The following is a 225,513-nucleotide window of genomic DNA, read 5'->3' on the forward strand; positions in this document are numbered from 1 at the left end:
GCTCCCGGTGCAGGGCGCGCACCATGTAGCGGAAGCCGTGCACGAATCCGGTCGTGGACTTCTTGAAGTCACGGCCCTGGGTGAGCGTTCCGGCGAAGTACAGACCGGGTACGTTGACGGACTCCCCGACCGGGGTGATCGCCGGGAAGCGGCCGTCGACCACTGTCTCCGGCGTGCAACTGCCGTCGAACACCGAGGAGTCGAAGCGGAAACCGGTCGCCACGATCACCCGGTCGTAGCGCAGGTCCTTCACCACCTCGTCGACCCGCTCGAACGCCACCGGCACGCGGAAGCCGTCCCCGTCCCGCCGGATCTCCACCACGCGCCCGTCCAGCAACGCGTTCTGCGACTTCAGCTGGTAACTGTCGAGGAAGTTGTTGTTCACCGCCCGCAGATGGCCCACGTAGTGCGACTGCCAGGCCAGACGCAGCGAGCCGGAGCCGGCCACGTGGATGACGGCCGCCGTCTCCATCAGGCTGTCGGCGGTCTCGAAGGCCGAGTTGCCCCGCCCGACGATCAGGACGCGCTGGTCGGTGAAGGACTCCGGGTCGGGGTCGAACGTGTCGTAGCGTTCGGCGAGTTCGATGCCGGGGATCGACGGCACGTTCGGCAGCGGCACCCCGGTCGCCACCACCACGCGCCGCGCCCGCCGGACCGTGCCGGCGGAGTCCGTCACCGTGAAGCCGTCCGTGTCACGGGAGATCCGCTCCACGGCGGTGTCGTACCGCACCCGTACGCCGGTGCGTTCCGCGAAGTCCGCCAGATAGCGGACCATGTCGTCGGCCGGCGGGAAGTAGCGCCGGCTGTACCGGGTGAACAGCAGGCCGGGGTCGTCGCTCAGCAGGGAGTTCCAGTCCATCCGCAGCCGCAGCTCCGGATCCTCGTATCCGGTGTGCACCTTGTTGATCGAGATGAGTGTGCGGTGCCGGGGAAACCGCGTGAAGAACGTGCCCGGACCGCTGCCGCGCTCCAGAACCACGTAATCCGCGCCGTCGCGCTCCAGGAAGGCGGCGAGCTGCAGCCCCGCCGGCCCCGCTCCGATGATCAAGTAGTCGTGCGCCATGGCGGGGAAGCTATCCAGCGGATCTCAAAGTGCTCTGAGACGGCCCGCCTAGCGTTCCCGGCGTGCTGACCACCACGGACACCGTCACCCTCACCGGCCCCCTCGACCCCGCCGCCCTGCGCCGCGCCGCCGGGCCGCTGACCGTCACCGTGGACGCCGCCGCCCGCGCCCGCCTGGATCGCGGCCGCCGCCTCTTCCGCACCCTGCGCGACGGCCACGACGGCGACGGGGAACGGCAGATCTACGGCGCCACCACCGGATTCGGCGCCCTCGTCGGCTACGCGGGACGGGCCGACGAGGCCGACCAGTGCGACAACACCCTCGCGCACCTCGGCGCGGGCCAGGGCCCCGACCTGCCCCACGACATCGTGCGCGCCGCGCTGCTGGTGCGCGCCCGGTCCCTCGCCCAGGGCCTGTCCGGGGTCTCCGCCGACGTCGTCGAACGGCTCGCGGACATGTTCGCCACGACCTTCACCCCCGCGGTGCCCCGGTACGGCTCCGTCGGCGCCAGCGGCGACCTGATCCCCCTCGCCTACGCCACCCAGGCGCTGCGCGGCCGGGGCCACGCCTACGTGGACGGCCGCCGCATGCCCGCCGCCGACGCCCTCACCGCGAGCGGACTGCGCCCCCTCGCTCTCGACGGCCGGGACGCCCTCGCCCTCGTCAACGGCACCTCCGTCACCACCGCCGCCCTGGCCCTCGCCCACGCCACCGTCCGCACCGCCCTGCGGTCGCTCACCGAACTGACCTGCCTGCTCGCCGACCTGCTCGGCTGCGACCCCGGTTTCCTCGACGCCGGCCTGCTCTCCGCCTACGGCCATCCCGGCGCCGCCGACACCGGCGCCCGTATGCGGGCCCTGCTCGCGGGGACGGCGCCGTCCGGCACGCGTCCCCTCCAGGAGCCGTACAGCATCCGCTGCTCCCCGCAGCTGCTCGGCGCGGCGCAGGACGCACTGCGGTACGTCGACGGCGTGGTCGCCGCCGACCTCGCCGGGGTCAGCGACAACCCGCTGTTCCTCCCGGAGGGCGGGCCGGACGGCGCGGAGGAGGGGCGGGCCGTGCACGGAGGGAACTTCTTCGGGCAGCCGGCCGCGTTCGCCGCCGACCTGCTCGCCTCCGTCACCGCACAGCTCGGCAACCTCGCCGAACGCCAGCTCGACCTGCTGGTGGACCCGGCCCGCAACGGCGGCCTGCCGCCCATGCTCGCCACCGAACCGGGAATCCAACACGGGCTGCAAGGCGTCCAGTTGGCGACCACTGCCTTCGTTGCCGAGATCCGCCGCAACGCCACCCCCGCGGCCATGCAGAGCCTGCCGACCAACCTGCACAACCAGGACGTCGTCCCGTTCGGCACGCAAGGCGCCCTGCGCGCCCACGACATGGCCGAACTCCTCCACCTGCTGTGCGGCTCCCTCGCCCTCGGGCTGCGGCAGGCCGTCCATGTCGGCGCGCGCCGGCCCACCGCGCCCCGGTGCGGTGACATCCTCGACACGCTCATCGCCGCGATCGATCCGGTCGACCCGGACCGGCCACTGGACGAGGACGTCCGGACAGCGGCACGGCTGCTCGCCATCCGTGCCACGCCCTGACCCGCTCCGCGGACACCGGGGGCGACGGCGCGCTCTGCGGCAGGCGCACCGTGAACCGCGCGCCGTGCCCCGGCCGCCCCGACGCCGCCACCGTGCCGCCGTGGCTCGTGACGACCTCCCGCAGCAGCGCGAGCCCCAGCCCGTAGCGGCCGCCGCCGCCCCGGTGGAAGCGGCGGAACAGCCGCTCCGCCTCACCCGCCTCGAAGCCCCTCCCGGTGTCCGCGACCGTCAGCTCCACCGCCCCGTCCCCGCGGGTCAGCGTCAGTACGACGCTCCCGCCCGGCGGGGTGTGCGTGACGGCGTTGTTCAGCAGCTCACCGACAGCCCGGCGCAGGGCGGACGCCACCCCGTCGACCCACAGCGGATGCGGCGGACCGTCCACCCGGACGGCCAGTCCCCGCTCCCTCGCCCGGTCCGCCTCCTCGTCGGCCGCCGCCCGCGCCAGCGCCACCAGATCCACCCGCCGCCGCGTCGCCGCCCACGCCTGTCCGGGGGAGAGCGTCGCCGACGACAGCAGGTCGTCCAGCACCTCCCCGAGCCGCCCGAGCGAGGCGACCACGGCGGCCAGACCGTCCCGGTGCCGTGCCGGCAGCCCGTCCCGCACCGCGCCGCGCGCCAGCATCTGCGCCCGGGTGTGCACGCGGGTGACCGGCGTGCGCAGCTCGTGGCTGGCGTCCGCGACGAACCGCCGCTGCCGCGCCAGCGCCTCGGCCAGCGGCGCCACCGCCCGGCACCCCAGCACCAGCCCGGCGGCGACCGCGGCCACCAGGCCCACCCCCTCGGCGGCACCCAGCGCGAGCCACAGATGGTCGCGGTCGGCGAGCTGGAGCCGCAGGTCCAGCACGGCCTGCACCACGTCCCCGTCGCGCCGCAGCTGCGTCCGCACCCGGTACGCGGCGCCCCCGCGCCGCACCGTGCGCTCGACGGGCTCACCGGTCAGCCGCACCCGGTCCAGGTCGGCCCACAGAGGGAAGCCCTTGGGCCCGTCGGAAGCCCTCGTACCGCCCGGCCCGTACAGCCACATGCACCCCGGGGGCCGCTCCGGGTCGCCGTACGCGGCGCCGTAGCGCACCTCGCGGCGCACCTGCGCGTCCTGCGCGTGCGTCATCACCGTGTACGCGACCGCCCCGACCAGGGTGACGAGCAGGGTCACGACGACGCCGGTGGTCCACACGATCCGCAGCCGCGCCCGGCGCACCACCGTGTCCTCGGCGGCCCGCCCCGGCCGGCTCACAACGCCCCCAGCCGGTAGCCGAGCCCGCGCACCGTCCGCACGGCGCCCCGGCCGAGCTTGCGCCGCAGGTAGTAGACGTACGTGTCGACGAGCGACGGCGCGTGCGTCTCCTCGAAGACGAGCCGGCGCAACTCCGACCGGGTGTACACCGCGTCGGGCCGCACGGCCAGCGTGTGCAGCAGCTCGAACTCCCGCCCCGCCAGGGCGACGCGCTCCCCGTCCGGCAGCTCCACCTCCCGCCGGCCGACGTGCAACTGCCCCGATCCGATCCGCAGCACGTCGGTGACGTCCCGCGAACGGCGGCACAACGCCCGTAATCGCGCGCCGAGTTCGTCCAGGTCGAAGGGTTTGGCCAGATAGTCGTCGGCACCGGCGTCCAGTCCGTCCACCCGGTCGGGCACACTGCACATCCCGGTGAGCATCAGCACCGGGGAGCGCACCGGACGGGACCGCAGCCGCCGCAGCAGGCCCAGCCCGTCCAGCACGGGCAGCCGCCGGTCGATGACGAGGACGTCGTACGCGCGGGTGAGGCCGAGGTGCAGGCCCCGCTGCCCGTCGGTCGCGACGTCCACCGCGTACCCCTCGTCCCGAAGCACCTCGGTCAGCAGCTCGACCATCTCCCGGTCGTCCTCGACCAGCAACAGGCGCCAGGGATCGCGTGCGTGCTCAAGCGTCACTGTGACCTCCCTCGCCGCAGTCTCGGGCGCTTCAACGCCCGTGCGCCGATGGGGAGTTCCGCTTTCACACGACTGACAGCAAGGGGACAGGATCACAGGCCGACGAAGGAAAGGATCGCGCCGTCGGCGACGCCGAGCGCCTTCACCGATTCATCACAATCGGGTAGCGGCGCGGAATTATGGCTTCCGTCACAGCTGCAGTGATCTTGTGCCTGATGAGATCACCGGATGCTCGGTTTCCTCGTCCGTCTCCTCCCCTTCTGGGTCCGCGAACCGCTGATCATCCCGTCGGGACGGTGTTCGGCGTACGCATCCTCTACATGGCCCTCGTCGACGGGGAGGGATGGGTGCCGGCCGTCATCGGCGCGGTGTTCCTGCTGGGGGCGGCGCTGCGCGTGCGCGTGGTCGTCCACGCCCTGCGCGCCCGCCGCCGTCCGGCGCCCGAGGCGGACGAGGTGACGGAGCCCGCTCCCTCGGCGCCCGTCGCCCCGGCGCCGGTGGCGCCCGCGGTGCGGCGCCCCGCCGAGAAGAAGCCCAACGCCTTCGCCCAGGCCTTCTTCGCCATCGGCCTCTTCGCGGTGATCGGGGGCGCCCTGTGGATCGAGGGCAAGCTCCCGGAGGACGGCACGGCCGCCACCGGGGCCTCCCGTCCCGCCGCGTGCCGGCTCGACGAGGACGAGAAGCTGCCCGGCGCCTACCGGAGCACGCCCGAGGCCGTCACCGGCGCGGACCTGTGCCGCGCGCTCAACCGGCCGGAACTGCCCGAACTTCTGGGCACCCCGACCGAGAGGTCGGTGTACGCCTCCGGCACCGACAACACCGCCCCGCTGACCGACCGGAAGGTCGCCCAGCCCGAGGCGAGGGTCGAGTTCGAGACGTACACCGTGGAGCTCTCGGCCACGTACAACCAGCTGACGGTCGCCCAGTACGCGAAGCTGACGAGGTACGGGGACGGCAGGGACGCCCGGAACCTCACCGTGCTGGGGCGGCCCGCGCTGCTCACCTCGGACCACATGATGAAGATCCAGTTCGACCTGGGGAGCGGCGAGGGGGCGAGCGGCCCGGTGGAGCAGGGGCCGCTCGCCCGGACGCTGACCGTGGCGTTCGACGGGAAGGACCGGGGCGGCTCCTACGACCTCACCGTGTGGAGCGAGTCGGGGCTCCTCCCGGAGGACAGCGCCCTCGTCGACATCGCGGAGGCCGTCCTGCCCGGGATCACGCGGGGGACGCGGGACCAGGACTGAGGTTCAGGCCTTCTTAGCCACCCCCGCGACGGAGACGTCGGGCGCCTCCGTGGCGTCGTCGCCCGGATCCGTACGCCAGGAGGCCGTGGGGACGACCCCCGGCTCCACCGGCTCGAGCCCGGCGAACCACGAGGCGATCTCCTGCGGCGACCGCAGGTGGTAGGTGTGGGCCGACTGCTGGTTGTACGCCTCGACCGCGCGGTTCAGCGCCTCGTTGGTGTCCGTGCCGTCGCTCAGCGCCAGGTAGCTGCCCGGCGGCAGCGCGGACAGCAGGGCGCTCACCAGCTCGGCCGGGCGGTCGGCGTCGGAGATCTGCCCCATGATCCCGAGCATGGTGAGCGCGACCGGCCGGCCGAGGTCCAGCGTCCTCGCCGCCTCGGCCAGGATCCGCTCCGGGTCGCGGACGTCGGCGTCGACGTACGCGCAGGCGCCCTCGGGGCTGCCGGCGAGCAGCGCCTCGGCGTGCACGAGCACGAGCGGGTCGTTGTCCACGTAGACGACGCGGCTCTCGGGTGCGATGCGCTGGGCCAGTTCGTGCGTGTTGTCGGCGGTGGGGAGTCCCGCGCCCACGTCCAGGAACTGCCTAATGCCGGCCTCCCGCACCAGGAAGCGCACGGCCCGCGCGAGGAACCGCCGCTGCAGCCGGACGACGGCGGCGAACAGCTGGTACCAGGCACGTATTCCAGGGCTGCGGTATTCCTACGCCAGCAGGGCCCCTGAGTGACAGGGCTGTGCGCGCGATGACGACGTCGGCTACTCCGCTTACGCAGTCGCTTCTGGCTCGGCCGGGGCGATCTCGGCGATCAGATCCTCGACCAGGGCCTTAATCTCGTCGCGGATCGGGCGGACAGCCTCGACGCCCTGTCCGGCCGGGTCGTCCACCTTCCAGTCCAGGTAGCGCTTGCCAGGGAAGACAGGGCAGGTGTCGCCGCAGCCCATGGTGATGCACACGTCGGACTCCTTCACCGCGTCCACGGTGAGGATCTTCGGGACCTCGGCGGAGATGTCGATGCCGACCTCGGCCATCGCGGCGACGGCGGCCGGGTTGACCTGCTCGCCCGGGTTGGAGCCGGCGGAGCGGACCTCGACGCGGTCCCCGGCAAGGCGGGTCAGCCAGGCGGCGGCCATCTGGGAACGGCCGGCGTTATGGACGCAGACGAACAGGACGGACGGCTTCGTGCCGGGGCTCTCGGGCATGAGGGGCTCTCCCGTCTCGCGGCGGCTGCACGCCACCCATGACATCAACATCCGCTGGTATCAGCGAACGGTGATGTGACAGTATCAGCGCATGCTGACTTCAGTCGATCCTGATGTGATCCGGGCGCTGGGCGATCCGCTCCGGCTGCAGATCGTGACCCTGCTGGCGCGCGAGACGCTGTGCACCACGCATCTGGTGGAGGAGACCGGGGCCAAGCAGACCAACCTGTCCAACCACATGAAGGTGCTGCGCGAGGCCGGGCTGGTGGAGACCGAGCCGTGCGGCCGCTTCACCTACTACAAGCTCAAGCCCGACGTCCTGGCCGACCTGTCCGGACAGTTCGCCGCGCTCGCCGAATCCGCCCGCACAGCCGCCGAGAACAAGAGGGCCTGCCCGTGACCTCCACCGAGCCCACCGCTTCCCGCGCCCAGAGCGCTGAGGCGGCCGGGGACGACTCGATCGTCAAAAAGCTCTCCACCCTCGACCGTTACCTCGCGGTGTGGATCCTGTTCGCCATGGCCGCCGGTCTCGGTCTGGGGCGGCTCATCCCTGGCCTGAACGACGCGCTCGCGAAGGTGGAGATTGGCGGGATCTCCCTGCCGATCGCGCTCGGTCTGCTGATCATGATGTACCCGGTGCTGGCGAAGGTCCGCTACGACCGGCTCGACGCCGTCACCGGCGACCGCAAGCTGATGGCCTCCTCGCTGGTCATCAACTGGATCGTCGGCCCGGCGGTCATGTTCGCGCTCGCGTGGATCTTCCTGCCGGACCTGCCCGAGTACCGCACGGGTCTGATCATCGTGGGCCTGGCCCGTTGTATCGCCATGGTGATCATCTGGAACGACCTGGCCTGCGGCGACCGCGAGGCCGCCGCCGTCCTGGTCGCCCTCAATTCGGTCTTCCAGGTCCTGGCGTTCGGCCTGCTGGGCTGGTTCTACCTCGACCTGCTGCCCGGCTGGCTGGGCCTGGGCGACGGCGAGCACCTCGACATCTCCATGTGGAAGATCGCGCTGAATGTGGTCATCTTCCTCGGCATCCCGCTGCTGGCCGGCTTCCTCACTCGCCGCCTGGGCGAGAAGAAGCTCGGCCGCGCCGACTATGAGCAGCGGTTCCTGCCGAAGATCGGGCCGTGGGCGCTGTACGGGCTGCTGTTCACGATCGTCATTCTCTTCGCCCTCCAGGGGAAGACCATCACCTCGCAGCCGCTGGACGTCGCCCGGATCGCGCTGCCGCTGCTGGTCTACTTCGCCGTGATGTTCTTCGGGACCTTCCTCCTGGGCAAGGGCTTGGGTCTGGCCTATGACCGCACCGCGACCCTCGCCTTCACCGCGGCGGGCAACAACTTCGAGCTGGCCATCGCGGTCGCCATCGCCACCTTCGGCGTCACCTCCGGCCAGGCCCTGTCCGGCGTCGTCGGCCCGCTCATCGAAGTACCGGTGCTCATCGGCCTGGTCTACGTCGCGCTCTCCTGGCGCCGGAAGTTCGCCGCCGACGCGGTGACGACGGCCCCGTGACCCAGCGCACGGATGTGGTGGTGGTCGGCGGCGGCCAGGCAGGACTCGCCGCCGGCTACCACCTGCGCCGCCAAGGTCTCGACTTCGTGATCCTGGACGCCGAGGCGGCGCCGGGCGGGTCCTGGCAGCACATGTGGGACTCGCTGCACCTGTTCTCCCCGGCCGCGCACTCCTCGCTGCCCGGCCGCCTCATGCCCGCCCAAGGAGGCGAGACGTACCCGGGCGCCGGGTACGTGGTGGACTACCTGACCGACTACGAAAAGCGCTACGACCTGCCCGTCCAGCACGGCACCCGCGTGGACGCCGTGCGCCGTGATGCAGACCGGCTCCTGGTCGAAGCGGACTCCGGCACCTGGCGGGCCCGTGCGGTCATCAGCGGCACCGGCAACTGGTCGCGGCCGTTTCTGCCCGCCGTGCCCGGCCGCAGTACCTTCACCGGGCGGCAGCTGCACACGGTGAACTACCGCTGTCCGGCCGACTTCGCCGACCAGCGTGTCGTCGTGGTCGGCGGCGGAAACTCCGGCGCCCAGATCGCCGCCGACCTCGCCCTGGACGGCCGTGTCCAGGTGACGTGGGTGACGCAGCGCCCGCCGCGGTTCCTGCCGGACGACATCGACGGCCGTGCCCTGTTCGATGTCGCCACCGCCCGCCGCCGCGCCCTCGACGCCGGCCGTAACGACACCGGTGGGGTGGCTTCGCTCGGCGACATCGTGGCCGTGCCGCCCGTCCGCGCCGCCCGCGACGCCGGACTCCTGACCGCGAAGCCGATGTTCACCCAGCTCACCGCTGCCGGTGTCCGGTGGGCCGACGGCAGCCAGAGCGACGCGGACGCGATCGTCTGGTGCACCGGCTTCCGCCCGGCACTGGCCCACCTCGCCCCGCTGAACCTGCGCGGCCCGCGCGGCCACATCCCCACCGACGGGACACGTGCCCTCGGCGAGCCGCGGCTGCACCTGCTCGGCTACGGCGACTGGACCGGCCCGGCCTCGGCCACCCTCATCGGCGTCGGCCGCCCGGCACGGGACGCCGCCCGCGAAGTCGCTGGCCTGCTCACGTAGGCACCGGAGCGGCCGCCGCGCTGTCACCGCCCTGTTCACCCCGTTGCGTACAGCTCCCCCTTGTCAGTGACACCAGCGACAATTCCTCCCGACGGCGCCGTGGGGCAGGGGGATGCGCACGCATGCAGACAGACGACTTTTTCCGCGACAGGCCCGACGAGCACCCGGACTGGCCTGACCACAGGCCGGGCGAATGGGTGTGTCAGCTATGGCAGTTGGATGTCGAGCTGATGGAGTCCCTGCGGTTCGGTCCCCTGCCCGACCGCCCGGACCTGGACGTGGCCGTGGCGCTGACCCGGTTGCTGCACGAGGACTTCGTCGCCCGGGGCACACGCCACGACGAACGGATGAATGACGAGGAAGTCGTCCTCGCCGTCAAAGCACACCGAGCGGTCCTCGAACGCCTGGGCCTGGAGTCGCCGCAGCTGCCGTTTCGCCATCACAGCGGCTTCTACGACTACTGGCGCAAGAACGACATGTCCGGAGGCGGCGGATGGCAGGCGCGCCGCGAGTGCATCGAAGAGCTGCTGGGGCCGACCAGGCAGGCCCTGGAGGACCTGCAGGAGGCCGAGTACGAGCAGCGTTTCAAGAACGGCCCCCGTGGCACCTTCAAGAACCTCATCTTCGCGGCCGTCGGCCCGAAGCCGCAGATCGTGCTGCGGGACGCGGTGAGCAACGAGGTGGAGATCGTCCGGAACGCCGAGAACTGCCTTGTGTACAAGGACCCACTGCCGCTACAGGGCCTGACCTGGCGGCAGATGGTCACCTGGTGGCAGGCGCACCACATGCCGGACACCGAGGAACCGGAGGCCGCCGATGCCCTGTACCGGCGGCTGTACCGCTCCCTGGATTCCCTGCCAGAGCAGACGGTCCTGCGCACGTACTGCGCCCGCTACGCCGAACCCGACGGGTTCGACCTGCCCGCCCTTATCCCGCAGGTCTACCTGCACTACGACCCCTACACCCGCAAGAGCGGCGGACACAGCGGTGCCCTGCACCGCGAGCGCATGGACTTCCTGCTGCTGGCCCCCGACCGCTCCCGCATCGTGATCGAGGTCGACGGCGCCCACCACTACGGCATCAAGAAACCCACCGGCGCGGACGGCCGCACCACGTACGCCGCCTCGCCCAGGCTGTACTCGGAGATGGTCGCCGAGGACCGCCGCCTGCGGCTGGCCGGCTATGAGATCTACCGCTTCGGCGGCTGGGAACTCACCCGGCCCGACAGCCCGCAAGTCATCTCCGACTTCTTCACCGAGCTCCTCACCCGCCACAAGAAGCCGACACCGTAGCGACAGCACGCACCGCTTCAGTAGCCAGGCGTGTCCATGGCCTCCATGTACTCGATCTGCCAGTTCTCGTACTCACCGAGATAAGCCGAGTAGCCGCCCCACAGCAGGTGCGCCAGCTTGTGCAGCTCGTTCACCTGCTCGTAGAAGTTGACGTTCTGCTGCACGGGCCGGGCGGGAGCCCGGCCGGCGCCGTGGCCGACCACGGCGTACCGGTAGGTCTCTCCTGTCGCATCCTCGCTGTCGAGCCAGTTCAGCTGACTCCAGGACTCCGGGTCGATGCGCTGTTCCACCTTGGGCAGGTCCAGCAGGGCCAGGTACCGGTTGAGGCAGTCCGCCAGTCTCCTGATGTTGTGCGTGCGCAGACGCTTGTCCAACTGGTCAGGGCTGAGGTCTTCTTCTCCTGTGTAGCCCTCGCGCAGGGCGCACTGGGCGGCCTTGCGGATTAGCCACTTCAGCGACAGTTCGATGCTGTGCCGGTAGTTGTAGAGGATCGGCAGGGGCATCCGGTCGTCCGGGCCGTGGGCGATCCAGTGTCGGGCGCCGGTCTCGGCGACTCGCAGATAGCCGCCAGCTAGGGCGAGATCGTCCTCGCTGGCACCGCCCCAGACGGCGATCTCGGCATTTGCCCAGCGAGGCCGGGGCAGGCTCAACCGGTCTTCTGCTTCCTCCATCCCGTCAGGATGGCAACCGCCCGCCTCGTCCACTATCGCTTTTGGTAACTGCCCGCCGCCACAGCGTCCCTGGGCGTTACGGGCGTCCGAGTGTGGTCAGGACACAGCCGATGCACCTACCAGCAGTTGGCCCATGGCGGCGAGCACGGACGGCTCGACGCGGTAGTAGACCCAGGTGCCGCGCCGCTCGGATGTGAGCAGCCCGGCTTCCTTGAGCTTCTTCAGGTGGTGGGAGACGGTGGGCTGGGAGACGCCGACGTCTGAGATGTCGCACACGCACGCCTCGCCGCCCTCATGGGAGGCCACGGCAGAGAACAGCCGCAGGCGGACCGGGTCACCGAGGGCCTTGAACATCCGCGCAGCGGTCTCGGCCTCGTCGGCGGTCATCGGGCGTTCGGTCAGCGGCGGGCAGCAGGGCGCCACGCCCTGGCCGTCGGCGGGCTCGAGCAGCGGCAGCACCTTCGCATTCGACATGCGTCTATGTTGACACACATCGAACCAGTGCCGAGAGCTCCGTCAGCGGCGCGCGAGATGGGCGGCGAGGCGCCGGGCGACGCGGTCCGCGTCCCGGCCGACGCCGCGCAGCGAGTTCGACGACAGGCTGCGCTGCCATTCCAGCCCGACGAACGCCAGCCCCGGCACAGCGGTGGCGAGGCCCTCGCGGTGCCGGGGGGTTCCCTCGTCGTCCAGGGCGCCGTGGAGAGGGGCGAGGTAGGGCAGGTCGGGGCGGTAGCCAGTGGCGAGCACGATTGCGTCAACCTCCTCCCGCTGTCCGTCCGGCCAGAGGAGCTTGGGCCCGACCGCGCCGGTGAACAGCGCCCGCCGGTCGGGCCGGCCTGCGGCCAGGGCGGCCCGGTAACGGCCGTCGTCGAGAACCGGCTGGGCCGGCGGGCGCGCGAGAAACCGGCCAAGGGGCGCCGTGTCCAGACCGGTACGGACCGTCCAGAAGTGCAGGTCGCGGCCGAGGATGCGCTGAGCGGCGAACTTCACCGGCCCGCGTGTGGCGAGGGTGACGTGGGCGGTCTCGGCGAGCTCGGCGGCGATCTGCACCGCGGAGTTCCCGGCCCCCACCACAACCACCCGGCAGCCGGAGAAGGGGGCCGGACTGCAGTAGTCGGCGGCGTGCAGCACCTGCCCGGTGAACTCCTCCAGGCCTGGCAGCGCGGGCCGGTGCGGGTGTCCGAACGTCCCGGAGGCCGCCACGACGGCCCGCGCGGACAGTCGGCCGCCGCCCTCCAGCTCCACCGCGAAGCCGTCGCCGGTGCGGCGGACCGCAGTTATGCGGCAGCCCGTGCGGATCTCTGCGTCCAGGCGGCCGGCGTAGGCGGTGAGGTAGGCGACGACCTCGTCGCGGTGCGGGTAGCGGTCGCGGTCGGCGCCGGGGAACGGCATCCCGGGCAGGGAGCTGTACCGGGCGGGCGAGAACAGCGTGAGGCTGTCGTAGTAGTGCGGCCACGACCCGGCCGCCCGGTCGGAGGCCTCCAGCACCACCGGCCGCAGCCCGCGGCGCAGCAGCGCGTGGGCGGTGGCGAGGCCGGACTGACCACCGCCGATCACGGCGACGTCGATGTGCTCCATCAGCGAATCCCCCTGAGTTCGACGAATGTCTATGTTGACGCTCATCAATACAGGTGCCATGCTGGGCCGCGCAAGCCATCGACAGATGTCGAAACACGCAAGGAGTCGCCGTGAACGCGCCCGCCACCACCGAGCTGCCCGTCGTCGTGATCGGAGCCGGACCCGCCGGCCTGGCCGCCGCCGCCCACATCATCGACCAGGGCATCGAACCCCTGGTCCTGGAAGCCGGCCCGGCCGTCGGCGCCGCGGTGCGCGAGTGGTCTCACGTGCGCCTGTTCTCCACCTGGGGCGAGGTCGTCGACCCCGCCGCCGAGAAGCTCCTCGCCCCCACCGGCTGGATGCGCCCCGACCCCGCCACCTATCCCTCCGGCGGCGACTGGGCCGAGCAGTACCTGCAGCCGCTCGCCGACGTCCTCGGCGAACGCGTCCGCACCGGAGCCACCGTCACCGGCGTCTCCCGGACGGGCAGGGACCGGATCGTGGACACCGACCGCGAGCAGCAGCCGTTCGTCGTGCACGTCGCCCACGCCGACGGCCAGGAGGAGCGTCTCTTCGCCCGCGCCGTCATCGACGCCTCCGGCACCTGGACCACGCCGTCCCCGGCCGGCGGCAGCGGCCTTGCCGCGCTCGGTGAGAAGGCCGCAGCCGACCGGATCACCTACCGCGTCCCGGACCTGAAGGACCCCGCCGTCCGCGGCCGGTATGCGGGCAAGCGCACCGCCGTGATCGGCTCCGGCGCCTCCGCGTTCACCGCTCTCGCCTACCTCGCCGACCTCGCCAAGTCCAACGACGGCGCGGGCACGAAGGGCGTGTGGATCCTGCGCCGGGGCATCTCCGGCTCAACCTTCGGCGGCGGCGAAGCCGACCAGCTCCCCGCCCGCGGCGCCCTGGGCCTGGCCGCCAAGGCCGCCGTCGACGAGGGCCACGCGGACGCGGTCACCGGATTCCGCACCGAGGCGATCGAGCGGGCCGACGACGGCCGCCTGGTCCTGGTCGGCGAGGACGGCCGCCGCCTGGACCCGGTCGACGAGGTCATCGTGCTGACCGGCTTCCGCCCCGACCTGTCCTTCCTCGACGAACTCCGCCTCGGGCTCGACGAGCGCCTCCAGGCCCCCGTGGCCCTGGCTCCGCTGATCGACCCCAACCAGCACTCCTGCGGCACCGTCTACCCGCACGGCCACCGCGAGCTCTCCCACCCCGAGCAGGGCGTGTATCTGGTCGGGATGAAGTCCTACGGCCGTGCCCCGACGTTCCTGGCGATGACCGGTTACGAGCAGGTCCGCTCCGTGGCCGCCGCGATCGCCGGTGACCTCGAGTCCGCCGACCGCGTGGAACTGACCCTGCCCGAGACCGGAGTCTGCGGCGGCGCCGGCCTCTTCGACGCCCCCGACGCCGCTGAGGCCGACGGTGGTGGCTGCTGCGCGCCCGCTCCGCAGCTCGTCCAGCTCGGAGCCCCCGCCACGGCCGCGGCGACGGCTGGCGAGGAGGCACCGGCAGGCGGCTGCTGCGGCTCGTGACCACCCTGGGCACCCCTCCACACGGGGCCGCGACCGGATCGGGGGACCGGTCGCGGCCCCGCGCAGTCCTGCCCGCCCTGTGCGCCACGCAGATCGTGAGCTGGGGCATCGTCTACTACGCCTTTCCCGTCCTCAACCCCCAGATCACCAGCGAAACCGGCTGGCCGGCCGGGGCGACCACCGCGGCGTTCTCCCTCGGCCTCGTCGTCTCCGCCCTCACCGGGATCCGCGTCGGGCGCATCCTCGACCGGCGAGGCCCCCGCGCCGTCATGACCACAGGGTCTGTGGTCGGCGTGGTCAGCCTGCTGATCGTGGCCGCGGCCCCGAACATCCCGGTCTTCATTGCCGGTTGGACGCTGGCCGGCCTCGCCATGGCAGCCACCTTCTACCAGCCGGCGTTCGCTGCTCTGACCCGCTGGTGGGCCCCCGACCACGTGCGCGCGCTGACGATCGTCACCCTCGCCGGCGGCCTCGCCTCTACCGCCTTCGCACCCCTGACCGCAGCCCTCGCCGGCCACCTGTCCTGGCGCTACACCTACCTCGTACTTGCCGGCATCCTCGCCGCCGTCACCATCCCCGCCCACGCCCTTGCCCTGCGCGCACCCTGGCCCAACCCCGCAACCGCCCCGGCACGCACGGGCACAAGCGCAGGTGCTGCCGGGGTCGTGCGCAGCCGACCCTTCCTCCTGCTCGCCACTGCCTTCACCCTCTCGGCCTTCGCGATGTACGCCGTGGTCGTCGCCCTCGTCCCCCTCCTGCTGGAACGCGGGTACACCACCAGCCAGGCGGCCTGGGCCCTCGGCATCGGTGGCGCCGGACAGACCCTCGGCCGCACCCTGTACGCAGCCCTCGCCCGCCGCACCGCCGCCACCGCCCGCACCACGATCCTGATTGCCCTCGGCGGCCTGACCACCGCCGCCTTCGCCGCCGTCCCCGGCCCGTACGCCCTGCTCATCGCCGTGTCGGTCGTGGCTGGCATGGTCCGCGGCAACCTCACTCTGCTACAGGCGACCGCCATCACCGACCGCTGGGGCGCCACCCACTACGGACGCCTCTCCGGGATCCTCGCCGCACCGGCAACCACAGCCGCAGCCCTCGCCCCCTTCGCGGGCGCCGCCCTCGCCACACCCCTGGGCGGCTACGGACCGCTCTTCCTCCTCCTCGCCTCCGTCTCGGTGGCCGCCGCCCTCACCGCGCCATGGACAGGCATCCCCCGAACGTCGCTGAGGGACTCTCGCAAACGGTCCGTGAAGCGGCGCTCACTCCCGGTCTTCCGTAGAACGAGCCGCTAGGTGTGCTGTCCGGGGACGTTGGTGACACGCGTGCTGGGTTCTTGAACGGGTGAGGGCCTCCGGGTTCGGTGTGGATTGCGACATCTGCACCGATCCGAGGAGGCCCTCGTGCCCCACCGTAATGCCCCGCTGACCGAGACCGGGCGTCTTCGCCTGGCCCGCTGTGTCGTCGACGACGGCTGGCCGCTGCGCCGGGCTGCCGAGCGTTTCCAGGTCAGCCACACCACCGCCGCCCGCTGGGCCACCCGCTACCGCCAGCTCGGCGTCGCCGGAATGAACGACCGCTCCAGCCGGCCCCACCACCAGCCCCGCAGGACGCCGGCCGAGACCGAGACGGAAGTCCTCCGGCTCCGGCGCGAACACCGCATCGGCCCGCTGCGGCTGGCCGTCCGGTGCCACATCGCGGCCTCCACCGCCCACCGCATCCTCCAGCGGCACGGCCAGCCGCCTCTGAGGGCCCTGGACCGGGCCACCGGCGAACCCGTCCGCCGCTACGAACGCGCCCGACCCGGCGAACTGGTCCACATCGACGTCAAGAAGCTCGGCAGGATCCCCGACGGCGGCGGCCACAAGACCCTCGGCCGGGCCGACGGCCACCGCAGCCGGACCAACGGCGCCGGCTGGGCCTACCTGCATACCGCCCTCGACGACCACAGCCGGATCGCCTACACCGAGGACCTGCCCGACGAGACCGCCCCGACCTGCGCAGCTTTCCTCGTCCGGGCCACGGCCTACTTCGCATCGCTGGGCATCCGCATCGAGCGGGTCCTGACCGACAACGCCTGGGCCTACAGCAAGAACACCTGGCGTGACACCTGCCGCGACCTGGGCATCAGCCCCCGCTGGACCAGGCCTTGGCGGCCCCAGACCAACGGCAAGGTCGAACGCTTCCACCGCACCCTGCTCGACGAATGGGCCTACCAGCGGCCCTACACCTCAGACCACGAGCGCAGGGAAGCGTTCACCGACTGGCTGCACTGGTACAACTACCACCGCCCCCACACCGGCATCGGCGGCCACCCACCAGCCAGCCGCGTCACCAACCTGCCCGGTCAGCACACCTAGGGGGGTGCAGTCCCCTGTGTTTCCTCGGGGGTGCAGTCCCCTGTGTTTCCTGGGGGCGGGGTGGGGGCGGAGTAGCGTCCCTCTTATGTATGCGATCACGATTCCCGAACCCGGTGGGCCCGAGGCGTTGGTGTGGGGGGAGGTGGACGATCCGGTGGTCGGTGAGGGGGAGGTCCTCGTCGACGTGGTGGCCACGGCCGTCAACCGGGCCGACATCCTGCAGCGGCAGGGCTTCTACGACCCGCCGCCCGGCACCTCGCCCTACCCCGGGCTGGAGTGCTCCGGCCGGGTCGCGCAGGTCGGGCCGGGGGTGAGCGGCTGGGCCGTCGGCGACGAGGTCTGCGCGCTGCTCTCCGGCGGCGGTTACGCCGAGAAGGTGGTCGTGCCCGCCGGGCAGCTGCTGCCCGTCCCCGAGGGGATCACCGTCGACCGGGCCGCCGCGCTGCCCGAGGTGGTCTGCACGGTCTGGTCGAACGTCTTCATGGTCGCCCACCTGCGCCCCGGCGAGACGTTCCTCGTGCACGGCGGCTCCAGCGGCATCGGCACCATGGCCATCCAGCTCGCCAAGGCGGTCGGGGCGAAGGTCGCCGTGACCGCGGGCACCAAGGAGAAGCTGGAGCGTTGTGCCGAACTGGGCGCGGACATCCTGATCAACTACCGCGAGCAGGACTTCGTCGCCGAACTGCGGGAGGCCACCGACGGCAAGGGCGCGGACGTCATCCTCGACAACATGGGCGCCAAGTACCTGGACCGCAACGTCCAGGCCCTCGCCGTGAACGGCCGTCTGGTCATCATCGGCATGCAGGGCGGGGTGAAGGGCGAGCTGAACATCGGCGCCCTGCTCGCCAAGCGCGCCGCGATCACCGCCACCACGCTGCGCGCCCGGCCGGTGGAGGAGAAGTCCGCGATCGTGGCGGCCGTACGGGAGCACGTGTGGCCGCTGGTGTCCGGGGGGCATGTCCGTCCGGTGATCGACCGGGAGATCCCCATGCCGGACGCCGCCGAGGCGCACCGGGTCGTGGAGGACAGCTCCCACATCGGCAAGGTCCTGCTGGTCACGCCCCGTTGAGCCGCGCCTGGGCAACGGTCAGCGCGCCCCGCTTTCCTGACGCATCCGCAGCCCCAGGAAGGCGAGGGCGAACCCGAGGCCCATGAGGACGAGGCCGCTGCCCAGCGGCAGGATCCGCAGCACCGGGCCCACGGTGGTGCCGGCGGCCGCGCCCGGCTCGGCGGCCCGCGAGGACGTGGCGGGCGCCGGGGCCGCCGCCGAGGACGCGGGGCCCGAGGGCGCCACGCCGTCGGAGCCGGCCGGGGTCCCCTCGGCCGTGTCGTCCTCCGCCTGCGTGGACGTGTCGAGCCGGGCGTCCGGCCGCCGCACCCCGTCGTCGTCCGGGCGTCCGGCCGCCTCGCGGGGGCCCGTGCCCCCCTCCTCGGTGCGGTCCCGGTCCCGCCGGGGCGGCGTGGCGTCCCGGGACTCGCCGTGCCCGGTCTCCTGCCGCCCGGGCCGGTCGCGCCCCTCGCCCGGACCGTTCCCGGTCCGGGTCGCGGAGGGGGAGGCCGGGCGTGAGGGAGAGGCCGGGGCGGAGGGGGAGCGGGACGCCGTGCGGGTCCGGTCGCTCGCGTCGGACCCCGGCGTCCGCTCCGCCCCGTACGCCACGCCGGCCGGACCCGGCGGACCCGGGAACGGGCCGTACGGCAGCAGCACGGCCCCCGCCCCCAGAACGAGCGTCGCCCCCAGTGTGCGCAGCCATGGAGTCACGGCCGGGACCTCCCGCGCCGGCCGGTGCTCGGCCGCACCGTCGGCAAGTTGGGACGGATGGACGCCAACAGCCTCGCAGCGGCGGACGGGACCGGCATGTCGGACAGGGCCGTACGGAGGACCCGCCGCCGCGGCCGCTTCCGGGGGCGCACCGCGCCGTGGAGGGGGTGTGCGCGACAATGGTCGAATGGAGATGCCGAGGAACGAACGGTCGCCGGAGAATCCGCAGATCCTGGTCGTCGGCCAGGACGGCATGGCGCTGAGCGGCGGCAAAGGGGACGAGGAATCCCGTGGGACCCCGGTGACGGAGCAGGTGGAGCAGCCTGCGAAGGTCATGCGGATCGGCAGCATGATCAAGCAGCTGCTGGAGGAGGTGCGGGCGGCCCCTCTCGACGAGGCCAGCCGTAACCGCCTCAAGGAGATCCACGCCAGTTCGGTGAAGGAGCTCGAGGACGGCCTGGCGCCGGAGCTGGTCGACGAGCTGGAGCGGCTCTCCCTGCCCTTCACGGACGAGGGCACCCCCAGCGACGCGGAGCTGCGTATCGCGCAGGCCCAGCTGGTGGGCTGGCTGGAGGGTCTCTTCCACGGGATCCAGACGACGCTCTTCGCCCAGCAGATGGCGGCGCGGGCCCAGCTCGAGCAGATGCGCCGCGCGCTGCCGCCGGGTGTCGCCGAGGGGTCCGAGGACTCCGACCACATGGGCGGCCGCTCGGGCGGTCCCTACCTGTAGGACGCCTCACGGAGCGGGGACGCCCCCGCCCATGACACGCCCCGTGACAGAGGAAGGGGCCCGGCACGGATGCCGGGCCCCTTCCGTACGTTCCGGTGGGGTCAGGAGGTGGGCGGGTTGCCCGTCGAGACCTTGAGCGTGATCTTCGGCATGTTCTCCGGGTCGACGTCGGTGCCGGCCGGCGGGAACTGCTCGCGGACCGAGCCCTCGCCGTAGGTGTTCTCGTCCACCTTGACGATCGTCAGCTTGTCGCCCCAGCCGGCGGCCTGGAAGCACGCCTTCACCGAGGCGATGTGCTTGAACTTGAGATCGGGCAGCCGGATCAGGTCGGGGTCGTTGTACGACTCCTGCGGATCCTCGCACTTCTCCGGGTCGATCGTCTTGGACGTGTCGGGGCCGCGGTAGCCCTCGGGCTTCGCCGTGGCGGAGGCGCTGCTGCCGCCGCCGGCCTCCGGGTCCTTGTCGTCCCCGTTGTTCAGGGCGATCGCCGTGATCAGACCGCCGACGGCCAGCACCGCGACCAGTACGGACGCGACGATGACCGAGGTGTTGCGGCCGCGCGCCTGACCGCCTCCGCCGGAGCCCTGCGGGGAGATCGTGTACGGCGGGGGCGTCGACGGACCCTGCGGGGCGTACGGGCTCGGCGTCGGGTAGCCGCCCTGCTGCGGGTAGCCGTACGACGGAGCGGGCGTGGCCGGGGCCGGGGTGCCGTACGGGTTCGGCGGGGGCGTCGGCTGGTACGGCGTCTGGACGCTGCCGGCGGGTGTCTGTCCGGACTGGTCGACCGGCGGGAACACCGCGGAGCCGACACCGGCGCCGCTGGGCGTCTGGCTGCCGGGCACGATGCTCGGCGGGGCCGCCTGGAAGGACTGCGCCACCCGCAGGCACTCCCCGCGCATGGCCTCCGCGCTGGGGAAACGCTCGTTGGGGTTCTTCTTCAGGGCGCGGGTGATCAGCGCGTCCAGGGCCGGCGGCAGCGAGCGGTTGATCGAGGAGGCGACCGGCGGCTCCTCCTGCACGTGCGCGTAGGCGATGGCGAGCGGCGAGTCCGCGTCGAACGGCAGCCTGCCGGTGACCAGCTGGAACAGCATGATGCCGACCGAGTACAGGTCGGAGCGGGCGTCGACGCCCCGGCCGAGCGCCTGCTCCGGGGAGAGGTACTGCGGGGTGCCGACGACCATGCCGGTCTGCGTCATCGACGTCACGCCGGACTGCATGGCGCGGGCGATGCCGAAGTCCATCACCTTGACCACGCCGCGCTTGGTCATCATCACGTTGCCCGGCTTGATGTCGCGGTGGACCAGGCCCATCTCGTGGCTGATCTCCAGCGCCGCCAGCACGTCCGCGGTGATCTTCAGTGCCTTGTCGGCGGGCATCGCGCCCTGCTGCCGTACGTCCTCGTCGAGCACGGAGCCGAGCGGCCGGCCCTCGACGTACTCCATGACGATGTACGGCGTCGTCATCCCGTCGACATCGTCCTCGCCGGTGTCGAACACCGAGACGATGTTGGTGTGCGTGAGCTTCGCCACGGACTGGGCCTCGCGGCGGAAGCGCTCACGGAAGGCCTGCTCCCGGCCGAGTTCCGTGTGCAACGTCTTGATGGCGACCTGGCGGTCCAGCACCGTGTCGTAGGCGAGATGCACCGAGGCCATGCCACCCTGGCCGAGCAGGTCCCGCAGTTGGTAGCGTCCGCCCGCGAGCGCCCGCCCCGTGTGCCGGCCCTGTGCGCCGTCCTGGCTCATGTTCCGCGTCCCCCGTAGCCTCTCCGGCGTCCGGCGCCGCCGTCGGTGACCTGTCTCGTCGTGACTCGTCGTTGTCGTAGATCGAAAGTGCTATTCCCGGCCAAGTCTGCCCCAGGGCACCGACACGTCAAGCGCGGTGCCCGTTCCGTGACCGTACGCGAAAGAAGCGTCGCGGAAGCGTTACAGCGGTCGTACGGCCGGTACACGGAATTTGCACGACGGTACGGCCAGCGGGTTTGATGACCGGTCCGTCGCGTGCCGGATCCGGCAGCCCGACCCGGACCGGAGGCCCCGGCAAAGGCTGTAGCGTGGCCGACGGAGACCGTAACAACACCGCGCGCACCGCGGGCAGAAACGACGGCGAGGACTGATGGCACAGCAGCAGCGCGCTCAGGGCCCGTCCGACCCCGAGGCGACTGGCGGCGGCATGTCGGACGCGCCGGACAACTGGGGCAACGGCGGGCTGGTCGGCGACGGCCGGTACCGGCTCACGCACCGGCTCGGCCGGGGCGGCATGGCCGAGGTGTTCGCCGCGGAGGACGTACGTCTCGGACGTACCGTCGCCGTGAAGCTGCTCCGCTCCGACCTGGCCGAGGACCCGGTGTCCAAGGCGCGCTTCACGCGCGAGGCGCAGTCCGTGGCCGGACTCAACCATCACGCGATCGTCGCCGTGTACGACTCCGGCGAGGACACGATCGGCGGCCAGTCCGTGCCGTACATCGTGATGGAACTGGTCGAGGGCCGCACCATCCGCGACCTGCTGATGAACGCGGAGGCGCCGGGCCCGGAGCAGGCGCTGATCATCGTCTCGGGCGTCCTGGAGGCCCTGGCCTACTCGCACCAGCACAACATCGTGCACCGCGACATCAAGCCGGCCAACGTCATCATCACCAACAACGGCGCCGTGAAGGTGATGGACTTCGGCATCGCCCGCGCCATGCACGGCGCGTCCACGACGATGACGCAGACCGGCATGGTCATGGGCACCCCGCAGTACCTCTCCCCGGAGCAGGCGCTCGGCAAGGCCGTCGACCACCGCTCCGACCTGTACGCGACCGGCTGCCTGATGTACGAACTGCTGGCGCTGCGTCCGCCGTTCACCGGCGAGACCCCGCTGTCGGTGGTCTACCAGCACGTCCAGGACATCCCCACGCCTCCCTCCGAGGCCTCGGACGCCTGCCCGCCCGAGCTGGACGGGCTCGTGATGCGCTCCCTCGCCAAGGACCCGGACGACCGGTTCCAGACGGCCGAGGAGATGCGCGGTCTCGTCCAGTACGCGCTGCAGATGCTCTACGAGCAGGGCGGCCACACCGGCACCTGGAACACCGGCCCGGTCGACATGCACGAGGGCCCGCGCACGCCCCCCGCCGGGTACGCCGGCACCGCGGCCATGCCGCATCCCGAGCAGTCCGGCACCACGGCCATCCCGCAGCCGATCCTGCCGGGCGGGTACGGCGGCGGTGACGACGGCGGCTTCGAGGGCCACGGCAACCGGGGCAGCGGCCGCGGCAAGCTGTGGATCCTCGCGGTGCTCGCGGTGATCGCCGTCGCGGCCGGCGTCGCCCTCGCGCTGAACAACGGCGGGGGCGGGGGCGAGGGCGGCAAGACCGACACCTCGCCGTCCGTCTCGCAGAGCACGAAGGACGAGTCGCCCAGCGAGTCGCCGACCGACCAGGAGACCGAGGAGACCACCGGTCCCGACACCGACCCGGGCTCCGGCTCCGGCGGCAACGGCGGCTGGACCCCGAGCTACGAGCCGTCGTACACCCCGACCCAGCCGGACACGGAGGAGCCGACGCAGGAGCCGACGGCGACGCAGCCCACCGAGACGGGCGGCACCGAGGACGGCGGTTCGGAGAACGGCGGCACCGAGGACGGCGGCGGCGACAACGGCGGCACCGAGACCGGGGGTACCGAGACCGGGGGCACCGGTCCCGGCGGTGCGGGCGCCGGCGGCGCCGACGCGGGCGGGATCAACGCCGGAGTGCCCGGCGGCTCGGGCAACTGACCGGCCCCGACGCACCACAACCGAACATTCCGCCCTCCCGGAGGGCACCCCGTGACGTCCCCTGCGGCACCCCGTGCCGCAGGGGACGTCTGCTCTTCCCGTGCCCGGCTCGGCCGGGATAACGTGCCGTTGCTCCGGCCTCCTGCAAGGCTGTGACCAGCGCGCCTTCCGGGCCTACCCCGATTTACTTGGATATCCAAGCAAAATCGCAGGTCAGAGGGGGTTTCACAGAAATGTGGAGCACTGGGTAACGTGCTGTGTGCAGGGCGCTCGCCGGGGCACCTGTCACGCCTGTTCCCGGCCGAGTGGCACCCACCCCGTGCCCGGTGGTCGGAACAGGTGAGCCGCACTGGCCTACCGGCAACCCCGGGGGCCGGACCGACGGAGGAGCACACGTGACCGTGGAGAGCACTGCCGCGCGCACACCGCGACGCAGCGCCGGAAACAAGGCCGGCACCACCGGCACCAAGCGCACCACCAGCACCACCAAGAAGGCCGCAGGCGCCGCGAAGAGCGCCGAGCCCGCCCTCGTGCAGCTGCTGACGCCCGAGGGCAAGCGCGTCAAGAACGCCGAGTTCGACAAGTACGTCGCCGACATCACGGCCGAGGATCTGCGCGGTCTGTACCGCGACATGGTGCTCACCCGTCGCTTCGACGCCGAGGCCACCGCGCTCCAGCGTCAGGGCGAGCTGGGCCTGTGGGCCTCGCTGCTCGGGCAGGAGGCGGCGCAGATCGGCTCCGGCCGGGCGCTGCGCGACGACGACTACGTCTTCCCCACCTACCGCGAGCACGGCGTCGCCTGGTGCCGCGGGGTGGACCCGACGAACCTGCTCGGCATGTTCCGCGGCGTCAACAACGGCGGCTGGGACCCGAACGGCAACAACTTCCACCTGTACACGATTGTCATCGGCTCCCAGACGCTGCACGCCACGGGGTACGCGATGGGCATCACCAAGGACGGCGCCGACAGCGCGGTCATCGCGTACTTCGGCGACGGCGCCTCCAGCCAGGGCGACGTGGCCGAGGCCTTCACCTTCTCCGCGGTCTACAACGCGCCCGTGGTGTTCTTCTGTCAGAACAACCAGTGGGCGATCTCCGAGCCGACCGAGAAGCAGTCCCGCGTGCCGCTGTACCAGCGCGCGCAGGGCTACGGCTTCCCGGGCGTGCGCGTGGACGGCAACGACGTGCTGGCGAACCTGGCCGTCACCAAGTGGGCCCTGGAGCGGGCCCGCGCCGGCGAGGGCCCGACGCTCGTCGAGGCGTTCACGTACCGCATGGGCGCGCACACCACCTCCGACGACCCGACCCGCTACCGCACGGACGACGAGCGGCTGGCCTGGGAGGCGAAGGACCCGATCCTGCGCCTGCGCCGCCACCTCGAGGCCGCAAACCACGCGGACGAGGGATTCTTCGCGGAACTGGAGACCGAGTCCGAGGCGTTGGGCAAACGGGTGCGCGAAGCGGTCCGTGCCATGCCGGACCCGGACCACTTCGCCATCTTCGAGAACGTGTACGCGGACGGTCACGCGCTGGTGGACGAGGAGCGGGCGCAGTTCGCCGCCTACCAGGACTCGTTCGCGGACGAAGACGGGGGTAAGTGACATGGCTGAGAAGATGGCTCTGGCCAAGGCGATCAACGAGTCGCTGCGGCGTGCCCTGGACGCGGACCCGAAGGTCGTCGTCATGGGCGAGGACGTCGGCAAGCTGGGCGGCGTGTTCCGGGTGACGGACGGCCTGCAGAAGGACTTCGGCGAGAGCCGCGTCATCGACACCCCGCTCGCCGAGTCGGGCATCGTCGGCACGGCGATCGGCCTGGCCCTGCGCGGCTACCGCCCGGTGGTGGAGATCCAGTTCGACGGCTTCGTCTTCCCCGCGTACGACCAGATCGTCACGCAGCTCGCGAAGATGCACGCCCGCGCGCTGGGCAAGGTCAAGATGCCCGTCGTCGTGCGCATCCCCTACGGCGGCGGCATCGGTGCGGTGGAGCACCACTCCGAGTCGCCCGAGGCGCTGTTCGCCCACGTGGCCGGTCTGAAGATCGTGTCACCGTCGAACGCGTCCGACGCGTACTGGATGATGCAGCAGGCCATCCAGAGCGACGACCCGGTGATCTTCTTCGAGCCGAAGCGCCGCTACTGGGACAAGGGCGAGGTCGACACCGAGGCGATCCCCGGCCCGCTGCACAAGGCGCGCGTGGTCCGTGAGGGCACGGACCTGACCCTCGCCGCCTACGGCCCGATGGTGAAGCTCTGCCAGGAGGTCGCCGACGCGGCCGCCGAGGAGGGGCGCGACCTGGAGGTCCTCGACCTGCGCTCGGTCTCCCCGATCGACTTCGACGCCGTCCAGGCGTCGGTGGAGAAGACGCGCCGTCTGGTCGTCGTGCACGAGGCGCCGGTGTTCTTCGGCTCCGGCGCGGAGATCGCCGCCCGGATCACGGAGCGCTGCTTCTACCACCTGGAGGCCCCGGTGCTGCGGGTGGGCGGCTACCACGCGCCGTACCCGCCGGCCCGTCTGGAGGAGTCCTACCTCCCGGACCTGGACCGGGTGCTCGATGCCGTCGACCGCTCGCTGGCGTACTGAGGAGAGGGTCGTGACGACGATGACGAACGCGTCCGTACGCGAGTTCAAGATGCCGGACGTGGGCGAGGGCCTCACCGAGGCCGAGATCCTCAAGTGGTACGTCCAGCCCGGTGACACCGTCACCGACGGCCAGGTGGTCTGCGAGGTCGAGACGGCGAAGGCCGCCGTCGAGCTGCCCATCCCCTACGACGGCGTGGTCCGTTCCCTGCACTTCCCCGAGGGCACCACGGTCGACGTGGGCACGTCCATCATCGCGGTGGAGGTGGCGGGCGGCGCGGCCCCGGCGCAGGAGGCGGCCCCCGCGGCCCCCGCCCCCGCCGCGGAGCCCGAGCAGCCCGCCGAGCAGCCCGCTGCCCGTCAGCCGGTGCTGGTCGGCTACGGCGTCGCCACGTCCTCCACCCGCCGCCGCCCGCGCAAGCAGGCGCAGGACCCGGCGGCCCGGCAGGCCGCCTCCGCGGTGCAGTCCGAGCTGAACGGCCACGGGGCGGCTCCGGCGGCCCCCGCCGCCCCGCCGGCCGCCCCCGCGGCTCCCGTGGCTCCCGCGGCTCCCGCGGCTCCCGCCCAGCGTCCGCTGGCGAAGCCGCCGGTGCGCAAGCTGGCCAAGGACCTGGGCGTCGACCTGGCCACGGTCACCCCGACCGGCCCGGACGGCGTCGTCACCCGCGAGGACGTCCACGCGGCCGTCGCCGCGGCCCAGGCCCCGCAGCAGACGGCTCCCGCGGCCCAGCCGGCCGCCCCGGCCGTCCCCGCCCCGGCGGACTTGCCCGCGGCCCCGGCGTCGTACGACTCCGGCCGCGAGACGCGCATCCCCGTGAAGGGCGTCCGCAAGGCGACGGCGGCGGCGATGGTCGGCTCGGCGTTCACCGCCCCGCACGTCACGGAGTTCGTGACGGTCGACGTGACCCGGACGATGAAGCTGGTCGAGGAGCTGAAGCAGGACAAGGAGTTCGCGGGCCTGCGCGTGAACCCCCTGCTGCTGATCGCCAAGGCGCTGCTGGTCGCGATCCGCCGGAACCCCGACATCAACGCCTCGTGGGACGAGGCGGCGCAGGAGATCGTGGTCAAGCACTACGTGAACCTGGGCATCGCGGCGGCCACCCCGCGCGGTCTGATCGTGCCGAACATCAAGGACGCCCACGCCAAGACGCTGCCCGAACTGGCCGCGTCCCTGGGTGAACTGGTGTCCACGGCCCGGGAGGGCAAGACCTCCCCGTCCGCCATGCAGGGCGGCACGGTGACGATCACCAACGTCGGCGTCTTCGGCGTCGACACGGGCACGCCCATCCTCAACCCGGGCGAGTCCGCGATCCTCGCGGTCGGTGCGATCAAGCCGCAGCCGTGGGTCCACAAGGGCAAGGTCAAGCCGCGCCAGGTCACGACCCTGGCCCTGTCCTTCGACCACCGCCTGGTCGACGGCGAGCTCGGCTCCAAGGTCCTCGCCGACGTGGCGGCGATCCTGGAGCAGCCGAAGCGGCTGATCACCTGGGCCTGACGGCCGGACGTACGACAGGAGGGGCGCCGCACACCCGGTGTGCGGCGCCCCTCCGCGCGTCCGGCGGACCTGGGCAGGTCAGATCTTGCTGAACGCGTAGTTCATGAGGGCCTTCGCGTCCTTCTCGCGCTGGGCGGCGGAGGACGAGGCGAGGACGGTGCCGACCACCGTCTTGCCCTTGCGGGTCGCGGCGAAGACCAGGCAGTACTTGGCCGTCGGGCCCGAGCCGGTCTTCACGCCGAGGGTGCCGCTGTAGCTGTTCAGCAGGGTGTTGGTGTTGACCCACGGCGCCATCGTGCGGGTGCCGCCCGTCTTGGTCTTCGTCTTGGCCGTGTACTTCTTCGTCTTCACGATCGAGCGGAAGGTCGCGTTCTTCATGGCGCTGCTCGCGATCTTCGTCAGGTCGCGAGGCGTCGACCAGTTCTTGCCGTTGCCGATGCCGTCGAACGAGTCGAAGTGGGTGTTCTTCAGGCCCAGCTTCTTCGCGTCGGCGTTCATCTTGCCGATGAAGGACTTCACCCGGGCCGCGCGGGTCGAGCCGGTGCCGAACTTGTCGGCCAGCGCGTACGCGGCGTCGCAGCCGGAGGGCAGCATCAGCCCGTAGAGCAGCTGGCGGACGGTGACCTTGTCGCCGACGATCAGCCGCGCGGACGAGGCGTTCTTCGACACGATGTAGTCGCTGTACGCCTTCTGGATCGTGACCGTGGCGTTCAGGTTCAGGTTCTTCTGGGCGAGCACGACCTTCGCGGTCATGATCTTCGTGGTGGAGCCGGTGGAGCGGCGGGTGTCCCCGAGCTTCGTGTACAGCGTCTTGCCGTTCGCGTTGTTGATCACGAAGCCGCCCTTGGCGACGACGGACGGAACGGGGGCGGCCGCCTGCGCCGGCGCCGCGTAGAGGGCTCCGGAGGCGAGCACGGCGCCGGTGGTCACGACGACGCCGGCGGCTCTGCGGACACGGATGCCCTGGATGGCGATATTCAAGTCAGATACCCCGATTTACCGTGAATGGCCAAGCTGCGCGGCCGGGTTGAGGAGCGGCCGCACGGAAGGGGCCGCACGAGTCTGACGCGTACGCCGAAGGGATGGTTGTACGGGAGAAGGGCGCGTTTTCCCGGCACGCGCCGTTCCGCATCGTGGACGCGCCCCTCCATGCGTACGTGTTGTATCTATGCTGTCCACATGAGTGTGTCCGCCCCCGCGAAACGTCCCCCCGCAGCCGACCGCGTCTACGCCCACGTCAAGCAGGGCGTGCTCGAGCGCACGTACGAGGGCGGGACGCTGCTCACGGAGGGTGAGCTGGCCGAGGCCGTGGGCGTCTCCCGCACGCCCGTGCGCGAGGCCCTGCTGCGGCTCGAGGCCGAAGGGCTGATCAAGCTCTACCCCAAGAAGGGCGCGCTCGTGCTGCCCGTCTCCGCGCAGGAGATCGCCGACGTCGTCGAGACCCGGCTGCTCGTGGAGGAGCACGCGGCGCGCAAGGCCGTGCCCGCGCCCCCCGGTCTCATCGCGCGCCTGGAGGAGCTGCTCGCGCGCCAGAAGGAGGAGGCGGCCGCGGGTGACTTCGCCGCGGCCTCCGTCACCGACCGCTGCTTCCACGCCGAGATCGTCCGCAGTGGTGGCAACGAGATCCTCTCCCGCCTCTACGACCAGCTGCGCGACCGTCAGCTGCGCATGGGCCAGGCCGTGATGCACTCCCACCCCGACCGCATCGCCAAGACCCTCGCCGAGCACGAGGAGATCCTCGGCGCGCTGCGCTCCGGTGACGCCGACGCGGCCGCGGACGTCGTCCACCGGCACGTCGGGTGGTTCTCCCACCTGGCGCGGGGAGAGGTGCGATGAGCGGCACCGCCACGCGCGCCGCCGGCACCCTGCCCGGCGACCCGCCCGGAGGGCGGCGCGCGCTCGCCGTCTGGGGGATCGGCGTCTCCGTCTACTTCGTCGCCGTCATCTTCCGCACGTCCCTGGGCGTGGCCGGGCTCGACGCGGCCGACCGCTTCGACGTGGGGGCCTCCGCCCTGTCGACGTTCTCCATCCTCCAGCTGCTGGTCTACGCGGGCATGCAGATACCCGTCGGCCTGCTGGTGGACCGCCTCGGCACCAAGAAGGTGCTGAGCCTGGGCGCGGTGCTGTTCACCCTCGGACAGCTCGGCTTCGCCCTCTCCCCGTCGTACGGCATGGCGCTCGCCGCCCGCGCGCTGCTCGGCTGCGGCGACGCGATGACCTTCATCAGCGTGCTGCGGCTGGGCACGCGGTGGTTCCCCGCGCGGCGCGGGCCGCTGGTCGGCCAGATGGCCGGACTGATCGGCATGGCCGGCAACCTCGTCTCCACGCTGGTCCTGGCCCGGCTGCTGCACGGCATCGGCTGGACGGCGGCGTTCGCGGGCAGTTCGCTCGCGGGGGTCGTGGTCCTCGTCCTGGTGCTGCTGTTCCTCAAGGACCACCCCGAGGGCCACGAGCCGGAGCCGGTCTCCCACCAGGGCGCCGCCTACGTCCGCCGGCAGATCGCCGCGTCCTGGCGGGAGCCGGGGACCCGGCTGGGGCTGTGGGTGCACTTCACCACGCAGTTCCCCGCGATGGTGTTCCTGCTGCTGTGGGGCATGCCGTTCCTGGTCGAGGCGCAGGGGCTGTCCCGCGCGGTGGCCGGTGAGCTGCTCACCCTGGTGGTGCTGGCCAACATGGCCGTCGGCCTCGTCTACGGCCAGGTCGTCGCCCGGCACCACGCGGCGCGGCTGCCGCTGGCGCTCGGCACGGTGGGCTCGACGGCCCTGCTGTGGGCCGTCACGCTGGCCTGGCCGGGGGACAGGGCGCCGATGTGGCTGCTGATCGTGCTGTGCGCGGTGCTGGGGGCCTGCGGCCCGGCGTCGATGATCGGCTTCGACTTCGCCCGCCCGGCCAATCCGCCGGAGCGGCAGGGGACCGCTTCCGGCATCACCAACATGGGCGGGTTCGTCGCCTCGATGACGACGCTCTTCGCGATCGGCGTGCTGCTGGACGCCACGGGTGACGACTACACGGTCGCCTTCTCGGCGGTCTTCGTCCTCCAGGCGCTGGGCGTCACCCAGATCCTCCGCCTGCGGAGGCGGGCCGCACGGCGGGAGCGGGAGCGGCTGGTCGCCAGCAGGGTGTCGACGGTCCACGTCCCCGCCTGAGTCACCGCACCGGCACCAGCGTGAGGTAGGCGAGCCCGAGGACGCCGCGGTAGCTCATCCACTGGGCGCGGTGCCGGTCGAGACGTTCCCGTGTCTCGGCCGCCCGGGGGTGCCCCGGGTGCTCGGCCAGCCACACCTCGGTGTCCGCCTGGTACGCCGACTCGAACTCCTCCCACTCGCCCGCGTCCGCCGTCTCCGTCCACTCCGGGCGGAAACCGGCCTTCACTGCGAGGTCCAGCAGGGTGCCGAGGTCGTGGTGGTCGGTGGCGGTCGCGCCCGGCCACATGCCCGCGAGCTCGGCCTCCGTCGGCGGACGCTGCCAGAAGCCCTCCCCGAGCAGCACGCGGCCCCCGTCGGCGACCAGGCCGCGCAGCGCCCGCAAGGCGTCGGAGACGAGCGCGGGCGGCTTCCGCGTGGTGAGGGCCTGACTGGACCCCACGCACAGCACCAGATCGACCGGCCCACGGGACGTGCCCGTCGCCGACTCCTCCACGAACTCCACCCGTCCGGCCAGCCCCCGCTCCTCGGCGGCACGCCGGCCCCGGGCCAGATCCTCGGCCCTGAGGTCGATCCCGACCCCGGTGGATCCGGGCGCCGCCTCGAGAACCCGGAGCATCAACTCACCCCATCCGCAGCCGATGTCGAGGACGGTGGCGGGGCCCGTCCGCGCCAGCCGCTCGACCAGCCGGCCCGCGCGGTGCTCGGACAGGGGACCGTGGAAGGTGAGCCGGGCCAGCCGCGGCGGCTCGGCGGCGAGGGGCGCGGAGGGCGTGTCGGTGTCGGTCACGGCGGTGACGGTAGCCGCCGCCGGGCCGGCGGCGACACCGGTTTTCGCCCCGCCGCCGCGCCGCCGGTCACGGCGTCACCGTGAAGTGGCGGAGGATCGCCGCGGCCAGGTCCTGGTCGCCCTCCGTCTTGATGCGGTCGGCGACCGAGTCCACCGTCACGCGGCCGCAGGCCAGCCGGACGTACGTCTCCCAGTCGAGGGTGAGCGTGGCGGCCGGGCCGAGGGCGGGGGCGGTCTCGAGGGTGCCGCGGCCCTGGATGTCGACGCGGACCGTGCGCAGGAACTCCACCGGGCCGTGGACGTCCACGACCACCGCGGAGCTGCGCGGCGCCTGCGCCAGGTCGGCGACCACGCGCGGCAGTTCGTCGAGCAGGACGTCGCGGGCGACGAGCGCGCCGGGGGAGTCGAGGTCGCCGGGGCGGCCGAGGGCCGTGCGGAGGTCCTGCTCGTGCGCCCACACGTCGAACGCGTGCCGGCGCATCGACTCCTCCAGCGTCAGCTCCGTGCCCAGCGGCCCGCGCACCTTGGTGCCGGGGTCGCGGGACTCGTTGCGCAGCTGGCGGTTGCGCCGGATGATCATCAGCTCCAGCTCGGAGGTCATCTCCGGCGCCGTGTGGTGGCGGCGCACGTCGACCTGCATCTCCATGTACCGCTGGTGGTCGTTGGTGACGTGGAACAGGTCGCGCGGCAGCGTGTGGATCGGCCGGGGGTCGCCGTACATCTCCGAGTCGAGGCCGATGACGTGGGAGACCACGTCACGGACCGACCAGCCCGGGCAGGGCGTGCGCCGGTTCCAGTCGGCCTCCGGCAGCGGCTGCACCAGCTCGGATATCGCCTCGATGGAGTGGGACCAGGCGTCGGCGTAGGGCTGGAGGGCGGGATGCAGACTCACGGAACGGGACCCCTCGGCGGTCGGTACACGGGCAGGTTGTGGCGGCGGTGCCAGTGGGCGATGGCTGCACTGCGCGGGTGTCTCGGGTCTCCCCCGGTTCTCGGCTTCGCTCGAACCGGCGGGACCCCCAAGTTACGCTGCTGACAGGCACCCCGGCAGTGCTTTCGTGTGACGATCGTAGGCCCGTGGACGCGGGTCGAATGCCAGGACGGTGGTAGTGTGCGCGCTTCCTTGCTGCAAGTCGCCGTGAACGAGGACGAATCGGTCGATTCGCGTCGGCGCCGGGTGGCCGCCCTGGTGCGCGATCAGGCCGGGGCGGACCTCGTCGTTCTCCCCGAGCTGTGGACCACGGGCGCCTTCGCCTACGAGGGGTTCGGCACCGAGGCGGAACCCCTGGAGGGACCGACGTACGAGGCGATGGCCAAGGCGGCGAGCGAGGCCGGGGTCTGGCTGCACGCGGGGTCCGTCCCCGAGCGGGACCCCGACGGCACCCTGTACAACACCTCCCTGGTCTTCTCCCCCTCCGGCCGGCTCGCCGCGTCCTACCGGAAGATCCACCGCTTCGGCTTCGACAAGGGCGAGGCCGTGCTGATGGGGGCGGGCGAGGAGCTGGTGACGGTCCGTCTGCCGGACACCGTCGTGGGCGTCGCGACCTGTTACGACCTGCGCTTCCCCGAACTCTTCCGCGGTCTGGTCGACGCCGGCGCGGAGACCTTCGTCGTCCCGGCGGGCTGGCCCGAACGGCGCCGCGCGCACTGGACGCTGCTGGCGCGGGCGCGCGCGGTGGAGAACCAGGCGTTCGTCCTCGCCTGCGGAACGGCCGGGACGCACGCGGGAGTTCCGCAGGCGGGCCACTCCGTCGTGGTGGACCCGTGGGGCGAGGTCCTCGCCGAGGCGGGCCCCGGCGAGGAGGTCCTGACGGTGGACTTCGACCCGGCGACGGTGGCGGGCACCCGGGACCGCTTCCCGGCGCTCAAGGACCGCGTCCTCGGCCTGGACCGCCCCCGCCGCTGACCGGGCAGGACGCGCGCCGGCCCGGCGGTCGCCGGGCTACTCCTCCCGCTCCTTCTCCGCCAGGTGGATCACGCACACCGCCACGGCGATCAGCAGCGCCGGGTCGGCGTCGTCGCGCACGATGTCGACGCCGTAGGTGTCGCGGAGGGTGAGCATGCGGCGGGAGATCACCGCGAGGAGTTCGCCGTCGTACTCGACGGCGAACTCCCGGTCGAGGATCCGCCCGCTGACGTCCAGCTCGGTGCTGCCGTCCGCCAGGGACACCCGGTAGTGGTTGCGCAGCAGCGACAGCCGCTTGCGCCGCACCGTCGCGAGCGGCTCGTCGCCCCGCTCGATCACCATGGTGTCCCGCAGCGCGAGCATCTTCTTGTGGATGTCGATGAGCACGTGCCCCTGGGCGTCCTTCAGCTCGAAGGTGTCCCGCAGCCGCATCGCCTTGCCGTCGACGAGGAAGACCTTGTTGCCGCGGTCGTCCTCGATCCAGTAGTCGTCCCCGATGCCGAGGATCCGGTCCCGTACGAGAAATCTCATGCGCCGAGGGGTTCCCCGCCCGGCCCCTTCCGACGCCGCCGCTAGGCCGACGGGCGGAGCCGATCCCCGCCCGCGTCCGGTGACCGAGGGTGGCACGCTGGACGTATGGACGACGCCGCCTCCGCTCCTCCCGTCCGCCGCTCCGCACGCGTGCGGGCGCCCGAGCTCGCGGGGAAGGGCGGCTGGCTGAACACGGGCGGCGCCGCGTACACCCTCGCCGGCCTGCGCGGACGCGTGGTGCTGCTGGACTTCTGGACGTTCGCCTGCATCAACTGCCTGCACGTTGTCGACGAGCTGCGTGAGCTGGAGGAGCGGCACCGCGACACGCTGGTGGTGATCGGCGTGCATTCGCCGAAGTTCCCGCACGAGGCGGAGCACGCGGCGGTGGCGGACGCCGTGGAGCGGTACGCGGTCGCGCATCCCGTCCTGGACGACCCCGAGCTGACGACGTGGACGCAGTACGCGGTGCGGGCTTGGCCGACGCTGGTGGTCGTCGACCCGGAGGGGTACGTCGTGGCCACGTACTCCGGCGAGGGGCACGTGCCCGAGATCGAGCGCCTGGTGACCGAGCTGGAGGCCGAGCACGCCGCGAAGGGCACCCTCCGGCGCGGCGACCTGCCGTACGCGCCGCCGGAGCCGGAGCCGACGGTGCTGCGGTTCCCCGGCAAGGTGCTGCGGCTGCCGTCGGGGACGTTCCTGGTCACGGACACCACCCGGCACCAGGTGGTGGAGCTGGCCGAGGACGGGGAGACGGTCCTCCGGCGGTTCGGCAGCGGCGAGCGGGGTCTGGTGGACGGACCGGCCACCCTGGCCCGCTTCCAGGAGCCGCAGGGGCTCACCCTGCTCCCCGACGGCGCCGTGGTCGTCGCCGACACCGTCAACCACGCCCTGAGGCGCCTCGACCCGGAGTCGGGCGAGGTCACCACCCTCGCCGGCACCGGCTCCCCCTGGCGCCCCGGGAACCCGACGGACGGCCCGGCCCGGGAGGTGCGCATGTCCTCTCCCTGGGACGTCGTCCGGTGGCGCGACAAGGTGTGGATCGCGATGGCCGGCATCCACCAGATCTGGTCCTACGACCCCGCCGCCGGCACGGTCGCCCGCGAGGCCGGGACCGGCGGGGAGCAGCTCGTCGACGGGCCGGCGACGGAGGCCCTGTTCGCGCAGCCCTCGGGGCTCGCGGTGACGGCGGAAGGGCTGTGGGTGGCCGACTCGGAGAGCTCCGCGCTGCGCCTGCTGGACACGGACGGACGGGTGCGTACGGCCGTCGGAGCGGGACTGTTCGCCTTCGGGTACCGGGACGGGCCCGCGGACGGGGCGCTGCTCCAGCACCCGCTCGGGGTGACCGCGCTGCCCGACGGCTCCCTGGCGGTCTGCGACACCTACAACCAGGCACTGCGCCGCTACGACCCGGCCACCGGCGAGGTGACCACGCTGGCCGGTGACCTGCGTGAGCCCAGCGGCGCGGTGGTCGTCGGCGAGGACGTCGTGGTGGTGGAGTCGGCGCGCCACCGGCTGACCAGGCTGCGGCTGCCCGCCGAGGTGCTTGGCCCGCGGGCGGACACGGAGCGGTCCGTCACCGGGGTCGCCGTCGGTCCCGTGCGTCTGGACGTGGTCTTCACCCCGCCGCCCGGCCAGAAGCTCGACACGCGGGACGGCCCCGCGACCCGCCTGCTCGTGTCCGCCTCACCGCCCGAGCTGCTGCGCAGCGGAGAGGGCGCGGGGAGTGACCTCTCCCGCGCCCTCGAGACGGACCCCGCCGTGGGGCAGGGGGTGCTGCATGTCGTGGCGACGGCGGCTGCGTGCGACGCCGACCCGGGGGTGCTCCATCCGGCCTGCCATGTGCACCGCCGTGAGTGGCGGCTGCCCGTGCGTCCCGGCGCGGGAGGCACGGACCGGCTGGTCCTGGAGCTGTCCGGTGCGGACGGCCCGGGTCCGGCGTCCGGTCAGGCGCCGTACCCGTCGCTGTAGCCGTCGCGCGTGTGGTGGTGCGCACGCGCCGGGTCGTCGACCACCGGGGTGGCGGGGGGCACCACGACCCGCCGACGCCGGGCGATGCTGCTGAAGGTCGCGACGCCGATCAGTCCGACGATCATGAAGATGATGCCGACCAGGTCAAGGTTGACACCCTGCATGTCCCAGTCGGTCGCGAACGTGAGGATTGCTCCCACGGCGATGAGGATGATGCATCCGCCGAGGCCCATAGGTGTCGCCTCCCTGTCCGGTCTTTCCGGTGCGACCCGAGTACCCGCGGGGAGGGCTCCCATGCGCCGCCGGGCGCACGGGAGTTGACCTCCGCTCAGGACGCCGCTGGTGGGAGGCGGTCCGAACTAGCCCTCCAGGAAGGCCGTCAGCGCGTTCGCCAGCAGGAACGGGTCCTTGGCGCCGCAGAGTTCGCGGACGCTGTGCATCGACAGGATGGCCACGCCGATGTCGACCGTCCTGATGCCGTGCCGGGCCGCGGTGATCGGGCCGATCGTGGTGCCGCACGGCATCGCGTTGTTGGAGACGAACGTCTGGAAGGGCACCCCGGCCTTCTCGCAGGCCGCGGCGAACACCGCGCGGCCCGAACCGTCCGTGGCGTAGCGGTTGTTGACGTTGACCTTGAGGATGGGGCCGCCGTCGACGCGCGGGTGGTGCGTCGGGTCGTGCCGCTCCGCGTAGTTGGGGTGCACGGCGTGGCCGGTGTCGGAGGACAGGCAGACGGTGGCGGCGAAGGCGCGGGCCCGGTCCTCGTACGTCCCGCCGCGGGCGAGGACCGAGCGCTCCAGGACGCTGCCGAGCAGCGGGCCGTCCGCGCCGGTGTCGGACTGGGAGCCGTTCTCCTCGTGGTCGAAGGCGGCGAGCACGGGGATGTACGGCAGCTCCGGGCCGCGTGCGGCCGCCGCGGCGAGCGCGGCCGTGCCGGCGTGCACGGACAGCAGGTTGTCCATGCGCGGGCCCGCCACCAGCTCGCGGTCGCGGCCCAGGTAGGCGGGCGGCTCGACGGGGTGCACCATCAGGTCCCAGCCGGTGACCGAGCCCTCGGCGAGCCCCGCGGTCTCCTCCAGGAAGGCGATGAGGTCGCCGTCGCGGACGTCCTCGCCCAGGCCCCACACCGGCTGCATGTGCCGCTGCTTGTCGAGCTTGAGGCCGTCGGAGTTGACGGCGCGGTCCAGGTGGATGGCGAGCTGGGGGACCCGCAGCAGCGGCCGGTCCACGTCGACCAGGCGGGTCGTGCCGTCACGCAGGGACAGCCGCCCGGCCAGGCCCAGGTCGCGGTCGAGCCAGGAGTTGAGCAGCGGTCCGCCGTAGATCTCCACGGCCACCTGGCGCCAGCCGTGCGCCCCGTTGTCGGGCCGCGGCTTCACGCGCAGGTTCGGGGAGTCGGTGTGGGCGCCGACGATCCGGAACGGCGTGTGCGCCGCGGCCCCTTCGGGGACGTACCAGGCGATGATCGCACCGCCGCGCAGCACGTACTTGCCGCCTGCCGTGCCGTCCCAGGCGTCCGTCTCCGCGACCTGCCTGAAGCCCGCCTTCTCCAGCCGCTCGGCGGCGTTCGCCACGGCGTGGTACGGCGTGGGGCTCGCCGCGAGGAAGGACATGAGGTCGTCGGTGTGGCCGCGGTCGAAGCGGGGGGGTTCGCTCATGGGTTCACCTTAACGAGCGGGAGGGCCCGCCTCCCTGTGCGGGAGCGGGCCCTCTCGGAGCGGGGAGGGACTAGAACGCCGCCTCGTCCAGCTCCATCAGGTCCAGCTCGACGCCCTCGGCGACCTTGCGGGCCAGGGTGACGCCCGGCAGGACGTTGGCCGCGAAGAACTTCGCCGCCGCGATCTTGCCGGTGTAGAACGCCTTGTCCTTGGCGGAGGCCGTCGGGAGCTTCTCGGCGGCGATCGCGGCGTGCTTGAGCAGCAGGTAGCCGACGACGACGTCACCGGAGGCCATCAGCAGGCGGGTGGTGTTCAGGCCCACCTTGTAGATGTTCTTGGTGTCCTTCTCGGTGGCCGCGAGGTCGGTGAGCATCAGGCCGACGATGGCCTCCAGCTCGACGGCCGCCTTGGCCAGGTGCTCGCGGGCGCCCGCCAGCTCCTCGCCGCCCTCGCCGACCGCGAGGAACTTCTTGATGTCCTCGGCGAGCGAGTTCAGCGCGGCGCCCTGGTTGCGGACGATCTTCCGGAAGAAGAAGTCCTGGCCCTGGATCGCGGTGGTGCCCTCGTAGAGGGTGTCGATCTTGGCGTCCCGGATGTACTGCTCGATCGGGTACTCCTGCAGGAAGCCGGAGCCGCCGAAGGTCTGCAGCGACTGGGCGAGCTGCTCGTAGGCCTTCTCGGAGCCGTAGCCCTTGACGATCGGCAGGAGCAGGTCGTTCATCGCGTGCTCGGTGGAGGCGTCCTCGCCGTTGGCCTCCTTGAGCTGGATGGCGTCCTGGACCGAGGCGGTGTACATCACCAGGGCGCGCATGCCCTCCGCGTACGCCTTCTGCGTCATGAGCGAGCGGCGCACGTCGGGGTGGTGGGTGATGGTGACCTTGGGGGCGGTCTTGTCCATGAAGTTCGCCAGGTCGGGACCCTGGACGCGCTCCTTGGCGTACTCCAGGGCGTTGAGGTAGCCCGTGGAGAGCGTGGAGATCGCCTTCGTGCCGACCATCATGCGGGCGAACTCGATGATGCGGAACATCTGGCGGATGCCGTCGTGCTTGTCGCCGATCAGCCAGCCCTTGGCGGGGTGCTTGTCGCCGAACGTCATCTCGCACGTGTTGGAGGCCTTCAGGCCCATCTTGTGCTCGACGTTCGTGGCGTAGACGCCGTTGCGCTCGCCCAGCTCGCCGGTCTCGAAGTCGAACTCGTACTTCGGGACGAGGAAGAGGGACAGGCCCTTGGTGCCCGGGCCCGCGCCCTCGGGGCGGGCGAGCACGTAGTGGAGGATGTTCTCCGACATGTCGTGCTCACCGGACGTGATGAAGCGCTTCACGCCCTCGATGTGCCAGGAGCCGTCCTCCTGCTGCACGGCCTTGGTGCGGCCGGCGCCGACGTCCGAGCCGGCGTCCGGCTCGGTGAGCACCATCGTGGAGCCCCACTGCTTCTCCGTGGCGATCTTCGCGATGTGCTTCTGGACCTCGTTGCCCTCCTCGAAGAGGATGCCCGCGAAGGCGGGGCCCGAGGAGTACATCCACACGGCCGGGTTGGCGCCCAGGATCAGCTCGGCGTAGGCCCAGATGAGGGAGCGGGGCGAGGTGGTGCCGCCGATCTCCTCGGGCAGGCCGAGCCGCCAGTACTCGGAGTCCATGAAGGCCTGGTAGCTCTTCTTGAAGGACGCGGGGACCGGCGCCGTGTTGGTCTCCGGGTCGAAGACCGGCGGGTTGCGGTCCGCGTCGGCGAAGGACTCCGCGAGCTCGTTCTCGGAGAGGCGGGCCAGCTCCTCCAGGATGCTCTTAGCGGTCTCGACGTCCATCTCCTCGAACGGGCCCGTGCCGTACAGCTTGTCGCGCCCGAGTACCTCGAAGAGGTTGAACTCGATGTCGCGGAGATTCGACTTGTAGTGCCCCATGGCGACGGCTCCGTTTGAGAGGGATCGGCGAGGGACTGATTCCTCGCAACTGATTCACGTACCGACAAGTAGCTACGATGATGCTACCCGTCGGTAATAAGAAGCAACCCCGATCCGGACATCTGTGACCCAGCCCTCGCGCCGGGTCAGTAGTCTGTGCGCCATGTACGGCTACGACCAGAGTGCGGGGACCCAGCAGGGTTACGTGCCGCCGCAGCAGACGATGCCGGGCGGGTACGGGCAGCAGGCGCCGGCGTATCCCGAACCGTCCGCGCCCTCGCTCGCCGACGCCGTGCGCGCGTTCACCACGGGCCAGATGGCGGCGGAGGACTTCCAGCAGATCTTCGCGACGTCCAAGGTCTACTGCCCGCGCGGTGACAACCCCGGCTTCCTCGCCCTGCACAACACCCAGCAGCCCGTGATCCCGATGTTCACGTCGCTCAAGGAGCTGCGGCGGTACGCCGGCAAGGAGTCCAAGTACTTCGTGATCACCGGCGCCGAGGTGATCGACCTGCTGCCCACCGGCTACGGCTTCGTCCTCGACATGGAGGGCGAGCACCGGATGGTGTTCGACGCCAAGGCCGTCGAGCAGATGGTCGAGTTCGCGATGCGCCGTATGTATGGCTGACGCCCGGCCCCACGACCGCACGGAGCCCGGAGGGAATTCCCTCCGGGCTTTGTCGGTTCGGGGTGACAAGAAGTTCAACGCTCAACTAAAGTGGGCGTACCCGAGGAGGTACCGATGCCTGCAGTGACCGTCGAGAACCCGTTGACGCTGCCCCGTGTGACCGCTCCCGCCGACGCCGTGGCCCGCCCCGTGCTGGCCGTCACGACCGCTCCCAGCGGTTTCGAGGGCGAGGGATTCCCGGTGCGCCGGGCGTTCGCGGGGATCAACTACCGCCATCTCGACCCGTTCATCATGATGGACCAGATGGGTGAGGTGGAGTACGCGCCGGGCGAGCCCAAGGGCACCCCGTGGCACCCCCACCGCGGCTTCGAGACCGTCACCTACATCATCGACGGGATCTTCGACCACCAGGACTCCAACGGCGGTGGCGGCACCATCACCAACGGCGACACCCAGTGGATGACGGCCGGCGCCGGTCTGCTCCACATCGAGGCGCCGCCGGAGCACCTGGTGATGTCCGGCGGACTGTTCCACGGCCTCCAGCTGTGGGTGAACCTCCCCGCCAAGGACAAGATGATGGCGCCCCGCTACCAGGACATCCGCAGCGGCAGCGTCCAGCTGCTCACCTCCCCGGACGGCGGCGCGCTGCTCCGCGTCATCGCCGGTGAGCTGGACGGACACGAGGGCCCGGGCATCACGCACACGCCGATCACGATGATCCACGCCACGCTCGCCCCCGGCGCGGAGGTCACCCTGCCCTGGCGGGAGGACTTCAACGGCCTGGCGTACGTCATGGCCGGGCGCGGCGCGGTGGGCGCCGAGCGGCGTCCGATCCACCTCGGCCAGACCGCGGTGTTCGGCGCGGGCGGCTCGCTGACCGTCCGCGCGGACGAGAAGCAGGACTCCCACACGCCGGACCTGGAGGTCGTCCTGCTCGGCGGCCGGCCCATCCGTGAGCCGATGGCGCACTACGGGCCGTTCGTGATGAACACCAAGGACGAGCTGATGCAGGCCTTCGAGGACTTCCAGAAGGGCCGCCTCGGCACCGTCCCCGCCGTCCACGGCATGACGGAGAAGGGCCCCGACCAGGACTGAGTCCCGGTCCGTGCGCAGGACGTCGCGGCGACGGCCCCGGTCACCCGGGGCCGTCGCCGTTCTTCTGCTCGTAGAGCTCGAACCAGATGCTCTTGCCGCGGCCGCGCGGGGCGACGCCCCAGGTGTGGGCGAGGAGCTCGATCAGCAGCAGGCCGCGGCCCGAGGACGCCAGCTCGCCCGGGCGCCGCGGATGCGGGAGATCGTCTCCGGAGTCGGTGACCTCCACCCGGATACGGCGGCCGTCGCCGCCGTCCGTGACCTCGGCGAGCAGCAACGCGTCGGAGTCGGTGTGCACCAGCACGTTGGTCAGCACCTCCGACAGCAGCAGCACCGCCGAGTCCACCTGGTCCGGCGAACCCCAGTCGTGCAGCAGCTCGCGCAGCTGCTGCCGGGCGACGGACACCCGCTCCGGCTCGGCCTGCGCCACCGTGAGCGCCGTGCGGCGCACCGGGGGCGGGGGCGTGTCCTCCGCGCCGCAGCCGCAGTCGGCGCCCTGCCGGGTGAGCAGCAGCAGCGCTATGTCGTCCTCGCGGCGGTCGGCCAGCGGCCCGGTGGTGTGGTGCGACGAAGGGCCGTGCACCGCCTGCACCAGCGCGTCGGCCAGCTCCTCCTGCGTGCCGCGGTGCCGCTCGAGAATGTCCCGCAGTCGCTGCCAGCCGGTCTCCAGGTCGTGTCCGCCGGTCTCGATCAGCCCGTCCGTGCAGATCAGCAGCGTCTCGCCGGGCTCCAGGATCAGCCGGGTGGTCGGGTAGTCGGCGTCCGGGTCGATGCCCAGCGGCAGCCCGCCCTGCGCCGACCGGGTCAGCACCGTCCCGTCGGCCATCCGGATGACCGGCTCGGGATGCCCGGCGCGGGCCACCTCCAGCACTCCGGTCGCCGGGTCGACCTCGGCGTACAGACAGGTCGCGAAACGCAGATCGGTCGAGTCCTCGCCGATGCCGTGCAGGAAACGGGAGGCGCGGGACAGCACGGCGTCCGGCCGGTGTCCCTCCGAGGCGTACGCCCGCAGGGCTATCCGCAGCTGTCCCATCAGCCCCGCCGCCCGTACGTCGTGCCCCTGCACGTCACCGATGACCAGCGCGAACCGTCCTCCCCCGGACCTCGTCCCGGAGGCGCCCCCGGGCAGCGGGATCACGTCGTACCAGTCACCGCCCACCTGGAGGCCGCCGCCGGTCGGCACGTAGCGGGCGGTGACGTCCATGCCCGGGATGCCCGGCCCGAGCTTCGGCATCATCGTGCGCTGGAGCCCCTCGGTGAGCTCCTTCTCGGTCTCCGCCGTGCCCGCGCGGGACAGCGCCTGGGCCAGCATCCGGGCCACCGTGGTCAGCACGGACCGCTCGTCGGGGGTGAAGGCGACCGGGTAGGCGAAGGCGGCCAGCCAGGCGCCCATGGTGCGGCCGGAGGCGGTCAGCGGCAGGAACGCCCAGGACTGGCGGCCGAAGCGCTGGGCGAGCGGCCAGGTGAGCGGGTAGCGCGCCTTGTACTCGTCCGGGGAGGAGATGTAGACCGCGCGGCCGGTGCGCACCACCTCGGCGGCCGGGTAGTCGGTGTCGAGCGGCATGTAGAACGGGCTGTCGGCGCCGGGCTCGTGCCCGTGGTGGCCGATGATCGTGAGCCGGTCGCCCTCCACGCCGAACACGGCCAGGCCGTCCGGGGTGAACCCCGGCATGGAGAGGTTGGCGGCGACCCGCAGCACCTCCTCGGTGGAGCGCGCCTCGGCCAGGGCGCGGCCGGCGTCGAGCAGGAACGCCTCTCGGGAGCGCCTCCAGTCGCCGGTGACCGCGCTGCGTGCGGCGGGTGTGCCCGGCGCCGGCTCGGTCACCTCCTGGAGGGTCCCGGTCAGGACGTACGCCTTGCGCTCGGGCTCGTAGGAGGGCTTGGAGCGGCTGCGGACGACGCGGACGACGTTGTTCTGGTCGTCCATGATCCTGATACGCACCTCGGCGAGGGTGCCCTCCGCGACGGCCAGCTGGATGATCCCGGTGATCTCGTTCCAGTCGACGGGGTGGAAGCGGGCCCGGACCTGCGCCTCCGTGAGGGTGGCCGGTTCGGCGGACAGCCCGAGCAGCCCTGCTGCGACGGCATCGACCGTGACCTCTCCGGATGCGGTGTCCCAGTGCCACACGCCGGTTCCGAGGGCGGCGAGGACGTCCCCCAGGGCGGGCAGGGGCTCACCAGTGCGCATTGCACCACTTTAGGAAGATGCTCCCGGAAACTTCCACCCATGTCGTTTGGCCGACCCCTTGGATGACCTTGACCGGCCCCCGCGAAAGGGCGGAGCGGTGATCTTGGCCCGGCCGGTAGGCTTGGGGGGAGTTTCACGTGAAACAACGACCCCGATCCGCGAAGGCTGGATGAACGACGATGCATCGGTACAGGTCCCACACCTGCGGCGAGCTCCGCGCCTCTGACGTCGGCACCGACGTCCGGCTGAGTGGCTGGCTGCACAATCGGCGCGACCTGGGCGGCATCCTCTTCATCGATCTGCGCGATCACTACGGGATCACCCAGCTGGTGGCCCGTCCGGGCACCGAGGCGTACGAGGCGCTCGACAAGCTCTCCAAGGAGACCGTGGTCCGCGTCGACGGCAAGGTCGTCTCGCGTGGTGCGGAGAACGTCAACCCCGACCTGCCGACCGGCGAGATCGAGGTCGAGGTCTCCGCGGTCGAGGTGCTGGGCGAGGCGGCCCCGCTGCCCTTCACCATCAACACCGAGGACGGTGTCAACGAGGAGCGGCGCCTGGAGTACCGCTTCCTCGACCTGCGCCGCGAGCGCATGCACCGCAACATCATGCTGCGCACCCAGGTCATCTCGGCGATCCGCCAGAAGATGACCACCCTGGGCTTCAACGAGATGACCACGCCGATCCTGTCCGCGACCTCCCCCGAGGGCGCGCGCGACTTCGTGGTCCCGTCCCGTCTGAACCCGGGCAAGTTCTACGCGCTGCCGCAGGCCCCGCAGCAGTTCAAGCAGCTGCTGATGATCTCGGGCTTCGACCGCTACTTCCAGATCGCGCCCTGCTTCCGTGACGAGGACGCCCGCGCCGACCGCTCGCCGGGCGAGTTCTACCAGCTCGACGTCGAGATGAGCTTCGTCGAGCAGGAGGACGTCTTCCAGCCGATCGAGAAGCTCATGACCGAGCTGTTCGAGGAGTTCGGCAACGGCCGTCACGTCACCTCGCCGTTCCCGCGGATCCCGTTCCGCGAGGCGATGCTGAAGTACGGCTCCGACAAGCCGGACCTGCGCGCCCAGCTCGAGCTCGTCGACATCACCGACATCTTCGAGGGCTCGGAGTTCAAGGCGTTCGCCGGCAAGCACGTGCGCGCCCTGCCGGTGCCGGACGTCTCCGGCCAGCCGCGCAAGTTCTTCGACCAGCTGGGCGACTACGCGGTCTCGCAGGGCGCGAAGGGCCTCGCCTGGGTGCGCGTCGGCGAGGACGGCTCGCTGACCGGCCCGATCGCGAAGTTCCTCACCGAGGAGAACGTCGCCGAGCTGACCAAGCGGCTGGCGCTGGCCCCCGGCCACGCGGTCTTCTTCGGCGCGGGCGAGTTCGACGAGGTCTCGAAGATCATGGGCGCGGTCCGCGTCGAGGCCGCCAAGCGCGCCGGCCACTTCGAGGAGAACGTCTTCCGCTTCTGCTGGATCGTCGACTTCCCGATGTACGAGAAGGACGAGGAGACCGGCGCGATCGACTTCTCGCACAACCCCTTCTCGATGCCGCAGGGCGGCCTTGAGGCCCTGGAGAACCAGGACCCGCTGGACATCCTGGGCTGGCAGTACGACATCGTCTGCAACGGCGTCGAGCTGTCCTCCGGCGCGATCCGGAACCACGAGCCCGAGATCATGCTCAAGGCGTTCGAGATCGCGGGCTACGACCGTGAGACGGTCGAGGAGAAGTTCGCCGGCATGCTCCGCGCGTTCCGCTTCGGCGCCCCGCCGCACGGCGGCATCGCCCCCGGCGTGGACCGCATCGTGATGCTCCTCGCCGACGAGCCGAACATCCGCGAGACGATCGCCTTCCCGCTCAACGGCAACGCCCAGGACCTGATGATGGGCGCGCCGACGGAGCTGGAGGAGGCGCGGCTGAAGGAACTGCACCTGTCGGTGCGGAAGCCTCAGCCGAAGTAGTCCGCGACGTAGACGAAGGGCCCGGAACCTGACCGGTTCCGGGCCCTTCGCCTTGCTCAGAACAGGTCGACGGACTCCTTGAGCACCCCGGCGAACGCACCGTAGGCGGCACACCGGACGGAGTGCCGCCGCCGGCGGCGCCGGGCGAACCCGACGGCGAGAAACACCGCGAAGACGCCGCAGACCACGACCCCCGCGACCGGGCCGACGAAGGCGGACGCGAGCCCCGCGACACCGCCCCAGAGGGCGACCGGCACCAACGACCCGCGCAACAGCGTCCGGAACGGAATGGGCCGCGCGCCCGCGGGCAGCACACCCTGGTGGAACACCTCGATGTGATTCCGCGTGACGCAGTGCTCGGGGCGCATGCCGGACATTCGATCACCGGAGGCGAGGGATCAGGAAGAGGCGGTGTCGTCCTCGCCGCTGAAGAGGTCCTCGGCCTTGGAGACCGTCAGGGAGCGGTCGAACCAGGTGGTGAGGGTGTCGAGGTCGGTGCAGCCGGTGATGCGCTCGCGCGCATCGTCCGAGACGACAAGCCCACGCACCTTCAGCGCGTGCAGGATGTCTTCCGCCTTGCCTTCCGCCTTCCCCTCCAGGTACTTCTCCTCGAAGAGCGTCCCGTGTCCCGGGAAGTGGGTGACGACGTTCTGCATCAACTTCCTCCAACTTGCCTTGGCCGAAGTGGACTCCAGCCCGACTTCCACGACTTCGAACCAGTACCGCGTGACGTCCGGCTCGAAGGACACGAGTCCGCGGGCGACCGCTTCCAGTATGGCCGCGGACCGCTTGCTCTGGCTGTGCACGATGGCCGAGAGGGCGGCGAGGGCGGGTTGCTGGGCCACCACCGCCTCGTCGGTGACCTCCGGGACCGTTTGCGGTCCCAGCACGAAGGGCCGGGTGATCTGCGTGGTCCACGGGCCGACCGAGCACTCGAAGGGGCCCATGGCCCATGCGGCCGTCGAAGGGTCGCGGCACACGGCGACCAGCAGGACCGGCAGGTCGTACTTGGCGCGCAGATACGAGACGTAGTACGCCCAGTTCCTGGCCTTCTCAGGATCCTTCTTCGTCTGGGCCTCGACGGCCAGGACGAAGTGTTCTCCCATGTCGGGCTCGAACATGAGCACCGTGTCGGCGCGGCGCTCCATCGGACGGATCTCGGTCGTGTCCGGGGAGAGCTCGTGGAAGTCCGTCTTCGCCGGCGGCGGCAGCCCCAGTGCCTCGAAGACGGGGGCGAGCGCCTCCGGGTGCTCCTGGAAGAGCCGGTGGGAGGCCTCGTGGGTGGCGGTGACCATGAGCGGCACGGTAGGGCGCTCATGGTCCCGCGTCGGCTGCTACTCCGGTGTGTTCACCCGTTCGAGGGTGGAAGGAACGTTCCCGCCGGTCAGCGGGCGACGAACTGGGTGAGGATGGCCTGGACCTCGTAGATGTCGACGCCCTTCGTGAAGGTCTTCTGGATCGGGGTCGGGGAGCTGGAGATCCAGATCTTCAGTTCGGCGTCGAGGTCGAAGTGGCCCGCGGTCTCCACGGCGAAGTGGGAGATGCTGCGGTACGGGATCGAGTGGTACTCGGTCTTCTTGCCGGTGATGCCCTGCTTGTCGACCAGGATCAGTCGGCGGTCCGTGAACAGGATCGTGTCGCGTATCAGCAGGAACGCCGCGTGCACCTGCTCGCCGTGGCCCAGGAGCCGGGCGTAGTCCTGCTGGGCCTTGGCCGGGTCGACGGTGTGCGCGTTGCCGAAGAGTGCCATGGTTCGGGTTCCCCCCACGTGTGGTCGTTCGTTCCTCACGCGATCTTCGCAAAGGGTGCGGCCCCGGGAGAAGCGTCGTGTTCTCCCGGGGCCGTCCTGTAGCGCGCGTGTTACGCGGGACGGTGGGACGTGAGCGACTGCGTGCCCAGGACCGACAGCAGGCGGAGCTTCTCCGCGGCCTCGCTGCCCGGTTCCGCCGAGTACACGAGGATGCGCAGGTCGTTGCCCTCCACGCGCAGCACGTCGCAGTCCAGCGTCAGCGCGCCCACGTCGGGGTGGTCGATCGTCTTGACGGAGGACTCCACGCGGCCCACGGCCCCCGAGTCCCACAGTTCGGCGAACCGGTCGCTGCGCGCCCGCAGTTCGTCGATCAGTTCGCGCAGCCGCAGGTCGGCCGGGTAGCGGCCGGCCACGGACCGCAGTTCCGCGACCACGCGCGTCTCGAAGTCCCGGAGCTCCTCGGGCGTGCGCCGGATCCGGCCGGGCGGGCCGAGGAAGTGGTTCCAGACCCGGTTGCGTGCGAAGCCGCGCAGGGCGGACGGGTCGCCCATCAGCGCCGCGTACATCGGGTTGGCCACCAGCAGGGTCATCGCCGCGTCCAGGACGACGACCGGGGTGTCGACGAGGCGGTCGAGGAGCCGCTGCACGCTGGGCGTGAGATAGCAGGGCACCGTCTCAGGCCCGGGAGGGGCGAGCCCCGCCAGCAGGAACAGGTGGGCGCGTTCGTCCGGGTCCAGCCGCAGGGCGCGGGCCAGCGCCTCGACGACCTGGGACGAGGGGCTGGTCGCGCGGCCCTGTTCGAGACGGACGATGTAGTCGACCGAGATGCCGGCCAGCATGGCCAGCTCCTCCCGCCGCAGCCCCGCCGCCCGCCGCCGTCCGCCTTGCGGCAGACCGGCCGACCGCGGGGAGACCCGGTCGCGCCAGCGGCGCAGCGCCCGCCCCAGCTCCGTCGTCGCCATGTCTCCAGTGAACCGCGCGGCAACGGCGCGTGCCTGGTACCGCGAGTCCCAGGAAAAGGAGGCGCCTGGCTGCCCCGGCGGGGCGGAGTGACAGTGAAGCCATGAGTACGACACTGATCACCGGGGCCAACAAGGGCCTCGGATTCGAAACCGCCCGCCGCCTCGTCGAGGCGGGTCACACCGTCTGGGTCGGCGCCCGGGACGCCGAGCGGGGCCGTCAGGCAGCCGAACGCATCGGGGCGCACTTCGTCCAGCTCGACGTCACCGACGACGCCTCCGTGGAAGCGGCCGTGAAGACCGTGGAGGCCGAGGGTGGCCTCGACGTCCTGGTCAACAACGCCGGCGTCGAGCCCCGCGGCGAGGGCAACGCGATCCCCAAGGGCGAGGACACCACCGTCGAGGAGATGCGCACCGCCTTCGAGACGAACGTCTTCGGCGTCGTCCGGGTCACCCACGCCTTCCTGCCGCTGCTGCGCCGGTCTCCCGCGCCGGTCGTCGTGAACGTCAGCAGCGGCCTGGCGTCCCTGACCCGGCTGTCCGACCCCGAGTCGTTCGCGCACTTCTACCCGGCGATCGCCTACCCGGCGTCCAAGGCCGCGGTCAACATGATCACCGTGCAGTACGCGAAGGCGCTGCCGGACTTCCGGGTGAACGCCGTGGAGCCGGGCTTCACCAGGACCGACCTCAACGGCAACACCGGCACCCAGAGTGTCGAGGAAGGCGCGGAGATCATCGTCCGTATGGCGGCCGTCGGCCCCGACGGGCCCACGGGGACCTTCAGCGATCGCAGCGGACCTCTGCCCTGGTGACACCACCGGCGACGGCGCACAAGGGCGAAAGGCCCGGGAACGCGGAGTTCCCGGGCCTTTCGGTGTGCGTGGTGCGTGTTACGCGGTGGGCTTCTCCTCCAGGCGGGGGAAGAGGACCGCGCCCTTGGTGACCGTGGAGCCGGCGGGGAGGAGGCCCCAGGTGGCGGACTCCTGGACCTTCTGGTCGGCGAGGGCGCCCAGGGCGGGCTCCGCGCCGAGGGAGTCCCACAGCTTCTGGGAGGTCTCCGGCATCACCGGGTTGAGCAGGACGGCCACCGCGCGGAGCGACTCCGCGGCCGTGTAGAGGATCGTCGCCAGGCGGGCCTTGCCCTCCGGCGAGTCGTCCTTGGCGACCTTCCAGGGCTCCTGCTCGGTGATGTAGCCGTTGACCTGCTTCACGAAGTCGAAGACCGCCAGGATGCCGCCCTGGAAGTCCAGCTCCTCGCCGATCTTCCGGTCCGCCTCCGCGACCGCCTTCGCCAGGCCCTCGTGGATCGCCTTCTCCGCGTCGCCGTCGGCCGTCGCGGCCGGCAGCTCGCCGCCGAAGTACTTGCCGACCATCGCCGCCACGCGGGAGGCGAGGTTGCCGTAGTCGTTCGCCAGCTCGCTGGTGTAGCGGGCGGAGAAGTCCTCCCAGGAGAAGGAGCCGTCCTGGCCGAAGGCGATCGCGCGCAGGAAGTACCAGCGGTACGCGTCCACGCCGAAGTGCGAGGTCAGGTCCTGCGGCTTGATGCCGGTCAGGTTCGACTTGCTCATCTTCTCGCCGCCGACCATCAGCCAGCCGTTCGCGGCGACCTTCCCGGGCAGCGGGAGGCCCTGCGCCATCAGCATGGCCGGCCAGATGATCGCGTGGAAGCGGAGGATGTCCTTTCCGACCAGGTGCACGTCGGCGGGGAACGTCGACTCGAACTTCTCCGGGTTCTCGTTGTAGCCGACGGCCGTCGCGTAGTTCAGCAGCGCGTCGACCCACACGTAGATGACGTGCTTGTCGTCCCACGGGACCTTGACGCCCCAGTCGAACGTCGAGCGGGAGATGGAGAGGTCCTGCAGGCCCTGGCGGACGAAGTTCACGACCTCGTTGCGCGCGGACTCGGGCTGGATGAAGCCCGGGTTGGCCTCGTAGTGCGCGAGCAGCTTCTCGCTGTACTCGCTGAGCTTGAAGAAGTAGTTCTCCTCGCTGAGGATCTCCACCGGCTTCTTGTGGATCGGGCACAGCTTCTGGCCGGCGTAGTCGCCCTCGCCGTCGAGCAGCTCGCCGGGGAGCTTGTACTCCTCGCAGCCCACGCAGTACGGGCCCTCGTAGCCGCCCTTGTAGATCTCGCCCTTGTCGTACAGGTCCTGCACGAACTCCTGGACGCGGTCGGTGTGCCGCTTCTGCGTGGTGCGGATGAAGTCGTCGTTCGCGATGTCGAGGTGCTCCCACAGGGGCTGCCAGGCCTCCGTGACGAGCTTGTCGGCCCAGGCCTGCGGGGTGACCCCGTTCGCCTCGGCCGTGCGCATGATCTTCTGACCGTGCTCGTCCGTGCCGGTGAGGTACCACACCTTCTCGCCACGCTGGCGGTGCCAGCGGGTGAGCACGTCGCCTGCGACGGTCGTGTAGGCGTGGCCCAGGTGAGGAGCGTCGTTGACGTAGTAGATGGGGGTCGTGACGTAGTACGCCTTCGCCCCCTGCTTCTCTGATCCAGTGGCCGCCATGGTCGAAATCCTACTGGTCCCGGGGAGATCGACTCACACGCGTTTCGGGGGGTGGACGGGGGTGGCGGACGGGTTCCGTCCGTGCCTCCCCGTCCACCCCCCGGGTGGCGAGCGTGGTGATTCCTACGGGCGCCAGTTCGCCAGTACGCCCTCGTACAGCTCCTTGTCCGTGAGCTCGCGCGGCGTGGGGCCCGCGTGGAAGAAGGCCGTGTTGTCCGTCTTGAGCTTGCGGAGGTAGTCGAACGCCTTGTTGTCGTGCTCGCCGAAGGCGACGAAGGAGAAGAACACGTCGGGGTGGTTCTCCGCGGCCTCGGTGAGGGCCTTGGTGGCCGGGGTCTTCGCGTCGGGGGCGCCGTCCGTCTGGAAGATCACCAGGGCGGGGGTGCCGGCGGGCTCCTTCGCGTGCTGCTCGAGGACGGCCTCCACGGCCGCGTGGTAGCTCGTACGGCCCATCCGGCCGAGGCCCGCGTGCAGCTCGTCGATCTTGTTCTCGTGGTCGGTGAGGGTCAGCTCGCCGGTGCCGTCGAGTTCGGTGGAGAAGAAGGTGACGTGGACGGTGGCGTCGGTGTCGAGGTGCGCGGCCAGGGCCAGGGTCTGCTCGCCCAGGGCCTGGGCGGAGCCGTCCTTGTAGTACGGGCGCATGGACGCGGAGCGGTCGAGGACGAGGTGGATCTTGGCGCGGGCGCCGGTGAGGTTGTTCTTGGCGAGGACGGTGCCGGCTGCCTTGTAGGCGGTGGTGAGGGGGGTGTTGCGGAGGGCGGAGGCGGGGGTGGCGGGGCCCTGTGCGTCGGTCTCGGCCTCGGCCTCGGCTTCGCCTTCGGCCGGGTTTTCGTTCCCACCCGCACCACCCGTGCGGGTCTCGTCGTCGGGTGCGGGTGGCCCCTGTGGGGCCTGCTCGCCGTCGGCGGCCGCGGGGGTCGCCTCCGACGCGGGTTCGGCCTCCGGCGCCGGTTCCTCCTTCGCCTCGGGCTCGGAGGTCACCTCGGGCTCGGACGCGGCCTTCGGCTCGGGCTTCGCCTCCGGCTTCGGCGTGGCGGTGGCCTCGGCATCCGGCGCGGACGCGGCCTTCGCTTCCGGCTTCGCCTCGGCAGTGGCCTTGGGCTCGGCCTCGGCAGCCGCCTCCGGTTCCGGGGCCGCTTCCGACGCGGCCTCGGCAGCCGCCTTCGGCTCCGGGGCCGGCTCCGGCTGCACCTCAGGCCCGGCCTCGGCATCCGCGTCGGCCTTCGGCTCAGGCCCGGCCTCGGTATCCGCGTCGGCCTTCGGCTCGACCTCGGCCTCAGGCTTGGCCTCCGACTTCGCCTCGGCCTTCGGCTTGGCTTCCGGCGCAGGCTTGGCCTCGGCTGCGGGCTCGGCCTTCGGCTCGGCAGTGGCCTCGGCCTCAGGCTCGGCTTCCGGCGCAGGGTTGGCCTCGGCTGCGGGCTTGGCTTCCGGCGCAGGGTTGGCCTCGGGCTCTGCCTCGGCCTCGGCCTCAGGCTTGGGCTCCGGCTCAGGAGTCGAATCCTGCTCGGCCTCGGTCTCACCCGCGGGCTCAGCGGTCGGTTCCGGCTTGGCCTCGACAGCCGGTTCCTGAGCCGCTTCGGGGGTCGAGTCCGGGGTGGCCTCAGCCTCGGGCTTCTTGGCCTCCGGCCCGTCGGCCTTCGGCTCCGCCGTCTCCGGCGCCGTCTCCGGCGCCGCCTTCGCCTTGGGCGTCTCCTCCGGGGCCGGAGGCGTCTCGGACTCGGCGTCGGAAGCCTTCGGCTTCTTCTCCGTCTCCGACGACTGCGCGGGCCGGGAGACCTCCACCTTGTCGAACGCCGACCTCACCAGGTCGTGTTCGTCGCTTTCGCGTTGTTCCGGGACCGTCGCGGTGGCGGACGGGTCGGGCGTCGTCGGGGCCGCCGTCTCCGTCGCCTCGGCGGCCGGCGCCGCACCCTCCGCTTCGGCGGACTTCGCTTTACGTGACCGGCCGAACGCGTTCCGCAGGAGAGTGAGAATGCCCATGTGCGCAACCCTTCGCGTGAGTTGATGCCCGTCAAACCCTGGCCAGGACGGACACGTAAGGTTAGCGGCCCTTGGGGGCGATCTTGGGCAGGGTGGGATGTGCGGGATCGTATCTGTCAAGGGCGTGATCCGGCCTGTGTGGGGTCGATGTTCCGCTCCGGCGTACGCCCGTGATGCCGTTCCGGGTTCACCCGCCGTTCACTCCCGCGCCCGGTCGCCGCACCCGCGGGCTCCTACGGTCGCGCTGACACCCCGGGCACGCCAAGGAGAGAACACGTGCGCAAGCTGCTGCCGTTGATCGGAACGCCGTCCGGCCCGCACCCCGCCGGCCGGTCCGCCCTGACCTGCCGTTTCCGGTGTGGTGACGCCTGTTTCCACGAGGTGCCCAACACCAGTGACAACGAGTACGTCGGTGACGTCGTCGCCGGCGCCCTCAGCCGCCGTTCGGTGATGCGGGCCGCCGCCGTGGTGACCGTCGCCGCCGCAGGCGCCGGCGCGGCCGGTGTCGCCGCCGCGCCGCAGGCGGAAGCGGCCCCGGCCGCGCACGGACGGCCGCATCCGCACAAGGGCGCACGCGGCCTCCGCTTCACCCCCGTCCCGCCCAACACCCGTGACGCCGTCACCGTGCCGGACGGCTACCGGCAGAACGTCGTCATCCGCTGGGGCGAGCCCGTCCTGCGCGGCGCGCCCGCCTTCGACCCCGAGCGCCAGAGCGCCCGCGCGCAGGCCGGACAGTTCGGCTACAACTGCGACTTCCTGGCGCTGCTGCCGCTGAAGGGCGAGCGGAACCGGCAGTTGCTGGTCGCCAACCACGAGTACACCGACGAGATCCTCATGTTCCGGGACTACGACCCGGAGAACCCGACGCGCGAGCAGGTGGAGATCGCCTGGGCCGCGCACGGGCTCGCCGTCGTCGCCGTGGAGGAGGACCGCGGGAACGGCCGGCTCACGGCCATGAGCCGGCACCACCTCAACCGGCGGCTCACCGCCACCTCCGAGTTCCGGCTCACCGGCCCCGCCGCCGGGTCCGACCTGGTGAAGACCTCCGCCGACCCCACCGGCACCCGCGTGCTCGGCACCCTCAACAACTGCTCCGGCGGCACCACCCCGTGGGGCACCACCCTGCACGGCGAGGAGAACTTCAACCAGTACTTCGCTAACGGCGGCAGCGCCACCGACAAGCGGTACGGGATCGGCACCGGCGCGACCGAGCGCAAGTGGGAGCGGTTCGACAAGCGGTTCGACCTCGCGCAGGAGCCGAACGAGGCGCACCGCTTCGGCTGGGTCGTCGAACTCGACCCGTACGACCCGCACTCCACGCCCCGCAAGCACACCGCGCTCGGCCGGTTCAAGCACGAGGCGGCGACCGTGCGGCTCACGCACGACGGGCGGCCGGTCGTCTACTCGGGCGACGACGAGCGGTTCGACTACTTCTACAAGTTCGTCGGCAGCAAGCGGATGCGGCACGGCAACAGCCGCGCGGCCCGCGAGCACAACCTGTCCCTGCTCGACGAGGGCACCCTCTACGTCGCGAAGCTGACCGGAGACTCGCCCGCGATCGAGATCGACGGCACGGGCAAGCTGCCGAGGGACGGCGAGTTCGACGGCAGCGGCGAGTGGATCCCGCTGGCCACCGCCACCGCGCACGGCGCCGTCTCGCACGTGGAGGGCATGACCGCCGAGGAGGTCTTCGTCTTCACGCGGCTCGCCGGCGACAATGTGGGCGCCACCAAGATGGACCGGCCCGAGGACATCGAGCCGAACCCCGTCACCGGCAAGGTGTACGTCGCGCTGACCAACAACTCCAGCCGCGGCACGGGCGCCAACCCCAAGGCCGACGAGGCCAACCCGCGCCACGCCAACAAGCACGGCCACGTCCTGGAGCTCACCGAGCGGTGGAACCGGCCGGAGAGCACCCGCTTCGCCTGGTCGCTGTTCCTCGTCGCGGGCGACCCGGAGGACCCGTCGACCTACTTCGCCGGGTTCCCGAAGGACGCCGTCAGCCCGATCTCCTGCCCGGACAACGTCGCCTTCGACGCGCACGGCAACCTGTGGATCTCCACCGACGGCAGTGCCCTCGGCTCCCACGACGGCCTCTTCGGCGTCGCCACGCGCGGGGAGCGGCGCGGTGAGCTGAAGCAGTTCCTGACCGTGCCGACGGGCGCCGAGACCTGCGGCCCCGTCGTGCAGGACCGACGGGTGCTGGTGGCCGTGCAGCACCCGGGCGAGGTGGACGGGGCGTCCGTGGCGCGTCCCGCCAGCACCTGGCCCGACGGTCCCGGCTCGTACGTCCGTCCGGCGGTCGTCGCGGTGTGGCGCGCGGACGGGCGGGACATCGGCGTCTGACGGCGGACCGGTGACGGCCGGGGGTCGCTCAGGCCCCCGGCACCAGTTCCTCCAGCCACTCGCGGTACGCGGGCGCCTGCCGGGCGACCTCCTGGTAGGCGTCCGCCAGGTGCGGGTAGACGCCCTCCAGCTCGGTGTCCGTACGCGCCGCCAGCAGCAGCCGTACGCCCAGCGGGTCGCCGGCGATGCGGCGGACGGCCGTGTCGGGGCGGGAGGGGGAGGTCGGCTGGCAGACGGTGACGACCTCGCCGATCGCGACCAGGGACGCCGCCGTGTGGTAGTCGCCGTGCAGCACGGGCGGGTCGATCCCCGCCTCGCGCAGCATGCGCCGTACCGCGTCCCACTCGCCGTCGACCGCGGGGTCGATCATCCAGCGGTCGTGGGACAGGTCGGAGAGGTCGACGACCGGGCGGGCCGCGGCCGGGTGGTCGGCGGGCAGGGACACGAACTGCGGTTCGCGCGCGATGAGGACGCGGGTGCGCAGCCCGTCGGGCACGCGCAGCGGGCAGCCCTCCACCTCGTGCACGAACGCCACGTCGAGCTGGCCGTCGGCGACCATGCGCAGCAGGGCGTTGGCGGAGACGTCCATGTGCAGGGTGGGTTCCTGCCAGTGCCGGCGCAGGCGGCGCAGCCAGCCGGCCAGCGCGCGGCTCGCGGTGGAGCCGAGGCGCAGTTGGCGGCCGCCGAGGGCGGCGGCGCGGGCCTCGGTGACCAGGGAGCGCAGCTCGGTGACGAGCGGGCGGGCGCGGCTGAGCACCAGCCGGCCCAGTGGGGTGGGGCGGCAGCCCGTGCGCGCGCGGACGAACAGGGCACCGCCCAGCTCCTGTTCGATGCGCCGCAGCTGCGTGCTCAACGAGGGCTGGGCCACGCCGAGCTGGCGTGCGGCCCGGTGCAGGCTGCCCGTGTCGGCGATCGCGCACAGTGCCCTGAGGTGCCGGACCTCAAGCTCCATGTCCTGGGAGGGTAAGCGGGAAGTTCAGGTTTCACCAGACACCCAAACCCCGCCTGTGCAGGCGTAGTCGGGCGTCTGCGACACCGGATCCCGGGTGGTGTGCGGCACATGGCCGGACCCGGGCGATAGCGCGGTCCTATCACCGGTTGCCATCATCACAGCCGCCGTACGGGCGCGGACACTCACCGGTGACACGTGACTCACCCCCCACCGAAGGAGTCATCGATGCGCCTGCGCATGCCCCTGTCCGTGCTGTCCGCGGCCGGTCTGAGCCTGACCGCGCTCGGTCTGGGCGCCGCCCCGGCCGGCGCCGCCGAGGCCCCCCTCGCACCCGCCGGCTCGTACGCCACGTACGCCGGTTCGTCCGAGGAGGCCGCGGCCAACCGCGCGTTCTTCGAGGCCGTGCTGAAGTCCGTCGCCGAGAAGCGTGCCGCCGACCCCACCGGCGCCGCCGCGGTCACCGTCGTCTACAACGCCTCCCAGGCGCCGACGTTCGCCAGCCAGATAGCCCAAAGCGCCTCGATCTGGAACAGCTCGGTCTCCAACGTGAGACTGCAGTCGGGCACCTCGGGCGCCGACTTCTCGTACCGCGAGGGCAACGACTCGCGCGGTTCGTACGCGTCGACCGACGGTCACGGCCGCGGCTACGTCTTCCTCGACTACGCCCAGAACCAGACCTACGACTCGACGCGGGTCACCACGCACGAGACCGGTCACGTGCTGGGTCTGCCGGACAACTACTCCGGTCCGTGCAGCGAGCTGATGTCCGGCGGCGGCCCCGGCCCGTCCTGCACCAACGCCTACCCGAACTCGGCCGAGCGGTCGCGGGTGGACCAGCTGTGGGCCAACGGCTTCGCCGCCGCGCTCGACAAGGCGGAGAAGGCGCTGGAGAAGTCCGGCCGCTGATCCGCGCGTGTCCCGTCCGGTGCGGGCCGTCCCCTCCGCGGGGGCGGCCCGCACCGCCGTGTCACCGGCCGGCGTGCAGGGTGAGGTCGACCAGGACCGCGCGGTGGTCGCTGTCACCGAGGCCGAGGAAGCGGGCGCGGTCCGCGGCGAACTCCTCGGAGACCAGGATGTGGTCGATCTGCGCGCCGAACGCCGGGGCGGTGCGGGCGGGCCAGGTCGGCGTGCGGTCGGCGCCGTCGAGACGGGCCGCGTCGCGCAGTCCCGTGTCGAGGATGCGGCGGAACGCGGCGTGGTCCTGGGAGGCGTTGAAGTCACCGGCGAGGACGGTCGGCACGTCGCGTGCGGCCCGTGCCGCGTCGCGGAGCCCGGCCAGCTCCCGCTGCCACACCGGCACCTGGTCGGGGAACGGCGGCACGGGGTGCGCCAGCAGCAGACGTACGGTGCGGCCGCCGACGTCGGCGGTGGCGCCGGGCATGCCCATCGTGCCGGGGACCGGCGGGGTGGGGGTGAGCGGGAGACGGCTGAGGATGACGGAGCCCTTGGAGCCGTCGCCGTCGACGGCGCTGCGGTGCGGGTGGGTCGCGGACAGGCCGCGCTCCAGGACGGCGCCGCAGCGTCGGTCGCACTCCTGGACGAAGACGAGGTCCGGCTTCTCACGGCGTACGGCGTCGACGAGCGGGCCGGTCGCCCTGCCGTACTCCACGTTCGCGGTCAGCACCCGCAGCTGGGCGACGGGCGGGCCGGCCGGGTCGTCCGTCTTGCCGTACGGCTCGACGTACCAGGCCAGCAGCCCGAGCAGGGCGACGCCCCACACGGCGCCGGTCCACCGGCGGGCCCGCAGGGTGAGGAGGAGGCCGACGGCGGTGGGGAGCAGCAGCCAGGGCAGGAACGCGAGGAGCTGGGGTACGGGGGTGACGGCGTCGGTGTCGGCCGCGCGGCAGCCGACGACCACGCTCACGCCGGCGAACAGCAGGGCGGCGAGCCAGGCGCCTGGACGCCGCGGCCGTGCGGCCCCGTCCCCCGCAGTCTCCAAAGTCGCCGCCTCCTGTCGAACGGGTTCGGGTCCGATCTTGCCTCAGGCGGCACCTGGGCAGCGCGCCTTGCCCTTGGCGGCAACTCGCCTGCCTAAATCCGCCGTCCGCCGGCTGCGGGCCGTGGGGGCTGGTCGCGCAGTTCCCCGCGCCCCTGGGGCGGCTGGGCTGGGGGCATCGTGGCGCTGGGGCGACGGGGGTGGGCGCGGGCACCTGTGCAGCGTGCCTTGGTTGGACTTGCGTCCTTAGCGGTAACCCGTCTGCCGGGAGATGCCGTGTGCCGGCTGCGGGCCGTGGGGGGGGGTGTTCGCGCAGTTCCTCGCGCCCCTGGGGCGGCTGGTCCGGGGGCATCGTGTCGCTGGTGCGACGGGGGGCGCGGGCACCTGTGCAGCGTGCCTTGGTTGGACCTGCGTCCCTAGCGGTAACCCGTCTGCCGGGAGACGCCGTGTGCCGGCTGCGGGCCGTGGGGGGCTGGTCGCGCAGTTCCCCGCGCCCCTGGGGCGCTGTCCGGTTCGGGGGTGCCGTGCTTGCGGCGGAAGGCGGAGCAGGTCAGGGCGACTGCCGCCCCCACGGCGAGGAGCGACCAGGACGCCGTCCACAGGGTGCCCGTGAGGGCGTCGTAGACCGCGCCGGCCGCCGGCCGGTGGACGTCGTCCGGGAGGTCGGCCAGGGTCAGCCGACGACCGGCCGCGACCGCCAGGGCGAGGAGGGCGCCACCCAGCGCTGCCCCCAGCCCGGCAGCGATGAGGACGCGGCGGCGGGACGCGGCGCTCGCGACGCCGGTCACGGCGAGGACGACGGCCGTGAGGGGCAGCCACAGGGCGGCGGCGTCCATCAGCCGGTACCCCTGGCGCAGCCCGGCCACTTCCTCGGCGGGGACCACGGGGATGTCGGTGTGCTCGACGGGGATGCGGTGGGCGTAGGGCATGTGGTCGGCCTCGAGCCGCTGCTTGACCTGTGCGGTGACGGGGGCGAGGTCGACGGTGACGGGTCCGGCGGAGGGCGCGTCGTCGCGCAGGGCGTCCAGCACCGCGTCGTGGAGCGCGCGGTTCCCGGCCTCCCACGCGGTGCGGAATGCGTCCGTACGGGTGAACGATTCGATGGCGTCCCGGACGAAGGGGCCGACGGAGGTGTCGTCGGCGGTCCGTGTCTGCAGTTCCCGTACGACCTCGTCGCCGACGGCGTCCGCGACGGCCTCGCGTACGGCGGGGTCGGCGGCGAGGGGGGTCATGGTGCGGACGTAGCGGCCGGTGTCGGCGAGGCCGAAGGCGGCCCAGGTCGCGAGGATGCCGAGGGGCATGAGCAGGCAGGCGACGGCGACGCATGCCGCGCCGATCCTGTCCCGCACCCGTTGGGTGCCGCTCCCCGAAGCCACGTATTCAGGCAACCTGCCTGGTCCCGCGGACGCGAGCGGGGCACCCCCGAACGGGGAGGCGTCCAGGGGCGCGGGGAACTGCGCGATCAGCCCACGACGGGCTGCAGTCGGTAGACGGCGCTACCAGGCAGACGGGTTGCCGTCACGGGCGCGGGTCCAGGCAAGGCGCGCTGCAGAGGTGCCGCCTGCGCCCACCCTCCCCCACTCTCGGCTTCGCTCGAGCGGGAGGTACCCCCATCGCCCCAAGCGGCACGACTGCCCGCAGGCGGCCGGGGCACCCCCGTCACCCGGGCGGCACGACGCCCGCAGGCCAGGCGCCCTAGGGGCGCGGGGAACTGCGCGATCAGCCCACGACGGGCTGCAGTCGGCGCACGACGGTTTCCAGGCAGACGGGTTGCCGTCACGGGCGCGGGTCCAAGCAAGGTGCGCTGCAGAGGTGCCGCCTGCGCCCACCCTCCCCCACTCTCGGCTTCGCTCGAGCGGGAGGTACCCCCATCGCCCCAAGCGGCACGACTGCCCGCAGGCGGCGGGGGCGTCGCACGAACCGCCTTACTCCCGGCGGTGCCCCTCCGCGTCTTCCTTCGTGTAGTAGCGGTAGAACAGCAGCAAGAACGTGCCGACCATCACCCCCACCCCCAAGGCGACCGAACGGTAGATGCTGCCGTTGGACTGGCTGAAGAGGAAGCCGACCGCGATGCCCGCGAAGGCGGCCCACGCCACGGCGTGGAGGCCGCGGTGGAGTTTCGGGGCGACCGTGAGCAGGGTGACGAGGACGACGGCGAAGACGAGCGCGGTGAGGAAGCCGAACAACAGGTTCCAGCCGGTGATGGGACCGCCGTAGCGCCGGTTCGCCGCGGCCCAGAAGCCGTAGATCAGCGCCGCGAGGACGGGCAGGACGATCCGGGCCGCGCGATGGGTGCGGGCGTCGAAGACGTCGGTGGTGCGGCCCTGTTCGATCATGCCCCGGTTCCGGGGCGCAGCGTGCGCCATGGGAGCACTCCTTCCTCCGTCCCCCGTTCATCCAGGGCACACCTGCCGGGCCCCCGCGGCAACTCGATCGCCCGAGGGAGGCGCAGGGAGGAAACCCCGGTGGGAGGGGATGCGCCCGTCACGGGCGCGTGTTTCGCTGGGGCCGTGAGTCCGGCCACCACAGGACACGCCCTGCCCGAGCCGTACCCGACGGCCGGGCCGGGTGACGTCATGGAGCGCCAGAAGCTGCTGCGCGTGGGAGGCCGCAGTGTCTCCTGGGTGCCTCCGCTGCTGCTGCTCGTGGCGATCGCGGTGGCCGACTACAACACCACCGGTGAGTTCCGGATCATCTCCTGGATCGTGCTGGTGCCGGGCATCGCGGCCGCGCTGTGCGGGGTGTGGGGCACGGCGGTGTTCGCGGTGCTGTCGATGGGCGCGTACACCGTCGTCGACAACGCCTGGCCGCACCAGTTCCAGGCGGGTCTGCCCGACTTCATCCTGGTGGCCCTCGGCGGCGTCCTCGCCACGGCGGCGTGCGCGGTGCGGGTGCGCGGGGAGCGGCGGGCGCTGCACATGCGGGACGTGACGGACACGGTGCGGCGCACCGTGCTGCGGCCGCTGCCGCCCGGCTGGGGCGGCCTGGAGCACGCGGGCGTCTATCTCACCGCCGACGCCCAGGCCCGGGTCGGCGGCGACTTCTACGACATCCAGCCGGGACCGCACGGCACCCGCGTCTTCGTCGGGGACGTGCAGGGCAAGGGCCTTGGCGCGGTGGAGACGGCGGCGGTGCTGCTCGGCACGTTCCGTGAGGCGGGGTTCCACGAGGGGGACCTGGCGGTGGTCGCCGACCGGCTGGAGGCGCGGATGGTGCGCCACCGCGCGTACACGACCGCCCTGGGGCGCGCGGACGGCGACCGGTTCGCCACGGCGGTGCTGCTCTCGTTCCCCGCGGACGAGGACGACGCCGTCGACACGGTCGTCTTCGGCCATGAGCCCCCACTGGCGGTGGGTCCGTCGGGGGTGCGGCGCCTGCCGGTGGCCGGGGGGCTGCCGCTCGGCTACCGCGACCTGGCGCCCGGCAGCCTCCCGGTGCGCCGGGTGCGTCTGGGCCTGGACGAGACGCTGCTGGTGGTGACGGACGGGGTGACGGAGGCCCGGGACCGGGAGGGGCACTTCTTCCAGGTCGCGGAGGAGGTGCGGCGGGCGGTGGCCGCCGACCCGCGGCTGATGGCCCCCGGCCGGCTGGTGCTGGTCGTACGGGACGGGACGCTGCGGCACTGCCGGGGGCATCTGGCGGACGACACCACGGTGTTCGCGGTGCGGCGCGGCAGGGACACGGGGGCCGGCGGCAGGGACACGGGGGTCGAACGTGGCGAAGGGGGACGTTCACCGCTGTGACGCCCCCGTTTGCGACCGCAGCGGTTACGGTGCTGCCGTGGGTGATCGACAGGGGGAGGGGACCATGCCCGGGACCGTGCTGCTGCTCGCGGCGTCGCCACTGGGCCGTGGGCGGCTGGTGGACGCGGCGTCCGTGCTCCCCGTGCTCGCGGCGGTGCCCCCGTCGGTGCTGTCCGGCGCGGACACCGCGAACGTCGTGGAGCTGGCCGACCCCCTGGAGCCGCAGGCGGTGCTGACCCGGCTGCGCGCGGCGGCCGCGGCGCCCGGCCCGCTGACGGTGTACGTGGCGGGGGAGCTGCGCCTGGACCGCAGGCAGCGGCTGCCGCACCTGGCGCTGGCCCGCACCACCCCGGCGACCGTGCGGTACACGGCGCTGCCCTGGCACTGGTTCCGGGACGAGCTGCGGCTGCGCCCGGCGGGCGCGACGACGCTGTTCCTCGATCTGCACGCCGACGCGGACACCTGGCGGGCGCTGTGCGAGCCGCCCGCGCCGGGCCGGCCGTTCCCGCTGGACTGCGGCCGTGACGCCGCCGTTTACGGTCGCATCGCACCCCCGCCGTCGCGGCGCGGTGTGGCGGCGCCGGCGTACATGAAGGCGCTGGCGACGCTGTTGCGCAGCGGGCGGCGGCTGCCGGACGAGGAGCTGCACCAGCGGACGCTGGCGCGGATCACGCCGGAGGGCGCGGGCACGGACCTGGTGCTGGCGCAGCGCGGTCCGCTGCCGGGTGATCCCCACGCGGCGGTCACGGCGGCCGTGCGCGCGGGACGGCACGCGGAGGCGGACGCGCTGGCCGCGCGCCTGGAGCAGGCGGCGGGGCTCGCGCACGGCCCGGTGTCGGAGGAGGCGCTGCACTGGACCGAGGTCCGCGCGGACCTGGCGATGCTGGCGGGCGACGCGGCGCGCAGCTGCGGTGCGTGGATGGCGCTGGCGGGCACCCGGCTGGCCGCCGGGCAGCCGGCCGACGCGCCCGCCGTGGAGGCGGCCGTGGACCGCGCGCACCACCAGTGGGGCCGGGTCGACGATCCGGTGCGGGTATGTGAACTGGGGATGCGGCTGGTGGAGTTGAGGAGCCGGGTGCCGGGGCGCCGGGAGGGGGCCGCGGAGCACGTGCGGCGCCGGTTGCGTGAGGTGCAGGGGCGCGGGGCGATGCCCGCAGGACACCTGCGTACGGACCCTCCCCAGGGAGCAACCGCAGTGCCATGATGGGGAGTTATGGCTGAGGGGGACGGAGTGGCCGACCAGGACATCTGCATACGGCTGGACGGGAACGCGACGGAGGGTGACGTCACCGCCCTGCGCAACTGGCTGGAGCGGGAGAAGCCGCTGGACGACCTGTTGCGGGACGGCAGGCTGCGGCTCTTCGAGAGGCCCGCGACCGACCGCGGCGGCGCGCCGATGGGGACCAGCCAGGAAATCATCATTGCCGTCACGTCGGCGGGCGCGACCGTGGTGTTCCAGGAACTGCTGGAGCAGGTCAGGAACGGTGTGCGGGCCTGGCGGGACAACCGCCGCCAGGTCGAGGACGGCGAACCGCCGCAGGGCAGAGTCGAACCGGTGAACCGCGACGACAGGTAGGCCGGTGCAGCCCGAGGACGCGGGGGAGCCGATGGACCGTGCGCTGCTGATCTGTGTGTCCGACTACCGCTACACGGAGCCCCCGCACGGGGTGTCGGGCAAGCTGCCGGCCGTGAAGAACAACCTGCCCGTGCTGCGCGAGGCGCTGGTGCGTGCGGGGGTGTTCACCCACGAGGACATCGTTCCGCTGTCGTCGCCGGACTTCGCCGAGGCGGCACGGAAGCTGCAACGGGTCGCCAGCGAGGCCAGCGGCCTGCTGCTGGTCTACTTCGCGGGGCACGGGGCGATCCCCAGCGGGGGCGACGAGCTGTATCTGCAGCTGTGCGACGCCCAGGTGTTCGCCGGCGAGCACACGGTGTTCAACGCCGCCGTGTCGTTCAGCGACCTGATGGGGACGGTGCTGGCCACGAGCCGCGCGGACCGCATCGTGGTGGTCCTCGACTGCTGCTTCGCGGGCAACGCGGCCCGCGTGTGGGAGCACTTCGAGGACAAGCGGCGCGTCGTGCTGCTGATGAGCGTGCAGGCCAACCACCGTATCGACGCGGGCGCCCCGGACACTCCCACGCCGTACACGGAGAACTTGGCGGAGCTGCTCGGCCGGGAGGGCGGCACGACCGTCTCCCGGCTCACCGCCCTGCTGCGGCAGCGCATGGCCGAGCAGAAGCGCCGCACCCTGCGCAACGAACCGTGGCAGCCGCAGCTGCGCGCCGACGCGGGCGCCGAGGTGACGCTGGGCAGGAAGGGCCCCGAGGTTCCGCTCCTGGTGCCGGGCGGTTCCGGCCCGGCGGGCCCGGGCCCCGACCCCGGCCCGCCGGGCCCCTCCCCGCGTCCGCGCCGCCGGCTGCCGGCGTGGACGGCGGCGCTGTGGCGGCGCCCGCGCGCCCTGGCGGCGACGTGGTCCCGTGCGCGGCGCCGGCGTCAGCACGCCCGCCGGGGCGCGGGCGGGGGGAAGCGGCCGTCCAGAGGCATCCTGCTCCGGTTCGCCCTGCCGGTGCTGGTCGCCCTCGGCATGCTCGGCGTCGGCCTGTACGGGCCGCTGGGCCTGGCCGGCGGGGACGACACCCACTGCGCCCCGCCGCTCGAACTGCGCGTGCTGACCGACCCGGACCTGGAGGACACCTTCCGCACGGCCGCCGACGCCTACCTCACCTCCGAGGCGAACACCACCGAGGCGGGCTGCCGGCGCACCGGCATCACCGTCTACAGCGCGGGCTCCTCCGACGTGGTCGAGGCGCTGCGCCGGCACACGGACGCCTGGAAGGAGCCCGGGGCCGACGAGGTCGACCCGCAGCGCGACATCGGCCCGCAGCCGGACGTGTGGATCCCCGCCTCCCGGGCCGAGGTCGACCGGGTGCTGGAGCAGCAGGACACGGACGCCGTCGCGGAGCTGGAGCCGGGGGAGCGGCCCCTCGCCCGCTCCCCCGTCGTGCTCGCCGTGCCGTCGCGCCTCGCGCCCGAGCCGCTGAACGAGGTCACCGGACGGCCCCTGACCGAGATGATCGAGGCGCTGACCGCGCGCGCCGAGGACACGGGCGTGCGCCGCCCCGACCCCGAGTTCACCGACTCCGGACTGCTCGCCACCGTCGGCCTGTACGGCGACACGGCGGCCGTGGCCCGCGGGGAGACCATGGTCCGGCAGCCGGGACCGCCCTCCCCCACGGCCGGCGATCTTCTGTGCGCCCTGCCCGAGGACGACGCCGTGGACGACCGCACCGCCGCGCTCGTGCCGGAGTTCCTGCTCATCAGCGGGGTCGACTGCGAGGGGACGGTCCGCGCCCCGCGCACCGCGCTGTACCCCGCCGACGTGCCCGGCATGGACCCGGTGTTCGTGCGGGTGCGCTGGGACGGCGGCGAGACCGACGCCACGGCCCGGGACGCGGCTGTGGCCTCCTTCCGCGACTGGCTGGCCGGCGAAGGCGGCGAGGAGGTGTTCGCCCGGTACGGGTTCCGTGACCCCGACAGCCTGGAGCCGATCGACGAGGACGTGGACCTCGACGTCGTGTCGTACGCGCCCAGCCCGCTCGACGCGTCGGCCGGGCGGGACGAGATGGAGCGGGCGCTCGGCGCCTACCAGGCGTACGGCGGTCCCGGACGGGTGCTGTTCCTGCTGGACAGCTCCGGTTCCATGGCCGGCCTGTGGGAGGGACCCAGCGGCGGACCCGGTCTGCTGCGGCAGACGCTGGGCGGTCTCGGCTCCGACGACGAGTACGGCGTCTGGGCGGTCGCCGACACCGGCGACGGCCCGTACGAGACGCTGCTCGGGTTCGGCAGGCACTGGCGGCGGGACGCCGAGGAGGCCGTCGACGAGCGGGCCCGGGTGCGCGACGCCTCGGCCGACCCGCACGCGGCGCTGCTCGCGGCGTTCGACGAGATGGAGGACCGGGGGGACGACGGCCGGCCCCAGATGATCGTGCACATCACCGACGGCCGGCACGGCACGTACCTGGAGGGCGGACGGCTGCGGGAGGTGCTGGACCGGGCCGGGGCGGGCGGGGTGCCGGTGACCGTGGCCGTCCTGGGGAGCGGAGGCTGTGACGAGGGCCGCCCGGACCAGCGGATCGCCGAGGTGAGCGGCGGGCGCTGCCTGGACGCGGGGGACGACGTGGGCGCCGCCCTGCACGACGAGATCGCCCGCATCGGAACGGGGGACGACTGATGCCGCGACGGCTCACCGCGCTGCTGGCGCTGCTGCTGCTCGCCGCCTGCACGGGCGGCGGGGGCGGGACGCCCGAACCGGCCGCCGAGGAGAAACCCGGCACGATCGTCGTGGCCAGCGGCCGGGACGTCACCGGCAGCAACGGCGTACGGCAGCGGCTCATCGACGCGTGGAACCGCGCGCAGCAGAAGGCGGGTTCCCAGTACCAGGCGCGGCTGGTGGAGCTGCCGGGCAGCGCCGACGAGCAGCGCAGTCAGCTGCTGGGCGCCCTGCAGTCCGGCAGCGCCCGGTACGACGTGGTGAACCTGGACGTGACCTGGGTGCCGGAGTTCGCGGAGGCCGGGCTGGTGCGGGCGCTGCCCGACGACCTCGTCGACGCGGACGTCATCGACCCGGTCGCGGAGACCGCCCGGTGGGACGGGAAGGTCTACGCGGTGCCGTTCAACAGCGACGTCGGCCTGCTGTACTACCGGGCCGACCTGCTGCGGAAGGCGGGAGTGGAGGAGCCGTACGTCCCGGAGGGCTTCACCTGGGAGCAGCTGCGCGGGCACATCACCACCCTGGACCACCGGCTCGGCGCCGAGGACTTCGCCAACGGCTGGACCACCCAGCTCGACCCGTACGAGGGCCGCACGGTCAACGCGATGGAGGCGTTCGCCACGGCGGTGCCCGGCCTGAGGCTGGTGGACGAGGACGGCCGCTACACGGGGGACGTGGAACAACTGCGGCGGGGCGTGCGGGAACTCGTACGCCGTGTCGACCCGGCGTACGTCTCCCCCGACGCGAAGAAGCACGACGAGGCGGAGTCGACCAGCGAGTTCACCGTGGGGCGTACGGCCTTCCTGCGCGCCTGGCCCTCCGCCTACCCGACGCTGTACCGGGCCTTCGGGAAGCGGCTGGGGGTCGCGCCGCTGCCCGGCCGGGCGGTGCTCGGCGGGCAGAACCTGGCAGTGACCACGACGTCCGAGCGGGCGCGGAAGGCGACCGAGCTGATCCGGTTCCTCACCGGGCGGCAGAGCGAACGCTGCCTGCTGGAGGCCGGGTTCGCGGCGACCCGTGGTTCGGCGTACGGCCGTTCGCCGCGGTGCCCCGCGGAGATCTCCGCCGCTCCCGCGCCGTCCCCGACGGGGGAGCCCGACGAGGTGCCGCGCGGGGACGGGGGACGTCCCGGGCTCTCGGACCTGAAGCTGAGGAAGGCGCTGGAGCGGGCCGTGCACCGCCCGAGGACACCGCTCTACGGCGCCTTCACACAGACCCTGATCACGCAGCTCGGCCCGCTCGTCGAGACGGGCTCGGCCGATGAGGACGAGCTGGACAGGACGGCGCGGCGCCTGGACGAGGCGCTGCGCAGGGCCCTGCCCGGCTGAGGTGTCTCCGTGGCCGTCGCCCTACCGCTCCGCGGCCTCCACCTCCGCCGGTGCGGTGGTCCGGGAGCCGGCGTCCGGGGCGGCCGCCTTGGCCGGGCCCGCGTTCGCCGCCAGGACCAGCGCCGCGACCGCGGCGAGAGCCGCGATGAAGCCACGGGCGTAACGCTCGGTGGGGCGGGTGCGTTGCAGCACGGCGACCTCGCAACAGCGACGGGTTAAGCAGAATTAATTCGCGGTTTAACCTAGGGGCTGTCCGACGCGAACGGCAAGGGGCACTGGGGGAGTTGGCATGGGGGAGCGGGACGAGCCGGGCACGATCGGGCGGCGGGTGCAGCAACTGCGCGTGGCGCGCGGACTGACACAGAAACAGCTGGCGGAGCCGGTGTACACCCCCGCCTACATCTCCACCCTGGAGGCCGGCCGGGTGCGCCCCTCCGACGACGCGCTGCGGCATCTCGCCGAGCGGCTCGGAGTCGAGTTCGACGAACTGGCGACCGGGCGGTCGGCGCGCCGGGTGACCGAGCTGCGGCTGCGGCTGACCGAGGCGCAGCGCGCCCTCGCCGTCGGGGAGGCGGAGTCGGCGGTGGAGCAGTACACGGGGCTGCTGGCCGAGGCGGAGGCGCAGGAGCTGGCGGAGGAGCAGGCCGCCGCGCTGCTCGGGCTCGGTGAGTGCGCGCTGGACACGGGCGACCTCGCCGACGGGCGGCGGTACTTCGAGGAGGCGGAGGCGCGGCTGGCGGACGCCCCGCTGCCGGCGCGGGTGCCGGCGCTGCGCGGCCGGGCCGTCGCGCACTACCTCGCGGGGGAGCTGCGGTACGCGGTGTACCTGCTGGAGAGCACGATCGACGAGCTGAACCGGGGCGGGCTGCACGACCCGGACGCGCTGCTGCTGCTGTACGCCAGCGTCATCGGGCCCTACATGGACATGGGCGCGCACGCGCGGGCCGCGCAGGCCGCGGAGTTCGCGCTGGCGCTGGCCCCGCAGTCCGGCGACCCGGCGCTGGTGGCGCGCATGCACCGGTCGGTGGCCCGCACCCTGCTCGCCGAGGGCCGTCTCGCTGAGGCGGACGCGTCGCTGGCCAAGGCGGCCGAGCTGTACCGGGGCCTTCAGCTGCGCACCGAGCTGGCCAACTGCCACTGGATGCGCGGCTACGTGTACGCGCAGAACGGCGAACTGGAGCGGGCCGAGGCGGAGATGCGGGAGGCGCTGCACATGCTGTCCGCGGCCCGCGCGACCCTGTACAGCAGCCAGCTCACCGTCGAACTGGCCGACGTGCTGCACCGGCGCGGGCGCTCCGAGGAGGCGGCGGAGCTGCTGCGGGACGTGCTGGGCGGGCTCTCGCCCGAGCGGGGCGCGGTGCACGCGGCGGCCGCGCACCGGCTGCTCGGCATCATCGCGGAGGACGCCCGCGACACGGACCAGGCGGAGGAGCACTACGTGCGCGCGCTCAGCCTGCTGGAGCGCGCGGGCGCGGCGGGCGACCTCGCCGACCTGTGCCGCCTCCTCGGCGACCTCCTCCGCCGCACGGGCCGCGTGGAGGCGGCCCTGGACGCCTACCGCACAGGCCTGGGCCACCGCACGGCCCCGGGCACGACCACCTTGGGGCCGGCGCCGGCGCAGCCTCCGGTGTGAGGGGCGGGGACGGGAGCCGGCCCCGACGGACGACCGCCCCGGACCGGCGTCCGGCCTCGCCGCTCCGGTCGGCCGAGGGCATGCCGCCCGTGCGCACCGGACCGGCGCGCCCGGCCCGCGCCCGTCGCCTGCGCCCGCCGCGTCGAAGCTTCCGGCCAGTGCCCCGGTGTCCCGGCCCGCGCCCGCTCCGGCGCGGGGCTGTGACGGCCGGCCCGGCCGTCACGCCCGCGGCCGCGTGGGCGCCTTAAGCCGGTGACCCGCACGCGCTCGCGCTCCTGGCGGCGTCCCGGGTCCCCGCCCGTATCCTCACGCCCCGCATCCCATCCCCGACCGGGTCCCGGCCCTGCGCTGTCCCCCGGTTTCGGGTGCGCCGCCCCGGGTAGTCGGTCCGCGTTTCTGCTGGTGAGGGGATGTGGTTGGCGTGCGGCCCGGGGACGGCCCGGGGGGTGGGCGGGACAGCGGGGAGTACGAGCGGGCGGTGGGGGCCATCGCGGCGGGGCTCCGCGGGGCCGGGCCCTCCGAGGCGCCGGAACGGTTGTGCGCGGTGGCCGTGGACCTGCTGCCCGTGGACGGCGCCTCGGTGTCGCTGCGCGGGGACAGCATGCCCCTCCAGCTCGCCGCGTCCGGAGGTCGCGCGGCGCGGCTCGCGCAGCTCCAGGCCACCCTCGGTGACGGCCCCTGTCACCACGTGCTGCGCACCGGCGCGCCCGTCCTGGCCCGCGACCTGGAGGACGGCTCCTGTGCCGACCGCTGGCCCGTGTTCTCGCAGCAGGCGCTCGGCTCCGGTGTGCGCGCCGTGTACGCGCTGCCCCTAGGTTCCACCGCCGTCTGCGTCGGCACCCTCGACCTCTACCGCGCCTCCCCCGGCAGCCTCACCGACCACCAGCTGCAGGTGGCCCTGCTGGTGGCCGGCGTGATGACCGTCGCGCTGACCGACCTGCCGTACGACGCGCGCGACGCCGGCGACGGCTGGCTCAGCGGGCTGGCCGCCGACCACGACCGCGTGCACCAGGCGGTCGGCATGATCATGGCGCAGCTCGGCGTGGGCGCCGGCGAGGCCCTGGCGCGGCTGCGCGGCGACGCGTTCGCGCACGACCTCACCGTGCTGGAGGCGGCCCTCGACGTGGTCGCCCGCCGGCGCCGTTTCGACACCCCTTGACCGCCCGGCCCTGATGATCAAGTGCCGTGGACGGCTTAGGCTTTGTGGTCATGGACATAGCCATCCTCTTCTGCTCCACCGTCGTGGTCCTCGGTGTCGCCTCGATCCAGAGCCAGCTGACCCGCTCCGACCGCCGCGTGGCCCGGGTCGAGCGCAAACTCGACGCGGTCATGCGGCACTTGGGTCTGGAGGAGGAGGTGCCGAGGAAGGACGAGATCCTCGCCCTCGTGCGGGACGGCAAGCAGGTGCAGGCGATCAAGCTGTACCGCGAGACCACCGGCGCGGGCCTGAGGGAGGCCAAGCAGGCCGTCGACGCGATGAGCTGACCACGGCGGCACCGTCGCTCCGGCTGTGCCGGCTCCTCAGACCCGGAGTCGTCCCTGGCGTGCGACCTCCGCGAGGCGGTCCGCGCCGAGTTGGGTCATCGCCTGGGTGACCTCGGCACGCACCTCGCCGAAGCCGCCGTTGGTGAGGACGATCGTGTCCTCGCCGACGCGGACCGCCGCGAGGTCCACGGTGAGGCGGGCCGGGGCGGTGTCCGGTGCGCCGCCGGTCAGCGTCACGCGCAGCGCGGCGCGGGCGTCCCCGGCGGTGTCCGGCAGCGGCAGCTCCGTCACCTCGACGTCCTGCGTGCCGGACCGGGCCGTCTTCGCCCGGAACCGCGCGCACGTCTCGGGCAGCGTGCGCAGCCACTCCAGCGCGCGCTCCACGTCCTCCGGCCCGTGCGCGCCGATCTGCTCGCGCAGCTGGGTGCCCTCGGCGGTGTCGTCGAGGGTGACCGAGGCGCGCGGCCCGGCCGGCACGCCGAACGGCTCCTCCGTGTAGAGGACCTCCAGCAGCCGCCGGCAGTCACCGTCGTCCGCGGTCGCCTTCAGCGTGCCGTCCCGCCACAGCGCGGGCCCCTGGGCGGCGGCCCACGGGGGGCCCAGGTCCGCCTCGGTGATCAGCGCGGCCTTCAGCTGCTCGTCGTTCAGCACGGGCGTGGACCTTCCGGTCACCGCGGAGGACGACGCCGTCGCCGAAGGGGAGGGCGAGGGCGCGGCGGGCGGCTCGGTCACGCCCTGGGGCAGCGCCCGCGGCACGTCCCGCTCGTAGGCCACGCAGGCCGCGGTGATCAGCAGGACGGTGACCGACAGGGCGGAGGCGACGAGGGTGCGGGCACGGGCCGGGGCACGGGTCATCGGGATGCCTCCTGGGTGCCGGGCCGTCCACGGGCGGACGTGGCGGTCGTGGTGGACGTGCTCCTACGGCACCACCGGCACAGGCCTCCCACCAGCGCGGCGAGCCGTCCGGGTGAGCGGCCCGCACGCCTGTCGCCCGCGCCGCGAAAACCGCGTGCGCCCGCCCGCCGCCCGTTGCTACCGTCCGCGGCATGCAGCGCGCCCATGTGTCCCGCACGACGACGCCGGAGACCGTCCCGGCGCGCTGACAGCTGACCACTGACGAAGCCCCGGGGCGAGTGCCCCGGGGCTTCGCCGCGCGTGGTGCTCGCCTCCCGACCCCGAGGAGGACGCCGTGCGCGACCTCGACCACCGACGCCTCGGCCGTGAACTCGGCCTGTTCGACACCGACCCGCTGATGGGCGCGGGCCTCCCCTACTGGCTCCCCGACGGCGCCGTCGTACGGCACACCCTGGAGGAGTACGTCCGTGAGGCGGAACGCGCGGCCGGCTACCGGCACGTGTACTCGCCCGTGCTCGGCAAACGCGAGCTGTACGAACTCTCCGGGCACTGGGACCACTACCGCGACGACATGTACCCGCCGATGGACGTGGGCGGGGAGCAGATGCTGCTGCGTCCCAGCCTGTGCCCGCACCACGCCCTGATCTTCCGCTCCCGCACCCGCAGCCACCGCGACCTGCCGTTCCGGATGGCCGAGCTGGGGGGCATGTACCGCTCGGAGCGGTCGGGCGTGCTCGGCGGGCTGACCCGCGTGCGGGCCATCCAGCTGAACGACGCGCACATCTTCTGCACCCCGGACCAGGCCGTCGAGGAGGCCGCCGGGGCGCTCGGGCTCATCTCCCGCGCCTACGCCGACCTGGGCATCCGTGCCGCCCGGCACCGGCTGTCGCTGCCGGGCGGCGGGGGGAAGTACGTCGCCGACCCTGCCCTGTGGCGACGGGCCACCGCGCTGCTGCGCGAGGTGCTGGAGGCGTCCGGCGTCCCGTACGAGGCCGTCGAGGGCGAGGCCGCCTTCTACGGCCCGAAGATCGACGTGCAGATCACCGACCCGGCGGGCCGCGAGTCCACCCTGTCGACCGTGCAGATCGACTTCCACCAGCCGGAGCGCTTCGGCCTGCGGTACACCGGCCCGGACGGCGCCCGGCACCGGCCGGCCATGGTGCACCGCAGCGTCATCGGCAGCGTGGAGCGGGCCGTCGCGCATCTGCTGGAGGAGCACGGCGGCGCGTTCCCGCCGTGGCTGGCCCCGCTGCAGCTGGTGGTGCTGCCGGTGGGCGAGGAGCAGGAGGAGCACGCCCACGCGGTCGTGCGGGAGGCGGTCGCGCTCGGGCTGCGGGCCGAGGTGAGCGGCCGGGCCGAGGGCAGTCTCGGCTCCCGGATCCGCCGGTCACGGCTGGTGCCGTACCAGGCGGTGGTGGGCGCACGGGAGGCCGAGGACGGCATGCTCGCCGTGCGACTGCGGGACGGGCGGCGGCCCGGCGTGCTGCCGGTGGCGGAATTCCTGCGACGCGTGGAGGGGCGGGTGCGCGCACGCGGGACCGCGCTCTGGGAGCCCGCGTAAGGTCGACGGGCAGACCTCGCCCGACGAAGGAGTCCGTGGTGCCCGACGGCCGTCAGCAGGTTCCGGTGATCATCGACTGCGACACCGGCGTCGACGACGCCCTGGCCCTGCTGTTCGCCGTGCGGCACCCCGGGATCGACCTGCGGGCCGTCACCTGCGTCGCCGGGAACACGGACGTGGACGGCGTCGTCCGCAACACGCTGACCGTGCTGGAGCGGGCGGGCGCGGCGGACGTCCCGGTGGCGCGGGGCGCCGAGCGTCCGCTGATCGAGGCGCCGCGCTCCGCCCGCCACGTCCACGGCCACGACGGCATGGGCGACCTCGCCCTGCCCGCCCCGCGCCGCACCCCGGTGGACGCGGACGCGGTGACGCTGCTGCGCCGCGAGATCCTCGCCTCGCCCCGCCCGGTCACCCTCGTGCCGACCGCGCCGCTCACCAACATCGCCCTGCTGCTGCGGACCCATCCCGAGGTGACCCGCAACATCGAGCGGATCGTGTTCATGGGCGGCGCGGCGGGCGCCGGGAACGCCACCCCGGTGGCCGAGTTCAACGTGTGGCACGACCCGGAGGCCGCCGCGATCACGCTCACCGCGGGCGTGCCGATCACCATGTACGGGCTGGACGTGTTCACCCGGGTCGTCGTCCCCGGCGACGACGTGCGGCGGCTGCGCGCGAGCGACGAACCGGGCGCCCGGCTGGCCGGCGACCTGCTCGCCCACCGCCCCGCCCACCCGGACAGCCGTCCCGACGACCCCGGCGAGGACTCCGGCGGCCTCGGTGACGCGGGCGCGCTGTGCGCGGTCGCCGACCCGGAGGGACTGACCACCCACCGCCTCCCGGTCGAGGTGTCCCTGGCGCCCGGCCCGGCGCGCGGCCAGACGATCGTCGACCGCCGTCCCCGCATCGGGGAGTCGGAGCTGCACGAGGGCACCCGCGAGCAGACGCTGGTGGACGTCGGCCTGGACGTGGACGTGGAGCGCTACGTGAAGCTCTACCTGACGACGGTCGAACGCTTCCCGGCCTGACCGGACGTCTGTTCGACCTCGGGCGCTTCCCCCGGGCGTGCGGTCCGCCACACCCGGGGGGAATGGCACCCGGTTACCGGTGCGTTCGCTTTTACGGTGTTCTGGTCAGTTTCTCCGCCGGTACCCGCACACCCAGAGGAGACCCCGCGTGACCGACCGCCCCACCGCGCCCGACCCCCGGCCGCCGCACCCCGCCCCCGACGCCACGCCCGACCTCTCCTCCCGCGACCCCGACTGGTGGCGGCAGGCCGTCGTCTACCAGATCTACCCCCGCAGCTTCGCCGACGCCGACGGCGACGGTCTGGGCGACCTGCGCGGCATCACCCGGCGCCTCACGCACCTGTCCGCGCTGGGCGTCGACGCCCTGTGGCTCAGCCCGTTCTACCCGTCCGAGCTGGCCGACGGCGGCTACGACGTCGCCGACCCGCGCGACGTCGACCCGCGCCTGGGCACCCTCGACGACTTCGACGCGCTGGTCCGCGAGGCGCACCGGCTCGGCCTCAAGGTGATCGTCGACATCGTCCCCAACCACACCTCCCACCAGCACGTCTGGTTCCAGGAGGCGCTGCGCGCCGGGCCCGGCTCCCCGGCCCGCGACCGCTACGTCTTCCGCGACGGCCGCGGCGGGAGCGGCGAGCTGCCGCCCACCGACTGGCAGTCCGTGTTCGGCGGCAGCGCGTGGCAGCGGGTGCCGGACGGGCAGTGGTACCTGCACCTGTTCGCCGCCGAGCAGCCCGACCTGAACTGGGACCACCCGGACGTCCGCGAGGACTTCCGCACCACCCTGCGCTTCTGGTCGGACCGGGGCGTGGACGGCTTCCGCGTCGACGTGGCGCACGCCCTCACCAAGGACCTCGAGGAGCCGCTGCGCGACCTCGGCGACCACGCGGCGGGCGGCGAGACGGCCCTCGTCGACTTCGCGCCCGGCACGCACCCGTTCTACGACCGCGACGAGACGCACGAGATCTACCGCGACTGGCGGAAGATCTTCGACACCTACACCCCGCCGCGTACGGCCGTGGCGGAGGCGTGGGTGCCCGGCGCGCGGCGCGCCCTGTACGCCCGCCCGGACGAACTGGGCCAGGCCTTCAACTTCGAGTACCTCGAAGCCGCGTGGGACGCGGACGAACTGCGCCAGGTCATCACCAACTCGCTGGCGACCGCGCAGGCGGCCGGCGCCTCCGCGACCTGGGTGCTGTCCAACCACGACGTGGTCCGGCACGCCTCCCGGCTGATGCTGCCGCCCGGCACGGACACCAACGCCTGGCTGCTGTCCGGCGGCAGCGCGCCCGCCGTCGACCCGGAGGCGGGACTGCGGCGGGCCCGCGCCGCCACCCTGCTGATGCTGGCGCTGCCCGGTTCGGCGTACGTCTACCAGGGTGAGGAACTGGGCCTGCCCGAGGTCGCCGACCTGCCCACGTCCGTCCTCCAGGACCCCATCTGGGAGCAGACCGGCCACGTCCGCAAGGGCCGTGACGGCTGCCGCGTCCCGCTCCCGTGGACCACGGCCGGCCCGTCGTACGGCTTCGGCGCGAACGGCGCGTGGCTGCCGCAGCCGCCGTCGTTCGCCGCATACGCCGTGGAGGCGCAGGACGGGGTGGAGGGGTCCACCCTGGAGCTGTACCGCACGGCCCTGCGGCTGCGCCGCAAGCTGATCGACGGCGAGACGCTGAGCTGGGCGGAGGAGACGCCGGAGGGTGTCCTCCAGTTCGACCGGGGGGACGGCTGGCGCTGCGTGACGAACCTGTCCGGCGCGCCGGTCCCCCTCCCGGCGGGCGAGGTCGCCCTCACCAGCGCCCCGCTGTCCGGCGGTCACCTGCCCCCGGACACGACGGTGTGGCTGACGCGCTGAGTGTGACGGGGTGAAGTGACGGGTGGCGGCGCCGGGCCGGTGCCGCCACCCGGACGGGGGTCGTGGGCGGGCGGGTGGTGAGGCGGGCCCTCAGAGTCGGTCGCAGGTGTGTCCGACGTCCGGCGTACAGGGAGCCCGTCCTCGATGAACAGGTCCAGCAAAACAGCGGCCGCCGTGGTGACGGCGGCCGGGTTTCTCACGGGCGGGTGGGCGGCCGCCGGACCCGCGTCCGCCGTCGACGGGGGCGCCCCGCCGCCGCGCGACCGGGTGCTCTGGGGTTCCGTGACGGTCCCGCCCGGACGGGACGGCATCGTCGAGGCGTCGGGGCTGTCCGCGCCCGCCCTCGGATTCGGCTCCAGCCTGACGCTGGTGGCCCCGGCCGGGGCCAAGGTCACCGGTGTGCCGCTCACCGCCGCCGGCTACCGGGGCGAGGTGGCCGCCGACGGCCGCAGTGCCGCGTACACCGCCACGTCGGCGGAGAGCCCGTGGCAGACGGGCACCTTCCCCTTCGTGGTGGCGGTGCCCGCCGACGCCGTGCCGGGGACCCGGCTCGACGGATGCGTGCTGCGGCTCGCGGACGCGGGGGGCGCCGAGCGGGCGAGCGGGGGGTGCCAGGTGACGGTGGGGCTGCCGTCGCCGGTGCTGTCCCGGCCCGAGTCGGGGGTTCCGCTGGGGAACCGGCCGACCGCGTCGGGCACGGCGTACCCGGGGGCGCGGGTGACCGTGTCCGACCAGGACGGGAACGAGGTGTGCGGCGACACGGCGGGGGCCGACGGGGCGTGGAGCTGCGCTCCCGGCCGTGATCTGCCCGCCGGGGCGAACCGGCTGCAGGCGACGGCGACGATGAACGGCGTGTCGGCGTCGAGCGAACAGATCCAGGTCAGCGTGGGCTCACCTCCCACGGAGGCTTGAAGCCCCCGAAGGGGCGCGGGGAACTGCGCGAACGGCAGGTCAGGGCGCCGAGCCTGAAAACGAGCCCCACGCCCGACCCGGCCCGGGTCACACGTGCCCCGGGCCCCCGCTGCCGAACGCTCCGCTGGACCCCGGCAGCCACCGCTTCCTCTGCTGGTCCTTACCGGTCCTGGTGCTCGCATGGTGCAGCTCGTACGGCATGAGCCGTGAACCGCTGCGAGGCGTGAGGGGTATCTCGTCGGGCTCCCGCATCTCCCGCATCTCGCGCACCGCGCCGCCGTCCGGCAGCTTCGGCTGTTCGTCGGGCTGGGGGCGCGGGGACTCCTGGTCCATGTACCGCATTCCCGCGCGGACGGCCCAGACCAGGGCACCTGCCACGATGATGCCGCCGATGAAGGCCGCTGCCACGGCCCACTGGTGGTCGCTGGCGGCCAGCTGTACAAGCGTTGCCGTGTTCATGTTTCCGAGTATGGACCAGGAAATGTGATAAAGCTCCCGCTATGCCCGAATTGGGCCGCAGTCCCCATTCGGCTCTGCCGGGAGGCGGCGCCCCGCACGGGGTGGCAGGCTGCGGCCAGAGGGAAGGCCGGGACGGGCCGTCGCGTCCCCACGTGTGCAGCTCGGGGCCCGGCCCCGGCCTTCCCGTCTCCGTTCCGCCGCTACACCGTCGTCCTCCCCGCCACCGGCTCCGGCGCCTGAGCCGCCCGGCCGGAACCGCCGTCGCCGTCGAGCCGCGGCGCGTCCCGGAACAGCCTCCCCGGCCACCAGAACCGCCGGCCGAGGTCCAGCGCCAGCGCCGGCACCATGACCGTGCGCACCAGGAAGGTGTCCAGCAGGACGCCGATCCCCACCAGCACGCCCATCTGCGCCATCGTCACCAGCGGCAGCCCGGCGAACACCGCGAAGGTGGCCGCCAGCACCACACCGGCCGAGGTGATCACCCCTCCGGTGCTGGTCAGGCCCTCCAGGACGCCCCGCGCGACGCCGAGCCGCGCGGTCTCCTCCCGCACCCGGTGCATGAGGAAGATGTTGTAGTCGATGCCCAGGGCCACCAGGAACACGAAGCCCATCAGCGGGATCGACCAGTCCACGCCCGCGTAGCCGAGGACGTGCTCGAAGAGCAGGTTGGACGCGCCGAGCGCCGCGAGGTACGACACCACCACGGTGGCCAGCAGCAGCACCGGCGCGACCAGCGCCCGCAGCAGTCCGACCAGCACGGCGAGGACGACCAGCAGCACCACGGGCACCACGGTGGTGAGGTCACGGTCCGCGGCGCGCGCGGTGTCCAGGCTCTCCGCGGTGGTCCCGCCGACCAGGGCGTCCGCGCCGTCCACCGCGTGCACGGCGCTGCGCAGCGCGTCGACGGTGTCCTTGGCGGCGTCGCTGTCCGGGGCGTCCTCCAGCACCACCGACAGCAGGGTGAGGGAGCCGTCGGGCGTGCGGTCGCCGCCCGGCTCGACCCGGGCCACCCCGTCGACGCCGTCCGCGGCGGTCCGCACCCCGCCCGCCGCGGCGGTGCGGGTGACGATCTGCGCGGGGTCGGAGGCGCCGGACGGGAAGTGCTCCGACAGCCGCTCCTGCGCGACGACGGACTCGGGCTTGTCCTGGAACATCTCCGACTGGGTGAGCCCCAGCGAGATCCCGGCCGTGGACAGCGCGAGCACCCCGGTGACCGCCACCGACATCAGCCACGACCAGCGAGGACGCCGCGCCACCAGGGCGCCGATCCGGGACCACACCGTGCGCTCCTTGAGCGCGGGCGTGCCGAAGCGGGGGACGAACGGCCAGAACACCCAGCGTCCGGCGAGCACCAGCAGCGCGGGCAGCACCGTGACCATGGCGAGGAACGCGCAGACCACGCCGACCGCGCCGACCAGGCCCAGCGAACGCGAGGAGTTGATGTCGGCCAGGGCGAGGCAGGCCAGGCCCACGGCGATGGTCCCGGCCGAGGCGAGCACGGCCGGTCCTGAGCGGGTGAGGGCGATCCGCATCGCCCGGTGCCGGTCCTCGTGCCGGTGCAGTTCCTCGCGGTAGCGGGCGATGAGCAGCAGCGCGTAGTCGGTGCCGACGCCGAAGACCAGCACCATCAGCACGCCCGCGCTCTGCGGGTCGACGGGCAATGAGGCGTGCTTGGCGAGCAGGTAGGTGGACGCCTGGGTGAGCACCGCGGCGAAGCCGACCGACAGCAGCGGGAACAGCCACAGCACCGGGCTGCGGTACGTGATCAGCAGCAGGGCGGTCACGACGAGTCCGGTGGCGATCATCAGGGTGGCGTCGAGGCTGTCGAACACCGCGACGCTGTCGGTGAGGGAGGCGGCGGGGCCGCCGACCTCGACGTCCGTGCCGGGCGGGGCGTTGGCGCCCGCGATGTCGCGCAGGGCGTCGACGGTGTCGGTGACCTCGTCCTCCGTGTCCAGCGGGACCACCGTCATCAGCGCCTCGCCGTCGTCCGACGGCACCGGGCCGGTGATCCGCTGCCCCTCGGCCGTGAACCGGTCGAGTGCGGCGCGATCGGCGTCCGCCGCCTCCCGGGCGCCCGCCCCGGTGTACACGACGACCACGGGCATGACCGTGTCCGTACGGAACTTCTCCAGCTCCGTGTTGACGCGGGCGGACTCGGCGCCGTGCGGAAGGAAGGCGTTGGGGCTGGTGTCCTCGACGTCGCCGAGCTTCCCGGCCAGCGGGCCGAGGGCGACGGCGACGATCAGCCAGGCCGCGAGCACGGCCCACTTCCCGCGGCGCCCGCCGGGCGCACGCGCGATGCGCTGCAACAGGGCGCGCATGAGTACTCTCCTTGGTGTGAGGCGCACCGCCGGCCGGTGACGGCCGGCGCGGGGCGCACGGATCCCGCACCACGGCGCTCAGGGTGTGACGACCTGCCGCGGTGCTCGGTTCGGGGTGTGTCCGGGGCGTGTGCTTCCTCCGTACGGCCGGGAGTTGCCGCTCCCGGCCGTACACCTGCGCGCACCCGCGGACCGGGTCACTCGATCTCGCGCATCATCTTCTCCATCGACCCGACGGCGAGCCGGGTCTGTGCCAGTTCCTCCAGCAGCCGGCGCTGCTCCTCGGCGGAACGGCGCTGCAACTCCACGGTGTCCTCCAGGAGTTGCGCGTACCGCGTGGCGAGCTCCTTGTACTGCTCCTCGCGCGCGGCCAGCAGGCGGGCGCGCCAGGTGGCCGCCACCTGCCAGACGATCACGATCATCAGGGTGAAGAACCCGGCCGCGCCGACGGCCCCGACCAGCACGCCGAGTTCTTCGGCGCCGGCGGCCTGCGTCACCAGTTCGTCGTTCACTTCGCTTCCTCTTTCGCGCCTCGGTCCGAGCGGCCCGTGCCGCGGTCGGCGGTGCCCGCGCCGTCGTCGGTGAGCGTCGCGGCCGCGCGGGCGACGGTGTGCGGGGTGAGTTCGCAGACGAACGGCGTGACGTCGTAGTACTTCACCGTCTTGCCGTCGTCCGCGGATTCGAGCGTGCCGGTGACGAGGCCCGCGGCCTCCAGCCGCTGCAGGTGCATGTGCAGCAGCGGCCGGCTGATGCCGATCTCGCGCGCCAGCGCGCTGACGTACGTGCGGTTCTCCACGAGCGCCGCCACGATCCGCATCCGGTGCGGGTTGCCGAGCGCGGTCAGGATCTTCAGCAGAGCGTCACCCGTGGGCGCCGGCGGCGGGACCTCGGGCATCAGGGCCCCTTTCCCTCGTACCTGTCAGAAAAGGCTGACAGGGGTCCGAGGCACCTGTCAAAGATTTCTGACACATCTCAGGGTCGGATGGGGGATCTTTCAGGGTCGGCTCCGGGAGGCCCCGACGGCGGGGTGCGCGGGCCGAGGCGCACGGGGAGGGCGGTGAGTCCTCGGAGCAGCGTGCCGGCGCGCCAGGTGAGGGCCTCGGGGTCGGCGTCGAGGGCGAGAGCGGGGTGCCGCTCCAGGAGCAGGTTCAGGGCGACGACGGCCTCCGCGCGGGCGAGCGGGGCGCCGAGGCAGTGGTGGACGCCGTGTCCGAATCCCAGGTGGCCCTGGGGGCGACGGGTGAGGTCGAAGCGGTCCGGGTCGGGGAAGGCGAGCGGGTCACGGGAGGCCGCGGCCAGGGAGACCAGCACGGCGTCCCCGGCGGCCACGCGGGTGCCGGCCAGTTCCAGCGGCTCCGCCGCGAACCGGAAGGCGCCCGCGTGCACCGGCGAGTGGAGCCGCAGCGACTCCTCGACCGCCGCGCCGGCCAGCTCCGGGCGGGCGCGCAGCAGGGCGAGCTGGTCCGGGTGCGTGAGCAGAGCGAGGACGGTCGCGGAGATCAGGTTGACGGTCGTCTCGTGCCCGGCGACCAGCAGCAGGAAGGCCATGCCGAGCTGCTCCTCGGGCGAGAGCGCGCCGGACGCGTCGGGAGCGGCCAGGCCGGCGAGCAGGGTGCCGTCGGGGGTGCGGGCCTTCCGGGCGATCAGGCCGGTGAGGTAGCCGGTGAGCGCGGCGGCCGAGGCGGCGGCCTCCGCGCCGGTGGGCGTGACCAGGTCGTTCGACCAGGTGTGGAAGTCCTCGCGGTCTTCCGCGGGCACGCCGAGCAGGTCACAGATCACGGTGACCGGCAGCGGCAGCGCGTACCCGCCCACCAGATCGGCGGTGCCCGCCTCCGGCATCCGGTCCAGCAGGCCGAGGGCCACGGCCTCGATCCGGGGGCGCAGCGCCGCGATGCGGCCCGGGGTGAAGTGGCCGGCGACCAGCCGCCGCAGCCGGGTGTGGTGCGGCGGGTCGCTCTGCAGCATGTTGCGGCCGACCGCGTGCCCGCCGTCGCTCTCCCAGCCGGCCGAGTGCCGGATGTCGTTGCGCAGCCGGGGATCCGTGAGCGCGGCGCGTACCGCGTCCCGGGTCACCACCAGCCAGGCGTCCCCGCTGCCGGGGACGTGCACCCGGTGCACCGGACCTTCGGCGCGCAGGGCCGCGAGCCGGTCGAAGGGGAAGGGCGTCGGCGCCCACTCCAGGGGCGCGGGTCCGTCGGCGCACACGGTGTGTCCTCTCGGGGAGCGGATCATAAGCGGGGAATGGTCCCCAGTTTCCTGCGGGACGATAGCATCCGCCCGGGGAGCACTCCCCGGTTCGTACGGAGGAACCCATGACCGTCGGTGAAGGACCCGAGACGCCCGCCCCGCCCCGGCTGCGGCGGGACGCGCGGCGGAACCGGGAGCGGCTGGTGGAGGCGGCGCACGCCGTGTTCGCCGAGCAGGGACTCGAGGCGCCGCTGGACGTGATCGCGCGCCGCGCCGGGGTGGGCAACGCGACGCTCTACCGCCACTTCCCCACCCGCGCCTCGCTCGTGGACGCCGTGTTCTGCGACCAGCTCACGGGAACGATGGAGGCGGGTGAGCGCGCGCGCCGCGCGCCCGACGCGTGGGCCGCCCTGACGGGCTATCTCGACGCCGTGTTCGCCACCCTTGCGGCCGATCGCGGCACCAACGACCTGATGACCACCCGTCTGCCGGACGTCGAGACGCTCGGCGCGGTGCACGCGCACAACCGCGAGACCGTCGACGTGCTGCTGGAGCGCGCCCGCGCGCAGGGCAGCGTGCGCGCCGACGTCACCACCGAGGACCTTCTCTTCACCCTGGCGGCACTGGGCCGCGCCGTGCCGCCGCTGGCCGTCGCCGCCGGCCCCGACGCCTGGCGACGCCCCCTCACCCTGTTCCTCGAAGGGCTGCGCGGGCCCGCGCGTGACCCCGGCCCGCTGCCCGGACGGCCGCTCGACGAGGAGGAACTGGGTCAGGTGCTCGGGGAGATGGGACCCCACCGGGCCAGGCCCACGGACGGGTGAACCGGCGGAGCCGCAGCGGACGACAAGGCGCAGCCGAGGACATCTGTACGCGCCACGACAGATTTTCCGCCGAGGCGACTAGAGTTTGTCGGTGGGGAACCTGTCCCCGTGGCGGACCGTGACGCTGTGGTCCGCGGAAAGGTGCGTATGCCCTCGGAAAGTCAGCCGTACGCCGACGGCCGGCAGCCGGACCAGGACCGGCCGCCCGTCGCCGACCGGCTCGACGACGACCACTTCCCGGCCTACACCATGGGCAGGGCCGCGGAACTGGTCGGAGCGACACCCGCGTTCCTCCGCGCTCTCGGTGAGGCGCGGCTGATCACCCCGACCCGCTCGGACGGTGGTCACCGGCGCTACTCGCGCCACCAGCTGCGGCTCGCCGCCCGCGCCCGCGAGCTGGTCGACCAAGGCACACCGGTGGACGCCGCGTGCCGCATCGTGAGCCTCGAGGACCAGCTCGAGCGGGCCGAACGGACGAACGAGGAGCTCCGCCGGCAGGGTGCCGACACGGTCCACGGGCATCGCTGAAAATCTGTCCCGGCCGGCGCAGGATTTCCTCCCCGCCCGCGAGAAATTCCTTTCGCTAAACATGCCGTCCGGGTTTATTCCAGTGATTTTCCTCGCTTGCCGAGAATCCTTTCCGTGCTAGGCTGACGTCAGTTGCAGTTGTGGTTGCCAGTTTGAACCGGTTCTCCGGGCAGGTGATCATCGCGACGATGTAGGGATTCGTGAAGTGCGATTCCCGCACTGTCTCAGGAGAAAATTATGGCCACCGGTACGGTCAAGTGGTTCAACTCGGAAAAGGGCTTCGGCTTCATCGAGCAGGACGGCGGCGGCGCTGACGTGTTCGCCCACTACTCGAACATCGCCACCTCGGGCTACCGCGAGCTCCAGGAAGGCCAGAAGGTGACCTTCGACGTCACCCAGGGCCAGAAGGGCCCGCAGGCGGAGAACATCGTTCCCGCCTGACCTTCCTGACCTGCACGCAGGTTTGGATGAGCGGGTGCTCGCACGTCATGTGCGGGCACCCGCTTTTCGTTTGTCCACGGACATTCTTTCCGTACGTTTTCCGCCGCGCCCCGGCGTGACGGTCAGCGCGACGAGCGGAACGCCCTCGCACGCAGCGCGTCCACCGCGATCCGCGCCGCCGTGCCGATCACCGCGTCGGCCGCCGGAAGGGTCGCCGCCGTGTGGGCGGTCCGGGTGAAGACGGCGAGCGCGTAACGGCCCCCGTCCGGATACTCGACCACGCCCACCTCGTTGCGCAGGGTCGGCAGGCTCCCGGTCTTTCCGGCGACATGGACGTCGTCGAAAGGAAAACCCGAGGCCAGACGGTGCGGCCACACCTGAAGTCCCATGATCCGCCGGATGGCGGCGCCGTGCTCCGGGGTGCACGCCTCGTCCCGCCACACCGCGCCCAGCAACCGGGTCATGTCCCGCGGGGTGCTGCGGTTGGTGCGCGCCGGGTCCAGCGCCCGCAGCCGGCTCACCACCCGCGGATCGGCCAGCGCGCGCGCCCCCTCCGGTCCCGCGTCCTCCTTGACGGTGGCCAGCATCTCGCCGAAGGAGTGCACCGCCCGCGTCCGGGTCAGGCCCAGCCGGTCCGTCGTCGCGTTCACGGCGTCCAGACCCACCCGGCGCAGCAGCAGGTCCGCGGCCGCGTTGTCGCTGACCGCCATCATCAGATAGGCGAGGTCGCGCAGGGACATCCGGGCGGCGTCCAGCATCGCCGCCACCCCCGTCGGCCCGGCCGTCCGCCCCTTCGGTACGCTCTCGACCTGCTCCGTCAGGTCCAGCGCGCCCCGCTCGGCCTGTTCGTGCAGCGCGACCAGCAGACACAGCTTGTGGACGCTCGCCGTGCACACCGGCTGGTCGCCCCCGGCGTCGAGCTGCTCACCCGAGTCGATGTCGAGCGCGTGCAGCCAGCCGGTGACCCCGGCGTCGGTGAGGGCCGCGCGGATGCGGGCGACGGCGTCCGTCACAGCCAGTACTCCGATGCCGGTCGCAGATGCAGGGGACGGGCCGGCACGTCGGGGACCGCGCCGGCGGCGGTGCGCAGGGCGTGCGTGGCCGCCGCCGCGAACGCCAGCACGGCGGCGTCGCCGCGCCCCTTCGGCCAGGCCGCGGAGTGCCGCAGCGCGGGCGCCCCGCCGGTCAGCGGACGCCACACGACGTCCGCCTCCCCGTTCCCCTGCCCCGACGGGGCCGCGTCACGCGGGCACAGCGCGACCGCCCCCGAGGACAGCACGAGTCCCTTGACGAAGCTCGCGCCCTGGCCGTGGCGGACGGCGCCGGGGGTGAAGCCGCCGCGGGCGCAGGTGGTCAGCAGCTCGTCGTAGAGGGCGGGGGCCGCCGTGCGGGGGAAGAGGACCAGGTCACGGCCGGACAGCGCGGGCAGCGGGACCTCGTCGAGGGCGGCCGCCGCGGCGCCGGCGGGCAGCAGCACGCCCATCTCCCGGCGCAGCACCGGGCCCAGCTCCAGACCCGTCACGTCGCACGGGTGGTGGACGACGCCCACGTCCAGGTCGTGCGCCGCGAGCCGGTCCAGCTGCTGGGCGGTGGACAGTTCGTGCAGCTCCAGCTCCAGCCCGGCGTGACGCCCGCCGAAGTCCGCGAGCAGGGCGGCCACGGTCTTGCCGGAGAGGTCCGGGGGCAGCGCGGCGCGCAGCAGGCCCGTCTCGCCGTCGCGCACCCGTCGGGCGGCGGCGAGGAACGACTCCGTGCGGGACAGCACCTCCCGCGCCTCGGCCAGCAACAGCGTCCCGGCCTCCGTGATCCGCACCTGACGGCTGGTGCGCTCGAACAACCGCACGCCCAGCTCGCGTTCCAGCCGCTGCACGCGCTGCGAGAGAGGGGGCTGCGCCATGCCGAGACGGGCGGCGGCACGGCCGAAGTGTGACTCTTCGGCAACAGCCACGAAGCACTCCAGGTGCCGCACCAGGTCCACGACCAGTCATCATATCGAGTGCTTATCGGTCCATGATTGATAGCGGACTTGGACGGATGGCCCTCGTCACTGCTGTGGTCGGGGCATGAACACGTTTCCCGACCTTCCCCGTACCGGTCCCCGCCGCCGCCCCCGCACGGTGGTCAAGGCGCTCGTCGCCGTCACGGCGGTCGCCGCGGTCGGCGTCGGCGGCGCCTGGGGCGCCGGGCTCGGCCCCTTCGCGGGCGAGTCAGGGCCCGACCCGGAGGCGGTGGCCGAGGCCCGCGCGTTCCTCGCCGACTGGGCCGCCGGGCGCCTCCCCGACGCCGCCGCCCGCACCACCGGACCCGACCGCGCCCAGGAGGTGCTGAGCAGCTTCACCGCCGGGCTCGACATCGAGAAACCCGTGCTCACCGCCGGGAAACCCGTGGAGGACGAGGAGTCCGGCGGGCGCGCCGTCACGGTGCCGTACACCGCGCGGATGCCCGTCGCCGGCCTCGGCACGTGGACGTACACCGCCGAACTGCCGCTGCGCAAGCGGGGCGGCGAGTGGAAGGTGGACTGGCGGCTGTCGCTGGTGCATCCGCGGCTCAGCGGCACGGAGAAGTTCCGCCTGGAGCGGGAGGAGGCCGAGCCGGTCCGCGCGGACGACCGCGCCGGCCGCACCCTGTCGGCGGCCACCCACCCCTCCCTCGGCCCGGTCCTCGACCAGCTCGCCCGCTCCACTCCCGGCGGAGGCCCGCGCGGGGCGGTGCTGCTCGTCGACCGCGTCACCGGGGAGGCCCGCCGCACCGAGGCGGCGTTCGGCCCGAAGACGCCCGAGGACGGGAGACCCGTACGCACCACCCTCGACGCCCGCTGGCAGTCCGCCGCCGAGCAGGCCCTGAAGAAGGCCGGCGGGAAGAACGCGGCGCTGGTCGCCCTGCGCGTGGACGACGGACAGATCCTCGCCGTGGCCAACTCCCCGGCCGACGGCTTCAACCGCGCCGTCTCCGGCACCTACGCCCCCGGCTCCACCTGGAAGATCGTCACCAGCAGCGCCCTGCTGCTGAAGGGCGCGGTCGACCCGGACGACGTCGTGGACTGCCCTCGCTACCTCACCGTCGGCAAGCGGTTCCAGAACGTCGAGACCTCCGCCCACCCGGGCGCCACCTTCCGCAAGGCGTTCACCGAGTCCTGCAACACCGCCTTCATCGGCCTGCGCGGCCGGCTCGGCGACGGCGAGCTCGGGGAGGTCGCGGGACGGTACTTCGGCGTCGGCCAGACCTGGCACGTGGGCGTCCCCTCGTACGACGGGTCCGTGCCCGAGCCGCGCGACGCGACGGAGAAGGCCGCGTCGATGATCGGCCAGGGCCGCGTGCAGGCCAACCCGCTGATCATGGCGTCGGTCACCGCGACGGCCGTCTCCGGCCGCTTCCACCAGCCCGTCCTCGTCGCCGGCACCGAGGACACCACCAGGACCGAGCCGCTGCCGTCCCGCGTCGTCGGCCAGCTCCGCACACTGCTGCGCGCCACGGTCACCGAGGGCACCGCGCGCGCCCTGGCCCCGCTGTCCGGGGAGGTCGGCGGGAAGACCGGCACCGCCGAGGTCTCCGACGAGCAGGAGAACAACGGCTGGATGGTCGCCCACCGCGACGGCGTCGCCGTGGCCTGCGTCGTCGAGGAGGGCGTCACCGGCGGCGGCTCCGCCGGACCCGTGCTGCACGCCCTGCTGTCCGCCGCCCCCAGCTCCTGACCCCCGCCTCCGAAGGACGTACCGTCATGACCGCACGCCTCTCCCGCCGCTCGCTGCTGCTGACCGCCGCCCTCGTCCCCGTGGCCGGCTGCGCCACCGACACCTCCGACCGCGCCCCTGCCGCCGGCTCCTCCGCGACCCCCGGCCGCGGCACACCGTCCCCGGTCAGTCCCCGGAACCTCGCCGCGCTGGAACGCGAGTACGGCGCCCGGCTCGGCGTCTTCGCCGTCGACACCGGTACCGGAGCCACCGTCGTCCACCGCGCCGACGAGCGCTTCGCCCTCTGCTCCACCTTCAAGACCCTGGCCGCCGCAGCGGTCGTGGACCGGCGCCCCGGCGCCCGCCTGGACGAACGGATCTCCTACGGCGCGGCCGTCCTGGTGCCGTACTCGCCCGTCACCGAGAAGCACACCGGGCAGGGCATGACCCTGCGCGAGCTGTGCGACGCGGCCGTCCGGTACAGCGACAACACGGCCGGCAACCTGCTGCTGCGGGACATCGGCGGCCCGCGCGGCCTCACCGCGTACGCGCGCCGGCTCGGCGACCGGGTGACCCGGCTGGACCACACCGAGCCGGAGCTGAACAGCAACCCGCCCGGCGACCCGCGCGACACCACCACGCCCCGCGCGATCGCCGCCGACTACCGCGCCCTCGTGCACGGCGACGCCCTGCCCGCCGCCGGGCGCGCCCTGCTCACCGACTGGCTGGTGCGCAACACCACCGGCGACGACCGCATCCGGGCGGGCGTGCCGCGCGGCTGGAAGGTCGGCGACAAGACCGGCACCGCCGAATGGGGCCGCGCCAACGACGTGGCCGTGCTGTGGCCCGGCGGCGGCCGCTCACCGCTGGTGCTGTCGGTGCTGACGGACCGCCCCGACCGCGCCGCGCCCGGCCAGGACGAACTGGTGGCGGAGGCGACGCGGCGGGTGCTGGACGTGCTGGGGTGACGCCCCCCGGTCAGTCCTGGCGGGGCGCCGCCTGCTGGACCACCTCGAAGGACCACAGGGTGGCGTCGGTGGCCGCCGGGCGCGGCTTGTCGCCCTGCGGGCCGGCGTGGGCGGCCTGCCCGCGGCCGTCCCTCCAGCGCTCGAAGTCCTCCTCGCTGCGCCAGCGGGTGTAGACGAGGTAGGTGTCGGTGCCCTCGACCGGGCGGAGCAGCTCGAACCACTCGAAGCCGTCCGAGCTCTCCACCGCCCCGGCCCGCGCGGCGAACCGCTTCTCCAGGGTCTCGCGCTGGTCCTCGGGAACCGTGAGTACGTTGATCTTGACGACGCTCATGTCGCGATTGTCCCGCAGCCCCCGTCCGGACCGCCGGTCGGGGCCGCGCGGTCAGCCGAGGCAGATCACCAGCAGGCAGAGGCGGGGGTCACGCGGCTCGTCGGCGGGCGGCGGGGTGCTGGGCGCCGGCTGGGCGGACGATCCGTCGCCCTGGTCCGACCCGCCGTCGCCGCCCGTGTCGCCGCTGCCGTCGTCGGCGGAGGGCGGGGGCGTGGAGGGGCGCGTGGGGGCCGTCGAGCCGCCGGAGCCGGGGGCTCCGCCGCCGGTGCCCCGGCTCGCCTCGGAGCGGTCGCCGGAACGGGACACCGACTCGGACGCGTCCGATCGTCCCCCGGCGGGCACCTCGGTGGCGGCGGCGCCGTCGGTGTGGGTGCCGGACGGGGGCGCGGTGGTGGTGGGCGCGACCTCGGGAAGCGCCGTGCTGCGGCGGTCCTCGGCCCGCGGCGGGGCGGTCGTACGGTCCGGGGAGACGGACGGGGCGTCGGCCGCCTCGTCCGTGGTGCCGCCGGCGCCGCCCATGCCGTGCAGGTCGGGCGCGGTGGCGGCCTGCGTACGGTCGCCGCCGCCCCGGTCCGTCGAGGCGAGGGTGATGCCGCCGCCGACGAGCGCCACGGCCGTGGCGACCAGGGCGCGCCGCTGCGTCTTCCTCCAGCGCGCCAACTGCCGCCGCCGCGCGGCACGTCCGGTGGCGGGGCCTGCCGGCAGGGCATGCGGGGTGTCGGCGGCGGGGCCGCCGGTCTCCTCGGGCGACGGGGTCTCGGCGTGCCGCGCGGCTTCCTCGTACGGCGCGGCCCCGGCGGGCGGAGCCGGGGCGGAGAACACCGCGGCCTCGGTACGGCGGGCGGGGACGACGGAACGTATGCCTTCGGCGGGGGGCGCGGCCTCCCCACCCGGCCGGCCGCCGACGCGCGGGGCGTCGCCCGCCAGAGCACCACCGAGGGTGCGCGCGGCGCCTGCGGAACCGGCGGGGCGTGCGAGGTCGTTGGGCCGCGCGGCGCCGGTGGCCCGCGCGGACCCGCCCGGCCCGGAGGGCTCATCTCCGGGCGCGCTGGGCCGCGTGGAGTCGAGGAAACCCGTGCTGCCGGTGGGACGTGCGGAACCGCTCGGCCGCGGGCCGCCGTTGGGCCGCCCCGTTCCTGCGGGTCCTCCGGCGCCGACCGGCCATGTCGTGTCGGAGGCGCGTGCGGAGGAGGCGGGTCGGGTCATGTCGGTGGACCGTGCGGAAGCACCCGGCCACGCGGGCCGGTTGGGCCGCGCGGTGTCGGAGGACCGCGCGCCGTCATGGTGCCTCGCGGCTCCGACGAATCTCGTGGAGTCGGTAGGCCCTGGGCCGTTGCTCGGCCACGCGGGCTCGTCGGGCCGTGTGGAGTCGATGGACTCCGGGCCGCCGTGCGGCCGCATGGGGTCGGCGGGCCGGCCGGCGCCGGCGGGCCATGTGGTGTCGGCGGACCGTGCGCCGTCGAGGGGGCGTCCGGCGTCGGAGGGTCGCGCCGAAGCGGCCGGCCGTGCGGGATCGTTGGGTCCCGTGGAGAGGAGGGGCCGGGGGCCGGCGTCGGGGCGCGGGGGCTGTGTGGAGCGGGCGGGAGCGGTGAACCAGCCGCCGGCCGGGGGTGCTTCGGCGGCGCGGGGTGCCGATCCCGTCGCCGCTCGTCCGGGGACGCGGTGGCCGCCCACCGTGCCGCCGGGGGCGATGTCGGGGGCGTAGGCGCCGCAACCCGGGCAGACCAGGGCGCCGTTCAGGTGCCGACGACACGTGGAGCAGTAGTCCATCCGCTGTCTTCCTGAGGTGTCGTACCGGGCGTCCACGCAGGCGCGGCCGGCCCGGTCCGGGCAGGGGACAGTCACGCTAGCCAGGCCCACGGCCCCCTGTGTGCAGCCCGTGTGCCGCTCCTGCGCACATTCTCGGCGTGCCCGGGGTGAAGGTCGTGAGCACGCGTGCCGCACCACCGCACAACGGACACACTGCTGAGCAACGTTCTGGGCCCGGCCGGACGTCGGCCCCGACGCCGTACCGCGTGCCGCGTCGGCCGTCCAGCTCCACCCCCATGCCGCACGCCCCGCCCGGAAGGCATCCCCACCTTGAAGCCCCGTACCACCGCTGCCGCCGCACGCCGTTGCGCCCTGCTGCTCACCGCCTCCCTCACGGCCCTCTCCCTCACCGCCTGCGGTGCGCTCGGATCGGGTGACAACGATGACAGCGCGGACGCGCGCGCCGACTACGACATCACCGTGGGCCTGCTCTTGCCCGACCGGGACACCGCGCGGTTCGAGCAGTTCGACTACCCGCTCATCAAGGAGCGCATCGCCTCGCAGACCAACAAGCAGGGCGAGGTCGTCTACGCCAACGCCGACGGCAGCAAGGAGAAGCAGAGCGAGCAGTTCCGGCAGATGATCGGCCGGAAGGTCGACGTCATCCTCGTGGACGCGGTGGACGCGTCCGCCGTCGCGCCCGACGTGCGCCTCGCCAAACGGGCGGGCATACCCGTCATCGCCTACGACCGGCTCGCCGAGGGCCCGATCGACGCGTACGTCTCCCACGACAACGAACTCGTCGGCCAGGTGCAGGGCCGCGCCCTGGTCAACGCGCTCGGGGAGAAGGCCCAGAACAAGAAGGTCGTCATGATGAACGGCGAGCCCGCCGACCCGAACACCGCGCTGTTCAAGAAGGGCGCGCTGGGCGAGCTGGACGGCGCGGTGGACATCGCCGCGTCGTACGACACCAGGAAGTGGCTGCCCGAGGTCGCGGCGGAGAACATGCGCAAGGCTCTCAAGAAGGTCGGTGCGGGGAACGTCGCCGCCGTCTACTCGGCGAACGACGGCATGGCCGGCGCCGTCATCGAGGAGCTCCAGCAGGCGGGGGTCGGCGAACTGCCGCCGGTGACCGGGCAGGACGCGGACCTGGAGGCGGTGCGGCGGGTCGTCTCCGGCACCCAGTACATGACGGTGTACAAGTCCTTCCTGCTGGAGGCGACCGGGGCCGCGGACATGGCGGTGGCGAAGGTGCAGGACCGGGCGATCCAGTTCGACGCGCTCGCGCAGGACGTCATCGACAGCCGGTCGCGGAAGGACATCCCGGCGATGCTGGTGCCGGTGGTCGCCCTCACCCGGGAGAACATCGAGGACACGGTGATCGCGGACGGCGTCTACACCGTCAAGGAGATCTGCACCCCGGCGCACGCGGACGACTGCGCGGAGATCGGGCTCACCGGCTGAGAGTGACGCGGGTCACGTCCGGCCGCCGATGAGTTCGGGTCCTTGCCCCGGTCTTCATGACTGTAGGTGTCCGCGAGCGGAGGAAGGACCGGTCGTCATGAGCGCACAGGTGAAGGGCCCCGCCAGCTATTTCCCGTCGATCGAGAAGAAGTACGGCCGCCCCGTGGCCGAGTGGAAGGAGCTCATCCGCTCCTCGCCGCTGACCCGGCACATGGAACTGGTCACCTGGCTCAAGATCGAGCACGGCCTGGGTCACGGGCACGCCAACGCCCTGGTCGCCCACACCCTCGCGGAGAAGGGGTGACCGCGGGGGTGTGGCGGTGGGTGTGACCGCGGGGCGTGGCGGCGGGTGCGACCGTGGGTGCGGCGGCCGGGCGTAAAGGCGGGCGCGGGCGCCGGGGGCGTGCCTAGGATCGCGGCATGTCTGCGCCCACGAGCGACGTGAACCGGTTCCTGGCCGCCAGGCCCCGTCTCGAGGCCATCGCCTACCGGCTGCTCGGCTCCGCGAGCGAGGCCGAGGACGCCGTGCAGGAGACGTATCTGCGCTGGCAGGGCGCGGACGCCGGGCGGATCGAGGTGCCCGAGGCGTGGCTGACGAAGGTGCTCACCAACATCTGCCTCAACCAGCTCACCTCGGCGCGCGCCCGGCGCGAGACGTACGTGGGCCAGTGGCTGCCCGAGCCGCTGGTCGCCGGGGATCCCATGCTGGGGCCCGCCGACACCGCCGAGCAGCGGGAGTCGGTGTCGTACGCGATGCTCGTGCTGCTGGAGCGGCTGTCCCCGGACGAGCGCGCGGTGTACGTGCTGCGGGAGGCGTTCGGCTACGCGCACAAGGAGATCGCCGAGATCCTCGACGTCAGTGAGGCCGCCAGTCAGCAGATCCTGCACCGGGCGAGGAAGCACGTGGCGCAGGGCAGGGCGCGGCGGGAGATCGACGCGGCCGAGGCGCGGCGGGTCGTGGAGGAGTTCCTCGCGGCCGCCACCAGCGGACGGACCGAGCCGCTGGTCGCGCTGCTCACCCGGGACGCCGTCGCGGTCGGCGACGGCGGCGGGAAGGTGCCGGCGCGCGCGAAGGCGTTCGAGGGCGTCAAGGCGGTGGCCACGTTCCTGCGGGGCCTGTTCACACCGGGCGCCGGGAAGCGGGCTGTGGCGGGCGGGTCGCCGGAGCTGTACGCGACGACCGCGAACGGCGATCCGGCCGTCGTGGCGGTCGTCGACGGGCGGGTGATCGGCGTGATGTGCCTGGAGGTCACCGAGGACGGCATCGCGGCGGTCCGCAGCCAGGTCAACCCCGACAAGCTGGAGCGCGTGACGGAGCGGTGGGCGGCCGTCGACCACGGGGAGCCGCTGGTGAGGGACGTCTACTGACGCGCTGCCGCGATGTGATGCAGGTCACATGGCGAAGGTGTCAGGGATCGGCGGGCTGCCCGGTTCAAGGGGCGAACCAGTCGACGACAGGAGCCTGCCATGCAGCACCGCATCATCGTCCTCGGAGCCGGATACGCCGGAGCCTCCGCCGCCGGACGCCTGGCCAGGCGGCTGCACCGCGACGACGTCTCCCTCACCCTCGTCAACGCCGAGCCGGACTTCGTCGAGCGGGTCCGCAACCACGAGCTGGCCACCGGACGTGAGCTCACGCACCGGCCGCTGGCCGACGTGCTCGCCGGGACCGGTGTCGACCTGCTGGTCGCCCGGGTCACCGCCGTCGACGTCGACCGCAAGGTCGTCGCCGTCACCGGCGACCGTGGCGCCGAGGAGCTGGCGTACGACACGCTCGTCTACGCCCTCGGCAGCCGCTGGGACGACCACGGCGTCCCCGGCGCCGCCGAGCACGCCCACGAGATCGCCGGGCGGCCCGGCGCGCTGCGGGTGCGCGAGCGGCTGGCGGAGCTGGCCGCCGGGCAGCCCGTGGTCGTGGTGGGCGGCGGCCTCACCGGTCTCGAGGCGGCCACCGAGATCGCCGAGTCGCGTCCCGACCTGGAGGTCACCCTCGCCGCCCGCACCGGCCTCGGCGACTGGCTGTCGCCCAAGGGGCAGGGCCACCTGCGGGCGGTGTTCCACCGGCTCGGCGTCACCGCGCGCGAGAACGCCGAGGTCACGGCCGTGGAGGACGGCCGCGTGGTCACCGCCGACGGGACGGTCCTGCCGTCCGCGCTCACCGTGTGGACCGCCGGCTTCGCCGTCCACCCGATCGCCCGCGCCACGACCCTGAAGGTCGGTGACACCGGGCAGATCGTGGTCGACGACACCATGCGCTCGGTCTCGCACCCGGACGTGTACGCCGTCGGCGACGCGGCGCTGGTGCAGGGGCCCGGCGACAAGCCGCTGCGGATGTCGTGCGCCACCGGCACGCCCACCGCGTGGCAGGCCGCCGACGCGATCGCGGCCCGCCTCACCGGCGGCAAGTTGCCGCACGTGCCGCTGCGGTACTTCAACCAGTGCGTCTCGCTCGGCCGCAAGGACGGACTCATCCAGTACGTCACCGCCGACGACCGTGCGAAGAGCGCCGTGCTGACCGGCCGCGTCGCGGCCCTCTACAAGGAACTGATCTGCAAGAGCGCGGCCTGGGGCGTCGCCCACCCGACCCTGGGCCTCCCCACCCGCCGCCGCCGGATCACCCACCCCGCCCCGACGGCACCCGTGACCCCGGCCCCGGCCCCGGCCCCGGAGTCGGCCGCCTGACGGGTCCTCAAGGCCCGTCGACGCGGCGGGCCTTGAGGTGTGCGGGCATCCCGGCCGGGGAAGAGGGACATGCCACCCCGCAGGTGAGGAGTTCCCCATGCCCGGACGCCCCGACCGCCCACTCCTCCGCCGCCTCTACGGCGACGCCTTCGCCCTCGGCTACCTGGGCGTCTGCGCCGCCCTCACCGTGTGGGCGTTCGCCGCGAGCGCGGGGGAGAACGAGGACGCGTCCCTCGCGGGCGTCGTCCCGGTCCTCGCCACGGCCCCGGTCAGCGTCGCCGCCCTGGCCCTGCCGGGAGGCCGGCCCGCCTTCGTCCTCGCCGTGGCAGCGGGAGCACTCGTCAACGCGGCGCTCATCACCTGGTGCGCACGCCGCCTGCGCGGCGAGAAGAAGCGCTGACGCGGGCGCCCCTACCGGGGCGGCGCCCTCGCCCGGTGCATGTCGCGCCCGGCATCGGCCCGCCTCCAGTGACCCGGAGGGAGGGGGTGTTGCCGCTGCCCACCTGCCTGACGGGTCGGGCGCCGTGACGCGTTGTGCAACTCGGCGCTGCGGGGTGCCGCCTGCGCCCACCCGTGCCGCCTTGGGGGGTACCTCCCAGGCGGCGGGGGCGGCGCGCCCTTCAGGGGCGCGGGGAACTGCGCGACCGGCCATGTACGGCCCGCACTCGGCGATGAACAGTGCGTGGCACGCCCGCAGGACCTGCGCGGGCACCGCACCCGCATCCGTGCGCGCGGCACGCGCCACGCGGAACGGCGTGGAGGGCCCCGGTCCGGACGATTCGTCGTACCGTGCGCCCCCGGCGCCCCGCTACCGCGCGGACGAGGTGACTCGGGGCGCGCCCCTCACATACCCGCCGTGTCGAACACGTCCACCGCCGCGAGGAGGTCCTCCGGTGTCTTCTCGCCCAGGCGTTGTTCGGACCAGATGGTCTTGTCCTGGCGGCCGTGGCGTACGCCCCAGTGAGCGCTGAGACGCATCACGATGTACAGACCGCGTCCGCCCTCGTCCCCGGCGCGGGCGTGGCGGAGGTGGGGGCCCGCGCTGCTCGCGTCCGTCACCTCGGCGAGCAGGCGTTCCTCGTCGTGGATGAGGCGCAGCCGGACCGGGCCCTCGCCGTGCAGGATCGCGTTGGTGACGAGTTCACTGACGATGATCTCGGTGGTGAAGGCGCAGTCGTCGAGGTCCCAGGCGGCGAGCTGCTGGGCGACGATCCGGCGGGCCGTGCCGACGACGGAGGCGTCCGCAGGCAGCGTCCAGTCGCCGATCCGGTCGGGCGGCAGGCACTCGGTGCGGGCGAGCAGCAGGACGGCGTCGTCGTGGCGGGAGGGCGCCATGCGGTAGACGGCGGTGTCGCACAGCTCCTGGAGCGGCCGCGACGGGGTGGCCAGCACGTGTTCCAGGCGGTGCACGGCGTCCGCGTCGCCGTCGCCGTCCTCCTCGGCGCCCAGCAGCCCGTTGGTGACGTGCGCGACGAGGCAGCCCGGCGGGAGCTGGGCGACCGCCGGGACGTACGCGGCGCCGCCCTCCGAGCCCAGCGGCGGGCCCAGCGGCACGTCCACGTGGATCGGTGAGCCGTCGGGGTCGACCAGGACGGGGGCGGGGTGTCCGGCCCGCGTCATGGTGCACTGCCGGGAGACCGGGTCGTAGACGGTGACCGCGCAGGTCGCCAGGTAGGGGTGGGCCCCGCGGGAGTCGACGGCCGTGAGTTGCCCGGCGACCTCGTCCAGGTGGGTCAGCACCTCGTCGGTCTCCAGGTCCTGCAGGGCGAGGGTGCGCAGTGCGACCCGCAGCTGTCCCATGGTGGCCGCGGCCTCGATGCCGTGACCGGCGACGTCCCCGACGACCAGCGCCACCCGGGTCCCCGACAGCGGGATGACGTCGAACCAGGCCCCGCCCGCGCTCTCCGGCAGATACACGTGCGCGGTCTCCACCGCCGACAGCCGCGGGGTCACGCCCGGCTGGAGCCGCCGCTGGAGGGTGGACGCCACCGCGTGCTCACGGCGGTAGCTGCGCGCGTTGTCCAGGTGCACGGCCGCGGTGGCGGCGGCCTGCCGGGCCACGTCCAGGTCGGCGTCCTCGAAGGCGTCGACCCGGCTGCGGTACAGCGTCAGCAGCCCCAGCACGGTGTCCCGCGCGGTGAGCGGCGCGACGATCATGGAGTGGACCTTCCGCCCGAGCAGGACGGCGAAGCCGTCCGGGTCCGTCGCCAGCCACGGGTCGTCCGGGGTGACCTGCACCAGCCGCGCGTGCGTGTCGCTGAGAGCCTGGGTGTAGGGCGTGGGGAACGGGAAGGGGCGGCTGTCGCCGGTGCGCCGGGACGGCTCGACGGAGCCGGGGGCGGCGAACGCGATCCGGCGCAGCGGCACGGACGTCGGCAGGGGACCGGGCGGGGGTGCCGCCCCCGAGGGGTCGTCGTCCAGCAGGTCCACGGACGCCGCGTCGGTGAAGTCCGGCACCAGCGCGTCGACCAGGGCGTCCGCCGTGGCCCGCACGTCGAGCGTGTTGCCGACGGTCCGGTGCACCGTGCTGAGCACGGCGAGACGGTCCGCCGCGGCCTGCCGCTCGGTCACGTCCTCCACCACGCCCACCAGACCGGGGCCGTCGCGCAGCGGGAACAGGGACACCTCCACGGCGAGCGTCCGGTCGGGGTCGGACGGGGAACGGCCCCGCAGCAGCCGCCCGCGCACCGGCTCGCCGGTCGTGGCGACCTCGTCGATCAGCTGCCCGAGTTCCGGTTCCATGTCGGGCGCGAAGTCCCGTACGTCGTGGCCGACGACGTCCTCGGACGGAAGGGCGCGCACCCCGCGCGCGGACGGGTTGTACCGGGTGACCTTGCGGTCGGCGTCGAGCACGAACAGACCCTGGGGCGAGCCGGCGAACAGCGCGTCCAGCACCGCGGTGTCGTCGACGGGACCGTCCGGCACGGCGCACTCCCTTCGCGGGCCATCCCCCTCCGGCCTTCTCTCACCTTCTCGCATCACCCGCACGCGGCAACTCGGCCGGACGGGTCACAGCGTCCGCAGCACCAGCACCGCCACGTCGTCACTGCGGTGCGCGCTGCGCCGTACGTCGTCGACGAGCACGTCGGCGAGACCGTCCGCGTCCAGGTCACCGGCGTCCGCCAGGCGCGCGGCGAGCGCGTCGACGGAGTCCAGCAGGTCGGTGCCGGGCACCTCGACGAGGCCGTCGGTGTAGAGGACCAGCACGGAGCCGGGCGGCAGGTCGACGTGGGTGCACGTGTAGTCGGCGGTGGCATCGACGCCGAGCAGCAGGTTCGGCGGGACGCGCAGCACCTCGGTGTGCCCGTCGGGCCGGCGCAGCACCGGCGGCGGGTGCCCGGCGCAGGCCAGTTGCGCGCGATGCCGGGCCAGGTCCAGGTGGACGTAGAGGCAGCTGGTGAACAGGCCCGGGTCGAGGTCGGTGAGCAGGCGGTTGGTGCGGGCGAGCACCTCGGCGGGCGGCGCGCCGGCCGTGGCGTGCACGGCGGTGCGCACCTGCCCCATGAGGGTCGCCGCCCGCACGCTGTGCCCCTGGACGTCGCCGATGGCGGCCGCCGCGGTGGTGTCGTCGAGGCGGATCAGGTCGTAGAGGTCGCCGCCGATCCCGGCGTGGCGGCCGGCGGGGAGGTAGCGGGCGGCGACGTCGAGGCCGTCCAGCCGGGGCAGGCGGTGCGGCAGCAGTCCCGCCTGGAGGGTGTGGGCGAGGCTCTGGTTGACGTCGTAGAGGCGGGCCCGGTCGAGGGCCTGGGCGACGAGCCCGGCGAGGGAGGTGAGCAGCGCGCGTTCCGCGGGGGCGAAGGTGTGGGGCCGGTCGTAGGCGAGGACGAGGGTGCCGACGGGGACGCCCGACGCGAGCAGCGGCAGGAAGCACCAGGCGGCCATGTCGTCGAGGCGGATGAGGGAGGGGTGGGCGCGGCGCAGTTCGGAGAAGGCGGCGTAGAAGGCGGGTGTGCCGTGGGCGAGGCACCGTGCGGCGGGGTCGTCGGAGGTCAGGGGCATCCCGTCGAGGCGGCGCATCAGCTCGTCGGTCCAGCCGCGGTGCCCGACGATCCGCAGCCGGCCCTCCTCGGCCGTCATCAGGGCCAGGGCCTGCGCCCCGGCGGCGGGCAGCACCAGGTCGGCGACCCGCTGCGTCACGTCGGCCACCCCGACCGCCTCGGACAGCGTCGCCGCGAGATGCATCAGGTGGTACACCGCGGTGGCCCGCCCGGCGGCGACGGGCGCGGGGGCCGGGGACTGCCCGGGGTCGGGGACGCCCGGCGCGACGGCGGGCGCGATGCGCACGCTGATGCCCGTGCCGTCCGGGTACAGCCGGAAGGACAGCCAGCGGCCGGGCGGATGGAGCACGGTGAACGACGTGGGCCGGCGGCTGTACACGGCGGCCCGGTAGTTGTCCTGCGCGACCGGGGTGTTGAGCCACGGCAGCGCCTCCCACGGGCGGTGTCCGAGCAGCCGGGACCGCGCCGTGCCGAGCAGCCGGGCGGCGGTGTCGGTGACGAAGACGATCCGTCCGTCGGCGTTGAGGGAGCAGCATCCGCCGGGCAGGCGTTCGGCGAAGGCGTCGGCCGGTTCCCGGGGTGTGCCGGTGAGAACGTCCGGCGGAGGTGTCAGACGCGTGGTCCCGTCGGCGGACGGGAGGCGGCCGCCGCGGTGGGCGGCGCGCATCAGCTCGCCGAGCCGCCGGCTCAGGGTGTCGATGGTGGCGCGCTCGGCCCGGCTCAGCTCCTTGGGGTGCGATCCGGGCCACTGGAGCACCAGCCCGCCCCACACCGTGTCGCCGGCCGTGACGGCGGACGCGGCCAGGCTGAAGGGGTACGGCAGGACGACGGCGAGCTGCGGGTAGTGGCGGGCCACCTCCTCCGGCCCGCCGAGCCACACCAGACGCCGGTCGCGCAGCGCGTCGGCCACCGGGGAGTGGTGGTCCAGCCCGACCCGGGTCCACGGCAGGGCCACGTCCCAGGGAACCCCGCTGAGCACCACCAGCCGCAGCGTCCGCTCCTCCTCGGACAGCAGGTACAGGCCGCCGACGTTGGCCCCGGTGTCGCGCATCCCCTGCACGACGGTGCGCTCCAGCGCCTCCACGGCTGACTACGTCCCGGCACGGAAGGGGCGGCGCGCGCCCGGCGGCGCACCCCTCGGGCCCTGACCCTGTGGACGTCCGGGTGATCCGCTCCGCGCGGCCGCCGCGGCCGGGCCGTTCCGCCGCCCCGGGCGCCCATACCGGGACGATACGCCCGCCGCGCGGGGCGGGCACCCGGTGGCGGGCGGGCCGGGCGCACCCACGGACGGCCGCGGGGAAGTCCGCGCGGAGAAACTTTCCCGCGGGTGTCATCCGGCGGGCGGGGAGCCGGAGTTTGTACGGATGGAGAGGCGCCCTCCGTCCGTCAGACCGTCCGGGCCCGCGAGGGCCCGTGTTCCACGAGGAGTCGCCGCATGAAGCGGACCCCGAAGTACCTGGCCGGTGCGGCCGTCACGGCCGCCGTGGCGGGCATGGCCACGATGTCGTACGCGGCGCCCCACGACACGGCCGGCCGGGCACCGCACTCCGCGACGGCGACGGCGGCCGCCCCGGCCGTCGCCCCCGCGGCGAAGCACGCGCCCACCCCCCGCATCGTCCAGCCGGGCGAGCGCGTCACCGGCGCGCCGGGCTTCGAGCTGTGGCTGACGCCCGAGGGCAAGCACTGGACCACGCCGGACATGCCCGAGGGGCAGTTCCGCAGCGTCGTCGACGGCAACGTCGATCTGAGCAGCCCGGGCGTCTCCGTGCAGTCCGAGGGCACCCCGGACCGCGTCCACCTCTCCGGCCTGTACTACGGCGGCAAGGGCACGGCGTCCACCGTCGAGCTCCGTACGGCCGCCGGAACCCTCCACGGCAAGCTCATCGAGCTGCCCGGCCGTCCCGGCTGGGGCGTCTGGTACGCCGTCGCCGAGCCCGCACCGAACGACGGCTCCCGGCACTTCGTCTCCGAGGTGACGGTCCGCACCACCAAGGGCAAGGTCTACGCCTCGATCTCGCTGCGCTGACCCCGCGGGCGGGGGACCGGCCGGTCCCCCGCCCCGGCCCACTCCCCCATACCCGACGCAGAGGAATCTGTCCGTGCCGCACGAGACGTCCGCCGCCTTGCCGGAACACCCCGACTTCGCCGCCTACGCGGGTGCGGCCTGGGCCCGTCTGGTGCGGACCGCCCTCCTGCTCACCGGGGACTTCCACGAGGCCGAGGATCTCGTGCAGACCACGCTCGCCAAGGTGTACGCCCGCTGGGGACGCGTCCCGCCGGACGACGTCGACTTCTACGTCCGGCGCTCCCTGGTCAACAACAACATCAGCCGGACCCGCAGACGCCGGGTCACACATCTGCTGATGCCGTTCCTGCCGGAGCGGGTGCACCAGTCCGACCGAGGTCACGCGGAGTCCGTCGAGTCCCGTGCCGCGATCACCGAGGCGCTCGCCTCGCTGTCCACCCGGCAGCGGACGGTGCTGGTCCTGCGCTACTGGGAGGACCTGCCGGAGACCGCTATCGCCGAGGTGCTCAACTGCTCGCCCGGCACGGTCAAGACGCATGCGCGGCGCGGCCTCGAGGCCCTGCGCTCCCATCCCGCGTTCGCCGCCGCCGAGCGCCCGCACCCCCTTCCCGGAGCCCGCCCATGAACCACCCCGACCCCGCAGCGGAACGGGACGCCGAGCCCGCCGAGGCCGGACGCCTGCGCGAGGCCCTGGCCGCCGCCGCGTACGACGTCACCCCGTCCCGGTTGCCGCTGGCCGCCGTGGAACGCCGCGGCAGGATGATCCGCCGCAGGCGCCGTACGACGGTGCTGGGCGCGGGCTGCGCCGTGCTGCTCGCGCCGCTCGCCTTCGTCACGCTGCACGGCCCGGACGACGGCGGCCGGGTCACGCGCCCGGCCGCCGTCGTGTCCGCCTCGCCCACGCCGTCCGCCTCACCGACCGTGTCCGCGCCGACGCCGCGCATCGTCGATCCGGGCGAGCGGGTGACGGCGGCGCCGGGGTTCGTGCTGTGGCTGACGGAGGAGGGCAAGCACTGGACGACGCCGGACATGCCGGAGCTCGACCAGTTCCGGAGCGTGGTGGACGGCAACATCGACCGGGGCAGTCCTGGCGTCTCGATGCAGTCCGAGTCGTCGCCCACCAGGGCGTACCTGTCGGGCCTCTACTACGGCGGGGAGGGGACGGCGTCCGTGGTCGAGGTCGCGTCGAAGGACGGACCGGTGCGCGGACACCTGCTGGAGCTGCCCGGAAACCCCGGGTGGGGCGTCTGGTACGCCGTCGCCGACACCGACGACCTGGGAGGGATCACCGTCCGCGACACCGAAGGCCGCGTCTACGCCACGCTTCCCTGACCGGGGGGAACGGGGGAGGGCGGCCACGACACCCCCCAGCCGGTGTCGTGGCCGCCCGTTTCTCTCTCCCCGCGTGCCTACTTGCTGACGGCGAACCGCATCAGGGCGTGCTCGTCGCCCTGCTTGATCTTGCCGGTCTCGTTGATCACCTCGAGCTTCCAGCTGTTGCCGACCTTCACGGCCTTGGCGACGGCGCAGCCGTTGTCCTGGCTGAGCAGGCTCGGCCAGATGTCGGCGACCTGCTGGCTGCTGCCGCCCGTGGCGTCGTAGACCTTGAAGCTGATGTTGCGGGCCTTCTGGAAGGAGCTGCCCTTCTTGTAGGCGGCCGCGACGAACACGATCGAGGTGATCGCGCCGGGCAGGCGGGAGAACTCGACGGTCACCGTCTCGTCGTCGCCGTCACCGTGACCGGTCTGGTTGTCGCCGCTGTGCAGGAGGGAGCCGTTGCCCATCGGGTCGAGCGAGTCCAGGCCGGCCAGGCGCACCGGGTCGCCGCCGGACATCGCGATGGCGATCAGGTCGAGGTCCGTACCGGTCTTGCGGCGCAGCTTGCCGAGCACTCCGCCGCTGGATCCGGCGGTCGGGTCCCAGGAGACGCCGATGGAGAGGTGCGTGACCCCGTCCAGGTCCGCGGGGCCGTCTTCCTTGGTCAGCGTGATCATGAACGAGCCATCCTTCGTCGACGGGTGTACGGCCTTGAGTCTGCCTGGCGCCGCACCATCCTGAACAGGCGGGTCTGCCCTGAAACGCGATCGTTGCGGACGCTCAGCGCACCGGGAAGCCGAAGGAGTAGCCCTCCTCCTTCAGCCAGGGCAGCACGCGGCGCAGCGCCTCGACGGTCTGCGCGCGGTCGCCGCCGGCGTCGTGGAAGAGGATCGTGGGGCCGTTGGGCAGTTCCCGCTGCACGGTCTCGACGATGGAGTCCGCGCCCGGCTGCTCGAAGTCCTTGGTGTCGACGTTCCAGCCCAGCGGGCGCATGCCGCGGGAGGCGGCGACGGCGCGGCTGTGCGGGGTGAACGCACCGCCGGGCGCGCGGTAGTAGAGGGGGCGGACGCCCCCGGACGCCTCGGTGATCATGCGCTCGGCGTCGAGGATCTCCTTCGACTGGTACGCCTCGGACTTGCGGTCCATGGCGGTGTCGTGGGAGACGGAGTGGTCGCACAGCACGTGCCCGTCCGCGACGATCTCCTTGACCAGGCCGGGGTGGGTCCGCGCCTGGACGCCGGTGAGGCAGAAGGTGGCCTTCACGCCCTCCTCGCGCAGCAGCTCCAGCACCTGGGGCGTCCAGCGCGGGTCGGGGCCGTCGTCGATGGTGATGTTGACGCCGCGGGGGCCGGCGTCGGAGGCGTGCGCGATCGTGGGGGAGACCCGCTTCACGGCGGCGGGCTTCGCGGCCGCGCCGGCCTCCGGGGTGCCGTTCACGACGTCGGCCTGGGCGGTGTACACCGAGGCGCCGACGGCGAGCATCGTCACCCCGAGCGCCGCCCCGGCCACCTTGCCGTACCAGCTCCGTCCACCGCCGTGCCGCGCCATGTCCCGCCCCGCTTTCCTGCTGTCGCTCGTCGCCCGCGTCCCGGGCTTCTCCGGGAACCACTGGGCAGGACGGGACACGGACGTCCCCGGATGCGTCCGTTACGGATCACGGACACATCCGGGGACGTTCGCGGACAGAACGAGGGGTGCCGGCACGGACCGGGGGCCCGGTCACCGTGGTGACCGGGCCCCCGGGGGGTGGTGCGGTGGCGCGGAGGGGCGCGTCACCATCGGTACCAGCGGCCGCGACCACCGCCCGCGTTCGTGGAGCGCATGACGAAGCCGAGCAGCCAGATGACGAGGACCGCGATGGCGATCCACCACAGGACCTTCACGGCGAAGCCGGCGCCGAACAGGATCAGGGCAAGAAGCAGAACGAGCAGCAAGGGAACCATAGTTATCGACCTCCTGCCGCTCCGTTTGCCCTCGACCCGCAGTCGCACACCTGGATGTCGCCTTGTTTGTGAAGGAGAAGTGGGGGCACCCGTGGCCTCACGACACAGTGCCCGAACGCTACGAGGAGGCATGTTCCGTGAGTGCCGGTGAGAAGGCCAAGGCGAAGACCGAGCAGGCGCAGGGCAAGGCCCAGGAGGCCCTGGGACGCGCCGCCGGGAACGAGCGCATGGAGGCGGAGGGCCAGGCCACGAAGAGCAAGGGCGACGCCCGCGAGGCCAAGGAGAAGACGAAGGACGCGTTCAAGCACTGACCCGCTTGTCCCGCGCCCGTGTGGGGCCGCCCCGGTGACGCACCGGCGCGGCCCCACACGGGCGCGTGCACGTCAGGCCCGCAGCGGGGGGAATCGACGAGTCGATTGGGGTCAGTGCGGGGGCGGTGCGGGGGCGGTGCGGGGTGGAGGGCGTTGGTGACGGAGCAGCCGCCTTCGCCGGGCATGCGCTGGATGCGGGGAGGCGTCCAGACGTTCGTCCCGCCGGGGCCGACGACAGCCAGGACGCAGTCCACCGGGGCGTACCCGTCGGCCGGCGGGGAGAGCAGGATGCCGACGCGTCCGTTCTCCGTCTTCAGATGAGCCGTGATCACCGGGTCCATGTCCAGTGAGGCGAGGACACGGCGTACCGCGGTCTCGTCCATATGGCCGCCCTTCGGGACGCGCGGCAGTTTCGCCATGAGCGCCTCGGTCGGCACCCGGGGCGGTTCCGGCGGCGGGCTGAAGCGGAGGGGCGGGCCGTCGGGGCAGTCGACGTCGCGGGGCTCCTCACCCCACTCCACGCTCGGCGACACCCTCAGGGAGAAACACCGCCACACCGTGATCGTCTGCGGGTCGAGGCCCGACTCGAGCGCCGAGCCCGTGGTGCGGATGATCAGCTCGACACCCTTGCCGTCGTGCGTTTCGGTGCCCGTCACCCGCAGCACCTCCACCCCCTCCATGGTCGACGCCGCGTACCCCACTTCGTCCGCCGTACGCGGCCGTTGGCTGTACAGGCGCTTTCCGACGGTCGTGGCCTCCGCACGTGCGACGTCGGTCGCCTTCTCGTCGCCCGACTTGATCAGCCCGCAGGCGGTCAAAGCCAGCAACACCGGTGCGAGCAGCAGTAGTCGACGCATGGGCCCACCCTTTCCCGTCCTCTCCCGGTGCACATCGGTCCGGATACTCAGATCGGCCCGGCGAGAGCCGTAAGGATTTCGTCATGGCTCGTGCGGCCCGGCGCGCCCGGTCCCCCTGTTGACTGACGGAACCGAAGGAGCGCGAAGGGTGAGGCGACATGGGACGCGTGCGTGACGGACTGTTCAGACCGTGGACGGCCTTACTGCTGGCGGGGGTGACCGCCGTGGCGGGCTTCGGGCTGTACTGGTTCCAGCCGTGGAAGCTGTGGCAGGACGAGACGGTGCGGGAGGCGCTGCCCGGGACCGCGACGACCGCCCCGGCCGCGTCGACGGCCCCGGGCGGAGCACCGTCCGGCTCAGCGTCCGCCGCGCCCCCGGCCGGCCCGGTGACCCTGGCGAGCGGTGAGCTGATCAGCCATGAGCACGCGACCACCGGCACGGTGAGCCTCGTGCGGCTGGCCGACGGCAGTCGAGTGGTGCGGCTGGAAGGGCTGGACACCAGCAACGGCCCTGACCTGCGCGTGTGGCTGACCGACGCGCCGGTGAAGGAGGGGCGGGCCGGCTGGCACGTCTTCGACGACGGCCGGCACGTCGACCTCGGGGCGCTGAAGGGCAACAAGGGAGATCAGAACTACGCCCTCCCCGAGGACGTGGACCTGTCCGCCTGGACCAGCGTCAGCATCTGGTGCGACCGCTTCGACGTCTCCTTCGGAGCGGCGGAACTCGCCCCGACGATCTGATTCCGGGGGCCTGACCCCGCCGGCCAGGCTGCGCCGGGGGCCGGTCAGACGGCGGGTCCGGTGACGAGATCACCCTCCTCGTCGTACGGCCAGGCGTTCGCCACGCAGCCGTTCAGGCCCTTGATCTGCTGCATCATCACGGGCGCGAGCCGCCCCTCGCCGCCGCAGGTCATGTGGGAGTGGCCGAGGAAGTGGCCCATCTCGTGGTTGATGATCAGCGCGCGGTAGTCGTGGATGGGTCCGTCGAAGGTGGGGGAGCCCTCGGCCCAGCGCCGGAGGTTCACCACCACCCCGCCCGGCACCTCGCAGTTGTACTCGCCCCCGGTGTCCTGCCCGATGCCCTCCCAGCACAGGGCGTCCGCCGTGGCGGGCGTGGCGATCTTGATCGAGAGGTCGTGCGGGGCGCCCGCGCCCACCAGCCGGAACGCGTTGTCCGGGTCGTGGGCCCAGCCGCGCGGGGCGCCCAGGATCCCGGCGATCTCCTCGGCCGCGTCGGACGGCGAGACGTCCAGCCCTTCCTCCACCTCCACGACGTACCGCAGCGGCCGGGACCCCTCGCCCACCGTCTCCCCGCCGGCCCGGGCGGTGACGAACGTCCCGCTGCCCCGCTCCGGCACCTCGATCGTCGTCCGGCTCGGGGAGGGGGAAGGCTCGGTACGGGTGGGAGAGGGAGTGGGGGTGGGTGTCGGAGTGGTCCGCGAGGGCCGTACGTCCGGTGCACCCTCCTGCGGGCGGTCCCCGCCCCGCAGTTCGGCCCGCAGCATCGCCGCCGCGCCCAGCAGCGCGACCGCGAGCAGCACGGTCAGCAGCACGCGCCCGCGTCTGCGGGGGCGTGTGCGACGGCGGGAGGACGCCCGTCGTCCGCCGGTGCGGCGGGCCTCCGCGCCTCTGCGGGTGGGGGGTGCGGATGGCCTCTCTCGTACCGAATCTCGTACCGAACGCATGGCAGGTCAATCTGGTCGTCCCAGTTGATCGCCCTGAGCCCGCGAGGTCACGGAAGGGTAACGACGTCCGGTGGTCCGGGGGGCGGGGCGGCCGCGTCCGCCGTGCACCCGCCCTGCTTACACTGCCGCAATGCCACGGATCCTGATCGTCGAGGACGACTCCATCGTGCGGCAGGCCGTGCGTCTGGGCCTGAGGCACCAGGGGCACGAGGTCGTCGCGGTGGAGACGGGCGAGGAGGGGCTGGAGCAGCTCCGCGCCGTCCGTCCCGACGTCGTCGTGCTCGATCTGATGCTGCCCGGCATGTCCGGCCTGGACGTGTGCCGCCGGATCAGGGAGCGCGACCAGGTGCCGGTCATCATGGTCACGGCCCGGGGCGACGACATCGATGTCGTCCTCGGTCTGGAGACGGGGGCGGACGACTACGTGGTGAAGCCCGTACAGGCACGGGTCCTCGACGCGCGCATACGGGCCGTCCTGCGCCGGCACGACGCCTCCCCGCCGGACGGCGCGCGGCCCCGGCCGGAGACGCACGGCGACCTGGTCGTCGACCGCGCCGGGCTGGAGGTGACACACCGGGGCGAGCCCGTCACCCTCGCCCCCTCCGAACTGCGCCTGCTGCTCACCCTCTCCGCGTCCCCGGGCCAGGTGTTCAGCCGCCAGCAGCTGCTGGAAGCGGTGTGGGAGCACGGTTACCACGGCGACATACGTCTCGTGGACGCGTGCGTGAAGCGCCTGCGCAACAAGCTCGGCGAGGGCAAGGACCCCCGCTACGTCCAGACCGTCCGCGGCTTCGGCTACCGCTTCGGCACCGGCCGCGCGTGAACGGCGACCCGCCCGCGGAGCAGCGGAACACCTCGGAGCCGGCAAGCACCTCGGAGCCGGGAAGCACTTCGGAGCCGGGAAGCACCTCGGACTGGGGGAACGCCCCGAACCCGGGGAACGCCCCGAACCCGGGGAGCGCCCCGCACCCGGGAAGCACCCCGTACCCGGAGAACACTCCGGACCCGGCGCCGCTCGCCGCCCCCCGCCGCCTCTTCCGCGCGGTGGTGTCCCGCATCCCGCTCCCCCTGCGCGGCCTGCGCTCCCGCCTCCTGATCTCCTTCGTGCTCGTCGCCATGGCCAGCTCGCTCGGCACCGGCGCCCTCGCCTTCCGCGAGGCGCGCACGGGCGTGCTCCAGCAGAGCCAGGACTCCGTCATCAACCGCTTCCGCGCGAGCGTCGAGGCCGTCGCGCCCGCCGTCCCGCACGCTCCCGCCGCGTCGGACCTCCAGTGGACGGTCAACCAGATCCTCCACGACAACCGGCTGTCGGGCTGGCGGGTCATGGCCACCTACGGCGACCGCCGCGCCTACGCCCCCACACCCCGGTTCACCCGGCCCAGCCCCGAGATGCTCCGCTCCGTGCGGACGCGGCGCGCGGCGGTGTTCCAGCGGGTGAACGTCGACGGCAGCCCCCGTCTCCTCGTCGGCATGCCGATGACGTACACGACGGCCGACAGCGGGGAGACGCGCCTCTCCGGGGTGGTGATGTACCTGGAGGTGCCGCAGACCGCGGAGGAGGGGTACGTCGAGGCGATGGTCAGCGGCATCGAACGGGCCACCCTGGTGGCGCTGTGCCTCGCCGTCGTCCTGGCGCTGCTGGCCGCGAGCGGCGTGCTGCGCCCCGTACGGGCCCTGCGCGGGGCGACGCGCAAGATGGCCGCGGGCCGGCTCGACGTCCGGCTCGAGGTGACCGGCTCCGACGAACTGGCCGATCTCTCCCGCTCGTTCAACGAGACGGCCGCCGAACTGGAGCGGACGGTGGCGGAACTGCGGCGCCTGGAGGCGCGGGGCCGCCGTTTCGTGGCGGACGTCTCCCACGAACTGCGCACCCCGCTGGCGGCGATGACGGCCGTCACCGACGTGCTGGACCAGCGGGTGGAGGGTGAGACGGGCGAGGCGCTGCGGCTCGTCAGTGAGGGCACGCAGCGGCTGAGCGTGCTGGTCGAGGACCTGATGGAGATCTCCCGCTTCGACGCGCGCGCGGCGCGGCTCAACCGCGACGACATCGACCTCGCCGAGTCCGTCCGGCGTACGGTCGCCTCCCGCTGGCGCCCGGAGGAGGTCGAACTGCGGCTGCCCGCCCCGGGCGGGCTGCGCGCCCGCGTCGACCCGCGCCGGCTCGACGTGGTGACCGCCAACCTGGTCGGCAACGCCCTGCGCCACGGCGAACCGCCGGTCCGGGTGACGCTGGGAAGGCGGGGTGATGTCGCCGTCCTCGAAGTCACCGACAACGGCCCGGGCATCGCCCCGGACGCGCTGCCGCACATCTTCGAGCGGTTCTACAAGGCGAGCACCTCACGGGCGCGGAGCGGGAAGGGCAGCGGGAACGGGGACAGCAGCGGCCTGGGCCTGGCCATCACGGCGGAGAACGTCCGCCTCCACGGCGGCCGCATCCACGCGGCGAACCGCCCGGGCGGCGGGGCGGTCTTCACGGTGGAGCTGCCGCTGGACGGGGACGACGAGGGGGGCGCGAAGTGAGACGCGAGGCTCGGCTTTTCCTGGCGTGCATGGGGCTCACGGCGCTGACGGGGTGCGGGGTCCCGACGTCCGACGTCATCGAGGCGGGGGCCCCGGCGAGCGGCATGCCGGGGCCGTCCCCGACGACGGATGTGCCGGAGCCGGCCACCGTCCCCCTCTTCTTCCTGACGGACGGCGAACTGACGGCGTACCCGCGCCCGGCGACGGACGCGGCCGACCTGACCTCGGTGGTCCGACTCCTCCTCGAGGGTCCCAACGAGAAGGAGAGGGTGTTGTCGGCGACGACGGACCTCCCGCGCCTGTCGGGCGCGCCGTCGGTGACGGTGGCCGACGGCCACACGATCAGGGTGACCCTCCCGGACACCCCCACGCCGGTGTCCCGCGACGCCCTCCTCCAACTGACCTGCACGGTCCGCTACGCCGCCGCCCCCTTCCCCCACCCCTCGGGGGCGGACCGCACCCCCCGCCTCCAGGTGACGGGCACGTCCTGGACGATGACGTCCCCGACGACGTCCTGCCCGGCGAAGCCGTCGGCGGAGGTGAGGACGGGGGGTCAGTTCCACGGGGGCGAGGGCGACTGAGCGCCGGCTCGAATCCGTGTGTCAGTCCCCGTTGCTACGGTCCGGCGCCATGTGGACGAAAGAGACGGTGGCCGGCGGACCGGCGTGGCGGCACGTGCCCTCGGGAGTGGTGTTCCGGGAGGTGCCCGGCGGGGCCTTCCGCATGGGCCTGTCGGACGAGGAACTGGACGCGCTGCGCGCCATCGACGAGGCCGACGCCTCGGACGATTCCCTCGAGGGCTTCCTCGCTCGTGCCACGAGCATGCGCCCGGTGCGGGAGGTACGGGTCGAGCCCTTCCTGATCGCCCGCCACCCGCTGACGGTCGCGCAGATACGTCACTGGCTGCCCGACTACGAGGACGATTTCGCCGAGTGCGACGCGACCGTGGCCCGTGTGAGGGACGACGACCTGGACGCCGTGCTCGCGGTGTTGCCCTTCCGGCTTCCGAGCGAGGCGGAGTGGGAGTACGCGGCGCGCGCGGGCACGACGACGCTCACCCACCGCGGTGACGCGATACCGGACGAGGACGGCATCCTCGACGTCTTCGCCGACGAGACGCCCGTGGCCGCGTCCGAGAACGCCTTCGGGCTGGCGGCGATGGGCTGCGCGAACGAGGTGTGCGCCGACGCGTGGATCCCGCACTTCGAGAACGCGCCCTCGGACGCACGCCCCCGCACGGGCGACGGCTCCCGGGTGGTCCGCGGAGGCGGCGGTGACCTCTCCCCGTGGCAGGGCTGCGACGAATGGCTGCTGCTGCTCTCGGCGTTCCGTTCCGAGCTCGACATGTTCACCGCGATCCGCCCGGTGGCCCCTCTGCCGGCCCCGGGCGACCGCTAGGGGGGCGGCTAAGTACATACACCAATGTGGTACATGGACTACCCTTGGTACATGTCTCTGAAGCGCACGAACGTCTACGCCGACCCCGAGGACCTGGCGATCATCAAGGAGGCCGCCAAACGCCGGGGCATAAGCGAGGCCGAGATCATCCGGCAGGGGATTCATCTGGCCGCCATGGCCAACCGCGTCTGGGACGAGCCGCTGTTCTCGCGCACGGTGAAGGGCCGAGGGCGCACGCCGTCGAGGGCGGAGGTGCGCGACACGGTCGCCGATGCCGTCCGGCGTGAGTCCGACGAGGATCCCGGAACCGCCGCGTGATCATCCTCGTCGCCGACACGTCGGGTCTGCTCGCCGCCCTTGACTCGACGCATCCGGAGCATCAGGCGGCGAACGAGGCCGTCATGGCCGCGGGCCTCCTGGTGATGTCTCCGCTCCTGCTGGCGGAGCTCGATCACGTGGCCACGCGGGAGTTCGGACGTGAGGTGGCCGTCGGTGCGGTCGACGACCTGCGGCGCTGGATGGGCCGGGGCCGGGTCGTCCTGCCCGAGATCACGGAGGACCACCTGGCCGCCGCCCAGTCCGTCCGGCTCCGTTACAAGGGGCTCGACCTGGACCTCGCCGACGCGGTGAACGTCGCCCTTGCCGCCGACTACGACACGGACGCGGTCCTCACCCTCGACCGCCGCGACTTCCGTGCCGTACGCCCGTTGAGCCGTCACAAGGCCTTCCGGGTGCTGCCGGACGACCTTCCGCTCTGACGGCGAGCGGTGCCGTTCGTCCACCCCCGGACGGACGGCACCGCGGCCTCTCGTCGAGCCGCCTACTTCGCCGCCTCCAGCGCCGCCAGGGCCTGTGCCCAGCGGACGTACTTCAGGTTCGCCAGGTCCGCGACGGTCTTCACGCCGAACGCCTCCTGAAGCAGTTCGCCGTCACGGTCGGAGACCCCCTTCAGTGCGGCGACGGGGGCGTCGAGGATTTCCGGCAGGCTCTTGTCCGCCCACGCCTTGTCCAGCACCTTGTCCAGGTCGATCGAGGCCATGAGTGTCGTCTCCAGGGGTGCGCGGCCCGGGCGGGACCCGGACCTGAGTCTCTACAAATGTGTAGAAGAATAGGCGCGTCCCGTGGACCGGGGGCGGTCTTCCTCCCGACCGTGCCGGAAACGGCCGAATACCACCCCTGACCTGGCCGGACACCCCACGGCGGTGCGGTGGACCCGCGCACCCCGACGCACGATCGCCGGCACCCGGACGCGGTGCCGTACATGCGAGGAGAAACACCCGCACGATGTCCGAGCTGTCCGAGCTGTCCGAGCTGTCCGAGCTGCCTGAGCTGCCTGAGCTGCCTGAGCTGTCCGAGCAAGAAGCGCCGCGCCCGGCCCGTACGGCCCTGGCCGCACGGGCCCGCGCCGTCACGGAGGCGCACTGGTTCACCGCCGCCGTCGTCGCGCTGATCCTCGCCAACGCCGCACTCCTGGGCGTCGAGACGTACTCCGGCCTGGCCGCCGACTGGCACCGCTGGTTACGGACGGCCGAGCACGTCTGCCTCGCCGCCTTCACCGCCGAGATCCTCCTGCGTCTGGCCGCCCACGCCGACCGCCCCCGCGACTTCCTCAAGGACCCCTGGAACCTCTTCGACCTGGCGGTCGTCCTCTGCGCCTTCCTGCCCGTCCTGCGCGAGAACGGCACGGTCCTGCGCCTGCTCCGCCTGGCCCGCGTCCTGCGCACCGCCCGCTTCCTGCCCCAACTGCGCGTCGTGCTGGTCGCGGTGGTCCGCAGCCTCCCCGGCACCCTCAGCTTCCTGCTCGTCGGCGCGCTGCTGCTGTACGTCTACGCCATGGTCGGCTGGGTCTTCTTCGGCCGCGCGGACCCCGAGCACTACGGCTCGCTCGGCCGCGCCGTGCTCACCCTGTTCCTGCTGATGACCCTGGACGGCGTGGGCGACGCGGTCCACGCCGGCTTGGACATCTCCCGCTGGAGCCTCCTGTACTACGCGTCCTACGTCCTGCTCGCCTCGTTCGTCCTGGTCAACGTCCTCATCGGGGTGGTCCTCACGTCCCTGGACGAGGCTCGGGACCTGGACCGCGAAACCCCGCGGGCGGCACCCCCGCCCGCGGGTGACTCCCTGCGCCTCCGCGTCGAGGAGGCCCGTCGAGCCCTTGACGCCCTGGAGCGCGAACTGTCGCACGCGCCGTCCCCGCCGGCGGACTCCCCGCCGGCGCCGTCCACGCAACGGCAGGTGTAGAAGGGGCAGTCGACCGACGGTCACATCCTCTTCACATCACCATCATCGTATGAACACCTTAGGTATGCTCCGGATGCTCCATTCGCACCACTGAGGGGGGAACCTCATGATCATCCGGCGCACCGTGACCGCTGCCGCCGCCACCGCCGCCGTGGCCGCGCTCGCCCTCACCGCGGCGATACCGGCGCACGCGGCCGAGTACTCCTCGGCGCTCAAGATCAAGGGCGTGCAGTACGACGCCCCCGGGCGGGACTCCAACAAGTGCTCCGGCGGGAACACGAAGAACGAGTACCTGACGATCAAGAACTACTCGAAGAAGTCGAAGGTGAACCTGAAGGGCTACAAGGTCAGGGACAAGGCCGGCAACACCTTCGTCTTCAAGTCGAACCACATCCTGGAGCCGGGCGACTACGTCCACCTGCGCGGGGGCCGGGGCACCGACTCGGACGGCAAGAACGTCGTGTACCGCCAGAACTGCAACTTCATCTGGAACAACGACAAGGACACGATCTACCTCTACAAGCCGGGCGGCAAGCCGGCCGACATCCACGCCTACACCAAGAAGGCGCACGACAAGGACGGCAACGGCTACATCAAGTACCACGGCTGAGACCCCGCCGAGGCTCCCGGGGGGCCGGCCCGACCCGCGCGCCGGCCCCCCGCGCCACCGTCCGGTCGGATCAGCGGCTCGGCTTCATGACGTGCCCGAGGGCGACAAGACCCACGCCTATGACCGTGACGGTCGGGTAGTCGAACCCGCTGAACGCCGCCAGCAGCGCGCCGGTTCCCCACACCCTCGGCCGCCGCACACTGCGTTGCAGCCACCGGCCTGGCATACGGCCCAGCAGAAGGCCGTGGATTCCCAGCACCACGCATGCCAGCCACAGCGTGAACACTGCGACTCCTGCAGCCAGCACCGCGGTCGCGAACGCCGTCCCCACGGCTCACCCCCTGTAGCCGCACTTCGGCGGCTGGAGGTCAGTCTGGCACGGCGACGCGCTCCCGGCCCGGGCCTCGGCCCCACCGCACCAGCGCCACCCCCCGCGCGAAGACCACCGCCCCCGCCGCCAGCGCCCCGCCCGCCGCGAACACCGCCAACGCCGGCCAGGCGTACGTCGTCTGTGCCAACGTCCCCGCCCGGAACATCAGCAGGCCCAGTAGCGAGCCGAGTTGGGCGAACGCCAGGACAGGCAGTGTCAGCGGCAGCAGCCGCAGCACCGTCCACCACCACGCACGCCCCTCCCGGCGCCGCGCCCACACCCCCGCCCGCAGCACACCCCGCACACCGAGCCCCACCGCCGCCACCGTCAGCGCGGCCAGCACCCAGTCCGCCGTCATCGAGAACGGCTTCTCCACCTCCGGCTCCTCACCCCGCGCGAGGTCGACGAGCCCCGAGGTGATCTGCGCGGCGTCGTCCCCGGCGAGCATGCCCGTGTTGGTGACGACCGCGATGCCGACCCCGCTGTCCGGCAGCAGCGTGGCCGTGGCGTTGTGGGTGAGGAGCTGGCCGTTGTGCTGGATCACCTCGGTGCCGGAGTCGTCCCGGTGCCGCAGCCACCCGATCGCGTACTCGGTGTCCGCCGGCACCGACGGCGGGGTGTGCGTCAGCGCGACGGTACGGGCCGTGGCGACTCGGCGGCGCTCCGCGGAGACGCCCCCGCCGTTCTGGGCGATCAGCCACCGCGCGAGGTCGTCGGCGGTGGTGACGACACCGTGGCCGCCCGCCGTGAACCACCGCGGGTGCGAGCGCGCGACCACGGTGCCGTAGGCACGGACGTACCCCCGCGCCCCGTCGGGCATCTCGCCCGTGGAGTCGACGGACACGGTGTCCGTCATCCCCAGCGGCCGGAACACCTCCGCGGACAGGTACTCGGCGAACGGCCGGCCGCTCACCACCTCCACCAGCCGTGCGGCGACGAAGTAGTTGGGGTTGTGATAGCGGTACCGGCTGCCGGGATCGGCGGAGAGCGGCGCTCCCCTCATCGCGGCGACGGCCTCCTCCAGGGTGTGCGGCTGCGCCCGCGTGAGATCCGGGTACGCGAAGTCGTCCATCCCGGAGGTCTGCGTCAGGAGCTGCCGGACGGTGATCTCCCGGTGGCGCCCGTCGGCCATGACGAACTCCGGCAGGTACCGGACGACGGGCCGGTCCAGCTCCACCTCACCCGCCTCGACGAGCTGCATCACCGCCAGCGCGGTCATCGCCTTCGACAGCGAGGCGACGGGCAGCCGCGTCCGCTCGGTCATGTCCCGCCCGGACGCGGTGTGCCCGTACCCGGCCGTGTGCACGACCCGCTCGCCCTTCGTCACCGCGACCACCGCCCCGGGCAGCCCGGTCTGCTTCACGTAGTCCTCGACGAACCGGTCGACGGAGCGCGCGTCGAGCACGGCCCCGGACGACGACGGGGCGGCGGAGGCAGCCGGTACGACACCGACGGAGAGCGCACCCGCCAGGCCGATCGCGGCCGTGACGGTGCCGAGAACAGAGGTCAGCTTCATGCCGCCCAGTGCACCCCGCACCACCCCTCCGGCACACGGGCACGCACACGAGTTCCGGAGGTGGTGCACGCACTACTGTCCCGCGCCCGCGGCCTCGCTAGGTTCGACGGATGCGACACCGGACCGCCTGGCAGGCGCTGGGCCAGAACCCGTTGAAGGTGCTCGGCTCCAGCTGGCCGTGGCGCTCACTCGCGTACCTCACGACGGGCGTCGCATGCGGCGCCGTGACCGTCTCGGCCCTCCTCGTCCTGCTCGTCGCGGGCGTCGTGTCGCTCGTGGTGCTCATCGGCGCCCCGATCCTCCTCACCGTCGCGCTGTCCGGCGTCCTCACCCGCTTCGGCCACGAGGTCCTGGCGGCCGTGGGGGACGCGGACACCTTGGCCACCGCCGTCCGTGAGCACGCCCCGGACATCGTGGTCACCGACGTCCGCATGCCGCCGGACAACACGGACGACGGCCTGCGCGCGGCGGTGGCCCTGCGCCGCGAACACCCGGGCCTGCCCGTCCCTGGTCCTCAGCCAGTACATCGAGCAGTCCTACGCCGCCCAGCTGCTCGACCTGGGCAGCGACAGGGGCGTCGGCTACCTGCTGAAGGACCGCGTCAGCGCGGTGAGCGAGTTCGTCGACGCGGTCACGCGGGTCGCGGCGGGCGCGACGGTCGTCGACCCGGAGGCCGTACGCCCCTCCTCAACCGCCGCCGAGACCCCCTGCAACGCCTCACCCCACGCGAACGCGAGGTCCTCGCCCTGATGGCGGAGGGCCGATCGAGCGCAAGTCCGCCGACGGTGCCGGCCTACGCAGGCGCCTGACCGCCGGCCGCGTCGAACAGCCAGCGCTCGATCTCGTCGACGCCGACATCCCGCCCGAGCCGCTCGCTCTCCTCGGCGGCCCAGCGGGCCAAAAGCGCGCAGTACCTGCCGTAGGTGCGTGTCGGCCAACGGCCGTACCCGAGCGAGTCCCACCCGCAGGTCCCCTTGAGCGTCGTGACTACGCGCGAGTCAAGGATCGCGCAGGGGTGACGGACCGAGCCCGCGCCGGCGAAGTACAGGAGCTTGGTCGAGAACGCGGGACCCAAGTAGCGGATGGCGTTGCGCCCTTTCGGGTGCAGTACCTCATAAGCCTGCGCCGCGTCGGTGGTTGCCGCCTCGCAAGCCCACCGCAGTGTCTTCACGACATGGTCGGTGTCCTGCGCGACGGCTCGTATACGCCTCCGATTGAGCCGAAGCTTCTTGCCGCTGCCCCAGGCGAGGACACGCCACATGAACCGCAGAAGCTCTTCGTCGGACAGGCCAGGCAGATCTGCTGCGTCCTCGAACAGGTCTCCGCGACTGAGAACGCCGCGACCAGCGACCGGCGCACCGGGGAGATCTGCGGCGGCAATCTCGGCATTCCACCACGCCGCTGCTATGGGCACGGCGTGATCATCGATCCGCTGTGACCGCGGTACGTGGAGAGCCTCTTGGCAGGCGTGCGGCAACGGCAGGCGGGACAGGTCAGTGGGCGCCATGCCTTAATTGTGTCGCGCCGCACAGCTCCTCACGAGACGATCTCCCCTATGACGCAAACGGCGTGGGTCGAGGAGTTGGCGTGGGCGCAGGGCCTCATCTCACCGGACCCCGCCGAGCGCGCTGTCGCTCTCGCACGTCACGCCCGGGCCCGCGGTGAGACCGAGGTCGCGTTCGAGCGGTTGCACGAAGGGCCGTTCCCCAGGCTGCTGTTCGGCATCAGGATGCGGGCCTACCAGGCGGCCGCCGCACGCTGCTTTCCCGGAGCTCTGTGGAGCCGCAGCGACTACGCACGCGGGGAGATCGGCACCTGGCCTCGGCTGCCGCTGGCCCTGCTCTTCCTGGAGTGGGAGGCGCGTTTTCCACAGGAGTGGACGGAGCACACCAAGGACTGGGGAGCGAAGAGGGTTCTGATCCGTGATGTGGCGGCCACCCGGCACGACCAGGCTCTGCGGGCCAGACTGGTCGATCTGGTCGAGCTGGCGGTCCAACGGCCCTACCGGTGCAAGGACCGAGAGTACGTCCGCGTGGCCCGGGCGGTGGACGGAGACGACCTGCGTGACCGGCTCCGCAGAGCACAGCGCTCTGAGAGCCCCGCGGCGCAGCTCCACGCGAGCTACGTGCTGTGGATCCTCGACCACCCCGAGACACCGAACACCCGGCATGTCTGGCGCACGTGGCTGGCGGACAGGCCGGCACTCGAACGACAAGGAACCTCCGGACCGTAGACCGGTCCGACGGCGACTGCCGCTGTCGCGTCACCGATCGCCGGTTTCAGAACGGAGGGTCGTCGGAGTAGCCGTCTTCAGGACCCGGGACCCGTGGCTCGGGTAGGGGGCCGGGTTCCACACCCCAGGTCACGAGGCACCACCGGGCGAGGAATCGGTACCCCCGGTACTCGCTGGCACTCAGCGTGCTGCGTACCAGCGGCACGACCTCCGGTACATGGACGGCGAGTTCGGGCAGGGCGAGCGTCGTCGCAGCCGCGTGCACCGCGGCTTCCCGGACCGGAAGGTCGGCATCGGTGAGGTACGGCTGAGCCGCCTCGTAGATCAGCGGGAGGACCGCACGCACCGCGGCGACGTCATCAGGCCGTCCCGGGCCGTCTGCGTCGTAGGTCGCGTCGAAGGCGAGGTCGCCCAGCCATTGCAGGAGTGCCGCGCGCATGGGCCGGGGGCGCTCCTCATGAAGGTAGACGCCCGAGGTCATCGTCCGGGGGTGCCCGAGGATGGCGATGACGAAGCGAGCGGCCGGGGCGGTGACGCCATAGATGGTGTTCTGATGGGTCACGGCCTGCCAGAGGTTGTGTACCGCGGTCCGCTGGACCTCCTCGTCGTCATCCAGCAGCTCGGCCAGAATGTCGGGGGTCGCCGGGGTCGCGTGGGGGCAGCACCGTTCGAGGCCGCTCCAGTCTGTCTCCAGGAGGAGTGCCCAGGGGTCGATTGCCTCACTGCCGCCACTGATCGTCACCGCCCAAGTGTCGGGTGCGGGTCGAGCGGTACCGCGAGGGGGCTGCTTATCGGCGGGGCTTGCCCTGGTCGCCCGCCATGATGCGATGCCCCCGTGGGGCGTGTGGGCGTCCGGGGACACAAAGAACCCCCGGGCCTCTGGCCTGGGGGTTTCGCATGGAGCGGGTGACGAGAATCGAACTCGCGCTCTCAGCTTGGGAAGCGAGGGCGCTTCACGGGTGAGACCACCTCTCACCTGCGGCTACGTATTCTGGAGCGGGCTTTCGGCTACCTGTTCCGCGCCGCTGTTTACCGTTGTTGTCCGGTCGTATGGGCACGCTGTGGGCACGAGGCTGGTCGGCGCTGCTTCGCGGAGGGCCGCTGGGCACTTGGCGATGAGGAATGCCTGGCGGGGGAGCACTGCTGCCACGGTGACTTGCGTGTGCACACTCCTAACCGAGGATGCCAAGATCACAAAAAGCGTCTCTTTGGGTACAGACTTCGATCTTCGCCGCAGGCAGCCTGGGGTTCTGGGCGAGGAGGCGGCCGATGTGGTGGATCGGGATGGGGCTCGGAAGCGTCGCGGGTGTTGTGGTCCTGCGCGTTCTGCTCCGGCAGGTCCGGGGGCTGTTGCTGGACATCGGTGACTTGGTGTGTGCGTGGACCGAGGTTTTGTCGAGTATCGGCAGCAAGGCGGGCCGAGGGGGTGGATGCTGCGCTGCCCGCTATCGGTGTTCCGGCGTCGCAGAGGCTCCGAGGCGCTTGCGTAGGCTCAGGTAGACGATCAGCGTGATGCCATGGTCGGTCTGAGCGGCCCCGTCTTCGCGTGGTGGACGGTACCGGTGTGACGGTCGACGACGAAGATCGCGCTCCGACCTCGCCCACGACACCGAACTGACCTGGGTGACCCAGCGTCCGCCCCGGTACCTTGCCGACGACATCGACGGCCGCGCCCTGTTCGACGCGGCCACCGCCCGACGCCGTGCCCTCGGCGAGGGCCGCACCGACACGGGAGGCCGGGCGGCTCAAAGCGTCGCCCATGTTCGCCCGCATCGACCGTGACGGCGTCGCCTGGGCCGACGGCACGCGCGCGCCCGCCGACGCCGTAATTTGGTGCACCGGTTACCGGCCTGCCCTCTCGCACTTGCCACCCCTGGGTCTGCGCGGCACGCGCGGTTGCCGCCTTCGGCGCGGGGCTGCGGTCCGCGGTTGGTCAGCGCGTTCCTTGCGGTGGGGGGAGTACGTCGTGGTGGCGGGCGTTGGTATTGCGCCGACGCAGGTAGCGGTGCAGTGCCTGGGTTTGTCGCGGGGCGGCTGCGGTGGTGGTGGGTGGGGGAGGAAGCACAGCTCGACCTTGTTCTTCTACGCGTATGCGGCGGTGACGGTGAGTGCCCCGGTGATCGTGGAATCCCGGCCGTCGTCGGCCGAGGAGTACCGTGAAACCAGGAGGCTTTCGGTTTGCCGTCCCCGGTAGGCAGGCGAGTGCGATGTCCGACCCCGACCCCCCGCGGGTGAGCAGGCTCCTGCCCGACGCTGTGCATCAGGCGGTTTCGCGACCTGGAACCGCGGTGGTGCGGCTTGAGACGACGCATGACCGGAAGGGTGCGCTCGACGGGGCGTGGTGGCCCCGCTCCCGCGACATCGCCGGTGAACTGCCCGGCCTCGTCTCCGCGCTGTCCGAGTACCTCGGGCCGATCACACGTGTCGGTCTGGACACCGACGCCTGGGACGAGCTGCCGACGCGGCTGACGATCGACGGTCGTGTCGTCCGCATCGACTCCTTCCCGGTCGGAGACGACACCGTTCTCATCACCCGGGGCAGCAATGATCTCTTTTCGCTGCTGGTGGTTCCGCCGCACACCGCGGCCGACGCGGCCCGCGCGGCCATGGCCGCGGCCGTGCGCGCCGGCAGTCAGACGTCGGCGGAACAGATCCTCATCGACACCGGCACGGAGCGTGTGGGTCCGGGGCATGCACGCGCCGCTGCGCTACGCCACGGCCGCCATGAGCCGGGCTGCTGACGACGCGCTCGTCGGGGGCGGCACCACGAGGAGATCCCAGCGGCCCGCGGTGTAGGACTGCAGCAGGATCCTGTGCGGGTTGAGCACCTCGGTGAATCGGTCGACCGCCACCTCGTAGCCGTTGACGACGACCAGGCCGTGCGGGAGAGGCTGCCAGTGGCGGGGATTGACGGCCACGTGGGTGAGCCGGCCCCACAGCGGATCGATCACGTCGGCCAGTTCGCCGAGTTCTCGTGCCAGGTCGCGGGTCCGTGGCCACCAAGCGCCGTCCGGACGGCCGAAACGGCTGGCGGATCCGAGGACGAGGCGCGCGGCACGTGAGCGGAACGGTGCCGCGTGCGGACGCAGCTGAGTGGAGTTCATGATCATGAGGAAGAAGCCTGACTGCGGGCCTGCGCTGGCTGACGGAGCGCCCGGTGGTTGGGTGACCGAGGACGGGACCGGCGGCGCCGGTGCACGAAAGCCCTCGAAGTCCTCAGGCTACTCCTCGACGAGCCCCGACGAGAGGCTTCGGCCTCATCGGGTGGGCTGCTCCCGGCGTACGGCCTGCTCGGGCGCCGCGAAGAGTAGGCTGGAGGTACCGGGAACACTCCGCGCACGGACATTTCGCGTCTGTGCCGTTTTCGGTGATCGAATACGCCGGGTCGGCTCAGGCCCGCCCGGGGCAGGGTTCGCGTCATGACTGCGACCGTCTCCCCTCCGACGACGTCCGAAGACCGGCGTCCCATGTCCCCCGTACGCCTCTCGCTCGCTCCCGCCGGTTCGGCACCGCTTCTGCTGGACGGCGCCTGGTGGCCACGCTCGCGTGATCTCGCCGCCGAACTGCCTGCCCTGGCGTCCGTTCTCGATCCGCTGTGGGGGCGGGTCACCCGGGTCACGGTGAACCCCGCCCAGTGGCCGGTCGTCCCGCGCAAGGTGCCTGTCGCCGGGCACGTGGTGAAGGTGGGCTGGTTCCGCTTCGAGCAGGACGAGCACGAGTTGCTGCTGCTCTCCTACCACGTGGGCCGCTGGAACCTGCTGGTCGTTCCCCCGCAGACGCCTCCGGCCGCGGCCGCCTGGCTGATGGCCGCTGCGAGCGACCCGCGCCGGATAGCGACCGCGAGCAGCCTGCTGGCGGATGCCGCGCGTCTGACGGTGACCGCCGAGGCCGACCGCACCAGGGAAGCGGTGTGGGAGTCCGAAGGAGGACATGGAGCCGGTGCTTCCGTCACTTCTCCATGGCTTCGAGTCGCCGTCGCCACACCGGAGGACCGGCCGGAAAGGGTGTGAGGGCCATGGACATCCTGGTGACGGTGTTCGTGCTGCTGGCGGTGATCGCGGCAGGCGCGTTCCTCATCCACCGGCTGAACTCTCAGCACGGGGACAGAAGCGCCGCCTTCCACTACGGCCGCAGCGGTGTCGTCGCACCAGACCGGAAGACCGACGAAGGGCCGGCGGTACGCCGACGGTCCCCGGTTGCCAACGACGGCGGCGAGCGCCGGGGCTCCTGGTACGGCGGACGCGGACGGCTGCGTCCTGGACGCCGCCGTACCCACGGCGGCGTCTCGCCCCGCTAGGTGGGGACGCGGGTCCGTCGGAGCGGGGCGCCGGCGTCGTGGAGGCTGGTGAGTGCCAACCGGTAGGAGGCGACCAGGCCCGTTTCCGCGTAGTCGACGCCCAGGTCCCGGCAGTACCGCCGGACGATGGCGCGGGCCTTGCGCAGGTTGGGGCTGGGCATGCTCGGGAACAGGTGGTGCTCGATCTGGTGGTTCAGGCCGCCGAGCGCCAGGTCGGTGAACCGGCCGCCGTTGACGTTGCGTGAGGTCAGCACCTGGCGGCGGAGGAAGTCGGGGCGGTCGTCGGCCGTCAGGATCGGCATCCCCTTGTGGTTGGGTGCGAAGGCCGAACCGAGGTAGACGCCGAACAGGCACTGGTGGACGGCGAGGAAGGCGATCGCCATCCCGGGCGGCAGGACCCAGAACAGGGCGGCCAGGTAGACGGCGCAGTGCCCCAGGAGCAGAGCGCCGTCGACCGCCCGGCGTTTGAGCCGGCGGTTGGCCATGGCCCTGCAGCTCGCCACGTGCAGGTTGAAGCCCTCCAGCGTGAGCAGGGGAAAGAAGAGGAACGCCTGCCAGCGGCCGAGCAGGCGGGGCAGTCCGGTGGCGGCGCGGGCCTGGTCCGGGGACCAGACGAGCAGGTCGGGTCCGATGTCGGGGTCGAGGTTCTCGGTGTTGGGGTTGGCGTGGTGACGGGTGTGCTTGTCCTGCCACCAGCCGTAGCTCATGCCGATCGACGCGCCGGCGATCCGTCCGGACAACTCGCTGGCCCGGCGGCGGCGGAACACCTGCCGGTGGGCCATGTCATGGGCGACCAGGGCGACTTGCCCGTACATCACGGCCAGGAACGCGGCGATCGCCAGTGTCCAGCAGGAGGCGCCGACGAGGACGAACGCGGCCCATCCGGCGGCGTAGAGCCCGGTCACGGCGGTGATGCGTAACGTGTAGTAGCCGGGGCGGCGCCCCAGCAGTCCGGCGTCCGCGATCTTCTTCGACAGCCGGGCGAAGTCGCTGCCGGGAGTGTCGGAGCGCGTGGCGGTGGTGGTGGCCATGGTCATGAGGACGTCTCTCTCAGAAGCGGGCGGATGACTCGGGGCGGCCCCAGGGCGAGTTGGGCGCGGGGAGCGGGTGCGTACATGGACGTGCCCGCGGCGGCTCCTACCACCGAGGGGCCCGGGTGCCCCGCCCGGTGGGCCCCACACGGCCGTGGGGACCTGCCGCCGCCGTCGGGGTCGGGGGCCGGGCTTCTCCGTCGGCGCCGGGCCGCCGGTCGTCCAGGGCGGCGGCCGTGAGGAGAGCGGCTGCTTCCTCCGTCGCGTCCGGCGGGATCACCTGCAGATCCCAACGGCCGAGCCCGGGGGAGAGCAGGACGACCCGGTCCGGAGCGTGCGGAGAGGCGGGGGCCTTGTGCAGGCGGACGACCTGGTTGGCGACGAACATGCGCCCCGGTGCCGCCGACCAGGCCGCGGCGTCCACGGTGACGCCGGTGATGTCGCCCCACGCTCTCGGCAGCGCGGCGAGCATCTTCGGGAGCTGTGTCAGAAGATCGCGGGAGTACGGCCACCACACCCCGTCGATCCGGCGCGGCAGCGCGCCGTGTGGCGCGAGACGCAGGCGGACGAGGGGCGGGGGCGGGGGCGGAGGCGGGGTGGACGGTGCGGTGGGGACTGTGGTGATCACGTGGGTTCTTTCTGACGAGGTGGTTGCCGGCCGGTTCGGCAGGGCACGGCGGCCGACGGTCCGCGGGCTGTCGGGCAGCGCCGGACGTGGCCGGTGGATCCGGGTGCTGGAGGTCGTGCCTGGCCGCTCTTGCCGGAAAAAAACGCCGACGACCGCCGCGAGTTCGCGGGAAGGGAGTCGGCGGGCGTATGCGGGGTGAAGGGGGAGACCCTTCCGCGTGACGAACGCCGGTGGATACCGGGGTGGAGCCGGTCCGCCACCGGCGTGCCTGATGCCCTCGGTCTCCTCAGACTACTCCTCGGCGCGTAAAGGCGGCGTGACAGCAGGTCATCAGTGGCGTGGCAGATGGTGGGCGCCTCCGCGGCACCGGCCCGGTCCGACGGCCACCACGTCTCATGGCGGCGGTACACGCAGGGCGAGCAGAGCCACGTCGTCGGTGCTGCCGGGCGGCAGGTGGGCGAGGACCTTTCCGCACAGCCTGTCCAGCGGTTCGTGGACGAGAGTGAGGGCGTGCCGGAGCAGCCGGTCCAGGCCCGTGTCGAGGTCGCTGCCCGGTGTCTCGACGAGCCCGTCCGTGTACAGCAGCAGGGTGGAGCCGGGCTTCAGGGGATGCGTGGCGTCCGGTCGGTCCGCGTCGCCGACGGATCCGGTGCCGAGGAGCAGCCCCTGGCCGGCTTCAAGAAAGCATGCGGTGCCGTCCGGGGAGAGGAGCAGCGGGGGCGGGTGCCCCGCGCTGGTCCAGCGGAGCGTCCACGGTCCCGTGTCCGGGTCGCCCTCGACGCGGGCGAGGATCAGGGTGGCCAGCGGGACGGTGGTGATGACCGGCATGGCGGCGTCGAGGCGGTCGACGACGGCGCCGGGCGGTCCCGTGTGGTCCCAGGCCAGCGAACGCAGAATGCCGTGCAGTTGGGCCATACCGGCCGCCGCGGTCAGGTCGTGGCCCACGACGTCACCGATGACCAGGGCGAGCGCGCCGTCCTTCAGGATGAAGGCGTCGTACCAGTCCCCACCGACCTGCGAGCCCGCAGGTGCGGGCTGGTAGCGGGCGGCCAGCCGGAGATGGCCGTGCTGCGGCAGCGGGGCGAGCAGGTTGCGCTGCATCGCCTCGGCGACGGCGCGCTGACGGCCGTAGCGGCGGGTGTTGTCGATGACCACGCCGACCCGGCGGCCGACGTCACTCACTGCCGCCAGGTCGTCCTCGTCGAAGGGATGCGCCGGGTCGGTGCGCACCACCGTCAGCGCCCCGGTGATCCGGTCCCGGGCGCCGAGCGGCACCGTGATGGCGGAGCGCGCACCCACCGCGGCCAGGAAGCCACTGTGGAGAGCCACCAGAGGCGGATGTGCGGCGGCCGGGGTGACGGCAGCCACCCGGTCCTGGAGCACGGATTCGCCCCCGGTCAGCGCACGGCCCAGCGGCGAGTCCTCCCCCTCACCGGCTCCCTCCGCGCCGAGTACGCTCCGGCCCTGGAATCCGGCGTCCCGTCCCTCCGGACCGGTCACCGTCACCCGGTGGACCTCGCCGGAACCGGTCCGCAGGTCCACCGCGGCCCAGTCGGCCAGACGGGGCACGAGCAGCCGCACCAGGCGGGCCAGCGCCTCGTCGGTCTCCAGAGTCTGCCCCAGGACGTCCGTGATCTCCGCGACCAGGGACAGCCGCTCGTTGAGGTCCTCTAAGGCGCGCGTGCGCGCCGTTCGCTCCCGATGGACGCGGCGGTCCCCCGTGGCGTCCGTGAACAGCAATGCCATGCCTTGCACGGAGCCGTCCTCCGTCAAGGGGGACGCGGACCAGGAGACAGCCAGCAGACGACCGTCACCGCGCAGATACGTGCCGCCCTCCCCTCGCGCCCCCTGCCCCTCGGCCAGCGCGTGGAGCAGTGGGCACCGGTCTCGCGGCACCTTGTTGCCGTCCGCGTCCCGGTGCAGCAGATCGTGTGCGTCGGCGCCCCGCATCGCGGCGGCGGTGCGGCCCAGCAGCCGCTCGGCCGCCGGGTTCGCGGCGATCACCCGTCCGGCTGTGTCCAGCACCAGCACCGCCGTGCCCAGCCGCTCGACGACCTGCCGCCAGAAACCCGGTTCGTCCGCCGGCCACGGCCCCACGTCATCACCCACCGCATCGCGCACGGACCCTCCAGTGGCTGCCTTCCCGTCGATGGTGCTCCGACGCGGCCCTGCTCGCACGGCACCGGGGCAGTCGGCGCACACCGCGCGGGCACGGCCCACGGGCCAGCCAGGTATGTCCGGACCAGGGGCAGTCGTCATCCCGCTGTCTGTCCAGACGCAGTGTCTCCCGGGCGGTTGGTCGGCTCGTCTCCGGCGAGCCGTACTCAGCGCCGTCCTCGCCCCGGTCCGCGAGGAGCGCAGCTCCGCCCGGGCACGGGCGTCGGATGCTCAGGACCACGGACGCGGCCAGGACCGTGACGAGGACGGCGAGGCCAGCAGGTGGCGGGATCCCCGGGATGCTGCTCGATGAAGGCGTCGTCGCCGACCGTCAGGACGGCGAGCACACTGTTTACGGCTACGACGGTGTTGCAGCGGCTGACGGGCTGGCCACGATGGTGACAGTCAAAGCCTCGGCGGTCGTGGGGGAGGAAGCCCGTCCCGAGTCGGGACAAGAGGTTTGTCCCGAGTCGGGACATGACGCCCGTCCCGAAAAGGGACAACCAGAAACCCCGCAGAACAGTTCGGAGCCGCGCGCATGCTCAGCAGGATCCGCCCGCTGTCCGGCCCCCTCGCCGCGCCGGTCCCACAGGAGCTGAACCGTGACGCGGCGGTCGGAAACGAGCCGCGAAGGGAGGGCCGATCGACGCCGTAGGAAGCCCGGCGGTTGCGCAGGCCGACTTGAATGGCAGTCCCGTGCGACTACTTCAGAGCGTCCTCGATCGCCTCGAAGATGTCCGCGTCGGTCTCCTTCTGCCAGTCGGGCAGGGCAGCCCAGTCGGCGACATAGCCCGGCTTCGGGTTCTCGAAGTGCTTGTACATCTGCGCGGTCCAGCAGGTGGCGACAAAGCGGCTCTTCTGCTCGCGGGTGAGGCGGGAGGCGTGGCGGTCGCTGAGGTCGAGGAACTGGCGCACCTGGTCGTGGACGGCGCCGGCGGCCTGGCGCTCCCACTCGGGTGTCTCTTCCCAGGGGGTGACGTAACCGGGCTTGGGCTCGCCGGGGAAGTGCTTGCGCACTCCGGTGATCCAAGCCTCGCGGAACAGTCGGGCGCCCTCGGACTGCGACATGCCTTCCCCTCTCGTCACGTCGTGCACAGTGCGTCGATCTCGGCGCCCAGCTCCGCCACACGAGCGTCGCGGGTGAGCGGGCCGAGGTCGGTTCGTAACCCCAGAAGCTTACGGGCGACGTAACCCGAGGAGGTCGTGCGGGCGAGTCGCAGCGCCTCCCCGCCGTAGGCGATTACTTGGTCGGGGTCCTGGCGCCGGGCGCCGACGGCCGCGAGGTCGGTCAGGACCGCACCGCGTCGGCGGAAGGACTGGCCGGAAGCGAGGATGTCCTGGCTGAGCGCGCTGCTGAGTGCCTTCTCGGCGAGGTCGAGGCGACCGAGCTGGAGGTAGCGCGCGCCACGCTCTTCTGCGAGGCGGGAGCCGTCGAAACGCAGCCAGCCACCGTTGTGGGCCGCCCCGCTCAGGCCGGTCACCTTCTCCGCCTCGTCCAAGGCGCGTTCGCAGGCGGAGAGGTCGCCGAGGCCGGCGTACGCCTCGGCCTGGACGGCAGCGACCCAGTAGCGGGTGGACAGGGAACCGTCCCCGCGCCTTGCCACCTTCTCTGCGGCCGACAGCGCGCCGACCGCGTCGGCGTACCGGCGTTCGTACAGATCGACGTAGGCGTGGCGGACGAGGGCACACGCCCACAGGTCGTAGGACTTCGCCTCCTGGCTGGCAGAGGCGGCGAGCGTGTAGGAGGCGGCGGCGTCGGTGTAGCGGTTGCCGTCGAAGGCCAGTTCTCCGGCGAGCTGGAAGAGGTCACCGGCCGCGCCGCACAGGGCCTGTGCTTCGACCTCGGGCCGTCCGCCGAGGGTCTCGTTCAGGGCGGTGAGCTGGTCGCGGACGACCGGGTAGACGGAACGCTTGGCGCGGGCGAGTTGGTAGACCTGCCACAGGTGTCCGTTCATGCGCAGGAAGTCATCGGACATCCCGCGCAGCGCGCCCTCCGCGAGGGCTGCGCCCTCATCGGGGGGCAGGGCCACCAGGGCACTGGTGACGGTGATGGCGCGCAGGAACTGGCGTCGGATCATGTCGTCGAGGTCCCCTGAGCCATGGTGGTCGCGAGGCGGCGGCCCTGCCGACTCCGGTCGGACTGCTTGTGGCTGTCCCACCAACGCGTCGAGTTCGTCAAGGTCGAGGTGGAGCAGCTCGGCCAGCCGTGGTCTCAGCGGCGGCTGCGGCGTGGTGGTGCGGCCTTCCCAGCGGCCGACGGTTCGTCGGTCCACGCCGAGGGCGTGCGCGAGCTCTTCCTGACTGTAGCCCAGCGCCCTGCGCCTCTCCGCAAGCCCCATGCCGCCCCCTTTCCACGCATCAACCCGCGTCTAACCCGACGGCACCGGGCTGTCCCAGAAGTGTCCCAGGACTGGCCCGTGGATGCCGTGGTCTGCGCCAACGCGAGCCGCTTTTCTGGACGTTGTCAGAAACGACAACGGTGGAGGCCGGAGAAGGGGTGCGGACATGGCAGCAGGAAGCGTCACGTCGTCCGAGGTGGCTGGAGCGTCGATTGTCCTGGAGGCGGTCGACGAGGCCGTGGAGACAGCGCTGGCCATCCGGCTGTCGATGCCCGAGCGCCCGGTGATCGACGCCACGACCCGAGACCTGGTCAGCCACCTGAGAGTGCTGATGGCCGAGGAGCTCGGCTTCGACGAGAACCCGGCCGTCCAGGCGCTGTTCCGGGAGGGCTACCGGGTCCTCGACCTGACGCGTCGGCCGACGGAGCAGTCCCCTCACTTCCATGCCTACCAGTACATGCGGGATCTCGGCTCACTGACCAGACGCTTCGCCGACGTCTACCGCGCGACCCGGAGTAAGGACCAGAACGATGGCTGACCAAACCCCGGCCGAGCCGCCGGTGTGCCGGATCGGCGCCACCCTGCCCGACCAGGAACGAGCACGACGCGTCTTCGTCGGCCGACCTGGCCTCGCGCCGACCGTGGGGCAACAGCGTGGCAAGGACCAGGGCGCGCGGTGAAAGGCCAGGTCACGGCTCAGGTCATGTACATCGCGTGCGTCATGGTGCTCGGGGGATCGATCGTGGTGGCGGTGTCCCGGGGATGGTGAGCCGGCGGCGCAGCAGGCGAGGTCGCCCCTATGGCTGGCGGCAGTGGCTGCTGTCGGCCCTGATCATCGTCTTCACTACCCCGGTCGCCTGGGCTCTGTGGCACCTCGCCCCCGACTGAGAGAGACCACCGGTCCGCTCCGGACCTACCGACTCCCGCTCTGGCCGAGCGAGCCCTCGGGAAGACCCGGTCCCCACCGGGGAAGGGCTCAGCCGCTCTCTCCCCTCGGCCAGAGCGGGCCCCCACCCAACGAGCTCCCGTCCAGTTCGCCGTGAACGCCGGCGGCAGGGACGGGTCCGGGTTCCGCAGCTCGCGGTGCCCGTCCACCCACTCCGCAGGAGGAAGGAACAGTCATGATCATCGACGAACTCTTCACAGGAGACCTGGTCACCGGCGCCCCCAGCATGGACGCGGCGCTGCTCGACAAGATGCCCGGTGGTGGCGACAACAACGGCGACCACTGCAGCTGACCGGCCGGTGAACGCGGCGGAGCAGGGCCTCGCGTCCTGCTCCGCCGCTCCGTAGAGGAGGGGAGCGGAGTGCTCTCGTTTCGTGTGCGACTGGCAGATACCCGGGACGCCGGCTGGCGATGGGACACAGACCGCTGGGTCAAGGGGGAGAGCTGGATCCGGCCCGCTCACGCAACCGTCCTGGTCGCGGACCTCATACCGGGCGACGGATCGAGCGTCTGTGTGCTGGTGCGAGAAGACAGAGACGGTGAAGCCGACTACACGTCGCTGCTCGTCCGGCCCGACGAGATCCAGGTCTCGGCGGGAATGCTGGGTACCGTCCCGCTGTACCTCACAGCTGTCGGCGACGAGATCTTCGGGTCCTGGGACATCGTCGACCTCCGGCCGCACCTGCGACCTGACCAGCTCAATCCACGAGCGGTCGCCCGCACCTTGAGCCGCCAACACCGCTACAGCACCGACACCCTCTTCGACGGCGTGTACCGACTCACCGAACGCGCTACCGCGGTCTTCACGCCGGCAGGGCTCTCCATCCTCTACCCCGAGCCCGCCCAACACGTCCTGGAACCCCGCAGCCTCCGTAGCGGAGTGGACCCCGTGACCGTGTTCGACGCACTGCTCACCGAGGCCGTGGCCGAGTGGCGATCGACGGCCGGCCGCGTCGGCGTCGAGGTGTCAGGCGGAGCGGACTCGGCCAACGTGGCACTGTCCGCCGTCGCGGCCGGATTCGGCTCCGTGCACACCATGGGGCTGCTCATGGGCGGCCGGATCGGCCAGCTCCAGCGAGACCGGCGCCGCTCACTGGTGGATCACCTGGGGTTGCGGGACACCGCCGTGCCGGCGATGCAGCACCCGCCCTTCGTGCCTGGTGGCGTGAGGGAACGCAGACGGCCGCACGATCCGGCAGGCGCCTTCTACCAGGAAGCGTTCGACGTCGTGCGCGGGCACGTGGCCGCACACGGCTGCGAGCTGATCTTCACAGGTGGCGGCGGGGACGAGGTCAACGCCCACCACTCGCGTACGGAAGCCGGACTCCCGCCGATGGAGCCGGTGCCATGGCTCGGCGACAAGGCCACCGCGGCGCTGGCCCAGGTGAACGAGAACCTCGCTCCCATCCCGGTCCTGCCTGTGCCGACGCTCATGGCATTCGGCCTGCACAATCCGGCGTACGTGAGACTCGGTATCTGGCCGGTGGCCCCGCTCGTCCACCCCCGGATGATCCGCTTCATGGAACAGCTGCCGTACGAGTACAAACGCGACAAGAGGATGTTCCGCGACCGACTTCGGCGGACGGGTCTGCCCGAGTCCGTCGCGGCTCCGACCGAGCCGGAGAACTTCCTCGCGGTCATGGAGTCGGGACTGCGCACCTACGGGCTCCCTCTCCTGGACGAGATGCTGACCGATTCCCTGCTGATCGATTTCGGCTACGTTGATGCCGACGCCCTCAGCCGGGCCCGCGACCACGCCGAGCGGACTCCCACGGTGCCCGACCTGCTGTGCGACACACTCGCCCTGGAAGTCGGACTGCGGAGCCTCGCATGAGCGGCCTGGACATCGCCGAATCCAGACACCTGGCAGCCTCCAACCTCTTCTACCGAGACCCCGCCCTGTACGACAGAGTGCAGTCCGACAGCACCAGCGCGAGCAGCTGTCGGGCGCTCGTCCATCGGCACCGCCCGGATGCCCGCACTCTGCTGGATCTGGGCTGCGGAACCGGGAGAGACCTGGAGCTGCTGGCCCGCCACTTCGACTGCATCGGTGTCGAGTTCCAGCCCGGCCTGGTCGACTACGCCCGCCGCACACGGCCCGGCCTCGACATCCGCCTCGGCGACATGCGCACCATCCGACTCGACCATACCGCTGACGTGCTGACCTGCCTGGGAAACTCCCTCTCCTACGTGCACGACAACCAGGACATCCAGGCGGTCTTCCGGACCTTCGCAGCGCACGCCCGTCCCGGGACGCTCCTTGTACTCTGCTGTTCCGTAGCGCCGATCGAGCGTGATGAGCCGCAGGAAGCAGAGGTCGAGACCGGATCGGGCACGGCCCACGTGACCATCAGCTATGAGTGGGACCTGCGGACCCAGATGAACACCATGCGTCGGCAGTGGGTGTTCAACTCTGGTGAAGAAACACGGGACGTGATCCGTCGGCGTGTTCTCGGGCCGCGTGAGCTGGAGCTGTACGCGACGCTCGCCGGCTTCGACGTCCTCCAGATCACCGACGGGATCGGAGCAGGCACCTTGCACGGGCCTACCGCGTACACCGTGGCCCGGTACAGGTGATCAGGACGCGGTCGTCAGCGCCCACGGCGGGGATCATTCCCTGTCGGGCCGGGCACCGACTGCGTGGTGGGCGCCGAGTGCGAGGTGTGCCGGTTGGCTCGGAGGGCCGTGGCGTTGCGGTCGTCGGGTAGTGCGGGCAGGTGAGCGCTGCGGCGCAGGCGCCAGACGAGGACGTCGCTCATGGATCCGGCGGAGCGTAGTTCGCGCCGTGCCGTGGCTTCGGTCAGCAGGGCGGCCGGGTCATGGCCGGCCCTCCGGGCGTCGTCCAGTGTGGCGGCCAAGGCGGGCCAACCGGACTCGGCTTGGATCTGGTCGGCCAGCTCCGGCAGCACTTGGTGGAGCAGGTTCGCCTGCTGTTGCCGAACACGTTGAGTCAGCCGCCGGCCTCGCTGGCTCAGTGCGGTCATGGGCTGGACTGAGGCGGCCTGGTAGGCGGCGCGGAGGTGCTCGGCGGCTTGCTGGGCTGCTGTGGCCTGCTGGGTGTGATGCTTCCTGGCGTGCCACTTTGCCGCGGCGGTCACGACGAAGACGGCCATGTCGATGAGCATGGCCGTGCAGGCGCCGTCTTCGCCCCGGCCCAGGACCGGCCCGCTGTGGACGAGATCACGGGCGGCTTGTCGCAGGCCCCGGTCGTGCCCGCGTACCGCCTTCACGTGGGAGCGGCTCGCGCGCTCGAACGCGGAGGCTGCCTCGCGCAGTTCGGCCCGGGTGTGGGCGGCGGAGGTCTTGGCCAGCGCGTCCAGGACCTCTCCGGTCGCGGCGATCTGGGCTGCTGCGGTGCCGTCGTCGCCGTGGTCGATCACCAGCAGGGCCTGCCACGTGGCAGCCGCGGCCCGCCGCCGCGCGAACGCGGGGCCTGTCACGGGCGGCAGTGCAGGCTGATCCGGCCATGAACCGTCGATGGCGGTGGGCGTCTCCGAGGGCCGGCTCCAGCGTTCGCGGACACGGGGCAGGGACAGGTCGGGCGCCAGCTTGGAGCCTGAGTAGAAGACCGGCTCGCCGTCCTTGTTCCGGTCATCAGGGAGGGCGACCTTGTACCCGAGGAGATCGCCGGAGGGCGCGAGACGCTTGCGGATCAGCAGACCGGCGGCGGCCAGGCGGTCGAAAAACTCGTCCGTCGAGGCAGCACCGGCCACTGCCCGGCGCACGGACTCACGAAGTTCCTCCCGCGCTGTGCGCTCCCGGCCTTCCCGCTGGGCCTTGTGCCGTTCGGCGCTGGTCGGACGACGGGCTGCGGTGCCATCGCCGGTGGCGAGGCGGCGCAACCCGTAGTCGATCTCGATCACGCGGGCTTCCGCTTGGGAACGCTTACCGTCCTGGCGGATACGGGCTTGGCGGCCGTCCTCTCGTACGACGGTGGCGATGATGTGAATGTGGTCGTCGGCGTGCCGAATCGCTGCCCAGCGGCAGGCGGCGTCGTCACCGTCGGGAGCGATGCCGGTGGCGGCGACCATTCGGCGCGCAATCTCGCCCCACTGCTCGTCCGACAGGACCGGGTCCTCAGGAGCGGCGCGTACCGACAGATGCCATACGTGCTCGGCGGGCCGGCGGTTCTTCGGCAGGGCGTTGACCGGCTGGTCGAGCAGCCGCTGGAGATCGCCGTACGTGGCATCGGAGTCGCGCCCGGGATCAGGGGCGAGGCTGTCCCAGGCGGCCACCAGGTGCGAGTCTGTGTGCTCTTCGTGCGTGCCGGGCCCGTACAAGTAGTGGAGCAGGCCGATGGTGCGCGTGCCTCTTGCGTGGACGCGGGGGATCACCCGGCTGTCCTGTTGTCCAAGTGGTGCTGGGTGAAGGCGTCGACGCGCCTAGCGGCGCGCTGGACGGCGGCGAGGACCGCCTCTGCCTGCGATGCGTCGGCGCCGGAGTTCAGCGCCTTGGCGACCTGGTTGAGGTTGTTGCCGAGTTGCCCGAGGTGGCGCCGCAGCGCGAACAGCTCGTGCAGCATCTCTCGCTCGCCTGCGATGTCCGCGGCGGTACGGCCGAGGTCGTGGGCGGCGTCGAGAGCGGAGCGGGCGAGGAAGCCGGCGATGCTCATGTGGCACGTGGCGGCTGCTCGGGCGAGCAGTTGGTACTCGGCGTCGTTCATGCGGCAGCTGGGCTGGTGCAGGCGCTTGTTCTCGTCGCGCAGGCGTTCGCGCTGCTGTATGCGGGGCTGCGACGGAGAGGTGCGCGCGCAGTCGATGCTGTGGTTCGCGTGTAGCTCTTCCCCGCCGGTTTGCGATCCGTCCTCGGTCGCTTCCGGGACCGCCGCTCTCGGGGCGGGAGACGCAAGAGCATTGCTCCCGTCGGGAGCAATGCTCTTGCACCAACTTGCTCCGTCGGAGGCTGAGATGGTGGCCCCCTGACGCACGTCGTCAGGAGTGTGCTGATGTGGTTGGTGCATGGGTCGCTTTTCTGGGTGGGTGTTCCACGGTGAGAACCCGTAGCGGCGGCCGTGCGCGGCTGGCACCGGGCGGGCTCGTTACGGGACCGTGTGGGGTGGGCTCCAGGTTGGAGCGGTCCGCGGGGACCGGTCCTCTCTTCCTCTGCGTATCACGCTTGGGGACCGCGGACCGCGTTGTGCGGGTCTTCGGTCCTCGGCAGGACCGGGACCCGGCAGGGCTCGGTCCTCCCTCACGATTGACTGTCATTCGCGGTGCAGGACCGTTGTTTCCGCCCACCTGGGGGCTGTGACCTGCTGCTTTGCCAGGAGACCGTTTTCGTGTCCGACGGGACCGTCGGGGACCGGTCCCCGAGACGTACGGGACCGGTCCCCGATGTCTGGTGAGGACCGGTCCCCACCTCGGGCGGCCACGGTCCCGGGACCGGGATGCTCGGTCCTCGCATGTGCCATCCGGTCCCCGGCCATTGAGGACTGGTCCCCGACACCCTCGCTCGGTCCTCGACGCGGCACGCGGCCGGTCCTCCTGGTGAAAGGACGCGCGCTCGCAGACTGCCCTTCCGTCGTCCGGTCTTCTTCCTCCATCGTCAGGGGGAGCGGTGACGTCGTCTGTCAAAGCCCTTGAGGATGACGCGGTCGGTCATCTCCGCGAGGCGGGAAGCGACGCGGTCACCGAGGGTGGTGCGCAGCTCGGCGGTGGGGAGGTTGGTCGTGATGAGGGTGGGGAGCATGTGCTCGTACCGGTGGTTGATGAGCCGGTAGGTCAGCTCCTCGGTCCACTCGCTGGTCTTGGCCGCACCGAGGTCGTCCAGGAGCAGCAGTGGGCTGCGGGCCAGGGTCTGCAGGTCGCGTTCGGCGTCGTGGCCGGCACGGGGACGCAGGCGGGCGTACAGGTCGGCGGTGGTGACGGCTTCCCAGCGCAGGCGAACCCCGCGGGTGAGGAGTGCCCGAACGGCGCCGTACGCCTGATGCGTCTTGCCCGTGCCGGTGGGGCCGGCGATCAGCAGGGAGGGACCCTCGGCGATGCCGGGCCCACTCGGGCCGGGGCGTCCGGCATGGGCGATGTGGTCGGCCCAGGCGATGATTTGAGGGTGGTCGGCGAGGGCACGGCGGTACCGGGCCGGGATGCGGGCGTCGGCCAGCTCCAAGGCGGTGACGGGTTCGGCGGGCGGCTCCGCGGCTACGGCGCCGGGGTCGATGCCGCGGCCCGCCAGGATGCCGTTCAGACGGTCGGCGAGCGGGCCGACGTGCTGGGGTTCGCGGGTGAGGGTGGAGGTCAGAGCTGTTCTCCGTAGGCGGCTTCGACGTCGGCGGGGTTTGTCCACGCCCTGTGGATGACGGGCTGGGCGAGGGCGGCGTTCATGGCCTCGTGCACCAGGCTCGGCAGGATGCTGGGGTGCTTGCCCTTGGTCCTGTGGAGGACGAGCCCTGCCCTGACGTGGTCGGGAGCGATGCCTTCGGCGAGCAGCTTGCGCACCTCTCGGCCGAGATGGCCCAGGACGTCCTGGGGCGGGCGGTGGGCGCATGCCGCGCTGTACTCGGCGATGAGCTGCTTGGCCGAGACGGTGTCGGCCGCGGGGGCGCTTGCGCCCCCCGAAGGGGTAGATCCTAGATCCATGATCCTAGGTCCTAGATCCGGACCGTGAGGTGTCACCGCGGCCTCAAGCACGAGTCCATGAGGTTCAGGTGAGGGCTCACTGACTGCCTCCTGACCTGCGGTTTTGTTGGTGGTTTCCGTTTGGTTCGAGGGATCGTGTGGGTTCCGTGCCCCTTCACTGTCACCTCCGTGAGGGTTCGGCGCATGGTCCGCGACGGCTCCGTGCGTTACGGACGGCGCGGGTGCCACGGCCTCGACAGTCTTGGTGCCGCCCGGGGCACCGTTCGGATCGTTGTGGCGAGGGCAGGCCGGGATGCGGCTCTTGCTGGCCCGGTTGATCTTCTGGTGCTTGTGCCACGTGACGATGTGCAGGTAGCGCTTGTCGTCCGGGCCCTTGTACCGGCAGACCAGGCCGGCGTCGGCCAGCTGGGCGAGATCCTTCTCGACCTCGGCGGGAGTGTGCTCCGGACGCAGAACCCACAGCTGACCGGCGATGATCGCCGCGTGGTCGCGATAGCGGCCTTGGTCGTCGGCCTGAGTGAGCAGGCCGAAGAAGGTGCGCTCGGCGGTCAGGGTGACGACGGCGAGGGATTCGGAGACGAAGGCTTCGGGCTTGATGGTGCGGATCCGTGCCAAGAGCGGAGTGTTCCTCACTCGGTGGCCGATGGGCGGGCACCCATGGCTCACCGTCGGTCGTGACGGCAAAGGCGGGGGAGTTGGCCGGCCGTGGACGCGAGGCTGGCTGAGAGCCGGTCGCGCTTTCCGGGGGTGTCGTCAACATAGCCACACCCGAGCGGCACAAGTCCAGCCCTGACCTGTCGAATCTCTGTCGGCAGAAAGGCCGTCGGGAATCGGGGCGGCGAGGGCGGCGTGAAAACGGTAGGTCACGATCGGCGGTTGACCAAATAGTTGTTCTGGGCGTCAAGCCAGAAGGATCACACCGGCAAGGCGTTGACGTCCGGTGAGTGGCGAAGCTACAACACAACACCCCACGTCAGAGACGCTGTCGAGCACTGCTCGGGCCGCCGTCACAGGGAACCCATCGACGAAATGGCCACCCGCCTGCCAAACGCACGGCGGCGCAACATAGCCGACGATCGCCGGTTAACCAAACCGGCGAACACAGCCGAGAATTGGAGTCATGGCAGCACGTTCACTGGAAATCGGCGCAGCCGGGATAAGGGCCGCCCGCACGATCGAAATTCTCCGCACCGAGCGCGGCCTCTCCCAGCGAGAGCTGGCCGCTCGCGTCACCGCCCTTGGCCGGCCAATGTCCAACACGATGCTGTCCCGCATCGAACGCGCTCAGCGCCGCTGCGACGTCGACGACCTGCTCACCCTCGCGCAGGCACTTCGCGTCCCGGCCCGCGCCCTGCTCCAGGACTCCGCGACCTGTTGAAGCCACCACCGGTCCGCCGTGCCCGCTCCAGTTTCGACCTCGGTAAGGAAGTCTCACCGTTGCACCGACTCGCAATAGCCCCGGCCCGTTGCACTCAGCAGCACAGCCGAAAGGGGGCGGTCGCCCATGACTGACCGCCTCCTGACGGTGGCCGAAGCCGCCGAACAGCTCGGTACCGGCGAACGCTTCGTTCGCCGTCTGATCGCCGAGCGCCGCATTCGCTACGTCAAGCTCGGACGTCCCGTGCGCGTCCCCGAGAGTGCCGTCACCGAGTACATCGAGGCGCGCACGGTCGAGCCGACCCGGCGCACCCGCACTCGGTACGGGCGGGCCGCCTGATGCCGACACGCAAGCTCCAGCGTCGTCGGGAGTTCGGTACCGTACGCAAGCTCCCGTCCGGTCGATGGCAGGCCCGCTACCTGGGCCCGGACGGGCAGCGCCACAAGGCCCCCGAGACCTTCGACACGAAGACCGACGCGCAGGACTGGCTGAACCTGGTCCGCGCCGACATCGAGCGTGACCACTGGCGTGACCCGGACGCCGGCGCGATCAACTTCGAGAAGTACGCCCTTCGCTGGATGGAGGAGCGCGGTCTGGCCCCGACCACGGTCGACCGCTACGACGGCCTGCTACGCCTGCACCTCCTGCCGGTCTTCGGCAGCAAGGACCTGGACGAGATCACACCGCCTTCCGTCCGCACCTGGCGAGCCGAGCGGCTCAAGGCAACGGGTGCCACGACGGTCGCCAAGTCGTACCGGCTGCTGAAGGCCATCCTGCAGACCGCGGTCGATGACGACCTCCTGCGGACCAACCCGTGCCGGATCAAGGGCGCCGGTCGGGAGGAAGCCGACGAGCGGCCGACCGCCACCGTGGAGCAGGTCTTCGACCTCGCCGACGCCATGGGTCCGCGCTGGCGCCTGATGGTCCTGCTCGGTGCCTTCGCCTCGCTTCGCCCCGAGGAGCTGGCTGAACTGCGCCGCCGCAGTGTCGATCTCGACGAATGCTCCCTGCGGATCACGCATGCGTCACCGGAGCTGACCAACGGCAGGAGGGTCACCGGCGATCCCAAGTCCCGAGCGGGCAAGCGCACCGTTTACTTGCCCGACTTCCTCCTGCCCGAGCTGCGACGCCACGTGCAGTGGTTCGCCGAGAAGGAGCCGGATGGTCTCCTCTTCGTCGGGGAGAAGGGCGCTCCATTCCGCCGCTCGACGTTCGGACGGAAGTGGCGCAAGGCCAGGACGAAGGTGGGGCTGCCCGACAACTTCCGCTTCTACGACCTCCGGCACACCGGTAACACCCTCGCCGCCGACACCGGCGCCAAGCTGAAGGACCTCATGGTGCGCGCCGGCCAGTCCTCGGAGCGCGCCCAGCTCATCTACCAGCACTCGACGGTCAAGCATCAGCGGAGGCTGGCCCAGGGGATCGACACTGAAGTGCGCGAGCGCTTGCGTGAGGCGGGTGCCGATCGGTCGGAAGCCAATTAGGCGGACCGGTATCGGGGCTACGAGTCCGGCGGGACGGTTCCATCGGCCGGACTCTGGAGGCAGGCGACGGTCTCCGCAGCACCGTGCGCCCCTCGTGCCCCCTTGAGGGATGGCAGCAACTGAGATCAGCTTCTCCCTGTATGCAGTGACAGGGGAGTTGTGGCCGGTCGCGATCAGCCACAGCTGGAGGGGGTAGTAATGGCGATCAAGCTGGTGTCCGTTTCGCCCGCGCAAGAAGAGTTGATCGTTAAGGCCATAGCCCTGGGGGACCGGTACACGAAGACGCTGGGGCTTCTGACGCCTCCTGCCTATGAGAAGGCAGCTGAGGACGGTGGCCTTCTGGTCGCGGTCGAGGCCGGCGAAGTGATCGGCTACGCGCTGTTCGGGCTGCCGAAGAGGAGCGCGCGTATCCGACTCGCGCACCTGTGTGTGGCTGAGGAGGAACGGGGGCGGGGAATTGCGGGCCGTCTGGTGGAGGGCATCAAGGAGCGGTATCCACAACGCCTTGGGATCAAGGCCAAGTGCCGTCGGGACTATGACCTGAGCGGGATGTGGAGGAGTCTGGGCTTCGTTCCGGACGGTGAGGTCCGTGGGCGTGGTCGTGACGGGGAGATCTTGGACGGCTGGTGGCTGGACCTCGGCCATCCGGACCTGTTCACGGAGATGGAGAGCGACGCGCTCCTCGTGGTGACGGTCGACCATGGTGTGTTCGCCGATCTGCGCGGCCTCACGGACACCACCGGTGCCGAGGAGTCCCGTGCGCTCGAAGCCGGATGGATGGCGGATCTCGTTGAGTTTGCCTACACCCCGCAGTTGGTCCATCAGATCCGGGACCTCACGGACACGGCAGAGCGTCAGCACCAGCAGGCGGCGCTGACCGGGCTCCACAAGCTCTCTACCGGCTCCGCGGCCGTGGAGGAGCGAACCCGCGAACTGGTGCAAGCCGCTACGCAGGCGGTTCCCGGCCTGGCTGCCAACCCAGCACTTCTGCGAGGCATGCGGTATGTGGCCGAGACCTCGTGTGCTGGTCTACAAGTCCTGGCGACCCGTGATCCGCTGCTGTCTCGCCTGACAGATGTGGCCTGGGAGGTGGCTCGCGTCCGGGTCGTCTCACCGTCGACCGTGACGCTTCACGTCGATGAGCTGCGGCAGGCCCAGGTGTATCGCCCGGCTGACCTGATGGGGACGGAGTTCCGGTCCGCGGAGGTGGCGCCGGGCGCGGAGGATGAACTGGTCGCCTTCTTCGAGCAGTCGGGCGCTGACGACGGCTCAGCCTTTTCTGAGCGGCTGCGGTCGCTGAACGAGGGCGGGATCGCATGGCGTCGTGAGCTTCTCCGGGACGGCCAGGGCCGACCGGTCGCCCTCTACGCGTGGTCGCTGGACGGCCGAACCCTGGTTGTACCCGTCCTTCGCACAGCTGGCCACCCCCTGGAAGAGACCCTGGCCCGGCAGCTCCTCTTCCTGCTTAAGCGGCTCGGGAGGGATTGCGGGGCCGAGATCGTCCGCATCAGTGATCCGCACCCCTCCGAGGCGGCGCGGGCCGCGGCCGGTGACGACGGCTTCTTCGAGCACAACGGCGAGCTCGTCGCGCTCCTGGTGAACGTGTGCGGGACCGCCGCCGAGGTGGAGGTGGTGGCCGGCGGGTTGGCCCGAGAGCTTGCTGTCGATGCGACCGTGCTCGACGTCGGCATGCCGGCGGAGGTGACCGCCGTGCTGGAGCGTGCGTGGTGGCCGGCCAAGGTCATCGACTCCGAGCTGCCGTCCTTCATGGTGCCCATCAAGCCGCGCTGGTCGACTGAGCTGTTCAACGTCCCGGCCATGCTCATCGCGCGGAGCGACGCCCTGGGCATCAGCAGGGAACACGTCTACTACCGATCTTCGCAGCGTCGAGGAGAGAGCGTCCCGGCTCGACTGCTCTGGTACGTCAGCGACGGCAACTCCACGGGAGAGGGTCAGAGGGTGGTGGGCAGCTCGCGGCTCGACGAGGTGCTCATCGACACTCCGGATGTTCTGTTCTCGAAATTCGAACACCTGGGCGTATATGGTCGGGCTGAGGTCGAGAGGGCTGCAGACGCGTCCGGTCACGCCATGGCGCTGAGGTTCTCGGACACTGAGATCTTCCCGAAGCCGGTGACGCTGCGCCGATTGACCTCGCTGGCCAGGGGCCGGGGGCTAACGTGGTCGCCTGGCTCGCTGATCTCGCTGTCCAAGATCAGCAGTGAGCTGTTCCAGGCGGTTTACCAAGAGGGGCACCGAACGACGTGAGCGATCCGGAACGCGCGATGCTGCTGTCCGTCCACCCGCGCTTCGCCAACGCGATCCTGGCCGGCAGCAAGACGGTGGAGGTTCGCCGCCAGCGCGTCGCCGCGCCTCCGGGAACGCCCGTCCTCTTGTACGCGACCGCGCCCACCATGGCGGTGGTGGGCATGGCGCGCATTGCCGCCATCTACGTCGCCACGCCCAGCGAGGTCTGGTCGGCTCATCGGGGACAGACCGGGATCACCCGGCGGGAGTACGACGCCTACATGAGCGGCGCGAGGCAGGCGAGCGGTCTCACGATGGAGAATCCTGTCTCCTTCGATGAGCCGGTATCGCTCAATGCGCTGCGCTCCGCCGGGTCCTTCCACCCTCCGCAGAGCTACCGCTACATGAAGGGCGACGAGCTTCGACAGGTGGCCGTGGCGGGACCTGTCGTGGGCACGGCGCTTCGCGAGGCGCTGGGAGACCTGGTACCCGCCTAGTGCTGCACTCGCCGCCGGCGGGGCCGAAGCACCGGACGGGGCTTCAACGCAGGGCGTGGCGAATCTTCAAGCGTCCGTATCCCATGACCCCGGAGATTCGAATCGTCGGCCCGCCGGGCCGGGGCTGTCGCGGGATCTTGTAGCGCAGGTCCTTCCATCCCGTGCTCAGTCCTTCGACGTCGACCACCGCGTCCCGGGGCACCGTGATCCGGGCCCCGCCGGTTCCCAGTTGCAGCTCGATGTCGACGATCGGGTGCTCGATGACCGCCCGGGACAGGTCCAGGCGCACCCTTCCATATGCTGACTCGACCTTGAGGACCCGAGGCACCCGCCACGCGCCACGCCGCTTGATCCGCCCACCGGCGGCGGCGATCGTGGCAGTGCTTCCCGGTTGCTCCTCCGGGAGCGCGACCAGAGCGGACGCGAGTTCGCTCCGCGTCTTGGCGCTGAGCACCTGGTGGAGGTGCTCGTCCAACACCTCGTGTGGGATGAGCCCTTCCGCGTACGCCTCCTGCAGACGTCGCACGGCTGCCTCGCGGTCGCCTTCACGGATCAGTGAGGGCGATTCTTCCGGTAAGGAGGTCACGGGTTCACCGTACTGCCGAGTCGGCGAGGTAAACCCGTCAAGGCAGGCCCGGAGACCGGGGCGCCACCCGTCCCGCAAACCACCCTTTGCGTATGCGTCTTGGTGACCCTTTGCGCCCTGTGTGGCGCAGGTCACACGAATTGCGTCCCGCGATATGGGACGCCGGGGCAGGTTGATGCCTGCTGGGCACCCGAATGGCGCTGGTGTGGCGGCCTGGACTCGACTTAGGGCACGCCGAGGGCACGCCGCCCCCTGATTGGACTAGACAACAAGTAAGGCCCAGATCGGTGATCTGGGCCTTCTTCGTGGAGCGGGTGACGAGAATCGAACTCGCGCTCTCAGCTTGGGAAGCTGATGTTCTACCATTAAACTACACCCGCGCAAGATCCAGATCCGCTCCCTCGGGAGTGGTCCGGACGCTCGCTCACTGTACCTCATGGCAGGCCCCCGGTGTCCAAGACCCGGGGGCCTGACGGTGTTTCAGGGTGTGGAAGCGGCTGCGGCGGGCACACGGCGGGGCGTACCGTGAGGCCGTTGCGCGCGACCGGGGTGCCGCCTGGAGCGCCGTTCCTTTCATCCCGTAACGTGGCTTTTGTCGTCAGGGCAGCAAGCCAGACGCGGCTCTTGGGGAAGGGACTCTTGGACTTGATGGAGCGCACCGTCGTCCGCTGTGCCGATGGGCACGTGTTCACCGCCGCCTCGTTCCCGATGCAGCAGGCCGAGCGCCTCGGCCCCGGCCGGCTGCTGCGGTGTCCGCGCTGTGCGCGGCTTCGCAGCGTCGTGCCGGTGTCCTTGCAGAAGAGGTAGCCGGGCAGGGTCGGCAGGGAAACCCGCAGACAGAGGGCGCAGGCGCGCGGGGCGGCCGGTTTCGGTCGCCGCGCGCGCCTTGCGTATTCTCGGGGCGTGCTTCTCTCAGACAAGGACATCCGGGCCGAGATCGACGCCGGGCGGGTGCGGATCGATCCCTACGACGCATCCATGGTGCAGCCGTCCAGCATCGACGTACGTCTCGACCGCTTCTTCCGGGTGTTCGAGAACCACCGCTACCCCCACATCGACCCCTCGGTCGAGCAGGTGGACCTCACCCGGCTCGTGGAGCCGGAGGGGGACGAGCCGTTCATCCTGCACCCGGGCGAGTTCGTGCTGGCCAGCACGTACGAGGTCATCACGCTGCCCGACGACCTCGCCTCCCGTCTGGAGGGCAAGAGTTCGCTGGGCCGGCTCGGCCTGGTGACCCACTCCACGGCCGGCTTCATCGACCCCGGCTTCTCCGGGCACGTCACCCTGGAGCTGAGCAACCTCGCCACGCTCCCCATCAAGCTCTGGCCCGGTATGAAGATCGGACAGCTCTGCATGTTCCGGCTCACCTCGCCGGCCGAGCACCCGTACGGCAGCGAGCGGTACGGCTCCCGTTACCAGGGGCAGCGCGGGCCCACGGCCTCGCGGTCCTACCTCAACTTCCACCGGACGCAGGTGTGAGCGGCATGCGCGAGAACCTCAGCTACGAGCAGTTCGGCGTCGCCGTCCGCGAGCTCGCCCAGACCATCGCCGACGACGGCTACAAGCCGGACGTGGTGCTCAGCATCGCCCGCGGCGGCGTCTTCGTCGCCGGCGGCCTCGCCTACGCGCTCGACTGCAAGAACATCCACCTGGTCAACGTGGAGTTCTACACCGGCGTGGGCACGACCCTAGAGATGCCCGTCATGCTCGCGCCCGTCCCCAACGCGATCGACTTCACCGACAAGAAGGTCCTGATCGCCGACGACGTCGCCGACACCGGCAAGACCCTCAAGCTGGTCCGCGACTTCTGCCTCGACGCCGTCGCCGAGGTGCGCAGCGCCGTCATCTACGAGAAGGCGCAGTCGCTGGTGAAGTGCGAGTACGTGTGGAAGCGCACCGACGAGTGGATCAACTTCCCGTGGAGCGTCTTGCCTCCAGTACACACCTCGGGCGAGGTGCCGAAGACGAACACAGAAGCACTCTGACGTGTGATGAAGCGCGCGCTTCTAGGGCTCCTCGGCGACTGCTGAGGGGCCCTTCTGCGTTGGTAGTGAGAGGCCCCTGACCTCGGAAGGCGTGGCGCCTGAGATCGACAGCTGCCGCAAGATGTACCGAGAGATGGACGCGGACTCGCACGGTGAGATTGACGGTGTGGCCACGAGCTTCATGGACTTCGACTGCGTGACCAATGCGCGCAGTGAGCTGCGGGACACGCGGACAGTGGCGCTGTCGACGTGGGATTACACACTCAGACTGCTCACGTCGCCGAGCTGGTGAAGCGGGGGAAGTTTCGCACCGCCCGAGTGACTTCCGTGTTCCACGTGAAACGCCGAAGCTCGACTCCTTGAGGCACACGCCTTGACCTTGACGCTCACTGTCAGTGCGGTGCGTCAGACTGGTTCCTGCGGCCGCAACCGCTGCTGGAAACGGCAGCGGCCCCCTGGGTCTAGCAGGAGGCCGCTCACACCGTTGGGACGGCGTCCAAGTGGGGCGCGCCACTGTACGAACGACCTGGACGCCCTGGGCCGCGTCTCGCTGGGGACCCCCAGCTTCAAGGCCCGCTCGCGGTAGTGGACGGCTTCACCGCAGGGCATGCACTCCCGCGTCGTCGGACTGGTGGTTCCGGTAGCAACGAGCAGGGGGGCCAGGCCACGCTTGTACAGGTCCACGGCGGTGTCAGCCACCCCCAGATCGTGACTGCCGAGTCCGATGGCCACCGAGCACGGTTGAGGTGCATGGCCCATCTGGTGGTAGTCCCATACGCGCTGAGCGTCGGCCCAATCCTGCGTAAAGATCACTGCTGTCCTTCTCCGCCCCTCGCCGAGTCGGGCACCTTGAAGTCGTACTCCCACGCGAAGTGTGTCGGCCGGCCGGGTCCAGAGGGGTCTACGTCCCCTCCACGTGTTCGGGTCGGTAGTAGCTGCAGGGGCGTGCCAGACCGTTACCTCCAGACCGGCTCGATCAGGCTGGGGTCGAACTTCCGGTGTCCCCGTCCGGCCGGGTTGATGATCACGGCCGAGAGGCTGTGCAACACGATCTCCTGCTGACGCTCGATGGGTAGTGCGAAGAACTCCTCAACGGTCAGATTCGCCGTTTCGCCTTTGGCCTCGGCCTGCTTCTGTTCCTTGTAGAAGCGGGCCCGCTCCAGTTTCAGTTCGTCGCGAAGTCGTTCTTTGGCCGGTAGGAGCTGCAGGAGCGTGGCCACCGTGATCTGCTTCGATCGCTCGGCCTCAACGAGCTGAGCGATGTCGTGGGTGACCTGTTCCAACTCGTCCTCACGGGACCACCTTTGATGACCGGGGATGGTGGTGACTGCTGCTCGTGTGCGCTGCTCTTCGAGCACGAGTTGAGCTATCAGCCTGTCGACGGGCTCCCCGGTGCGGCTGACCTTGCCGCAACCGCCGTTCACCACTGAGCACTGGTACGTGTACCTCGTTGCTTTAGACCCTGGTTCCCATCGGCTGTTGTTCTGTCCTCGGATCTTGGTCTTGCACAGGCCACAGCGGGCAATACCCGAGAGCAGGTACTTACGGGCGAGGGACTTGCCGGGATGCTTCTGCTTCCGCTCGGCGACTACTGCGCACACGGCCTCCCACTCTTCCAGGGTGTTGATCCGCTCCCAGTTGCCCTTGACCGGCTCGCCATCCTCGCCGAGCAGAATTTCACCGTGATATGTGCGGTAGCCGACCAACCTCGGGCTCGTCAGGATCTGCTCGACGTGGTGATGGGCCATGCGCTTGGTACCTGCTCTTGGGTTGCCCAAGCCCTGTTGCTGCCACCGGGTCCGGATGGTTCCGATGCGCACGCCGGCGAGAATCTCCCGCTGAGCCTCACGGATGGCCTCGGCCGCTACCGGATCGACCTTCGTGCGGTCGTCCTTCCTCCAGCCGTAAGGCGCCGGTCCGCCGCTGTCCTTGCCCTGTTGGGCCAGCTCGAGGTGCTTGCGTTTGATCCGGCGTGACGCATCGTGCGACGACTTGTTGGCGAACGCCACCATGATGCGGGCCATCGTGCGGCCGTCCGACGATCCGAGGTTGATGTCGTTGGTGACGGTGGCGAACTCCAGGCTGGGGCGCTCGTCGAAGATCTCGATGAGACGTTCCAGGTCCCGCGGCTGTCTGGCGAGGCGGTCCAGGTCGTAGGACACGATGGCGTCGAGGAGGCCGGCGCGCAGATCCCTCAGCATCAACTCGAACTCGCCACGCACGACATTGCGCTTGAAGGCCGACACGTCGTTGTCCTCGTAGGTCTTCACGACCTGCCACGATCGGAGATCGGCGAGGCGTTCGCAGTCCTGCTGCTGCCTCGCGACCCCCAGCGACTCGCCCTCGTCGTCCCGCGAAATGCGGGTGTACACGCCGACTTTGCGCGCCACGGTCGGCCCTCCCCCTGCCTCCTGAGCAGGGTTAGGCTACTACCCTCATCGAGGCAAGTCAGCCAAAACGTCCAGCCGCCCGTCACGCCCTCCGGTGAGGCCCCCGCCGTGAACCGGGAAGCCCTCTAGGCCCGGTCACAGCAGGCCCGGTCACAGCGTCACGACGATCTTCCCGCGCACGTGCCCGCCCTCCGAGTGGGCGTGCGCCTTCGCGATCTCCTCCAGCGGGTACGTCCGCTCCACGCGCGGCGTGTAGCGGCCCTGCGCGCCGAGCGCGGCCGCCTCGGCGAGCCACGTCGAGTCGTTGACCGCGTCGGCCACCCGTACGCCCAGGCGCCCCGCGCCCTGGTGGTCGGCGACCGTCACCACGCGGGACGGGTCCCCCGCGATCTTCACGAGCTCCCCGAGCGAGCCCGACGCGGCGGTGTCGAGCACCAGGTCGATCCCCTGCGGCGCCACGACCGCCAGACGCTCCGCCAGGCCCTCGCCGTACGTCGTGGGGACCGCCCCCAGCTCGCTGAGGAACGCGTGGTTGTGCGGGCCCGCCGTCCCGATCACCGTGGCCCCCGCGGCGACCGCCAGCTCGACCGCCGCGCCACCGACCCCTCCGGCGGCGCCCTCGACCAGCAGCGTACGTCCGGAGAGCGGGCCGAGCGCCTTCAGGCCGCTCAACGCCGTGACGGCGCCCAGGGCGGCCCCGGCCGCCTCCGCGTCGCTCCACTCCGCGGGCGCCGGCGCCCAGGCCGACAGCACCGCCAGCTCCGCCGTCGCGCCCGTCACCCCGCCCAGGCCGAAGACGCGGTCGCCGATGCCCACGCCCTCCACTCCGGCGCCGATCCTGTCCACCCGGCCCACGGCGTCACGGCCGGGGATCGCCGGCAGGTCCACGGGGAGGACGTCCCGCACCGCGCCGCTGCGCACCTTCCAGTCGACCGGGTTGACGCTCGCCGCGGCGACCCGGATCCGTATCTCGCCGGGGCCCGGTGCCGGGTCGGGGGCCTCCTCGACGGTGAGCACCGTCGTGTCGCCGTACTCGTGGTAGCGGGCTGCGCGCATGCTGATCTGCCTCCTGGGCCGGAGAAGCCGGAATGACTTCGACACCCGCGACGCTAGGACCTGACGTCGGCGTCAGATGCAAGTCGCACGTCGTACGCACGTCAGGTGACGGCCGTCGATCGGAGGGGCCCGTATGCGGATCGGTGAGGTGGCGCGGAGGGCCGGGGTGAGTGTCCGGGCGCTCCGCTACTACGAGGAGCAGGGGCTGCTGCCCGCCGAGCGCGGCCCCGGAGGCCAGCGGCACTACCCCGCCTCCGCCGTCGACCGGGTCGGCCTGATCCGGCAGTTGTTCGCCGCCGGGCTGGCCAGCCGTTCTGTGCGCGAGGTGCTGCCGAGCGTGTACTCCGGCTCGGTCCCGCCGGGGCTCGTGGAGCACCTGGAGAACGAGCGGACGCGGATCAGCGAGCGGATCGCGGAGCTGTCCGAGGCCCGGGAACGGCTCGACGCCGTCATCGCCAACACCCGTAACCCGCCGCCGGAATGCCGCCATCCACGGGAGTGATCCACGGGAGTGAGGGAGCAAGAAGAAGGGCTCCCCGCGGGGAGCCCTTCACGCCGGCGCGTCCGTCAGAACGTGCCGAGCTTCACGATCGACAGCAGCGCGATCAGCTGGATGGACGACGCGCCCAGGGCCTTCGGCCAGGGGAGGTCGTGGGAGCGGCTCACCATCAGGGTGAGCAGGGCGCCGCCCGCCACCCACGTGGCCCAGCCGAGGAGCTGGACGAACATCGCGTCGCCGCCCGCGAACATGGCGAAGACCAGGCGCGGGGCGTCGCTGAGAGACATGATCAGCATGGACAGGCCGACCGTGGGCTGCCAGGCGCCGTTGCCGCCGAGCTGGCGGGCCAGCGTGTGGGTGACCATGCCGAGGACGAACGCGCTGATCACCATCGCCACGGACGTCGTCAGCACGATCGGGATGGCGTTGGACAGCGTCGCGTTGATGGCGTCCTCGCGGGCGCCGTCGAAGCCGAAGACGGCGAGCAGGCCGTAGAGGAACGTCACGACGAGGGCGGGGCCCCACATCGTGTAGTCGCGCATCTGCAGGAACGTCTGCTGCGGGGACAGGACGATGCCCTTCAGCAGGGCCTTCCAGTGCAGCCGCGGGCCGACGGGGCCGGCGGGCGGCTGGTAGGCGTCGTCCTGGTGGTACGGGTCGTCGATGGAGAACGCCTGCGTGTGACCGGGGTTGTTGGCCGCGTACGGGTCGTGCGGGACGCCCTGGGGTCCGGCGGGGTAGCCGCCGTCACCGAAGTACTCGGGCTCGCCGTGACCGCCGTGGCCCCCGCGCCCGCCGTAGCCGCCCGGGCCGCCGTGACCGGCGTGCGGCTGCGGCCAGGGGCTCCCGCCGCCCGCGCCCTGCCCGTAGGCGGGCGGCTGCGGTGCCTGCGGGTAGCCGTACGACGGCGCCTGCGGCGTCTGCCGCCCGTGCGGGGGGTGGGGCGGGCGCCCCTGAGGCGCACCGTCGTTGTTCCGTCCGCGTCCGATCCTGAATCCAGCCACGTCCTCGAACGTACCTGTTCCCGGGCGGCCGTGTGCCGGGCCCCGGCCACGTGGACGGGCATTGCTGCCGAGCTGTGACATCCCCTAAGGGGAGTACCCGGACCCGCCCCGGGGGGCAGGTCCGGGCGGCTGATCAGGAGTTGTTGTGGGACGGGCCGAAGAACTCGATCTCGGCGATCGCCACCTGCTTCTTCGGGCCCGCGTCGTAGGCCGACCGCAGGACGAAGCGCACGGCCGTCACCTCGCCGACCCGGAACGCACGGCGCTGGCCGCCCGCGCTCTGGTCCAGGGTGAGGGTCCTGGTGATCTTCTCGCCGTCGGCGAGGGTGATCTGCGCGTCGATACGGCGCGGAAGGGCCGACTCCGAGAGCTGGTCCGCGCGGGGCGAGGTGCCGGGGGTGATCACCAGGTCCAGCAGCCGGGTCGGCTGGTCGAAGGTGACCTCCAGCCACTCGCCCTCGGCGGCCTGGTCGATGCCGGGGCCCCACCAGGTGTTGTTCAGCTTGTCGAAGGCGAGCCCCGCGCCGTGCCCGGTGTACGACCGGGACGCCTTCACGGCGGACGGGCCGACCGGGGCGCGCTTGGCGAAGTGGTCGCGGGTGGCCTGGATCATCGTGCCCAGGTTCATCACCAGGGCGACGACGAGGCCGATCACCACGGCGCCGACCACCCAGTTCCACACCCGGCCGAACCCCCGCCGCAGACGCGGCCGTTCGCCCGCCCACGCCGGCTCCGCGGTGCGGTCCGCGAACATGCGGCGCCACCACGGGAGACGCTGCGGGGCGTCCTCGCCGCGCGTCATCGACATGGCGCAGCGTGCGCAGAAGTGCCGTTCGGGGCGATTGGGGGTGGAGCACCAGGGACACGGGACACCGCCCTCCGCGTCGAACTGCGGTCCCACGGCGCGGACCTCGGGGCGGCGGGCGGCCGTGCGGCCGGGCAGCACCGGGGCCACGTCGGGGTCCTCGGGCCTCTCGCGCGGCTCGCTGTCGGCGACGGGGACGAGGAGCGAGCGGGCGCGTTCGCGTTCGCGTTCGGACGCGTCGGCGTCGGCATCCTGCCGGTCGCGGGGCGGCTGGGTGGTCGCCGACTGCACGGCGGGCAGGGGTTCGGTGTCGTCCTCGGCATCGGTGAGCTGGTCCCGGTCGTCCGGGGGGACGGTGGTCGGGGCCCGGTCCCGGCCCCGGTCACTCGCTGCGGCGGACGCCACGCCGCCCGTACGGCCCGCCCCGGCCGGGCCGCCTGTACCGGCTGCGCCGTCCATGCCGGCCGCACTGCCGTCACCGGCCGGGACGGCGCCGGCGTCACCGGAGGCGCCGGCCGACCCGGCCGAACCGTGGACCCCGGCGGTGGCGAAGCCACTGGAAGTTCCGGCCGCTCCGGCCGCTCCGGCTGACCCGGCGGCGCCGTGGCTCCCGGCGCCGGCGGAGCCACCGGCAGCACCGGCCGTGCCGGCCCTGGCGGCACCGGAGGCGCCCGTCGATCCGCCCGGCCGGGCGTCACCGTAGGCCCCGGCGGTACCGGAGCCACCGGTCGCTCCGGCGGCACTGGCCGACGCGGCCGCTCTGGCCGCTCCGGTCGACCCGGCGTCACCGTGGCCCCCGGCGCCGGCGGAGCCACCGGCAGCACCGGCCGTGCCGGCCCCGGCCGCACCGGAAACGCCCGCCGATCCGCCCGGCCGGGCGTCACCGTGGGCCCCGGCGGCAGAGGAGCCACCGGAAGCGTCGGCCGCACTGCCCGACCCGGTGGTGCCGGAGGCGCCGGCCGACCCGGCGGCACCGTAGCCCCCGCCGCCCCCGGCACCACCGGAAGCTCCGGCCGCCGAGGCCGGGGCCGCGGGCTCCGTACGGGCCCGTTCGGCGCGGCCCGCGCGGCCGCTCCCGTCGGCCCACCCCAGCACCGCTCCGCAGGAGTCGCAGAAGGACTGGCCGGGTTCCGCCGGGGTGCCGCAGTCGGCGCAGCGGGAGGCGGTCCGGCCGCCCGGGCCGGAGGACGGGCTGGTCATCTGTCGGTGGTCCTTTCGACGACGGCCGAGGCGACGACCTCGACCGTGTACGGCATGTGGGCGGGGCGGGCGGCCGCGACGAGGGTGTCCAGCCGGTGGTGGTCGGCCGGCGTCGGGTCGGGCAGCCGGAGGGTGACGTGCAGGTGGGGGCGGCGGTCGCCGGGGACCGGGCCGAGCGGGCGGGCGTGCCAGGCGGCGGCGCCGCTCTCCCGGATCTCGGGCGGTACGCCGAAGACCAGGCGTACGGCCTCGGACAGGCCGCGCCGGGTGCCGCGCACGCGGTGCAGGCGGGCGGCGGCGGCGACGGCGGCCCGCAGGCGCAGCTCCGCCGGGAGGGCGCCCGCGCGGCCGGCGTCGGCCGTCCCGCGGCTCACCGGTCCGGTGCCGGAGGCGATACCGCCGCCGCTCACCGGACCGCCGCCGGGCCCGACGCCGTCCGCTTCGACGCCCGCCCGGCCGACGCCGGGGCGGACGCCGTTGCTCTCGGCGAGGGCAGGACCCACGCCGGAGCCCGCACCGGAGGCGCCCGCAGGATCGGCGCCAGGTCCGACGCCGCCGACCCCGCCGCCCGCATGGCCGGCGTCGGCCGTTCCCGCGTCCGCCGGACCGACGCCCGGGACGCCTCCGGGACGGACGCCGTCGGTCCCGGCGAGGGCCGGGCCCGTGCCGGGGCCGGCACCGGAAGCGCCCGCCGGGCCGACGTAAGGCCCGGCACCGGAAGTGCCGCCCGGACCGACGCCGTCGGTCCCGGCCCCCTCCGTCTCGATGCCCTCCGTCTCCGCCCCCACCCAGTCGGCCAGCCAGCGGGTGAAGTCCAGTGGGGCGAGCGCCGGGTCGAAGTAGGAGTCGAGGTTGTCGAGGACGACCAGGAACGGTGCGAGGACCTCGTCGAGACCGGCGACGAACCGCTGGGCCAGGTCGTCGTCCGCGAAGATCGCGGGCAGCATCGCGCCGATCGGCGCCGACGAGCCCAGCCCGTCGACGGAGCCCCTCATGCGCCGTCCCCGATCACGCGGACCCGGTGGTCGAAGGAGAACACCAGGGACGGGGCGGACAGGTCGATGCGGTCGGTGGCCTCGCCGCGTTTGCCGGTGATCGGGTCGGCGGGGTGCAGCAGCACCTGGTCGACGAGTTCGACGCCGGGCACGCGCTGGAGCACGGCGAAGATCTCGCCCGCCTGGACGGGACGGCCGAAGGGCCAGCCGGTGCCGTCGGCGCCGCCGGTGAGCGGGTCGAGGTGCCGGTAGAGGGCGTCGTGCGCCTGGCGGCGGACCCGGTCGGTGTCGGCGCCGCGGAAGGCGTGCACGGTCGCGACGACGGTGACGCCCTGGTAGTACGGCGGGCCGACGGCGAGCCGCGTGCCGATCAGGCGGCGTTCGTCGAGGTGGCGGGTGATGCGGGAGAGCAGCGCGTCGCCGGGGACGAGCTGCTCGAAGCGGAGCCGCCCGCCCGGGTCGGGCACGGCCTGGGGGACCACGAGGACCCGGACCGCGTAGGCGCCGTGTTCGCTCTCGTCGCCCTCCAGGCAGGTGATGCGGGCGGTGTCGGGGGCGGCACGGCGGGCGAGTTCCTCGTAGTCGCGCAGGGTGACGGCGCGTTCCTGGGCGCGCAGCGTGATGGGCGCGCGCCGCTTCGCCTCCTCGACGGTCTCGCCGTCGACGCCGCCACGCGCGGCCTCCCGGTTGACGACCTCGGCGACGTACGGCACGGAGCGGCGCAGGACGCGGACGGCGCCGCGGGCGACGTTGCCGGCCCTGCCGCCGCCGGTGCGGTAGCGCAGGGCGCGGATCACGGCGCCCTTCGGGGGAACGGCGCCGTACTGGCGCAGGGTGCCGTCGGGTTCGCGGACGGCCGGGCCGAAGGCGATCTCGCCGGTGGTGGCGTCGAGGGTGACGTGCCGGTCGTGCGGGCGGGAGCCGGCGAAGTGGGGGACGACCTCCCAGTCGGTCCAGCCGCCGTGCTCGGCGGTCTGGAGCAGGACAGGAGGGGTGTCGCCGACGACGGGCGCGTGCGCGAGGCGCAGCCGCTGTCCGGGCAGGCCGGTGGACTCGCCGAGCGCCTCGTCGCGGACGGTCTCGGCGTGCACGGCCGAGGTGGTGCCGCCCAGGGTGTACGCCTCGGCGGCCCGGACGGACGGGGAGGTCGTGTAGAAGGGCTGGCCGGGGAGGGGTTCGGTGACGCGGCAGCGCAGCCAGCCGCCCTCGTGACCGCCGTTGCGGGACAGCACGTGTCCGCCGGGGACGTGCAGGACGACCTCGCCGGGCCGGTTGAGGCCGCCGGTGACGTCGCGTTCGACCTCGCACTCGGCCCAGCCGTCCTCCGTCCACGCCTCCCACACCAGCGGCGGCTGGCGCGGGTCGACGCCGACGCCGTCGACGCGGCTGTCCAGCTCCAGGGCGACGGCGCAGTGCGGGACGGCGGCGCTCAGCCCGAACAGCATGCAGTCGCCGGGTGTGGGCGCCTCGGAGAAGCAGAGGACGTCCTTGCCCTCGGCGAGGTCGTCGGTGCGGTCGGCGACCGGCTCACCCTGCTGCTGCGCGGCGATCCTGCGCAGCGAGCAGGGCACGAGGGCCAGGTCGCGTTCGGTGGCGAAGACGACGGCCTCGTCCCGCTCGGTGCGGGTGGTGGCGGTCTCGGTGCCCTCGGGCACCACCACCGGGTCGTCCTGCGGCGCGGACAGCCAGAAGGTGACGTCGGTGCGGGCGGCGGTGGGCGGGAACCGGGTGATGCCGACCAGGTCGAGGAAGGCCAGGTGGTTCTTCTCGGGCACCCGGTTGAGGCGGTACACGACTTGGTCGGCCATGTGGGCGACCGCCTCGATCAGGGTGATCCCCGGGTCGGAGACGTTGTGGTCGGTCCACTCCGGGGCGCGCTGCTGGATGTAGCGCTTGGCGTCGTCGACGAACTGCTGGAAGCGGCGGTCGTCGAGGTTGGGGGAGGGAAGGGCCATCAGCGGTCGCTTTCGGGGTGGGGGCCGGACTCGCCCGCACCGGCCGTGCCGCTCGTGCCGGGCTCGTCGTGGGAGGGGATGACGTAGAAGGGGAAGACGAGGCTGCGCGGGTTGTTGGTGCCGCGGATCGAGTAGCGGACGTCGATGTGGAGCACGCCCTCGCCGGGGCCGGCGGTGACCTGGACCTCCTCGACCTCGATGCGCGGCTCCCAGCGGTCGAGGCTCGTGTACACCTCGTGCTGGATGCGGCCGGCGGTGGCCTCGTTGACCGGGGCGAAGACCAGTTCGTGGATGGCGCAGCCGAACTCGGGGCGCATCGGCCGCTCGCCCGGCGCGGTGGCCAGGACGAGCCGGATGGCCTCCTCGATCTCCTTCTCGCCGCTGACCAGGGCGATGCCGCCGGTGGGTCCGATGCGCATCGGGAACGCCCAGCCGGAGCCGACGAACTGCTCGGCCATCAGATCACCGGCTTTCCGTTGGCGGTGAGCAGCCCCGTGATCGGCACGGTGGCCGCGCGGATGCCCACGCTCGCCGCCGCGTTGATCTGCACGCTGCCCATCGCGGCGAGGCTGGCGAGGCCCGCGGCCTTCAGCGACAGGGCGCCCTTGGCGTCCACGTTCACCGCGCCGACGGAGGAGCTGAGGGTGACCATGCCGCGCCCCTGGAGGGTGAGGGGGCCGCCGCTCTTGATGGTGACCGACCGCTTGCCGTCGAGGGTGAGGTCGGTTCCGGCTTCGACGGACACGGACCGGCCGCCCTTGATGACGACGGCGCCCTCGCTGTCGACGGTGATCTCCGTCTTGGTGCGGTCGAGGTTGATGACCAGTTTGTCGTCGCCGGAGACGATCCGGACGCCCTGCTTGCGGGCGCCGTTGGTCTGGCTGAGCAGGTCGACGCGGTTGGCGTCGCGGTCGGACAGGGTGTGCCGGACCGCCCGCCGCTTCACGGTGTCGTGCAGCGGCACGTCCCGCACCGGGGACGGCTTGTCCACGCCGTTGTAGAGCCCGCCGACGACGAACGGGTGGTCCAGGGCGCCCCGGTCGAACGCCACCAGCACCTCGTCGCCCACGTCGAGCGGGAAGACGCTCCCGCCGCGCTTCCCGCCGAGCTGCACGGTCCGCGTCCAGTCGGAGACGTAGGTGTCGTCCAGCCACGGGAACTTCAGCTTCACGCGGCCCTGCTTCAGCGGGTCCTGCACGTCGGTGACCAGCGCGTTGGCGACGCCGGGCAGCCGGGGCGCGGCAGCGGCGCCGCTGCCCCCGCCGCCGGAGGTGAGCCCGAACAGGGAACGCCACTGGCGTCCGCTGACGGTGATCCAGGTTTCGTAGTGCTTGCCGTCGCCGAACACGTGCCGGGCGGACGTCACCGTGTACTTGCCCTCGAAGGGCGCGCCGACGTCGGTGAGGGTGACCGGCACGCCGGGCCGCAGCTTGGGGTTGCCGCGCACGACGACCTCCAGCTCGGCGAAGGAGGAGGTGACGTCGTCGGCGAGCGAGTCGGCGGCGTACTTCACCTCGTTCTGCCGGTCGTAGGGCTTCTCCGTCTCGACGAGGGTGACGGTCCCGAAGGCGGAGGCGGCCTTCTGCGGGGTGGTGCCGATGTCGATGCCGGGGTGGGCGGTGGTCGGCGCGGTCGCGGTCAGTTCCTTCTTCGCGACGACGTCCCAGCCGCGGGCCTCGACCCGCCCGAACTGGTCGGCGGCGGTCACCGCGGCCCGGCAGCGCAGCACGTCGGTGCCGGCCTGGAGGACGTACGGGCTCTTCTCGCCCGGGGTGCTGGTGGGCGGCGCGCCTGACGCGGGGTCGGGGCCGGTGAACTGGAAGCGGCCCTCGGCGTCCAGGGACATCACCCGGTCGTTCTCGTCGGCGAGCCGGGACAGGAAGTCCCAGTCGGTGACGTTGGCCTGGCTGATGAACTCGTAGACCGTCCGGGTGCCCTGGACGGTGCCGAGTGTCAGGCCGTCCTGCGCGGCGAGCGTGCGGGCGATGTCGGACGCGGTCTGGTTGCGGTAGGCGGCGACGCGGCGGCGGCGCATCATGCGGTGCCCGCGGTCGTAGCCACGGATCACGGTGAAGGTGCCGGTGCCGTCGTAGTCGGTCTCCATGCCGGTGACCTCGCCGGTCAGCAGCGGGTCGCCGGCGCCCTTGCCGTGCGCGACGGGCGCGATCACCACCTCGGTGCCGAACGTGATGCCGAGCTTGCCGAGCACCAGGCCGTGCGCGTCGCGGAACGTCACCCGGAACGCGCCGGGCACGCCGGCGCCCAGGTCGACCCAGCCGCCGACCAGCAGCGGGGCGAAGTAGGGCGGGACGGGCTTCCCGTCGAAGGTGACGTCGACGATGTTGGAGAAGGAGGGCTTGACCATCGGTTACGCGACCTCCCCGGCCGCCGGAAGGATCAGTTCGGTGCCGTTGGGCAGCCGGGACGGGTCGTCGATGTCGTTGGCCTCGGCGATCGCCCGCCAGGCCGCCGCGTCGCCGTACTCCCGCCAGGCCAGCGACTGGAGCGTGTCGCCCGCGACGACCCGGTGCACGCGCCGCGCGGTCAGCGCGCCCGACGTCGGGTTCTGGCCCTTGGTCCGTCCGGGGATCTCGTTCAGCTCCACCTGGCAGGCCGCCCGGATCGGCACCCCCGTCGTCCCGAACAGCGTGTAGGTCGCCTGCACGCTCCCGATGTACGCCGTGAACCGCGCCGTCGAGAACGACCCCCATTCGAACACCACCCACGGCGTCGACGGCTGGTCCGCGGCGATCGACTTCGCGGTCACCTCGCAGCAGGAGAACAGCGCCTCGACCTTCTTCAGCACGCTGCTGTCGCCCGGGTCGCCGGAGGAGTCGAGGAAGATCTCCATCGAGAGGCTGCGCCCCTCGGCGCCCATGAACTCCGGCAGCGGGCCGTCGCGCAGGGCGGCGGACGGGGTGCTCTTCCACTGGGCGCGGCGCGTCAGGGTCAGCTGCGCCGGGTTGAAGTCGAAGTCGAAGGTCCTGATCAGACCGCCCGGTGTGGTGCTGTCGCCGATGGGGGGCTCGTGGATGGCGAGCGTGGCGCGCACCAGGCTCTTGCCCGCGCCGCCCGTGGAGCCCTTGCCTCCCTTGCCTGCCATGTCCTTCGTCTCCGTCCTGGTGTCGTTCCGGTCGTGCTGTGGTGCGGGGCGTGGGTCAGTCGGTGAAGCCGTGGTGGGCGATCTCCAGGACCTCCGTGGCCACGCCCGGGTTCGCGGGGTCCAGGGACGGGCCCTGCCAGCTCACCGGCAGCACGTCGATCAGCCCCCAGCGGGCCACCTCGGACCCGTCCGCGCGCAGGGCCGAGATCTGGGCGGTGGGGCGGGTGACGCCGGTCGTCACGGACGAGATCCACGCGGCGACCTTCGACGTGTCCGGGGTCAGCGGGCGGGTCAGCCGGATCGTGGAGAAGGTGACGCGGGTGGGCAGCTGCCACACGAAGCCGTTGTTGCCGCCCTCCTGGTACTGCTCCACCTCGACCGTCGACGCGAGCCCCTCACAGCCGTTGAAGGCGCCGAGGCTCTCGCCGTCGATGGTGAGGGTGAAGAAGATCGTGGATCCCGGATCGAGATCGCTGGGCATCGCGGGGCCTTTCGGGGGCGTCGTCGGGCGGGTGGTTCAGGTCAGGCGCGTGGGTCGCGGAGGCGGCCGATGCGTTCGCGGTCCATGCGCAGTTCGGTCCGCAGGATCCGGGTGAGCGGGCCGACCAGCCGGTGCGTCAGCTCGTCGAGCTGGCCGTCGGTCAGGGCCCGGGGGTCGAAGGGGGGCGCCCCCGGCGGGCCGCCCGGCCCCGGGTGCGGATCGTGGGCGCTGTACGGAGGGGGCGGGCCCGGGTCGTACGGCGGGGGCGGGCCCGGGTCGTACGGCGGGGGCGGTGTGGTGGGCGAGGGGGGTGGCGGGGGCGCCGCCGGGGTGGCGCGCTGTACGGGGAAGGAGTGCGTGCTCGCCGGGCGCGCGGGCGCCGACGGAGAGGTGGGCGCGGGCGTGACGGGTGCGGTGCCGCGTCGAAGGGGAGCACCGAGGCCGGTGCGCGCGGTGGGCGCGTCGGGTCGCGTGAGGGGCTGTACGGGAGTGCCCGCCGCCCCGTCGCGGGAGGGCCGCGACGGGGAGGGTGAGGGTGAGGCGGTACGGCTCTCGGCGGCCGGGGTGTCGGGCGTGGACGGTGCTGCCGGAGGCGTCGGGCGCCCTGCCGCGAGCCGCTGGATGGGAGGCCCGACAGGGGCGGGCGCGGAGACGGGCGCGGCGGGCGACGGGACGGTACGGGCCGGCCTCGGTACGGCGACGGAGGTGGACCCGAGCGGAGGCAGCACGGTACGGCCACGCGCGGGCGTCGGCGCATCCCCGGAGGGGGTACGGCGGTGCGGCACGGGGGAGTTGAGGGGAGCGGCGGGCGTGGCCGGCTTGCCCACGTTGGGTGCAGGTAGGGCCGTGGAGGTGGGTGCCGAGTTCGGGGCGGTGGCCCGCTGGACGGGTGCCGCGTCGGGTGCGGGGACCGCGAGGGGGCGGACCGGGACGTCGGTCACGCCCGGCGTGCCGGCTCTGCGGACGGCAGGCGTCTCGGGTGCGGCCGGCGAGGTGGCTCGGGGTGCGGCGCCGGGGGCGGGGGTGCGGGGCGGGGCCGTGTCGGGCGTGCTGGTGCGCTGGACGGCAGGCGTCCGGGATGCCGGTGGTGTGGTGGTTCGGGGCGGGGTCGTGGTGGAGGGAGCCGGGGCCGGTGCGCCGGTCGGCCGGACGGGGGGTGTCTCGGGAGTGGGTGGCGTTGCCGTCCGGGGCGAAGCAGCGGTGGTGGACGGCGTCGAGTCCGGGGCGCTGGTCCGCTGGACGGCAGGCGTCGGGGATGCGGGTGGCGTGGCGGTCCGGGCCGTTGTGGGGGCGGACGGTGCCGTGTCCGGTGCGGTGGCCCGCTGGACGGCAGGCGTCCGGGATGCCGGTGGCGTGGTGGTTCGGGGCGGGGTCGTGGTGGAGGGAGCCGGGGTCGCGGTGGAGGGAGCCGGGGCCGGTGCGCCGCCCCGCCGAACGGGCGCTGCCGCGGACGCCGGTGGCATGGCGCCGCGGGGCGAAGTCGTGGTGGAGGTGGCCGGTGCCGTGACCGGGGCGCTGGTCCGCTGGACGGCAGGCGTAGCCGGAGCCACGGGGACGGCGACGGCCCGCGGCGGGGTCGCGGTGGAGGCAGCCGGGCCCGACGTGCTGGTTCGCTGAACGGCAGGCGCCCCGGCCACCGTTGGCGTGGCGGCCTGGGGCGGGGTGCCCGGCGCACCCGTCCGCCGGACGGCGCGCGCCTCAGGTGCGGAGACCGAGGCGGGCCGGGGCGGGGCGTCGGTCGCGGGCCGGACCGAGGGCGTCGGCGTGGCCGGAGCCACGGGGACGTCGGCGGCCCGAGGCGGCGGCGCGGCAGGGAGCCGCCGCAGGGGTGCGACGGGCACCGAGGAGCCGGGCCGGGAAAGGCGCTGGACCGTGGCCACGGGAGCAGCGGCCGGCGCGGGTATGCCGTCCCCGTCGCCCGCTGCCTCTCCCGAGCCGTCAGGCTGCCCCACCGTCGCGCGCCGCACCGCCGGAGCCTCGGCCGGCGCGACCGGCGCGACCGGCGCCCCTTGCGTGACCGGCGCCCCTTGCGTGACCGAAGGGCGTGCCGAAGGCACCGGCGCCTCAGGACCCGTGGGCACGGGTGAAGCGCTCCCTGGGCCGCCGGACGGACCGGAGGACTCGGGCGTCCGCGCGGCCGGAGCGCCCCCGCCGGACCGGGCCGCCCGTCGCTGCACGGCGGGCGCGGTCCGCCGCAGAGGTACGGCCGCGGGCGCGGGACGAAGGTGCGGGGCCGCAGGCGACAGCGCGGACGGCGCGGAGGGGGCCAGCGCACGGGTCGGCGTCAGGGGCCGTACCGGAGGCGCCGCGCCGACGGGAACGGGTGCCGGTGCCTGGGCCGTTCCCTCCGACGCCTGCGGGACGGCCCGCTGACGTACGGATGCGCTGCCGGACTCCCGCTGGACGGACGTCACCGGAGCGTCCCCGGCGACGGAAGAGCCCGAGTCCGCACCGGCGACCGGCGGAACCGACGAGGGCGGGGAGACAGAGGCGGCCGAGGAAGCCGAAGCCGTCGAGCGGGCGACGGGAACGGACGACGGGGAGGGCGCCGGCAGGCCTCCCGGACCCGCCGCGCGCGGCTCGGACGCTCCCGCTCCCGCCCCCGCTTCCGAGGGCGGAGCCGTCAACGGCGCCTCGAGCAGGGGCCGTCGACGCGGCGCGGACGGCGTACCACCGCTTCCCCCGGAGCCCGCCGGGCCACCGCCTACGGGACCCGAACCGGAGCCCCGCGTCCCCACCGGAGCCGTCTCGACCGGCGCCGTCTTGACCGGAGCCGTCCGGACCGGCACGGTCTCGACCGGAGCCGTCCGGACCGGCACGGTCTCGACCGGAGCTGTCCGGACCGGCACCACCGCGACCGGCAGCGCCCTCCGCTGCACAGGCGCCGCCGCGGATCCCCTCGCTTCGGTCAGGGACGCGGAACGCCGCGCGGGAGAGGGGGAGGACGTCACCCTGAGGGGAACCGCCGCGCGCTGCACCGCCGGAGCCTCCTCACCCCCCGTCGGGCCACCGGCCTCCTCCGCGGGCCTCGCCACCGGCAGGTCGAGCGTGGGCAGTTCCAGCCCTCCGGACGGCCGCGCCGACGCGGTGAGGACACCCTCGACCAGCCCTCCGGGCGCGCCGTCCAGGACGGCGTGGGAGAGCGTGCCCGCGAAGGTCGGGTTCTGCCAGGTGCTCAGCCCGCCGCCGAACCCGGCGTCGGCGACCGGCCACGACGGCCGTGACGTCGCCCGCTGGATCGGCGGCAGCGCGGGCCACGCGGCCGTACGCACGGGCGCCTGAGGAGCCGCCGGGGTGCGGACGTCGTCCGCGGGGGCCGCGGGCGCGCCGCCCTTCCGCCGCAGGCGGTCGAGGAGTCCCATGCCGCGTCAGCCTTCCGCCGACGCGCGCGTGACGAGCGCGGTGATCTGCTCCGTGTACCGGCGGCGGTCACCGTGTTCGAGGTCCAGGATGTCCTCCAGGCTCCAGTGGAAGTGGTAGGCGATGTACGCGATCTCCTCGTGCAGCCGGTCGGTCGCGTACGTCACGATTCCCCCAGGCGGCTCCCGCCGAGTTCGACCTCGAACGGCTGCTCGCAGTGGGGGCAGGTCACGCCGGCGCGGGTGTGGCCCTCGGCGTTGACCTGCCGGTAGAAGTCCTGCAGGAAGGCGAGGTCGGAGGCGAACATGTTCTCCACGACCCCGTCGTGCACCATCGTGAGCGTCCCCAGCCGGGTGATGACCCGGCCGAGCAGCACCACCGACAGGTAGGCGGGGTTCTCCTGCACCCGGACGTCGCGCAGCGGGACCAGTTCGTCCCGGGCGGTCGCGAGCCGCATCGTCCCGTGCTTGTGGACGGTGCCGTTCTCGTCGACGTAGCCGCGCGGCAGTTCGAAGGGGAACTCGGTGCGCAGCGCCCCCGAGGCGGAGCCGGCCGTGGCCTCCTCGGGCTCCGCGGCGGCGGCCGGAGCCGCCTCCGCGGAGCCCGGGCCGGCCGGGAGGGCTCCCGGCCGGGCGGCGGTGGTGCGTCGCATTACTCGATGACCAGTTCTTCGAACGTGATGGTCACCGTCTCGGTCAGCGCGGAGGCCTCTCCGGCCTTCACGGTGCTGGTGTCGATCTTGCTGCACCAGGCGTTGCGCATGTTGTACCGCTTGACCGGATTGTTCTGGTAGTCCATCACCATGATGGTCGCGTTCTTGCGGGCGGTGCCCATCGCGCCGTTGACCGACTCGTTGATCCACTCGTTGAACGCGGGGGACTGGGTCATGCCGCGCACGACCGTGCAGGTGCCGGCCTTCTTCACGCCCGGCATCTTCTTGGTGACGGGCTTGCCCTGGGCGGAGACCTGCTGGTACTCGATCACGTCCTGCTCGATGCTGAGGCCGCTGACCTCGGCGAGGTACTCGACCATGACGCCGTCGATCTGAAGGCCGAAGTTGTGTGAGGTGAGGGCGTCACCCGGCTGCAGACTCATCTGTCGTTACTTTCCTTCACAGAGGGGGAGTTCGGAGGGAGGGCGGAGTGCGGGGGTCTCCCTACTCCTCCAGCTCCCCGCTCCCGCTGGAGAACTGGGCCAGCCGGAAGATCACGAACTCGGCGGGCTTGACCGGGGCGATGCCGATCTCGCAGACGACCCGGCCGAGGTCGACGGACTCCGGCGGGTTGGTCTCCTCGTCGCACTTGACGTAGAAGGCCTCCTCCGGCCGGGAGCCGAACAGGGCGCCGGAGCGCCACTCGTTGACGAGGAAGGCGGAGACGTTGCGCCGGATCCGGGCCCACAGCTGGTGGTCGTTGGGCTCGAACACCACCCACTGGGTGCCGATCAGGATCGACTCCTCCAGGTAGTTGAAGTACCGGCGGACGTTCAGGTAGCGCCAGGCCGGGTCGGAGGCCAGGGTGCGGGCGCCCCAGACGCGGATGCCGCGGCCGGGGAAGGCGCGGATGCAGTTGACGCCGATCGGGTTGAGCAGGTCCTGCTCGCCGCGGGTGATCTGCAGCTCCAGGTCGACGGCGCCGCGGACGACCTCGTTCGCGGGCGCCTTGTGCACGCCGCGCTCGAAGTCGTTGCGGGCCCAGACGCCGGCGATGTGGCCGCTCGGCGGGACGGTCCGGCTCTGGCCGCTCGCCGGGTCGAACACCTTGATCCACGGGTAGTACAGCGCCGCGTACTTGGAGTCGTAGCCGGCGGTCTCCTGGCGCCAGACGCGGATGTCGCGGGCGTTGAGGCCGGGCGGCGGGTCGATGACGGCGACCCGGTCGCCCATCAGCTCGCAGTGCGCGATCAGGCCGAGCTGGACGGCCTTGACGGCCTCCAGGTCGATGTCGCCGCGCTGGTAGGCGGCCATCAGGTCGGGGACGGCGACCATGGAGATCTCGTCCACGGCCTCCAGGCCGCCGAAGCCGGTGCGGTCGGCGGAGTCGCCGACGTACTCGGCCGGGCCGGGGCGGACGGCGCCGTCGGCGGTGGCCGGGACGGCGGGCGCGGGGGCGGGCGGCGCCGCGAGAGCCACGGTCTGGTTCTCGGGACGGGCGAGCTGCGCGGCGGGTGCCGCCTCCTGCACGGTGATGAGCTTGGAGCGCTCCTTCACCTGCGTGACGACGTAGGTGCGGCTGCTCTTCTTGGCGCTGACGTCGAACGTCTCGACGGGACGGTCGCCGTCCTTGACGGTGAGCCGGAACCGCTCGGCGGGACCGTCGCCCTCGGGGTCGGAGACCTCGACGCTGAGCGGGCCGGACCCGGCGGCCACGGCGGTCACCGTGAAGGTGCCGAGCTGGGCGGGCGTCCCGGTGGGCAGGGCGGCCGGCGCGGGCGCGCCCGTCACCTCGGCGGGCGTGCCGGACGCCTCGCCCGCGGCGCCGCCCTCGACGCCGCCGACCCGCACCACGTAGGCCGCGCTGCCGCCGTTGTTGAAGAAGCCGTAGACGGAGTGCGCCAGGTAGTACCCGTCCGTGAAGGCGCCGAAGGCGGCGACGAACTGGGTCCAGTTGGTGACCAGGGTCGGCTCGTTCAGCGGGCCGGTGGGTGCGAGGCCGACGAAGGCCGCCACCGAGGTGCCCACTCCTTCGATGGGGCGCGAGCCGCTGGCCACCTCCTCGACGTAGACGCCCGGCGACAGGTAGGACGGCATGCTCTGCTCTCCTCGGGGTACGAGTCAGGTCTGTACGCACCCTCGCGCGCGCGTCGCGCCCGCCGGAACGGCTGGGAGTGCCGTGTGCGGGGCACGGCCGCTGCCCGTAAGGGCAAGGCGTCCCGCGTCTGCCCCCGAAGCTGCCCCGACGGCCATTCCCCGCCCCACGCCCGCCTGGCAGTCTGCGGACCGACGTGTGTCCACCGTCGAGGGGAGCGCCCGTGCGCGGGCAGGAAGACAGCCAGAACCAGGCACGGAAGCCGGGCGCCCGGCCGTCGAAGCCGCGTGCGGAGGCCGGCCGTCCGGCCGGCACGACGGCTGCCCGGCTGCTCGCGTTGCAGCGGACGGCGGGGAACGCCGCGGTGGCGCAGGCCGTGGCCGAGGAGCGCCACCGGCACGACGCGAACTGCGGCCATCAGCCCGGACAGGACCGGCCTTCGGTGCAGAGGTCGGCCGTGCACCAGGTGCTGCGCAGCGCCGGCCGCCCCCTGGACACGCCTACGAGGACGGAGATGGAGGCCCGGCTCGGCGCGGACTTCGGCGACGTGCGGCTGCACACGGACGCCGTGGCCCAGCGGTCCGCCGAGGAGATCGGCGCCCGCGCCTACACCTCGGGCAGCCACGTGGTGGTCGGCCGGGACGGCCTGGACAAGCACACCCTGGCGCACGAGCTGACGCACGTCGTCCAGCAGCGTCAGGGACCGGTCGACGGTCACGACCACGGCGGCGGGCTCAAGGTCAGCGACCCGGGCGACCGCTTCGAGCGCGAGGCCGAGGAGAACGCCCGCCGCGTGATGAGCGGAGCGCCACCGGCGCTCTCCGAGGCAGCCGGGACGGCGGGCGCCCAGGGCCTGCAGCGGGCCGTGGACACGGGAGCGCCCTGGGTCCAGCGCGTTCCGGAGACGGCGGAGGCCGCCGCGCCGGGGTTCCGGCAGACGAAGCCGACGGCGGAGGAGGACCGGGACGTCACCCTGCGCATGCTGGACCGGATGTCCCGCATCGCGCTGGACAAGATCAAGACCACCAACAGCCAGTTCGTCGACAAGAAGAAGAACCCCGTCCGCAGCGCCAAGAAGATCACGCCCCATCTGGCCGTGTCCCTGGAACAGGACGGCTACCTCGCGATCGCCGGGAACACCGGCGACAAGAAGGTGACCGAGAACGACAAGAAGGTCGTCGAGGCCGAACTGGCTCGGTTCGTCAACGGTTCCGACGAGGTGGCACGGGCCGAGGACGCACAGCGCAGCAGGGCCGGCAGGGACCAGACCAAGGTCCGCGCGCTGGTCGAGGGCTCCTACCTCGGCGAGCACAGCGGCGCCGGAGGGCTGGTCGCCGTGAAAAAGGCCCTGGAGGACGGGAAGGTCCGGTGGTACGCGGTCGGTGGCGCCTCGGAGCCGAACACCTCCCAGCACGGTGAGATGACGGTCCTCGGACAGCATGTCGCGAAGTGGCTGAGCAATCCGAAAGCGAAGGACGAGGCTCCGGAGAAGGTCATGATGGGCGGGGTCAAGCTGGCCTGCGCCTGCTGCGAGTGGGCCTTCCAGGCCGTCAACGAACACATCGGGCGGGCCACCGGGTACGAGGTGGTGGCCGCGGGCGCCCATGGACAGTTCTTCCCGGGCTGGCTGATGCCGGAGTGGATGAGGGAACACGAAGCGGTGGTGAACGCCGTCCGTCAGAAAGCCGAGGCGAACGGCAAGGAGTTGACGGAGCAGTGGGTGATCGACGGCAAGATGTCGACGGAACGCGTCACCCACGACCCCGACGACTCCGCCTCCGAATGGGAGGAGCGCTGAGCCGGGCACCCCGTTGCCTTTCCGGGCAGCCGGTCCTGCCTCGCAGCCTCCTGACGCCCTTGGCGCCTCCCCGTAGCGTCGACGCGTGAGCCTTTGGACTTCTCTTGAGCCGGCGTCGGCGACGGTCGACCCGGGCGGCCGTACGACGGTGCGGCTGCGGGTGCGCAACACCGGTGACGTGGTGGACGAGTACCGGTTCGAGCCGGTGGGTGACCTCGCGCCGTACGCGCGGGTGGAGCCGCCGTCGCTGCGCCTGTACCCCGGGACCACCGGGACCGTCGAGGTGTCCTTCGACGTGCCGCGCACCCCGGACGCGGCCGCGGGGCCGCATCCGTACGCGGTCCGGATCACGCCGACGGAGCACCCCGAGGCGACCACCGTCCCCGAGGGGAACGTGACGGTCACGCCGTTCACCGAGGTGCGGGCCGAACTGGTGCCGCCGGTGGTGAAAGGGCGGCTGCGGGGCAAGCCCGTGCTCGCGGTGGACAACGTGGGCAACACCAGGGTGACCGCCTCGCTGAGCGGCAGCGACAACGGTGACCAGCTCTCCTTCGACCTGGACCCGGGCAACGTCCAGATCGAACCGGGGCGGGCGGCGTTCGTGAAGGCCCGGCTCAAGCCGCGCGAGATCATCTGGTTCGGCTCCAAGCAGGAGCGTCCCTACACGCTCACGGTGCAGCGCTCCGGCGTCGACCCGCTGGGCGTGGAGGGGAAGTTCGTGCAGCGCGGCTTCCTGCCGGGCTGGCTGGCCACCGTGCTGGCGACGACGGTCGCGCTGGCCGTCGCGTTCGTCGTGATCTGGCTGACGTACAAGCCGGACGTGCGGTCGCTGGCCACGGAGAAGACCGCGCAGGCCGAGGCCGGCGCCATCCCCGCGCCGCAGGCCTCCGCGTCCGCGCCGCTCACCCTGCCGAGCGCCCCGGCGTCGCAGGAGGTGAAGCCGCCCGAGCAGGAGGCGCCCGGCGGCGGCAGCTCGGCCGAGGCGGGGTCCGGCGAGAAGGAGGAGAAGCCGGCCTCCGGGGGCGGCGGCGGTGGAGGCGGCGGCGAGCAGCAGGCCGAGTCCGAGCCGCTGGTCGGCGACCAGGTCGTGGGCGTCGACTCCGACCGGTGCGTCACCGTCCCGCTCAAGAAGGGCAAGGCGAACGACGGCACCGCTCTGGTGATCCAGGACTGCGACGCGAAGGCCGCGAACCAGCGCTGGGAGTTCCGCGGCGACGGCACCGTCCGCTCCATGGGCATGTGCATGGACGTGGCCTGGGCCTCGCGGGACGACGGCACGCTGATCCAGCTCGCCCGGTGCAGCGGCAACCCGGCGCAGACCTTCGCGATGAGCCCCGCCGCCGACCTGGTCAGCGTGATGGCCGACAAGTGCGTCGACGCCATGTGGAGCGGTACCGCCAACGGCACCGGGCTGCACCTGTGGACGTGCGGCGGCACCCCCAACCAGAAGTGGACGCTGCGCACCCCGTGACCCCGGCCGGGGCGGCTACCAGGTGCCCTCGCCCGGCACCAGCCGTCCCGCCTTGCGGTACTCCCGCCGCGCCCCCTCCAGCAGGTCGGCCGTGGTGACCGTGGCGTCCCGGTCGGCCGCCGCGTAGGCGGCGGTGACCACGGCGCTGCGGATGGAACCGCCGGCCAGCTCGAAGTCCCGCGCCACCCGCGACACGTCGACGTCGTCCGCGCACGGCACGCGGGACAGGCAGTGCTCCCACAGCGCGAGCCGCTGCCCGGCGTCCGGGAACGGGAAGTCGACCACCAGGTCGAGGCGGCGGGTGAACGCCTCGTCGATGTTGGCGCGCAGGTTGGTGGTGAGCAGCGCGATGCCGTCGAAGGACTCCAGACGCTGGAGCAGGTAGGCGCTCTCCATGTTGGCGTACCGGTCGTGGGAGTCCTTGACCTCGGAGCGCTTGCCGAACACCGCGTCCGCCTCGTCGAAGAGCAGCACGGCGTCGGTGCGGTCCGCCTCGGAGAAGACCCGCTCCAGGTTCTTCTCGGTCTCCCCGACGTACTTGTCCACGACGGAGGAGAGCCGTACGACGTAGAGGTCGAGGCCCAGTTCGGCGGCGACGACCTCGGCGGACAGGGTCTTGCCGGTGCCCGAATCGCCCGCGAACAGCGCGAGGACGCCCCGGCCCCGGCCGCCTCCGGCGCTGAGGCGCCAGTCGCCGAGCACCCGGTCGCGCAGCCGGGCCCGCCGGGCCAGTTCGCGCAGCTGGGTCAGGGGCGCCTCGGGCAGCACCAGGTCGTCCCAGGTCACCGCGGGCCGGATACGGCGGGCGTGCTGCTCGAGACCGGACGTGGACTGCTGGCGGGCGGCGAGCCGCAGATGGCCGGGGGCGAGCGGGGTGCCGTCGAACGCGGCGAGGCCCCGCGCGGCCCGCACCGCCCGCGCCACCCGGTCGGTGCCCAGGTGGTAGGGGGCGACGGTGGCGGCCAGGTCGAAGCCGGGTCCGCCGGTGCCCGCAGGGGCGCCGGGGTCCCCGTCGCGCAGGGCGGCGGCCCAGGCGTGCACGGCGCTCGTGCCCAGCCGGGGGGCGTCCAGCACCAGCGGGTCGTCGTCGCACCACTGCGGGTCGTACGGCCGGGAGCCGGTGAACACCACGGGCACATCGGGCACCGACAGTGCCCGCACGAGTGCCCCCGGGTCGTCCTGCGGCACGGAGACGACCAGCGGGCGGTCCAGCAGCCGGGCCTCGCGGACCAGGGCGGCCAGCGGTTCCCCGGTGTGCGGGCCGCGGGGCGTGTAGTGCAGGGCGCCGCCGGGCAGCGCCATCGCCGCGTGCGCCAGGCCCTCGCCCTCGCGGTGCTCGCGCAGGTAGACGGTGAGCGGCTCCTCCTTCAGCCGGGCGGCGAGCCGTCCGGTGAAGCCGTCCTCACCGGGGGGCTCGGTCGGTACGGCGAGCGGGCGGACGCGCCCGGCGAGCGACGGGTCGGGGGTGTCGTCGCCGAGGAGATGCGCGACGACCCGGCCCGGCACCCGCAACGTGCGGCTGAGGAAGGGGCGTTCGGGCTCCTCGACGTCCAGCAGGGCGCACGTCCGCAGCGGTGCGGAGGGGTGGAACACCGCGCGCGACTCGGGCCGGTGCACGGGCGCGCCGGCCAGGTCGAGCGCGAGGCCGGTGGTGGCGCGGCGGCGGCCCACGTCGTCGTTGAGGTAGCCGTACAGCGGCTCGAGGGACCGGTCGAGGTCCGGGGCGAGCGCCGCCAGCAGCACCGTGACCTCCGGCGGGCGCAGGCCGAGCCGCCGCGCGAGCGGGCCGAGCCGGTCGCCGGGGGGCTCCTCCCCGTCCGGGCCGTCCGGCAGGGGCGCGGGGGTGGTGTGGAGGTGGTGGCGTGCGGCCGCCTCGGAGACGTAGAGGCCGCGCAGGGGGTCGTCGGCGGTGGGGTCGTCCGCGGAGCGGAGCTCCACCAGCCGGGCGACGCGGGCGCGGAGCCGGGTGACGCGGGTGAGGAGGGCGTCGGCGGGGTCGGGGTGCGGAGTGTTCACCGGGTGCGCCGTCCGCCCTCGATGTGGTGCGGGCGGTGGGCGCGGGTGGTGTCCTGGGCGCCGTCGACGGAGCGGACCCGGACGACCGCGCCCTCGGTGACCGGCGGTCCGGCGTCGTACTCGGGGTACGACGGGAACGGGACCAGCGCCACCAGGTCCAGGGACGGCTTGAGCTCACCGCCGAGCGCGGACCAGATCTCGGCCAGCGACCGCGACTCGGTCTGCGTCCCGGCGACGGACAGGGTGACCGACAGGCCCAGCGCGGACAGGGCGGGCGGGAGTTCGGCGGGCGGGAGGATCTCGCGGGGGAGCAGCGTGGCCAGCGCGGCCGACAGCAGGCGGTGCTCGTCCTGGGGCTGCCGCGTCCAGGCGGTGACCAGGTAGGACAGGCGGAACCAGCGCGGCGGCATGCGACGCCGCACCACCTGGCCGGTGTCGTCGGTGACCGCGACCGTGCCGCGCTCCCGCCGGGAGACCTCCTCGCGGATGTCGTACAAGTAGGCGTTGAGGGCGGGCGCGTTGCGGCGGGCCGCCCAGTCGCGGGTCGGGGCGTCCAGGGACACCTCGACGCCCGAGCCGGCCAGGGCGCCGCCCTTGAGGAGCCCCTTGAGGACCTCGTCCACCTCGTGGATCACCGTCGTACTCCTGCTCTGCCGTCGCGCGGTCCGCGGGCCGCGTCACCGCCGGACGTCTCACTCACCGCCGGACGCCTCACCGCCGGACGCCTCACCGTCGGCGCTTCACCGCCGGGTCCCGTCGATGGTGCCGGGGGCGCGCCGCGCCGGGTCCGGCGCCGGGGCGGACGCCCGGGCACGGGACGGTGCCCCCGGGGCACCAACCCGGCTGCCTCAACGGTCAGATGTAACCTTCCCGAAGGGCGTACGCGACGGCGTGCGCCCGGTTGCGGAGGTGCAGCCGGGTGGTGATTCCGTGCAACACGTTCTTGACCGTCCGCTCGGAATACGCGAGTTTCCCGGCGATCTCTCCGGTGTCCAGCCCTTCGGAGACGAGCCGCAGGACGTCGACCTCGCGGGCCGTCAGCCCGCTCACGGGGGCGCCGGAGTGGCCGGCGGACGTGCGGTGCAGCGTGCCCACGCGGTTGATGAGCCTGCCCAGCAGGTCGCCGGGGAGGTCCCCGTCGCCCCGCGAGGCCGCGACGACGGCGCGTACCAGCCGCTGCGCGGTGGCCTCGTGACGCCAGACGATCGCGCCGACGCCGCACTCGACGACGTCGAGCAGCTCGCTCTCCCGGATCGCGCCGACCACGAGCACCGCGCGGCTGCCGTCGCTGCGGACCAGCTTGCGCATCCGCGTCAACAGGTCGTCGTCCAGCTGGTCGTTGACCAGGAGGGCCACGGTGCCGGGGCCGGGCCGCCCGTCCTCCACCAGGTCGATGACCGGGTGGCGGCGCAGTTCGCTGGCGGCGCCGGCCCGGGAGATCGGGTCGGGGGCCTCGACCACCACGGGGATGCGGCTTCCGGGCCCGGTGGGCACGGCCGTGTCCGGGCCTGTCGACGACGTGCTCTGCAACCGATTCCCCATACCCGACCGTGCGACCGCCGCCGGGGCGGCCGCGTCCGACGCTGCGGATCCACACTCCTGTGGCGGGTGGGGTTCGGACAATCGTGGAGAACCACGAGACGCACCACGAGACCGGGGCGCGCGGGCACGCACGCCTCCGTGACCTGGTCACGGTTCTGCGCGCATGGAACACGACCCGGTCCCCCGCGTCCATACCCGCGGCGCGGATTCACCCCTCAGGTTCACTTTCTGCCTCAACAGGCCGTTCGCGTACGCCCGTCGGGGCACCCGTACGCCCTTTTCCGCGTCCTTCAGACCGGGGCCGGTGTCCGAGGCGGCACCGTCCCCCGCCCACGATCCACCCGGCCCAGGAGGAACCCGTGCCGTTAGCAGAGCCCCTGAGCGAACGGGACGACGCCCTGCGCCTGCTGGCCGCGCAGGGCGAGCGCGCCCGTGCCGGCGCGGGCCGTCTCGTCCTGCTGCGCGGCGCCACCGGCACCGGACGCACCGCGCTGCTGGGCGCCGCAGCCGAGCAGGCGGCCGGGCGGGGGATGCGGGTGCTGCGCGGGCGCGGCACGCCGGACGACGGGGGCGCCGACTGGGGCGTCGCCCGGCAGCTCTTCGGCGCCGACGCGGACTTCCTCCGGGAGCCCCCGGCGTCGGCCGGCACGTCACCCGCCGAGCACCGGCGGACGCAGGGCGCGCTGCTGTGGCGGCTGCTGGAGACGTACGCGCGGCGCGGCCCGCTGTTCGTCGCGGTCGACGACGCGCACGCGGCCGACGCGGCGTCGCGCCGCTGGCTCACGGAGGCGGCCAGGCTGGTCGACGGGCTGCCCGTGCTGCTCGTGGTGACCGAGCGCAGCCAGTACGACATCGACCCGGCCGGCCACGGACTCGCCCACGGGCTGTCCCCCGCCCTCGTGCACACCCACACCCTCGCCCCGCTGAGCGCGGGCGCCGCCGCGAGCCTGGTGCGGGCCGCCTTCCCGGACGCCGAGCCCGGCCGGGTGGCGGACTGTGTGCGCGCCGGGGCGGGCAACCCGCTGCTGCTGCGGGCCCTGCTGCACGACCTGTCGTCCTGGACGGAGTCCGCCGCGGAAGGCACCTCGGCCGCCCTGCCCGAGACGTGCGCCGCGCTGTACCCGGGGGCGTACCCGGACGTCGTCTCGTGGTGGCTGGCCGGCGCGGGCGGGTCCACGGCGCGGGCCGCCCGCTGTCTGGCCGTCCTGGAGAGCGGGGAGGCGGACCGGGCGGCCGCCGCCCGCACCCCGGAGCCCGCGGGTGACGGGATCGGGCGCGACTGGTGCCCGGGGTACTGCCCCGACGAGCGCCGTGACACCCAGGCGCGGATCGTCGCCCGCATGGCGCAGGCCGACCCGGACCGGGTGACCGGCTGGCTCACCGCGATGACCCGCCTCGGCCTGCTGCGGCGGGACACGGACGGACTCCACCGGTACGCCCACCCGTTGCTGCGGGACGCCGTGCTGAGCGGCTGGACGAGCGGGCGCCGCAGGGAGGCGCACCGGGCGGCCGCCGAGGAGCTGATGCGCGAAGGCGCCCCGGTCGGCGCCGTGGCCTGGCACCTGTACCACGGTGCCGCGGTGGCCGAGCCGTGGGCGGTCGACGTGCTGCTGGACGCGGCGGCCGAGGAGGTCCGCGCCGGCCGGCCGCGCTGCGCGGTGGCGTTCCTGCGGCGCGCCCTGGACGAGCCGATGGAGCCCGTCCGCCGGGCCACCGTCCTGATCCAGCTCGGCTCCCTGGAGTGCGCCGCCCACCCGTCCGGCGGGCTGCCCCGGCTCGCCCAGGCGGTACGGCTGCCCGGCGGCTCACGGGACCGGCTGCGGGCGACGGTCGCCCTGGCCACGGCGCTGGCCCGCAGCGGGGACGTCGCGGCGGCGCGGCGGATGCTGCGGGAGGAGGAACGGCGGCTCGCCGGGCGCCCCGGTCCGGTGCGGACGCTGCGCGCGGTCACCTTGCTGCTGTCCGACGCCGCCCCGCAGGTGTCACGCGCCGGCCACGAGCCGCCCCCGCCCGGGCCGGAGGGCGACGGGCCGGACCTGCTGGACGCGGCGCACCGCATGCTGGCGGTGCGGCACGGGGCGACGGCGGGGCAGATCTCCTCGCGGGAGGCGATGGAGCGGATACGCGCGCTCACCGAGGGCCCCGCGGACCCGGTCGCCGTGCCGTTCCTGTACGGCATGGCCGCGCTCGTGGCGCACTGGGCGGACGAGCTGGACGAGGCCGAGCGGCTGATCCGGCGGGCGCTGGACCCGCTGGCGTCGTTCCTGCTGCACCCGATGCACCACATCCTCACCGACATGCGGGTGGACGTCGCGGCGGCCCGCGCCGACTGGGACGCCGTCCTCGCCGAACCGCACGCCCGCACCGCGCGGATCCGGTCGTCGGGGCCCGGTCCCACCAGCGCCCACACCCAGGCCGTGATCGCGCTGGTGGAGACCGGGCGGCGGGAGGAGGCAGCGCGGCTGGTGGACGGCTTCGACCTGCCGACCGCGGCGGACTCCTGGCGCACGCACCGCTTCCTGTACGCGCGGGCGGTGCTGCGGGCCGCGTCCGGGCAGCCGGAACGGGCACTGGAGGACTTCCTGGAGTGCGGGCGGCGGCAGGCGTCCCGGGAGGCGCACCTGTCCGTGGTGTCGCCGTGGCGGGTGGGCGCGGCCGAGTGCCTGCTCGCGCTGGGCAGGCCGCACGAGGCGCTGGAGCTGGCGGCGGAGGAGGCGCGGCTCGCCGAGGTGTGGGGCACGGCGCGGGCACGGGGCCGGGCGCTGCGGATGCTGGGTGAGGCGACGGGCGGCCGGCGCGGTCTGCGGCTCACGGCGCGGGCGGTCGGACTGCTGCGGGCGGCGCCGGGCGGGGCCGAGCTGATCGCCGCGCTGATCGCGCACGGGAGGCTGCTCCTCGCGCTTCGGGAGCGCTCCCAGGCGCGGGCGGCGCTGCACGAGGCGGCGGAACACGCGGAGCGTCTCGGGGCGGTGCGGCTGCGCCGCGTGGCGGAGGACCTCCTCCACGAGGGCGGGGCCCGCCGCGCCGGCGCGCCCCGCACGGGCCCGCAGGCCCTGACGGACAGCGAACGCCGCATCGCGGGTCTGGCGGCCGAGGGCCGCACCAACGCGGAGATAGCGGCCGCCCTCCACCTGGCCCGCCGCACGGTGGAGACCCATCTGACGGCGGCCTACCGCAAGCTGGGCATCACCCGCCGCACGCAACTCCCGGCGGCCCTCCCCCCGGCCCCGTACAACCCCGCGGCCCGGGCCGGCTGACGGAGGTCCGGGGACGGCGAAGGGGCCGCCCTCGCGGGCGGCCCCTTCACTGCACGGCGTGGGCTACTTCACCGGCTCCGGCTCGGGAGCCGGTTCCGACTCCTCCTCGCCGGCCGGGTCGACCGGGGTCTTGACCGACTCCAGCAGGAGCTGGGCCACGTCGACGACCTGGGTCGACTCCTTGGCCTTGCCGTCGTTCTTCTTGCCGTTGACCGAGTCGGTCAGCATGACCAGGCAGAACGGGCAGGCGGTGGAGATGATGTCCGGGTTCAGGGACAGGGCCTCGTCGACGCGCTCGTTGTTGATGCGCTTGCCGATCCGCTCCTCCATCCACATCCGCGCGCCGCCGGCGCCGCAGCAGAAGCCCCGCTCCTTGTGGCGGTGCATCTCCTCGTTGCGCAGGCCCGGGACCTTGCCGATGATCTCGCGCGGCGGCGTGTAGATCTTGTTGTGGCGGCCCAGGTAGCACGGGTCGTGGTAGGTGATGAGGCCCTCGACCGGGGTGACCGGGATGAGCTTGCCCTCGTCCACCAGGTGCTGGAGCAGCTGCGTGTGGTGGATGACCTCGTAGTCGCCGCCGAGCTGCGGGTACTCGTTGCCGAGGGTGTTGAGGCAGTGCGGGCAGGTGGCGACGATCTTCTTCGCCGACTTCGGCTTCCGCGACTCCTCGGTCACCTTGCCCTCGTCGTCCATCTCCTCGCCGAAGGCGGCGTTGAGGGACATGACGTTCTCCATGCCGAGCTCCTGGAACAGGGGCTCGTTGCCGAGGCGGCGGGCGGAGTCACCGGTGCACTTCTCGTCGCCGCCCATGATCGCGAACTTGACGCCCGCGATGTGCAGCAGCTCCGCGAAGGCCTTGGTGGTCTTCTTGGCGCGGTCCTCCAGGGCGCCGGCGCAGCCGACCCAGTACAGGTACTCGACCTCGGACAGGTCCTCGATGTCCTTGCCGACGACCGGGACCTCGAAGTCGACCTCCTTGAGCCACTCCAGGCGCTGCTTCTTCGCCAGGCCCCAGGGGTTGCCCTTCTTCTCCAGGTTCTTGAGCATCGTGCCCGCCTCGGACGGGAACGCGGACTCGATCATCACCTGGTAGCGGCGCATGTCGACGATGTGGTCGACGTGCTCGATGTCCACCGGGCACTGCTCGACGCAGGCGCCGCAGGTGGTGCAGGACCACAGGACGTCCGGGTCGATGACGCCGTTCTCCTCGGCGGTGCCGATCAGCGGGCGCTCGGCCTCGGCGAGGGCGGCGGCGGGCACGCCGGCCAGCTGCTCCTCGGACGCCTTCTCCTCGCCCTCCATGGTCTTGCCGCCGCCGGCCAGCAGGTAGGGCGCCTTGGCGTGCGCGTGGTCGCGCAGCGACATGATCAGCAGCTTCGGGGAGAGCGGCTTGCCGGTGTTCCACGCGGGGCACTGCGACTGGCAGCGTCCGCACTCGGTGCAGGTGGAGAAGTCCAGCAGGCCCTTCCAGGAGAACTGCTCGACCTGGGAGACGCCGAAGACGTCGTCGTCACCGGGGTCGGTGAAGTCGATCGGCTTGCCGCCGGAGGTCATCGGCTGCAGGGCGCCCAGGGCGGTCCCGCCGGTGGCCTCGCGCTTGAACCAGATGTTGGGGAAGGCGAGGAAGCGGTGCCAGGCCACACCCATGTTGGTGTTGAGCGAGACGACGATCATCCAGACGAACGACGTCCCGATCTTGATCATGGCGGTCAGGTAGACCAGGTTCTGCAGCGTCCCGGTGGACAGCCCGTCGAAGGCCTGCACCAGCGGGTACGACGCGAAGTACGACGCCGAGTAGCCGTCGACGTGGTGCAGGGCGCCCTCGAGGCCGCGCAGCACGTAGATGGCGAGGCCGATGGTGAGGATCACGTACTCGACGAAGTACGCCTGGCCGGCCTTGGAGCCGGTGAAGCGGGACTTGCGGCCGGGCCGGGACGGCAGGCTGAGCAGGCGGATCACGATGAGCGCCGCGATGCCCAGGACCGTCATGACACCGATGAACTCGATGTACATCTCGAACGGCAGGAAGTCACCGATGACCGGCAGCACCCAGTCGGCCTGGAAGAGCTGGCCGAAAGCCTGGGCGAGGGTCGGCGGCAGGGTCAGGAAGCCGACGGCGACGAACCAGTGGGCGATGCCGACGATGCCCCACCTGTTCATGCGGGTGTGGCCGAGGAACTCCCGCACCAGGGTCACACTGCGCTGGTAGGGATTGTCGGTCCGGGTGCCGGCCGGGACCGGCTGGCCCAGCTTGAAGTACCGGACGAACTGGCCGATCGCGCGTGCGAGCAGCGCAACGCCGACCACGGTCAGGACCAGCGACACGATGATCGCGGCGAGTTGCATGGGGGCTCCTCGGGCCTGCGAGGGGTTCAGGGTGTGGAAGTGGGTTGTCGGGGGCTCACCGGGGCGTGCTGTCCGGCTTCCCCGAGATTACTAAGCGGTAACTTATGCAGTCCGTCTGAGACTACCCCCATCTCCGGCCGCACTGTAGCCGGGCACGGGGTGATCTGAGTCGCTGAGGGTTGCCTATGCGGGCGGCCCGCGATGGCGTCCCGGAGTCGATCGTGTTATTCACGCCAAATCAGTCCATACGCCCCTAACTTATATCCGTGCTCTACGGGATCACCGCCGCCGCCACCGCCCTGCTGTTCTCCGCCCTCCTCACCGGGGTGCTGCGGACCCCCGCCCTGCGTCTCGGGATCACCGACCGCAGGCGGCGCCGGCCCTTGCCGCTGTCCGGGGGAACGGCCGTCGCACTGGCCACCGTCCTGGTCGCGGGGGGCGCCGACGCCGTCGGTCTGCTGCCCCTCGGGGCCGGGGTCGGCCGGGTGGTCGCGGCCGCCGGCTGCGTCGCCCTGCTCGGCCTGGCCGCCGACCTGAGGCGGCTGCGCTGGTGGGTCACGCCGGCCGGGACGGCGGTCGCCGCGGGCTTCGTCGTGCCGTACGAGGAGACCGGCGCGGCCGCCGGAGCGGCGGCCGTGGCCTGGATCGCGGTCGTGACCACCGCCTTCCGCGGACTGGACCACGCCGACGGGGTGGCCGGAGCGGTCGGCGCGGTGGGCGCGTTCGGGGTCGCCGCGTGCGCCACGGCCGAGCTGATGGACGGCCTCGCCGCGCTGCTGGGCGTGCTGGCCGCCGCGCTCGCCGGGTTCCTGCTGCACAACTGGTTCCCCGCGCGGGCGGGCCTGGGGTCGGCCGGCGCGCTGTTCACCGGGTTCCTGCTGGCCGCGTCGGCGGTCTTCGTCCGGGCCGGGCAGGGAATCGGAGCCGGGGCGGCCGTGCTGTACGCGCTGACGGCGGTCGCGTGTGCGGACGCGGCCCTGGTGGTACTCGGGCGGCGGCTCGACCGCCGGGCGGTCACCCGCGGGCGCCCCGACCATCTCGGGCACCGGCTGCGGCGGCTGGGAATCGCGCCCCGCGCGGTGCCGGTGCTGCTCGGCGCCGGGTCCGCGGGAGGGGTGCTCGTCGCGGTGTGCGTGCACACCGGCAGGCTGCCGGCGGGGGCGGCGTGGTGGGTCGCGGCGGCGGCCGCCGTGCCCGTCCTGGTACTGGTGAGGCGCCCCGTCACCCCTGTTTTCCGTCCGCGTCAACGTGTCGCCAGCACGTCGTCGCAGGTCAGCGAGCGGTTGCGTGTAAGGAGCGGATAAGAGTTGAGTCTGCTCGACTCAGCTCTGTTGACCCGGCGGCGGCCGTCATGCATGCTTGAGTCTGTTCCACTCAAGTCAGCTGGAGGAATCGAAATGGCACGTGCGGTCGGCATCGACCTGGGCACGACTAACTCCGTCGTCAGCGTTCTGGAGGGCGGCGAGCCCACCGTCATCACCAACGCCGAGGGCGCCAGGACCACGCCTTCCGTCGTCGCCTTCGCCAAGAACGGTGAGGTGCTGGTCGGCGAGGTGGCCAAGCGCCAGGCCGTGACCAACGTCGACAGGACCATCCGGTCGGTCAAGCGCCACATGGGCACCGACTGGAAGATCAACCTGGACGGCAAGGACTTCAACCCGCAGCAGATCAGCGCCTTCGTGCTGCAGAAGCTGAAGCGGGACGCCGAGGCGTACCTGGGCGAGAAGGTGACCGACGCGGTCATCACCGTCCCGGCGTACTTCAACGACGCCGAGCGCCAGGCGACCAAGGAGGCCGGCGAGATCGCCGGTCTGAACGTGCTGCGCATCGTCAACGAGCCGACGGCCGCCGCCCTGGCGTACGGCCTCGACAAGGACGACCAGACGATCCTCGTCTTCGACCTCGGTGGCGGTACCTTCGACGTCTCCCTCCTGGAGATCGGCGACGGTGTCGTCGAGGTGAAGGCCACCAACGGTGACAACAACCTCGGTGGTGACGACTGGGACCAGCGCGTCGTCGACTACCTGGTCAAGCAGTTCCAGGCCGGTCACGGCGTGGACCTGGCCAAGGACAAGATGGCGCTGCAGCGTCTGCGTGAGGCCGCCGAGAAGGCGAAGATCGAGCTGTCCTCGTCCACCGAGACCTCGATCAACCTCCCCTACATCACCGCGTCCGCCGAGGGCCCCCTGCACCTCGACGAGAAGCTGACCCGCGCCCAGTTCCAGCAGCTGACCGCGGACCTGCTCGAGCGCTGCAAGACCCCGTTCAACAACGTGATCAAGGACGCCGGCATCTCCGTCAGCGAGATCGACCACGTCGTCCTGGTCGGCGGTTCGACCCGTATGCCCGCCGTCGCCGAACTGGTCAAGGACCTGACCGGCGGCAAGGAGGCCAACAAGGGCGTCAACCCGGACGAGGTCGTCTCCATCGGCGCCGCGCTCCAGGCCGGTGTCCTCAAGGGCGAGGTCAAGGACGTCCTCCTGCTGGACGTCACCCCGCTGTCCCTCGGCATCGAGACCAAGGGCGGCATCATGACCAAGCTGATCGAGCGCAACACCACGATCCCGACGAAGCGCTCCGAGATCTTCACGACGGCCGAGGACAACCAGCCGTCGGTGCAGATCCAGGTCTACCAGGGCGAGCGCGAGATCGCCGCGTACAACAAGAAGCTCGGCATGTTCGAGCTGACCGGTCTGCCGCCGGCGCCGCGTGGCGTCCCGCAGATCGAGGTCTCCTTCGACATCGACGCCAACGGCATCATGCACGTCACGGCGAAGGACCTCGGCACCGGCAAGGAGCAGAAGATGACCGTCACCGGCGGTTCGTCGCTCCCGAAGGACGAGGTCGAGCGCATGCGCCAGGAGGCCGAGAAGTACGCGGAGGAGGACCACGCCCGCCGCGAGGCCGCCGAGTCCCGCAACCAGGGCGAGCAGCTCGTCTACCAGACCGAGAAGTTCCTCACGGACAACGCGGACAAGGTGCCCGGCGAGATCAAGACCGAGGTCGAGGCCGCCGTCGCCGAGCTGAAGGAGAAGCTCAAGGGCGAGGACACCGCCGAGATCCGCACGGCCACCGAGAAGGTCGCCGCCGTCTCGCAGAAGCTGGGCCAGGCCATGTACGCCGACGCCCAGGGCGCGCAGGCCGCGGGCGGCGCCTCCGACGGCGCCGGTGAGGCCAAGGCCGACGACGACGTCGTCGACGCCGAGATCGTCGACGAGGACCGGAAGGACGGTGCGGCGTGACGGAAGAGACCCCGGGCTTCGACGAGCAGCAGCAGCCCGATGTCCCTTCCGGCGCACCGTCCGAGGACGCCGAGCCGCAGGCCGCCGCTCCCTCTCCCGAGGAAGAGGCGGCCCCGGCCGGGGACACCGAGCAGAACGCCGCTCTGGTGGCCCAGCTGGACCAGGCCCGCACCGCGCTGAACGAGCGCACCGCGGACCTCCAGCGCCTCCAGGCCGAGTTCCAGAACTACCGCCGCCGTGTCGAGCGGGACCGGGCAGCCGTGAAGGAGACCGCCGTGGCGAATCTCCTGACCGAACTGCTCCCGGTGCTGGACGACGTCGGCCGGGCCCGTGAGCACGGCGAGCTGGTGGGCGGCTTCAAGTCGGTCGCCGAGTCGCTGGAGACCACGGTGGCCAAGCTGGGCCTCCAGCAGTTCGGCAAGGAGGGCGAGCCCTTCGACCCGACGATCCACGAGGCCCTGATGCACTCCTACGCGCCGGACGTCACCGAGACGACGTGCGTGGCGATTTTGCAGCCGGGGTACCGCATCGGCGAGCGCACCATCCGCCCCGCGCGGGTGGCCGTCGCCGAGCCGCAGCCCGGCGCGCAGACGGCTCCGCCGGCCGAGGAGGGCTCCGAGGCGCAGGCCGACGGGGAGAACAAGGAGAGCGGTGGCCCGGAGGAGGGCTGACGTTATAGCTGACGCAGGGAAGGAGGGACGTCGGGGATGAGCACCAAGGACTTCATCGAGAAGGACTACTACAAGGTCCTCGGCGTCCCCAAGGACGCCACCGAGGCCGAGATCAAGAAGGCGTACCGGAAGCTCGCCCGCGAGTACCACCCGGACGCCAACAAGGGGAACGCCAAGGCGGAGGAGCGGTTCAAGGAGATCTCCGAGGCGAACGACGTCCTCGGCGACCCCAAGAAGCGCAAGGAGTACGACGAGGCGCGCGCCCTCTTCGGCAACGGCGGGTTCCGCCCGGGGCCGGGCGCGGGCGGCGGTTCGTTCAACTTCGACCTCGGCGACCTCTTCGGAGGTCAGGCCGGCGGCCAGGCGGGCGGCTTCGGCGGCGGCCTCGGTGACGTCTTCGGGGGCCTGTTCAACCGGGGCGGCCCGGGTGCCACCCGGACCCAGCCGCGCCGGGGCCAGGACATCGAGTCCGAGGTGACGCTCAGCTTCACCGAGGCCATCGAGGGCGCGACGGTCCCGCTGCGGATGTCGTCGCAGTCGCCCTGCAAGGCCTGTTCGGGCACCGGCGACAAGAACGGCACGCCGCGCGTGTGCCCGACCTGCGTCGGCACCGGACAGGTGGCGCGGGGCTCCGGCGGCGGCTTCTCGCTGACCGACCCCTGCCCGGACTGCAAGGGCCGCGGACTCATCGCGGAGGAGCCCTGCGAGGTCTGCAAGGGCAGCGGCCGGGCCAAGTCCTCGCGGACGATGCAGGTGCGCATCCCCGCGGGGGTGAGCGACGGCCAGCGGATCCGGCTGCGCGGCAAGGGCGCGCCCGGCGAGCGCGGCGGCCCCGCGGGCGACCTGTACGTCGTCGTGCACGTCGGCACCCACCCGGTGTTCGGCCGCAAGGGCGACAACCTGACGGTCACGGTGCCGGTGACGTACCCCGAGGCGGCCCTCGGGGGCGAGATCCGGGTCCCGACGCTGGGCGGTCCGCCGGTGACGCTGAAGCTGCCGCCGGGCACACCCAACGGGCGCACCATGCGCGCCCGCGGCAAGGGCGCGGTCCGCAAGGACGGCACCCGCGGTGATCTGCTGGTCACCGTCGAGGTGAGTGTTCCCAAGGACCTGTCGGGGAAGGCTCGTGACGCCCTGGAGGCGTATCGCGAGGCAACCGCGGACCAGGATCCGCGGGCGGAGCTGTTCCAGGCCGCGAAGGGAGCTTGATGCGATGGACGGCCGTCGACGCAACCCGTACGAACTGACCCAGGACACCCCGGTCTACGTCATCTCGGTGGCGGCCCAGCTCTCGGGGCTGCACCCGCAGACGCTGCGTCAGTACGACCGTCTGGGACTCGTGTCGCCGGACCGTACGGCGGGCCGGGGCCGTCGCTACTCGGCCCGTGACATCGAACTGCTCCGTCAGGTGCAGCAGTTGTCGCAGGACGAGGGCATCAACCTGGCCGGAATCAAGCGCATCATCGAACTGGAGAACCAGGTCGCCGCCCTCCAGGCCCGCGTGGCCGAACTGGAGGACGCGCTCGACGGCGCGGCGGCGGCCATGCGGCAGCGCGAGGCCGCCGTGCACGCCTCGTACCGTCGTGATCTGGTGCCTTACCAGGAGGTGCAGCAGACCAGCGCGCTGGTGGTCTGGCGTCCCAAGCGTCAGCAGCAGTCCGACTGACGGCGCGCGCCGGCGAAGTGGGGCCCGTGGGTTCGCAGAACCCACGGGCCCCTTCTCTTATCCACGACCACACCTGTGGCTATGGTATGCCTGCGTGTCCAGGTGATCCCCGCGATGTGTCCGCAGGACTTTCACGAGTTCAGCGCACCGTGTCGTGTTCATCTCGTTAAGTGGCTGCCTCTTGACGCGGTGGGCGCCGAAGCGTTGGCTTTTCAGTCACATGGGCCGCAAAGCTGTGCCCACGTCCAATACGCACCTGAAGTGAGCCCTCGCATGCGTCGTATCGCCATATCCGTGGCCGCCGTGTCCATGTCCGTCACGCTCGCCGGCTGCGGCATGCTCGACGCGACAGGCAGCAGCGACGACGCCGGCCCGGCCAAGGGCGACGACATCACGGTGGGCCTGCTCCTCCCGGAGAAGGCCAACACGCGCTACGAGCAGTGGGACTACCCCATGTTCAAGAAGAAGGTGGAGTCCCTCACGGACAACAAGGGCAAGGTCGAGTACGCCAACGCCGAGTCGGACGCGGACAAGCAGGCCGGCCAGATGCAGCGCATGATCGAGAAGCAGGTCGACGTCATCGTGCTGGACGCGGTGGACGCGCACGGCATCGCGGAGAGCGTCACCAAGGCGAAGGAGGCCGGCATCCCGGTCATCGCCTACGACCGGCTCGCCGAGGGCCCGATCGACGCGTACATCTCCTTCGACAACTCCCTCGTCGGCGAGGTGCAGGGACGCTCCCTGCTGGAGGCGCTGGGCGGCGACCTGTCCATCACCGACAAGGTCGTGATGATGAACGGCTCGTCGACCGACCCCAACGCCAAGCAGTTCAAGGCCGGGGCGCTGTCCGAGCTCAAGGGCAAGGTCACCATCGCCAAGTCCTTCGACACCAAGGACTGGGACCCGAAGAACGCCGAGAAGAACATGAAAGAGGCGATCAGCGAGATCGGCCTCGACAACATCGAGGGCGTGTACTCCGCCAACGACGGCATGGCGGGCGGCATCGTCAAGGCGCTGCGCGCCGCCGGCGTGACCAAGCTGCCGCCCATCACCGGCCAGGACGCGGAACTCTCCGCGGTGCAGCGGATCGTGACCGGCGAGCAGTACATGAGCGTCTACAAGTCCTACCCCGAAGAGGCGGAGAACGCCGCGGAGATGGCCGTGGCGAAGGTCCAGGACCGGGGCATCCAGTTCGACGCGCTCACCCGGGACCGGGTCGACAGCCCCACCGAGCAGGACATCCCGGCGCAGCTGGTGCCGGTGGTCGCGCTGACCCAGGACAACCTGGAGGACACCGTCATCGCCGACGGCTTCTACGAGGTGTCCGACATCTGCACCGGCGACTTCAAGGACGCCTGCGCGGAGATCGGGCTCAAGTAACCCCGTACGCCTCCGTACGAATTCGGCCACCCGCCGGTCCCCGGGCCGGTGCGGTGGCCGGTCCCGTGTTGCACAGCAGGTTCCGGCCGCGCATAGTTGCGCTCGCGGAAGGACGCTGAACCGGGGGTGGGATGGGCGATGGCCGGGCACGGGGCGGACGAGCATCCGCACGGTGCTGACCGACTGTGCGAGACCGGGGACCGCGTGTACTCCCGGGCCGTACGGCGCGGACGGCTGCCGCGCCGGGAGGCCGAGCGGGTTCCCTGCCTGATGGAGCTGGCCCTGCTGCATCCCGACCCGGACGACATGGACTGGCTGGTCCCCACCTCCCCGCAGGAGGTCATGACGCGGCTGCTGCGCGGCATGTACGACGAGGTGAGGGCGAGTCAGCGCCGGGTCGGCTCGGCGGTCGCCGCCTTCGAGTGGTACGCCGGTCTCGGCCGCCAGGTGCCGGCGGGCGGGGCGTCGGAGGGCCCCGCGATCCGGGTGCTGGACGGACTGGCCCGTATCCAGGCCGCGATGGACGAGGCGACGCAGGCGTGCACCTCGGAGGTGCTCACCGTCCAGCCCGGAGGCATCCGGCGCGAGGCGGAGCTGTCGGAGGGCCTGCACCGGGCGATGGCGCTGCGCGGGCGCGGCGTGCGGATGCGGGACCTGTACACCCATGTCGCCCGGCACGGGCACGGGTTGCTCAACTACCTGGAGCTGATGGGCGACGCGGTGGAGGCGCGCACGCTGGACGAGGTCATCGAGCGGCTCATCCTCTTCGACCGCACGGTCGCCTTCATCCCCGCGAACTCCGAGCGCACGATGGCCCTGGAACTGCGCCACCCGGCGCTGGTGGAGTACCTGGGCACGGTCTTCGAGCGGCTGTGGCGGCTCGCCATCCCGCTGACGGCGCCGCTCCCCGACACGGGCATCGAGGGCATCTCGCACCGCGAGCAGTCCATCGCGGCGCTGCTGGCGGAGGGGCACCAGGACGCGGTCATCGCGGAGCGCCTGGGCATCAGCGTCCGCACCTGCCGCGCCCACATCGCCCGCCTCTCGGAGACGCTGGGCGCGGCGAGCCGTACGCAGCTGGGGGTGCGGATCGCCCAGGCGGGGCTGGACAAGCCCCGGGGCCCCGAGGTCACTCTGTCCGGTCGAGAATCCCGGACTGCCCGATGAGGTAGCCGAGCTGGGCCCGGCTCTGACTGCCCAGCGTCGCGGCGAGCTTGGCGATGTGGACGCGCGCCGTGCGGATGTTCATGCCCAGCCGGTCGGCGATGACGGCGTCGGTGTGCCCCTCGACCAGCAGCCGCGCGATGGCCCGCTGGCGGGCCGTGACACCGCCCAGGGAGGGCGGCTGGACGGCCTGGGGGTGCATGGGGGTGGCGAGCCGCCAGAAGCGGTCGAACATGTTCACCAGGTAGCCGACGACCGCCGGGTGCCGGACCTCCAGCGCGATGTCGGAGTGCCCCTCGTCGTCCCCGGGGATGAAGGCGACCGACCGGTCCACGATGATCATGCGGCCGGTGACCTCGTCCAGGGTGCGGGCCTGGGCGTCTCCCCTGAGCTGCTCGTACCGGGCGACGACCAGGGGGATGTGCCGCTGCGTGTGCGGGTAGATCACGCGGATCCTGCCGCCCCGGTCGAGGAACTGCTGGTCACGGACCATGGCGGCGGCCTGGGCGGTCCTCGCGTACTCGGACGTCTGGTAGTTGTTCGGCGGCTGGATGCACAGGACTTCCCGCGTGCCGTCGGCCAGCGCCTGCGCGATGGCGCCGTTGATCCGGTGCAGGCCGCTCAGCAGGGAGAGCGTGGGCGTGCCCGCCTCGCCGTCGGGTCCGTCGCCGGTGCCCATGAGCGCGTGGAAGGTCTCGGCCAGCCACTCCTCACGGCGCCGTTCGGCCGCGATGCGCTCCCCCGAGCGGCGCAGCAGCCTCTGGAGGGCGACCGCGGGGGGCAGCGGCTCCAGGGCGTCCAGGTCGTCCACGGCGGGCCGCAGCAGGCCCAGATCGACCGCGCAGGGGGCCGCCTGCGCCTCGTCCGCGTCCAGCCGTCCCTCGCGCAGCGCCCGCTCGTACAGCCCGGTCCCCGCCGGGCACAGCTCGTCCGCCCCGTGTTCCGCGTGCGGCGCGCGGGTCACCGGGGGCCGCCGTCCTGGTCGAGGATCCCGGACTGGGCGATGAGGTAGCCCAGTTGGGCGCGGCTGCCGCTGCCCAGGGTGGCGGCCAGCTTGGCTATGTGCGCCCGGCAGGTGCGGACGTTCATGCCGAGCCGGCGCGCGATGGCCTCGTCCACGTGGCCCTCCACCAGGAGTTTCGCGATGGAGTGCTGCACCTCCGTGAGTCCGTCGGGCGCAGGTTCGTAGGGCGCGCCCGCGTTCAGCGACACCGCGCGGGTCCACATGAACTCGAAGACCTTGATGAGGTAGCGCACCAGGCCCGGGTGGCGCAGTTCCAGGGCCACCTGCCGGTCCTCGCGGATGGGGATGAAGGCGACGGTCTCGTCGAGGATGATGAGCCGCTCCACCAGTTCGTCGATGGTGCGGTACTCCACCTTGGCCGTGTCGAAACGCGCCACGTAGGCGAGGGTCTCGGGGCTGTGCCGGGCGGTGTGCTGGTAGAGGGTGCGGATGCGCACCCCGCGCTCGGTCATCTGCTGGTCCCGCTCCAGCGCCTGGGCCAGCGTGTGCTCCAGGCGACGACCCCCCGGCTGTACGCTCAGCATCTCGGAGCGGCATTGCGAGGTGGCCAGGTCGAGCGCCGCGTTGATCCGGTCGAAGCCTTCCAGCACGGTCATCGAGTTGGTGCTCGTGGTGGCCTGGGCGCTGAGGGCCATGAACGGCTCGAAGGCGTCGGCGAGTTCGATCGACATCCGCCGGCGTTCCGTGATTTCGCGCTCCAGCGGGTTGAGCCGCTGGGCCAGCGCCACCGCGGGCGACACCGGCCGCAGCCAGGTGGGGTCGTCCGGATCCGGGTGCAGCAGGGCCAGTTCCATGAGGCAGGGAGCGGGGTCCGCGTCGCGGCGCGGGATGCGTCCCGCACGCAGCGCTTCGCCGTACAGGCGGCTCCCGGCCTCGCACAGTTCGGTCACCGCATGGGGATGTGCGTCATTGGTCCGATTCGTAGTCAAATCTCCACCCCCCAGGGTCCTGAACATGCAGGAACATGATGCACCGATTGTGTGGCCATGACGTGCCCGAATGAGCCATCGTCTTACGTGACGGGGGAAGGGTGACTTTCGAGTGAGGACGAAGCCGACTATGCGCAAGAGAACGCTTCGCTCGGTACTTGTCGCCGCCTTCTCCGCCGTCGTGGCCTTCGGAGTTCTGAGTGGCCTGGCCGGCGCGGAGGGCGACGTCCGGGCTGACAGCAGCTGGGGAGCGGGAGCGACAGGGGTGACCCTGCCGCCGGACAGCAGCTGGGGTCCTGTGGCTCCCCGGACCACAGACGACAGCAGTTGGGGTTGAGCGATGACCACCCCACCAGACGACCGTTCCTTCCGGCGTGAGATGGCGACCGCCTACCGGTCCGGATGGCACTTCATCGACCTGGTCACCGCGATCCCCCACAGCGGTGACTCGTTGATGGTGACCGTCTTCGGTGAGCCCGTGGTCGTCACCCGCGACGAGGACGGCGACGTGCGGGCGTACCGGTGCCTGCGCCGGCCCAGGGGGGCGCCGAAGCCCGTCCGGTGTGCCATCCGGTACGGCATGATCTTTGTGAACCTGGACCAGCGGGACCACCGGCAGGTGGAGCCCGACTCCCGGTCCCCCCGGACCATCTCGGCCACCCCCCGCAGTGCCTGACGCGATTCCCCCGTCGTAACAGATCGCGCAGGTGCTTCCCCCCGCAGCGGCGTCACCGTGACCTGAACACGGTGACGCCGCTGCAGTTTTGGGGGACATTTCCGGGAATCGGCCGGATCGGGTGATGGCCGGAAGCCGCCGCTTTCCGGCGATGATCACACCGCTCCTCACCCGCGCCCCATCGCCCGCGTGAGCGCGATCTCGATGACGACCCGGTCCGGGTTGGGCCCCGGCATCCGTCCGTACCGCTCCGCGTACCGCTCCACCGCGTCCTGGACGCGTTCCGGCTCCGTGCGCACCCGCGCGCGTCCCTCCAGCGTCGCCCACCGGCCGCCGTCCACCTGGCAGACCGCGACGGGCGCGCCCTCGTCCCCGGCCGCCCGGATGTGGCGCACCTTCGCGCTGGTCCGGTTGGTGATCACCCGTGCCAGCAACTGCCCGGGGTCGTAGGTGACCCCGACGGGTACCAGATGCGGCGTGCCGTCCGGGCGGAGCGTGGTCAGCGTGCACAGGTGCCGCTCGCGCCAGAAGCTGAGATAGGAGGCGTCCGGATCGCCCGGATCGACCGAATACGTGAGGGCCATGCCCCGGAACTTAGCCCTCGGACCCTCGCGGGTACTACCTTGAGTGGAATAGACTCAAGTTTGTGGACGTTGGCAGAGTCAGCCAGACGCACGCCGAGGGTCATCGAAGGGCATCAAGGAGGAGAACGGACACGTGGACGCCGAGCTGACCAACCGGAGCCGGGACGCACTGGCCGCCGCCGGCAACCGGGCCGTGACCGAGGGACACCCCGACCTCACCCCCGCGCACCTGCTGCTCGCCCTGCTCGCCGGGCAGGAGAACGAGAACATCACGGACCTGCTCGCCGCGGTCGACGCCGACCAGGCCGCCGTGCGCGCCGGGGCCGAACGTGTCCTCGCCGGGCTGCCGAGCGTCACCGGGTCCACGGTGGCGCCGCCCGAGCCCAACCGTGAACTGCTCGCCGTCGTCGCGGACGCGCAGTCCCGCGCGCGGGAGCTGGGCGACGAGTACCTGTCCACCGAGCACCTGCTGATCGGCATCGCGGCCAAGGGCGGGGCCGCCGGGGAGGTACTGTCCCGGCAGGGCGCCACCGCGGACAAGCTGCAGGAGGCCTTCCAGAAGGCGAGGGGGACGCGCCGGGTGACCACTCCCGACCCGGAGGGCCAGTACAAGGCCCTCGAGAAGTTCGGCACCGACCTGACCGCCGCCGCCCGCGAGGGCAGGCTGGACCCCGTCATCGGACGGGACCAGGAGATCCGGCGGGTGGTGCAGGTGCTGAGCCGCCGTACCAAGAACAACCCCGTGCTGATCGGCGAGCCGGGCGTCGGCAAGACCGCCGTCGTCGAGGGCCTCGCCCAGCGGATCGTCAAGGGCGACGTGCCCGAGTCGCTGAAGAACAAGCGGCTGGTGGCGCTCGACCTGGGCGCGATGGTCGCGGGCGCCAAGTACCGCGGCGAGTTCGAGGAGCGGCTGAAGACCGTCCTCGCGGAGATCAAGGAGTCCGACGGGCAGGTCGTCACGTTCATCGACGAGCTGCACACCGTGGTCGGCGCGGGCGCCGGCGGCGATTCCGCGATGGACGCGGGCAACATGCTGAAGCCGATGCTCGCGCGCGGTGAGCTGCGCATGGTCGGCGCGACCACGCTCGACGAGTACCGCGAGCGGATCGAGAAGGACCCGGCGCTGGAGCGGCGCTTCCAGCAGGTGCTGGTCGCCGAGCCGTCCGTCGAGGACTCCATCGCGATCCTGCGCGGCCTCAAGGGGCGGTACGAGGCGCACCACAAGGTGCAGATCGCCGACAGCGCGCTCGTCGCCGCCGCGACCCTCTCCGACCGGTACATCACCTCCCGCTTCCTGCCGGACAAGGCCATCGACCTGGTCGACGAGGCCGCCTCCCGGCTGCGCATGGAGATCGACTCCTCGCCCGTCGAGATCGACGAGCTCCAGCGCGCCGTGGACCGGCTGCGCATGGAGGAGCTGGCCCTGAGCAAGGAGACGGACCAGGCCTCCAAGGAGCGCCTGGAGAGGCTGCGCCGCGACCTCGCCGACAAGGAGGAGGAGCTGCGCGGCCTCACCGCCCGCTGGGAGAAGGAGAAGACCTCCCTCAACCGCGTCGGTGAGCTGAAGGAGAAGCTGGACGAGCTGCGCGGTCAGGCCGAACGCGCCCAGCGCGACGGCGACTTCGACACCGCCTCCAAGCTGCTCTACGGCGAGATCCCGGCCCTCGAACGCGACCTGGAGGCCGCCTCGGAGGCCGAGGAGGAGGTCGCGAAGGACACCATGGTCAAGGAGGAGGTCGGCGCGGACGACATCGCCGACGTCGTCGCCTCCTGGACCGGTATCCCGGCCGGCCGTCTGATGGAGGGCGAGACGCAGAAGCTGCTGCGCATGGAGGACGAGATCGGCAAGCGGCTGATCGGGCAGTCCGAGGCCGTGCGCGCCGTCTCCGACGCGGTGCGGCGTTCGCGGGCCGGCGTGTCCGACCCGGACCGGCCCACCGGCTCCTTCCTGTTCCTCGGCCCGACCGGTGTCGGCAAGACCGAGCTGGCCAAGGCGCTCGCGGACTTCCTCTTCGACGACGAGCGGGCGATGGTCCGCATCGACATGTCGGAGTACAGCGAGAAGCACAGCGTCGCCCGGCTGGTCGGCGCGCCCCCCGGCTACGTCGGCTACGAGGAGGGCGGCCAGCTCACCGAGGCGGTGCGGCGCCGGCCGTACAGCGTGGTGCTGCTCGACGAGGTGGAGAAGGCGCACCCGGAGGTCTTCGACATCCTGCTCCAGGTGCTCGACGACGGCCGCCTCACCGACGGCCAGGGCCGCACGGTGGACTTCCGCAACACCATCCTGGTGCTGACGTCCAACCTGGGCAGCCAGTACCTGGTCGACCCGGTCAGCTCCGAGGAGGAGAAGCGGGAGCAGGTCCTGGAGGTGGTCCGGGCGTCGTTCAAGCCGGAGTTCCTCAACCGCCTGGACGACCTGGTCGTCTTCTCCGCGCTCAGCAAGGCCGAGCTGGAGCGGATCGCGAAGCTCCAGATCGAGGCGCTGGGACGGCGGCTCGCCGAGCGGCGGCTCACCCTGGACGTCACGCCCGAGGCGCTCCAGTGGCTGGCCGACGAGGGCCTGGACCCGGCGTACGGCGCGCGGCCGCTGCGCCGGCTGGTGCAGACCGCGATCGGTGACCGGCTCGCCAAGGAGATCCTCTCCGGCGAGATCAAGGACGGCGACACGGTCCGGGTGGACCGTTTCGGGGACGAGCTGATCGTCGGCCCCGCCACGGGCAAGACACTCTGAGTCACGGTTCCGGTTCCCGGGCCCGACGTGACGTGCGGATCTTCGCGCGCGCACGTTGGGCCCGGAGCCTTTCCGGGTACCCCGGACCTGACCGGATCGAGTCAGCCCTCGGCTGACAGGCCCGTCGGGGCTTGCCACCCCCCTCCCCGCATGGGGGAGGATGGCGGGATCCGTACGAAGGGAAATTCACGGTGACCATCGACCCGTCCTCGATTCCGAATTTCGGGGGCCAGCAGCCCGAGCCGCAGCCCCAAGGACCGGCGGGCCCCGTCGTCCCGGATCAGGACCTCGTGAAGCAGCTCCTCGACCAGATGGAGCTCAAGTACGTCGTCGACGACGAGGGTGACCTCGCGGCGCCGTGGGAGCAGTTCCGCACGTACTTCATGTTCCGTGGGGAAGGCGACCAGCAGATCTTCTCCGTCCGGACGTTCTACGACCGGCCGCACCAGATCGACGAGAAGCCCGCGCTCCTCGAGTCCGTCGACGACTGGAACCGCCGCACGCTGTGGCCCAAGGTGTACACGCACACCCATGACGACGGCACGGTCCGTCTCATCGGCGAGGCCCAGATGCTGATCGGCATGGGCGTCAGCCTGGAGCACTTCGTCTCCTCGACGGTCAGCTGGGTGCGGGCCGCCATCGAGTTCGACAAGTGGCTCGTCGAGCAGCTCGGCCTGGAGCAGGAGATCAACGACGCGGACAAGCCCGACGACGACGCGTAGCCGCCCTCGCGCGCGAGCGGCGGCGCCGGCCAGGCGCGCGCCGCAGGGAGCCCAGCCCGGCCCGGAGGCCGGCCCACGCGGCCGGTCGCGGGACCGGGCTCTCTCATGCCCGGCTTCCGGCCCGCCGGGCCCGCCTATTCTGGGGACATGACAGCCCAGCCCGCCCCGCGCGACGACGACCGAGGCGGCCTGCGCGCCTCCCACGACGACCGGGAGGCGGTGGTGGAGCAGCTGCGCGACGCGGCGGCCGAGGGACGCATCGACCTCGACGAGCTGGACGAGCGGCTGGAGCGGGCGCTCACCGCGAAGACCTACGCGGAGCTGGACGCCCTCACCGCGGACCTGCCGAGGCCGCCGTCCCCCGCCGACCTGCCGCCCCTGGAGCTGTCGGGCGGTTACTACGGGGCGTCCCGCGGCCCGGGCCCCTGGGACGTTCCCGGGCGGGTGATCGCACGCGGCGGCCTGGCCGGGGTGAAACTCGACTTCAGCCGCGCCCGGTGCCGCTTCCCCGAGGTCACGGTGGAGGCGTACGGGGAGTCCGCCGGCGTCGTCATCGTCATCCCCGACGGCTGGGTGGCCGACACCACCGCCGTGAAGTCCGGCCTGGGCGGCCTCAAGGACACCACCACCCCGGACCGCCTCCCCGGCACCCCCTTGATCCGCGTCGTCGGCTCCGGCGGCATGGCGGGCGTGGTGGTGCGCCACCCGAACCGGTGGGAGCGGCGGAAGCTGGGGAACGACCCGGCACGGGCCTAGCCGCGGGTCGGCGTGCTCCCGATCCTGCGGGTGAGGCGGCCGATCAGCACGGCGTTGACCAACCCGGCCAGGACCATCCCGGCGGAGAAGACCAGCGTCCCCAGCCAGGGGGTCGCGTACTCGGCCGGTGCCGACACCGCCGCGGCGAGGAAGCTGAGCGGTGCCGCGGCGAGGAGCGGCCAGATGCCCGCGAACCCGGGGTCCGGCGACAGCAGCACGGCGTAAAGGAAGGTGCCCAGTGCCGCCGCGACCACGGCGACGTAGATCCGCGCGGGCCAGTTGTCCACGGCGGCCGCGAGCAGCGCGGGTCGCGGGCGCGCCGGGGGCGCCTGCACCGGGGGCCGGTCCGGTCTGTGGTCCGGCGTGCGGTCCGGTCTGCGGATGAGCGCGCCGAGCGCGGCGGCGTTCGCCAGGGCGCACAGCAGCATCCACCCGGCGAACACCACGGCCGCCGCCACCTCGGCCGCACCGCCTCCCGCCACACCGTCCCCGACGGGCACGAATATCGGAAGGAAGGAGAGCGGTGCGGTGAGCATCATCGGCGCCATGGCGATCGGGCTGTCCGGGGCGAGGAACATCGCCGCGACGCCGACGGCGACAAGGCCCAGGTAGGCGCGGGCGGGCAGGCTGTCCGTGGCGAGTGCGAGGAGGCGCCGCGGGCGGAAGTGGTCGGAGGTCGGCATCGAAGGCCCTTCCTGGAGCCGGTACGGGTTGGTGATCACCACAGTGACCGTCAGGGCCGTGCCCCGGCATGAGTACCGGTACTCACCGTCGGCGCTACGGCACTCACCCGTATCTCCGTCAGGGGCAGGCGGTCCCCTCCAGCGCGCACTCCGCCCACACCGTCTTGCCCACGGGCTCACGGGGCTCCCAGCCCCACCGTTCCGCCAGGACGTCCACCAGGAGCAGGCCCCGTCCGGACTCGCCCTCGGGAGGTGTCACGGGTGTGGCCAGGGGCGGCCGCTTGTCCGCTGCGGCGTCGGCGACCTCGGCCCGGATCAGGCCCGCCGTCCGGTCCAGCATCAGCCGTACGCCGAAGTCCCGGCCCGGGACCCGCCCGTGCCGTACGGCGTTCGACGCCAACTCCCCGACGACCAGGGCGATCGTGCACGACACGTCCGACGCCGGCGGATGCCCCCACCCTTCCAGACACCGCACGGCGAACCGCCGGGCGAGCCGCGCACCGTGCGGGGAGGAGGGGAACTGCGCTGCGGCCGTGGGGGCGAGGGGTTCTGTGAGCACGGCGCGGTCCGTCCTTCTCTGTGAGTGAATTGTCACGTTCCGTGGTCAAGGTTCGTCGGCTCGCCCTACTCTCAAAAGGGGGTGCGGGCTTACCTTTCAGGCCGTAAGGAACGGAAGTGACGCTTTGGCCAACGGGATTGACCCCAGCACGTCGATGGCCGCGCTGTTCGGCGCGCGGGTGCGGAGACTACGGACGGCGGCCGGGCTCACCCAGGCCGAACTCGGCGCGCTGACCCACGTGGTGAGCACCCGGATCACGCAGATCGAGCGGGCGTCGGGGGCGAAGCCGACGCTGGAGATGGCGCGGGCGCTGGACACCGCACTCGGTGCGGACGAACTGCTCGTGGAGCTGTGGCCGTACGTGTACCGGGAGGCGTTTCCGGACTGGTCGCGGAAGTTCATGGAGTACTCGGAGCGGGCGGTGGCCGTTCGGCAGTACGCGGCGCACGTGGTGCCGGGTCTGTTGCAGACGGAGGATTACGCGAGGGCCGTGCTCGCCCTGGACGCCCTGCTCACCGGTGAGGAGCAGCTGGAGGAACGCGTCGCAGTCCGGATGGGACGGCAGGACCGGCTGAGGTCACCGAACCGGCCGGAGCTGTGCGTGATTCTGGACGAGGCAGTGCTCCGGCGCCCGATCGGCGGCGCGGCGGTGATGAGGAAGCAGTTGGAGCGCTTGCTCGATGTCGCTGACGACCGCCACGTCACGTTGCAGGTGCTGCCGTTCGACCAGGGCGGGCACGAGGCGATGGGCGGCTCGTTGACCGTGCTGACGCTTCCGGGCGGCTCGGACGTGGCCTACACGGAAGGCGCGGACTACGGGCAACTCATCGAAGAACCGTCCAACATCGCGCGCTACAAGCTGATTTACGATCGGCTGAGGGCGACAGCCTTGCCCCCGATCATGTCGCTCGACGTGATCCGGTCTGCGATGGAGGGCACCTACCGTGGCGCGAATGTCCCGTCCCGATCTGACCGGCGCCGCTTGGCGCAGGAGCAGCTACAGCAATCAAGCCGGGGGCGATTGCGTGGAGGTGGCCGACGGCCTCCCCGGCCTCGTCCCCGTCCGTGACAGCAAGGCCCCGCAGGGGCCGACCCTCCGCTTCGAAGAGGCCTCCTGGACCGCCTTCATAGGCGACCTGAAGTCCCACCGCTCCTGAGGCGAACCGGGCCCACCGATCCCTCGCCCGCGAGGTTCCGGTGGGCCCCTGACCTCCCCAAAGAACCGGGAGAAAGAACTACCCGCCCGCCCACCCTCCCCGCCGGACGGGCGCGCTTCACTCGTGCGAGTGACCGGCTTGCGGGTGCGGGATGCGGGCCGTTACGTTCGCCGCGACAACCGCAAAAAGTTACGGCCCCCGGCCGGGACTGGCATCCCGAACGAGGGCCTGACCGATCAGGAAGAGCACACTTCCCGATGGCTGACTCGCAGTCTAACGCGCGCCTGCGCGCCGACGCCGGTGCTCCGCGCTCCGGCGTGATCCACGTCCGCACCCGTCTCACGGCCGACTTCACCGTGGTCGCCAACGCCCTCGCACAGCGGCGCGGCAGCGCGGTCACCGTCGGCGTCGCGGTGTACATCCTGTCCCTGCCCAGCGGCACTCCGGTGACCATCGCGGCCCTGTGCGCGCACTTCACGGAGGGCGAGATCCTGATCTCGCGGGCGCTGAGGGAGCTGGAGGCGGCCGGGTACCTGGAGCGCCGCCGCGAGCGCACGCCGGCGGGGCAGATCCGCACGCGGACGTACTTCTACGACGTCCCCGGCGGCACCCCGGAGCCGGACCCGGACGGTCCGCCGGAACCGCCCCGCCCTTCCAAGCAGCCCGTGGCCGACGAGACGCCCGCCGAGGAACCGTCGGTGGCGCTCACAGAGGCGGACCCGCAGGCGATCTCCGTCCTGGCGTCCCTCCGCCACGTCGATCCACGCCTGGTGCTGTCCGGACGGGAGGCCGTGCGGCTGGCGCCCGCCGTCACCGCGTGGCTGGCGGCCGGTGTCACACCCGCCCAGATCACCAGAACGCTGACGACAGGCCTCCCCGACCGCTTCCTGACCCGACCCGCGGGCCTCCTCGCCTTCCGCCTCCGCGAAACCCCGCTGCCCGCGCCGCCGCCCCCGGAGCCCGTCGCCCGCCCGGCCGTACCGCCCCTCCAGCCCTGCGACGGCTGCGACCGAGCCTTCCGCGCACCCGCCCCCGGCCACTGCCGGGACTGCCGCTCGGCCGGGACTGGGTTGCCGGCCGCCGCCTGACCTCGCGATTCGGACCGCTTGACCGGCCCGCACGCAGGGACGAGACTGGGATGTATTACATCTGTCATACACGAGGGGAGGCGAGGATGGCCGCCAGGACGGGGCGAAAGGGCCATGCCGCGACCGCCGCACCCGGGAAAGGCGTCCAGGCGGCGCCCCGGACGTCGCCGACGCGCCGGAAGCAGGGCGACAGCGGCGCGACCAGCGTGGCCCAGGTGCGGCTACGCCCGGACGAGTTGGCGGATCTGCACCAGGTGATGCGGACGCTTCAGCTCGGCTCGCTCTCCGAGGCGCTGCGCGAAGGCCTGCGCCTGCTGTCCCGAGAGGCCGCCGAGGTCGCCGCCTCTCAGGAGATCCGCGACTTCTACGAGGGCGCTCAGGCGCCCACTCCCGAGGGCGTTCGGCCTGCCACGGAGGACGAGCTGGCGGCAGCGGACGAGACCGAGTGGTGACCGTCGGCTCCCCGCTCCGGGGTGAGGTGTGGGGCTGCGCGCTCCCCGCCCCGACCGGCCCGCACCCCGTGGTCGTCCTGACGGTGAACCGGATCGCCGAGCCGTTGTCGGCCGTGACCGTCGCCGTGATCACCGGGACGTCCGGCCCGGCCTCCACCCACGTCCCGGTCGGGCCCGACTGCGGGGTCACCAAGTACGACGAGTCGTACGTCGACTGCACCGACCTGCACACCGTGGACAAGCCCAGGCTCCGCCGACGGCTCGGCCTGCTGGCGCCGAGCGAGCTGAGGAACGTGGAGGAGCGCCTGCGCGTCATCCTCGGGCTGGTCTGAGCGCCGTTCAGCGAGTGCCCGCGCTCTTGAGGCGGGCCGCCGCCTCCTCCAGTACATGCCGCTGCTTGCAGAAGGCGAAGCGGACGAAGGGGGCGCCCATGTCCTGGTGGTCGTAGAAGACCGCCGTGGGGATGGCGACGACGCCCGCGCGTTCCGGGAGGGCGCGGCAGAAGGCGATGCCGTCGGACTCGCCGAGGGGGCGGATGTCGGCGGTGACGAAGTAGGTGCCGGAGGGGCGGTAGACGGTCAGTCCGGCGTCCTCCAGGCCCGCCGCGAGGACGTCCCGCTTGGCGAGCATGTCCGCGCGGAAGTCGGTGAAGTACGACTCGGGCAGGGCGAGCGCCTCGGCGACCGCGTACTGGAAGGGGCCCGCGGAGACGTAGGTGAGGTACTGCTTGGCCGAGCGGACGGCCGTGACCAGCTCGGGGGAGGCGGTGATCCAGCCGACCTTCCAGCCGGTGAAGGAGAAGGTCTTGCCCGCGCTGGAGATGGTGACCGTGCGGTCCCGCATGCCGGGGAAGGACGCCAGCGGGACGTGCTCGGCGTCGTCGAACACCAGGTGCTCGTAGACCTCGTCGGTGACGACGAGAAGGTCCCGCTCGACGGCCAGCTCGGCGATGGACGCCAGCTCCTCGCGGGTGAGGACCGTCCCGGTCGGGTTGTGCGGGGTGTTGATCAGCAGCAGCCGGGTGCGGTCGGTGACGGCGTCACGCAGCTCGTCCAGGTCGAGGCGGAAGCGGCCCTCGGCCGGGCGGAGCGTGACGGGGACGCGGGTGCCGCCCGCCATGGCGATGCCGGCCCCGTAGGAGTCGTAGTACGGCTCCAGCGCGATCACCTCGTCGCCCGGCTCGACCAGCGCGAGCAGCGACGCGGCGATCGCCTCGGTGGCGCCGGCGGTGACCAGCACCTCCGTGTCGGGGTCGAAGGACAGGCCGTACCGGCGCTGCTGGTGCGCGGCGACCGCCGTGCGCAGCTCGGGGATGCCGGGGCCCGGCGGGTACTGGTTGCCGCGCCCGTCCCGCAGCGCCCGCACGGCGGCCTCCCTGACCTCCTCGGGGCCGTCGGTGTCGGGGAAGCCCTGCCCGAGGTTGATGGCCCCGGTGCGCAGGGCCAGCGCCGACATCTCGGCGAAGACCGTCGTCCCGAACTCCGCGAGGCGACGGTTGAGAAGAGGACGATCAGTGGAGGTCATGCGGGCCATCCTCCGCCGGATCGCGGGCGTCCTCAAGCACGGCCGGCCGCCGCGTCGCCCCGGCGGCGCTCACGTCCGGTCGGCCTCCCACCGCGTGACGCGCGCGACGCTCTCGAGCATCTCGGTGAAGGCCTCGCCGTCCCAGAGGACCGCGTTGTACTCCGCCGGGATCATCGTGCCGTTGACGACCGCCGTGGGCGTGCCCGGGCCCCGCGGATCCGACGGGCCGCCGGCCTTCTCGTACGCCTTCTGGGAGGCGGTGACGAAGTCGCGGTACTTCATGGTCCTGACCGCGTCGTCGAACTCGGGGCCGCGCAGTCCCTCCACCTGACCGGCGAGTTCGAGGAGGAACGCGTCCGTGTAGCCGTCGACGACCTCCTCGGGCTGGTTGGCGTACAGCACCTCGTGGTACTCCGCGAACTTGTCCTCCTCCAGCGCCGCGCGCAGCGCGTTGACCGCCTTCTTCGACCCGCTGCCGCCCACCCGGTCGTCCAGGAAGGACGCCAGCGTGTACTCCGTCCTCGCGGTCCCCTCCAGCGTCGCCCGGCGCAGCTCGGGCCCGGCGCCGGTGGTCTCGAACTCCTCGCAGACCGGACACCGCGGGTCCTCGTAGAGATGCACCGTCACCGGCGCGTGCGGATCCCCGACCCTGACGGTCGTGCCGTCCCGGCCCAGCTCCTCCGGCAACTCCTCCACGGACCGGTACGGATCGGCCAGCCCGTCCCGCTGACCGCACGCCGCCAACGCCAGGATCCCCGCCGCACACACCACGGCCCACCGCACAGCACGCACCTCGCGCCACCCCTCCCCAGGAACAGCGCGACCTTAGGACATGTCCACAGCAGAAGCACCGCATTTGATCAACAACCCGGCCCCCGGCCCACCGCCGGGCGGGAAACCTCTGGAGTTGCTCAACTCTGCTTTGGCGCGGAAACGGGGAGGGCATGTCCCGGTCACACCGTGAGCCGGGCACCCACGGGGGGATGCCACGGGGGATCACGGGGGACATGGAAGGAGGGTGGCGCCATGTTCGTCGGCATCATCCTGGTCGTCGGATTCGTCCTGCTCGTGACGTGCGCCGTGCGGGCGTCCCGGGGCTCGGGAGCGGGCTCCGGCAGCGGCGGCAGCTCCTCCGGCGGCCACTCCGGTGGCTGGTGGGCCGGGGACGGGGGGAACAGCGGGGGCTGTGGATCGTCCTCAGGCGGCGGCTCGTCCTGCGGAGGCGGGTCGTCCTGCGGAGGGGGCGGATGCGGCTGACACGGGGCAGCGCGGCTCCACTTCGGGAGAACGCATCCGCGGCAGCGGGGTCCGCACCTGGGGCGGGCCCCGCTGTGGTGTCTCCTGCGGTGGTGAACCTTCCGGTTCCGGTTGGTGACGTGTGCGCCGGGGTGCGTCGAAACCGGGGGCGTACGCCGTAGTTGAACACGTGAGCTGTGGAGCCCCCGAGGGGATGGAAAGCCCACGAAGTTGGGTAAAAACGCTGTGGTGGCGGCACAGTTCATGATTCCCTATAAATCAACCAGCGCAGCCATCGGATCTCCCCGCGGACCCTCTTCCGGCCGGGCGACCGGGCTGACGGGCCGAGTCCCCGGTCCCCGGGGTGCGCGGACCCGAATCTCTCCCCTGTGTGCTTGCGGAGCCGATCCATGCTCACGACCCTGAACACCGCCTATTCAGATACGCGCGCCGCCGATCTCGCCTGGGCTCTGGGCCGCGAGCCGCTTCCGGCGCTGGCCACCCTCGACCTGGAACTCCAGGGCGCGAAACTCCAGTTGAGACTGCTCGGCGCCTCCCACCAGGTGCTGCTGGAGGAGGAGCGGGGCCTCTGCTCCGAGACGGTGGCGTGCATCCCGGGCAGCAGCACGCCGCTCCCGCTCGGCGTGGCCAAGCGGGTGGACGACTGGGAGTACGAGTTCGCCGCCCGGGTGGAAGAGCTCCCTCCGGGGGCCTTCGCCGGCCGGGCGCAGGAGCTGCTCGCCCTGGTCTCCGACCACCCGCAGGGCCTGGCCGGCGTCTTCCCCGGCAGCCCGCACGCGTTCACCGCGATGCTCGCCCGCTGTCACGAGGGCCAGTTCCAGTGGCGCACCTGGCACGCGTACCCGCAGGACGGCCAGCTCGTGGCCACCCGGACCCGGGTCGGAGCACGCGTCGCCGCCCACGCCGAGGCCGTGCGGGCGTAAACAAATATCACGCGTGTGGGTGACGTTGTGCGATGAGTGCGTGACGTAACGTCCCTGGGGTGATCGATCGGCAGGCCCCCGTTCCGCCCGGCTCCACGCAGACCTGGGGCGGGCCGGACGGCCCCTGGGCAGACGCCCCGGGCGGCGGGGGGAGCGTGGTGCCGCTGCCCGTGCGGCAGGGCACCGGGCGGTGGCTGGTCCTCGCCGGGGTGTTCGTCTGCGCGGCGTGCGGACTGGTGTACGAACTGGAACTCGTCGCGCTCGCCACGTACTTGATGGGCGACTCCGTCGCCCAGACCTCCGTCGTGCTGTCCGTGATGGTCTTCGCCATGGGCATCGGCTCGCTCGCCGCCAAGCGGCTGCGGCGGCACGCGGCGGCCGGGTTCGGCGCGATCGAGGCGGCCCTCGCCCTGGTCGGCGGAGGCAGCGCGATGGCGCTGTACGCGGTGTTCGCCTGGACCGGCGACTGGGGCGGGGTGTGGGCCGACGGCCCGCGCTGTCTGCTCGTCGCGTTCTCCCTCGCCACCGGGTTGCTCATCGGCGCCGAGGTGCCGCTGCTGATGGAGCTGATCCAGCGGATCCGGCGCCAGGACGCCGGCGGCGCGGTCGCCGACCTGTCCGCCGCGGACTACGTCGGCGCGCTGGTCGGCGGACTCGCCTTCCCCTTCCTTCTCCTGCCCGTGCTCGGCCAGTTGACGGGCGCCCTCATCACCGGCGCGGTCAACGCCGTCGTCGGCGGCGCGCTGGTCCTCGGGCTGTTCCGGCGCGACCTCAGCCGGCGCGCCCGCCGTCTGCTGCTCACCGCCAACATCTGCGTGCTCGCGCTGCTCGCCTCGGCGGCCGTCCTCGTCGACGACTTCGAACGCGCCGCCCGGCACGCGCTGTACGGCCCCGACGTACGGGTCGCCGTCCACACGGACGTCCAGGAGGTGCTGCTCACCGGCGGGCGGGACGGGCGGCCGCTCAACCTGTTCCTCGACGGACGGCTGCGGGTCGGCGGACGCGACGAACTCCGGTACCACGAGGCCCTCGTGCACCCGGCGATGACCGGGCGGCACGCGCGCGTGCTGGTGCTCGGCGGGGGTGACGGGCTCGCCGCCCGCGAGGTGCTGCGCCATCCCGGCGTCCGGAGGGTCGACGTCGTCGAGCTCGACGCGGGCGTGGTGCGGCTGGCCCGCACCGACCCCGCCCTGTCCCGGCTCAACGCGCACTCCCTCGACGACCCGCGCGTCCACGTGGTCACCGCCGACGCCTTCGACTGGCTGCGCACCGCGCCCGCCGGGGTCTACGACGTCGTGGTGTCCGACCTGCCGCACCCCGGGATCACCGCCAGCACCAAGCTGTACGCACAGGAGTTCTACGGGCTGGCCCGGCAGGTGCTCGCGCCCGGCGGGCGGCTCGTGGTGCACGGGGGCGCGGTGGAGTCGCGGGCCCGCGACTTCTGGACCCTCGACGCCACCCTGCGCGCGGCCGGCCTGCGCACCACCGCGTACCGGGTGCGCGGACGGCAGTCCGGGTACGCGGCCGGACCCGACCGGGGGCCCGCGGACACGGCCCGCGCCCACCGCGACTGGGGGTTCGTGCTGGCCGCCGACCGGCACACCCCGTGGCCCCGCCTCGACCCGGCCGGGCCCCGGCCCCGCACGCTCACCGACGCGTCCCTCGCCGCGGACGTCCGAGCGGCGGAACGCACCCGGGTGCCCGGACTCCCGCCGTCCACGCTGGTCCACCCCCGGTACAGCGACTGACGCGCCGCGACTTCTCGCGGACGGGGGTGCGGTACGGCGTGGCGTGGGTAGGCTCCGCACTCATGGAGCACGAGGTGTTCGTTCCGGTCGAGGCGCAGCGGCTCAGGGAGGTGCTGGGCGACCCCGCGCGGGTCGCCCGGGCGGTGCCCGGGCTCCAGCACGACGCCGGTGCGGAACCCGTCACCGGGCGGCTGAAGGTACGGATCGGCGGCTCCTCCATCACCTACCGCGGGTCGGTACGGGTGTCCGCGCGGGACGACGGCGGCTACGCGGTCGAGGGCGAGGCGTCCGAGTCCCGGGGTGACGGGACTGTCCGGCTGTCCCTGCGGCTGACCCCGCGCCCCGCCGACACGGGCACGACGCTCGTCGTCACGGGCACCGCCACGGCGGACGGCCGCGTCAAGGACCTCCCGCAGGACGCGGTCACCTCGGCGGTCACCCGCCTGCTGACCCGCTTCGCGGAGAACCTGGCAACGGCGACGAAGGAGGACACGACCCCGCCGGAGCCCGAGGACACGACCCCGCCGGAGTCCGGGGACACCACCCCGCCGGGGTCCCCGGAACAGCTCGCGGCCGGCGAGGCGGGGGGCACGGTCCCGCCGGGGTCCCCGGAACAGCTCGCGGCCGGCGAGGCGGAGGGCACGGTCCCGCCGGAGTCCCCGGAACAGCTCGCGGCCGGCGACTTCGAACCCGGCGCCACGACGGACTTCGAAACGACCCCCGACGCGGAAGACGCCCCTCCGCCCCCGCCGGAACGGGGGAGCGGCGCCGCCCCGGACGAGCCGTCCGGCCCGCCAATGCCCCCCAGCCCCAGCGCCGAGGGCGGCCCCACCGCGAGCACCCCGCCCGCCCCGGAGGGTGACTCCGGCCCGGGGGGCGAGTCCGCGCCGAACGCCCTGCCCGGCAAGGAGGGGAACGCCTCGCCGGACGCCCCGCCCGCCCCGGAGGGTGTGTCCGGCCCGGGGGCCGAGCCGGCACCGGACGCCGTGTCTGCTGCGGGGGACGACGCCTCGTCGGGGACCGGCCCCGCTCCGGGTGCATCGCCTGCCTCGGCGGAGGACGGCCCGGCGGACGAGTCGGCCTCGCACGCCGCGCCCGGTCCGGACGCCGCGCCTGGCCCGGCAGCCGGCTCCCCTCCGGACGCGGGGTCCGGCGCCGAGCCGGAGACCCCGGACGCCGGGGCGGTGCCGGCGACTCCCGAGCCCCTGGACGCGGAGTTCACGAGCGGCATCGACGGGCGGCCCCTCCCCGGGGACGACGATGACGACTCCCTCGCCGAGGCCGCGCACGCGCGGCGGACGATGATCGGGCGCAGCGCCGAGGAGGTCGACCACGCACCCCCACGCGGCCGCTACGCCCCGGTCCCGGCCCCCCAGACGGTCTCGTCCTCCGCCCCCCTCCGCTGGGCGGCCCCCGCAGCGGCCCTGGCGGTCGCCTCGGCCGTGGTCGCCATCCGAGCCCTCCGGCGTCGGCGCTGAAGCCCTCTCCCACCCCACGTGAGTGATCACCCCGCTAGGGTCGAGGCGTGAGTAACGAACACATCACGCTGACCGCGGGTGACGCGGAGGTGGACGTGCTGCCGGGGAACGGCGGGCGGGTCGGGGGGCTGCGGCTCGGGGGTGTGGAGCTGTTGCGGCAGGGGGAGCGGTTCGGGTGCTTCCCGATGGTCCCCTGGTGCGGGCGGCTGCGCGACGGCCGGTTCATGGACGGCGGCACCGTGCGGCAGATGCCGCTCAACGCGCCCCCGCACGCCATCCACGGCACCGCGCGCAACGCCCCCTGGCGCACGGCCCGCAAGAGCACCGACGAGGCCGTGCTGACGTACGACCTCACGGACCCGTGGCCGTACCCGGGGCGGGTCACGCAGCAGGTGTCGCTCACCGAGGCCGGCCTGACGCTCACCATGAGCGTCGAGACGCACGGCTCGTCGTTCCCCGCGCAGATCGGCTGGCACCCGTGGTTCCTGCGCAACCTCGGCGGCGAGGACGTGACGATCGGCTTCGAGCCCGCCTGGCAGGAGGAGCGCGGCGAGGACCACCTGCCCACGGGACGCCGTATCGACCCGAGGCCCGGCCCGTGGGACGACTGCTTCGGGATGCCCGGCGGCGTCGACGTCACCCTGACCTGGCCGGGGCAGCTCCAGCTGAAGGTGACCAGCCGCGAGGAGTGGGTCGTCGTCTACGACGAGCAGGACGAGGCCGTCTGCGTGGAGCCGCAGACCGGACCGCCGGACGGGCTGAACACCCATCCGCGCCTGGTCACCCCGCTGGAGCCGCTGGAGGCCTCCACGACCTGGACCTGGACCCGGCTTTAAGCTGACAGGCATGACGGACACGCGTGGCGCGCTGCTGCAGCAGATCAAGGACAAGGCCGTGGTGCACGGCAAGGTGACCCTCTCCTCCGGTCTGGAGGCCGACTACTACGTCGACCTGCGCCGCATCACGCTCGACGGCGAGGCGGCTCCGCTGGTCGGCCAGGTGCTGCTGGACCTGACCGAGGAGCTGGAGTTCGACGCGGTCGGCGGGCTCACCATGGGCGCCGACCCCGTCGCCGCCGCCATGCTGCACGCCGCCGCCGCGCGCGGCCGGACGCTGGACGCGTTCGTCGTGCGCAAGGCCGCCAAGGCGCACGGCCTCCAGCGCCGCGTGGAGGGCCCGGACATCAAGGGCCGCCGCGTGCTGGTGGTGGAGGACACCTCCACCACCGGCGGCTCCCCGCTCACCGCCGTGGAGGCCGTGCGCGAGGCCGGCGCCGAGGTCGTGGCCGTGGCGACGATCGTCGACCGGGCCACCGGCGCCGCCGAGAAGATCCGCGAAGGCGCCGGGGTGCCGTACCTGTTCGCCTTCTCCAAGGACGAACTCGGCCTGGACTGACCGGCCCCGCCTTCCACAGGGCGGACGGCGGGATGGACGTTCCGGCCGAGTCTGGAAGGATGTGACCGACAATGACGTCGCATCCAAGGTTCCAGGTCAGGGCCGACAGTACGCAGCACCCCACACCGCACTCTTAAGGAGCGGACAGATGCCCATCGCAACTCCCGAGGTCTACAACGAGATGCTCGACCGGGCGAAGGCAGGCAAGTTCGCCTACCCGGCCATCAACGTCACCTCGTCCCAGACCCTGCACGCGGCTCTGCGCGGCTTCGCCGAGGCGGAGAGCGACGGCATCGTGCAGATCTCCACGGGCGGTGCCGAGTTCCTGGGCGGCCAGCACAACAAGGACATGGTGACCGGCGCCGTCGCGCTCGCCGAGTTCGCGCACATCGTCGCCGAGAAGTACGACGTCAACATCGCCCTGCACACGGACCACTGCCCGAAGGACAAGCTCGACGGGTACGTGCGTCCGCTGCTCTCGGTGTCCGAGGAGCGCGTCAAGGCCGGCCGCAACCCGCTGTTCCAGTCCCACATGTGGGACGGCTCCGCGGAGACCCTCGCGGACAACCTGACCATCGCGCAGGAGCTGCTGGAGCGCGCCCAGGCCGCCAAGATCATCCTCGAGGTCGAGATCACCCCGACCGGCGGCGAGGAGGACGGCGTCTCCCACGAGATCAACGACTCCCTCTACACGACGGTCGACGACGCGATCCGCACCGCCGAGGCGCTGGGCCTGGGCGACAAGGGCCGCTACCTGCTCGCCGCGTCCTTCGGCAACGTGCACGGCGTGTACAAGCCGGGCAACGTGGTCCTCCGTCCCGAGCTGCTGAAGGAGCTCAACGAGGGCGTCGCCGCCAAGTACGGCAAGCCGGCCGGCGCGCAGCCGTTCGACTTCGTGTTCCACGGCGGCTCGGGCTCCACCGAGGAGGAGATCCGCACCGCCCTGGAGAACGGCGTCGTCAAGATGAACATCGACACCGACACCCAGTACGCGTTCACGCGTCCGGTCGCGGACCACATGTTCCGCAACTACGACGGCGTCCTGAAGGTCGACGGCGAGGTCGGCAACAAGAAGACCTACGACCCGCGCACCTGGGGCAAGCTGGCCGAGGCGTCGATGGCCGCCCGTGTCCTGGAGGCCTGCAAGCACCTGCGCTCCACGGGCACCCGCATCAAGTAACCCGGCGCGTCCGGCCCGCACGCACGCACACGAAAGAGCCCGGCACCTGCCCAGGTGCCGGGCTCTTCCGTATGCTCCCGGTATGCCCGATGTCCGGCTGGCGTCCCCCCAGGGCAGGTGGATCCTGTTCACCACGGTCCTCGGCTCCGGCATGGCCCTGCTCGACTCGACCGTCGTCAACGTCGCCCTGCCCCGCATCGGCGAGGACCTCGACGCCGACCTCGCCGCGCTCCAGTGGACCGTCAACGCCTACCTGGTCACGCTGGCCGGGCTGATCCTGCTGGGCGGGGCGCTCGGCGACCGGTTCGGGCGGCGCCGGGTCTTCGTCGTCGGGGTGCTCTGGTTCGCCGCCGCCTCCCTGCTGTGCGGGATCGCGCCGAACGAGGGCGTGCTCATCGCGGCCCGCGCCCTCCAGGGCGCGGGCGGGGCGCTGCTCACCCCCGGCTCGCTCGCGCTGATCCAGGCGTCCTTCCACGCCGACGACCGGGGCCGCGCGGTCGGCCTGTGGTCCGGCTTCGGAGGCATCGGCGCGGCCGTGGGGCCGTTCCTCGGCGGTTGGCTGGTGGACGGGCCCGGCTGGCGCTGGGTGTTCCTGATCAACGTGCCGCTCGCCCTGCTGTGCGCGCCGGTCGCCGTGCGCCATGTGCCGGAGTCGTCCGGCGCAGAGGCGAAGGGACGCTTCGACGTGCTCGGCGCGGCGCTCGGCGCGGTCGCGCTCGCGCTGGTGACGTACGCGCTGATCGGGGCCGGTGACGGGTCGCCGCTGGTCGTCGTGTCCGCGGTGGCGGGGCTCGCCGCCGCCGTCGGGTTCGTGCTGGTGGAGAAGCGGCGGCCGGGTCCGATGATGCCGCTGGAGATCTTCGCGTCCCGCCAGTTCTCCGCCGTCAACGGCGTCACCCTGTGCGTGTACGCGGCGTTCGGCGGGTTCTTCTTCCTCGCCGCGCTCCAGCTCCAGGTCGTCGTCGGCTGGTCCGCCCTCGCCGCGGGGACGGCCCTGCTGCCGACGACCGCCCTGATGCTGCTGCTCTCCGCCCGCTCCGGTGAGCTGGCCGACCGGATCGGGCCGCGCCTGCCGCTCACCGTAGGCCCGCTGCTGTGCGCCGCCGGGGTGCTGATGATGCTGCGGGTCGGGCCCGGCGCCTCGTACGCCGTCGACGTGCTGCCCGCGCTGCTGGTGCTGGGCCTCGGCATGGTCGCCCTGGTCGCGCCGCTCACGGCGTCCGTGCTGGCGTCGGTGGACACCGCGCGGGCGGGCCTCGCCAGCGGGGTCAACAACGCGGCCGCCCGCGCCGCCGGACTGCTGGCGGTGGCCGCGCTGCCACTGCTCGCCGGGATGGGCCCGGAGGCGTTCCGGCAGCCGGAGCGGTTCGACGCCGCCTTCGACCGGGCGATGCTGCTGTGCGCGGGCATTCTGGTGGCCGGCGCGCTCCTCGCCGCGGCGACCGTGCGCCGTCCCGCGCCCGGCTGCCGGCGCCCGGAGTGCCGTACGCACGGCAGTGTGGCCGTGCCGCCGCTGGAGGCGGACCCGCGCCGGGGGAGCAGCATCGCCTGATGTACGAGACTGGACCCATGTCCATTCACGAGAACCTCCTCGGGGGCCCGCCCCCGACCCACCTCCCCGACGACCCCGGGCCGCGCGAGCTGCTGGCGTCCGGCGCCACCGCCGCCGAGGTCGCCGGCCGGTACCCGACCTCCTCGCTGGCCTGGGCGCGGCTCGCCGACGAGGCGTTCGAGCGGGACAGCGTCGTCGAGTCCTACGCGTACGCCCGCACGGGCTACCACCGCGGCCTGGACGCGCTGCGCCGCAACGGCTGGAAGGGCCACGGCCCCGTGCCGTGGGAGCACGAGCCGAACCGCGGCTTCCTGCGCGCCCTGCACGCCCTCGCCCGCGCGGCGCAGGCGATCGGCGAGCAGGAGGAGTACGAGCGCTGCAGCCAGTTCCTGAAGGACTCCTCGCCCACGGCGGCCCAGGTCCTGGGCTGAACCGGCCGGAAAACGGAACCTGATCACCGCGAGGCCCGTCTGCCCGGCAGGCGGGCCTTGCGGCGGTGGGGGACGATTGCGCAGGATGCACCGTGGGGACCGGGGCCCCCGTGCCGGTAACGGCAGGGGCGGACCGCTACCCGGAGAACATTTCAGGAGACAGCGATGTCCCACGAGGCTCACGAGCCCGAGACCCCGCATCTCGCCCCCAAAATTGATTGGAGCCAGGGCACGACGCCTTACGAGGACTACGTCAAGGCCGACGTCCTCACCCACCTCCAGCACACCCTCTCGGACGATCCCGGAGAGATGGTCTTCCTGGTCACCACCCAGGTCATGGAGTTGTGGTTCACCGTGATCGTGCACGAGTGGGAGACCGCGGCGCAGGCGCTGCGCCGCGACGACGTGCCGACCGCGGTCGACGCGCTGCGCCGCTCACGGCGCGAGCTGGAGGCGCTGAACGCCTCCTGGCGGCCCCTGGCCGGGCTCACCCCGGCCCAGTTCAACTCCTACCGGAGCGCCCTCGGCGAGGGCTCCGGCTTCCAGTCGGCGATGTACCGGCGCATGGAGTTCCTGCTCGGCGACAAGTCCGCGTCGATGCTGGTCCCGCACCGGGGGGCGCCGCGGGTGCACGCCGAACTGGAGAAGGCCCTGCACGAGCCCAGCCTCTACGACGAGGTGCTGCGGTTCCTCGCCCGGCGCGGCCACCCCGTGCCGAAGGACGTGCTGGAACGCGACGTGTCGCGGAAGTACGAGCCGTCGCGTGAGGTCGAGGAGATCTGGACGGCCGTCTACGCGGGCGACGAGCGGGACGAGGTGGCGCGGCTCGGCGAGGCGCTGACCGACGTCGCCGAGCTGGTGTGGCGCTGGCGCAACGACCACCTGGTCGCCACCCGCCGGGCCATGGGATCCAAGACCGGGACGGGAGGGTCCGCCGGAGTGGCGTGGCTGGAGAAGCGGGCGCAGAAGAACGTGTTCCCCGAGCTGTGGACGGCGCGGTCCTATGTCTGAGCTGACACGGAAGGCGGAGAAGCTGGACGCGGGCGACGAACTCGCCGCCAAGCGCGCGGAGTTCGTCCTCGACGGGCCCGAGGGCGCGGTCTACCTGGACGGGAACTCGCTGGGCGCGCTGCCCGTCGCCGTGCCCGGCCGGGTCGCGGACGTGGTCGGCCGCCAGTGGGGCGAGATGCGCATCCGCTCCTGGACGGAGAGCGGCTGGTGGACGGCGCCGGAGCGGATCGGCGACCGGATCGCCCCGCTGGTCGGCGCGGCGGCCGGGCAGATCGTGGTGGGCGACTCCACCAGCGTCAACGTGTTCAAGGCGCTGGTCGGCGCGGTGCGGCTGGCGCAGGAGACCGGCCCGGGCCGGGACGAGATCCTGGTCGACGCGACCACGTTCCCCACGGACGGCTACATCGCCGGGTCGGCGGCCCGCATGACCGGCTGCACCCTACGTCCCGTGGAGCCCTCGGAGGTGCCGGGCGCCCTCGGGGAGCGCACGGCCGCCGTCCTGCTCAACCACGTGGACTACCGCACCGGCCGGCTGCACGACCTGCCCTCCCTCACGGCGGCCGTGCACGCGGCGGGCGCGTACGCCGTCTGGGACCTGTGCCACAGCGCGGGCGCCCTGCCGGTCGGCCTGGACGCGCACGGCGTGGACCTGGCCGTCGGCTGCACCTACAAGTACCTCAACGGCGGCCCCGGTTCGCCCGCGTACCTGTACGTGCGGGCGGACCTCCAGGACCGCTTCGACTCCCCGCTGCCCGGCTGGAACTCGCACGCCGAGCCGTTCGGGATGCGCTCCGAGTACGCGCCCGCCGAGGGCGCGGTGCGCGGACGGGTCGGCACCCCCGACATCCTCTCGATGCTCGCCCTGGAGGCGGCGCTCGAGGTGTGGGACGGGGTGACGGTCGAGGCGGTCCGCGCCAAGTCCCTCGCCCTGACCGACTTCTTCCTGGAGTGCGTCGGGGAGTACGTCCCCGAGGGCCGGGTGGAGTGCCTCACCCCGCTGCCGCACGCGGAACGGGGCAGCCAGGTCGCCCTGCGCTGCGCCGACGCCGGTCCCGTGATGCGGCGGCTCATCGGGCGGGGCGTGGTCGGCGACTTCCGCCACCCGGACGTGCTCCGCTTCGGATTCACCCCGCTCTACGTCGGTTTCGCCGACGTGGAACGGGCCGCGCGGGTGCTCGCCGAGGAACTGGGCTGACCCGGCGGGGCCGGGACGGCGGTGTCCCGGCCCCGTTCCCGCCGGTCAGGCGGGGCCTCCTGGTGAGAGCGGCGGGCGAAGTGCTGGTACCGTCCCGCCCGAACGGCCGCGTACACGCCCGGTCCGGTCGAACCACGTTGTATCGCTGAGAGGTTGGAGCATGACGGACGACGTCGCAGCCGCCCGGGCCGCCGCCGAGGAGAAGTCGGCCTTCTCCCACCCGCCGGTCGATCCGGACACCACGGCGGCCTACGGCGACGACCCCGACCACGTCATCGACTTCTGGACGCCGCGCGGCGGGAGCGGACCCGCGCCGGTGGTCGTCGTCCTGCACGGCGGCGCCTGGCGTGCCCCCTACGACCGGCGTCACGTCAGCCCGTTCGCCGCGTTCCTCGCGCACCGCGGCTTCGCCGTGGCCAGCGTCGAGTACCGGCGCGGCGCGGCCGGGGCGGACGGCGGCGACCCCGTGGCCGGGCGCTGGCCCGACACCTTCGACGACGTCGCCGCCGCGATCGACGCCCTGCCCACACTGATACGCGAGCACCTCCCGGCGGGCGACCCGCGCCGCATCGTCCTCACCGGCCACTCCGCGGGCGGGCACCTCGCCCTGTGGGCCGCCGCCCGGCACGTCCTGCCCGCCGGGTCGCCCTGGCGCACCGACGCCCCGGCGCCCCTGCGGGGGGTGGTCGCCCTCGCCCCCATCGCGGACTTCGAGGTCGCCGACAAGCTCGGCGTGTGCGGCGGCGCCACCCGTGAACTCCTCGGCGGCGACGACCATTTCGCCGAGCGCAGGCCGCACGCCGACCCGGCGCTGCTGCTGCCCACCGGTATCGCCACCACCCTCGTCCAGGGCGGCGCCGACATCGACGTCCCGCCCGCGGTCGCCGAGTCGTACGCGGACGCGGCGGCGAAGGCCGGCGAGGTCGTCGGGGTCACCCTGCTGCCGGACGTCGGCCACTTCCCGCTCGTCGATCCCGCGGCGGACGCCTGCGCGGTCGTCGCGGAGGAGATCGCCCAGCTCGCGTGGTGAGCCCAACTCCCCTGAGGAGCAGGCCCCGTCATACCACTAGTACCTGAGAGCTACCCCGCGGATGAGTCCCCCGGTGGGACGCGGGTTACAGACCACGCTCCGTAACTTCCTTTCCTGGCAGGCCCGATGGGCGGGCGGACGGGAAGGAAGCGCGATGGAGCAGGGGCGCGAGCGGGGGACTCCGGGCACGACACCGGGCGGCGCGGAGATCACGGTGCACCGCCTCGCGGGCCGGCTGCGGCGCGGTCTGCTCGCGGCTCTCGTCGCCGCCGCCGTGGCCGTGCCCCTCGCCGGGGCCGCCGGCCCGCAGGCCCCCGCCCCGCCGCCCGCCCGGCTCGCGCCCCCGGCCGTCGCCGGACTCGACGCGACCTACGCCGCCCACCGGGCCAACGCCGCCGAGGCGGCCCGCACCGCGGCCGACCACGGGTACCGGGACCGCGCGGCCACCGAACACGCCCTGGCCGCACGGCAGTTGCTGTACTTCGACGGACGCGGCGCCGGCCTGGTCACCGAGGTCCTCGGCGACCTCGCGCACGCCGACCGCGTCGCCGTCCTGGTCCCCGGGTCCGACACCGGCATCGACACCTACGACCGCTTCCGCGCCACCGCCGTCGCCCTGCACCAGCGGCTGACGCGGGAAGCGCCCTCCGGCGTGCGCACGGCGGTCGTGGCCTGGCTCGGCTACGAGACGCCCGGCACGGTCAGTCCCTCGGTCGCGACGACCGGCCGCGCGGAGGAGGCGGCGCCCGAACTGCGCACTCTCGTCACGGACGTGCGGTCGGTCGCCGCCCCCCGCGCCCGCGTCTCCCTCCTCTGCCACTCCTACGGCTCCGTCGTCTGCGCGCGGGCCGCCGCCGGACTCGACGTCGACGACCTGGTGTTCCTCGGCAGCCCCGGCACCGGCGCCGACACCGCCGCCGATCTGCGCACCCGCGCCCGGGTGTGGGCCGCGCGCGGCGCCGGCGACTGGGTCGGGCACGTCCCGCACCTCGACGCCACCCTGTTCGGCACCACCGTCGGCTTCGGCACCGACCCCGTGTCGGAGGAGTACGGCGCCCGCGTCTTCGCGGCCGGCGACGGCGGACACAGCGACTACTTCGCCCCCGGCTCCCTCTGCCTGGCCAACCTCACCCGCATCGTCCTCGGCCACACCCAGGAGGTGACCCGATGACCCGCCTGACCGTCGCCCTGCGCGACACCGCCGCCCGCATCGACGCGGCCACCCCCGCCCACCGGGACCGCGCCGTCGACGCCCTACGGGCCTTCGCCGTGCTCGGCGTGGTCCTCGGGCACTGGCTGGTCACCGCACTGGTCGCCGACGGCCGCAGCCTGCGCACCGCGAGCCCGCTCCAGGACATGCCCTGGCTGGCCCCGGTGTCCTGGGCCTTCCAGACCCTCGCCGTGTTCTTCCTGGTCGGCGGGCACGTCGCGACCCGCTCGTACGCCTCGGCGCGGGAGCGCGGGACGCCGTACCGGCGGTGGTTGCACGCCCGGCTGGCGAGGCTGTTCGGGCCGGTCGTCGCCGTCCTCACCCTGTGGACGGTCGTGACGCTCGCGCTGCTGCTGTCCGATGCCGACTACGGGACCGTGCGGACGCTGGTGAAACTGGCGCTGTCCCCGATGTGGTTCCTGCTGGTCTTCGCCGCCCTCACCGCCGCCACCCCGCTGGTCGCCCGGCTGCACCCGCTGTGGCCGCTGGCCGTCGTCCTCCACGTGGACGTGCTCCGCTTCGGTCTCGGCGCCGCCGACGGACTGGGCTGGCTGAACCTCGCCGCGGGCTGGCTGGTGCCGTACACGCTGGGCGCGGCCTGGACCCGGGGCGAGCTGCGGGGCCGCACGTCCGGGTGGGTGCTGCTCGGCGGCGGTACGGCGGCCACGGCGGCACTGGTCATGTGGGCGGGGTATCCGGCCGCGATGGTCGGGGTGCCGGGCGCCGAGGTGTCCAACCTCAACCCGCCGACCCTGGCCGCCGTCACCTTCGGCCTGGCCCAGTGCGGGCTCGCGCTGCTGCTGCGGGACCGGCTGCGCCGCGCGATGCGGAGTCCGGTCGCGTGGGCGGCGGTGGCGCTGGTCAACCTGTCCGCGATGACGGTGTTCCTGTGGCACCAGACCGCCCTGATGGCCACCACCGCCGTGCTCCTCCCGGCAGGCCCGCTGCCCGGCCTGCACACCGTCCCCGACGGCCTCGGCTGGGTCGCCGCCCGGTTGCCCTGGCTGATCGCCTTCGTCCTCGCCCTCGCGGTGTGCGGGGCGGCGTTCCGGTCCTGGGAGCGGGGCGGCCGCCGACGGCGGGTGCGGCCGTCCAAGGTGGTCCGGGCACACCACCCTGTGACCGAGCGGGCCCCGCATGTCTAATCTGAACGGCGTGGCGGACACGGGGGTGGAGCACATACGGCGCTGGCTGGAGGTCCTGCGCGAGGACCTGCTCACGGCGCGGGCTGATCCCCTGCCGCCGTCCACATGGTTGCGGTGGCTGCCCCACGGGGTGGTGTGCCTGGCCGCCTTCGGCGTGTTCATCGGCGGCCTCCCGCAGCTCATGGACCACGGCGGGGTCCCCTTCGGGATCGCCCTCCTCGTCGCGCTCGCCCACGGCTGCGCCATGGTGCTCGCGCTGTGGCGGCCGATACCGGGCTGGTGGGCGTCGATGGCCGCGACGGTGGTCGGCGCGTTCGCGGTGCGCGCCGAGATGGTCGTCGGCGACGACGACTCCTTCAGCTGGCCGTGGAGCTCGGCGGGGCTCATCGGGCACCTGTTCGTGATGCTGCTGCTCGCTCTGCGGGTGCGCACCCGGGTCTCCGTGGAGGCGCTGGCGCTGACCGCGCTGGTCACCTGGGTGCTGCAAGGGTGGATCGGTGCGCGCGACTACCAGTCCACCGGTCTTCTGGCGGTGATCCTGTCCGCCGTCGTGGTCGTCCTCGGCATCGCCCTGCGCGGCCGCCGCGAGGCCCGCGCCGAGCTGGAGCAGCAGACCACGCTCACCGCCGAGGAGCGGGCCCGCCGCACGCTGCTGGAGGAACGCAGCCGCATCGCACGCGAGTTGCACGACGTGGTGGCCCACCACATGTCGGTCATCTCCATCCAGGCGCAGGTCGCCCCGCACCTCGTGAAGGACCCGCCCGACGAGCTCAGGGAGAACCTCGCCGGCATCCGGCAGAACGCCGTGGAGGCGCTCACCGAACTGCGCCGCGTGCTGGACGTGCTGCGCTCCGAACACCCCGCCCCCGGCGAGCGCGCGGACGCCCCGCAGCCCACCCTCGACCGGCTGGAGAACCTGGTGGAGAACACCCGCGCCGCCGGACTCACCGTGACCACCGAGGTCACCGGTGACCGCCGGCCGCTGCCGCCCGGCGTGGAGCTGTCCGCGTACCGGATCGTGCAGGAGGCGCTGAGCAACGTGCTGCGGCACGCGCCCGGCGCGACCGCGCACGTCACCCTCGCCTACGGGCCGCACGCCCTGCGGGTGCAGGTCGTCAACACCGCCCCCACCCGGGAGGCGCCGCCGTCCGCGGGGGCCCGGCACGGGCTGCTCGGCATGCGGGAACGGGCGGTCATGCTCGGCGGCACGCTCACCGCGGGGCCCTGGTCCGGGCGCGGCTTCCGCGTCGAGGCCCGCCTCCCCGTGCCCGCACCCTCCGTCACCGACCCCCTCCCCCAGGACGGCACCGCATGATCCGCGTACTGATCGCCGACGACCAGCAGATGGTCCGGCAGGGCTTCACCGTGCTGCTGAACACGCAGCCCGACATCGAGGTCGTCGGCCAGGCGGTGAACGGTCTGGAGGCCGTCGAGAAGGTCGCCGAACTCCCCCCGGACGTCGTCCTGATGGACATCCGCATGCCCGAACTCGGCGGCATCGAGGCCACCGCCCGCGTCACCGCCGCCCACCCGGAGGTGAAGGTGCTGGTGCTGACCACCTTCGACCTCGACGAGTACGTGTACGAGGCGCTGCGCGCGGGCGCCTCCGGCTTCCTCCTCAAGGACGCCTCCGCCGAGCAGCTCGCCGAGGCGGTGCGGGTGGTGGCGGCCGGGGACGCGCTGCTCGCGCCGGGCGTCACCCGCCGGCTGATCGCCGAGTTCTCCCGCCTGGACCCGCGGCCCCGCACCCCCCTGCGCCAGAAGGTCGACGGCCTCACCGAGCGGGAGACGGAGGTGCTGGCGCTGATCGCGCAGGGCCTGTCCAACGCGGAGATAGCGGTACGGCTCGTGGTCGCCGAGCAGACCGTGAAGACGCACGTCGGCCGGATCCTGGTGAAGCTGGGTCTGCGCGACCGCACCCAGGCGGCGGTGTTCGCGTACGAGTCGGGGCTGGTGCGTCCCTCCGGTTACTGAGCCCGCGCGGACCGTCGGGTAACCCGTGCGCGGCCTGCGTAGTACCTGAGACGGACGCCCCGGAACCCCTCTCAGCGGGGACGACCGGGGTCACCCGCCCGGCCTACCGTGTGAGCGTGACCGAGACGACGCACCAGCAGTCCCCGCGCTCCGGGGACGGGGACCGCAGCCCGGAGTACCGGCTGGCCCAGAACGCCCTCCAGGGGCTGCGCCAGGACCTGTTCCACGACCCCTTCGCCTACCGCCCGATGGGGCCCCGGCCGACGACCGGCCCGCTCCTGCGCCGGCTGCCCCCGCGGATGCGCACGGCGGCGGAACGGCTCCCGCACGCGGTGGTGGGGGCGATCGCCCTGCTCACCCTGCTGATCGGCGCCGTCTCCGGCAGTGAGCCCGGCGGCGACACCAGGGCCCTGCTGGCCGGTCTGCTGTGCGCGCTCCCCGTGGTCGCCACGCTGACCCGGCCGGTCGGCGCGTTCTGGCTGTCGATCGCCGTGAGCCCGTTGACCGCGCTGCTCAACGGCGGCGGCGTGGACTGGCCGTGGATGCCCGGCGCGTTCGTCAGCCACCTCACCGTGCTCGTGGTGGTCGCCCTGCGCACCCGGCCCCGCACCGCCGTCTGGATGTGGGGCGTCACCGCCGCGTACGCGCTCCTGTCGGACATCTTCATCGGCGGGTCGTACTACTACACCAACGGCGGACCGATGCTGATCACCTCGGCGTTCGCCCTGCTCCTCGTCTGCCTCTGGCACGTCCGGCACACCGCGCAGCAGGAGGTCACCGCCCAGCAGACGGTCACCGCGCAGGAGCGGTCCCGGCGCACCCTGCTGGAGGAGCGCACCACCATCGCCCGCGAGCTGCACGACGTGGTGGCCCACCACATGTCGGTGGTCGCCATCCAGGCCGAGGCCGCGCCGTACCGGGTGGAGAACCCGCCGGAGGAGCTGGAGCGCGCCTTCGCCACCATCCGGGAGAACGCCGTCGCCGCCCTCACCGAGCTGCGCCGCATCCTCGGCGTGGTCCGCGCCGAGGACTACGAGGCCCCCGACGCCCCGCAGCCCACCCTCGCCGACCTGGACGCCCTCCTGGTGAACGTGCGGGACGCCGGGCTGACCGTGGAGAAGGTGGTGACCGGCGCGGTGCGGGAGCTGCCGCAGGGCGTGGAGCTGTCGGCGTACCGGATCGTGCAGGAGGCGCTGAGCAACAGCCTGCGGCACGCGCCCGGCGCGAGCGCCCGCGTGGAGATCGGGTACGTTCTCGGCGGACTCGGGGTGCGGGTCGTCAACGGTCCGATGCCCGAGCCGAGCCTGGTGAAGCCCTCACCCGGAGCCGGTCACGGCATCACGGGGATGAGGGAGCGGGTCGCCATGCTGGACGGCGAGATGACCGCGGGACCCACCGAGGACGGCGGTTACGAGGTCGCGGTGTTCCTGCCGGTCGCCGCGGTGAACGAGGGTGACGCATGACCATTCGCGTGCTGATCGCGGACGACCAGATGATGGTGCGCGAGGGCTTCTCCGTGCTGCTCAACGCGATGCCGGACATCGAGGTCGTCGGCGAGGCCGTCAACGGCCGTCAGGCGGTCGACAAGGTCCGCGAACTCGCCCCCGACGTCGTCCTGATGGACATCCGCATGCCGGAGCTCAACGGCATCGAGGCGACCCGCGAGATCGTCGCCGCGGACGGCGCGGCCAAGGTGCTGGTCCTGACCACCTTCGACCTCGACGAGTACGTCTACCAGGCGCTGCGCGCGGGCGCCTCCGGCTTCCTCCTCAAGGACGCCTCCGCCCGTCAGCTCGCCGACGGCGTCCGGGTCGTCGCGGCCGGCGAGGCGCTGCTCGCCCCGTCGGTCACCCGGCGGCTGATCACCGAGTTCTCCAAGCTGTCCGACGCGCCCCGGCTGATGCCGTCCGCGCAGGCCGCGTACGGGGACCTCACCGAGCGGGAGACGGAGGTGCTGGTGCTGATCGCGCAGGGCCTGTCGAACGCGGAGATCGCCGGGCGGCTGGTGGTCGCCGAGTCGACGATCAAGACGCACGTCAGCCGCATCCTGGTGAAGCTGGGCCTGCGCGACCGCACCCAGGCGGCCGTCTTCGCCTACGAGGCGCGTCTCGTCACGCCGGGCTGAGCCGGTGCGGCCTAGGGTGAGGCACATGGAACAGCGCATCACCCTGATCACGCTGGGGGTCACCGACCTCGCCCTGTCGAAGGCCTTCTACGAGGCCCTGGGCTGGCGGGGCCAGGAGGTCCAGGAGACGGTCTTCTTCCAGGCGGGCGGGCTCGGACTGGTCCTGTGGAGCCGGGAGAAGCTGGCCCGGGACTGCGGCCTCGCCCCCGGGACGCCGGGCGGGTTCGGCGGCATCGTCCTCGCGCACAACGTCCGCTCCGACACCGAGGTCGACGAGCTGCTCGCGGCGGCCGACCTGGCCGGGGGCACGGTCACCAAGCCGGCCGTGTTCAACGAGATCGGCTTCTACTCGGGCGTCTTCACCGACCCCGACGGCCACGCCTGGGAGGTCGCCCACAACCCCGGCCTCCCCCTCGCCGAGGACGGCACGGTCACCCTCCCCGACTTCGGCGCCGCCTGACGGGCCGAGCGGCACCCCTGGTCAGAGGGCGGGGCGGCGGACTACCGTCCGTCCATGGCAGCTCCTTCCGACCTCGCTTTCGACCCGTGGGACCCCGCGTTCGTCGCCGACCCGTACCCCGCCTACGCCGCGCTGCGGGAGCAGGGCCGGGTGCGGTACTTCGAGCCGACCGGCCAGTGGCTGGTCGCCCACCACGCGGACGTCTCGGCGCTGCTGCGCGACCGGCGCCTGGGACGCACCTACCTGCACCGGTTCAGCCACGAGGAATTCGGCCGTACCCCGCCCCCGCCGGAGCACGAGCCGTTCCACACGCTCAACGACCACGGCATGCTCGACCTCGAACCGCCGGACCACACCCGCATCCGCCGCCTCGTGTCGAAGGCTTTCACCCCGCGCACGGTCGAGCGCCTGCGGCCGTACGTGCGCACGCTCGCCGACGAGCTGGTGGCGGGGCTCGTCGAGGCGGGCGGCGGCGACCTGCTGCTGGACGTCGCCGAGCCGCTGCCGGTCGCGGTGATCGCGGAGATGCTGGGCATCCCGGAGTCCGACCGCGCGCCGCTGCGGCCCTGGTCGGCGGACATCTGCGGCATGTACGAGCTGAACCCGTCCGAGGAGGCCGCGGCGAAGGCGGTCCGCGCGTCGGTCGAGTTCTCCGGCTACCTGCGCGACCTGATCGCCGAGCGCCGCAAGAACCCCGGCGACGACCTGATCTCCGGCCTGATCGCCGCCCACGACGAGGACGACCGGCTCACCGAGCAGGAGATGATCTCCACCTGCGTGCTGCTGCTCAACGCGGGCCACGAGGCGACCGTGAACTCCACGGTCAACGGCTGGTGGGCGCTGTTCCGCCACCCCGACCAGCTCGCCGCCCTGCGCGCCGACCACTCCCTCGTCCCCACCGCGGTCGAGGAGCTGATGCGCTACGACACCCCGCTCCAGCTCTTCGAACGCTGGGTGCTGGACGAGATCGAGATCGACGGCCAGGTGATCCCGCGCGGCGCGGAGATCGCGATGCTGTTCGGCTCCGCCAACCACGACCCGGCGGTCTTCACCGACCCGTCCCGCCTGGACCTCACCCGCCGCGACAACCCGCACATCTCCTTCAGCGCCGGCATCCACTACTGCATCGGCGCCCCCCTGGCCCGCATCGAACTGGCCGCCTCGATGACAGCCCTCCTGGAACAAGCCCCCACCCTCCGCCTGGCGGCGGAACCGGTCCGCAAGCCGAACTTCGTGATCAGGGGACTGGAGGGACTGGAGGTCGAGGTGTGACCCACCGGCCGGACGGTCACTTCAGGCCGAGGTCCCGGCGGCGGAACCCCGCGGGTGAGATCACGAAACGGCGGTCCGGAAGTGACGGTATCGGTACCCTGAGTGATGGCTGGTCCGGTACGAGGGGAGGGCGCATCATGACAGTCATGGCTGAGCGACCGACGACACGCGGTACCGAGCCCGACAGCTTCGAGAACCTGCTGAGGACTCTCGACGAGCTGGACGTGCCCGACGGCTACAAGGCCGAGATCGTCAGGGGGAGCATCGTCGTGTCGCCGTGGCAGAAGGCCTACTACCTCAGGGTCATGGAGCTGATCTGCGACCGACTGCGTCCGCATCTGCCCGACGGGCACCGCGTCAGCGGACTCCCGGCGCTGTACGTGTTTCCCGGAGTCGAGCGCGCCTACGGCCCCGATGTGCACGCGGCTCACGAGTCGGCACGGGAGAGCATCAGCCACCACCTGGACGGCGAGGCGCTCTCCTTCGTCGCGGAGCTGACCTCGCCGTCGACGCGGGACGCCGACCTCCACGACAAGGTGAGCGTCTACGGCAAGGCGGGCGTCCCTGTCTACCTCGTCCTCAACATGCAGGACGAGGAGGCCACCGTCTACTCGAGCCCGTCGCCCGAGGTGGGGTACGAGGAGAGCCTCACCAAACCGTTCGGCGAGAAACTCAGTATCCCCGACCCGTTCGGCTGCGTCCTCGACACCTCTGGGTTCGCGGCCCCCGGAGCCCGTCACTAACGCGACGGGACCGTCAGCCCCCATGCGCCCTCCCGGACCTCCCACGTGCGGGTGCGGACCGGGCCGGAGACCGCCGCGTCGGCGCGGTAGCGGAAGTGGGCGCCGGAGACCGTGATCGTGCGGGCCTCCGCCGACAGGGGGGACGCCTCCGCGCCGACCGAGACCGGGCGGACCTCGACGTGGGCGGTGCCCGAGGCGCCGGGGACGACCGAGACGGCCTCCACCGACTGGTGCAGGTCGACGAGCGTCTCCCCGTCCACCTCCACCCGCAGCCGCGTCGGCCCCGACCCCGGCGCGGCGGGCGGCCGGGCGGGCGCCAGGGTGCGCACCAGGGAGCGGCAGGTCCGCAGCCAGGGGTGGGTCACCCCGTCGGCGGCGTCCCGCTCGGGGGACACGGCGCCCAGCGGGGGGATCCGCAGCGCGCCCAGCACCACCCCGTCGCTGTCGTCGACCATCAGGTCCATCCGCCGCTCCGCCCCGTCCAGCACGGCCCGTGCCGCGGCCACCGCCCCGGACGGCACGCCCAGGGCCCGGGCGAGCGACACCGAGCCGCCCACGGGCACCAGGGACAGCGCGCACCCGGCCAGCTCCCGCTGCCGGTGCAGCAGCTCCACCGCGCGCACCAGCGCCCGGTCGTCGCCCACCACCACCGGACGCCGTGAGCCGCGCCGGGCGAGCGCCCGGGCGAATTCCTCGGGGCCGTCCGGCAGGCACACCTTCGCGCCGGCCGCACCCGCGCGGAGGACGTCCCGCGCGATCCGGACCGACTCGCCGTCCGCCCGCCGGGCGACCGGATCGATGACCACCAGGAGCTGATCGGACGTCGCGGAAGATGTCCCGGATGTCGCCACCTCGGCCATGCCTCGCTTCCTCGGGTAGCATCTTTGTGCAAGAGCCCCTTTGCGCTATTGCGCCAGGGGCTTCGTCTATTCCGGGGCATCCGGTCCGACGGTTGGCGGCCAACGGTGGTCGCGGTGCACGCGGCGGAGATCCTCCGTGTGCGCCCCTGACCTTGGACATGCCCCGCCCGGAAGGGGTGTACGCGCGTGCCCGCACTTGTGCTGCTCGGTGCTCAGTGGGGTGACGAAGGCAAGGGAAAGGCGACGGACCTGCTCGGTGGTTCCGTCGACTATGTGGTGCGCTACCAGGGCGGCAACAACGCCGGCCACACGGTGGTCGTGGGCGATCAGAAGTACGCCCTTCACCTGCTCCCTTCCGGGATTCTCTCCCCCGGCTGCACGCCGGTCATCGGTAACGGCGTCGTCGTCGACCCGTCGGTCCTGCTCTCCGAGCTGAGCGGTCTGAACGAGCGCGGCGTCGACACGTCCAAGCTCCTGATCAGCGGTAACGCGCACATCATCACGCCGTACAACGTGACGGTGGACAAGGTGACCGAGCGTTTCCTCGGCAAGCGGAAGATCGGCACCACCGGCCGCGGCATCGGCCCGACCTACGCCGACAAGATCAACCGCGTCGGCATCCGGGTGCAGGACCTCTACGACGAGTCGATCCTCACCCAGAAGGTCGAAGCGGCGCTCGACGTCAAGAACCAGATGCTCACCAAGCTCTACAACCGGCGCGCGATCGCCGTCGGCCAGGTGGTCGAGGAGCTGCTGGACTACGCGGACAAGCTGGCGCCGTACGTCGCCGACACCGTGCTGGTGCTCAACCAGGCGCTGGAGCAGGACAAGGTGGTCCTCTTCGAGGGCGGCCAGGGCACCCTGCTCGACATCGACCACGGCACGTACCCCTTCGTCACCTCGTCGAACCCGACCGCGGGCGGCGCCTGCACCGGCGCCGGCGTGGGCCCGACGAAGATCAGCCGGGTCATCGGCATCCTCAAGGCGTACACCACCCGCGTCGGCGCCGGACCGTTCCCGACGGAGCTGTTCGACGAGGACGGCGAGGCGCTGCGCCGCATCGGCGGCGAGCGGGGCGTCACCACCGGCCGTGACCGCCGCTGCGGCTGGTTCGACGCGGTGATCGCCCGCTACGCGACCCGGGTGAACGGCCTGACGGACTTCTTCCTCACCAAGCTCGACGTCCTCACCGGCTGGGAGCAGATCCCGGTCTGCGTGGCGTACGAGATCGACGGCAAGCGCGTCGAGGAGCTGCCCTACTCGCAGACCGACTTCCACCACGCGAAGCCGGTCTACGAGATGCTGCCGGGCTGGAACGAGGACATCAGCAAGGCGAAGTCCTTCTCCGACCTGCCGAAGAACGCCCAGGCGTACGTGAAGGCCCTGGAGGAGATGTCCGGCGCCCCGATCTCCGCGATCGGCGTGGGCCCGGGCCGTACCGAGACGATCGAGATCAACTCGTTCCTCTAGGCCTGCCTGTCCGTGCCCCGGCGCCCGCGTGGGCGCCGGGGCACAGACATAGCCTGGACGTGTACCGCCGCGTGCATCGACGTGGAAGAGGGTGAGTGCGATGCGCGTGATGCTCAAGGCGACACTGGACACGGAGAAGTCGAACGAGCTCATCCGCAGCGGGAAGCTGCCCGAGCTGATGAGCGAGACCCTGGAGCGGCTGCACCCCGAGGCCGCCTACTTCGGGCCGCTCGGCGGCCGGCGGACCTGTCTGCTCGTCCTCGACCTTCAGGACAGCTCACAGATCGCGCCCACCGGCGAGCCGTTCTTCTCGGAGATGCACGCCGAGGTCGAGATGCCCCCGGTGATGAACGCGGAGGACCTGCGGGAAGGGCTCTCCGAGCTGCGGTGACGCTCAGCTGAAGACGATCATCGAGCCCTGGGCCAGGCTCCGCGTGGCCGCCGCGTGGAGACCGAGCCACACGTGCCGCTCGCGGGCGAACGGGCTCGGGTCGTAGGGCGCGGGGACCGCCGGCTCCTCCAGCTCGGTCGGGGCCCGCGGCGGCTCGGGCGCGGCCGGCGGGTTCGTCGGGTCGATGCCGATCGACGGGGCGACCAGCTCCAGTTCGCGCAGCAGCGCGTGCGAGGAGCCCAACGGGCCGCCTCCGGCGAGAAGTTCGTCGCTGGACAGCGGGCTCGGGAAGTCCACGGGCACGTACGCGCCCGCGTGGTCGTAGTGCCACACCAGGTGCGACTGCTGGGCCGTCGCCTCGAACATCTCCAGCAACTGCTCGTAGTCGCCGCCCAGTTCGTCCACCGGGGTGACCGGGAGACCGCAGACCTGGAGCAGGTACACGCGCCGCAGGAAGTGCAGGGCGTCGTAGTCGAACCCGGCGACCGGGGCGACGTCGCCGGTCAGTCCCGGCATGTACTGGTACACCGGCACCGGCGGCAGTCCCGCGTCGGCCAGCACCGTGTTGTACTGCGCGAGTTCCTCGGCGAAGGGGTTGTCGGGCGTGTGGCACAACACGTCGACGAGCGGTACCAGCCACAGGTCACAGGCCAAAAGAGGACTCCTCGCATCGCGCGGTCGTCGGGTGGGACGTCCGGGTCCGGGAAGACGGTTCGGGACAGGGGTCAGGGAAGCGTATCGGCGTCCCGGGCGGACCGATCCTCCTGTGCGGGCCGTCGTACAGGTCCTTTACCCGCCGTGTCGGCCGTCAGGCCCTCGACGAGGGACAGGGAGTAGGCGGTGTACGCGTCGAGGATGGCGCGCGCGGCGGCCGTGTCGCCGTCGGTCAGGGCGTCCACCAGCTCGGTGTGACGCGCCCAGAGCCGGCCCCGTGTGTCGGGCAGCTGCCGCAGGTGCTGCACCACGTACACCCACATCTGCACCCGCAGCCGGTGCAGGAAGTCGGTGAGGTACGGATTGCCGAACGCGGACGCCAGCTCCCGCCAGAACCGCAGGTCGTAGCCGATCAGCACGGTGACCTCGCCGGCCAGGGCCGCGCGCCGGGCCTCCTCGCCGCGCCGCCGCACCCCAGCGAGGTGCGCCGCGAGGCGCGGCTCGTCGGGCCGCAGGCGGGGTGCGCCGCCGTGGGTGAGCGCGTGGAACATCCCCTCGGTGACCAGGCTGCGCGCCTCGATCATGCCGCGGAAGTCGTCGGCGGAGTACTCGTGCACCCGGAAGCCCCGGTGCTGGTCGGCGTCCAGCAGGCCCTGCGCCGACAGGTCGACCAGCGCCTCCCGCACGGGCGTCGCGGACACCCCGTACTGGTCGGCGATCTCCTTGACGGTGAACTCCTGCCCCGGCTGGAGCCGCCCCGCCAGCACCTCGTCACGGAGCGCGTCGGCGATCTGCTGCCGCAGGGTGCTGCGGGTCACGGCGACGGTGCCGAGGCGGGGCATGGTCGGGGCGTCTCCCTCATCGCGTTCGAGTGGCGTGCTCGCAAAAGTCCACGGGCACGCCACCTTACGCGGTTCGACGCCGGGGCCGGATGTTCGAACGGGCGCGAGGGGAGACCCCTCGCGCCCGCTGCCAGGCCGGTGGCTCAGCCGGTCACCTCACGTGCTCGTCGGCCACCGACAGGGCCGCGTCGAGGGCCGCCAGGCCCTCCTTCAGCTCGGCCTCACTCGTGTTGAGCGGGGGCACGACGTGGGTGCGGTTCATGTTCACGAACGGCCACAGGCCGGCCTTCTTCGCGGCGGCGGCGAACGCGGCCATCGGGGCGTTCGCCTCGCCGGACGCGTTGTACGGCACCAGCGGCTCCCGGGTCTCCCGGTCACGCACCAGCTCCACCGCCCAGAACATGCCGGTGCCGCGCACCTCGCCGACGCTCGGGTGACGCTCGGCCAGCTCCCGCAGACCCGGGCCGACGACGGACGCGCCGAGGGAGGCCGCGTTCTCGACGAGGCCCTCCTCCTCCATCACGTTGATCGTCGCGACGGCGGCGGCGCAGGCCAGCGGGTGCCCGGAGTAGGTCAGGCCGCCCGGGTAGGGGCGGGTGGCGAAGGTGGCCGCGATCTCCGCGGAGATGGCGACACCGCCCAGCGGGACGTAGCCGGAGTTCACGCCCTTGGCGAAGGTCATCAGGTCCGGCACGACGTCGTACAGGTCGGCCGCGAACCACGTGCCGGCGCGGCCGAACCCGGCCATCACCTCGTCCAGCACCAGGACGATGCCGTACTTGTCGCACAGTTCGCGGACGCCCGCGAGGTAGCCGGGCGGGGGCGGCATGATGCCGGCCGTGCCCGGGATGGTCTCCAGGATGATCGCGGCGATCGTCGAGGGCCCCTCGAAGGCGATCGTCGTCTCCAGGTGCTCCAGCGCCCGCGCGCACTCCTGCTCCTCGGTCTCGGAGTAGAAGCGCGAGCGGTACAGGAACGGCGCCCAGAAGTGCACGACCCCGGCGGTGGCGCTGTCGGACGCCCAGCGGCGCGGGTCGCCGGTGACGTTCACCGCCTGCTGGGTGCCGCCGTGGTACGAGCGGTACGCGGAGAGCACCTTGGGCCGGCCGGTGTGCAGGCGGGCCATGCGCAGGGCGTGCTCCACGGCGTCGGCGCCGCCGTTGGTGAAGAAGATCTTGTCCAGGTCGCCGGGGGTGCGCTCGGCGATCAGCCGGGCCGCCTCGGAGCGCGCCTCGACGGCGAACGCGGGCGCGAACGTCGTCATCCGCGCCGCCTGCTCCTGGATCGCGGCGACGACCTTGGGGTGCTGGTAGCCGATGTTCGTGTAGACGAGGCCGCTGGTGAAGTCCAGGTAGCGGCGGCCGTCGTAGTCCCAGAAGTACGAGCCCTCCGCCCCGGCGACGGCGAGCGGGTCGATGAGCTCCTGCGCGGACCAGGAGTGGAACACGTGCGCACGGTCGGCGGCCTTGACGGCCGCACCGGCCTCGGGGTTGGGCTGAGGGGTCATGCGCCCGAGCGTAGGCGGAGGCGGTGGACGAGCGACATCGGCGGGGTGTCTGCGGTGCGGGGGTTTCCGCGACAGGTTGTCGACAAGGGCGAGGACTCGGGGAGGGGCGAGTGGCCGGGCGAGTGATTGACAGCTTGCTGTCATGGTGACAGACTGCTGTCATAGCTCGCCGGAGGAATCGAACCCAGGGAGCGGTCATGACCCGCAAGCCCGTGCATCTCGCCCTCTACGACACCTGGGCCGACTGGGAGACCGGTCACGCCACCGCGCACCTCGCCCTCGCGGGCTTCGAGGTCCGCACCGCGACCCCCGGCGGCCGGCCCGTCACCAGCACCGGCGGCCTCCACGCCGGCCCCGACCTCGCGCTGGAGGAGCTGCGCCCCGAGGACAGCTCCCTGCTGATCCTCCCCGGCGCCACCGCCTGGGACGAGGGCGACGACCTCGCCCCCGTCGCGCGCACCGCCCGCGCCTTCCTCGAGGCGGGCGTGCCGGTCGCCGCGATCTGCGGCGCCACCGCCGGCCTCGCCCGCGAGGGCCTGCTCGACGACCGGGCGCACACCAGTGCCGCCGCCCCGTACCTCGCGGCGACCGGATACGCGGGCGCCGGGCGGTACGTGGAGGCCGACGCCGTCACCGACGGTTCGCTCGTCACCGCCGGACCGACCGAACCCGTCGCCTTCGCCCGCGAGGTCCTCCGCCTGCTCGGCGCCTACGACGACAAGGCGGTCGACGCCTGGTACCGGCTGTTCCACCACTCCGACCCGGCCGCGTACGCCGAGTGGACGGAGGCGGTGAGCCGATGAGCCGGGAGGAACAGGACCTGCTCGGCCGGGCCGCGCTCGGCGCCTTCAAGCTCAACGGCCAGTTCCTCGCGGTCGCGGAGGAGCTGGCCAGGCCCGCCGGGATCACCGCCGCACGGTGGCAGGTGCTGGGCGCCGTGCTCGGGGAGCCGCTGCCGGTGTCCGGGATCGCCCGCGTCATGGGCATCACCCGGCAGAGCGTGCAGCGCGTCGCCGACCTGCTGGTGGAGCAGGGGCTCGCCGAGTACCGGCCCAACCCCGCCCACCGCCGGGCCAAACTCCTCGCCCCGACCGAGGAGGGGTACGCGGCCGTCCGCCGCATCGACCCCGGCCACGCGGCCTTCGCCGCACGGCTCGCGACGGCGTACCGGGAGGCGCACGGGGAGGAAGGGCTCGCGGAGGCGGTACGGGCGATGGAACGCCTGTCCACGGTGCTCGACGGCCTCGGCCCGCCTGTTACGGAACCGTAGACGTCGCCCGGCCCGGCCGGCACCGGCCCGCCACTATCCTCGATCCGTTGCTCACTGCGGGGGAAGGCGGCGCAGCGATGGACCAGCTCGGGATCGGGGATCCGCAGACGATCGGGGGCTACCGGCTGCTCGCACGGCTGGGCGCCGGCGGCATGGGCCAGGTCTACCTCGCCCGCTCCGACCGGGGACGCACCGTCGCCGTGAAACTGGTCCGCGAGGAGCTCGCCCGCCAGGAGGAGTTCCGCGCCCGCTTCCGCCAGGAGGTGCGGGCCGCCCGGCAGGTCGGCGGCGACTGGACCGCACCCGTGCTGGACGCCGACACCGAGGCGGCCGTGCCGTGGGTGGCCACCGGGTACGTCGCCGGGCCGAGCCTCCAGCAGGTGGTGGGCCACGACCACGGGGCGCTGCCCGAGCGGTCG

Annotated in this window: 210 protein-coding genes, 1 tRNA gene and 6 pseudogenes (2 of these 217 only partly in view); 123 read left to right on the plus strand and 94 right to left on the minus strand. The window is 72.6% G+C overall.

The features are described from left to right. Window positions 1–1,063 carry the 5' portion of an FAD-dependent oxidoreductase gene (locus ACQZOG_RS14460; RefSeq protein ID WP_359521173.1) on the minus strand. 512 nt of this gene lie to the left of the window's left edge, so 1,063 of the gene's 1,575 nt are visible here — the first part of the coding sequence; the start codon lies at window positions 1,061–1,063; the stop codon falls past the left edge of the window. A gap of 62 nt (window positions 1,064–1,125) precedes the next feature. Between ACQZOG_RS14460 and ACQZOG_RS14465 the strand changes: the two genes are divergently transcribed. Then, window positions 1,126–2,652: an aromatic amino acid ammonia-lyase gene (locus ACQZOG_RS14465; RefSeq protein ID WP_359521172.1), complete on the plus strand. Its 1,527-nt coding sequence runs from the start codon at window positions 1,126–1,128 to the stop codon at window positions 2,650–2,652. Here ACQZOG_RS14465 and ACQZOG_RS14470 read toward each other — a convergent pair. Together ACQZOG_RS14470 and ACQZOG_RS14475 are read right to left on the minus strand one after the other, a co-directional pair. Next, window positions 2,558–3,886: a sensor histidine kinase gene (locus ACQZOG_RS14470; protein WP_261676031.1), complete on the minus strand. Its 1,329-nt coding sequence runs from the start codon at window positions 3,884–3,886 to the stop codon at window positions 2,558–2,560. The genes ACQZOG_RS14465 and ACQZOG_RS14470 overlap by 95 nt on opposite strands. After that, window positions 3,883–4,563: a response regulator transcription factor gene (locus ACQZOG_RS14475; RefSeq protein WP_106963356.1), complete on the minus strand. Its 681-nt coding sequence runs from the start codon at window positions 4,561–4,563 to the stop codon at window positions 3,883–3,885. Before ACQZOG_RS14475 ends, ACQZOG_RS14470 begins: the two co-directional genes overlap by 4 nt. A 296-nt stretch (window positions 4,564–4,859) precedes the next feature. On the opposite strand from ACQZOG_RS14475, the gene ACQZOG_RS14480 reads away from it, so the two are divergent. Beyond that, complete coding sequence (locus tag ACQZOG_RS14480) at window positions 4,860–5,807, plus strand: DUF6215 domain-containing protein (RefSeq protein WP_354793768.1); 948 nt, start codon at window positions 4,860–4,862, stop codon at window positions 5,805–5,807. Between the two features lie 3 nt (window positions 5,808–5,810). Here ACQZOG_RS14480 and ACQZOG_RS14485 read toward each other — a convergent pair. Further along, window positions 5,811–6,467, minus strand: a pseudogene (locus tag ACQZOG_RS14485) (SAM-dependent methyltransferase); the annotation flags it as partial. A 102-nt stretch (window positions 6,468–6,569) separates the two neighbouring features. Then, a complete protein-coding gene (locus ACQZOG_RS14490; protein ID WP_037643059.1) occupies window positions 6,570–7,004 on the minus strand; it encodes an arsenate reductase ArsC in 435 nt (144 codons plus the stop codon). A gap of 91 nt (window positions 7,005–7,095) precedes the next feature. On the opposite strand from ACQZOG_RS14490, the gene ACQZOG_RS14495 reads away from it, so the two are divergent. From ACQZOG_RS14495 to ACQZOG_RS14510, 4 genes are all read left to right on the plus strand, one after another. After that, window positions 7,096–7,404: an ArsR/SmtB family transcription factor gene (locus ACQZOG_RS14495; protein ID WP_030587673.1), complete on the plus strand. Its 309-nt coding sequence runs from the start codon at window positions 7,096–7,098 to the stop codon at window positions 7,402–7,404. Further along, window positions 7,401–8,519 carry an ACR3 family arsenite efflux transporter gene (gene arsB, locus ACQZOG_RS14500; protein ID WP_033276274.1) on the plus strand — a complete coding sequence of 373 codons (1,119 nt, stop codon included), beginning with the start codon at window positions 7,401–7,403 and terminating at the stop codon, window positions 8,517–8,519. Before ACQZOG_RS14495 ends, arsB begins: the two co-directional genes overlap by 4 nt. Continuing rightward, entirely contained in the window at window positions 8,516–9,577 is a 1,062-nt protein-coding gene (locus ACQZOG_RS14505; RefSeq protein ID WP_058917493.1) for an ArsO family NAD(P)H-dependent flavin-containing monooxygenase, read from the plus strand. Before arsB ends, ACQZOG_RS14505 begins: the two co-directional genes overlap by 4 nt. A 215-nt stretch (window positions 9,578–9,792) precedes the next feature. After that, window positions 9,793–10,869, plus strand: a complete 1,077-nt coding sequence (locus ACQZOG_RS14510; protein ID WP_203587285.1) for a hypothetical protein — start codon at window positions 9,793–9,795, stop codon at window positions 10,867–10,869. A 17-nt stretch (window positions 10,870–10,886) separates the two neighbouring features. Here ACQZOG_RS14510 and ACQZOG_RS14515 read toward each other — a convergent pair whose 3' ends face one another. From ACQZOG_RS14515 to ACQZOG_RS14525, 3 genes are all read right to left on the minus strand, one after another. Beyond that, entirely contained in the window at window positions 10,887–11,372 is a 486-nt protein-coding gene (locus ACQZOG_RS14515; protein ID WP_037643062.1) for a hypothetical protein, read from the minus strand. A 264-nt stretch (window positions 11,373–11,636) separates the two neighbouring features. Continuing rightward, window positions 11,637–12,014: an ArsR/SmtB family transcription factor gene (locus ACQZOG_RS14520; RefSeq protein ID WP_030587655.1), complete on the minus strand. Its 378-nt coding sequence runs from the start codon at window positions 12,012–12,014 to the stop codon at window positions 11,637–11,639. 42 nt (window positions 12,015–12,056) lie between these two features. Beyond that, entirely contained in the window at window positions 12,057–13,118 is a 1,062-nt protein-coding gene (locus ACQZOG_RS14525; protein ID WP_030587652.1) for a flavin-containing monooxygenase, read from the minus strand. Window positions 13,119–13,228: 110 nt separating this feature from the next. Here ACQZOG_RS14525 and ACQZOG_RS14530 point away from each other — a divergent pair, with 110 nt between their 5' ends. From ACQZOG_RS14530 to ACQZOG_RS14545, 4 genes are all read left to right on the plus strand, one after another. Further along, window positions 13,229–14,635, plus strand: coding sequence for an NAD(P)-binding domain-containing protein (locus ACQZOG_RS14530; RefSeq protein WP_430741547.1), 1,407 nt, complete (start codon window positions 13,229–13,231; stop codon window positions 14,633–14,635). Further along, window positions 14,632–15,927: an MFS transporter gene (locus ACQZOG_RS14535; RefSeq protein ID WP_430741548.1), complete on the plus strand. Its 1,296-nt coding sequence runs from the start codon at window positions 14,632–14,634 to the stop codon at window positions 15,925–15,927. The genes ACQZOG_RS14530 and ACQZOG_RS14535 overlap by 4 nt, the downstream gene beginning before the upstream one ends. A gap of 108 nt (window positions 15,928–16,035) precedes the next feature. Next, entirely contained in the window at window positions 16,036–16,992 is a 957-nt protein-coding gene (locus ACQZOG_RS14540; RefSeq protein ID WP_037638751.1) for an IS481 family transposase, read from the plus strand. A gap of 85 nt (window positions 16,993–17,077) precedes the next feature. Then, window positions 17,078–18,061 (plus strand): NAD(P)H-quinone oxidoreductase, encoded by a 984-nt coding sequence (locus ACQZOG_RS14545; protein ID WP_033273198.1) that lies wholly within the window; start codon window positions 17,078–17,080, stop codon window positions 18,059–18,061. Window positions 18,062–18,079: 18 nt separating this feature from the next. On the opposite strand, the gene ACQZOG_RS14550 is transcribed toward ACQZOG_RS14545, so the two are convergent. Then, entirely contained in the window at window positions 18,080–18,751 is a 672-nt protein-coding gene (locus ACQZOG_RS14550) for a hypothetical protein (protein ID WP_354795670.1), read from the minus strand. A gap of 187 nt (window positions 18,752–18,938) precedes the next feature. On the opposite strand from ACQZOG_RS14550, the gene ACQZOG_RS14555 reads away from it, so the two are divergent. Beyond that, window positions 18,939–19,481, plus strand: a complete 543-nt coding sequence (locus ACQZOG_RS14555; RefSeq protein WP_033273197.1) for a bacterial proteasome activator family protein — start codon at window positions 18,939–18,941, stop codon at window positions 19,479–19,481. Window positions 19,482–19,582: 101 nt separating this feature from the next. Here the strand turns inward: ACQZOG_RS14555 and ACQZOG_RS14560 are convergent, their stop codons facing one another. Continuing rightward, window positions 19,583–21,223, minus strand: a complete 1,641-nt coding sequence (locus tag ACQZOG_RS14560; RefSeq protein ID WP_033273196.1) for a protein kinase domain-containing protein — start codon at window positions 21,221–21,223, stop codon at window positions 19,583–19,585. Window positions 21,224–21,593: 370 nt separating this feature from the next. Here ACQZOG_RS14560 and ACQZOG_RS14565 point away from each other — a divergent pair, with 370 nt between their 5' ends. The 4 genes from ACQZOG_RS14565 (at window position 21,594) to ACQZOG_RS14580 (ending at window position 27,303) form a co-directional block, all read left to right on the plus strand. Beyond that, entirely contained in the window at window positions 21,594–23,231 is a 1,638-nt protein-coding gene (locus ACQZOG_RS14565; RefSeq protein ID WP_261675331.1) for a protein kinase domain-containing protein, read from the plus strand. 395 nt (window positions 23,232–23,626) lie between these two features. Continuing rightward, complete coding sequence (gene pdhA, locus ACQZOG_RS14570) at window positions 23,627–24,832, plus strand: pyruvate dehydrogenase (acetyl-transferring) E1 component subunit alpha (protein WP_033273194.1); 1,206 nt, start codon at window positions 23,627–23,629, stop codon at window positions 24,830–24,832. Between the two features lies 1 nt (window position 24,833). Further along, window positions 24,834–25,811 (plus strand): alpha-ketoacid dehydrogenase subunit beta, encoded by a 978-nt coding sequence (locus tag ACQZOG_RS14575; RefSeq protein WP_033273193.1) that lies wholly within the window; start codon window positions 24,834–24,836, stop codon window positions 25,809–25,811. A gap of 19 nt (window positions 25,812–25,830) precedes the next feature. Continuing rightward, window positions 25,831–27,303 carry a dihydrolipoamide acetyltransferase family protein gene (locus ACQZOG_RS14580; protein WP_193454520.1) on the plus strand — a complete coding sequence of 491 codons (1,473 nt, stop codon included), beginning with the start codon at window positions 25,831–25,833 and terminating at the stop codon, window positions 27,301–27,303. Between the two features lie 78 nt (window positions 27,304–27,381). On the opposite strand, the gene ACQZOG_RS14585 is transcribed toward ACQZOG_RS14580, so the two are convergent. Beyond that, window positions 27,382–28,284: a D-alanyl-D-alanine carboxypeptidase family protein gene (locus ACQZOG_RS14585; RefSeq protein ID WP_033273192.1), complete on the minus strand. Its 903-nt coding sequence runs from the start codon at window positions 28,282–28,284 to the stop codon at window positions 27,382–27,384. 198 nt (window positions 28,285–28,482) lie between these two features. Here ACQZOG_RS14585 and ACQZOG_RS14590 point away from each other — a divergent pair, with 198 nt between their 5' ends. Then, a complete protein-coding gene (locus tag ACQZOG_RS14590; RefSeq protein ID WP_203550490.1) occupies window positions 28,483–29,139 on the plus strand; it encodes a GntR family transcriptional regulator in 657 nt (218 codons plus the stop codon). Then, window positions 29,136–30,449: an MFS transporter gene (locus ACQZOG_RS14595; RefSeq protein WP_033273190.1), complete on the plus strand. Its 1,314-nt coding sequence runs from the start codon at window positions 29,136–29,138 to the stop codon at window positions 30,447–30,449. Before ACQZOG_RS14590 ends, ACQZOG_RS14595 begins: the two co-directional genes overlap by 4 nt. A gap of 1 nt (window position 30,450) precedes the next feature. Here the strand turns inward: ACQZOG_RS14595 and ACQZOG_RS14600 are convergent, their stop codons facing one another. Together ACQZOG_RS14600 and ACQZOG_RS14605 are read right to left on the minus strand one after the other, a co-directional pair. Further along, window positions 30,451–31,236 carry an SAM-dependent methyltransferase gene (locus ACQZOG_RS14600; protein WP_430741181.1) on the minus strand — a complete coding sequence of 262 codons (786 nt, stop codon included), beginning with the start codon at window positions 31,234–31,236 and terminating at the stop codon, window positions 30,451–30,453. 67 nt (window positions 31,237–31,303) lie between these two features. Continuing rightward, complete coding sequence (locus ACQZOG_RS14605; RefSeq protein WP_033273189.1) at window positions 31,304–32,128, minus strand: maleylpyruvate isomerase family mycothiol-dependent enzyme; 825 nt, start codon at window positions 32,126–32,128, stop codon at window positions 31,304–31,306. A 219-nt stretch (window positions 32,129–32,347) separates the two neighbouring features. Between ACQZOG_RS14605 and ACQZOG_RS14610 the strand changes: the two genes are divergently transcribed. Further along, the gene (locus ACQZOG_RS14610; RefSeq protein WP_354795666.1) at window positions 32,348–33,142 is read left to right on the plus strand and encodes a carbon-nitrogen family hydrolase; all 795 of its coding nucleotides are present in this window, start codon (window positions 32,348–32,350) and stop codon (window positions 33,140–33,142) included. Between the two features lie 36 nt (window positions 33,143–33,178). Here the strand turns inward: ACQZOG_RS14610 and ACQZOG_RS14615 are convergent, their stop codons facing one another. Continuing rightward, window positions 33,179–33,673 (minus strand): LURP-one-related/scramblase family protein, encoded by a 495-nt coding sequence (locus ACQZOG_RS14615; RefSeq protein ID WP_033273187.1) that lies wholly within the window; start codon window positions 33,671–33,673, stop codon window positions 33,179–33,181. A gap of 105 nt (window positions 33,674–33,778) precedes the next feature. Here ACQZOG_RS14615 and ACQZOG_RS14620 point away from each other — a divergent pair, with 105 nt between their 5' ends. Then, complete coding sequence (locus tag ACQZOG_RS14620) at window positions 33,779–35,641, plus strand: NHL domain-containing thioredoxin family protein (RefSeq protein ID WP_033273186.1); 1,863 nt, start codon at window positions 33,779–33,781, stop codon at window positions 35,639–35,641. Here the strand turns inward: ACQZOG_RS14620 and ACQZOG_RS14625 are convergent. The 3 genes from ACQZOG_RS14625 to ACQZOG_RS14635 all read right to left on the minus strand — a co-directional run bounded on the left by ACQZOG_RS14625 (window position 35,617) and on the right by ACQZOG_RS14635 (window position 39,196). Beyond that, window positions 35,617–35,874, minus strand: a complete 258-nt coding sequence (locus tag ACQZOG_RS14625) for a DUF6458 family protein (protein ID WP_033273185.1) — start codon at window positions 35,872–35,874, stop codon at window positions 35,617–35,619. The two genes, ACQZOG_RS14620 and ACQZOG_RS14625, sit on opposite strands and share 25 nt — an antisense overlap. Before the next feature lie 126 nt (window positions 35,875–36,000). Further along, entirely contained in the window at window positions 36,001–37,299 is a 1,299-nt protein-coding gene (locus tag ACQZOG_RS14630) for a M18 family aminopeptidase (protein ID WP_230228873.1), read from the minus strand. 70 nt (window positions 37,300–37,369) lie between these two features. Continuing rightward, window positions 37,370–39,196: an acyl-CoA dehydrogenase gene (locus ACQZOG_RS14635; protein WP_033273183.1), complete on the minus strand. Its 1,827-nt coding sequence runs from the start codon at window positions 39,194–39,196 to the stop codon at window positions 37,370–37,372. 163 nt (window positions 39,197–39,359) lie between these two features. Here ACQZOG_RS14635 and ACQZOG_RS14640 point away from each other — a divergent pair, with 163 nt between their 5' ends. Continuing rightward, window positions 39,360–39,824 carry an SseB family protein gene (locus tag ACQZOG_RS14640; RefSeq protein WP_033273182.1) on the plus strand — a complete coding sequence of 155 codons (465 nt, stop codon included), beginning with the start codon at window positions 39,360–39,362 and terminating at the stop codon, window positions 39,822–39,824. Between the two features lie 114 nt (window positions 39,825–39,938). Continuing rightward, window positions 39,939–40,919, plus strand: coding sequence for a pirin family protein (locus ACQZOG_RS14645; RefSeq protein ID WP_033273181.1), 981 nt, complete (start codon window positions 39,939–39,941; stop codon window positions 40,917–40,919). A 40-nt stretch (window positions 40,920–40,959) separates the two neighbouring features. Here the strand turns inward: ACQZOG_RS14645 and ACQZOG_RS14650 are convergent, their stop codons facing one another. Further along, window positions 40,960–43,104 (minus strand): ATP-binding SpoIIE family protein phosphatase, encoded by a 2,145-nt coding sequence (locus ACQZOG_RS14650; RefSeq protein ID WP_037640684.1) that lies wholly within the window; start codon window positions 43,102–43,104, stop codon window positions 40,960–40,962. 179 nt (window positions 43,105–43,283) lie between these two features. On the opposite strand from ACQZOG_RS14650, the gene aspS reads away from it, so the two are divergent. Beyond that, window positions 43,284–45,047 carry an aspartate--tRNA ligase gene (gene aspS, locus ACQZOG_RS14655; protein WP_033273179.1) on the plus strand — a complete coding sequence of 588 codons (1,764 nt, stop codon included), beginning with the start codon at window positions 43,284–43,286 and terminating at the stop codon, window positions 45,045–45,047. Window positions 45,048–45,103: 56 nt separating this feature from the next. On the opposite strand, the gene ACQZOG_RS14660 is transcribed toward aspS, so the two are convergent. The 4 genes from ACQZOG_RS14660 to ACQZOG_RS14675 form a co-directional block, all read right to left on the minus strand. Further along, window positions 45,104–45,415, minus strand: a complete 312-nt coding sequence (locus ACQZOG_RS14660; RefSeq protein ID WP_193467855.1) for a hypothetical protein — start codon at window positions 45,413–45,415, stop codon at window positions 45,104–45,106. A 30-nt stretch (window positions 45,416–45,445) separates the two neighbouring features. After that, window positions 45,446–46,342: a hypothetical protein gene (locus ACQZOG_RS14665; protein WP_037643956.1), complete on the minus strand. Its 897-nt coding sequence runs from the start codon at window positions 46,340–46,342 to the stop codon at window positions 45,446–45,448. Between the two features lie 89 nt (window positions 46,343–46,431). Next, entirely contained in the window at window positions 46,432–46,797 is a 366-nt protein-coding gene (locus tag ACQZOG_RS14670; RefSeq protein ID WP_019525900.1) for a PH domain-containing protein, read from the minus strand. 110 nt (window positions 46,798–46,907) lie between these two features. Next, window positions 46,908–47,759, minus strand: coding sequence for a helix-turn-helix domain-containing protein (locus ACQZOG_RS14675; protein WP_193467854.1), 852 nt, complete (start codon window positions 47,757–47,759; stop codon window positions 46,908–46,910). Window positions 47,760–47,860: 101 nt separating this feature from the next. Here ACQZOG_RS14675 and ACQZOG_RS14680 point away from each other — a divergent pair, with 101 nt between their 5' ends. Next, window positions 47,861–48,568: an SDR family oxidoreductase gene (locus ACQZOG_RS14680; protein ID WP_230228877.1), complete on the plus strand. Its 708-nt coding sequence runs from the start codon at window positions 47,861–47,863 to the stop codon at window positions 48,566–48,568. A 78-nt stretch (window positions 48,569–48,646) separates the two neighbouring features. Here the strand turns inward: ACQZOG_RS14680 and metG are convergent, their stop codons facing one another. Together metG and ACQZOG_RS14690 are read right to left on the minus strand one after the other, a co-directional pair. Continuing rightward, entirely contained in the window at window positions 48,647–50,263 is a 1,617-nt protein-coding gene (gene metG, locus ACQZOG_RS14685; RefSeq protein WP_193467852.1) for a methionine--tRNA ligase, read from the minus strand. Between the two features lie 123 nt (window positions 50,264–50,386). Beyond that, window positions 50,387–52,243 (minus strand): VWA domain-containing protein, encoded by a 1,857-nt coding sequence (locus ACQZOG_RS14690; RefSeq protein WP_430741549.1) that lies wholly within the window; start codon window positions 52,241–52,243, stop codon window positions 50,387–50,389. 276 nt (window positions 52,244–52,519) lie between these two features. Here ACQZOG_RS14690 and ACQZOG_RS14695 point away from each other — a divergent pair, with 276 nt between their 5' ends. Then, a complete protein-coding gene (locus ACQZOG_RS14695; protein WP_058916437.1) occupies window positions 52,520–54,589 on the plus strand; it encodes a PhoX family protein in 2,070 nt (689 codons plus the stop codon). Between the two features lie 28 nt (window positions 54,590–54,617). Here ACQZOG_RS14695 and ACQZOG_RS14700 read toward each other — a convergent pair whose 3' ends face one another. Then, window positions 54,618–55,541, minus strand: coding sequence for a LysR family transcriptional regulator (locus ACQZOG_RS14700; protein WP_163090659.1), 924 nt, complete (start codon window positions 55,539–55,541; stop codon window positions 54,618–54,620). A 225-nt stretch (window positions 55,542–55,766) separates the two neighbouring features. Here ACQZOG_RS14700 and snpA point away from each other — a divergent pair, with 225 nt between their 5' ends. Next, window positions 55,767–56,447 (plus strand): snapalysin, encoded by a 681-nt coding sequence (gene snpA / locus ACQZOG_RS14705; protein ID WP_033273172.1) that lies wholly within the window; start codon window positions 55,767–55,769, stop codon window positions 56,445–56,447. A 61-nt stretch (window positions 56,448–56,508) separates the two neighbouring features. On the opposite strand, the gene ACQZOG_RS14710 is transcribed toward snpA, so the two are convergent. The 3 genes from ACQZOG_RS14710 to ACQZOG_RS14720 form a co-directional block, all read right to left on the minus strand. Continuing rightward, a complete protein-coding gene (locus ACQZOG_RS14710) occupies window positions 56,509–57,480 on the minus strand; it encodes an endonuclease/exonuclease/phosphatase family protein (protein ID WP_058916438.1) in 972 nt (323 codons plus the stop codon). Between the two features lie 413 nt (window positions 57,481–57,893). After that, the gene (locus ACQZOG_RS14715; RefSeq protein WP_430741550.1) at window positions 57,894–58,853 is read right to left on the minus strand and encodes a hypothetical protein; all 960 of its coding nucleotides are present in this window, start codon (window positions 58,851–58,853) and stop codon (window positions 57,894–57,896) included. A gap of 549 nt (window positions 58,854–59,402) precedes the next feature. Then, window positions 59,403–59,843 (minus strand): hypothetical protein, encoded by a 441-nt coding sequence (locus ACQZOG_RS14720; protein ID WP_430741551.1) that lies wholly within the window; start codon window positions 59,841–59,843, stop codon window positions 59,403–59,405. 144 nt (window positions 59,844–59,987) lie between these two features. Here ACQZOG_RS14720 and ACQZOG_RS14725 point away from each other — a divergent pair, with 144 nt between their 5' ends. The 5 genes from ACQZOG_RS14725 to ACQZOG_RS14745 all read left to right on the plus strand — a co-directional run bounded on the left by ACQZOG_RS14725 (window position 59,988) and on the right by ACQZOG_RS14745 (window position 66,819). Beyond that, complete coding sequence (locus ACQZOG_RS14725; protein WP_193467848.1) at window positions 59,988–61,220, plus strand: PP2C family protein-serine/threonine phosphatase; 1,233 nt, start codon at window positions 59,988–59,990, stop codon at window positions 61,218–61,220. 64 nt (window positions 61,221–61,284) lie between these two features. Then, on the plus strand, window positions 61,285–62,424 hold the full coding sequence (locus ACQZOG_RS14730) for a hypothetical protein (RefSeq protein WP_403255396.1): 1,140 nt from the start codon (window positions 61,285–61,287) through the stop codon (window positions 62,422–62,424). Between the two features lie 9 nt (window positions 62,425–62,433). Continuing rightward, a complete protein-coding gene (locus tag ACQZOG_RS14735; RefSeq protein WP_203550481.1) occupies window positions 62,434–62,796 on the plus strand; it encodes a hypothetical protein in 363 nt (120 codons plus the stop codon). A gap of 4 nt (window positions 62,797–62,800) precedes the next feature. Continuing rightward, on the plus strand, window positions 62,801–65,452 hold the full coding sequence (locus ACQZOG_RS14740) for a vWA domain-containing protein (protein WP_359596513.1): 2,652 nt from the start codon (window positions 62,801–62,803) through the stop codon (window positions 65,450–65,452). Further along, window positions 65,452–66,819: an extracellular solute-binding protein gene (locus ACQZOG_RS14745; protein WP_033276600.1), complete on the plus strand. Its 1,368-nt coding sequence runs from the start codon at window positions 65,452–65,454 to the stop codon at window positions 66,817–66,819. Before ACQZOG_RS14740 ends, ACQZOG_RS14745 begins: the two co-directional genes overlap by 1 nt. Window positions 66,820–66,840: 21 nt before the next feature. Here ACQZOG_RS14745 and ACQZOG_RS14750 read toward each other — a convergent pair whose 3' ends face one another. Beyond that, the gene (locus ACQZOG_RS14750) at window positions 66,841–67,011 is read right to left on the minus strand and encodes a hypothetical protein (RefSeq protein ID WP_167338227.1); all 171 of its coding nucleotides are present in this window, start codon (window positions 67,009–67,011) and stop codon (window positions 66,841–66,843) included. A gap of 97 nt (window positions 67,012–67,108) precedes the next feature. On the opposite strand from ACQZOG_RS14750, the gene ACQZOG_RS14755 reads away from it, so the two are divergent. From ACQZOG_RS14755 to ACQZOG_RS14765, 3 genes are all read left to right on the plus strand, one after another. Then, window positions 67,109–68,452, plus strand: coding sequence for a helix-turn-helix domain-containing protein (locus tag ACQZOG_RS14755; RefSeq protein ID WP_037640699.1), 1,344 nt, complete (start codon window positions 67,109–67,111; stop codon window positions 68,450–68,452). Window positions 68,453–68,864: 412 nt separating this feature from the next. Beyond that, window positions 68,865–69,611, plus strand: coding sequence for a GAF and ANTAR domain-containing protein (locus ACQZOG_RS14760; RefSeq protein ID WP_382002481.1), 747 nt, complete (start codon window positions 68,865–68,867; stop codon window positions 69,609–69,611). A 50-nt stretch (window positions 69,612–69,661) separates the two neighbouring features. After that, window positions 69,662–69,937 carry a hypothetical protein gene (locus ACQZOG_RS14765; RefSeq protein WP_193454405.1) on the plus strand — a complete coding sequence of 92 codons (276 nt, stop codon included), beginning with the start codon at window positions 69,662–69,664 and terminating at the stop codon, window positions 69,935–69,937. Between the two features lie 36 nt (window positions 69,938–69,973). Here the strand turns inward: ACQZOG_RS14765 and ACQZOG_RS14770 are convergent, their stop codons facing one another. After that, complete coding sequence (locus tag ACQZOG_RS14770) at window positions 69,974–70,792, minus strand: hypothetical protein (RefSeq protein WP_033276602.1); 819 nt, start codon at window positions 70,790–70,792, stop codon at window positions 69,974–69,976. Window positions 70,793–71,126: 334 nt separating this feature from the next. Here ACQZOG_RS14770 and thrS point away from each other — a divergent pair, with 334 nt between their 5' ends. The 4 genes from thrS (at window position 71,127) to ACQZOG_RS14790 (ending at window position 76,142) form a co-directional block, all read left to right on the plus strand. Further along, a complete protein-coding gene (thrS, locus tag ACQZOG_RS14775; protein ID WP_193454407.1) occupies window positions 71,127–72,353 on the plus strand; it encodes a threonine--tRNA ligase in 1,227 nt (408 codons plus the stop codon). Between the two features lie 38 nt (window positions 72,354–72,391). Then, window positions 72,392–73,378, plus strand: a complete 987-nt coding sequence (locus ACQZOG_RS14780; protein ID WP_037640704.1) for a nucleoside hydrolase — start codon at window positions 72,392–72,394, stop codon at window positions 73,376–73,378. 148 nt (window positions 73,379–73,526) lie between these two features. Next, the gene (locus ACQZOG_RS14785; RefSeq protein WP_359672909.1) at window positions 73,527–75,230 is read left to right on the plus strand and encodes a glycoside hydrolase family 13 protein; all 1,704 of its coding nucleotides are present in this window, start codon (window positions 73,527–73,529) and stop codon (window positions 75,228–75,230) included. A 144-nt stretch (window positions 75,231–75,374) separates the two neighbouring features. Further along, window positions 75,375–76,142 (plus strand): carboxypeptidase regulatory-like domain-containing protein, encoded by a 768-nt coding sequence (locus ACQZOG_RS14790; RefSeq protein ID WP_359672907.1) that lies wholly within the window; start codon window positions 75,375–75,377, stop codon window positions 76,140–76,142. A gap of 87 nt (window positions 76,143–76,229) precedes the next feature. Here the strand turns inward: ACQZOG_RS14790 and ACQZOG_RS14795 are convergent, their stop codons facing one another. The 5 genes from ACQZOG_RS14795 to ACQZOG_RS14815 form a co-directional block, all read right to left on the minus strand. Further along, a complete protein-coding gene (locus ACQZOG_RS14795; RefSeq protein ID WP_033276605.1) occupies window positions 76,230–76,601 on the minus strand; it encodes a DUF6479 family protein in 372 nt (123 codons plus the stop codon). Between the two features lie 200 nt (window positions 76,602–76,801). Further along, entirely contained in the window at window positions 76,802–78,925 is a 2,124-nt protein-coding gene (locus ACQZOG_RS14800) for an MMPL family transporter (protein WP_359672905.1), read from the minus strand. A 197-nt stretch (window positions 78,926–79,122) separates the two neighbouring features. After that, the gene (locus ACQZOG_RS14805; RefSeq protein ID WP_033276607.1) at window positions 79,123–79,437 is read right to left on the minus strand and encodes a hypothetical protein; all 315 of its coding nucleotides are present in this window, start codon (window positions 79,435–79,437) and stop codon (window positions 79,123–79,125) included. Beyond that, window positions 79,434–79,820 (minus strand): ArsR/SmtB family transcription factor, encoded by a 387-nt coding sequence (locus ACQZOG_RS14810; RefSeq protein ID WP_037640714.1) that lies wholly within the window; start codon window positions 79,818–79,820, stop codon window positions 79,434–79,436. Before ACQZOG_RS14810 ends, ACQZOG_RS14805 begins: the two co-directional genes overlap by 4 nt. Window positions 79,821–79,897: 77 nt before the next feature. Next, a complete protein-coding gene (locus tag ACQZOG_RS14815) occupies window positions 79,898–81,157 on the minus strand; it encodes a cytochrome P450 family protein (protein ID WP_359672903.1) in 1,260 nt (419 codons plus the stop codon). Window positions 81,158–81,237: 80 nt separating this feature from the next. On the opposite strand from ACQZOG_RS14815, the gene ACQZOG_RS14820 reads away from it, so the two are divergent. The 3 genes from ACQZOG_RS14820 (at window position 81,238) to ACQZOG_RS14830 (ending at window position 82,902) form a co-directional block, all read left to right on the plus strand. Beyond that, complete coding sequence (locus ACQZOG_RS14820) at window positions 81,238–81,933, plus strand: TetR/AcrR family transcriptional regulator (RefSeq protein ID WP_033276609.1); 696 nt, start codon at window positions 81,238–81,240, stop codon at window positions 81,931–81,933. Window positions 81,934–82,080: 147 nt separating this feature from the next. Continuing rightward, on the plus strand, window positions 82,081–82,461 hold the full coding sequence (locus tag ACQZOG_RS14825) for a MerR family transcriptional regulator (RefSeq protein ID WP_033276610.1): 381 nt from the start codon (window positions 82,081–82,083) through the stop codon (window positions 82,459–82,461). A gap of 237 nt (window positions 82,462–82,698) precedes the next feature. Next, the gene (locus ACQZOG_RS14830; RefSeq protein ID WP_006134583.1) at window positions 82,699–82,902 is read left to right on the plus strand and encodes a cold-shock protein; all 204 of its coding nucleotides are present in this window, start codon (window positions 82,699–82,701) and stop codon (window positions 82,900–82,902) included. A 122-nt stretch (window positions 82,903–83,024) separates the two neighbouring features. Here the strand turns inward: ACQZOG_RS14830 and ACQZOG_RS14835 are convergent, their stop codons facing one another. Continuing rightward, window positions 83,025–83,915, minus strand: coding sequence for a serine hydrolase (locus ACQZOG_RS14835; protein WP_359672901.1), 891 nt, complete (start codon window positions 83,913–83,915; stop codon window positions 83,025–83,027). Continuing rightward, on the minus strand, window positions 83,912–84,880 hold the full coding sequence (locus ACQZOG_RS14840; protein WP_359672899.1) for a LysR family transcriptional regulator: 969 nt from the start codon (window positions 84,878–84,880) through the stop codon (window positions 83,912–83,914). The genes ACQZOG_RS14835 and ACQZOG_RS14840 overlap by 4 nt, the downstream gene beginning before the upstream one ends. Before the next feature lie 85 nt (window positions 84,881–84,965). Between ACQZOG_RS14840 and ACQZOG_RS14845 the strand changes: the two genes are divergently transcribed. Both ACQZOG_RS14845 and bla read left to right on the plus strand, forming a co-directional pair. Then, window positions 84,966–86,594 (plus strand): penicillin-binding transpeptidase domain-containing protein, encoded by a 1,629-nt coding sequence (locus ACQZOG_RS14845; RefSeq protein WP_203550474.1) that lies wholly within the window; start codon window positions 84,966–84,968, stop codon window positions 86,592–86,594. A 26-nt stretch (window positions 86,595–86,620) separates the two neighbouring features. Continuing rightward, window positions 86,621–87,541 carry a class A beta-lactamase gene (bla, locus tag ACQZOG_RS14850; RefSeq protein WP_351036616.1) on the plus strand — a complete coding sequence of 307 codons (921 nt, stop codon included), beginning with the start codon at window positions 86,621–86,623 and terminating at the stop codon, window positions 87,539–87,541. 10 nt (window positions 87,542–87,551) lie between these two features. Here bla and ACQZOG_RS14855 read toward each other — a convergent pair whose 3' ends face one another. From ACQZOG_RS14855 to ACQZOG_RS14865, 3 genes and pseudogenes are all read right to left on the minus strand, one after another. Further along, on the minus strand, window positions 87,552–87,872 hold the full coding sequence (locus ACQZOG_RS14855; protein WP_033276614.1) for an antibiotic biosynthesis monooxygenase family protein: 321 nt from the start codon (window positions 87,870–87,872) through the stop codon (window positions 87,552–87,554). 51 nt (window positions 87,873–87,923) lie between these two features. After that, complete coding sequence (locus tag ACQZOG_RS14860; RefSeq protein WP_351036614.1) at window positions 87,924–89,078, minus strand: SCO2400 family protein; 1,155 nt, start codon at window positions 89,076–89,078, stop codon at window positions 87,924–87,926. 441 nt (window positions 89,079–89,519) lie between these two features. Further along, window positions 89,520–89,642, minus strand: a pseudogene (locus ACQZOG_RS14865) (SCO2400 family protein); the annotation flags it as partial. Between the two features lie 309 nt (window positions 89,643–89,951). On the opposite strand from ACQZOG_RS14865, the gene ACQZOG_RS14870 reads away from it, so the two are divergent. From ACQZOG_RS14870 to ACQZOG_RS14890, 5 genes are all read left to right on the plus strand, one after another. Continuing rightward, a complete protein-coding gene (locus ACQZOG_RS14870) occupies window positions 89,952–91,085 on the plus strand; it encodes a sugar ABC transporter substrate-binding protein (RefSeq protein ID WP_058916416.1) in 1,134 nt (377 codons plus the stop codon). 97 nt (window positions 91,086–91,182) lie between these two features. After that, window positions 91,183–91,389, plus strand: a complete 207-nt coding sequence (locus ACQZOG_RS14875; protein WP_033276616.1) for a DUF4287 domain-containing protein — start codon at window positions 91,183–91,185, stop codon at window positions 91,387–91,389. Between the two features lie 116 nt (window positions 91,390–91,505). Then, a complete protein-coding gene (locus ACQZOG_RS14880) occupies window positions 91,506–92,453 on the plus strand; it encodes an RNA polymerase sigma-70 factor (RefSeq protein ID WP_037640725.1) in 948 nt (315 codons plus the stop codon). Between the two features lie 99 nt (window positions 92,454–92,552). Next, the gene (locus ACQZOG_RS14885; RefSeq protein ID WP_430741552.1) at window positions 92,553–93,767 is read left to right on the plus strand and encodes an NAD(P)/FAD-dependent oxidoreductase; all 1,215 of its coding nucleotides are present in this window, start codon (window positions 92,553–92,555) and stop codon (window positions 93,765–93,767) included. A gap of 97 nt (window positions 93,768–93,864) precedes the next feature. After that, on the plus strand, window positions 93,865–94,167 hold the full coding sequence (locus tag ACQZOG_RS14890; RefSeq protein ID WP_033276619.1) for an SCO4225 family membrane protein: 303 nt from the start codon (window positions 93,865–93,867) through the stop codon (window positions 94,165–94,167). Between the two features lie 443 nt (window positions 94,168–94,610). Here the strand turns inward: ACQZOG_RS14890 and ACQZOG_RS14895 are convergent, their stop codons facing one another. After that, window positions 94,611–96,692 (minus strand): ATP-binding SpoIIE family protein phosphatase, encoded by a 2,082-nt coding sequence (locus ACQZOG_RS14895; RefSeq protein WP_033276620.1) that lies wholly within the window; start codon window positions 96,690–96,692, stop codon window positions 94,611–94,613. An 84-nt stretch (window positions 96,693–96,776) separates the two neighbouring features. Then, window positions 96,777–98,816, minus strand: a complete 2,040-nt coding sequence (locus ACQZOG_RS14900; RefSeq protein ID WP_078492923.1) for a SpoIIE family protein phosphatase — start codon at window positions 98,814–98,816, stop codon at window positions 96,777–96,779. Window positions 98,817–99,200: 384 nt separating this feature from the next. Here ACQZOG_RS14900 and ACQZOG_RS14905 point away from each other — a divergent pair, with 384 nt between their 5' ends. The 3 genes from ACQZOG_RS14905 to ACQZOG_RS14915 all read left to right on the plus strand — a co-directional run bounded on the left by ACQZOG_RS14905 (window position 99,201) and on the right by ACQZOG_RS14915 (window position 101,123). After that, a complete protein-coding gene (locus ACQZOG_RS14905) occupies window positions 99,201–99,791 on the plus strand; it encodes a hypothetical protein (protein ID WP_037640729.1) in 591 nt (196 codons plus the stop codon). Window positions 99,792–99,864: 73 nt separating this feature from the next. Continuing rightward, window positions 99,865–100,416, plus strand: a complete 552-nt coding sequence (locus ACQZOG_RS14910; protein ID WP_033276623.1) for a SigE family RNA polymerase sigma factor — start codon at window positions 99,865–99,867, stop codon at window positions 100,414–100,416. Then, window positions 100,413–101,123 carry a hypothetical protein gene (locus ACQZOG_RS14915; protein ID WP_037640730.1) on the plus strand — a complete coding sequence of 237 codons (711 nt, stop codon included), beginning with the start codon at window positions 100,413–100,415 and terminating at the stop codon, window positions 101,121–101,123. Before ACQZOG_RS14910 ends, ACQZOG_RS14915 begins: the two co-directional genes overlap by 4 nt. A 77-nt stretch (window positions 101,124–101,200) precedes the next feature. Here ACQZOG_RS14915 and ACQZOG_RS14920 read toward each other — a convergent pair whose 3' ends face one another. The 3 genes from ACQZOG_RS14920 to ACQZOG_RS14930 all read right to left on the minus strand — a co-directional run bounded on the left by ACQZOG_RS14920 (window position 101,201) and on the right by ACQZOG_RS14930 (window position 103,051). Continuing rightward, the gene (locus ACQZOG_RS14920) at window positions 101,201–101,785 is read right to left on the minus strand and encodes a TerD family protein (RefSeq protein ID WP_033276625.1); all 585 of its coding nucleotides are present in this window, start codon (window positions 101,783–101,785) and stop codon (window positions 101,201–101,203) included. Between the two features lie 103 nt (window positions 101,786–101,888). Continuing rightward, window positions 101,889–102,656 carry a polysaccharide deacetylase family protein gene (locus tag ACQZOG_RS14925; protein ID WP_033276626.1) on the minus strand — a complete coding sequence of 256 codons (768 nt, stop codon included), beginning with the start codon at window positions 102,654–102,656 and terminating at the stop codon, window positions 101,889–101,891. A 224-nt stretch (window positions 102,657–102,880) separates the two neighbouring features. Further along, window positions 102,881–103,051, minus strand: a complete 171-nt coding sequence (locus ACQZOG_RS14930; protein ID WP_033276627.1) for a hypothetical protein — start codon at window positions 103,049–103,051, stop codon at window positions 102,881–102,883. 137 nt (window positions 103,052–103,188) lie between these two features. Here ACQZOG_RS14930 and ACQZOG_RS14935 point away from each other — a divergent pair, with 137 nt between their 5' ends. Continuing rightward, window positions 103,189–103,362: a CsbD family protein gene (locus ACQZOG_RS14935; RefSeq protein ID WP_078493159.1), complete on the plus strand. Its 174-nt coding sequence runs from the start codon at window positions 103,189–103,191 to the stop codon at window positions 103,360–103,362. A gap of 1,015 nt (window positions 103,363–104,377) precedes the next feature. After that, entirely contained in the window at window positions 104,378–104,959 is a 582-nt protein-coding gene (locus ACQZOG_RS14940; protein WP_354795425.1) for a DM13 domain-containing protein, read from the plus strand. A 44-nt stretch (window positions 104,960–105,003) separates the two neighbouring features. Here ACQZOG_RS14940 and ACQZOG_RS14945 read toward each other — a convergent pair whose 3' ends face one another. Beyond that, complete coding sequence (locus ACQZOG_RS14945; protein ID WP_037640735.1) at window positions 105,004–105,771, minus strand: DUF3152 domain-containing protein; 768 nt, start codon at window positions 105,769–105,771, stop codon at window positions 105,004–105,006. Between the two features lie 262 nt (window positions 105,772–106,033). On the opposite strand from ACQZOG_RS14945, the gene ACQZOG_RS14950 reads away from it, so the two are divergent. From ACQZOG_RS14950 to ACQZOG_RS14975, 6 genes are all read left to right on the plus strand, one after another. Further along, complete coding sequence (locus ACQZOG_RS14950; protein WP_033276630.1) at window positions 106,034–106,726, plus strand: response regulator transcription factor; 693 nt, start codon at window positions 106,034–106,036, stop codon at window positions 106,724–106,726. Window positions 106,727–106,947: 221 nt separating this feature from the next. After that, complete coding sequence (locus ACQZOG_RS14955) at window positions 106,948–108,423, plus strand: sensor histidine kinase (RefSeq protein WP_193467832.1); 1,476 nt, start codon at window positions 106,948–106,950, stop codon at window positions 108,421–108,423. A 29-nt stretch (window positions 108,424–108,452) separates the two neighbouring features. After that, window positions 108,453–109,004 (plus strand): hypothetical protein, encoded by a 552-nt coding sequence (locus tag ACQZOG_RS14960; RefSeq protein WP_193467831.1) that lies wholly within the window; start codon window positions 108,453–108,455, stop codon window positions 109,002–109,004. A gap of 49 nt (window positions 109,005–109,053) precedes the next feature. Next, entirely contained in the window at window positions 109,054–109,821 is a 768-nt protein-coding gene (locus ACQZOG_RS14965) for a formylglycine-generating enzyme family protein (protein WP_058916406.1), read from the plus strand. A 51-nt stretch (window positions 109,822–109,872) separates the two neighbouring features. Then, window positions 109,873–110,139 carry a CopG family transcriptional regulator gene (locus ACQZOG_RS14970; protein WP_033276632.1) on the plus strand — a complete coding sequence of 89 codons (267 nt, stop codon included), beginning with the start codon at window positions 109,873–109,875 and terminating at the stop codon, window positions 110,137–110,139. Continuing rightward, window positions 110,136–110,579, plus strand: coding sequence for a PIN domain-containing protein (locus tag ACQZOG_RS14975; protein WP_033276633.1), 444 nt, complete (start codon window positions 110,136–110,138; stop codon window positions 110,577–110,579). The genes ACQZOG_RS14970 and ACQZOG_RS14975 overlap by 4 nt, the downstream gene beginning before the upstream one ends. 62 nt (window positions 110,580–110,641) lie before the next feature. On the opposite strand, the gene ACQZOG_RS14980 is transcribed toward ACQZOG_RS14975, so the two are convergent. Then, window positions 110,642–110,860, minus strand: a complete 219-nt coding sequence (locus ACQZOG_RS14980) for a hypothetical protein (RefSeq protein ID WP_033276634.1) — start codon at window positions 110,858–110,860, stop codon at window positions 110,642–110,644. A 299-nt stretch (window positions 110,861–111,159) separates the two neighbouring features. Here ACQZOG_RS14980 and ACQZOG_RS14985 point away from each other — a divergent pair, with 299 nt between their 5' ends. Next, window positions 111,160–112,062, plus strand: a complete 903-nt coding sequence (locus ACQZOG_RS14985) for an ion transporter (RefSeq protein WP_430741877.1) — start codon at window positions 111,160–111,162, stop codon at window positions 112,060–112,062. Window positions 112,063–112,168: 106 nt separating this feature from the next. Next, entirely contained in the window at window positions 112,169–112,672 is a 504-nt protein-coding gene (locus ACQZOG_RS14990; RefSeq protein WP_037640739.1) for a lamin tail domain-containing protein, read from the plus strand. A gap of 70 nt (window positions 112,673–112,742) precedes the next feature. Here ACQZOG_RS14990 and ACQZOG_RS14995 read toward each other — a convergent pair whose 3' ends face one another. After that, window positions 112,743–112,958, minus strand: coding sequence for a hypothetical protein (locus ACQZOG_RS14995; RefSeq protein ID WP_033276636.1), 216 nt, complete (start codon window positions 112,956–112,958; stop codon window positions 112,743–112,745). Window positions 112,959–113,040: 82 nt separating this feature from the next. Beyond that, a complete protein-coding gene (locus ACQZOG_RS15000; protein WP_033276637.1) occupies window positions 113,041–114,558 on the minus strand; it encodes a serine hydrolase domain-containing protein in 1,518 nt (505 codons plus the stop codon). 266 nt (window positions 114,559–114,824) lie between these two features. Between ACQZOG_RS15000 and ACQZOG_RS15005 the strand changes: the two are divergent. Next, window positions 114,825–115,334: pseudogene (locus tag ACQZOG_RS15005) on the plus strand (response regulator); the annotation flags it as partial. A 17-nt stretch (window positions 115,335–115,351) separates the two neighbouring features. Here ACQZOG_RS15005 and ACQZOG_RS15010 read toward each other — a convergent pair. Then, window positions 115,352–116,065, minus strand: coding sequence for a hypothetical protein (locus ACQZOG_RS15010; RefSeq protein WP_203550464.1), 714 nt, complete (start codon window positions 116,063–116,065; stop codon window positions 115,352–115,354). Window positions 116,066–116,113: 48 nt separating this feature from the next. Here ACQZOG_RS15010 and ACQZOG_RS15015 point away from each other — a divergent pair, with 48 nt between their 5' ends. Beyond that, window positions 116,114–116,791, plus strand: a complete 678-nt coding sequence (locus tag ACQZOG_RS15015) for a hypothetical protein (RefSeq protein WP_203550463.1) — start codon at window positions 116,114–116,116, stop codon at window positions 116,789–116,791. 46 nt (window positions 116,792–116,837) lie between these two features. Here ACQZOG_RS15015 and ACQZOG_RS15020 read toward each other — a convergent pair whose 3' ends face one another. Beyond that, the gene (locus tag ACQZOG_RS15020) at window positions 116,838–117,533 is read right to left on the minus strand and encodes a hypothetical protein (RefSeq protein WP_051724604.1); all 696 of its coding nucleotides are present in this window, start codon (window positions 117,531–117,533) and stop codon (window positions 116,838–116,840) included. 848 nt (window positions 117,534–118,381) lie between these two features. On the opposite strand from ACQZOG_RS15020, the pseudogene ACQZOG_RS15025 reads away from it, so the two are divergent. Beyond that, window positions 118,382–118,688 (plus strand): annotated as a pseudogene (locus ACQZOG_RS15025) (pyridine nucleotide-disulfide oxidoreductase); the annotation flags it as partial. 310 nt (window positions 118,689–118,998) lie between these two features. After that, window positions 118,999–119,532, plus strand: a complete 534-nt coding sequence (locus ACQZOG_RS15030) for a DUF5994 family protein (protein ID WP_007453348.1) — start codon at window positions 118,999–119,001, stop codon at window positions 119,530–119,532. Here ACQZOG_RS15030 and ACQZOG_RS15035 read toward each other — a convergent pair. After that, window positions 119,500–119,895 (minus strand): DUF5994 family protein, encoded by a 396-nt coding sequence (locus ACQZOG_RS15035; protein WP_203550461.1) that lies wholly within the window; start codon window positions 119,893–119,895, stop codon window positions 119,500–119,502. The genes ACQZOG_RS15030 and ACQZOG_RS15035 overlap by 33 nt on opposite strands. Window positions 119,896–120,210: 315 nt before the next feature. On the opposite strand from ACQZOG_RS15035, the gene ACQZOG_RS15040 reads away from it, so the two are divergent. Beyond that, window positions 120,211–120,801 carry a DUF5994 family protein gene (locus tag ACQZOG_RS15040; RefSeq protein WP_033276641.1) on the plus strand — a complete coding sequence of 197 codons (591 nt, stop codon included), beginning with the start codon at window positions 120,211–120,213 and terminating at the stop codon, window positions 120,799–120,801. Between the two features lie 5 nt (window positions 120,802–120,806). Next, window positions 120,807–121,088 (plus strand): hypothetical protein, encoded by a 282-nt coding sequence (locus tag ACQZOG_RS15045; RefSeq protein WP_033276642.1) that lies wholly within the window; start codon window positions 120,807–120,809, stop codon window positions 121,086–121,088. Here the strand turns inward: ACQZOG_RS15045 and ACQZOG_RS15050 are convergent. The 5 genes from ACQZOG_RS15050 to ACQZOG_RS15070 form a co-directional block, all read right to left on the minus strand. Beyond that, entirely contained in the window at window positions 121,085–122,125 is a 1,041-nt protein-coding gene (locus ACQZOG_RS15050) for a fatty acid desaturase family protein (protein WP_033276643.1), read from the minus strand. The two genes, ACQZOG_RS15045 and ACQZOG_RS15050, sit on opposite strands and share 4 nt — an antisense overlap. A gap of 100 nt (window positions 122,126–122,225) precedes the next feature. Continuing rightward, window positions 122,226–122,747, minus strand: coding sequence for a DUF5994 family protein (locus tag ACQZOG_RS15055; protein ID WP_033276644.1), 522 nt, complete (start codon window positions 122,745–122,747; stop codon window positions 122,226–122,228). A gap of 393 nt (window positions 122,748–123,140) precedes the next feature. After that, entirely contained in the window at window positions 123,141–124,868 is a 1,728-nt protein-coding gene (locus ACQZOG_RS15060; protein WP_164555663.1) for a SpoIIE family protein phosphatase, read from the minus strand. Between the two features lie 738 nt (window positions 124,869–125,606). Next, on the minus strand, window positions 125,607–125,972 hold the full coding sequence (locus ACQZOG_RS15065) for a hypothetical protein (RefSeq protein ID WP_007453337.1): 366 nt from the start codon (window positions 125,970–125,972) through the stop codon (window positions 125,607–125,609). Window positions 125,973–125,986: 14 nt separating this feature from the next. Further along, window positions 125,987–127,243, minus strand: coding sequence for a helix-turn-helix transcriptional regulator (locus ACQZOG_RS15070; protein WP_007453339.1), 1,257 nt, complete (start codon window positions 127,241–127,243; stop codon window positions 125,987–125,989). A gap of 166 nt (window positions 127,244–127,409) precedes the next feature. Here ACQZOG_RS15070 and ACQZOG_RS15075 point away from each other — a divergent pair, with 166 nt between their 5' ends. The 4 genes from ACQZOG_RS15075 (at window position 127,410) to ACQZOG_RS15090 (ending at window position 130,766) form a co-directional block, all read left to right on the plus strand. Then, the gene (locus ACQZOG_RS15075; protein ID WP_430741553.1) at window positions 127,410–127,781 is read left to right on the plus strand and encodes a hypothetical protein; all 372 of its coding nucleotides are present in this window, start codon (window positions 127,410–127,412) and stop codon (window positions 127,779–127,781) included. After that, a complete protein-coding gene (locus ACQZOG_RS15080) occupies window positions 127,774–127,923 on the plus strand; it encodes a hypothetical protein (RefSeq protein WP_157842197.1) in 150 nt (49 codons plus the stop codon). Before ACQZOG_RS15075 ends, ACQZOG_RS15080 begins: the two co-directional genes overlap by 8 nt. Window positions 127,924–128,550: 627 nt before the next feature. Then, on the plus strand, window positions 128,551–130,023 hold the full coding sequence (locus ACQZOG_RS15085; protein WP_430741554.1) for an asparagine synthase: 1,473 nt from the start codon (window positions 128,551–128,553) through the stop codon (window positions 130,021–130,023). After that, entirely contained in the window at window positions 130,020–130,766 is a 747-nt protein-coding gene (locus tag ACQZOG_RS15090; protein WP_033276647.1) for a class I SAM-dependent methyltransferase, read from the plus strand. Before ACQZOG_RS15085 ends, ACQZOG_RS15090 begins: the two co-directional genes overlap by 4 nt. A gap of 14 nt (window positions 130,767–130,780) precedes the next feature. Here ACQZOG_RS15090 and ACQZOG_RS15095 read toward each other — a convergent pair whose 3' ends face one another. The 4 genes from ACQZOG_RS15095 to ACQZOG_RS15110 all read right to left on the minus strand — a co-directional run bounded on the left by ACQZOG_RS15095 (window position 130,781) and on the right by ACQZOG_RS15110 (window position 135,379). Continuing rightward, on the minus strand, window positions 130,781–132,523 hold the full coding sequence (locus ACQZOG_RS15095) for a relaxase/mobilization nuclease domain-containing protein (protein ID WP_054103069.1): 1,743 nt from the start codon (window positions 132,521–132,523) through the stop codon (window positions 130,781–130,783). Next, complete coding sequence (locus ACQZOG_RS15100) at window positions 132,520–132,948, minus strand: plasmid mobilization protein (protein ID WP_430741878.1); 429 nt, start codon at window positions 132,946–132,948, stop codon at window positions 132,520–132,522. The genes ACQZOG_RS15095 and ACQZOG_RS15100 overlap by 4 nt, the downstream gene beginning before the upstream one ends. A gap of 785 nt (window positions 132,949–133,733) precedes the next feature. Further along, window positions 133,734–134,426, minus strand: a complete 693-nt coding sequence (locus tag ACQZOG_RS15105; RefSeq protein WP_430741879.1) for an ATP-binding protein — start codon at window positions 134,424–134,426, stop codon at window positions 133,734–133,736. Beyond that, on the minus strand, window positions 134,423–135,379 hold the full coding sequence (locus tag ACQZOG_RS15110) for a hypothetical protein (RefSeq protein WP_430741555.1): 957 nt from the start codon (window positions 135,377–135,379) through the stop codon (window positions 134,423–134,425). Before ACQZOG_RS15110 ends, ACQZOG_RS15105 begins: the two co-directional genes overlap by 4 nt. A gap of 505 nt (window positions 135,380–135,884) precedes the next feature. On the opposite strand from ACQZOG_RS15110, the gene ACQZOG_RS15115 reads away from it, so the two are divergent. The 5 genes from ACQZOG_RS15115 (at window position 135,885) to ACQZOG_RS15135 (ending at window position 140,367) form a co-directional block, all read left to right on the plus strand. Then, window positions 135,885–136,142 carry a helix-turn-helix domain-containing protein gene (locus ACQZOG_RS15115; protein ID WP_030401440.1) on the plus strand — a complete coding sequence of 86 codons (258 nt, stop codon included), beginning with the start codon at window positions 135,885–135,887 and terminating at the stop codon, window positions 136,140–136,142. Window positions 136,143–136,268: 126 nt separating this feature from the next. Beyond that, the gene (locus ACQZOG_RS15120) at window positions 136,269–136,481 is read left to right on the plus strand and encodes an excisionase family DNA-binding protein (RefSeq protein WP_031043819.1); all 213 of its coding nucleotides are present in this window, start codon (window positions 136,269–136,271) and stop codon (window positions 136,479–136,481) included. Beyond that, complete coding sequence (locus tag ACQZOG_RS15125; protein ID WP_037640757.1) at window positions 136,481–137,626, plus strand: tyrosine-type recombinase/integrase; 1,146 nt, start codon at window positions 136,481–136,483, stop codon at window positions 137,624–137,626. Before ACQZOG_RS15120 ends, ACQZOG_RS15125 begins: the two co-directional genes overlap by 1 nt. A gap of 198 nt (window positions 137,627–137,824) precedes the next feature. After that, complete coding sequence (locus ACQZOG_RS15130) at window positions 137,825–139,891, plus strand: GNAT family N-acetyltransferase (RefSeq protein ID WP_058916382.1); 2,067 nt, start codon at window positions 137,825–137,827, stop codon at window positions 139,889–139,891. Beyond that, the gene (locus tag ACQZOG_RS15135; RefSeq protein WP_224219990.1) at window positions 139,888–140,367 is read left to right on the plus strand and encodes an ASCH domain-containing protein; all 480 of its coding nucleotides are present in this window, start codon (window positions 139,888–139,890) and stop codon (window positions 140,365–140,367) included. Before ACQZOG_RS15130 ends, ACQZOG_RS15135 begins: the two co-directional genes overlap by 4 nt. 43 nt (window positions 140,368–140,410) lie before the next feature. On the opposite strand, the gene ACQZOG_RS15140 is transcribed toward ACQZOG_RS15135, so the two are convergent. Both ACQZOG_RS15140 and ACQZOG_RS15145 read right to left on the minus strand, forming a co-directional pair. Then, on the minus strand, window positions 140,411–140,953 hold the full coding sequence (locus ACQZOG_RS15140; protein WP_037640758.1) for a DUF1707 SHOCT-like domain-containing protein: 543 nt from the start codon (window positions 140,951–140,953) through the stop codon (window positions 140,411–140,413). 306 nt (window positions 140,954–141,259) lie between these two features. Beyond that, window positions 141,260–141,333: transfer RNA gene (locus ACQZOG_RS15145), tRNA-Gly, on the minus strand. Between the two features lie 523 nt (window positions 141,334–141,856). Between ACQZOG_RS15145 and dcd the strand changes: the two genes are divergently transcribed. Together dcd and ACQZOG_RS15155 are read left to right on the plus strand one after the other, a co-directional pair. Then, window positions 141,857–142,432, plus strand: coding sequence for a dCTP deaminase (gene dcd / locus ACQZOG_RS15150; protein WP_033276656.1), 576 nt, complete (start codon window positions 141,857–141,859; stop codon window positions 142,430–142,432). Continuing rightward, the gene (locus ACQZOG_RS15155; protein ID WP_079031475.1) at window positions 142,429–142,938 is read left to right on the plus strand and encodes a phosphoribosyltransferase; all 510 of its coding nucleotides are present in this window, start codon (window positions 142,429–142,431) and stop codon (window positions 142,936–142,938) included. The genes dcd and ACQZOG_RS15155 overlap by 4 nt, the downstream gene beginning before the upstream one ends. 549 nt (window positions 142,939–143,487) lie before the next feature. On the opposite strand, the pseudogene ACQZOG_RS15160 reads toward ACQZOG_RS15155, so the two are convergent. From ACQZOG_RS15160 to ACQZOG_RS15170, 3 genes and pseudogenes are all read right to left on the minus strand, one after another. Further along, a pseudogene (locus ACQZOG_RS15160) lies at window positions 143,488–143,751 on the minus strand (YdcF family protein); the annotation flags it as partial. A gap of 143 nt (window positions 143,752–143,894) precedes the next feature. Continuing rightward, the gene (locus tag ACQZOG_RS15165) at window positions 143,895–145,328 is read right to left on the minus strand and encodes a recombinase family protein (RefSeq protein WP_033276659.1); all 1,434 of its coding nucleotides are present in this window, start codon (window positions 145,326–145,328) and stop codon (window positions 143,895–143,897) included. Window positions 145,329–145,478: 150 nt separating this feature from the next. Further along, window positions 145,479–146,384 (minus strand): NADP-dependent oxidoreductase, encoded by a 906-nt coding sequence (locus ACQZOG_RS15170; protein ID WP_033276660.1) that lies wholly within the window; start codon window positions 146,382–146,384, stop codon window positions 145,479–145,481. A 133-nt stretch (window positions 146,385–146,517) separates the two neighbouring features. Here ACQZOG_RS15170 and ACQZOG_RS15175 point away from each other — a divergent pair, with 133 nt between their 5' ends. Further along, window positions 146,518–146,886: a MerR family transcriptional regulator gene (locus tag ACQZOG_RS15175; protein ID WP_058916379.1), complete on the plus strand. Its 369-nt coding sequence runs from the start codon at window positions 146,518–146,520 to the stop codon at window positions 146,884–146,886. A gap of 65 nt (window positions 146,887–146,951) precedes the next feature. Here the strand turns inward: ACQZOG_RS15175 and ACQZOG_RS15180 are convergent, their stop codons facing one another. The 9 genes and pseudogenes from ACQZOG_RS15180 to ACQZOG_RS15220 all read right to left on the minus strand — a co-directional run bounded on the left by ACQZOG_RS15180 (window position 146,952) and on the right by ACQZOG_RS15220 (window position 156,426). Further along, on the minus strand, window positions 146,952–147,968 hold the full coding sequence (locus ACQZOG_RS15180) for a YIP1 family protein (protein WP_033276662.1): 1,017 nt from the start codon (window positions 147,966–147,968) through the stop codon (window positions 146,952–146,954). A gap of 52 nt (window positions 147,969–148,020) precedes the next feature. Beyond that, entirely contained in the window at window positions 148,021–149,151 is a 1,131-nt protein-coding gene (locus tag ACQZOG_RS15185) for an NADase-type glycan-binding domain-containing protein (RefSeq protein ID WP_430741556.1), read from the minus strand. 737 nt (window positions 149,152–149,888) lie between these two features. Then, entirely contained in the window at window positions 149,889–150,395 is a 507-nt protein-coding gene (locus tag ACQZOG_RS15190; protein ID WP_430741880.1) for a phage tail protein, read from the minus strand. A 252-nt stretch (window positions 150,396–150,647) separates the two neighbouring features. Beyond that, window positions 150,648–150,887: pseudogene (locus tag ACQZOG_RS15195) on the minus strand (phage tail protein); the annotation flags it as partial. Further along, window positions 150,884–152,842 carry a putative baseplate assembly protein gene (locus ACQZOG_RS15200; RefSeq protein ID WP_058916377.1) on the minus strand — a complete coding sequence of 653 codons (1,959 nt, stop codon included), beginning with the start codon at window positions 152,840–152,842 and terminating at the stop codon, window positions 150,884–150,886. The pseudogene ACQZOG_RS15195 and the gene ACQZOG_RS15200, both read right to left, overlap by 4 nt. Continuing rightward, a complete protein-coding gene (locus tag ACQZOG_RS15205) occupies window positions 152,842–153,300 on the minus strand; it encodes a GPW/gp25 family protein (RefSeq protein WP_033276664.1) in 459 nt (152 codons plus the stop codon). The genes ACQZOG_RS15200 and ACQZOG_RS15205 overlap by 1 nt, the downstream gene beginning before the upstream one ends. Beyond that, entirely contained in the window at window positions 153,300–155,207 is a 1,908-nt protein-coding gene (locus ACQZOG_RS15210; RefSeq protein WP_058916376.1) for a VgrG-related protein, read from the minus strand. The genes ACQZOG_RS15205 and ACQZOG_RS15210 overlap by 1 nt, the downstream gene beginning before the upstream one ends. Before the next feature lie 3 nt (window positions 155,208–155,210). Then, window positions 155,211–155,945 (minus strand): LysM peptidoglycan-binding domain-containing protein, encoded by a 735-nt coding sequence (locus ACQZOG_RS15215; protein ID WP_354795445.1) that lies wholly within the window; start codon window positions 155,943–155,945, stop codon window positions 155,211–155,213. A gap of 55 nt (window positions 155,946–156,000) precedes the next feature. Beyond that, window positions 156,001–156,426, minus strand: coding sequence for a phage tail protein (locus ACQZOG_RS15220; protein WP_024886434.1), 426 nt, complete (start codon window positions 156,424–156,426; stop codon window positions 156,001–156,003). Between the two features lie 3,144 nt (window positions 156,427–159,570). Here ACQZOG_RS15220 and ACQZOG_RS15225 point away from each other — a divergent pair. Continuing rightward, window positions 159,571–159,708: a hypothetical protein gene (locus tag ACQZOG_RS15225; RefSeq protein WP_351082821.1), complete on the plus strand. Its 138-nt coding sequence runs from the start codon at window positions 159,571–159,573 to the stop codon at window positions 159,706–159,708. An 86-nt stretch (window positions 159,709–159,794) separates the two neighbouring features. Here the strand turns inward: ACQZOG_RS15225 and ACQZOG_RS15230 are convergent, their stop codons facing one another. The 4 genes from ACQZOG_RS15230 to ACQZOG_RS15245 form a co-directional block, all read right to left on the minus strand. Beyond that, window positions 159,795–159,953: a DUF6760 family protein gene (locus tag ACQZOG_RS15230; RefSeq protein WP_167338202.1), complete on the minus strand. Its 159-nt coding sequence runs from the start codon at window positions 159,951–159,953 to the stop codon at window positions 159,795–159,797. After that, complete coding sequence (locus ACQZOG_RS15235; protein WP_058916373.1) at window positions 159,950–160,438, minus strand: hypothetical protein; 489 nt, start codon at window positions 160,436–160,438, stop codon at window positions 159,950–159,952. The genes ACQZOG_RS15230 and ACQZOG_RS15235 overlap by 4 nt, the downstream gene beginning before the upstream one ends. Then, a complete protein-coding gene (locus tag ACQZOG_RS15240) occupies window positions 160,438–160,881 on the minus strand; it encodes a phage tail protein (protein WP_033274777.1) in 444 nt (147 codons plus the stop codon). The genes ACQZOG_RS15235 and ACQZOG_RS15240 overlap by 1 nt, the downstream gene beginning before the upstream one ends. Window positions 160,882–160,942: 61 nt before the next feature. Then, window positions 160,943–162,535: a phage tail sheath subtilisin-like domain-containing protein gene (locus ACQZOG_RS15245; protein ID WP_033274778.1), complete on the minus strand. Its 1,593-nt coding sequence runs from the start codon at window positions 162,533–162,535 to the stop codon at window positions 160,943–160,945. 221 nt (window positions 162,536–162,756) lie between these two features. On the opposite strand from ACQZOG_RS15245, the gene ACQZOG_RS15250 reads away from it, so the two are divergent. Both ACQZOG_RS15250 and ACQZOG_RS15255 read left to right on the plus strand, forming a co-directional pair. Beyond that, on the plus strand, window positions 162,757–164,331 hold the full coding sequence (locus ACQZOG_RS15250; RefSeq protein WP_430741557.1) for a DUF4157 domain-containing protein: 1,575 nt from the start codon (window positions 162,757–162,759) through the stop codon (window positions 164,329–164,331). Between the two features lie 85 nt (window positions 164,332–164,416). Beyond that, window positions 164,417–165,802 (plus strand): RICIN domain-containing protein, encoded by a 1,386-nt coding sequence (locus tag ACQZOG_RS15255; RefSeq protein ID WP_037640766.1) that lies wholly within the window; start codon window positions 164,417–164,419, stop codon window positions 165,800–165,802. A 15-nt stretch (window positions 165,803–165,817) separates the two neighbouring features. On the opposite strand, the gene ACQZOG_RS15260 is transcribed toward ACQZOG_RS15255, so the two are convergent. The 3 genes from ACQZOG_RS15260 to ACQZOG_RS15270 all read right to left on the minus strand — a co-directional run bounded on the left by ACQZOG_RS15260 (window position 165,818) and on the right by ACQZOG_RS15270 (window position 169,360). Next, on the minus strand, window positions 165,818–167,818 hold the full coding sequence (locus ACQZOG_RS15260) for an ATP-binding protein (protein ID WP_261675354.1): 2,001 nt from the start codon (window positions 167,816–167,818) through the stop codon (window positions 165,818–165,820). Continuing rightward, complete coding sequence (locus ACQZOG_RS15265; RefSeq protein ID WP_033274781.1) at window positions 167,815–168,453, minus strand: DUF4255 domain-containing protein; 639 nt, start codon at window positions 168,451–168,453, stop codon at window positions 167,815–167,817. The genes ACQZOG_RS15260 and ACQZOG_RS15265 overlap by 4 nt, the downstream gene beginning before the upstream one ends. 220 nt (window positions 168,454–168,673) lie before the next feature. Then, window positions 168,674–169,360, minus strand: a complete 687-nt coding sequence (locus ACQZOG_RS15270) for a helix-turn-helix transcriptional regulator (protein WP_033274782.1) — start codon at window positions 169,358–169,360, stop codon at window positions 168,674–168,676. A 359-nt stretch (window positions 169,361–169,719) separates the two neighbouring features. Here ACQZOG_RS15270 and ACQZOG_RS15275 point away from each other — a divergent pair, with 359 nt between their 5' ends. Further along, window positions 169,720–172,617, plus strand: coding sequence for an AAA family ATPase (locus ACQZOG_RS15275; RefSeq protein WP_430741558.1), 2,898 nt, complete (start codon window positions 169,720–169,722; stop codon window positions 172,615–172,617). A gap of 63 nt (window positions 172,618–172,680) precedes the next feature. On the opposite strand, the gene ACQZOG_RS15280 is transcribed toward ACQZOG_RS15275, so the two are convergent. After that, window positions 172,681–174,963 (minus strand): (Fe-S)-binding protein, encoded by a 2,283-nt coding sequence (locus ACQZOG_RS15280; protein ID WP_033274783.1) that lies wholly within the window; start codon window positions 174,961–174,963, stop codon window positions 172,681–172,683. A 266-nt stretch (window positions 174,964–175,229) separates the two neighbouring features. Here ACQZOG_RS15280 and ACQZOG_RS15285 point away from each other — a divergent pair, with 266 nt between their 5' ends. The 7 genes from ACQZOG_RS15285 (at window position 175,230) to ACQZOG_RS15315 (ending at window position 183,089) form a co-directional block, all read left to right on the plus strand. Beyond that, complete coding sequence (locus tag ACQZOG_RS15285) at window positions 175,230–176,267, plus strand: undecaprenyl/decaprenyl-phosphate alpha-N-acetylglucosaminyl 1-phosphate transferase (RefSeq protein WP_430741559.1); 1,038 nt, start codon at window positions 175,230–175,232, stop codon at window positions 176,265–176,267. Between the two features lie 93 nt (window positions 176,268–176,360). Next, a complete protein-coding gene (dnaK, locus tag ACQZOG_RS15290) occupies window positions 176,361–178,205 on the plus strand; it encodes a molecular chaperone DnaK (protein WP_033274785.1) in 1,845 nt (614 codons plus the stop codon). Beyond that, the gene (grpE, locus tag ACQZOG_RS15295; protein WP_033274786.1) at window positions 178,202–178,876 is read left to right on the plus strand and encodes a nucleotide exchange factor GrpE; all 675 of its coding nucleotides are present in this window, start codon (window positions 178,202–178,204) and stop codon (window positions 178,874–178,876) included. The genes dnaK and grpE overlap by 4 nt, the downstream gene beginning before the upstream one ends. Before the next feature lie 36 nt (window positions 178,877–178,912). Then, window positions 178,913–180,085: a molecular chaperone DnaJ gene (gene dnaJ / locus ACQZOG_RS15300; protein WP_037640770.1), complete on the plus strand. Its 1,173-nt coding sequence runs from the start codon at window positions 178,913–178,915 to the stop codon at window positions 180,083–180,085. A 4-nt stretch (window positions 180,086–180,089) separates the two neighbouring features. Then, the gene (locus tag ACQZOG_RS15305) at window positions 180,090–180,542 is read left to right on the plus strand and encodes a heat shock protein transcriptional repressor HspR (protein ID WP_006134641.1); all 453 of its coding nucleotides are present in this window, start codon (window positions 180,090–180,092) and stop codon (window positions 180,540–180,542) included. Window positions 180,543–180,815: 273 nt separating this feature from the next. Then, window positions 180,816–181,922: a sugar ABC transporter substrate-binding protein gene (locus tag ACQZOG_RS15310; protein WP_261675356.1), complete on the plus strand. Its 1,107-nt coding sequence runs from the start codon at window positions 180,816–180,818 to the stop codon at window positions 181,920–181,922. A gap of 138 nt (window positions 181,923–182,060) precedes the next feature. Further along, complete coding sequence (locus tag ACQZOG_RS15315) at window positions 182,061–183,089, plus strand: helix-turn-helix transcriptional regulator (protein ID WP_033274789.1); 1,029 nt, start codon at window positions 182,061–182,063, stop codon at window positions 183,087–183,089. On the opposite strand, the gene ACQZOG_RS15320 is transcribed toward ACQZOG_RS15315, so the two are convergent. Then, window positions 183,052–184,050, minus strand: a complete 999-nt coding sequence (locus ACQZOG_RS15320; RefSeq protein WP_033274790.1) for a helix-turn-helix domain-containing protein — start codon at window positions 184,048–184,050, stop codon at window positions 183,052–183,054. The two genes, ACQZOG_RS15315 and ACQZOG_RS15320, sit on opposite strands and share 38 nt — an antisense overlap. Continuing rightward, entirely contained in the window at window positions 184,047–185,066 is a 1,020-nt protein-coding gene (locus tag ACQZOG_RS15325) for a helix-turn-helix domain-containing protein (RefSeq protein WP_167739790.1), read from the minus strand. Before ACQZOG_RS15325 ends, ACQZOG_RS15320 begins: the two co-directional genes overlap by 4 nt. A gap of 313 nt (window positions 185,067–185,379) precedes the next feature. Between ACQZOG_RS15325 and ACQZOG_RS15330 the strand changes: the two genes are divergently transcribed. Continuing rightward, entirely contained in the window at window positions 185,380–185,715 is a 336-nt protein-coding gene (locus tag ACQZOG_RS15330; protein WP_033274792.1) for a hypothetical protein, read from the plus strand. Window positions 185,716–185,882: 167 nt separating this feature from the next. On the opposite strand, the gene ACQZOG_RS15335 is transcribed toward ACQZOG_RS15330, so the two are convergent. Beyond that, the gene (locus ACQZOG_RS15335) at window positions 185,883–186,299 is read right to left on the minus strand and encodes a pyridoxamine 5'-phosphate oxidase family protein (RefSeq protein ID WP_037640775.1); all 417 of its coding nucleotides are present in this window, start codon (window positions 186,297–186,299) and stop codon (window positions 185,883–185,885) included. Window positions 186,300–186,432: 133 nt separating this feature from the next. On the opposite strand from ACQZOG_RS15335, the gene clpB reads away from it, so the two are divergent. From clpB to ACQZOG_RS15350, 3 genes are all read left to right on the plus strand, one after another. Continuing rightward, entirely contained in the window at window positions 186,433–189,030 is a 2,598-nt protein-coding gene (gene clpB / locus ACQZOG_RS15340; protein ID WP_193467810.1) for an ATP-dependent chaperone ClpB, read from the plus strand. Between the two features lie 191 nt (window positions 189,031–189,221). Further along, window positions 189,222–189,752 carry a YbjN domain-containing protein gene (locus tag ACQZOG_RS15345; protein ID WP_033274795.1) on the plus strand — a complete coding sequence of 177 codons (531 nt, stop codon included), beginning with the start codon at window positions 189,222–189,224 and terminating at the stop codon, window positions 189,750–189,752. 147 nt (window positions 189,753–189,899) lie between these two features. Next, window positions 189,900–190,508: a DUF1707 SHOCT-like domain-containing protein gene (locus ACQZOG_RS15350; protein WP_033274796.1), complete on the plus strand. Its 609-nt coding sequence runs from the start codon at window positions 189,900–189,902 to the stop codon at window positions 190,506–190,508. Here the strand turns inward: ACQZOG_RS15350 and ACQZOG_RS15355 are convergent. Further along, entirely contained in the window at window positions 190,505–191,230 is a 726-nt protein-coding gene (locus ACQZOG_RS15355) for an SCO4225 family membrane protein (RefSeq protein WP_203550436.1), read from the minus strand. The genes ACQZOG_RS15350 and ACQZOG_RS15355 overlap by 4 nt on opposite strands. Window positions 191,231–191,309: 79 nt before the next feature. Continuing rightward, window positions 191,310–191,750, minus strand: a complete 441-nt coding sequence (locus ACQZOG_RS15360) for an ATP-binding protein (protein ID WP_193454431.1) — start codon at window positions 191,748–191,750, stop codon at window positions 191,310–191,312. A gap of 154 nt (window positions 191,751–191,904) precedes the next feature. Here ACQZOG_RS15360 and ACQZOG_RS15365 point away from each other — a divergent pair, with 154 nt between their 5' ends. The 5 genes from ACQZOG_RS15365 to ACQZOG_RS15385 all read left to right on the plus strand — a co-directional run bounded on the left by ACQZOG_RS15365 (window position 191,905) and on the right by ACQZOG_RS15385 (window position 194,779). Next, window positions 191,905–192,819, plus strand: coding sequence for a helix-turn-helix domain-containing protein (locus ACQZOG_RS15365; protein WP_365167005.1), 915 nt, complete (start codon window positions 191,905–191,907; stop codon window positions 192,817–192,819). Then, complete coding sequence (locus ACQZOG_RS15370) at window positions 192,782–192,907, plus strand: DUF397 domain-containing protein (protein ID WP_261675358.1); 126 nt, start codon at window positions 192,782–192,784, stop codon at window positions 192,905–192,907. The genes ACQZOG_RS15365 and ACQZOG_RS15370 overlap by 38 nt, the downstream gene beginning before the upstream one ends. Window positions 192,908–193,164: 257 nt before the next feature. Then, window positions 193,165–193,995 carry a hypothetical protein gene (locus ACQZOG_RS15375; RefSeq protein ID WP_365169643.1) on the plus strand — a complete coding sequence of 277 codons (831 nt, stop codon included), beginning with the start codon at window positions 193,165–193,167 and terminating at the stop codon, window positions 193,993–193,995. Between the two features lie 86 nt (window positions 193,996–194,081). Beyond that, window positions 194,082–194,447: a hypothetical protein gene (locus ACQZOG_RS15380; RefSeq protein WP_033274801.1), complete on the plus strand. Its 366-nt coding sequence runs from the start codon at window positions 194,082–194,084 to the stop codon at window positions 194,445–194,447. Continuing rightward, window positions 194,444–194,779 (plus strand): type II toxin-antitoxin system PemK/MazF family toxin, encoded by a 336-nt coding sequence (locus tag ACQZOG_RS15385; protein WP_365169646.1) that lies wholly within the window; start codon window positions 194,444–194,446, stop codon window positions 194,777–194,779. Before ACQZOG_RS15380 ends, ACQZOG_RS15385 begins: the two co-directional genes overlap by 4 nt. Window positions 194,780–194,786: 7 nt before the next feature. Here the strand turns inward: ACQZOG_RS15385 and ACQZOG_RS15390 are convergent, their stop codons facing one another. Together ACQZOG_RS15390 and ACQZOG_RS15395 are read right to left on the minus strand one after the other, a co-directional pair. Further along, a complete protein-coding gene (locus ACQZOG_RS15390) occupies window positions 194,787–195,980 on the minus strand; it encodes a pyridoxal phosphate-dependent aminotransferase (RefSeq protein WP_033274803.1) in 1,194 nt (397 codons plus the stop codon). 60 nt (window positions 195,981–196,040) lie between these two features. Beyond that, window positions 196,041–196,763: a DsbA family protein gene (locus ACQZOG_RS15395; RefSeq protein WP_203550433.1), complete on the minus strand. Its 723-nt coding sequence runs from the start codon at window positions 196,761–196,763 to the stop codon at window positions 196,041–196,043. A gap of 854 nt (window positions 196,764–197,617) precedes the next feature. Between ACQZOG_RS15395 and ACQZOG_RS15400 the strand changes: the two genes are divergently transcribed. The 20 genes from ACQZOG_RS15400 (at window position 197,618) to ACQZOG_RS15495 (ending at window position 218,100) form a co-directional block, all read left to right on the plus strand. Beyond that, a complete protein-coding gene (locus ACQZOG_RS15400; RefSeq protein WP_058916361.1) occupies window positions 197,618–198,151 on the plus strand; it encodes a DUF2617 family protein in 534 nt (177 codons plus the stop codon). Window positions 198,152–198,210: 59 nt separating this feature from the next. After that, window positions 198,211–199,899, plus strand: coding sequence for a polyamine aminopropyltransferase (locus ACQZOG_RS15405; protein WP_033274806.1), 1,689 nt, complete (start codon window positions 198,211–198,213; stop codon window positions 199,897–199,899). Between the two features lie 62 nt (window positions 199,900–199,961). Then, the gene (locus ACQZOG_RS15410; RefSeq protein ID WP_430741560.1) at window positions 199,962–201,377 is read left to right on the plus strand and encodes an SRPBCC family protein; all 1,416 of its coding nucleotides are present in this window, start codon (window positions 199,962–199,964) and stop codon (window positions 201,375–201,377) included. Window positions 201,378–201,424: 47 nt separating this feature from the next. After that, window positions 201,425–202,213, plus strand: a complete 789-nt coding sequence (locus ACQZOG_RS15415) for an aldose 1-epimerase (protein ID WP_359596852.1) — start codon at window positions 201,425–201,427, stop codon at window positions 202,211–202,213. 10 nt (window positions 202,214–202,223) lie between these two features. Then, window positions 202,224–202,772, plus strand: coding sequence for an orotate phosphoribosyltransferase (gene pyrE / locus ACQZOG_RS15420; RefSeq protein ID WP_033274808.1), 549 nt, complete (start codon window positions 202,224–202,226; stop codon window positions 202,770–202,772). 148 nt (window positions 202,773–202,920) lie between these two features. After that, a complete protein-coding gene (gene fbaA, locus ACQZOG_RS15425) occupies window positions 202,921–203,952 on the plus strand; it encodes a class II fructose-bisphosphate aldolase (RefSeq protein WP_033274809.1) in 1,032 nt (343 codons plus the stop codon). A gap of 82 nt (window positions 203,953–204,034) precedes the next feature. Next, complete coding sequence (locus ACQZOG_RS15430; protein ID WP_037640787.1) at window positions 204,035–205,504, plus strand: MFS transporter; 1,470 nt, start codon at window positions 204,035–204,037, stop codon at window positions 205,502–205,504. Window positions 205,505–205,521: 17 nt separating this feature from the next. Then, window positions 205,522–205,935: a DUF3151 domain-containing protein gene (locus tag ACQZOG_RS15435; protein WP_033274811.1), complete on the plus strand. Its 414-nt coding sequence runs from the start codon at window positions 205,522–205,524 to the stop codon at window positions 205,933–205,935. 165 nt (window positions 205,936–206,100) lie between these two features. Next, window positions 206,101–206,946, plus strand: coding sequence for a tryptophan 2,3-dioxygenase family protein (locus tag ACQZOG_RS15440; protein WP_033274812.1), 846 nt, complete (start codon window positions 206,101–206,103; stop codon window positions 206,944–206,946). After that, on the plus strand, window positions 206,939–208,141 hold the full coding sequence (kynU, locus tag ACQZOG_RS15445) for a kynureninase (RefSeq protein WP_037640789.1): 1,203 nt from the start codon (window positions 206,939–206,941) through the stop codon (window positions 208,139–208,141). Before ACQZOG_RS15440 ends, kynU begins: the two co-directional genes overlap by 8 nt. A 160-nt stretch (window positions 208,142–208,301) precedes the next feature. Continuing rightward, a complete protein-coding gene (locus tag ACQZOG_RS15450) occupies window positions 208,302–209,171 on the plus strand; it encodes an alpha/beta hydrolase (RefSeq protein ID WP_058916357.1) in 870 nt (289 codons plus the stop codon). Window positions 209,172–209,325: 154 nt separating this feature from the next. Then, window positions 209,326–210,342: an alpha/beta hydrolase gene (locus tag ACQZOG_RS15455; protein ID WP_430741561.1), complete on the plus strand. Its 1,017-nt coding sequence runs from the start codon at window positions 209,326–209,328 to the stop codon at window positions 210,340–210,342. Continuing rightward, window positions 210,339–211,526 carry an acyltransferase family protein gene (locus tag ACQZOG_RS15460; protein ID WP_387757804.1) on the plus strand — a complete coding sequence of 396 codons (1,188 nt, stop codon included), beginning with the start codon at window positions 210,339–210,341 and terminating at the stop codon, window positions 211,524–211,526. The genes ACQZOG_RS15455 and ACQZOG_RS15460 overlap by 4 nt, the downstream gene beginning before the upstream one ends. Beyond that, entirely contained in the window at window positions 211,519–212,841 is a 1,323-nt protein-coding gene (locus tag ACQZOG_RS15465; protein WP_387757802.1) for a sensor histidine kinase, read from the plus strand. Before ACQZOG_RS15460 ends, ACQZOG_RS15465 begins: the two co-directional genes overlap by 8 nt. Beyond that, entirely contained in the window at window positions 212,838–213,500 is a 663-nt protein-coding gene (locus ACQZOG_RS15470; protein ID WP_033274818.1) for a response regulator, read from the plus strand. Before ACQZOG_RS15465 ends, ACQZOG_RS15470 begins: the two co-directional genes overlap by 4 nt. Before the next feature lie 116 nt (window positions 213,501–213,616). Beyond that, window positions 213,617–214,963 (plus strand): sensor histidine kinase, encoded by a 1,347-nt coding sequence (locus ACQZOG_RS15475; RefSeq protein ID WP_193454442.1) that lies wholly within the window; start codon window positions 213,617–213,619, stop codon window positions 214,961–214,963. Continuing rightward, complete coding sequence (locus tag ACQZOG_RS15480; RefSeq protein ID WP_033274820.1) at window positions 214,960–215,625, plus strand: response regulator; 666 nt, start codon at window positions 214,960–214,962, stop codon at window positions 215,623–215,625. Before ACQZOG_RS15475 ends, ACQZOG_RS15480 begins: the two co-directional genes overlap by 4 nt. 25 nt (window positions 215,626–215,650) lie before the next feature. Next, the gene (locus ACQZOG_RS15485) at window positions 215,651–216,085 is read left to right on the plus strand and encodes a VOC family protein (RefSeq protein ID WP_193454444.1); all 435 of its coding nucleotides are present in this window, start codon (window positions 215,651–215,653) and stop codon (window positions 216,083–216,085) included. Window positions 216,086–216,139: 54 nt separating this feature from the next. After that, window positions 216,140–217,357, plus strand: a complete 1,218-nt coding sequence (locus ACQZOG_RS15490; RefSeq protein ID WP_230228964.1) for a cytochrome P450 — start codon at window positions 216,140–216,142, stop codon at window positions 217,355–217,357. A gap of 137 nt (window positions 217,358–217,494) precedes the next feature. Beyond that, the gene (locus ACQZOG_RS15495) at window positions 217,495–218,100 is read left to right on the plus strand and encodes a Uma2 family endonuclease (protein WP_193468072.1); all 606 of its coding nucleotides are present in this window, start codon (window positions 217,495–217,497) and stop codon (window positions 218,098–218,100) included. Here ACQZOG_RS15495 and ACQZOG_RS15500 read toward each other — a convergent pair. Further along, entirely contained in the window at window positions 218,097–218,960 is an 864-nt protein-coding gene (locus ACQZOG_RS15500) for a diacylglycerol kinase family protein (protein WP_033274827.1), read from the minus strand. The two genes, ACQZOG_RS15495 and ACQZOG_RS15500, sit on opposite strands and share 4 nt — an antisense overlap. 186 nt (window positions 218,961–219,146) lie before the next feature. Between ACQZOG_RS15500 and ACQZOG_RS15505 the strand changes: the two genes are divergently transcribed. Both ACQZOG_RS15505 and ACQZOG_RS15510 read left to right on the plus strand, forming a co-directional pair. Beyond that, a complete protein-coding gene (locus tag ACQZOG_RS15505; protein ID WP_033274828.1) occupies window positions 219,147–220,430 on the plus strand; it encodes an adenylosuccinate synthase in 1,284 nt (427 codons plus the stop codon). Between the two features lie 100 nt (window positions 220,431–220,530). Then, window positions 220,531–220,821 carry a hypothetical protein gene (locus ACQZOG_RS15510; RefSeq protein ID WP_430741562.1) on the plus strand — a complete coding sequence of 97 codons (291 nt, stop codon included), beginning with the start codon at window positions 220,531–220,533 and terminating at the stop codon, window positions 220,819–220,821. A 3-nt stretch (window positions 220,822–220,824) separates the two neighbouring features. Here ACQZOG_RS15510 and ACQZOG_RS15515 read toward each other — a convergent pair whose 3' ends face one another. From ACQZOG_RS15515 to ACQZOG_RS15525, 3 genes are all read right to left on the minus strand, one after another. Then, window positions 220,825–221,475, minus strand: coding sequence for a hypothetical protein (locus ACQZOG_RS15515; protein WP_230228968.1), 651 nt, complete (start codon window positions 221,473–221,475; stop codon window positions 220,825–220,827). 71 nt (window positions 221,476–221,546) lie between these two features. Next, the gene (locus ACQZOG_RS15520) at window positions 221,547–222,317 is read right to left on the minus strand and encodes a GntR family transcriptional regulator (protein WP_037640808.1); all 771 of its coding nucleotides are present in this window, start codon (window positions 222,315–222,317) and stop codon (window positions 221,547–221,549) included. Between the two features lie 151 nt (window positions 222,318–222,468). Then, complete coding sequence (locus tag ACQZOG_RS15525; RefSeq protein ID WP_430741563.1) at window positions 222,469–223,824, minus strand: aspartate aminotransferase family protein; 1,356 nt, start codon at window positions 223,822–223,824, stop codon at window positions 222,469–222,471. 197 nt (window positions 223,825–224,021) lie between these two features. Here ACQZOG_RS15525 and ACQZOG_RS15530 point away from each other — a divergent pair, with 197 nt between their 5' ends. The 3 genes from ACQZOG_RS15530 to ACQZOG_RS15540 form a co-directional block, all read left to right on the plus strand. Continuing rightward, window positions 224,022–224,627 carry a DJ-1/PfpI family protein gene (locus tag ACQZOG_RS15530; RefSeq protein WP_359520435.1) on the plus strand — a complete coding sequence of 202 codons (606 nt, stop codon included), beginning with the start codon at window positions 224,022–224,024 and terminating at the stop codon, window positions 224,625–224,627. Further along, window positions 224,624–225,094 carry a MarR family winged helix-turn-helix transcriptional regulator gene (locus tag ACQZOG_RS15535; protein WP_033274834.1) on the plus strand — a complete coding sequence of 157 codons (471 nt, stop codon included), beginning with the start codon at window positions 224,624–224,626 and terminating at the stop codon, window positions 225,092–225,094. The genes ACQZOG_RS15530 and ACQZOG_RS15535 overlap by 4 nt, the downstream gene beginning before the upstream one ends. A gap of 77 nt (window positions 225,095–225,171) precedes the next feature. Then, window positions 225,172–225,513, plus strand: partial view of a serine/threonine-protein kinase gene (locus ACQZOG_RS15540; RefSeq protein ID WP_430741564.1) — the start only. Its footprint extends 1,488 nt past the window's final position; the window shows 342 of its 1,830 coding nt (coding positions 1–342); its start codon is at window positions 225,172–225,174; the stop codon falls past the right edge of the window.

Source organism: Streptomyces sp. P13-3-3 (assembly GCF_050571355.1).
Taxonomy (GTDB): Bacteria; Actinomycetota; Actinomycetes; order Streptomycetales; family Streptomycetaceae; genus Streptomyces; species Streptomyces althioticus.

Coding starts and splice junctions, on each gene's coding strand:
- ACQZOG_RS15205 (WP_033276664.1), bottom strand. CDS start 153,300: ATGGCCGAGCAGTTCGTCGGCTCCGGCTGGGCGTTCCCGATGCGCATC.
- ACQZOG_RS14845 (WP_203550474.1), top strand. CDS start 84,966: ATGAACACGTTTCCCGACCTTCCCCGTACCGGTCCCCGCCGCCGCCCC.
- ACQZOG_RS15120 (WP_031043819.1), top strand. CDS start 136,269: ATGACTGACCGCCTCCTGACGGTGGCCGAAGCCGCCGAACAGCTCGGT.
- ACQZOG_RS14770 (WP_033276602.1), bottom strand. CDS start 70,792: ATGACCCGTGCCCCGGCCCGTGCCCGCACCCTCGTCGCCTCCGCCCTG.
- ACQZOG_RS15510 (WP_430741562.1), top strand. CDS start 220,531: ATGCGCGTGATGCTCAAGGCGACACTGGACACGGAGAAGTCGAACGAG.
- ACQZOG_RS14670 (WP_019525900.1), bottom strand. CDS start 46,797: ATGGCACTCTTCGGCAACGCGCACACCGTCGACCCGGCCAAGGCCCAG.
- ACQZOG_RS14665 (WP_037643956.1), bottom strand. CDS start 46,342: ATGGTCACCGCCACCCACGAGGCCTCCCACCGGCTCTTCCAGGAGCAC.
- ACQZOG_RS15125 (WP_037640757.1), top strand. CDS start 136,481: ATGCCGACACGCAAGCTCCAGCGTCGTCGGGAGTTCGGTACCGTACGC.
- ACQZOG_RS14590 (WP_203550490.1), top strand. CDS start 28,483: ATGAGTGTGTCCGCCCCCGCGAAACGTCCCCCCGCAGCCGACCGCGTC.
- ACQZOG_RS14970 (WP_033276632.1), top strand. CDS start 109,873: ATGTCTCTGAAGCGCACGAACGTCTACGCCGACCCCGAGGACCTGGCG.
- ACQZOG_RS14795 (WP_033276605.1), bottom strand. CDS start 76,601: ATGAACACGGCAACGCTTGTACAGCTGGCCGCCAGCGACCACCAGTGG.
- ACQZOG_RS14885 (WP_430741552.1), top strand. CDS start 92,553: ATGCAGCACCGCATCATCGTCCTCGGAGCCGGATACGCCGGAGCCTCC.
- ACQZOG_RS14495 (WP_030587673.1), top strand. CDS start 7,096: ATGCTGACTTCAGTCGATCCTGATGTGATCCGGGCGCTGGGCGATCCG.
- ACQZOG_RS14700 (WP_163090659.1), bottom strand. CDS start 55,541: ATGGAGCTTGAGGTCCGGCACCTCAGGGCACTGTGCGCGATCGCCGAC.
- ACQZOG_RS15050 (WP_033276643.1), bottom strand. CDS start 122,125: ATGACCATGGCCACCACCACCGCCACGCGCTCCGACACTCCCGGCAGC.
- ACQZOG_RS14515 (WP_037643062.1), bottom strand. CDS start 11,372: ATGCCCCTGCCGATCCTCTACAACTACCGGCACAGCATCGAACTGTCG.
- ACQZOG_RS14625 (WP_033273185.1), bottom strand. CDS start 35,874: ATGGGCCTCGGCGGATGCATCATCCTCATCGCCGTGGGAGCAATCCTC.
- ACQZOG_RS15465 (WP_387757802.1), top strand. CDS start 211,519: ATGTCTAATCTGAACGGCGTGGCGGACACGGGGGTGGAGCACATACGG.
- ACQZOG_RS15035 (WP_203550461.1), bottom strand. CDS start 119,895: ATGAACTCCACTCAGCTGCGTCCGCACGCGGCACCGTTCCGCTCACGT.
- ACQZOG_RS15520 (WP_037640808.1), bottom strand. CDS start 222,317: ATGCCCCGCCTCGGCACCGTCGCCGTGACCCGCAGCACCCTGCGGCAG.
- ACQZOG_RS15245 (WP_033274778.1), bottom strand. CDS start 162,535: ATGCCGTCCTACCTGTCGCCGGGCGTCTACGTCGAGGAGGTGGCCAGC.
- ACQZOG_RS15490 (WP_230228964.1), top strand. CDS start 216,140: ATGGCAGCTCCTTCCGACCTCGCTTTCGACCCGTGGGACCCCGCGTTC.
- ACQZOG_RS14925 (WP_033276626.1), bottom strand. CDS start 102,656: ATGGCGCGGCACGGCGGTGGACGGAGCTGGTACGGCAAGGTGGCCGGG.
- ACQZOG_RS15065 (WP_007453337.1), bottom strand. CDS start 125,972: ATGTCGCAGTCCGAGGGCGCCCGACTGTTCCGCGAGGCTTGGATCACC.
- ACQZOG_RS14595 (WP_033273190.1), top strand. CDS start 29,136: ATGAGCGGCACCGCCACGCGCGCCGCCGGCACCCTGCCCGGCGACCCG.
- ACQZOG_RS15525 (WP_430741563.1), bottom strand. CDS start 223,824: ATGACCCCTCAGCCCAACCCCGAGGCCGGTGCGGCCGTCAAGGCCGCC.
- ACQZOG_RS15280 (WP_033274783.1), bottom strand. CDS start 174,963: ATGCAACTCGCCGCGATCATCGTGTCGCTGGTCCTGACCGTGGTCGGC.
- bla (WP_351036616.1), top strand. CDS start 86,621: ATGACCGCACGCCTCTCCCGCCGCTCGCTGCTGCTGACCGCCGCCCTC.
- ACQZOG_RS15495 (WP_193468072.1), top strand. CDS start 217,495: ATGACAGTCATGGCTGAGCGACCGACGACACGCGGTACCGAGCCCGAC.
- ACQZOG_RS14880 (WP_037640725.1), top strand. CDS start 91,506: ATGTCTGCGCCCACGAGCGACGTGAACCGGTTCCTGGCCGCCAGGCCC.
- ACQZOG_RS15045 (WP_033276642.1), top strand. CDS start 120,807: ATGGACATCCTGGTGACGGTGTTCGTGCTGCTGGCGGTGATCGCGGCA.
- ACQZOG_RS14635 (WP_033273183.1), bottom strand. CDS start 39,196: ATGGGGCACTACAAGTCGAATCTCCGCGACATCGAGTTCAACCTCTTC.
- ACQZOG_RS15240 (WP_033274777.1), bottom strand. CDS start 160,881: ATGAGTCTGCAGCCGGGTGACGCCCTCACCTCACACAACTTCGGCCTT.
- ACQZOG_RS15310 (WP_261675356.1), top strand. CDS start 180,816: ATGCGTCGTATCGCCATATCCGTGGCCGCCGTGTCCATGTCCGTCACG.
- ACQZOG_RS14890 (WP_033276619.1), top strand. CDS start 93,865: ATGCCCGGACGCCCCGACCGCCCACTCCTCCGCCGCCTCTACGGCGAC.
- ACQZOG_RS14615 (WP_033273187.1), bottom strand. CDS start 33,673: ATGAGATTTCTCGTACGGGACCGGATCCTCGGCATCGGGGACGACTAC.
- ACQZOG_RS14690 (WP_430741549.1), bottom strand. CDS start 52,243: ATGGGCATTCTCACTCTCCTGCGGAACGCGTTCGGCCGGTCACGTAAA.
- ACQZOG_RS14660 (WP_193467855.1), bottom strand. CDS start 45,415: ATGCGCCCCGAGCACTGCGTCACGCGGAATCACATCGAGGTGTTCCAC.
- ACQZOG_RS14920 (WP_033276625.1), bottom strand. CDS start 101,785: ATGATCACGCTGACCAAGGAAGACGGCCCCGCGGACCTGGACGGGGTC.
- ACQZOG_RS15220 (WP_024886434.1), bottom strand. CDS start 156,426: ATGCCCAGCGATCTCGATCCGGGATCCACGATCTTCTTCACCCTCACC.
- ACQZOG_RS15535 (WP_033274834.1), top strand. CDS start 224,624: ATGAGCCGGGAGGAACAGGACCTGCTCGGCCGGGCCGCGCTCGGCGCC.
- ACQZOG_RS14575 (WP_033273193.1), top strand. CDS start 24,834: ATGGCTGAGAAGATGGCTCTGGCCAAGGCGATCAACGAGTCGCTGCGG.
- ACQZOG_RS14525 (WP_030587652.1), bottom strand. CDS start 13,118: ATGGAGCACATCGACGTCGCCGTGATCGGCGGTGGTCAGTCCGGCCTC.
- ACQZOG_RS14960 (WP_193467831.1), top strand. CDS start 108,453: ATGGGGCTCACGGCGCTGACGGGGTGCGGGGTCCCGACGTCCGACGTC.
- ACQZOG_RS15390 (WP_033274803.1), bottom strand. CDS start 195,980: ATGGCCCGCATGACCTCCACTGATCGTCCTCTTCTCAACCGTCGCCTC.
- ACQZOG_RS14680 (WP_230228877.1), top strand. CDS start 47,861: ATGAGTACGACACTGATCACCGGGGCCAACAAGGGCCTCGGATTCGAA.
- ACQZOG_RS14800 (WP_359672905.1), bottom strand. CDS start 78,925: ATGCGCGCCCTGTTGCAGCGCATCGCGCGTGCGCCCGGCGGGCGCCGC.
- ACQZOG_RS15485 (WP_193454444.1), top strand. CDS start 215,651: ATGGAACAGCGCATCACCCTGATCACGCTGGGGGTCACCGACCTCGCC.
- ACQZOG_RS15460 (WP_387757804.1), top strand. CDS start 210,339: ATGACCCGCCTGACCGTCGCCCTGCGCGACACCGCCGCCCGCATCGAC.
- ACQZOG_RS15450 (WP_058916357.1), top strand. CDS start 208,302: ATGACGGACGACGTCGCAGCCGCCCGGGCCGCCGCCGAGGAGAAGTCG.
- pyrE (WP_033274808.1), top strand. CDS start 202,224: ATGACGGACACGCGTGGCGCGCTGCTGCAGCAGATCAAGGACAAGGCC.
- kynU (WP_037640789.1), top strand. CDS start 206,939: ATGTCTGAGCTGACACGGAAGGCGGAGAAGCTGGACGCGGGCGACGAA.
- ACQZOG_RS14630 (WP_230228873.1), bottom strand. CDS start 37,299: ATGAGCGAACCCCCCCGCTTCGACCGCGGCCACACCGACGACCTCATG.
- ACQZOG_RS14990 (WP_037640739.1), top strand. CDS start 112,169: ATGATCATCCGGCGCACCGTGACCGCTGCCGCCGCCACCGCCGCCGTG.
- ACQZOG_RS15030 (WP_007453348.1), top strand. CDS start 118,999: ATGTCCGACCCCGACCCCCCGCGGGTGAGCAGGCTCCTGCCCGACGCT.
- ACQZOG_RS15470 (WP_033274818.1), top strand. CDS start 212,838: ATGATCCGCGTACTGATCGCCGACGACCAGCAGATGGTCCGGCAGGGC.
- ACQZOG_RS14940 (WP_354795425.1), top strand. CDS start 104,378: ATGGGACGCGTGCGTGACGGACTGTTCAGACCGTGGACGGCCTTACTG.
- ACQZOG_RS14650 (WP_037640684.1), bottom strand. CDS start 43,104: ATGCGCACTGGTGAGCCCCTGCCCGCCCTGGGGGACGTCCTCGCCGCC.
- ACQZOG_RS15270 (WP_033274782.1), bottom strand. CDS start 169,360: ATGGGGAATCGGTTGCAGAGCACGTCGTCGACAGGCCCGGACACGGCC.
- ACQZOG_RS14905 (WP_037640729.1), top strand. CDS start 99,201: ATGAAGCGGACCCCGAAGTACCTGGCCGGTGCGGCCGTCACGGCCGCC.
- ACQZOG_RS14815 (WP_359672903.1), bottom strand. CDS start 81,157: ATGATCCGCTCCCCGAGAGGACACACCGTGTGCGCCGACGGACCCGCG.
- ACQZOG_RS14915 (WP_037640730.1), top strand. CDS start 100,413: ATGAACCACCCCGACCCCGCAGCGGAACGGGACGCCGAGCCCGCCGAG.
- ACQZOG_RS15315 (WP_033274789.1), top strand. CDS start 182,061: ATGGCCGGGCACGGGGCGGACGAGCATCCGCACGGTGCTGACCGACTG.
- ACQZOG_RS14645 (WP_033273181.1), top strand. CDS start 39,939: ATGCCTGCAGTGACCGTCGAGAACCCGTTGACGCTGCCCCGTGTGACC.
- ACQZOG_RS15380 (WP_033274801.1), top strand. CDS start 194,082: ATGGCCGCCAGGACGGGGCGAAAGGGCCATGCCGCGACCGCCGCACCC.
- ACQZOG_RS14825 (WP_033276610.1), top strand. CDS start 82,081: ATGCCCTCGGAAAGTCAGCCGTACGCCGACGGCCGGCAGCCGGACCAG.
- ACQZOG_RS14860 (WP_351036614.1), bottom strand. CDS start 89,078: ATGACCCGACCCGCCTCCTCCGCACGCGCCTCCGACACGACATGGCCG.
- ACQZOG_RS14755 (WP_037640699.1), top strand. CDS start 67,109: ATGGGGGAGCGGGACGAGCCGGGCACGATCGGGCGGCGGGTGCAGCAA.
- ACQZOG_RS14965 (WP_058916406.1), top strand. CDS start 109,054: ATGTGGACGAAAGAGACGGTGGCCGGCGGACCGGCGTGGCGGCACGTG.
- ACQZOG_RS14930 (WP_033276627.1), bottom strand. CDS start 103,051: ATGGTTCCCTTGCTGCTCGTTCTGCTTCTTGCCCTGATCCTGTTCGGC.
- ACQZOG_RS15480 (WP_033274820.1), top strand. CDS start 214,960: ATGACCATTCGCGTGCTGATCGCGGACGACCAGATGATGGTGCGCGAG.
- ACQZOG_RS15500 (WP_033274827.1), bottom strand. CDS start 218,960: ATGGCCGAGGTGGCGACATCCGGGACATCTTCCGCGACGTCCGATCAG.
- ACQZOG_RS15010 (WP_203550464.1), bottom strand. CDS start 116,065: ATGGCGCCCACTGACCTGTCCCGCCTGCCGTTGCCGCACGCCTGCCAA.
- ACQZOG_RS14900 (WP_078492923.1), bottom strand. CDS start 98,816: ATGCGCGACACCGGGGCCAACGTCGGCGGCCTGTACCTGCTGTCCGAG.
- ACQZOG_RS14565 (WP_261675331.1), top strand. CDS start 21,594: ATGGCACAGCAGCAGCGCGCTCAGGGCCCGTCCGACCCCGAGGCGACT.
- ACQZOG_RS14745 (WP_033276600.1), top strand. CDS start 65,452: ATGCCGCGACGGCTCACCGCGCTGCTGGCGCTGCTGCTGCTCGCCGCC.
- ACQZOG_RS15170 (WP_033276660.1), bottom strand. CDS start 146,384: ATGCGCGCAGCCCGCTACCACGAGTACGGCGACACGACGGTGCTCACC.
- ACQZOG_RS15375 (WP_365169643.1), top strand. CDS start 193,165: ATGGCTGACTCGCAGTCTAACGCGCGCCTGCGCGCCGACGCCGGTGCT.
- ACQZOG_RS14730 (WP_403255396.1), top strand. CDS start 61,285: ATGCCCGGGACCGTGCTGCTGCTCGCGGCGTCGCCACTGGGCCGTGGG.
- ACQZOG_RS15330 (WP_033274792.1), top strand. CDS start 185,380: ATGACCACCCCACCAGACGACCGTTCCTTCCGGCGTGAGATGGCGACC.
- ACQZOG_RS15180 (WP_033276662.1), bottom strand. CDS start 147,968: ATGTCACAGCTCGGCAGCAATGCCCGTCCACGTGGCCGGGGCCCGGCA.
- ACQZOG_RS14855 (WP_033276614.1), bottom strand. CDS start 87,872: ATGAGCGTCGTCAAGATCAACGTACTCACGGTTCCCGAGGACCAGCGC.
- ACQZOG_RS14820 (WP_033276609.1), top strand. CDS start 81,238: ATGACCGTCGGTGAAGGACCCGAGACGCCCGCCCCGCCCCGGCTGCGG.
- ACQZOG_RS15200 (WP_058916377.1), bottom strand. CDS start 152,842: ATGGCCCTTCCCTCCCCCAACCTCGACGACCGCCGCTTCCAGCAGTTC.
- ACQZOG_RS14765 (WP_193454405.1), top strand. CDS start 69,662: ATGGACATAGCCATCCTCTTCTGCTCCACCGTCGTGGTCCTCGGTGTC.
- ACQZOG_RS14520 (WP_030587655.1), bottom strand. CDS start 12,014: ATGTCGAATGCGAAGGTGCTGCCGCTGCTCGAGCCCGCCGACGGCCAG.
- ACQZOG_RS15305 (WP_006134641.1), top strand. CDS start 180,090: ATGGACGGCCGTCGACGCAACCCGTACGAACTGACCCAGGACACCCCG.
- ACQZOG_RS15130 (WP_058916382.1), top strand. CDS start 137,825: ATGGCGATCAAGCTGGTGTCCGTTTCGCCCGCGCAAGAAGAGTTGATC.
- ACQZOG_RS14875 (WP_033276616.1), top strand. CDS start 91,183: ATGAGCGCACAGGTGAAGGGCCCCGCCAGCTATTTCCCGTCGATCGAG.
- ACQZOG_RS14545 (WP_033273198.1), top strand. CDS start 17,078: ATGTATGCGATCACGATTCCCGAACCCGGTGGGCCCGAGGCGTTGGTG.
- dnaJ (WP_037640770.1), top strand. CDS start 178,913: ATGAGCACCAAGGACTTCATCGAGAAGGACTACTACAAGGTCCTCGGC.
- ACQZOG_RS14980 (WP_033276634.1), bottom strand. CDS start 110,860: ATGGCCTCGATCGACCTGGACAAGGTGCTGGACAAGGCGTGGGCGGAC.
- ACQZOG_RS15215 (WP_354795445.1), bottom strand. CDS start 155,945: ATGGCAGGCAAGGGAGGCAAGGGCTCCACGGGCGGCGCGGGCAAGAGC.
- ACQZOG_RS15210 (WP_058916376.1), bottom strand. CDS start 155,207: ATGGTCAAGCCCTCCTTCTCCAACATCGTCGACGTCACCTTCGACGGG.
- ACQZOG_RS15365 (WP_365167005.1), top strand. CDS start 191,905: ATGGCCGCGCTGTTCGGCGCGCGGGTGCGGAGACTACGGACGGCGGCC.
- ACQZOG_RS14490 (WP_037643059.1), bottom strand. CDS start 7,004: ATGCCCGAGAGCCCCGGCACGAAGCCGTCCGTCCTGTTCGTCTGCGTC.
- ACQZOG_RS15530 (WP_359520435.1), top strand. CDS start 224,022: ATGACCCGCAAGCCCGTGCATCTCGCCCTCTACGACACCTGGGCCGAC.
- ACQZOG_RS15175 (WP_058916379.1), top strand. CDS start 146,518: ATGCGGATCGGTGAGGTGGCGCGGAGGGCCGGGGTGAGTGTCCGGGCG.
- ACQZOG_RS15080 (WP_157842197.1), top strand. CDS start 127,774: ATGGCTGACCAAACCCCGGCCGAGCCGCCGGTGTGCCGGATCGGCGCC.
- ACQZOG_RS15090 (WP_033276647.1), top strand. CDS start 130,020: ATGAGCGGCCTGGACATCGCCGAATCCAGACACCTGGCAGCCTCCAAC.
- ACQZOG_RS14790 (WP_359672907.1), top strand. CDS start 75,375: ATGAACAGGTCCAGCAAAACAGCGGCCGCCGTGGTGACGGCGGCCGGG.
- ACQZOG_RS15325 (WP_167739790.1), bottom strand. CDS start 185,066: ATGTTCAGGACCCTGGGGGGTGGAGATTTGACTACGAATCGGACCAAT.
- ACQZOG_RS15410 (WP_430741560.1), top strand. CDS start 199,962: ATGGAGCACGAGGTGTTCGTTCCGGTCGAGGCGCAGCGGCTCAGGGAG.
- ACQZOG_RS15235 (WP_058916373.1), bottom strand. CDS start 160,438: ATGCGACGCACCACCGCCGCCCGGCCGGGAGCCCTCCCGGCCGGCCCG.
- ACQZOG_RS15000 (WP_033276637.1), bottom strand. CDS start 114,558: ATGAAGCTGACCTCTGTTCTCGGCACCGTCACGGCCGCGATCGGCCTG.
- ACQZOG_RS15015 (WP_203550463.1), top strand. CDS start 116,114: ATGACGCAAACGGCGTGGGTCGAGGAGTTGGCGTGGGCGCAGGGCCTC.
- ACQZOG_RS14810 (WP_037640714.1), bottom strand. CDS start 79,820: ATGCCCGAGGTCCCGCCGCCGGCGCCCACGGGTGACGCTCTGCTGAAG.
- ACQZOG_RS14560 (WP_033273196.1), bottom strand. CDS start 21,223: ATGAGCCAGGACGGCGCACAGGGCCGGCACACGGGGCGGGCGCTCGCG.
- ACQZOG_RS14640 (WP_033273182.1), top strand. CDS start 39,360: ATGTACGGCTACGACCAGAGTGCGGGGACCCAGCAGGGTTACGTGCCG.
- ACQZOG_RS15075 (WP_430741553.1), top strand. CDS start 127,410: ATGGCAGCAGGAAGCGTCACGTCGTCCGAGGTGGCTGGAGCGTCGATT.
- ACQZOG_RS15070 (WP_007453339.1), bottom strand. CDS start 127,243: ATGGGGCTTGCGGAGAGGCGCAGGGCGCTGGGCTACAGTCAGGAAGAG.
- fbaA (WP_033274809.1), top strand. CDS start 202,921: ATGCCCATCGCAACTCCCGAGGTCTACAACGAGATGCTCGACCGGGCG.
- ACQZOG_RS15350 (WP_033274796.1), top strand. CDS start 189,900: ATGACAGCCCAGCCCGCCCCGCGCGACGACGACCGAGGCGGCCTGCGC.
- aspS (WP_033273179.1), top strand. CDS start 43,284: ATGCATCGGTACAGGTCCCACACCTGCGGCGAGCTCCGCGCCTCTGAC.
- ACQZOG_RS15440 (WP_033274812.1), top strand. CDS start 206,101: ATGTCCCACGAGGCTCACGAGCCCGAGACCCCGCATCTCGCCCCCAAA.
- ACQZOG_RS15435 (WP_033274811.1), top strand. CDS start 205,522: ATGTCCATTCACGAGAACCTCCTCGGGGGCCCGCCCCCGACCCACCTC.
- dnaK (WP_033274785.1), top strand. CDS start 176,361: ATGGCACGTGCGGTCGGCATCGACCTGGGCACGACTAACTCCGTCGTC.
- ACQZOG_RS14735 (WP_203550481.1), top strand. CDS start 62,434: ATGGCTGAGGGGGACGGAGTGGCCGACCAGGACATCTGCATACGGCTG.
- ACQZOG_RS14675 (WP_193467854.1), bottom strand. CDS start 47,759: ATGGCGACGACGGAGCTGGGGCGGGCGCTGCGCCGCTGGCGCGACCGG.
- ACQZOG_RS15185 (WP_430741556.1), bottom strand. CDS start 149,151: ATGGACGGCGCAGCCGGTACAGGCGGCCCGGCCGGGGCGGGCCGTACG.
- ACQZOG_RS15335 (WP_037640775.1), bottom strand. CDS start 186,299: ATGGCCCTCACGTATTCGGTCGATCCGGGCGATCCGGACGCCTCCTAT.
- ACQZOG_RS15430 (WP_037640787.1), top strand. CDS start 204,035: ATGCCCGATGTCCGGCTGGCGTCCCCCCAGGGCAGGTGGATCCTGTTC.
- ACQZOG_RS14580 (WP_193454520.1), top strand. CDS start 25,831: ATGACGAACGCGTCCGTACGCGAGTTCAAGATGCCGGACGTGGGCGAG.
- ACQZOG_RS15040 (WP_033276641.1), top strand. CDS start 120,211: ATGACTGCGACCGTCTCCCCTCCGACGACGTCCGAAGACCGGCGTCCC.
- ACQZOG_RS14830 (WP_006134583.1), top strand. CDS start 82,699: ATGGCCACCGGTACGGTCAAGTGGTTCAACTCGGAAAAGGGCTTCGGC.
- ACQZOG_RS14555 (WP_033273197.1), top strand. CDS start 18,939: ATGGAGATGCCGAGGAACGAACGGTCGCCGGAGAATCCGCAGATCCTG.
- metG (WP_193467852.1), bottom strand. CDS start 50,263: ATGGCGGCCACTGGATCAGAGAAGCAGGGGGCGAAGGCGTACTACGTC.
- ACQZOG_RS14620 (WP_033273186.1), top strand. CDS start 33,779: ATGGACGACGCCGCCTCCGCTCCTCCCGTCCGCCGCTCCGCACGCGTG.
- snpA (WP_033273172.1), top strand. CDS start 55,767: ATGCGCCTGCGCATGCCCCTGTCCGTGCTGTCCGCGGCCGGTCTGAGC.
- ACQZOG_RS15115 (WP_030401440.1), top strand. CDS start 135,885: ATGGCAGCACGTTCACTGGAAATCGGCGCAGCCGGGATAAGGGCCGCC.
- ACQZOG_RS14950 (WP_033276630.1), top strand. CDS start 106,034: ATGCCACGGATCCTGATCGTCGAGGACGACTCCATCGTGCGGCAGGCC.
- ACQZOG_RS15455 (WP_430741561.1), top strand. CDS start 209,326: ATGGAGCAGGGGCGCGAGCGGGGGACTCCGGGCACGACACCGGGCGGC.
- ACQZOG_RS14720 (WP_430741551.1), bottom strand. CDS start 59,843: ATGGCGCACGCTGCGCCCCGGAACCGGGGCATGATCGAACAGGGCCGC.
- ACQZOG_RS15400 (WP_058916361.1), top strand. CDS start 197,618: ATGCTCACGACCCTGAACACCGCCTATTCAGATACGCGCGCCGCCGAT.